At 60.0% G+C, this 207418-nt stretch carries 195 protein-coding genes, 4 tRNA genes and 1 rRNA gene; 124 read left to right on the forward strand and 76 right to left on the reverse strand.

Going from position 1 to position 207418, the window contains the following annotated elements; translation table 11 throughout:
- Positions 1-183: 183 nt before the first annotated feature.
- The 48 genes from rrf (at position 184) to bfr (ending at position 33647) form a co-directional block, all read left to right on the forward strand.
- Positions 184-299: ribosomal RNA gene (gene rrf / locus BMZ10_RS25025) — 5S ribosomal RNA — on the forward strand.
- 209 nt (positions 300-508) lie between these two features.
- Positions 509-1465 (forward strand): bifunctional biotin--[acetyl-CoA-carboxylase] ligase/biotin operon repressor BirA, encoded by a 957-nt coding sequence (gene birA / locus BMZ10_RS25030; RefSeq protein WP_093468844.1) that lies wholly within the window; start codon positions 509-511, stop codon positions 1463-1465.
- Between the two features lie 34 nt (positions 1466-1499).
- Positions 1500-1937: a hypothetical protein gene (locus tag BMZ10_RS25035; protein ID WP_093468847.1), complete on the forward strand. Its 438-nt coding sequence runs from the start codon at positions 1500-1502 to the stop codon at positions 1935-1937.
- Positions 1938-2078: 141 nt separating this feature from the next.
- Positions 2079-2163, forward strand: a tRNA-Tyr gene (locus BMZ10_RS25040).
- Positions 2164-2190: 27 nt separating this feature from the next.
- Positions 2191-2264, forward strand: a tRNA-Gly gene (locus tag BMZ10_RS25045).
- Between the two features lie 27 nt (positions 2265-2291).
- Positions 2292-2367, forward strand: a tRNA-Thr gene (locus tag BMZ10_RS25050).
- A gap of 188 nt (positions 2368-2555) precedes the next feature.
- Positions 2556-2631: transfer RNA gene (locus tag BMZ10_RS25055), tRNA-Trp, on the forward strand.
- Between the two features lie 45 nt (positions 2632-2676).
- Complete coding sequence (gene secE, locus BMZ10_RS25060) at positions 2677-3045, forward strand: preprotein translocase subunit SecE (protein ID WP_093468850.1); 369 nt, start codon at positions 2677-2679, stop codon at positions 3043-3045.
- Between the two features lie 9 nt (positions 3046-3054).
- Positions 3055-3588, forward strand: coding sequence for a transcription termination/antitermination protein NusG (gene nusG / locus BMZ10_RS25065; RefSeq protein ID WP_002555501.1), 534 nt, complete (start codon positions 3055-3057; stop codon positions 3586-3588).
- 119 nt (positions 3589-3707) lie between these two features.
- Positions 3708-4139: a 50S ribosomal protein L11 gene (gene rplK, locus BMZ10_RS25070; protein ID WP_020290713.1), complete on the forward strand. Its 432-nt coding sequence runs from the start codon at positions 3708-3710 to the stop codon at positions 4137-4139.
- Positions 4139-4834, forward strand: a complete 696-nt coding sequence (rplA, locus tag BMZ10_RS25075; protein ID WP_093468853.1) for a 50S ribosomal protein L1 — start codon at positions 4139-4141, stop codon at positions 4832-4834. Before rplK ends, rplA begins: the two co-directional genes overlap by 1 nt.
- 197 nt (positions 4835-5031) lie before the next feature.
- Complete coding sequence (rplJ, locus tag BMZ10_RS25080; RefSeq protein WP_062384462.1) at positions 5032-5532, forward strand: 50S ribosomal protein L10; 501 nt, start codon at positions 5032-5034, stop codon at positions 5530-5532.
- A 78-nt stretch (positions 5533-5610) separates the two neighbouring features.
- On the forward strand, positions 5611-5976 hold the full coding sequence (gene rplL, locus BMZ10_RS25085; protein ID WP_093468856.1) for a 50S ribosomal protein L7/L12: 366 nt from the start codon (positions 5611-5613) through the stop codon (positions 5974-5976).
- 220 nt (positions 5977-6196) lie between these two features.
- Complete coding sequence (rpoB, locus tag BMZ10_RS25090; RefSeq protein ID WP_093468859.1) at positions 6197-10270, forward strand: DNA-directed RNA polymerase subunit beta; 4074 nt, start codon at positions 6197-6199, stop codon at positions 10268-10270.
- Positions 10271-10333: 63 nt separating this feature from the next.
- The gene (rpoC, locus tag BMZ10_RS25095) at positions 10334-14533 is read left to right on the forward strand and encodes a DNA-directed RNA polymerase subunit beta' (RefSeq protein WP_093468862.1); all 4200 of its coding nucleotides are present in this window, start codon (positions 10334-10336) and stop codon (positions 14531-14533) included.
- A gap of 203 nt (positions 14534-14736) precedes the next feature.
- A complete protein-coding gene (gene rpsL, locus BMZ10_RS25100) occupies positions 14737-15108 on the forward strand; it encodes a 30S ribosomal protein S12 (protein WP_003186084.1) in 372 nt (123 codons plus the stop codon).
- A gap of 114 nt (positions 15109-15222) precedes the next feature.
- On the forward strand, positions 15223-15693 hold the full coding sequence (gene rpsG / locus BMZ10_RS25105) for a 30S ribosomal protein S7 (RefSeq protein WP_002555493.1): 471 nt from the start codon (positions 15223-15225) through the stop codon (positions 15691-15693).
- Between the two features lie 30 nt (positions 15694-15723).
- Entirely contained in the window at positions 15724-17853 is a 2130-nt protein-coding gene (fusA, locus tag BMZ10_RS25110) for an elongation factor G (protein ID WP_093468865.1), read from the forward strand.
- A 31-nt stretch (positions 17854-17884) separates the two neighbouring features.
- Entirely contained in the window at positions 17885-19078 is a 1194-nt protein-coding gene (gene tuf / locus BMZ10_RS25115) for an elongation factor Tu (RefSeq protein WP_093468868.1), read from the forward strand.
- A 138-nt stretch (positions 19079-19216) separates the two neighbouring features.
- The gene (rpsJ, locus tag BMZ10_RS25120) at positions 19217-19528 is read left to right on the forward strand and encodes a 30S ribosomal protein S10 (protein ID WP_003186070.1); all 312 of its coding nucleotides are present in this window, start codon (positions 19217-19219) and stop codon (positions 19526-19528) included.
- Positions 19529-19609: 81 nt separating this feature from the next.
- Positions 19610-20245 carry a 50S ribosomal protein L3 gene (gene rplC / locus BMZ10_RS25125; protein WP_093468871.1) on the forward strand — a complete coding sequence of 212 codons (636 nt, stop codon included), beginning with the start codon at positions 19610-19612 and terminating at the stop codon, positions 20243-20245.
- Between the two features lie 12 nt (positions 20246-20257).
- Positions 20258-20860 (forward strand): 50S ribosomal protein L4, encoded by a 603-nt coding sequence (gene rplD, locus BMZ10_RS25130; RefSeq protein ID WP_093468874.1) that lies wholly within the window; start codon positions 20258-20260, stop codon positions 20858-20860.
- Positions 20857-21156, forward strand: a complete 300-nt coding sequence (gene rplW / locus BMZ10_RS25135) for a 50S ribosomal protein L23 (protein ID WP_008374165.1) — start codon at positions 20857-20859, stop codon at positions 21154-21156. Before rplD ends, rplW begins: the two co-directional genes overlap by 4 nt.
- 14 nt (positions 21157-21170) lie before the next feature.
- A complete protein-coding gene (gene rplB / locus BMZ10_RS25140; protein WP_062384485.1) occupies positions 21171-21995 on the forward strand; it encodes a 50S ribosomal protein L2 in 825 nt (274 codons plus the stop codon).
- A 16-nt stretch (positions 21996-22011) separates the two neighbouring features.
- Positions 22012-22287 carry a 30S ribosomal protein S19 gene (rpsS, locus tag BMZ10_RS25145; RefSeq protein WP_002555486.1) on the forward strand — a complete coding sequence of 92 codons (276 nt, stop codon included), beginning with the start codon at positions 22012-22014 and terminating at the stop codon, positions 22285-22287.
- Between the two features lie 13 nt (positions 22288-22300).
- A complete protein-coding gene (gene rplV, locus BMZ10_RS25150) occupies positions 22301-22633 on the forward strand; it encodes a 50S ribosomal protein L22 (protein ID WP_003304070.1) in 333 nt (110 codons plus the stop codon).
- A gap of 13 nt (positions 22634-22646) precedes the next feature.
- Complete coding sequence (gene rpsC / locus BMZ10_RS25155; protein ID WP_003176422.1) at positions 22647-23333, forward strand: 30S ribosomal protein S3; 687 nt, start codon at positions 22647-22649, stop codon at positions 23331-23333.
- A gap of 12 nt (positions 23334-23345) precedes the next feature.
- Positions 23346-23759, forward strand: a complete 414-nt coding sequence (gene rplP, locus BMZ10_RS25160) for a 50S ribosomal protein L16 (protein WP_003228729.1) — start codon at positions 23346-23348, stop codon at positions 23757-23759.
- The gene (gene rpmC / locus BMZ10_RS25165) at positions 23759-23950 is read left to right on the forward strand and encodes a 50S ribosomal protein L29 (RefSeq protein ID WP_002555481.1); all 192 of its coding nucleotides are present in this window, start codon (positions 23759-23761) and stop codon (positions 23948-23950) included. The genes rplP and rpmC overlap by 1 nt, the downstream gene beginning before the upstream one ends.
- Before the next feature lie 2 nt (positions 23951-23952).
- Positions 23953-24219 (forward strand): 30S ribosomal protein S17, encoded by a 267-nt coding sequence (gene rpsQ / locus BMZ10_RS25170; protein ID WP_003194644.1) that lies wholly within the window; start codon positions 23953-23955, stop codon positions 24217-24219.
- A gap of 23 nt (positions 24220-24242) precedes the next feature.
- The gene (rplN, locus tag BMZ10_RS25175; RefSeq protein ID WP_002555479.1) at positions 24243-24611 is read left to right on the forward strand and encodes a 50S ribosomal protein L14; all 369 of its coding nucleotides are present in this window, start codon (positions 24243-24245) and stop codon (positions 24609-24611) included.
- An 11-nt stretch (positions 24612-24622) separates the two neighbouring features.
- Positions 24623-24937, forward strand: a complete 315-nt coding sequence (gene rplX / locus BMZ10_RS25180; RefSeq protein WP_002555478.1) for a 50S ribosomal protein L24 — start codon at positions 24623-24625, stop codon at positions 24935-24937.
- A 20-nt stretch (positions 24938-24957) separates the two neighbouring features.
- Positions 24958-25497, forward strand: a complete 540-nt coding sequence (gene rplE / locus BMZ10_RS25185) for a 50S ribosomal protein L5 (protein ID WP_093468877.1) — start codon at positions 24958-24960, stop codon at positions 25495-25497.
- 13 nt (positions 25498-25510) lie between these two features.
- The gene (gene rpsN / locus BMZ10_RS25190; protein ID WP_003186042.1) at positions 25511-25816 is read left to right on the forward strand and encodes a 30S ribosomal protein S14; all 306 of its coding nucleotides are present in this window, start codon (positions 25511-25513) and stop codon (positions 25814-25816) included.
- A 213-nt stretch (positions 25817-26029) separates the two neighbouring features.
- Entirely contained in the window at positions 26030-26422 is a 393-nt protein-coding gene (rpsH, locus tag BMZ10_RS25195) for a 30S ribosomal protein S8 (RefSeq protein ID WP_020290698.1), read from the forward strand.
- Positions 26423-26434: 12 nt separating this feature from the next.
- Positions 26435-26968 (forward strand): 50S ribosomal protein L6, encoded by a 534-nt coding sequence (gene rplF / locus BMZ10_RS25200; RefSeq protein ID WP_093468880.1) that lies wholly within the window; start codon positions 26435-26437, stop codon positions 26966-26968.
- Between the two features lie 10 nt (positions 26969-26978).
- Entirely contained in the window at positions 26979-27329 is a 351-nt protein-coding gene (rplR, locus tag BMZ10_RS25205) for a 50S ribosomal protein L18 (RefSeq protein WP_037017727.1), read from the forward strand.
- Positions 27330-27332: 3 nt separating this feature from the next.
- Positions 27333-27833, forward strand: coding sequence for a 30S ribosomal protein S5 (gene rpsE / locus BMZ10_RS25210; RefSeq protein WP_093468883.1), 501 nt, complete (start codon positions 27333-27335; stop codon positions 27831-27833).
- A gap of 2 nt (positions 27834-27835) precedes the next feature.
- Positions 27836-28012, forward strand: a complete 177-nt coding sequence (gene rpmD / locus BMZ10_RS25215) for a 50S ribosomal protein L30 (RefSeq protein ID WP_093468886.1) — start codon at positions 27836-27838, stop codon at positions 28010-28012.
- 3 nt (positions 28013-28015) lie between these two features.
- Positions 28016-28447 carry a 50S ribosomal protein L15 gene (rplO, locus tag BMZ10_RS25220; RefSeq protein ID WP_037017733.1) on the forward strand — a complete coding sequence of 144 codons (432 nt, stop codon included), beginning with the start codon at positions 28016-28018 and terminating at the stop codon, positions 28445-28447.
- Positions 28448-29779, forward strand: coding sequence for a preprotein translocase subunit SecY (secY, locus tag BMZ10_RS25225; protein WP_062384496.1), 1332 nt, complete (start codon positions 28448-28450; stop codon positions 29777-29779).
- Between the two features lie 28 nt (positions 29780-29807).
- On the forward strand, positions 29808-29924 hold the full coding sequence (gene rpmJ, locus BMZ10_RS25230; RefSeq protein WP_002555468.1) for a 50S ribosomal protein L36: 117 nt from the start codon (positions 29808-29810) through the stop codon (positions 29922-29924).
- A gap of 131 nt (positions 29925-30055) precedes the next feature.
- Entirely contained in the window at positions 30056-30412 is a 357-nt protein-coding gene (rpsM, locus tag BMZ10_RS25235; RefSeq protein WP_004883692.1) for a 30S ribosomal protein S13, read from the forward strand.
- A 30-nt stretch (positions 30413-30442) separates the two neighbouring features.
- Positions 30443-30832, forward strand: a complete 390-nt coding sequence (gene rpsK, locus BMZ10_RS25240) for a 30S ribosomal protein S11 (RefSeq protein WP_002555466.1) — start codon at positions 30443-30445, stop codon at positions 30830-30832.
- Between the two features lie 18 nt (positions 30833-30850).
- Entirely contained in the window at positions 30851-31471 is a 621-nt protein-coding gene (gene rpsD / locus BMZ10_RS25245; RefSeq protein ID WP_037017742.1) for a 30S ribosomal protein S4, read from the forward strand.
- A 22-nt stretch (positions 31472-31493) separates the two neighbouring features.
- The gene (gene rpoA / locus BMZ10_RS25250; RefSeq protein WP_007970428.1) at positions 31494-32495 is read left to right on the forward strand and encodes a DNA-directed RNA polymerase subunit alpha; all 1002 of its coding nucleotides are present in this window, start codon (positions 31494-31496) and stop codon (positions 32493-32495) included.
- Positions 32496-32537: 42 nt separating this feature from the next.
- Positions 32538-32924 carry a 50S ribosomal protein L17 gene (gene rplQ / locus BMZ10_RS25255; protein ID WP_002555463.1) on the forward strand — a complete coding sequence of 129 codons (387 nt, stop codon included), beginning with the start codon at positions 32538-32540 and terminating at the stop codon, positions 32922-32924.
- Positions 32925-33182: 258 nt separating this feature from the next.
- Entirely contained in the window at positions 33183-33647 is a 465-nt protein-coding gene (bfr, locus tag BMZ10_RS25260; protein WP_093468889.1) for a bacterioferritin, read from the forward strand.
- A gap of 75 nt (positions 33648-33722) precedes the next feature.
- Here the strand turns inward: bfr and uvrA are convergent, their stop codons facing one another.
- Positions 33723-36557 (reverse strand): excinuclease ABC subunit UvrA, encoded by a 2835-nt coding sequence (uvrA, locus tag BMZ10_RS25265; protein WP_093468892.1) that lies wholly within the window; start codon positions 36555-36557, stop codon positions 33723-33725.
- A 189-nt stretch (positions 36558-36746) separates the two neighbouring features.
- On the opposite strand from uvrA, the gene BMZ10_RS25270 reads away from it, so the two are divergent.
- Both BMZ10_RS25270 and BMZ10_RS25275 read left to right on the forward strand, forming a co-directional pair.
- Positions 36747-38141 (forward strand): MFS transporter, encoded by a 1395-nt coding sequence (locus BMZ10_RS25270; protein WP_093468895.1) that lies wholly within the window; start codon positions 36747-36749, stop codon positions 38139-38141.
- Positions 38142-38150: 9 nt separating this feature from the next.
- Positions 38151-38675, forward strand: a complete 525-nt coding sequence (locus tag BMZ10_RS25275) for a single-stranded DNA-binding protein (protein WP_062384510.1) — start codon at positions 38151-38153, stop codon at positions 38673-38675.
- A 92-nt stretch (positions 38676-38767) separates the two neighbouring features.
- Here BMZ10_RS25275 and BMZ10_RS25280 read toward each other — a convergent pair whose 3' ends face one another.
- Entirely contained in the window at positions 38768-39247 is a 480-nt protein-coding gene (locus tag BMZ10_RS25280) for a nuclear transport factor 2 family protein (protein WP_093468898.1), read from the reverse strand.
- Between the two features lie 61 nt (positions 39248-39308).
- Positions 39309-39878, reverse strand: a complete 570-nt coding sequence (locus BMZ10_RS25285; protein ID WP_093468901.1) for a TetR/AcrR family transcriptional regulator — start codon at positions 39876-39878, stop codon at positions 39309-39311.
- 162 nt (positions 39879-40040) lie between these two features.
- Here BMZ10_RS25285 and BMZ10_RS25290 point away from each other — a divergent pair, with 162 nt between their 5' ends.
- Complete coding sequence (locus BMZ10_RS25290) at positions 40041-42221, forward strand: mechanosensitive ion channel family protein (protein ID WP_093468903.1); 2181 nt, start codon at positions 40041-40043, stop codon at positions 42219-42221.
- Between the two features lie 26 nt (positions 42222-42247).
- Here BMZ10_RS25290 and BMZ10_RS25295 read toward each other — a convergent pair whose 3' ends face one another.
- A complete protein-coding gene (locus tag BMZ10_RS25295; RefSeq protein WP_093468906.1) occupies positions 42248-46561 on the reverse strand; it encodes a DNA glycosylase AlkZ-like family protein in 4314 nt (1437 codons plus the stop codon).
- Between the two features lie 514 nt (positions 46562-47075).
- Here BMZ10_RS25295 and BMZ10_RS25300 point away from each other — a divergent pair.
- Together BMZ10_RS25300 and BMZ10_RS25305 are read left to right on the forward strand one after the other, a co-directional pair.
- Positions 47076-47960 carry a sugar nucleotide-binding protein gene (locus tag BMZ10_RS25300; RefSeq protein ID WP_093468909.1) on the forward strand — a complete coding sequence of 295 codons (885 nt, stop codon included), beginning with the start codon at positions 47076-47078 and terminating at the stop codon, positions 47958-47960.
- Positions 47953-48882 carry an NAD-dependent epimerase/dehydratase family protein gene (locus BMZ10_RS25305; protein ID WP_093468912.1) on the forward strand — a complete coding sequence of 310 codons (930 nt, stop codon included), beginning with the start codon at positions 47953-47955 and terminating at the stop codon, positions 48880-48882. The genes BMZ10_RS25300 and BMZ10_RS25305 overlap by 8 nt, the downstream gene beginning before the upstream one ends.
- Before the next feature lie 57 nt (positions 48883-48939).
- On the opposite strand, the gene BMZ10_RS25310 is transcribed toward BMZ10_RS25305, so the two are convergent.
- The 5 genes from BMZ10_RS25310 to BMZ10_RS25330 form a co-directional block, all read right to left on the reverse strand.
- Positions 48940-49626, reverse strand: coding sequence for an OmpW/AlkL family protein (locus BMZ10_RS25310; protein WP_093468915.1), 687 nt, complete (start codon positions 49624-49626; stop codon positions 48940-48942).
- 338 nt (positions 49627-49964) lie between these two features.
- The gene (locus tag BMZ10_RS25315; RefSeq protein WP_177182221.1) at positions 49965-50486 is read right to left on the reverse strand and encodes a DUF3299 domain-containing protein; all 522 of its coding nucleotides are present in this window, start codon (positions 50484-50486) and stop codon (positions 49965-49967) included.
- 10 nt (positions 50487-50496) lie between these two features.
- A complete protein-coding gene (locus BMZ10_RS25320; protein WP_093468918.1) occupies positions 50497-51762 on the reverse strand; it encodes an ABC transporter permease in 1266 nt (421 codons plus the stop codon).
- Position 51763: 1 nt separating this feature from the next.
- Positions 51764-52474, reverse strand: a complete 711-nt coding sequence (locus tag BMZ10_RS25325; protein WP_093468921.1) for an ABC transporter ATP-binding protein — start codon at positions 52472-52474, stop codon at positions 51764-51766.
- 63 nt (positions 52475-52537) lie between these two features.
- Complete coding sequence (locus BMZ10_RS25330) at positions 52538-53107, reverse strand: DUF2796 domain-containing protein (RefSeq protein ID WP_093468925.1); 570 nt, start codon at positions 53105-53107, stop codon at positions 52538-52540.
- A 234-nt stretch (positions 53108-53341) separates the two neighbouring features.
- On the opposite strand from BMZ10_RS25330, the gene BMZ10_RS25335 reads away from it, so the two are divergent.
- On the forward strand, positions 53342-53695 hold the full coding sequence (locus tag BMZ10_RS25335) for a hypothetical protein (RefSeq protein ID WP_093468928.1): 354 nt from the start codon (positions 53342-53344) through the stop codon (positions 53693-53695).
- 65 nt (positions 53696-53760) lie between these two features.
- On the opposite strand, the gene trxA is transcribed toward BMZ10_RS25335, so the two are convergent.
- From trxA to BMZ10_RS25350, 3 genes are all read right to left on the reverse strand, one after another.
- Positions 53761-54633 (reverse strand): thioredoxin, encoded by an 873-nt coding sequence (gene trxA / locus BMZ10_RS25340; RefSeq protein ID WP_093468931.1) that lies wholly within the window; start codon positions 54631-54633, stop codon positions 53761-53763.
- A gap of 122 nt (positions 54634-54755) precedes the next feature.
- Positions 54756-55409, reverse strand: a complete 654-nt coding sequence (locus tag BMZ10_RS25345) for a class I SAM-dependent methyltransferase (protein ID WP_093468934.1) — start codon at positions 55407-55409, stop codon at positions 54756-54758.
- Entirely contained in the window at positions 55406-55858 is a 453-nt protein-coding gene (locus tag BMZ10_RS25350) for a YbaY family lipoprotein (RefSeq protein WP_093468938.1), read from the reverse strand. The genes BMZ10_RS25345 and BMZ10_RS25350 overlap by 4 nt, the downstream gene beginning before the upstream one ends.
- Positions 55859-56020: 162 nt before the next feature.
- On the opposite strand from BMZ10_RS25350, the gene nrdR reads away from it, so the two are divergent.
- The 12 genes from nrdR to BMZ10_RS25410 all read left to right on the forward strand — a co-directional run bounded on the left by nrdR (position 56021) and on the right by BMZ10_RS25410 (position 64830).
- Positions 56021-56485: a transcriptional regulator NrdR gene (gene nrdR / locus BMZ10_RS25355; protein WP_165869747.1), complete on the forward strand. Its 465-nt coding sequence runs from the start codon at positions 56021-56023 to the stop codon at positions 56483-56485.
- A 2-nt stretch (positions 56486-56487) separates the two neighbouring features.
- Positions 56488-57627, forward strand: a complete 1140-nt coding sequence (ribD, locus tag BMZ10_RS25360) for a bifunctional diaminohydroxyphosphoribosylaminopyrimidine deaminase/5-amino-6-(5-phosphoribosylamino)uracil reductase RibD (protein ID WP_177182222.1) — start codon at positions 56488-56490, stop codon at positions 57625-57627.
- A 46-nt stretch (positions 57628-57673) separates the two neighbouring features.
- Entirely contained in the window at positions 57674-58345 is a 672-nt protein-coding gene (locus BMZ10_RS25365; protein ID WP_093468944.1) for a riboflavin synthase, read from the forward strand.
- A 17-nt stretch (positions 58346-58362) separates the two neighbouring features.
- Positions 58363-59454: a bifunctional 3,4-dihydroxy-2-butanone-4-phosphate synthase/GTP cyclohydrolase II gene (gene ribBA / locus BMZ10_RS25370; RefSeq protein ID WP_093468947.1), complete on the forward strand. Its 1092-nt coding sequence runs from the start codon at positions 58363-58365 to the stop codon at positions 59452-59454.
- 147 nt (positions 59455-59601) lie between these two features.
- Positions 59602-60078 carry a 6,7-dimethyl-8-ribityllumazine synthase gene (ribE, locus tag BMZ10_RS25375; protein WP_074756916.1) on the forward strand — a complete coding sequence of 159 codons (477 nt, stop codon included), beginning with the start codon at positions 59602-59604 and terminating at the stop codon, positions 60076-60078.
- Positions 60075-60575 (forward strand): transcription antitermination factor NusB, encoded by a 501-nt coding sequence (gene nusB, locus BMZ10_RS25380; protein ID WP_093468949.1) that lies wholly within the window; start codon positions 60075-60077, stop codon positions 60573-60575. The genes ribE and nusB overlap by 4 nt, the downstream gene beginning before the upstream one ends.
- Positions 60576-60610: 35 nt before the next feature.
- Positions 60611-61576, forward strand: coding sequence for a thiamine-phosphate kinase (thiL, locus tag BMZ10_RS25385; protein ID WP_093468952.1), 966 nt, complete (start codon positions 60611-60613; stop codon positions 61574-61576).
- The gene (locus BMZ10_RS25390; RefSeq protein ID WP_093468955.1) at positions 61573-62082 is read left to right on the forward strand and encodes a phosphatidylglycerophosphatase A family protein; all 510 of its coding nucleotides are present in this window, start codon (positions 61573-61575) and stop codon (positions 62080-62082) included. The genes thiL and BMZ10_RS25390 overlap by 4 nt, the downstream gene beginning before the upstream one ends.
- Before the next feature lie 11 nt (positions 62083-62093).
- A complete protein-coding gene (locus BMZ10_RS25395; RefSeq protein WP_093468957.1) occupies positions 62094-62885 on the forward strand; it encodes a substrate-binding periplasmic protein in 792 nt (263 codons plus the stop codon).
- Between the two features lie 111 nt (positions 62886-62996).
- Positions 62997-63614: a GTP cyclohydrolase II gene (gene ribA, locus BMZ10_RS25400; RefSeq protein WP_093468960.1), complete on the forward strand. Its 618-nt coding sequence runs from the start codon at positions 62997-62999 to the stop codon at positions 63612-63614.
- Entirely contained in the window at positions 63611-64033 is a 423-nt protein-coding gene (locus tag BMZ10_RS25405) for an MFS transporter (RefSeq protein WP_093468963.1), read from the forward strand. The genes ribA and BMZ10_RS25405 overlap by 4 nt, the downstream gene beginning before the upstream one ends.
- Positions 64033-64830 carry a cobalamin-binding protein gene (locus BMZ10_RS25410; RefSeq protein WP_093468965.1) on the forward strand — a complete coding sequence of 266 codons (798 nt, stop codon included), beginning with the start codon at positions 64033-64035 and terminating at the stop codon, positions 64828-64830. The genes BMZ10_RS25405 and BMZ10_RS25410 overlap by 1 nt, the downstream gene beginning before the upstream one ends.
- Before the next feature lie 492 nt (positions 64831-65322).
- Here BMZ10_RS25410 and BMZ10_RS25415 read toward each other — a convergent pair whose 3' ends face one another.
- The 8 genes from BMZ10_RS25415 to BMZ10_RS25450 all read right to left on the reverse strand — a co-directional run bounded on the left by BMZ10_RS25415 (position 65323) and on the right by BMZ10_RS25450 (position 74583).
- Positions 65323-67206 (reverse strand): TonB-dependent receptor domain-containing protein, encoded by a 1884-nt coding sequence (locus tag BMZ10_RS25415; protein ID WP_093468968.1) that lies wholly within the window; start codon positions 67204-67206, stop codon positions 65323-65325.
- Positions 67207-67378: 172 nt separating this feature from the next.
- Positions 67379-69277, reverse strand: a complete 1899-nt coding sequence (gene dxs / locus BMZ10_RS25420) for a 1-deoxy-D-xylulose-5-phosphate synthase (RefSeq protein ID WP_093468971.1) — start codon at positions 69275-69277, stop codon at positions 67379-67381.
- Positions 69278-69499: 222 nt separating this feature from the next.
- Positions 69500-70387, reverse strand: a complete 888-nt coding sequence (gene ispA, locus BMZ10_RS25425; protein ID WP_093468974.1) for a (2E,6E)-farnesyl diphosphate synthase — start codon at positions 70385-70387, stop codon at positions 69500-69502.
- A complete protein-coding gene (locus BMZ10_RS25430; RefSeq protein WP_062384761.1) occupies positions 70384-70626 on the reverse strand; it encodes an exodeoxyribonuclease VII small subunit in 243 nt (80 codons plus the stop codon). Before BMZ10_RS25430 ends, ispA begins: the two co-directional genes overlap by 4 nt.
- Positions 70627-70866: 240 nt before the next feature.
- Positions 70867-71520, reverse strand: coding sequence for an oxygen-insensitive NAD(P)H nitroreductase (gene nfsB, locus BMZ10_RS25435; RefSeq protein WP_093468977.1), 654 nt, complete (start codon positions 71518-71520; stop codon positions 70867-70869).
- A gap of 22 nt (positions 71521-71542) precedes the next feature.
- The gene (locus BMZ10_RS25440) at positions 71543-72319 is read right to left on the reverse strand and encodes a glycine betaine ABC transporter substrate-binding protein (protein WP_093468980.1); all 777 of its coding nucleotides are present in this window, start codon (positions 72317-72319) and stop codon (positions 71543-71545) included.
- Positions 72320-72334: 15 nt separating this feature from the next.
- A complete protein-coding gene (locus BMZ10_RS25445; RefSeq protein WP_256214591.1) occupies positions 72335-73432 on the reverse strand; it encodes an L-dopachrome tautomerase-related protein in 1098 nt (365 codons plus the stop codon).
- Between the two features lie 143 nt (positions 73433-73575).
- A complete protein-coding gene (locus BMZ10_RS25450) occupies positions 73576-74583 on the reverse strand; it encodes a zinc-binding alcohol dehydrogenase family protein (RefSeq protein ID WP_093468985.1) in 1008 nt (335 codons plus the stop codon).
- A 107-nt stretch (positions 74584-74690) separates the two neighbouring features.
- Between BMZ10_RS25450 and BMZ10_RS25455 the strand changes: the two genes are divergently transcribed.
- On the forward strand, positions 74691-75596 hold the full coding sequence (locus BMZ10_RS25455; RefSeq protein WP_093468988.1) for a LysR family transcriptional regulator: 906 nt from the start codon (positions 74691-74693) through the stop codon (positions 75594-75596).
- Between the two features lie 33 nt (positions 75597-75629).
- Here BMZ10_RS25455 and BMZ10_RS25460 read toward each other — a convergent pair whose 3' ends face one another.
- Both BMZ10_RS25460 and BMZ10_RS25465 read right to left on the reverse strand, forming a co-directional pair.
- A complete protein-coding gene (locus BMZ10_RS25460) occupies positions 75630-77414 on the reverse strand; it encodes an IlvD/Edd family dehydratase (RefSeq protein ID WP_093468991.1) in 1785 nt (594 codons plus the stop codon).
- 131 nt (positions 77415-77545) lie between these two features.
- Positions 77546-78742 carry a fumarylacetoacetate hydrolase family protein gene (locus BMZ10_RS25465; RefSeq protein WP_093468994.1) on the reverse strand — a complete coding sequence of 399 codons (1197 nt, stop codon included), beginning with the start codon at positions 78740-78742 and terminating at the stop codon, positions 77546-77548.
- Between the two features lie 122 nt (positions 78743-78864).
- Between BMZ10_RS25465 and BMZ10_RS25470 the strand changes: the two genes are divergently transcribed.
- The 6 genes from BMZ10_RS25470 to BMZ10_RS25495 all read left to right on the forward strand — a co-directional run bounded on the left by BMZ10_RS25470 (position 78865) and on the right by BMZ10_RS25495 (position 86410).
- The gene (locus BMZ10_RS25470) at positions 78865-79830 is read left to right on the forward strand and encodes a LysR family transcriptional regulator (protein ID WP_093468997.1); all 966 of its coding nucleotides are present in this window, start codon (positions 78865-78867) and stop codon (positions 79828-79830) included.
- 130 nt (positions 79831-79960) lie between these two features.
- Positions 79961-80713, forward strand: a complete 753-nt coding sequence (locus BMZ10_RS25475; RefSeq protein WP_093469000.1) for a maleate cis-trans isomerase family protein — start codon at positions 79961-79963, stop codon at positions 80711-80713.
- 58 nt (positions 80714-80771) lie between these two features.
- The gene (locus tag BMZ10_RS25480) at positions 80772-81653 is read left to right on the forward strand and encodes a LysR family transcriptional regulator (protein WP_093469003.1); all 882 of its coding nucleotides are present in this window, start codon (positions 80772-80774) and stop codon (positions 81651-81653) included.
- Positions 81654-81964: 311 nt separating this feature from the next.
- Complete coding sequence (locus BMZ10_RS25485; protein ID WP_093469006.1) at positions 81965-83686, forward strand: type I secretion system permease/ATPase; 1722 nt, start codon at positions 81965-81967, stop codon at positions 83684-83686.
- Entirely contained in the window at positions 83679-85049 is a 1371-nt protein-coding gene (locus BMZ10_RS25490) for an HlyD family type I secretion periplasmic adaptor subunit (protein ID WP_093469009.1), read from the forward strand. The genes BMZ10_RS25485 and BMZ10_RS25490 overlap by 8 nt, the downstream gene beginning before the upstream one ends.
- Positions 85046-86410, forward strand: a complete 1365-nt coding sequence (locus BMZ10_RS25495; RefSeq protein ID WP_093469012.1) for a TolC family outer membrane protein — start codon at positions 85046-85048, stop codon at positions 86408-86410. Before BMZ10_RS25490 ends, BMZ10_RS25495 begins: the two co-directional genes overlap by 4 nt.
- Before the next feature lie 148 nt (positions 86411-86558).
- Here BMZ10_RS25495 and BMZ10_RS25500 read toward each other — a convergent pair whose 3' ends face one another.
- From BMZ10_RS25500 to BMZ10_RS25535, 8 genes are all read right to left on the reverse strand, one after another.
- On the reverse strand, positions 86559-92174 hold the full coding sequence (locus BMZ10_RS25500) for a putative Ig domain-containing protein (RefSeq protein WP_093469014.1): 5616 nt from the start codon (positions 92172-92174) through the stop codon (positions 86559-86561).
- A 142-nt stretch (positions 92175-92316) separates the two neighbouring features.
- Positions 92317-92766 (reverse strand): hypothetical protein, encoded by a 450-nt coding sequence (locus tag BMZ10_RS27570; RefSeq protein WP_143070336.1) that lies wholly within the window; start codon positions 92764-92766, stop codon positions 92317-92319.
- Positions 92767-92785: 19 nt separating this feature from the next.
- A complete protein-coding gene (locus BMZ10_RS25510) occupies positions 92786-93511 on the reverse strand; it encodes a LexA family transcriptional regulator (RefSeq protein WP_093469020.1) in 726 nt (241 codons plus the stop codon).
- A gap of 522 nt (positions 93512-94033) precedes the next feature.
- Positions 94034-94561: an inorganic diphosphatase gene (ppa, locus tag BMZ10_RS25515; RefSeq protein ID WP_062384817.1), complete on the reverse strand. Its 528-nt coding sequence runs from the start codon at positions 94559-94561 to the stop codon at positions 94034-94036.
- A gap of 101 nt (positions 94562-94662) precedes the next feature.
- On the reverse strand, positions 94663-95487 hold the full coding sequence (locus BMZ10_RS25520) for a M90 family metallopeptidase (RefSeq protein ID WP_093469023.1): 825 nt from the start codon (positions 95485-95487) through the stop codon (positions 94663-94665).
- 3 nt (positions 95488-95490) lie between these two features.
- Positions 95491-96138, reverse strand: a complete 648-nt coding sequence (locus BMZ10_RS25525) for a DedA family protein (RefSeq protein WP_093469026.1) — start codon at positions 96136-96138, stop codon at positions 95491-95493.
- A gap of 249 nt (positions 96139-96387) precedes the next feature.
- Entirely contained in the window at positions 96388-96840 is a 453-nt protein-coding gene (locus tag BMZ10_RS25530) for a GNAT family N-acetyltransferase (RefSeq protein ID WP_093469029.1), read from the reverse strand.
- A 203-nt stretch (positions 96841-97043) separates the two neighbouring features.
- A complete protein-coding gene (locus BMZ10_RS25535) occupies positions 97044-98564 on the reverse strand; it encodes an acetaldehyde dehydrogenase ExaC (protein WP_093469032.1) in 1521 nt (506 codons plus the stop codon).
- Positions 98565-98865: 301 nt separating this feature from the next.
- On the opposite strand from BMZ10_RS25535, the gene BMZ10_RS25540 reads away from it, so the two are divergent.
- From BMZ10_RS25540 to BMZ10_RS25555, 4 genes are all read left to right on the forward strand, one after another.
- Positions 98866-100797 carry a sigma-54-dependent Fis family transcriptional regulator gene (locus BMZ10_RS25540; protein ID WP_093469035.1) on the forward strand — a complete coding sequence of 644 codons (1932 nt, stop codon included), beginning with the start codon at positions 98866-98868 and terminating at the stop codon, positions 100795-100797.
- A gap of 678 nt (positions 100798-101475) precedes the next feature.
- On the forward strand, positions 101476-102825 hold the full coding sequence (mpl, locus tag BMZ10_RS25545) for a UDP-N-acetylmuramate:L-alanyl-gamma-D-glutamyl-meso-diaminopimelate ligase (protein ID WP_093469038.1): 1350 nt from the start codon (positions 101476-101478) through the stop codon (positions 102823-102825).
- Positions 102822-103451 (forward strand): flavin prenyltransferase UbiX, encoded by a 630-nt coding sequence (gene ubiX / locus BMZ10_RS25550; RefSeq protein ID WP_093469041.1) that lies wholly within the window; start codon positions 102822-102824, stop codon positions 103449-103451. Before mpl ends, ubiX begins: the two co-directional genes overlap by 4 nt.
- The gene (locus BMZ10_RS25555; protein WP_093469044.1) at positions 103444-103734 is read left to right on the forward strand and encodes a YceK/YidQ family lipoprotein; all 291 of its coding nucleotides are present in this window, start codon (positions 103444-103446) and stop codon (positions 103732-103734) included. The genes ubiX and BMZ10_RS25555 overlap by 8 nt, the downstream gene beginning before the upstream one ends.
- Before the next feature lie 105 nt (positions 103735-103839).
- On the opposite strand, the gene BMZ10_RS25560 is transcribed toward BMZ10_RS25555, so the two are convergent.
- The 3 genes from BMZ10_RS25560 to BMZ10_RS25570 form a co-directional block, all read right to left on the reverse strand.
- Complete coding sequence (locus tag BMZ10_RS25560; protein WP_093469047.1) at positions 103840-104481, reverse strand: Rossmann-fold NAD(P)-binding domain-containing protein; 642 nt, start codon at positions 104479-104481, stop codon at positions 103840-103842.
- A gap of 237 nt (positions 104482-104718) precedes the next feature.
- Entirely contained in the window at positions 104719-106413 is a 1695-nt protein-coding gene (locus tag BMZ10_RS25565; RefSeq protein WP_093469050.1) for a C13 family peptidase, read from the reverse strand.
- A gap of 139 nt (positions 106414-106552) precedes the next feature.
- Positions 106553-107008, reverse strand: a complete 456-nt coding sequence (locus BMZ10_RS25570) for a MaoC family dehydratase (RefSeq protein ID WP_093469053.1) — start codon at positions 107006-107008, stop codon at positions 106553-106555.
- A gap of 260 nt (positions 107009-107268) precedes the next feature.
- Here BMZ10_RS25570 and BMZ10_RS25575 point away from each other — a divergent pair, with 260 nt between their 5' ends.
- Genes BMZ10_RS25575 through BMZ10_RS25585 form a run of 3 tightly spaced genes read left to right on the forward strand, consistent with a single transcriptional unit; the run spans position 107269 to position 108945 of the window.
- Complete coding sequence (locus tag BMZ10_RS25575; protein ID WP_093469056.1) at positions 107269-107631, forward strand: CidA/LrgA family protein; 363 nt, start codon at positions 107269-107271, stop codon at positions 107629-107631.
- On the forward strand, positions 107628-108344 hold the full coding sequence (locus BMZ10_RS25580; RefSeq protein ID WP_093469059.1) for an LrgB family protein: 717 nt from the start codon (positions 107628-107630) through the stop codon (positions 108342-108344). Before BMZ10_RS25575 ends, BMZ10_RS25580 begins: the two co-directional genes overlap by 4 nt.
- 10 nt (positions 108345-108354) lie before the next feature.
- Positions 108355-108945 (forward strand): LON peptidase substrate-binding domain-containing protein, encoded by a 591-nt coding sequence (locus tag BMZ10_RS25585; RefSeq protein WP_093469062.1) that lies wholly within the window; start codon positions 108355-108357, stop codon positions 108943-108945.
- Between the two features lie 30 nt (positions 108946-108975).
- Here the strand turns inward: BMZ10_RS25585 and BMZ10_RS25590 are convergent, their stop codons facing one another.
- Both BMZ10_RS25590 and BMZ10_RS25595 read right to left on the reverse strand, forming a co-directional pair.
- Positions 108976-110292 (reverse strand): bifunctional DedA family/phosphatase PAP2 family protein, encoded by a 1317-nt coding sequence (locus BMZ10_RS25590; protein ID WP_093469065.1) that lies wholly within the window; start codon positions 110290-110292, stop codon positions 108976-108978.
- A 3-nt stretch (positions 110293-110295) separates the two neighbouring features.
- Complete coding sequence (locus tag BMZ10_RS25595; RefSeq protein ID WP_371266262.1) at positions 110296-110988, reverse strand: DNA-3-methyladenine glycosylase; 693 nt, start codon at positions 110986-110988, stop codon at positions 110296-110298.
- 225 nt (positions 110989-111213) lie between these two features.
- Here BMZ10_RS25595 and BMZ10_RS25600 point away from each other — a divergent pair, with 225 nt between their 5' ends.
- The 12 genes from BMZ10_RS25600 to lipA all read left to right on the forward strand — a co-directional run bounded on the left by BMZ10_RS25600 (position 111214) and on the right by lipA (position 122648).
- Positions 111214-112488, forward strand: coding sequence for a glutamate-5-semialdehyde dehydrogenase (locus BMZ10_RS25600; RefSeq protein ID WP_093469069.1), 1275 nt, complete (start codon positions 111214-111216; stop codon positions 112486-112488).
- Positions 112489-112582: 94 nt separating this feature from the next.
- Positions 112583-113215, forward strand: coding sequence for a nicotinate-nucleotide adenylyltransferase (gene nadD, locus BMZ10_RS25605; RefSeq protein WP_218147278.1), 633 nt, complete (start codon positions 112583-112585; stop codon positions 113213-113215).
- A 16-nt stretch (positions 113216-113231) separates the two neighbouring features.
- Entirely contained in the window at positions 113232-113624 is a 393-nt protein-coding gene (gene rsfS / locus BMZ10_RS25610; RefSeq protein ID WP_093469071.1) for a ribosome silencing factor, read from the forward strand.
- A gap of 9 nt (positions 113625-113633) precedes the next feature.
- Positions 113634-114101 (forward strand): 23S rRNA (pseudouridine(1915)-N(3))-methyltransferase RlmH, encoded by a 468-nt coding sequence (gene rlmH, locus BMZ10_RS25615; protein ID WP_093469074.1) that lies wholly within the window; start codon positions 113634-113636, stop codon positions 114099-114101.
- 31 nt (positions 114102-114132) lie between these two features.
- On the forward strand, positions 114133-116034 hold the full coding sequence (mrdA, locus tag BMZ10_RS25620; protein ID WP_093469077.1) for a penicillin-binding protein 2: 1902 nt from the start codon (positions 114133-114135) through the stop codon (positions 116032-116034).
- A gap of 31 nt (positions 116035-116065) precedes the next feature.
- Complete coding sequence (gene rodA / locus BMZ10_RS25625) at positions 116066-117169, forward strand: rod shape-determining protein RodA (protein ID WP_177182227.1); 1104 nt, start codon at positions 116066-116068, stop codon at positions 117167-117169.
- Between the two features lie 17 nt (positions 117170-117186).
- Positions 117187-118197, forward strand: a complete 1011-nt coding sequence (gene mltB, locus BMZ10_RS25630; protein ID WP_093469083.1) for a lytic murein transglycosylase B — start codon at positions 117187-117189, stop codon at positions 118195-118197.
- Positions 118197-119234: a septal ring lytic transglycosylase RlpA family protein gene (locus BMZ10_RS25635; RefSeq protein WP_093469086.1), complete on the forward strand. Its 1038-nt coding sequence runs from the start codon at positions 118197-118199 to the stop codon at positions 119232-119234. The genes mltB and BMZ10_RS25635 overlap by 1 nt, the downstream gene beginning before the upstream one ends.
- Positions 119235-119415: 181 nt before the next feature.
- A complete protein-coding gene (locus BMZ10_RS25640) occupies positions 119416-120576 on the forward strand; it encodes a D-alanyl-D-alanine carboxypeptidase family protein (RefSeq protein WP_093469089.1) in 1161 nt (386 codons plus the stop codon).
- A gap of 107 nt (positions 120577-120683) precedes the next feature.
- Positions 120684-120959, forward strand: coding sequence for a DUF493 domain-containing protein (locus BMZ10_RS25645; RefSeq protein ID WP_093469300.1), 276 nt, complete (start codon positions 120684-120686; stop codon positions 120957-120959).
- On the forward strand, positions 120959-121606 hold the full coding sequence (gene lipB, locus BMZ10_RS25650) for a lipoyl(octanoyl) transferase LipB (RefSeq protein WP_093469092.1): 648 nt from the start codon (positions 120959-120961) through the stop codon (positions 121604-121606). Before BMZ10_RS25645 ends, lipB begins: the two co-directional genes overlap by 1 nt.
- A gap of 1 nt (position 121607) precedes the next feature.
- The gene (lipA, locus tag BMZ10_RS25655; protein ID WP_093469095.1) at positions 121608-122648 is read left to right on the forward strand and encodes a lipoyl synthase; all 1041 of its coding nucleotides are present in this window, start codon (positions 121608-121610) and stop codon (positions 122646-122648) included.
- 169 nt (positions 122649-122817) lie between these two features.
- Here lipA and BMZ10_RS25660 read toward each other — a convergent pair whose 3' ends face one another.
- The 5 genes from BMZ10_RS25660 to leuS all read right to left on the reverse strand — a co-directional run bounded on the left by BMZ10_RS25660 (position 122818) and on the right by leuS (position 128980).
- Positions 122818-124155, reverse strand: coding sequence for a lytic murein transglycosylase (locus BMZ10_RS25660; protein ID WP_093469098.1), 1338 nt, complete (start codon positions 124153-124155; stop codon positions 122818-122820).
- An 87-nt stretch (positions 124156-124242) separates the two neighbouring features.
- Complete coding sequence (gene arfA / locus BMZ10_RS25665; protein ID WP_093469101.1) at positions 124243-124401, reverse strand: alternative ribosome rescue factor ArfA; 159 nt, start codon at positions 124399-124401, stop codon at positions 124243-124245.
- 197 nt (positions 124402-124598) lie between these two features.
- Positions 124599-125636 (reverse strand): DNA polymerase III subunit delta, encoded by a 1038-nt coding sequence (holA, locus tag BMZ10_RS25670; protein WP_093469104.1) that lies wholly within the window; start codon positions 125634-125636, stop codon positions 124599-124601.
- A 42-nt stretch (positions 125637-125678) separates the two neighbouring features.
- The gene (gene lptE, locus BMZ10_RS25675) at positions 125679-126284 is read right to left on the reverse strand and encodes an LPS-assembly lipoprotein LptE (RefSeq protein ID WP_093469106.1); all 606 of its coding nucleotides are present in this window, start codon (positions 126282-126284) and stop codon (positions 125679-125681) included.
- 89 nt (positions 126285-126373) lie between these two features.
- Positions 126374-128980, reverse strand: coding sequence for a leucine--tRNA ligase (gene leuS, locus BMZ10_RS25680; RefSeq protein ID WP_093469109.1), 2607 nt, complete (start codon positions 128978-128980; stop codon positions 126374-126376).
- 299 nt (positions 128981-129279) lie between these two features.
- Between leuS and BMZ10_RS25685 the strand changes: the two genes are divergently transcribed.
- The gene (locus BMZ10_RS25685) at positions 129280-129663 is read left to right on the forward strand and encodes a hypothetical protein (RefSeq protein ID WP_093469112.1); all 384 of its coding nucleotides are present in this window, start codon (positions 129280-129282) and stop codon (positions 129661-129663) included.
- A gap of 85 nt (positions 129664-129748) precedes the next feature.
- Positions 129749-130510 (forward strand): YdcF family protein, encoded by a 762-nt coding sequence (locus tag BMZ10_RS25690; RefSeq protein WP_093469115.1) that lies wholly within the window; start codon positions 129749-129751, stop codon positions 130508-130510.
- Positions 130511-130700: 190 nt separating this feature from the next.
- Here BMZ10_RS25690 and lnt read toward each other — a convergent pair whose 3' ends face one another.
- The 5 genes from lnt to miaB form a co-directional block, all read right to left on the reverse strand.
- The gene (gene lnt / locus BMZ10_RS25695) at positions 130701-132221 is read right to left on the reverse strand and encodes an apolipoprotein N-acyltransferase (RefSeq protein ID WP_093469118.1); all 1521 of its coding nucleotides are present in this window, start codon (positions 132219-132221) and stop codon (positions 130701-130703) included.
- A gap of 26 nt (positions 132222-132247) precedes the next feature.
- On the reverse strand, positions 132248-133090 hold the full coding sequence (locus BMZ10_RS25700) for an HlyC/CorC family transporter (protein ID WP_093469121.1): 843 nt from the start codon (positions 133088-133090) through the stop codon (positions 132248-132250).
- A 5-nt stretch (positions 133091-133095) separates the two neighbouring features.
- The gene (ybeY, locus tag BMZ10_RS25705; protein ID WP_093469124.1) at positions 133096-133596 is read right to left on the reverse strand and encodes an rRNA maturation RNase YbeY; all 501 of its coding nucleotides are present in this window, start codon (positions 133594-133596) and stop codon (positions 133096-133098) included.
- A complete protein-coding gene (locus tag BMZ10_RS25710) occupies positions 133589-134596 on the reverse strand; it encodes a PhoH family protein (RefSeq protein WP_093469127.1) in 1008 nt (335 codons plus the stop codon). Before BMZ10_RS25710 ends, ybeY begins: the two co-directional genes overlap by 8 nt.
- A gap of 226 nt (positions 134597-134822) precedes the next feature.
- Positions 134823-136151, reverse strand: a complete 1329-nt coding sequence (gene miaB, locus BMZ10_RS25715) for a tRNA (N6-isopentenyl adenosine(37)-C2)-methylthiotransferase MiaB (protein ID WP_093469130.1) — start codon at positions 136149-136151, stop codon at positions 134823-134825.
- Positions 136152-136280: 129 nt separating this feature from the next.
- Here miaB and BMZ10_RS25720 point away from each other — a divergent pair, with 129 nt between their 5' ends.
- Positions 136281-136607: a DUF1820 family protein gene (locus BMZ10_RS25720; protein ID WP_062384926.1), complete on the forward strand. Its 327-nt coding sequence runs from the start codon at positions 136281-136283 to the stop codon at positions 136605-136607.
- Between the two features lie 101 nt (positions 136608-136708).
- Here the strand turns inward: BMZ10_RS25720 and BMZ10_RS25725 are convergent, their stop codons facing one another.
- The 4 genes from BMZ10_RS25725 to BMZ10_RS25740 all read right to left on the reverse strand — a co-directional run bounded on the left by BMZ10_RS25725 (position 136709) and on the right by BMZ10_RS25740 (position 140463).
- Positions 136709-137272 carry a tetratricopeptide repeat protein gene (locus tag BMZ10_RS25725; RefSeq protein WP_093469133.1) on the reverse strand — a complete coding sequence of 188 codons (564 nt, stop codon included), beginning with the start codon at positions 137270-137272 and terminating at the stop codon, positions 136709-136711.
- Positions 137273-137672: 400 nt separating this feature from the next.
- On the reverse strand, positions 137673-138956 hold the full coding sequence (gene hemL / locus BMZ10_RS25730) for a glutamate-1-semialdehyde 2,1-aminomutase (protein WP_093469136.1): 1284 nt from the start codon (positions 138954-138956) through the stop codon (positions 137673-137675).
- Positions 138957-139010: 54 nt separating this feature from the next.
- Complete coding sequence (thiE, locus tag BMZ10_RS25735) at positions 139011-139637, reverse strand: thiamine phosphate synthase (protein ID WP_093469139.1); 627 nt, start codon at positions 139635-139637, stop codon at positions 139011-139013.
- 28 nt (positions 139638-139665) lie between these two features.
- On the reverse strand, positions 139666-140463 hold the full coding sequence (locus tag BMZ10_RS25740; protein ID WP_093469142.1) for a hydroxymethylpyrimidine/phosphomethylpyrimidine kinase: 798 nt from the start codon (positions 140461-140463) through the stop codon (positions 139666-139668).
- 359 nt (positions 140464-140822) lie between these two features.
- Here BMZ10_RS25740 and BMZ10_RS25745 point away from each other — a divergent pair, with 359 nt between their 5' ends.
- From BMZ10_RS25745 to BMZ10_RS25760, 4 genes are all read left to right on the forward strand, one after another.
- Positions 140823-142781 (forward strand): sensor histidine kinase, encoded by a 1959-nt coding sequence (locus tag BMZ10_RS25745; RefSeq protein WP_093469146.1) that lies wholly within the window; start codon positions 140823-140825, stop codon positions 142779-142781.
- A gap of 147 nt (positions 142782-142928) precedes the next feature.
- Positions 142929-144575, forward strand: coding sequence for an acyl-CoA dehydrogenase family protein (locus BMZ10_RS25750; protein ID WP_093469149.1), 1647 nt, complete (start codon positions 142929-142931; stop codon positions 144573-144575).
- Between the two features lie 198 nt (positions 144576-144773).
- Complete coding sequence (gene amn, locus BMZ10_RS25755; protein ID WP_177182229.1) at positions 144774-146270, forward strand: AMP nucleosidase; 1497 nt, start codon at positions 144774-144776, stop codon at positions 146268-146270.
- 67 nt (positions 146271-146337) lie between these two features.
- Complete coding sequence (locus tag BMZ10_RS25760; RefSeq protein ID WP_093469152.1) at positions 146338-146970, forward strand: pseudouridine synthase; 633 nt, start codon at positions 146338-146340, stop codon at positions 146968-146970.
- A gap of 129 nt (positions 146971-147099) precedes the next feature.
- Here the strand turns inward: BMZ10_RS25760 and BMZ10_RS25765 are convergent, their stop codons facing one another.
- Entirely contained in the window at positions 147100-147306 is a 207-nt protein-coding gene (locus BMZ10_RS25765; RefSeq protein ID WP_093469154.1) for a DUF2788 domain-containing protein, read from the reverse strand.
- 23 nt (positions 147307-147329) lie between these two features.
- Positions 147330-147812: an Lrp/AsnC family transcriptional regulator gene (locus BMZ10_RS25770; RefSeq protein ID WP_093469156.1), complete on the reverse strand. Its 483-nt coding sequence runs from the start codon at positions 147810-147812 to the stop codon at positions 147330-147332.
- 502 nt (positions 147813-148314) lie between these two features.
- On the opposite strand from BMZ10_RS25770, the gene BMZ10_RS27805 reads away from it, so the two are divergent.
- Complete coding sequence (locus BMZ10_RS27805; protein ID WP_256214588.1) at positions 148315-149439, forward strand: DUF6515 family protein; 1125 nt, start codon at positions 148315-148317, stop codon at positions 149437-149439.
- 30 nt (positions 149440-149469) lie between these two features.
- Here BMZ10_RS27805 and BMZ10_RS25785 read toward each other — a convergent pair whose 3' ends face one another.
- Positions 149470-150375, reverse strand: coding sequence for a cation diffusion facilitator family transporter (locus BMZ10_RS25785; protein ID WP_093469162.1), 906 nt, complete (start codon positions 150373-150375; stop codon positions 149470-149472).
- Positions 150376-150404: 29 nt separating this feature from the next.
- A complete protein-coding gene (locus BMZ10_RS25790; RefSeq protein WP_093469165.1) occupies positions 150405-150830 on the reverse strand; it encodes a polyribonucleotide nucleotidyltransferase in 426 nt (141 codons plus the stop codon).
- A gap of 143 nt (positions 150831-150973) precedes the next feature.
- Between BMZ10_RS25790 and hrpB the strand changes: the two genes are divergently transcribed.
- Positions 150974-153505 (forward strand): ATP-dependent helicase HrpB, encoded by a 2532-nt coding sequence (gene hrpB, locus BMZ10_RS25795; RefSeq protein WP_093469169.1) that lies wholly within the window; start codon positions 150974-150976, stop codon positions 153503-153505.
- 39 nt (positions 153506-153544) lie between these two features.
- On the opposite strand, the gene BMZ10_RS25800 is transcribed toward hrpB, so the two are convergent.
- Positions 153545-154636 (reverse strand): endonuclease/exonuclease/phosphatase family protein, encoded by a 1092-nt coding sequence (locus BMZ10_RS25800; protein ID WP_093469172.1) that lies wholly within the window; start codon positions 154634-154636, stop codon positions 153545-153547.
- A gap of 9 nt (positions 154637-154645) precedes the next feature.
- Entirely contained in the window at positions 154646-155299 is a 654-nt protein-coding gene (locus tag BMZ10_RS25805; RefSeq protein ID WP_093469175.1) for a YciC family protein, read from the reverse strand.
- A gap of 192 nt (positions 155300-155491) precedes the next feature.
- Here BMZ10_RS25805 and BMZ10_RS25810 point away from each other — a divergent pair, with 192 nt between their 5' ends.
- The 8 genes from BMZ10_RS25810 (at position 155492) to BMZ10_RS25845 (ending at position 165061) form a co-directional block, all read left to right on the forward strand.
- Positions 155492-156289 carry a DUF2076 domain-containing protein gene (locus tag BMZ10_RS25810; RefSeq protein ID WP_093469178.1) on the forward strand — a complete coding sequence of 266 codons (798 nt, stop codon included), beginning with the start codon at positions 155492-155494 and terminating at the stop codon, positions 156287-156289.
- A 264-nt stretch (positions 156290-156553) separates the two neighbouring features.
- Positions 156554-157033: an NYN domain-containing protein gene (locus tag BMZ10_RS25815; protein WP_093469181.1), complete on the forward strand. Its 480-nt coding sequence runs from the start codon at positions 156554-156556 to the stop codon at positions 157031-157033.
- Positions 157034-157119: 86 nt separating this feature from the next.
- A complete protein-coding gene (locus BMZ10_RS25820) occupies positions 157120-157758 on the forward strand; it encodes a 3'-5' exonuclease (protein ID WP_093469184.1) in 639 nt (212 codons plus the stop codon).
- Between the two features lie 257 nt (positions 157759-158015).
- Positions 158016-158915, forward strand: a complete 900-nt coding sequence (gene yedA, locus BMZ10_RS25825) for a drug/metabolite exporter YedA (protein WP_093469187.1) — start codon at positions 158016-158018, stop codon at positions 158913-158915.
- Positions 158916-158976: 61 nt separating this feature from the next.
- Entirely contained in the window at positions 158977-160314 is a 1338-nt protein-coding gene (locus tag BMZ10_RS25830) for an RNA helicase RhlE1 (RefSeq protein WP_093469190.1), read from the forward strand.
- 94 nt (positions 160315-160408) lie between these two features.
- The gene (lapG, locus tag BMZ10_RS25835; protein WP_371266275.1) at positions 160409-161113 is read left to right on the forward strand and encodes a cysteine protease LapG; all 705 of its coding nucleotides are present in this window, start codon (positions 160409-160411) and stop codon (positions 161111-161113) included.
- Positions 161113-163059, forward strand: a complete 1947-nt coding sequence (gene lapD, locus BMZ10_RS25840; RefSeq protein ID WP_093469196.1) for a cyclic di-GMP receptor LapD — start codon at positions 161113-161115, stop codon at positions 163057-163059. Before lapG ends, lapD begins: the two co-directional genes overlap by 1 nt.
- A 322-nt stretch (positions 163060-163381) precedes the next feature.
- Positions 163382-165061: a methyl-accepting chemotaxis protein gene (locus BMZ10_RS25845; RefSeq protein WP_093469199.1), complete on the forward strand. Its 1680-nt coding sequence runs from the start codon at positions 163382-163384 to the stop codon at positions 165059-165061.
- Between the two features lie 671 nt (positions 165062-165732).
- Here BMZ10_RS25845 and BMZ10_RS25850 read toward each other — a convergent pair.
- The 16 genes from BMZ10_RS25850 to dksA all read right to left on the reverse strand — a co-directional run bounded on the left by BMZ10_RS25850 (position 165733) and on the right by dksA (position 187632).
- Entirely contained in the window at positions 165733-166002 is a 270-nt protein-coding gene (locus BMZ10_RS25850) for a DUF2845 domain-containing protein (RefSeq protein ID WP_093469202.1), read from the reverse strand.
- Between the two features lie 48 nt (positions 166003-166050).
- Positions 166051-169005 (reverse strand): DUF748 domain-containing protein, encoded by a 2955-nt coding sequence (locus BMZ10_RS25855; protein WP_177182224.1) that lies wholly within the window; start codon positions 169003-169005, stop codon positions 166051-166053.
- A 111-nt stretch (positions 169006-169116) separates the two neighbouring features.
- Entirely contained in the window at positions 169117-170133 is a 1017-nt protein-coding gene (locus BMZ10_RS25860; RefSeq protein WP_093469207.1) for a class I SAM-dependent rRNA methyltransferase, read from the reverse strand.
- A 224-nt stretch (positions 170134-170357) separates the two neighbouring features.
- Positions 170358-171536, reverse strand: coding sequence for an acetyl-CoA C-acetyltransferase (locus BMZ10_RS25865; protein WP_093469210.1), 1179 nt, complete (start codon positions 171534-171536; stop codon positions 170358-170360).
- Positions 171537-171766: 230 nt separating this feature from the next.
- Entirely contained in the window at positions 171767-172636 is an 870-nt protein-coding gene (locus BMZ10_RS25870) for an oxygenase MpaB family protein (RefSeq protein WP_093469213.1), read from the reverse strand.
- A gap of 50 nt (positions 172637-172686) precedes the next feature.
- Complete coding sequence (gene acs, locus BMZ10_RS25875) at positions 172687-174624, reverse strand: acetate--CoA ligase (protein WP_093469216.1); 1938 nt, start codon at positions 174622-174624, stop codon at positions 172687-172689.
- Positions 174625-174770: 146 nt separating this feature from the next.
- On the reverse strand, positions 174771-176435 hold the full coding sequence (gene pgi, locus BMZ10_RS25880; RefSeq protein WP_093469219.1) for a glucose-6-phosphate isomerase: 1665 nt from the start codon (positions 176433-176435) through the stop codon (positions 174771-174773).
- A 299-nt stretch (positions 176436-176734) separates the two neighbouring features.
- Positions 176735-177586 carry a pantoate--beta-alanine ligase gene (gene panC / locus BMZ10_RS25885; RefSeq protein ID WP_093469222.1) on the reverse strand — a complete coding sequence of 284 codons (852 nt, stop codon included), beginning with the start codon at positions 177584-177586 and terminating at the stop codon, positions 176735-176737.
- Positions 177583-178383 (reverse strand): 3-methyl-2-oxobutanoate hydroxymethyltransferase, encoded by an 801-nt coding sequence (gene panB / locus BMZ10_RS25890; RefSeq protein WP_093469225.1) that lies wholly within the window; start codon positions 178381-178383, stop codon positions 177583-177585. Before panB ends, panC begins: the two co-directional genes overlap by 4 nt.
- 370 nt (positions 178384-178753) lie before the next feature.
- Entirely contained in the window at positions 178754-179236 is a 483-nt protein-coding gene (gene folK, locus BMZ10_RS25895) for a 2-amino-4-hydroxy-6-hydroxymethyldihydropteridine diphosphokinase (RefSeq protein WP_093469228.1), read from the reverse strand.
- 4 nt (positions 179237-179240) lie between these two features.
- Positions 179241-180638 (reverse strand): polynucleotide adenylyltransferase PcnB, encoded by a 1398-nt coding sequence (locus tag BMZ10_RS25900; protein WP_093469231.1) that lies wholly within the window; start codon positions 180636-180638, stop codon positions 179241-179243.
- A gap of 777 nt (positions 180639-181415) precedes the next feature.
- Positions 181416-182855 (reverse strand): sigma-54-dependent transcriptional regulator, encoded by a 1440-nt coding sequence (locus BMZ10_RS25905; protein WP_093469234.1) that lies wholly within the window; start codon positions 182853-182855, stop codon positions 181416-181418.
- Between the two features lie 22 nt (positions 182856-182877).
- Positions 182878-185832, reverse strand: a complete 2955-nt coding sequence (locus tag BMZ10_RS25910; RefSeq protein ID WP_177182225.1) for a sensor histidine kinase — start codon at positions 185830-185832, stop codon at positions 182878-182880.
- Positions 185816-185992 (reverse strand): hypothetical protein, encoded by a 177-nt coding sequence (locus tag BMZ10_RS25915; RefSeq protein ID WP_002552060.1) that lies wholly within the window; start codon positions 185990-185992, stop codon positions 185816-185818. Before BMZ10_RS25915 ends, BMZ10_RS25910 begins: the two co-directional genes overlap by 17 nt.
- Before the next feature lie 127 nt (positions 185993-186119).
- The gene (gene gluQRS, locus BMZ10_RS25920; protein ID WP_093469243.1) at positions 186120-187007 is read right to left on the reverse strand and encodes a tRNA glutamyl-Q(34) synthetase GluQRS; all 888 of its coding nucleotides are present in this window, start codon (positions 187005-187007) and stop codon (positions 186120-186122) included.
- Positions 187008-187185: 178 nt separating this feature from the next.
- Positions 187186-187632 (reverse strand): RNA polymerase-binding protein DksA, encoded by a 447-nt coding sequence (gene dksA, locus BMZ10_RS25925; RefSeq protein WP_093469246.1) that lies wholly within the window; start codon positions 187630-187632, stop codon positions 187186-187188.
- 353 nt (positions 187633-187985) lie between these two features.
- On the opposite strand from dksA, the gene BMZ10_RS25930 reads away from it, so the two are divergent.
- The gene (locus BMZ10_RS25930; RefSeq protein WP_093469249.1) at positions 187986-189158 is read left to right on the forward strand and encodes a pyridoxal phosphate-dependent aminotransferase; all 1173 of its coding nucleotides are present in this window, start codon (positions 187986-187988) and stop codon (positions 189156-189158) included.
- Positions 189158-189901 (forward strand): DNA/RNA nuclease SfsA, encoded by a 744-nt coding sequence (gene sfsA / locus BMZ10_RS25935; protein ID WP_093469252.1) that lies wholly within the window; start codon positions 189158-189160, stop codon positions 189899-189901. Before BMZ10_RS25930 ends, sfsA begins: the two co-directional genes overlap by 1 nt.
- Here the strand turns inward: sfsA and BMZ10_RS25940 are convergent.
- Complete coding sequence (locus BMZ10_RS25940; RefSeq protein ID WP_093469306.1) at positions 189870-190208, reverse strand: Rieske (2Fe-2S) protein; 339 nt, start codon at positions 190206-190208, stop codon at positions 189870-189872. The two genes, sfsA and BMZ10_RS25940, sit on opposite strands and share 32 nt — an antisense overlap.
- A gap of 173 nt (positions 190209-190381) precedes the next feature.
- Here BMZ10_RS25940 and BMZ10_RS25945 point away from each other — a divergent pair, with 173 nt between their 5' ends.
- The 4 genes from BMZ10_RS25945 to deoC all read left to right on the forward strand — a co-directional run bounded on the left by BMZ10_RS25945 (position 190382) and on the right by deoC (position 194013).
- Positions 190382-191281 carry a heme/hemin ABC transporter substrate-binding protein gene (locus BMZ10_RS25945; protein WP_093469255.1) on the forward strand — a complete coding sequence of 300 codons (900 nt, stop codon included), beginning with the start codon at positions 190382-190384 and terminating at the stop codon, positions 191279-191281.
- Complete coding sequence (locus tag BMZ10_RS25950; RefSeq protein WP_093469258.1) at positions 191278-192315, forward strand: FecCD family ABC transporter permease; 1038 nt, start codon at positions 191278-191280, stop codon at positions 192313-192315. The genes BMZ10_RS25945 and BMZ10_RS25950 overlap by 4 nt, the downstream gene beginning before the upstream one ends.
- Positions 192315-193082: a heme ABC transporter ATP-binding protein gene (locus tag BMZ10_RS25955; protein ID WP_093469261.1), complete on the forward strand. Its 768-nt coding sequence runs from the start codon at positions 192315-192317 to the stop codon at positions 193080-193082. Before BMZ10_RS25950 ends, BMZ10_RS25955 begins: the two co-directional genes overlap by 1 nt.
- A gap of 169 nt (positions 193083-193251) precedes the next feature.
- On the forward strand, positions 193252-194013 hold the full coding sequence (deoC, locus tag BMZ10_RS25960) for a deoxyribose-phosphate aldolase (protein WP_093469264.1): 762 nt from the start codon (positions 193252-193254) through the stop codon (positions 194011-194013).
- A 185-nt stretch (positions 194014-194198) separates the two neighbouring features.
- Here the strand turns inward: deoC and BMZ10_RS25965 are convergent, their stop codons facing one another.
- From BMZ10_RS25965 to BMZ10_RS25975, 3 genes are all read right to left on the reverse strand, one after another.
- Positions 194199-194495: a TfoX/Sxy family protein gene (locus BMZ10_RS25965; RefSeq protein ID WP_093469309.1), complete on the reverse strand. Its 297-nt coding sequence runs from the start codon at positions 194493-194495 to the stop codon at positions 194199-194201.
- A gap of 235 nt (positions 194496-194730) precedes the next feature.
- Positions 194731-195075, reverse strand: coding sequence for a pentapeptide repeat-containing protein (locus BMZ10_RS25970; RefSeq protein WP_093469267.1), 345 nt, complete (start codon positions 195073-195075; stop codon positions 194731-194733).
- A 99-nt stretch (positions 195076-195174) separates the two neighbouring features.
- Positions 195175-196710: a bifunctional aminoglycoside phosphotransferase/ATP-binding protein gene (locus BMZ10_RS25975; RefSeq protein ID WP_093469270.1), complete on the reverse strand. Its 1536-nt coding sequence runs from the start codon at positions 196708-196710 to the stop codon at positions 195175-195177.
- Positions 196711-196842: 132 nt separating this feature from the next.
- Between BMZ10_RS25975 and mrcB the strand changes: the two genes are divergently transcribed.
- From mrcB to BMZ10_RS25990, 3 genes are read left to right on the forward strand one after another with little or no spacing between them, the layout of a single operon-like run.
- Complete coding sequence (gene mrcB, locus BMZ10_RS25980) at positions 196843-199164, forward strand: penicillin-binding protein 1B (RefSeq protein WP_093469273.1); 2322 nt, start codon at positions 196843-196845, stop codon at positions 199162-199164.
- 16 nt (positions 199165-199180) lie between these two features.
- Positions 199181-199942: a tetratricopeptide repeat protein gene (locus tag BMZ10_RS25985; RefSeq protein ID WP_093469276.1), complete on the forward strand. Its 762-nt coding sequence runs from the start codon at positions 199181-199183 to the stop codon at positions 199940-199942.
- On the forward strand, positions 199935-200264 hold the full coding sequence (locus tag BMZ10_RS25990; RefSeq protein ID WP_093469279.1) for a YqcC family protein: 330 nt from the start codon (positions 199935-199937) through the stop codon (positions 200262-200264). Before BMZ10_RS25985 ends, BMZ10_RS25990 begins: the two co-directional genes overlap by 8 nt.
- A 2-nt stretch (positions 200265-200266) precedes the next feature.
- On the opposite strand, the gene BMZ10_RS25995 is transcribed toward BMZ10_RS25990, so the two are convergent.
- Positions 200267-200692 carry a DUF4124 domain-containing protein gene (locus tag BMZ10_RS25995; RefSeq protein ID WP_093469281.1) on the reverse strand — a complete coding sequence of 142 codons (426 nt, stop codon included), beginning with the start codon at positions 200690-200692 and terminating at the stop codon, positions 200267-200269.
- A gap of 412 nt (positions 200693-201104) precedes the next feature.
- Here BMZ10_RS25995 and BMZ10_RS26000 point away from each other — a divergent pair, with 412 nt between their 5' ends.
- The 6 genes from BMZ10_RS26000 to msrQ all read left to right on the forward strand — a co-directional run bounded on the left by BMZ10_RS26000 (position 201105) and on the right by msrQ (position 207085).
- Positions 201105-202829 (forward strand): acetolactate synthase 3 large subunit, encoded by a 1725-nt coding sequence (locus BMZ10_RS26000; protein WP_093469312.1) that lies wholly within the window; start codon positions 201105-201107, stop codon positions 202827-202829.
- A gap of 2 nt (positions 202830-202831) precedes the next feature.
- Positions 202832-203323 (forward strand): acetolactate synthase small subunit, encoded by a 492-nt coding sequence (ilvN, locus tag BMZ10_RS26005; RefSeq protein WP_093469284.1) that lies wholly within the window; start codon positions 202832-202834, stop codon positions 203321-203323.
- Between the two features lie 48 nt (positions 203324-203371).
- The gene (gene ilvC / locus BMZ10_RS26010) at positions 203372-204388 is read left to right on the forward strand and encodes a ketol-acid reductoisomerase (protein WP_093469287.1); all 1017 of its coding nucleotides are present in this window, start codon (positions 203372-203374) and stop codon (positions 204386-204388) included.
- Between the two features lie 153 nt (positions 204389-204541).
- On the forward strand, positions 204542-205390 hold the full coding sequence (gene pssA, locus BMZ10_RS26015; RefSeq protein WP_074759257.1) for a CDP-diacylglycerol--serine O-phosphatidyltransferase: 849 nt from the start codon (positions 204542-204544) through the stop codon (positions 205388-205390).
- Between the two features lie 61 nt (positions 205391-205451).
- Entirely contained in the window at positions 205452-206465 is a 1014-nt protein-coding gene (gene msrP, locus BMZ10_RS26020; RefSeq protein ID WP_093469290.1) for a protein-methionine-sulfoxide reductase catalytic subunit MsrP, read from the forward strand.
- Complete coding sequence (gene msrQ / locus BMZ10_RS26025; RefSeq protein WP_093469293.1) at positions 206465-207085, forward strand: protein-methionine-sulfoxide reductase heme-binding subunit MsrQ; 621 nt, start codon at positions 206465-206467, stop codon at positions 207083-207085. Before msrP ends, msrQ begins: the two co-directional genes overlap by 1 nt.
- Positions 207086-207418 lie beyond the last annotated feature (333 nt).

Below are 207418 nucleotides of genomic sequence, written 5' to 3' on the forward strand. Positions count from 1 at the left end.
CAATACTAATTGCCCGTGAGGCTTGACCATATAACACCCAAGCAATCTGCGACTCGGACGAGCACAGATTGCGGTGACTGTGAAGACGACACGCACCGAAAGTTTGCAGCATACAGGCCAGACCTGATCACATACCCGATTGGCTGAAGCGCGGCCCCAGGCCACGGTTCGGTACCCGAATTTCTTGACGACCATAGAGCATTGGAACCACCTGATCCCATCCCGAACTCAGAAGTGAAACGATGCATCGCCGATGGTAGTGTGGGGTTTCCCCATGTGAGAGTAGGTCATCGTCAAGATTAAATTCCAGAACCCCATTTGCGAAAGCAGATGGGGTTTTGTTTTTGCGCGTGAAATTAAATCCCAGGATCGGCTGGGTTCCTGAAACCACCCGAGTGGGAATGTAAGCCCGTACGCTGGCAATTGGCGCGCGCTAGCGAGGGCGATTTTCTAGGCGTTGGGAGCGGCTATCGCTATTATGCGTGCCTTATTGTCAGGTGAGACTTCGATGCGAACGTTGCTCAAGCTTCTTGGAGATGGTGCTTTTCATTCCGGCGAAGACCTAGGCCGTGTACTTGGCGTCAGCCGCAGTGCTGTGTGGAAAAAGCTCCAGCAGGTGGAAGCGGAGCTCGGGATTGAGGTTCATAAAGTTCGCGGGCGGGGGTATCGCCTGGCCGGGCCGTTACATCTGCTGGATGCAGGTGAAATCGCCGATAACGATCACGGCGCACCATGGCCTGTGCGTGTTTATGATGTTGTTGACTCTACAAATGCCGAGGCGATGCGGCTGATTGGAGCCGGCACGCAGCTGCCCTTGTTGGTTCTCGCCGAGCAGCAAACGGCCGGCAGGGGGCGGCGTGGGCGGAAGTGGGTCAGTCCTTTCGCCGAGAATCTTTATTACAGCCTTGCTGTGCGTGTTGAAGGTGGTATGCGCCAGCTTGAGGGCATGAGCTTGCTTGTGGGTCTGGCGTTGGTAGAAACCCTCCGAGAGCTAGGTGTCGCGAAAGCCGGCTTGAAGTGGCCGAACGATATTCTCGTGGGTGATCGTAAGCTTGCCGGCATTCTACTTGAGCTCACAGGAGACCCTGCGGATGTATGTCACGTGATCATAGGCGTCGGTGTGAACGTCAACATGCGCAGCGCCAATGAGGTTGATCAAGCCTGGACGTCTATGGCGGTCGAGTTGGGCGGGATGTTAGACCGTAACCAGGTTGCGTCTAGGCTGAGTCACAACCTTGGGCTCTATATCGCTCGACATCGCGAAGAAGGCTTCAACGCATTTAGGGACGAATGGGAGCGCAATCACCTCTGGCAGGGGAAAGAGGTGTCATTAATCGCGGGAGATCGTGTGATCGAGGGCACTGTCCTTGGCATTGAGGGTGATGGCTCACTGCGTTTATGTGTGGGTGGCGTAGAGCGCAGCTTTAATGGCGGTGAGTTGAGCCTGAGGCTGCTTGCTAAGTGAGAAGGCGCCAAAAAGGCCGCTGGTTGGGGGTGCTATGCGTTGGGTGTTTTTGCTGTTGTTAATGTTGAATGCCTTCTACTACGTTTGGCATCACCAGGACGCTCCTTTGAGGCCGAAGGAGGTGGCGCCTCTGGCGTCGTTCAAGGGCTTAAGACAGGATATCCGGTTGCTCAGTGAATCAGGCTCTTCCAGCCAGACAGAGCTTTCCAGGGCAGCATTTAGTCAGTGTCTCTATTTGGGTGGAGATATTTCGCAAGCCGACGCCAGAACTCTCGAACAGCGGCTGACCAGTCTCGACATTCAGACACGGTTTGGACAGCGCCGAGATGAGGGTGGCGCCATTTACTGGTTGCGCATAGAGCCAGAAAGTCGTCGGCTGGTTGATGAGCCTTTGCTGGGTACGTTAGCGCAGGACTTCCCGAAATTAAAAAGTAAAATAATGTCTTGCGAGGGCATTGCAACCACCGATTAGTTTGCATAGAATGGCGCCCGCTTCGCAGTGCAGAGAAATCTGAAACTGCTGTGAAGCAAGCGTCAACGTATGTAACCTCAAGTTTTTATTGAGAAAAAGGTTGACAGAAGGGTGGCATGATATAGAATGCTGCCTCGCTTAGGAGGGGTTCCCGAGCGGCCAAAGGGATCAGACTGTAAATCTGACGTCTACGACTTCGAAGGTTCGAATCCTTCCCCCTCCACCATATTTTCGAGCCTAAGCAGCATGCTCGGCGGGTATAGTTTAGTGGTAGAACCTCAGCCTTCCAAGCTGATGATGCGGGTTCGATTCCCGCTACCCGCTCCAAGTTTTGCTGGTTGTGCGATGTGTTTTGCTCTTGTAGCTCAGTTGGTAGAGCACACCCTTGGTAAGGGTGAGGTCAGCGGTTCAAATCCGCTCAAGAGCTCCATTACTAAGGCAGATATGAAAGTATCTGCCTTTGTTTTAGGTGTTGCGATTCGCCAGGTTTTTGCTGCCTGGGTGAGGGTTTTTCGTAGCTACCTGGCAGTGTGTTGGCGAGGTTGTGTCCGGTCTCGCTGATTAGCTGTTGAAATCTCCCTGTCGGGTCCGCATAATGGTCGGCCTGATTATGCTTTTAGGTCAGTAGCTCAATTGGCAGAGCGACGGTCTCCAAAACCGTAGGTTGGGGGTTCGATTCCCTCCTGACCTGCCAGATTCGCTTAACGTGTCTGGCTTTCTTTTCACAGGATTTTAGTAGATGAATCCAAAGGCTGAAGCCTCAGACTCCCGTTTTGATCTTCTGAAGTGGCTCGTAGTGGTCCTTCTGGTCGTTGTGGGCGTGGTCGGAAATCAATACTATTCGGCGCAGCCAATCCTGTATCGCGTGCTGGCCTTGCTCGTGATTGCCGCTGTTGCAGCTTACGTAGCTCTCCAGACTGGCAAGGGTAAGGCTTTCTTCGTGTTGGCCAAGGAAGCTCGCGTCGAGATTCGTAAAGTCGTATGGCCTACTCGTCAAGAAACCACGCAGACTACTCTCATCGTGGTAGCTGTCGTTCTGGTTATGGCGCTGCTGTTGTGGGGATTAGATTCCCTGCTCGGCTGGCTTGTTTCCTTGATTGTTGGCTAAGGGTGTCCCGTGGCTAAGCGTTGGTACGTAGTGCATGCCTACTCGGGTTACGAGAAGCATGTTATGCGCTCTCTGATCGAGCGTGTAAAGCTGGCAGGCATGGAAGATGGTTTTGGCGAAATTCTGGTCCCTACCGAAGAAGTGGTAGAGATGCGCAACGGCCAGAAGCGCAAAAGCGAGCGTAAATTCTTCCCTGGTTATGTGCTGGTTCAGATGGACATGAACGAGGGGACTTGGCACTTGGTCAAGGACACGCCTCGCGTCATGGGCTTTATCGGTGGCACTGCAGACAAGCCTGCTCCTATCACTGATAAGGAAGCTGAGGCCATTCTGCGTCGTGTTGCTGATGGCAGCGACAAGCCGAAGCCGAAGACTCTGTTCGAGCCAGGTGAAGTGGTTCGCGTTACCGATGGTCCGTTTGCCGATTTCAACGGGACCGTCGAAGAAGTTAACTACGAAAAGAGCCGGATCCAAGTGGCTGTGCTTATTTTCGGACGCTCTACTCCGGTAGAGCTCGAGTTCAGTCAGGTCGAAAAGGCATAACTGAGCTAGGAATCCCATACCCCGCAGCCTTGGGCTGTGGGGTTTTGTCGTCACTGGGATAAACGCGCAAGTAACCGGGGAGCCTTTCGAGGCGTTTGAACCCGTAATTGGAGTGCCTCATGGCCAAGAAGATTACCGCTTACATCAAGCTTCAAGTGAAAGCTGCTCAGGCTAACCCAAGCCCGCCCGTCGGTCCTGCTCTGGGTCAGCACGGCGTTAACATCATGGAATTCTGCAAGGCTTTCAACGCCCGTACTCAGGGTCTTGAGCCAGGTCTGCCGACTCCTGTGATCATCACTGTTTACAGCGACCGCAGCTTCACTTTTGAAACCAAAAGTACGCCTGCGTCGGTTCTGCTGAAAAAAGCCGCTGGCCTGACCAGCGGCTCGGCTCGCCCGAACACCGTTAAAGTTGGCACCGTTACCCGTGCACAGCTGGAAGATATCGCCAAGGCTAAAAATGCCGATCTGACTGCTGCTGACATGGAAGCGGCCGTGCGTACTATCGCCGGCTCCGCTCGTAGCATGGGCCTTAACGTGGAGGGTGTGTAATGGCTAAGCTGACCAAACGCCAAAAGGCGATCGCTGCAAAGATCGAGCCTGGCAAATCTTACAGCTTCAACGATGCAGCTGCGCTGCTGACCGAGTTGTCGACCGTTAAGTTCAGCGAGTCTGTCGACGTCGCTGTTAACCTCGGTGTAGACCCGCGTAAATCTGACCAGGTCGTTCGTAGCGCTACCGTGCTGCCACACGGTACTGGCAAGACTGTCCGCGTCGCTGTCTTCACCCAGGGTCCAGCCGCTGAAGCTGCTCTGGCCGCTGGCGCTGATCGCGTTGGTATGGACGACCTGGCTGCCGAAATGAAAGGCGGCGACCTGAACTATGACGTCGTTATTGCTTCCCCGGATGCAATGCGTGTCGTAGGTCAGCTGGGTCAGATCCTCGGTCCTCGCGGCCTGATGCCTAACCCGAAAGTTGGTACCGTTACGCCAGACGTAGCTTCTGCTGTCAAGAACGCTAAAGCTGGTCAGGTTCGTTACCGCACTGACAAAAACGGCATCATCCACACTTCCGTTGGCAAGGTTGGCTTTGAAGCCGACAAGCTGAAGGAAAACGTTGAAGCACTGATCGCTGATCTGAAGCGTATCAAACCAGCTTCCTCGAAAGGTATTTACGTCAAGCGCGTTACTCTGAGCACCACTATGGGCCCAGGCCTGGTCATCGACCAAGGTTCTCTGAACGCGTAAGACTCGCACGATGCAGTCTGCTGCATCGTTGCAAAAATTGGGGTCCCTGCCTGGCGGGGGCTATCCAAGACCGTAGGCGACGAAAGTCTTAAACCACAAGCCTACGCAGATGGTGCTCCCGGTTCCTTACCGAATCAGACACCAAAACGACATCCGGCTCCGGCCAGATGAAACGGTAACAAGCAGGAGTTAAACCCGTGGCAATTAAACTCGAAGACAAGAAGGCCATCGTCGCTGAAGTCAACGAGGCTGCCAAAGTCGCTCTGTCTGCTGTTGTGGCTGATGCCCGCGGCGTGACAGTAGGCGCGATGACCGGACTCCGTAAAGAGGCTCGTGAAGCTGGCGTTTATGTACGTGTCGTACGTAACACCCTGCTCAAGCGCGCTGTTGCTGACACTGAATACAGTGTTCTCAACGATGCGTTCACCGGCCCTACCTTGATCGCTTTCTCTAACGAACATCCTGGTGCTGCTGCCCGTTTGTTCAAAGAGTTCGCGAAAGGTCAGGACAAGTTCGAGATCAAGGCAGCTGCGTTCGAGGGCAAGTTCCTCGCAGCTAATCAGATCGACGTACTGGCAACCTTGCCGACCCGTGACGAAGCAATCTCCCAGCTGATGAGCGTGATCCAAGGCGCTACCAGCAAATTGGCTCGTACTCTGGCGGCAGTTCGCGAACAGAAAGAAGCTGCTGCAGCCTAAGGCCGCACACCTCTTCCCGCGTATTTTTGTTTATTTCGAAGGCCGCATAGGCCCTCACACAATTCAGGAATTAGAGTCATGTCTATCTCTCAAGACGATATCCTCAACGCCGTAGCTGAAATGTCCGTTCTGCAGGTTGTTGAGCTGATCAAAGCTTTCGAAGAAAAATTCGGTGTTAGCGCTGCTGCTGCATCGGCTGGTCCAGCTGCTGCTGCCGCCGTTGTTGAAGAGCAAACCGAGTTCAACGTCATGCTGACCGAAGCTGGCGACAAGAAAGTGAACGTGATTAAAGCAGTTCGTGAACTGACCGGTCTGGGCCTGAAAGAAGCCAAGGCAGTCGTTGACGGCGCTCCAGCAATGGTCCTGGAAGCAGTAGCAAAAGACGCTGCTGACAAAGCCAAAGCTGCTCTGGAAGAAGCAGGCGCTAAAGTCGAGCTGAAGTAAGCATCGACCTTGCGTCTCCAGCCCAAGCGTTGAGCGAAAGGCTGATGGCTGGTGGCTTCTGCCACCGGCCTTTTTCCGTTATTGGCGACCGATCAGGTCGGCGCCATTAACGTGCTTCAACCACCTCGACCGGTGGCGCAAACCATGGGGTTTGCAAGATTTTCTGGCCGCTCCCGTCGGGGGAGGCCAAACAAGCAGGTGACCAAGCTGGGGAACGCTGATGGCTTACTCATATACTGAGAAAAAACGTATCCGCAAGGACTTTAGCAAGTTGCCGGACGTCATGGATGTGCCTTACCTCCTGGCCATCCAGCTGGATTCGTATCGTGAATTCTTGCAAGCGGGAGCGACTAAAGATCAGTTCCGCGACGTGGGCCTGCATGCGGCCTTCAAATCCGTTTTCCCGATCATCAGCTACTCCGGCAATGCTGCTCTGGAGTATGTCGGTTATCGTCTGGGCGAACCGGCGTTTGATGTCAAGGAATGCGTGCTGCGCGGTGTGACGTACGCCGTACCTTTGCGGGTAAAAGTGCGCCTGATCATTTTCGACAAAGAGTCGTCGAACAAAGCGATCAAGGACATCAAAGAGCAAGAAGTCTACATGGGTGAAATCCCCCTGATGACTGAAAACGGTACCTTCGTAATCAACGGTACCGAGCGTGTTATCGTTTCCCAGCTGCACCGTTCCCCAGGCGTGTTCTTCGATCACGACCGTGGCAAGACGCACAGTTCTGGCAAGCTGCTGTATTCCGCTCGCATCATTCCTTACCGTGGTTCGTGGCTGGACTTCGAGTTCGATCCAAAGGACTGTGTATTCGTCCGTATCGACCGTCGCCGCAAGCTCCCTGCATCGGTTCTGCTCCGTGCGCTGGGCTACACCACTGAAGAAGTGCTGGACGCTTTCTACACCACCAACGTTTTCCACGTTCAGGGCGAATCCCTGAGCCTGGAGCTGGTGCCTCAGCGTCTGCGTGGCGAAATTGCCGTTCTGGACATCCAGGACGACAAGGGCAAAGTGATCGTCGAGCAAGGTCGTCGTATCACGGCTCGCCACATCAACCAGCTTGAAAAAGCCGGCATCAAGGCGCTGGAAGTTCCGCTGGATTACGTCATTGGCCGTACCACCGCCAAGGCGATCGTGCACCCGGCGACTGGCGAAATCATTGCCGAATGCAACACTGAGCTGAACACCGAGATCCTGGCAAAGATTGCCAAGGCTCAGGTCGTTCGCATCGAAACGTTGTACACCAACGACATCGACTGCGGCCCGTTCATCTCCGACACCTTGAAGATCGATTCGACCGGCAACCAGCTGGAAGCTCTGGTCGAAATCTATCGCATGATGCGTCCTGGCGAGCCGCCTACCAAGGATGCAGCAGAGACCCTGTTCAATAACCTGTTCTTCAGCCCAGAGCGTTACGATCTCTCTGCTGTAGGCCGGATGAAGTTCAACCGTCGTATCGGTCGTACCGAAATCGAAGGTTCGGGCGTGCTGTGCAAGGAAGATATCGTCGCGGTCCTCAAGACCCTGGTCGATATCCGTAACGGCAAAGGCATCGTCGACGACATCGACCACCTGGGTAACCGTCGCGTTCGCTGCGTCGGCGAAATGGCCGAGAACCAGTTCCGTGTAGGTCTGGTGCGTGTTGAGCGCGCGGTCAAAGAGCGTCTGTCGATGGCAGAAAGCGAGGGCCTGATGCCTCAGGACCTGATCAACGCCAAGCCGGTTGCCGCTGCCGTCAAAGAGTTCTTCGGTTCCAGTCAGCTGTCGCAGTTCATGGACCAGAACAACCCGCTGTCCGAGATCACGCACAAACGTCGTGTTTCTGCACTCGGCCCAGGCGGTCTGACGCGTGAGCGCGCAGGCTTTGAAGTGCGTGACGTACACCCGACGCACTACGGTCGTGTTTGCCCGATCGAAACGCCGGAAGGTCCGAACATCGGTCTGATCAACTCGCTCGCTGCCTACGCTCGCACCAACCAGTACGGCTTCCTGGAAAGCCCGTACCGCGTTGTGAAAGAAGGCCTGGTCACCGACGAGATCGTGTTCCTGTCCGCTATTGAAGAAGCCGATCACGTGATCGCGCAGGCTTCGGCCGCCATGAACGACAAAGGTCAGCTGATCGATGAGCTGGTTGCCGTTCGTCACCTGAACGAATTCACCGTCAAGGCGCCGGAAGACGTCACCCTGATGGACGTTTCGCCGAAGCAGGTTGTTTCGGTGGCTGCGTCGTTGATTCCGTTCCTCGAGCACGACGACGCCAACCGTGCGTTGATGGGTTCCAACATGCAGCGTCAGGCTGTTCCGACTCTGCGTGCCGACAAGCCGCTGGTGGGTACCGGCATGGAGCGCAACGTCGCCCGTGACTCCGGTGTCTGCGTTGTTGCCCGTCGTGGCGGCGTGATCGACTCCGTCGATGCCAGCCGTATCGTCGTTCGTGTTGCTGATGACGAAGTTGAACCGGGCGAAGCCGGCGTCGACATCTACAACCTGACCAAGTACACCCGCTCGAACCAGAACACCTGCATCAACCAGCGTCCGCTGGTGAGCAAAGGCGATCGCGTTCAGCGCAGCGACATCATGGCCGACGGTCCGTCCACCGATATGGGTGAACTGGCTCTGGGTCAGAACATGCGCATCGCGTTCATGGCATGGAACGGCTTCAACTTCGAAGACTCCATCTGCCTTTCTGAGCGTGTTGTTCAGGAAGACCGCTTCACCACGATCCACATTCAGGAACTGACCTGCGTGGCCCGTGATACCAAGCTTGGCCCAGAGGAAATCACCGCTGACATCCCGAACGTGGGTGAAGCAGCGCTGAACAAGCTGGACGAAGCCGGTATCGTTTACGTGGGTGCTGAAGTCGGCGCCGGCGACATCCTGGTAGGTAAGGTCACTCCGAAGGGCGAGACCCAGCTGACTCCGGAAGAGAAACTGCTGCGCGCAATCTTCGGTGAAAAAGCCAGCGACGTTAAAGACACCTCCCTGCGCGTACCTACCGGTACCAAAGGAACGGTCATTGACGTTCAGGTATTCACTCGTGATGGCGTTGAGCGTGATGCACGTGCTCTGTCGATCGAGAAAAGCCAGCTGGACGAGATCCGCAAGGATCTGAACGAAGAGTTCCGTATCGTCGAAGGTGCAACGTTCGAGCGTCTGCGTTCTGCTTTGGTGGGTCGTACTGTTGAAGGTGGTGCTGGCCTGAAGAAAGGTCAGGAAATCACCGACGAAGTACTCGACGGCCTCGAGCATGGCCAGTGGTTCAAACTGCGCATGGTCGAAGACGCGCTGAACGAGCAACTCGAGAAAGCTCAGGCTTACATTGTTGATCGTCGCCGTCTGCTGGACGACAAGTTCGAAGACAAGAAGCGCAAACTGCAGCAAGGCGATGACCTGGCTCCAGGCGTCTTGAAAATCGTCAAGGTCTACCTCGCCATTCGTCGCCGCATCCAGCCGGGCGACAAAATGGCCGGTCGCCACGGTAACAAGGGTGTGGTCTCCGTGATCATGCCGGTTGAAGACATGCCACATGATGCCAACGGCACGCCTGTGGATATCGTCCTCAACCCGTTGGGTGTACCTTCGCGTATGAACGTTGGTCAGATTCTCGAAACCCACTTGGGCCTCGCGGCCAAGGGGCTGGGCGAGAAGATCAACCGCATGCTCGAAGAGCAGCGTAAAGTTGTTGAACTGCGCAAGTTCCTGAACGAGATCTACAACGAGATCGGCGGTCGTCAGGAAAGCCTGGATGACCTGTCTGATCAGGAAATCCTCGATCTGGCTAAGAACCTGCGTGGCGGCGTTCCAATGGCGACCCCGGTATTCGACGGTGCCAAGGAAGTCGAAATCAAGGCGATGCTGCGCCTGGCGGACATGCCGGACAGTGGCCAGATGCAGCTGTTTGACGGCCGCACCGGTAACAAATTCGAGCGTCCGGTAACTGTTGGCTACATGTACATGCTGAAGCTGAACCACTTGGTGGACGACAAGATGCACGCGCGTTCCACTGGTTCTTACAGCCTGGTTACCCAGCAGCCGCTGGGTGGTAAGGCGCAGTTCGGTGGTCAGCGTTTCGGGGAGATGGAAGTCTGGGCGCTGGAAGCATATGGCGCGGCGTACACTCTGCAAGAAATGCTCACAGTGAAGTCGGACGATGTGAACGGCCGGACCAAGATGTACAAAAACATCGTGGACGGCGATCACCGTATGGAGCCGGGCATGCCCGAGTCTTTCAACGTGTTGATCAAAGAAATCCGTTCGCTCGGTATCGATATCGATCTGGAAACCGAATAACACGTGACGCGAATCGAGGGTGGGTCGGTATGACCGCCCTCTGCTCCGCCAGGAGGAAAGGCCTTGAAAGACCTACTGAATTTGCTGAAAAACCAGGGTCAAGTCGAAGAGTTCGACGCCATCCGTATCGGATTGGCATCGCCTGAGATGATCCGTTCGTGGTCGTTCGGTGAAGTAAAAAAACCGGAAACCATCAACTACCGTACGTTCAAACCCGAGCGTGATGGCCTGTTCTGCGCCAAGATCTTTGGCCCGGTCAAGGATTACGAGTGCCTGTGCGGTAAGTACAAGCGCTTGAAGCATCGTGGCGTGATCTGCGAGAAGTGCGGCGTTGAAGTCGCGCTCGCGAAGGTCCGTCGTGAGCGTATGGCTCACATCGAACTGGCCTCGCCGGTTGCTCACATCTGGTTCCTGAAATCGCTGCCGTCCCGTATCGGCCTGCTGATGGACATGACCCTGCGTGATATCGAGCGCGTTCTCTACTTCGAGAGCTATGTCGTTATCGATCCAGGCATGACCACGCTTGAGAAAGGTCAGCTGCTGAACGATGAGCAGTATTTTGAAGCGCTTGAAGAGTTCGGTGATGACTTCGACGCCCGCATGGGTGCCGAGGCCGTCCGCGAGCTGCTGCACGCTATCGATCTGGAACACGAGATTGGCCGTCTGCGTGAAGAAATTCCGCAAACCAACTCCGAAACCAAGATCAAGAAGCTGTCCAAGCGTCTGAAGTTGATGGAAGCCTTCCAGGGTTCCGGCAACCTGCCTGAGTGGATGGTGTTGACCGTTCTGCCGGTTCTGCCGCCAGATCTGCGTCCACTGGTACCACTGGACGGCGGCCGCTTTGCGACTTCTGACCTCAACGATCTGTATCGTCGAGTGATCAACCGTAACAACCGTTTGAAGCGCCTGCTGGATCTGTCTGCTCCAGACATCATCGTGCGCAATGAAAAACGCATGCTGCAGGAAGCTGTGGATGCGCTGCTCGATAACGGTCGCCGCGGCCGTGCGATTACCGGTTCCAACAAGCGTCCTCTGAAATCCCTGGCTGACATGATCAAGGGTAAACAAGGTCGTTTCCGTCAGAACTTGCTCGGTAAGCGCGTTGACTACTCGGGTCGTTCGGTTATTACCGTAGGTCCGACCCTGCGCCTGCATCAGTGCGGTCTGCCTAAGAAAATGGCTCTCGAGCTGTTCAAGCCGTTCATTTTCGGCAAGCTGGAAATGCGCGGTCTGGCGACCACCATCAAAGCTGCCAAGAAGATGGTCGAGCGCGAGCTGCCTGAGGTCTGGGACGTTCTCGCCGAAGTGATTCGTGAACACCCAGTGCTGCTCAACCGTGCTCCGACCCTTCACCGTCTGGGTATCCAGGCGTTTGAACCGGTTCTCATCGAAGGTAAGGCAATCCAGCTGCATCCGTTGGTCTGTGCGGCATACAACGCCGACTTCGACGGTGACCAGATGGCTGTTCACGTGCCTCTGACGCTGGAAGCCCAGCTCGAAGCGCGCGCACTGATGATGTCGACCAACAACATTCTGTCGCCAGCCAACGGTGAGCCAATCATCGTTCCTTCGCAGGACGTTGTATTGGGTCTGTACTACATGACTCGTGAAGCGATCAACGCCAAAGGCGAAGGTCGTGTGTTCGCGGATCTGCAGGAAGTTGACCGTGTGTTCCGTGCCGGCGAAGCTGCTCTGCACGCCAAGGTCAAGGTGCGGATCAACGAAACCGTCAATGATCGTGATGGCGGCAGCGTGAGCGGTACCCGTATCGTCGACACCACTGTCGGCCGTGCGCTGCTGTATCAAGTTGTGCCAAAAGGTCTTTCGTACGACGTCGTCAACCAGCCGATGAAGAAAAAGGCGATCTCCAAGCTGATCAACCAGTGCTACCGCGTGGTTGGTCTGAAAGAGACCGTGATCTTCGCTGACCAGTTGATGTACACCGGTTTTGCCTACTCGACGATTTCGGGTGTTTCCATCGGCGTTAACGACTTCGTTATCCCTGATGAAAAAGCGCGCATCATCGACGCTGCTACCGATGAAGTGAAAGAGATCGAAAGTCAGTACGCCTCCGGCCTGGTAACCCAGGGCGAGAAGTACAACAAGGTGATCGACCTCTGGTCCAAGGCCAACGATGAAGTTTCCAAGGCGATGATGTCCAACCTCTCGAAAGAGAAAGTTGTCGACCGTCACGGCGAGACCGTTGACCAGGAATCCTTCAACTCGATGTACATGATGGCTGACTCGGGTGCGCGGGGTTCTGCTGCCCAGATCCGTCAGTTGGCCGGTATGCGTGGTCTGATGGCCAAGCCCGACGGCTCCATCATCGAAACGCCGATTACTGCGAACTTCCGTGAAGGTCTGAGCGTACTTCAGTACTTCATCTCGACTCACGGTGCTCGTAAAGGTTTGGCGGATACTGCGTTGAAAACCGCGAACTCCGGTTACCTCACCCGTCGTCTGGTAGACGTGGCGCAAGATCTGGTCGTTACCGAGGTCGATTGCGGTACCGAGCAAGGCCTGGTCATGACGCCGCACATTGAAGGCGGTGACGTTGTCGAGCCTCTGGGTGAGCGCGTACTGGGTCGTGTCATTGCTCGCGACGTGTTCAAGCCTGGCACCGAGGACGTCATCGTTCCGGCCGGCACGCTGGTCGACGAGAAGTGGGTCGAATTCATCGAGCTGAACAGCATCGACGAAGTGATCGTACGCTCGCCAATCAGCTGCGAAACCCGTTACGGCATTTGCGCCAAGTGCTACGGCCGTGATCTGGCTCGCGGACACCAGGTGAACATCGGTGAAGCTGTCGGCGTTATCGCTGCACAGTCGATCGGTGAGCCGGGTACCCAGCTGACCATGCGTACGTTCCACATCGGTGGTGCGGCAAGCCGTACTTCTGCTGCCGACAGCGTTCAGGTGAAGAACGGCGGTATCGTCCGTCTGCACAACCTGAAACACGTTGAGCGTCTCGACGGCAATCTGGTCGCAGTCTCGCGTTCCGGCGAGCTGGCGATCGCTGACGAGTTCGGCCGTGAGCGTGAGCGTTACAAGCTGCCTTACGGTGCAGTGATTTCGGTGAAGGAAGGCGACAAGGTCGACGCTGGCTCTATCGTAGCTAAGTGGGACCCGCACACTCACCCGATCGTTACCGAAATGAAAGGTACCGTGACCTATGTGGGCATGGAAGAAGGTATTACGATCAAGCGCCAGACCGACGAACTCACCGGTCTGACCAATATCGAAGTACTGGATGCCAAAGATCGTCCGGCGGCAGGCAAGGATATTCGTCCTGCGGTCAAGATGGTCGGCGCCGATGGCAAGGATCTGCTGCTGCCAGGTACTGACGTACCGGCTCAGTACTTCCTGCCGGCAAACGCCCTGGTAGGTGTAGCGGACGGTGCTCAAGTGGGCGTGGGTGATGTCATTGCCCGTATCCCGCAAGAAACGTCCAAGACCCGCGACATCACGGGTGGTCTGCCGCGCGTTGCCGACCTGTTCGAAGCGCGTCGTCCTAAGGAAGCGTCCATCCTGGCGGAAGTCAGCGGTACGATTGCATTCGGTAAGGAAACAAAAGGCAAGCGTCGTCTGGTCATTACTCCAAATGACGGCAGCGATCCGTACGAAGAGCTGATCCCGAAATGGCGTCACCTGAACGTCTTCGAAGGTGAGCAAGTGAACCGCGGCGAAGTTATCTCCGACGGTCCGAGCGATCCACACGACATTCTGCGTCTGCTGGGTGTCAGTGCGCTGGCGAAATACATCGTCAACGAGATTCAAGACGTTTACCGCCTGCAGGGCGTAAAGATCAACGACAAGCACATCGAAACGATCCTTCGTCAGATGCTGCGTAAAGTCGAGATCACTGAGTCTGGCGATTCGAGCTTCATCAAGGGTGACCAGATGGAGTTGACGCATGTACTGGTCGAAAACGAGCGCTTGGCGCAGGACGAGAAATTCATCGCGAAGTTTACGCGCGTGCTGCTGGGTATCACCAAGGCATCGCTGTCGACCGAATCGTTCATCTCGGCGGCCTCCTTCCAGGAGACCACCCGTGTTCTGACGGAAGCAGCAGTGACCGGCAAGCGCGACTACCTGCGCGGTCTGAAGGAAAACGTGGTCGTGGGTCGTCTGATTCCGGCCGGTACAGGTCTGGCGTATCACCGCGAGCGCAAGCGTCGCCGTGATGCTGACAAACCGCTGCGTGTGAGCGCCAGCGAAGTCGAAGCCGCCCTGACCGAAGCGTTGAACTCAAGCAGTAATTAAGAGCGGGGCCCTGATTTCAATGCCCACCTTTGCTGACAGGTTTTTTACTGTGAGAGGGCGGGTGGGGAGGTCGGGGCTTTGCCTTGACTGGGGGCAGGATCCTCTTTAGACTCTTGTACCCCTAAATCTGGCGGGACGTATGTCCGGCCATTTTGCTTTTCTTGTAAGACAATAGCGTCGCAAGACAACAGTGGAGCTAGTAGATGGCAACTATCAACCAGCTGGTACGTCAGCCGCGTAAGCGTATCGTCGAGAAATCCGACGTGCCTGCGCTGCAGAACTGCCCGCAACGTCGTGGTGTGTGCACTCGCGTGTACACGACTACGCCGAAAAAACCTAACTCGGCACTGCGTAAAGTATGCCGTGTGCGTCTGACCAACGGTTTCGAGGTTTCCTCGTACATCGGTGGTGAAGGCCACAACCTGCAAGAGCACAGCGTCGTCCTGATCCGTGGCGGTCGTGTAAAAGACTTGCCAGGTGTTCGTTACCACACCGTTCGCGGCTCCTTGGATACTTCCGGCGTTAAAGGCCGTAACCAGGGTCGTTCGAAATACGGTACCAAGCGTCCTAAATAAGGTCGCTTGACGTAAACAGCAGTTTCTATTTTTCTGAGTCGATAAGAGTAAGGTCGGGCGAATCCTCTGGATTCTGTTTCCGAGCTAACCTGAAGACCGTTTGAGGGCTTATCCATGCCAAGAAGACGCGTAGCAGCCAAGCGCGAAGTGCTTGACGATCCAAAATACGGAAGCCAGATCCTGGCCAAGTTCATGAACCACGTGATGGAAAGCGGCAAGAAAGCCGTTGCCGAACGTATCGTTTATGGCGCGCTGGAAAAGGTTAAAGAACGCAAGAACAGCGATCCCCTGGAAATCTTCGAGAAAGCTCTCGACGCCATCGCTCCGCTGGTCGAAGTAAAGTCGCGCCGTGTTGGCGGTGCTACTTACCAGGTTCCGGTCGAAGTTCGTCCGTCCCGTCGTAATGCTCTGGCAATGCGTTGGCTGGTAGACTTCGCGCGCAAGCGCGGTGAGAAGTCTATGGCTCTGCGTTTGGCTGGCGAACTGCTGGACGCCGCTGAAGGCAAAGGTGCTGCGGTCAAGAAGCGTGAAGACGTGCACCGTATGGCTGAGGCCAACAAGGCTTTCTCGCACTACCGCTTCTAATCTCAGCGTCACTATTTTTGCGAGGGCTTTATGGCTCGTACTACTCCGATTAACCGCTACCGTAACATCGGTATCGTTGCTCACGTGGATGCTGGTAAAACCACCACCACCGAGCGCGTCCTTTTTTACACTGGCGTAAACCACAAAATGGGCGAGGTGCATGATGGCGCCGCGACCATGGACTGGATGGTTCAGGAGCAGGAGCGTGGTATTACCATTACTTCTGCTGCGACCACTGCTTTCTGGCAGGGCTCTGTCAAACAGCATAAAGACCGTTATCGCTTCAACATCATCGATACCCCGGGCCACGTTGACTTCACCATCGAAGTAGAGCGCTCGCTGCGCGTACTCGACGGCGCCGTCGTTGTGTTCTGTGGTACCTCGGGCGTTGAGCCTCAGTCGGAAACCGTATGGCGCCAAGCCAACAAATACGGTGTTCCACGTCTTGTTTACGTCAACAAGATGGACCGTGCTGGTGCGAACTTCCTGCGCGTCGTAGGTCAGATCAAACAGCGTCTGGGTCACACTCCAGTGCCTATTCAGCTGGCTATCGGTTCGGAAGATAACTTCCAGGGCCAGATCGACCTGATGACCATGGAAGCGGTTTACTGGGACGACGCTGACAAGGGCATGACCCCTCGTCGCGAAGCAATCCCGGCCGAGCTGCAAGAGCTGGCTGCCGAGTGGCGCAGCAACATGGTCGAGGCTGCTGCCGAAGCCAACGAAGAGCTGATGAACAAGTACCTGGAAGGCGAAGAGCTGTCGATCGAAGAGATCAAAGCTGCTCTGCGTCAGCGTACTATCGCCGGTGAAATCGTTCTGGCTGTCTGCGGTTCTTCGTTCAAGAACAAGGGTGTTCCCCTGGTTCTCGACGCCGTTGTCGATTACCTGCCAGCTCCGGTCGAAATTCCTGCGATCAAGGGTATCAACCCTGATGACAAGGAACTCGACAAGGACGATCCGGCTGTTCGTCATGACGAGCGTCATGCCGACGACAACGAGCCGTTCTCGGCTCTGGCGTTCAAGATCGCGACCGACCCGTTCGTGGGTTCGATCACGTTCGTTCGCGTTTACTCGGGTGCTCTGAACTCCGGTGACTCGGTTCTGAACTCGGTGAAAGGCAAGAAAGAACGTGTGGGCCGTATGGTTCAGATGCATGCCAACACCCGTGAAGAAATCAAGGAAGTACTGGCGGGTGACATCGCTGCCCTGATCGGCATGAAAGATGTAACCACCGGTGAAACCCTGTGTGCCCTGGATAAGCCAATTATCCTCGAGCGTATGGACTTCCCTGAGCCGGTTATCTCGGTTGCTGTTGAGCCGAAGACCAAAGATGACCAGGAAAAAATGGGTATCGCTCTGAGCAAGCTGGCTCAGGAAGACCCGTCTTTCCGCGTCAAGACTGATGAAGAGACTGGTCAGACGATCATCTCTGGCATGGGCGAATTGCACCTGGACATCCTGGTTGACCGGATGCGCCGTGAGTTCAACGTCGAAGCCAACATCGGTAAACCGCAGGTTTCTTACCGTGAGAAGATCACCAAGAACTGCGAGATCGAAGGCAAGTTCGTTCGTCAGTCCGGCGGTCGTGGTCAGTTCGGCCATTGCTGGATCCGTTTTGCTCCTGCTGATGAAGGTCAGGAAGGTCTGCAATTCGTGAACGAAGTGGTCGGTGGTGTTGTTCCTAAGGAATACATCCCTGCCATTCAGAAAGGCATTGAAGAGCAGATGAAGAACGGTGTTGTTGCCGGCTATCCGCTCATCGGCCTGAAGGCTACCGTCTTTGACGGTTCTTACCACGACGTCGACTCCAACGAGATGGCGTTCAAGGTGGCTGCCTCCATGGCGACCAAGCAACTGGCCCAGAAGGGCGGTGGTGTGGTGCTTGAGCCGATCATGAAGGTAGAAGTTGTAACACCTGAGGACTACATGGGTGACGTGATGGGTGACCTGAACCGTCGTCGCGGCATGATCCAGGGTATGGAAGATACGGTTTCCGGCAAGGTTATCCGCGCCGAGGTTCCGTTGGGCGAGATGTTCGGTTATGCAACCGACGTTCGTTCCATGTCTCAGGGTCGCGCAAGCTACTCTATGGAATTCTCCAAATACTCCGAAGCTCCGTCGAACATCGTCGAAGCTCTCGTTAAAAAACAAGGCTGATTCAGCCCCTTTAGGCTAGGAGTTCACTGTCGTGGCTAAAGAAAAATTTGAACGTAACAAACCGCACGTCAACGTTGGCACCATCGGTCACGTTGACCACGGTAAAACCACTCTGACCGCTGCTCTGACTCGCGTCTGCTCCGAAGTTTTCGGTTCGGCTAAAGTCGACTTCGACAAAATCGACAGCGCGCCAGAAGAAAAGGCTCGTGGTATCACCATCAACACCGCTCACGTTGAGTACGATTCGTCCGTACGTCACTACGCGCACGTTGACTGCCCAGGCCACGCCGACTACGTGAAAAACATGATCACCGGTGCTGCCCAGATGGACGGCGCGATCCTGGTTTGCTCGGCCGCTGATGGTCCGATGCCACAGACCCGTGAGCACATCCTGCTGTCCCGTCAGGTTGGCGTTCCGTACATCGTTGTCTTCCTGAACAAGGCTGACATGGTTGACGACGCTGAGCTGCTGGAACTGGTCGAGATGGAAGTTCGTGATCTGCTGAGCACTTACGAGTTCCCAGGCGACGACACTCCGATCATCATCGGTTCTGCGCTGATGGCTCTGAACGGCCAAGACGACAACGAAATGGGTACCTCGGCCGTTAAGAAGCTGGTTGAGACTCTGGACAGCTACATCCCAGAACCAGTTCGTGCCATCGACAAGCCGTTCCTGATGCCAATCGAAGACGTGTTCTCGATCTCGGGTCGCGGTACTGTAGTTACCGGTCGTGTTGAGCGTGGCATCATCAAGATCCAGGAAGAAGTTGAGATCGTGGGTCTGCGTGACACCACCAAGACTACTTGCACTGGCGTTGAGATGTTCCGCAAGCTGCTGGACGAAGGTCGTGCGGGCGAGAACTGCGGCGTTCTGCTGCGTGGTACCAAGCGTGACGACGTTGAGCGTGGTCAGGTTCTGGTTAAGCCAGGTACCGTTAAGCCTCACACTCAGTTCGAAGCTGAAATCTACGTGCTGAGCAAGGAAGAAGGCGGTCGCCACACTCCGTTCTTCAAAGGCTACCGTCCACAGTTCTACTTCCGTACTACCGACGTAACTGGTAGCTGCGAACTGCCGGAAGGCACCGAAATGGTTATGCCAGGTGACAACGTTAAAGTTTCCGTCACTCTGATCAAGCCAATCGCAATGGAAGACGGTCTGCGTTTCGCTATCCGTGAAGGCGGTCGTACCGTCGGCGCTGGCGTCGTAGCCAAAATCATCGCTTAAGCGTTGATTTGAGAAAAAGCCCCCGCTTGCGGGGGCTTTTTTATTGGGTTGACACTCTGTTAGCTCGTCTATAGAATTGCGCCTCCTTTTAACGGGCGTATTGCGCTCGGTGGGAAGTAGCCTGGAGTCTGAAATCCAATGCAAAATCAGCAAATCCGTATCAGGTTGAAGGCTTTCGACCATCGCCTGATCGACCAATCCACCCAGGAAATCGTGGAAACCGCGAAACGTACTGGTGCTCAAGTGCGTGGTCCGATTCCACTGCCTACCCGTAAAGAGCGGTTCACCGTTCTGGTTTCTCCGCACGTCAACAAAGACGCGCGCGACCAGTACGAGATCCGCACTCATAAGCGCGTTCTGGACATCGTCCAGCCAACGGATAAAACCGTTGATGCACTTATGAAGCTTGATCTTGCGGCAGGCGTGGAAGTGCAGATCAGCCTCGGCTAAGACTTGGGTCTTGGTCGTGTAACGCTCTGAAATGGGCGGCCATAGCGGGTGAAAGCCCCGTACACTCATGAGGTTTACAACATGACTATTGGTGTAGTCGGTCGAAAAGCGGGCATGACCCGTATTTTCACCGAAGAAGGTGTCTCCATTCCGGTCACGGTCATTGAGATCGAGCCGAATCGCGTCACCCAGTTCAAAACCGAAGAAAGCGATGGCTATCGTGCAGTGCAAGTCACTGTCGGTGAGCGTCGTGCTTCGCGCGTGACTGCAGCTCAAGCAGGTCACTTCGCTAAAGCGAATGTTGCCGCTGGTCGTACTGTTCTGGAATTCCGTCTTGAAGAAGGCGAGTACCAGGCCGGCGATCTGATCAATGCAGAAATCTTCGCAGCTGGCCAACTGGTAGATGTTACCGGTCAGTCGAAAGGTAAAGGCTTCGCCGGTACCATCAAGCGTTGGAATTTCCGCGGTCAGGACAACACCCACGGTAACTCCGTATCCCACCGCGTCCCAGGCTCTATCGGCCAGTGCCAGACTCCTGGTCGTGTATTCAAGGGCAAGAAAATGTCCGGTCATATGGGCGCTGAGCGCGTGACCGTGCAGTCCCTGGAAGTAGTGCGCGTGGACGCTGAACGCAATCTGTTGTTGGTCAAGGGTGCTGTTCCTGGCGCTACTGGCGGCAACGTGGTTGTACGTCCAGCAGCCAAGGCTCGCGGTTAAGGGGAAGCTGACATGCAATTAAATGTAAATGACGCTCAAGCGATCGAAGTTTCCGAACTGACATTTGGCGGCGAGTTCAACGAGACGCTGGTTCACCAAGCAGTCGTGGCCTACATGGCTGGCGGCCGTCAAGGTAGCAAGCAGCAAAAGACCCGTTCCGACGTTTCCGGTGGCGGTAAGCGCCCTTGGCGTCAGAAGGGCACTGGCCGTGCTCGTGCCGGTACTATCCGTAGCCCAATCTGGCGTGGCGGCGGTACCACTTTCGCAGCACGTCCTCAGGACCACTCTCAGAAGCTCAACAAGAAGATGTACCGCGCAGCACTGCGCTCCATCCTCGCTGAGCTGGTTCGTACTGATCGTCTGGTCGTGGTTCAGGATTTCGCCGTTGAATCGCCGAAAACCAAAGACCTGCTGGGCAAACTGAACAACATGAGCCTGACCGACGTTCTGATCGTGTCGGACGCTGTTGATCAGAACCTGTACCTGGCTGCTCGTAACCTGCCGCACGTTGATGTGCGTGACGTACAAGGTTCCGATCCAGTTAGTCTGATCGCATACGACAAAGTGTTGATCACTGTGTCGGCCGTGAAGAAATTCGAGGAGCTGCTGGGATGAACCAGGAACGCGTATTTAAAGTTCTGCTTGGCCCGCACGTTTCCGAGAAGGCTACGGTTCTGGCAGACAAAAAAGGTCAGTTCGTTTTCAAGGTTGCTACTGATGCAACCAAGCTGGAAATCAAGAAGGCCGTCGAAAGCCTGTTCAGCGTGAAAGTAGAGCGCGTGACTACCCTGAATGTTCTGGGTAAAACCAAGCGCACTGCTCGCGGTCTGGGCAAGCGTAATGACTGGAAGAAGGCAGTTATCTCCCTTCAGCCAGGCCAAGATCTCGATTTCAGCAGCAGTGCTGAGTAAGGAAGGGGTGCATCATGGCAATCGTTAAATGCAAACCGACTTCCCCTGGCCGCCGTTTTGTGGTCAAGGTGGTCAACCAGGAGCTGCACAAAGGCGCTCCTCACGCACCGCTGCTCGAGAAAAAATCGAAGTCTGGTGGTCGTAACAACAATGGCCGTATCACTACTCGTCACGTTGGTGGTGGTCATAAGCAGCATTATCGTCTGGTCGATTTCCGTCGCAACGACAAAGATGGCATTGCTGCCACTGTCGAGCGTATCGAATACGATCCAAACCGTACTGCTCACATCGCACTGCTGCTGTACGCAGACGGCGAACGTCGTTACATCATCGCGCCGAAGGGCGTGAGTGCTGGCGACCAGCTGATCGCAGGCGCACTGGCTCCAATCAAGCCAGGTAATGCTCTGCAGCTGCGCAACATCCCAGTGGGTTCTACCGTTCACGGTATCGAGCTGAAGCCTGGTAAAGGTGCTCAGATCGCTCGCTCCGCTGGTGCTTCGGCTCAGCTGATCGCTCGTGAAGGTGTCTACGTGACCCTGCGTCTTCGCTCCGGTGAAATGCGTAAAGTCCTGTCCGAATGCCGTGCAACTCTGGGTGAGGTTTCCAACTCCGAGCACAGCCTGCGTTCGCTGGGTAAAGCTGGTGCCAAGCGCTGGCGTGGCGTTCGCCCAACCGTTCGTGGTGTTGCCATGAACCCGGTTGACCACCCACATGGTGGTGGTGAAGGTCGTACCTCTGGTGGTCGTCATCCGGTATCGCCGTGGGGCTTCCCGACTAAGGGCGCGAAGACTCGTGGTAATAAGCGTACCGACAAAATGATCGTCCGTCGTCGCAAGTAAATAGAGGGATACGACAGTGCCACGTTCTCTGAAAAAAGGTCCTTTTATTGATCTTCACCTACTGAAGAAGATCGAAGTGGCGGCGGAAAAGAACGATCGCAAACCAGTTAAAACCTGGTCGCGTCGTTCGATGATCCTGCCACAAATGGTCGGTCTGACCATTGCTGTGCATAACGGTCGTCAGCATGTTCCTGTTCTCGTGAACGAAGACATGGTCGGCCACAAACTGGGCGAGTTTGCCGGTACCCGCACTTATCGTGGGCACGTGGCAGACAAGAAAGCCAAGCGTTAAGGGGTAAGGAACGATGGAAGTAGCCGCTAAGTTGTCGGGCGCTCGAATCTCCGCCCAGAAAGCCCGCTTGGTCGCCGACCAGATCCGCGGGAAGAAGGTGGGCGATGCGCTCAACCTGTTGGCTTTCAGCAGTAAGAAAGCCGCCGAGATCATGAAAAAAGTGCTGGAGTCGGCCGTAGCCAACGCCGAGCATAACGAAGGCGCAGACGTTGATGACCTGAAGGTCTCCACCGTTTTCGTCAACGAAGGGCGTTCGCTGAAGCGCATCATGCCACGTGCCAAAGGCCGTGCTGATCGCATCGTCAAGCGGTCTTGCCATATCACTGTCAAGGTTGCTGACAAGTAACGGAGTCGAAGAGATGGGTCAGAAAGTACATCCCATTGGCATTCGCCTGGGAATCGTCAAGGAGCACACCTCCGTCTGGTACGCAGACGGTCGGACTTATGCGGACTACTTGTTCGCTGATCTGAAGGTGCGTGAGTATCTCCAAGACAAACTAAAAAGCGCGTCCGTAAGCCGTATCGATATCCATCGTCCGGCTCAGACTGCACGTATCACCATCCACACCGCTCGTCCCGGCATCGTGATCGGCAAGAAAGGTGAAGATGTTGAGAAACTGCGTCAGGACCTGACCAAGCAAATGGGTGTGCCTGTGCACATCAATATCGAAGAGATCCGCAAGCCGGAGCTCGACGGTATGCTGGTTGCGCAGAGCGTAGCTCAGCAGCTGGAGCGTCGCGTAATGTTCCGTCGCGCTATGAAGCGCGCAGTACAGAACGCCATGCGCATTGGTGCCAAAGGCATCAAAATCCAAGTGAGCGGTCGTCTCGGCGGTGCTGAAATCGCACGTACTGAATGGTATCGCGAAGGTCGTGTGCCACTGCACACCCTGCGTGCCGACATCGACTATGCCAACTACGAAGCTCACACCACCTACGGTGTGATCGGTGTAAAGGTTTGGATCTTCAAAGGCGAAGTAATTGGTGGTCGCCAGGAAGAGCTGAAACCGCAAGCACCAGCGCCTCGTAAAAAAGCTGCTAAGTAAGGGGTACGCCAAATGTTGCAACCAAAGCGTACGAAGTTCCGCAAGCAGATGACCGGCCACAACCGTGGTCTGGCACTGCGCGGTAGCAAAGTCAGCTTCGGCGAGTTCGCGCTGAAGTCTGTAGCTCGTGGTCGTCTCACCGCTCGTCAGATCGAGTCAGCGCGTCGTGCTCTGACCCGTCACGTAAAACGTGGTGGCAAGATCTGGATCCGTGTATTCCCGGACAAGCCTATCTCCAAAAAGCCCCTCGAAGTTCGTATGGGTAAAGGTAAGGGTAACGTCGAATACTGGGTTGCCCAGATTCAGCCAGGCAAAGTCCTGTATGAAATCGAGGGTGTTTCCGAAGAGTTGGCGCGTGAGGCTTTCGCCCTGGCTGCTGCAAAGCTGCCGCTCGCCACCTCCTTTGTTAAGCGGACGGTGATGTGATGAAAGCGAATGAACTTCGTGAAAAATCAGCACAGCAACTGAACGAGCAACTGCTCGGCTTGCTGCGCGACCAGTTCAATCTGCGCATGCAGAAGGCAACTGGCCAGTTGGGGCAGTCTCACCTGCTCTCGCAAGTTAAGCGTGACATCGCTCGCGTGAAGACTGTGCTCAACCAGCAGGCAGGTAAGTAATCATGGCTGAAGCCGAAAAAACCGTCCGTACGCTGACTGGCCGTGTTGTCAGCGACAAGATGGACAAGACCATCACCGTTCTGATTGAGCGTCGCGTCAAGCACCCGATCTACGGTAAATACGTTAAGCGTTCGACTAAGCTGCACGCGCACGACGAAACCAATCAATGCCACATCGGCGACAAAGTCACTATTCGTGAAACTCGTCCGATGGCCAAGACCAAATCTTGGGCGCTGGTTGATGTTCTCGAACGCGCTGTGGAAGTCTAAGGGCTAGGGGTCGGAGAAATTATATGATTCAGACTCAATCCATGCTCGATGTGGCCGATAACAGCGGCGCTCGCCGCGTTATGTGCATCAAGGTGCTTGGTGGCTCTCATCGTCGTTACGCTGGTATCGGTGACATCATCAAAGTGACCGTCAAGGAAGCAATTCCGCGCGGTAAGGTGAAGAAAGGTCAAGTGATGACTGCTGTTGTAGTCCGCACTCGCCACGGTGTTCGTCGTGCAGACGGCTCCATCATCCGCTTTGACGGCAACGCTGCTGTTCTGTTGAACAACAAGCAAGAGCCGATCGGCACCCGTATCTTTGGGCCAGTGACCCGTGAACTTCGTACTGAGAAGTTCATGAAGATCGTCTCGCTCGCCCCAGAAGTGCTGTAAGGAGATCCGACATGCAAAAGATTCGTCGTGACGACGAGATCATCGTGATCGCCGGCAAAGACAAAGGTAAGCGCGGTAAGGTGCTCAAGGTTCTCGCTGACGACCGTCTGGTCGTTGGTGGGATCAACCTGGTGAAGCGTCATACCAAGCCTAACCCGATGTCGGGCGTACAGGGCGGTATCGTCGAGAAAGAAGCGCCACTGCACGCTTCCAACGTCGCCATTTTCAACGGCGCAACCAACAAGGCTGACCGCGTTGGTTTCAAAGTTGAAGACGGCAAAAAAATTCGTGTCTTCAAGTCGACCCAAAAAGCGGTTGATGCTTGAACACTGCTAGGTAGAAGACCATGGCACGACTGAAAGAGATTTACTGGAAGGAAATCGCACCCAAGCTTAAGGAAGAACTTAAGCTTGAGAACGTGATGGAAGTTCCACGCGTTACCAAGATCACCCTGAACATGGGTCTGGGCGAAGCGATCGGCGACAAGAAAGTCATCGAGCACGCTGTTGCTGACCTGGAAAAGATCACCGGCCAGAAAGTCGTTGTGACTTACGCTCGGAAATCCATCGCTGGCTTCAAAGTCCGTGAAGGTTGGCCGATCGGCGTCAAAGTGACTCTGCGCCGTGAGCGTATGTACGAGTTCCTGGATCGTCTGCTGTCGATCTCCCTGCCTCGGGTTCGCGACTTCCGCGGCCTGAATGCCAAGTCCTTCGATGGTCGTGGCAACTACAGCATGGGCGTGAAAGAGCAGATCATTTTCCCGGAAATCGACTACGACAAGATCGATGCCCTGCGCGGTCTGGACATTACCCTGACCACCACTGCTCGTACGGACGAAGAAGGTCGCGCACTGCTGCGTGCTTTCAAGTTCCCGTTCCGCAACTGATTGGAGTAGGACCATGGCCAAGAAGAGCATGAAAAACCGTGAGCTGAAGCGTCAGCTCACCGTTGCCAAGTACGCTACCAAGCGTGCTGCGCTGAAAGCGATCATCGTGGATCTGAACGCAAGTCCAGAAGCACGTTGGGAAGCGACCGTCGCACTTCAGAAGCAACCACGTGACGCAAGCGCCTCGCGCATGCGTAACCGTTGCCGTCTGACCGGTCGTCCGCACGGCGTTTACCGCAAGTTCGGCCTCGGCCGTAACATGCTGCGTCAAGCAGCAATGCGTGGCGACGTACCAGGTCTGGTTAAAGCCAGCTGGTAAGCCGTACTTCTCGCAACGCGCCGCTCGGATTCGTCGAAACCGACCGGCGTGATGCCTGAATTCGAATCAAGCCCCTTTTGGGGCTTGATTCGTTTCTGGGGTACGTCTAGAATTGCCGGCTCGCCAGAGCCCGTGTCTTCACGTGCCCGGAATTTTTAGGCGATAGGTTGTAGCCGCAAGGCTCATTTTTTTTGTATCAGGAGCGTCTAGCCCATGAGTATGCAGGACCCGTTAGCGGACATGCTAACTCGTATCCGTAATGCCCAGATGGCTGAAAAGCCCGTCGTAAGCATGCCATCTTCCACGTTGAAGGTAGCTGTAGCCAAAGTTCTCAAGGACGAAGGTTACATTGCGGGTTATCAGATCAGCAGCGAAACCAAACCGTTGCTGTCCATCGAGCTGAAATACTTCGAAGGCCGTCCAGTCATCGAAGAAGTCAAGCGCGTTAGCCGTCCAGGCCTGCGTCAGTACAAGTCCGTTGATGATCTGCCAAAAGTTCGTGGCGGTCTCGGCGTGTCTATCGTCTCCACCAACAAAGGTGTGATGACGGATCGTGCTGCGCGCGCTGCCGGTGTCGGCGGCGAAGTGCTTTGCACTGTGTTCTAAGGGGGGATAAGCATGTCACGCGTAGCTAAGAACCCCGTTAAGTTGCCAGCAGGCGTCGAAGTCAAGCTCGTCGGCCAGCAGCTTTCGGTGAAGGGTGCCAAGGGCACTCTCGACCTGAACGTTCACTCGTCCGTTGAAATTGTTGAAGAGTCCGGTGAGCTGCGTTTTGCTGCTCGCAACGGCGATCAGCAGACTCGCGCAATGGCCGGTACCACTCGTGCGTTGGTAAACAACATGGTCCAGGGCGTAAGCCAAGGCTTCGAGCGCAAGCTCCAGCTGGTCGGTGTCGGTTACAAAGCGCAAGCAAAAGGCAAGGTGCTGAACCTGGCTCTTGGCTTCTCGCACCCAGTGGATTACGAACTGCCGGAAGGCATCACCGCTGAGACTCCCAACCAAACCGATATCCTGATCCGTGGTATCGACAAGCAGTTGGTTGGTCAAGTGGCCGCTGAGATCCGCGACTTCCGCCGTCCAGAGCCGTACAAAGGCAAAGGCGTGCGTTACGCGGACGAAGTCGTCCGTCGTAAAGAAGCCAAGAAGAAGTAGGGCATAGCAAATGACCGTCAAAAAAGTTACCCGACTGCGTCGCGCTCGCAAAGCACGCCTGAAAATGCACGAACTCGAAGTCGTGCGTCTCTGCGTGTACCGCTCTTCGCAGCACATTTATGCCCAGGTCATTTCGGCCGACGGCAGCAAAGTCCTGGCAAACGCCTCGACTTTGGACAAAGAACTGCGTGATGGGGCCACTGGCAACATCGACGCGGCCACTAAAGTTGGCCAGCTGATCGCTGAGCGTGCGAAAGCCGCCGGTGTATCGCAAGTGGCTTTTGATCGTTCCGGCTTCAAGTACCACGGTCGCGTCAAGGCGCTGGCTGATGCTGCTCGTGAAGGCGGGCTGGAGTTCTAAGTTATGGCAAATAACGACCAAAAACGCGACGAAGGCTACATCGAGAAGCTGGTTCAGGTTAATCGCGTAGCAAAAACCGTAAAAGGCGGCCGTATCTTCACTTTCACCGCGTTGACCGTGGTAGGTGATGGTAAGGGCCGTGTTGGCTTCGGCCGTGGCAAGTCGCGTGAAGTGCCTGCTGCGATCCAGAAGGCAATGGAAGCTGCTCGCCGCAACATGATCCAGGTTGATCTGAACGGCACCACTCTGCAGTACGCCATGAAGTCCGCTCACGGTGCTTCCAAGGTTTACATGCAGCCTGCTTCTGAAGGTACTGGCATCATCGCCGGCGGCGCAATGCGTGCTGTCCTGGAAGTTGCCGGCGTTCAGAACGTTCTGGCCAAGTGCTACGGTTCGACCAACCCTGTCAACGTTGTTCACGCAACGTTCAAGGGTCTGAAGGCCATGCAGTCTCCTGAGTCCATTGCTGCCAAGCGCGGCTTGAACGTTGAGGAGATCATCTGATCATGGCTACCGTTAAAGTCACTTTGATCAAAAGCATGACCGGCCGCATCCCTAACCACAAACTGTGCGTTAAGGGTCTGGGTCTGCGTCGCATCGGTCACACTGTAGAAGTCGCTGACACCCCGGAAAACCGTGGGATGATCAACAAGGCTTACTACATGCTGCGAGTCGAGGGTTAATCGATGAAACTCAATGATCTGAGTCCTGCGCCGGGTTCCCGTCGCGAGAAGCATCGTCCGGGCCGTGGTATCGGTAGTGGTTTGGGCAAGACCGGTGGCCGCGGCCACAAAGGTCAGACCTCCCGCTCCGGTGGCACCATCGCTCCGGGCTTCGAAGGCGGTCAACAGCCGTTGCATCGTCGTCTGCCAAAGTTCGGCTTCGTCTCTTTGAAGGCTATGGATCGTGCAGAAGTTCGCACCTCCGAGCTGGCTAAAGTTGAAGGCGTTGTAACTGTGCAGTCCCTGAAGGATGCCAACGTGATCAACCAAAACGTACAGCGTGTGAAAATCATGCTGTCCGGTGAGGTTACTCGCGCGGTCACCCTCAAAGGTATCGCAGCCACCAAAGGTGCGCGTGCGGCTATCGAAGCAGCTGGCGGCAAGTTCGAGGAATAAATGGCTAAGCAAGGTGCTCTCTCAGCGCTCAGCAAAAGCGGCGGGTTGTCCGAGCTCTGGGCTCGACTGCGATTTCTGTTCCTGGCGATTATCGTCTACCGGATCGGTGCGCATATCCCAGTTCCAGGTATCAACCCTGACCGGCTGGCGGACCTGTTTCGACAGAATGAGGGGACCATTCTTAGCTTGTTCAACATGTTTTCCGGTGGTGCGCTGGAGCGCATGAGCATCTTTGCACTGGGGATCATGCCGTACATTTCGGCATCGATCATCATGCAGCTCATGACCGCTGTCAGCCCACAGCTGGAGCAGTTGAAGAAGGAAGGTGAGGCTGGTCGTCGCAAGATCAGCCAATACACCCGCTATGGCACCGTCGTCCTGGCCCTGGTTCAAGCTATTGGCATGTCCATTGGCTTGGCCGGTCAGGGCGTTGCTTTCTCTGCTGATATCGGCTTCCACTTCGTTGCAGTCACCACCTTCGTGGCCGGTGCGCTGTTCATGATGTGGCTGGGCGAGCAGATTACAGAGCGCGGTGTTGGTAACGGTATCTCGATGTTGATTTTTTCGGGTATCGTCGCCGGTCTTCCGAGAGCGATCGGGCAGTCTTTCGAGTCTGCGCGTCAGGGTGATATCAACATTTTCGCTTTGGTCGCCATCGGTTTGCTGGCAGTAGCGATTATCGGTTTCGTGGTGTTCATTGAGCGTGGTCAGCGTCGTATCGCTGTTCACTACGCCAAGCGTCAGCAGGGCCGCAAGGTCTTCGCTGCGCAGACCAGCCACTTGCCGTTGAAAGTGAACATGGCCGGTGTCATTCCGGCTATTTTCGCAAGCAGCATTCTGCTGTTTCCGGCTTCGTTGGGTGCCTGGTTCGGTCAGTCTGAAGGTATGGGCTGGTTGCAGGACATCTCGCAGTCGATCGCTCCTGGTCAGCCGTTGAATATTCTGCTGTTTAGTGCAGGGATTATTTTCTTCTGCTTCTTCTATACGGCGTTGATGTTCAATCCGAAAGACGTAGCGGAAAACCTGAAGAAGTCCGGTGCCTTTATTCCGGGTATCCGTCCTGGTGAGCAGTCTGCGCGTTATATTGATGGCGTGCTGACTCGTCTGACCATGTTCGGTGCTCTCTATATGATGGCCGTGTGTCTGCTGCCCCAGTTCCTGGTGGTTGCCGCAAACGTGCCGTTCTACCTTGGCGGGACCTCGTTGCTGATCGTGGTCGTGGTTGTTATGGACTTCATGTCCCAAGTGCAATCTCACCTCGTTTCGCACCAGTATGAATCCCTGATGAAGAAAGCCAACCTGAAGGGCTACGGCAGCGGCATGCTGCGCTGAAGCACCCATAAGGTTCGAGGAGTTGGTGATGAAAGTTCGTGCATCGGTGAAAAAGCTGTGCCGTAACTGCAAGATTATTCGCCGCGAAGGTGTTGTTCGAGTAATTTGCAGCGCGGAACCACGTCACAAGCAGCGCCAAGGCTGAGTGTGATCTGTGCTAAAAGCCCAGCAGCTAGTGCGCTGCTGGGTTGATTATTTGTTATTACAGCGATATTATCTCGCGCCCTATTTCTTGGCTTCCGGGGCGTAGGTAGCTGTCAATTGGAGTCCCACTGAATGGCCCGTATTGCAGGCGTTAACATTCCAGATAACAAGCATACTGTTATCTCGCTGACCTACATCTATGGTGTTGGTCGCACGACTGCACAGAAAATCTGTGCTACCACCGGGGTTAACCCGGCGGCGAAGATCAAAGATCTGAGCGACGAGCAGATTGAACAGCTGCGTGGCGAAGTCGCGAAGTTCACCACTGAAGGTGACCTGCGTCGCGAAATCAACATGAAAATCAAGCGCTTGATGGACCTCGGTTGCTATCGCGGTCTGCGTCATCGTCGCGGTCTTCCAGTACGCGGTCAGCGTACCAAGACCAACGCGCGTACCCGTAAAGGTCCGCGTAAGCCGATCCGCAAGTAATCGCCCCAGCGAATCGACAGGAATTAAATCATGGCAAAACCTGCTGCTCGTCCTCGTAAAAAAGTTAAAAAGACAGTGGTTGATGGCATCGCCCACATCCATGCTTCTTTTAACAACACCATCGTGACCATTACCGACCGTCAAGGTAACGCTCTTTCCTGGGCTACCTCCGGTGGTTCGGGTTTCCGCGGTTCCCGCAAGTCCACCCCGTTCGCTGCTCAAGTAGCTGCTGAGCGTGCTGGTCAAGCTGCGCTGGAATACGGCCTGAAAAACCTCGACGTCAATGTCAAAGGTCCAGGTCCAGGTCGTGAATCCGCTGTCCGTGCTTTGAACGGCTGTGGCTACAAGATCGCCAGCATCACCGACGTGACGCCAATCCCGCACAACGGGTGCCGTCCGCCGAAGAAGCGCCGCGTGTAATCCAGGAGATTGTAAAGAATGGCTCGTTACATTGGTCCAAAATGCAAACTCGCTCGTCGCGAAGGCACCGATCTCTTCCTGAAGAGCGGCGTGCGCGCTATCGAATCGAAGTGCAACATCGAAGCAGCCCCAGGCATCCACGGTCAACGCCGCGGCCGCCAATCCGACTACGGCACCCAGCTGCGTGAAAAGCAGAAAGTCCGTCGTATCTATGGCGTTCTCGAGCGTCAGTTCAGCGGTTACTACAAAGAAGCTGCCGGCAAGAAAGGCGCAACTGGCGAGAACCTGCTGCAGCTGCTCGAATGCCGTCTGGACAACGTCGTATACCGTATGGGTTTCGGTTCTACTCGTGCCGAATCTCGTCAGCTGGTATCGCACAAGTCGGTTAGCGTAAACGGCAAAACCGTTAACGTTCCGTCCTACCAGGTTCGTGCTGGTGACGTGGTCGCTATTCGCGAAAAAGCGAAAAACCAACTGCGTATCGTCCAGGCTCTCGATCTGTGTGCCCAACGTGGCCGCGTAGAATGGGTAGAAGTAGACACTGAGAAGAAATCTGGCGTTTTCAAAAGCGTTCCAGCTCGCAGTGATCTGTCCGCCGACATCAACGAAAGCCTGATTGTCGAGCTCTACTCCAAGTAAGGGCTAGAAAATAGGTGCATCCATGCAGATTTCGGTAAATGAGTTCCTGACACCCCGCCACATTGATGTGCAGGTTGTCAGTCCAACCCGCGCCAAGATCACTCTCGAGCCTCTCGAGCGTGGTTTCGGCCATACCCTGGGCAACGCGCTGCGCCGCATCCTGTTGTCCTCCATGCCCGGCTGTGCAGTAGTCGAGGCCGAGATTGACGGTGTACTCCATGAGTACAGCGCCATCGAAGGTGTACAGGAAGACGTCATTGAAATCCTGTTGAACCTTAAAGGTCTGGCTATCAAGCTGCACGGTCGAGACGAAGTTACGCTGACCTTGTCGAAGAAGGGTTCGGGGGTGGTTACCGCTGCCGATATTCAGCTGGATCATGATGTCGAGATCGTTAACCCCGATCACGTAATCGCTAACCTGGCGTCTAACGGCGCCCTGAACATGAAGCTCGTTGTAGCTCGTGGTCGCGGTTATGAACCAGCAGACTCGCGTCAGAGCGACGAAGACGAAAGCCGCAGCATTGGTCGCTTGCAGCTCGACTCCTCGTTCAGCCCGGTTCGTCGCATCGCATACGTGGTGGAAAACGCCCGTGTCGAACAGCGTACCAACCTGGACAAACTGGTTATCGATCTGGAAACCAACGGTACTCTGGATCCTGAAGAGGCTATCCGTCGTGCAGCAACCATCCTGCAACAGCAGTTGGCTGCGTTCGTCGACCTCAAAGGTGACAGTGAGCCGGTAGTTGTCGAACAGGAAGACGAGATCGATCCGATCCTGCTTCGTCCGGTTGACGATTTGGAACTGACTGTACGTTCGGCCAACTGCCTTAAGGCGGAGAACATTTACTACATCGGCGACCTGATTCAGCGCACCGAAGTAGAACTGTTGAAGACTCCGAACCTGGGCAAGAAATCCTTGACCGAGATCAAGGACGTTCTGGCTTCTCGTGGTCTCTCCCTCGGCATGCGCCTCGACAACTGGCCGCCTGCAAGTCTTAAGAAGGACGACAAGGCGACTGCCTGATCGTCGTAATCACCGAACGTAGTGTTTGGTAAGGAATGAACCATGCGTCATCGTAAAAGTGGACGTCACCTGAGCCGTACCAGCTCGCACCGCAAGGCCATGTTTCAAAACATGGCGGTGTCGCTGTTCGAGCACGAGCTGATCAAAACTACCCTGCCGAAAGCCAAAGAACTGCGCCGCGTTGCCGAGCCGCTGATCACTCTGGCCAAGGAAGACAGCGTTGCTAACCGTCGTCTGGCTTTCGACCGTACTCGTTCGAAAGAAATCGTCGGCAAGCTGTTCAACGATCTGGGCAAGCGCTATGCAACCCGTCAGGGCGGCTACCTGCGTATCCTGAAGTGCGGCTTCCGCGCTGGCGACAACGCGCCTATGGCGTACGTTGAGCTCGTCGATCGTCCTGTCGGTGGTTCTGTAGAAGCCGCTGAATAAGACGTCAGTCTGTACAAAGAACCGGGCCCAGTGCCCGGTTTTTTGTTTTTCATATCAATGCAAAACGCCAACGCCCACTGTGGTTTGCGGAATTATTGCGCTGATTCTAAGTGATAAACGGAACCCTCCTCATTTACGCGTATTTTCGACACCAAATGTCAGAATTTCGGTACTTTTCTTCACTTTTTTGCCTGCGTTGAAGTGACCTTCCGGTTATGTTGGTTCAAACTATCGCCTTTAGAGAGGAGATTCACGGCGATGCAAGGCCACCCGGATGTAATTGACTACCTCAACACGCTGCTGACCGGTGAGTTGGCTGCGCGCGACCAATATTTCATCCACTCACGGATGTATGAGGACTGGGGTTTCAGCAAGCTCTACGAACGTATCAACCACGAGATGGAAGAAGAGGCACAGCACGCTGACGCGTTGATGCGTCGGATTCTGATGCTCGAGGGTACGCCTCGTATGCGCCCGGATGACCTGGACGTCGGTACAACCGTCCCGGAAATGCTCGCCAGCGATCTTCGCCTTGAGTACAAGGTTCGCGCAGCGTTGTGTAAAGGCATTGCGCTGTGTGAGCAGCATAAGGATTACGTCAGTCGCGACATCCTGCGCGTGCAACTGGCCGACACCGAAGAAGATCACACTTACTGGCTTGAAAAGCAGCTCGGCTTGATCAAGTCCATCGGCCTGGAAAACTATCTGCAATCGCAGTTCTGATTTTCCGCAGCTTAAAAAAAGCCCCTGCCACGCGCATCGTGACAGGGGCTTTTTTGTCGGCGGGGGTTTACACCATCAGGCGCGATCCCGCTCCAGCAGCGGCTTGAGGTAGTGACCCGTGTAGGACTGCTTCATCTGCGCAACCTGCTCCGGTGTGCCCGTCGCGATGATCTGTCCGCCTTTGGAACCGCCCTCGGGCCCGAGGTCGACCAGCCAGTCAGCGGTCTTGATCACGTCAAGGTTATGCTCGATCACCACCACGGTGTTGCCGTGGTCTCGCAGACGATGCAACACGTCCAGCAACTGCTGGATGTCGGCGAAATGCAAACCTGTCGTGGGTTCGTCGAGAATATACAGAGTTTTGCCAGTGTCGCGCTTTGACAGCTCGCGAGAGAGCTTGACCCGCTGCGCTTCGCCGCCGGACAGCGTCGTCGCTGACTGCCCCAGCTTGATGTAGGACAGCCCGACATCCATCAGTGTTTGCAGTTTGCGCGCGAGGGCCGGGACGGCGTCGAAGAAGGCGCGGGCCTCTTCGATGGTCATCTCCAGCACTTCATGGACGCTCTTGCCCTTGTACTTGATCTCAAGGGTTTCACGGTTGTAGCGCTTGCTCTTGCACACATCGCACGGCACGTAAATGTCCGGCAGGAAGTGCATCTCGACCTTGATCAGACCGTCGCCCTGACAGGCTTCGCAGCGTCCGCCTTTTACGTTGAACGAGAAACGGCCCGGCCCATAACCTCGGGAACGTGATTCGGGCACGCCGGCGAACAGTTCGCGAATGGGCGTGAACAGTCCGGTATACGTTGCCGGGTTCGAGCGCGGCGTGCGACCGATGGGGCTCTGGTCGATGTCGACGACTTTGTCCAGATGCTGCAGCCCGTCGATGCTGTCGTGGGTAGCGGCCTCCAGCGTCGTGGCGCCATTCAGCTCGGTGGCGCTGAGCGGAAACAGCGTGTTGTTGATCAACGTCGATTTGCCCGACCCCGAAACACCCGTCACGCACGTCAGCAAGCCAATCGGAATCTCCAGATCGACGTTGCGCAGGTTATTGCCCCGCGCGCCTTTGAGCTTCAACGAAAGCTTCTTGTTGCGCGGCGTGCGCTTGGCCGGCACCTCGATCTTCACGCGTCCGGAGAGGTACTTGCCGGTCAGCGAGTCAGGATGGTCCATGACTTCCTGCGGCGTACCTTCTGCAACGATGCTGCCGCCATGGACGCCAGCCCCCGGACCGATATCGACCACGTAGTCGGCCAGGCGGATGGCATCTTCGTCATGCTCGACCACGATGACCGTATTGCCGATGTCCCGCAGATGGCGAAGTGTGTCGAGCAGCCGATCGTTGTCGCGCTGGTGCAGGCCGATCGACGGCTCGTCGAGGATGTACATCACCCCGACCAGGCCGGCACCAATCTGACTGGCGAGACGGATACGCTGCGCCTCGCCGCCGGACAGGGTGTCCGCGCTGCGGTCCAGTGTCAGGTAATCCAGTCCGACATTGACCAGGAACTGGAGTCGCTCGCGAATTTCCTTGAGGATCTTGTCGGCGATCTCGCCACGACGGCCAGTGAGCTTCAGATCACCGAAATAGTCAGTTGCGTCGCCAATCGGCAGGCTGGTCACGGCGGGGAGGGTTTTCTCGCCGACCCAGACATGACGAGCCTCGCGACGCAGACGCGTACCCCGACAGTCCGGGCACGGCTGCGTGCTTAGAAACTTGGCAAGCTCCTCGCGCACGGTGGTCGACTCGGTTTCGCGGTAGCGGCGCTCGAGGTTGGGGACGATGCCTTCGAACGGGTGTGCCCGCTTTACGATGTCCCCGCGGTCATTGAGATAGCGGAAGTCGACGGTTTGCGTGCCGCTGCCGCTGAGCAGGATTTTCTGCTGATCAGCCGGCAGTTCGCGGAACGGCACCTCCAGGCTAAAGCCGTAGTGCTTCGCCAATGACCCGAGCATCTGGAAGTAGTAGACGTTACGCCGGTCCCAGCCACGTATGGCGCCCTCGGCGAGGGTCAGTTCGCCATTGACCAGGCGCTTGGTGTCGAAGAACTGTTTTACACCCAGGCCGTCGCAGGTCGGGCACGCGCCGGCCGGGTTGTTGAAGGAGAACAGCTTGGGCTCGAGTTCGCTGATCGCATGGCCGCAGATTGGGCAGGCGAAACGCGCGGAGAAGATCATCTCTTCGCCGGGTTCGTCGTCCATCGGTGCGACCAGCGCGATGCCATCGGCCAGCTTCAGGGCGGTTTCGAAGGACTCCGCCAGACGCTGCTGGAGGTCGGAGCGCACCTTGAAACGGTCGACGACCACATCAATGGAATGCTTCTTCTGTTTATCCAGTTTTGGCAATTCATCGAGTTCGCACAGTTTTCCGTTGACCCGGGCACGCACGAAGCCTTGCGCGCGCAGCTCTTCGAACACCGCAAGATGCTCGCCTTTACGCTCGCGGACCACGGGTGCTAGGAGCATCAGCTTGCTGCCTTCCGGCTCGGCCAGCACCAGATCAACCATCTGGCTGACCGTCTGCGCTTCCAGCGGAATATCGTGATCCGGGCAACGCGGCGTGCCCACGCGTGCGTATAGCAGGCGCAGGTAGTCGTAGATTTCAGTGATGGTCCCCACGGTGGAGCGCGGGTTGTGGGACGTCGACTTCTGTTCGATGGAGATGGCCGGCGAGAGGCCCTCAATCGTATCGACATCCGGTTTTTCCATCATCGAAAGGAATTGCCGGGCATAGGCCGACAGCGATTCGACATAGCGACGCTGGCCTTCGGCATACAGCGTGTCGAACGCCAGCGACGACTTGCCCGAGCCGGATAGCCCGGTGATGACGATCAGCTTGTCGCGTGGCAGGGTGAGGTCGATGTTTTTCAGGTTGTGGGTTCGGGCCCCACGAATCAGGATCTTGTCCAAAGTGGCCTCGCACGGCGGGCGTCGAAAACGTAGCAGTATACGGTCAAATACTGGATGGATGCACACTATCTAATGGGAACGCTCCAGCGTCCTTTCAACGGTTGCGGCGACGATGCGCGGCAAAGCGTCGTATGTGCTGTACATCGATGGGACTGGTAGAATCGCCGCCGGTTCATACGAGGTTCTTCCATGCACGATTCTCATAGCGAGCGCATGAGCGGCAGCGAAACCCGCGCGGCGGGCGGTCTGGCGCTGGTGTTCGCGTTCCGTATGCTTGGCATGTTCATGGTTTTGCCGGTCCTGGCTACGTACGGCATGGACCTGGCGGGCGCGAGTCCGGCGCTCATCGGGCTGGCGATTGGTGCATACGGCCTGACCCAGGCTGTCCTGCAGATCCCGTTCGGCATCATTTCCGACCGCATAGGCCGGCGCCCGGTCATTTATCTGGGACTGGTCGTATTCGCGCTGGGCAGCGTGCTGGCTGCGCAGTCGACATCCATCTGGGGCGTCATTGCCGGTCGCGTCCTGCAGGGCGCCGGCGCAATTTCGGCCGCAGTCATGGCGTTGCTGTCGGACCTGACTCGCGAGCAGCATCGCACCAAGGCGATGGCGATGATCGGCATGACGATCGGTGTCTCGTTCGCCATCGCGATGGTGGTGGGCCCCATACTGACCAGCGCGTTCGGATTGTCCGGCCTGTTCCTGGCCACCGGTGCCATGGCGCTGGTCGGCATTGCGATCATCGCGTTCGTGGTGCCCAAGTCCACCGTGACCCTTCAGCATCGTGAGTCGGGCCTGGCGCGTCAGGCGCTCGGCGCGACGCTTCGTCACCCGGATCTGCTGCGTCTTGATTTGGGTATCTTCGCGTTACACGCGATGCTCATGTCCAGTTTCGTCGCATTGCCGCTGGCGCTCGTCGAGAAAGCCGGTCTGCCCAAAGAGCAGCACTGGTGGGTCTATCTGACCGCGCTGCTGATTTCCTTCTTCGCCATGATCCCGTTCATCATTTACGGTGAGAAGAAGCGGCAGATGAAGCGTATTCTCCTCGGCGCCGTGATCGTCCTGATGCTCACTGAGCTATTCTTCTGGGAGTTCGGCGACACGCTCAGGGCACTGGTGATTGGCACTGTCGTGTTTTTCACCGCGTTCAATCTGCTGGAGGCGTCGCTGCCTTCGCTGATCAGCAAGGTGTCTCCGGCGGGTGGTAAAGGCACGGCGATGGGGATTTATTCCACCAGTCAATTCCTCGGTTCTGCGGCTGGCGGGATCCTCGGCGGTTGGTTGTTTCAGCACGGTGGACTGGATGTGGTGTTCCTGGGTGGCGCCGGTCTGGCCGCCCTCTGGTTGGCATTTGCTGTTACCATGCGCGAACCTCCGTATGTAACCAGCCTTCGCTTGCCGCTGTCGCCCGAGGCTCAACGCGACACAGGCCTGGCGGAGCGCGTGTTGGCGATACGCGGAGTAACAGATGCAGTAGTGGTGGCGGATGAAGCCGCCATCTATATCAAATTTGACAAAGAACTGTTGGATCGGGCGTCTTTCGACGAAGTGGTCAATCCAGCGTCGGAAACGTGTGAAGCCTAGGAGAACGTTATGGCCCGTGGGGTTAACAAAGTCATATTGGTCGGCACATGCGGCCAGGATCCCGAAGTTCGCTACATGCCTAACGGTAATGCCGTGACCAACCTGAGTCTGGCGACCAGCGAGCAGTGGACCGACAAGCAGACCGGCCAGAAAGTCGAGAAGACCGAATGGCACCGCGTCTCCATGTTCGGCAAAGTCGCAGAGATCGCCGGTGAATACCTGCGCAAGGGCTCGCAGGTCTACATCGAGGGCAAGCTGCAGACCCGCGAGTGGGAAAAAGACGGCATCAAGCGTTACACCACTGAAATCATCGTCGACATGCAAGGCACCATGCAGTTGCTGGGCGGCCGTCCACAAGGCGAAGGCGCTCCACAAGGCCAAGGCGGTGGCGGTTATCAGAATTCCGCACCTCGTCCACAGCAATCGCGTCCGCAGGCTGCTCCTCAGCCACAACGCGAATCGCGTCCAGCTCCACAACAGGCGCCACAACCGGCTCCTGATTTCGACAGCTTCGATGACGATATCCCATTCTGATCCGCTCCAGTAAACGCAGCTGATCATCGAACGAAAAAAGCCCCCGGACAGCTCAGCTGCCGGGGGCTTTTCATTGGGAATTCTCCTGGAAACTACAGCCCCAGATCCGACAAGCCAGGGTGGTCGTCAGGACGGCGTCCCAGTGGCCAGTGGAATTTGCGCTCGGACTCCTTGATCGGCAGGTCGTTGATGCACGCGAAACGGTTGGCCATCAGCCCGTCTTCGTTGAATTCCCAGTTTTCGTTACCGTAAGACCGGAACCAATTACCTGAGTCATCGTGCCATTCGTACGCGTAACGGACCGCGATGCGGTTGTCGGTGAATGCCCAGAGCTCTTTGATCAAGCGGTAGTCGAGTTCTTTCGCCCACTTGCGCGTCAGAAAGCCTTTGGCTTCTTCCCGGTTGGTGGCGAACTCGGCGCGATTGCGCCATTTGGTGTCGAGCGTGTAGGCCAACGACACCTTTTCAGGATCGCGGCTGTTCCAGCCGTCTTCGGCCAGACGGACCTTTTCGATGGCGGATTCGCGAGTGAAGGGGGGAAGTGGCGGGCGAGTCTGGGCATTGGACGACATGGTTAAGCCTCCAGGAAAGAGTAAGTACAGCGATAATGGAGCGTTCTTGACACGCAGGCCGTTAAAGCAAGGCCTGTTGGAGCAACAGCTGCGCAACATCTCGTGCACTGTCGGCGGCGCTGTAATCACCCATGACGCGGGCGGTGGTGATGGCGCCTTCCATCAGGATCAGCAACTGTTTAGCCAGCGCTGATGGCTGCTCGATATCCAGCTGCTCACAAAGCTGCAGCGTGTAGTCGAACAACTTCTGTTTGTGCAATTTGGCGATCAGGCGAATCGGGTCGTCGGGATCGCCAATCTCTCCCGCCGTGTTGATGAACGCGCAGCCGCAAAATCCTTCGGACTCAAACCAGCCCTTGAGCACGGCGAACATATTGACAATGCGCGCCTCAGGCGTCTGCGCCTTGTCGGTTTCGGTCTTGAACCAGTGCATCCAGCGCACGTCACGCGCGTTGAGCGCGGCGGCGGCGACTTCGTCCTTGGTGGCGAAGTAGCGATAAATACTTTTTCGGGCCACGCCGGAGGTCTTCACCAAAAGGTCCATGCCCGTGGCCTGGATGCCGTTTTGGTAGATCAGTTGCTCGGCGGTCGCGAGAATTTTTTCGCGTGTGTCTGTCGTTGATGTGTTCATGCTTTAAAAGGTAGAACGATCGTTCTCCTCGGTCAAGGCACTTTCGAAAATAAAAATATCCGCCGCGTTGAATCACTGGGCGCGGATAAGGGTTGCCGCTGGCGGCGAACTTGCCGGACGAAATTCGATCAGTTTCTGTGGGCTTTGATTTCGCCGTCCCTCATGACTGAAGGAGTGACCTGCGTTTTGTCGAATTTCAAATCTGTTCTGCTGTTCTGCCTGGTGTTCTGTCTAGGCAGCATCAATGTGCAGGCTGCCGAGGCACCTGCGCCTGCTACCGCGCAGTCCAGCGCTCCCGCTGATTCCGCCCCTGCAGATGAACCCGCAAAACCCGAAATTCTGGTGAAGGGCGGATTGCTTGGAGCGATCAGTTCCAGTATCGACAGCGTTCAGAACAAGCTCGATCTGGATGCTCACTTGCTCGATTCCTGGCGGTTGCGTGCCGATCGGGCTGCCGATGAGCTGGACGCGCTGGTCAATAAACCACTGAATCGCTCGCCCTGGAGCATTGTCGGAGACTTCCTCATCCTGTCGGTGGTGTGGATCGGCGCGTTTGCTTTGCTTAACCGCATCGGCGCTTTTTTCGTTTCCCGCCTGTCTCGGCACCGCGCGCTGGCGACTCGCGTGCGCGTGCAAGGCGTGATGAGTTACGTCGTGCCGTTTATGATTCCAGCGCTGATCTGCCTGCCGCTGACGCTGTATGTCAGCCACTTCATGCAAGCCTCGATCGGTCGGGCGCTGGCGCTTTGTCTGGCGTATTCAACCAGCAGCGGCATTTTCTCAACGTCCGTGCTGATGTCGGTGGTGGTGCTGTTCAACTCCGGTCACAAGCGCGCCGCGGTGCGCATCATTCGAAATTACGCGCCTCATCCACTGTTCATCATCGGTTTCCTCGCGGCATTGAGCGATGCGCTCACCAGTCCACAGATTTCCCGGCAACTGGGCGGCAACGTGACCACCAGCGTCGCGGCCTTTACCGGGCTGATGGCATCGATCATGTTCTGCATCGTGGTGATCAGAATGCGTCGTCCCGTGGCGCATCTGATTCGCAACCGGCCGCTGAGTGCGCGACTGGCACGTCCTGCGCTGCAACAGACGCTCAAGATTTTTTCCAGCCTGTGGCACTTGCCGATCCTGTTGATGATTCTGGTATCGGCGGTGAATCTGATCGGTGCCGGCGAAGACAGTCAGGAGGCGTTGCGCTGCGCGTTGCTCACGACCGTCCTGCTGATCGGCACGGTGTTTCTAAGCACGCTGTTTCAGCACATGTTCAAGCCGGCCGAGGCGCGGACCGGGCGCGTTTACAAAGAACGGTTGCTCAGCCTGTTGCACGCAGTGCTGCGCATCGGCCTGGCGATCGGCTTCATTGAATTGCTTGGCCGTATCTGGGGTTTTTCGCTGTTCGAGTTTGCTCAGCGCAACGCATTGGGCAAGGTGATCAGTGATTCGCTGAGCAGTATCGGACTGATCTTCCTGGTGACGTGGCTGCTGTGGGTCGTGATGGACACGGCGATTCAGGAAGCGCTGAAGCCGCCCGCCAACCATCGCTCGTCGCGTCAGCCAAGCACACGCGTGAAGACGATCCTGCCGCTGCTGCGTAACGCGATCAAGATCATCCTGGTGGTGATCTGCACGATCACTACCATGGCGAATCTGGGGATCAACGTCGCGCCGCTGCTGGCAGGTGCCGGAGTGGTCGGTCTGGCGATCGGCTTCGGTTCGCAGCAACTGGTGCAGGACGTGATCACGGGCCTGTTCATCATCATCGAAGACACCATCTCCATTGGCGATTGGGTGGTGCTGGATTCGGGTCATGCCGGCACTGTCGAGAGCCTGACCATCCGCACCTTGCGCCTGCGCGACGGCAAAGGGTTCGTGCACTCCGTGCCGTTCGGGCAGATCAAGGCCGTAACGAACCAGTCGCGGCAATTCGCTTACGCGTTTTTCTCGTTCCAGTTCACTTACGATTCGGACGTGGATTCAGCGACATCGTTGATTCGCGAAGCCGGGCAGGCGATCAGCGATGACTTCCTGCTGGCCAGTAAGCTGCAAGGACCGCTGGAAGTGTTCGGTCTGGATCGCATGGACATGAACGGGATCGTGATCACCGCGCAGTTCCGCACATCATCCGGCGGGCAATATGCGGTCAGCCGAGCGTTCAACGACAAGCTCAAGCGCCTTGTGGATAAGTCTACGGATGTTCGCTTCGCGCAAACTTATCCACAACTGGTGATGAGTCCGCACAATGGGCAATTTCCGGCGATGGATGAGGGCGACGAGCAACAGCCGGTGCCGGGCAAGACGTCAGTGGTCAACAAAGACGGTTCGGAAAGCCCGGTTTGAAATCAGTGTAAGCAAGCGGGCAGCGTTTACCTGAACAAGCGATCCCGAACCGCCAGCATGTTGTGCTCGTCCAGTTCGCCCCAGTATTGCGGCTTGCCCGCGATGATCGCGGCGATCGGTATTCCATCCCGGTACACGAGGCGATTGCCGACCACTGCTGGCACCTTTGCGCCAGGCAATAGCGTGCCGGCCAGATTCAGCGGATCGACGCCACTGACACCGATCAGGCTGCCGTCCAGCGGACGTTTGCGGACTTCTCGCAGCAAGGGAATTGCCTCTGGCAGCGCGAATTGTTCGCCTGCAAGCCCCGCAACAAAGCGCCCGCCGCGAATGTCGCCCCGCGCCTCCAAGCGATGAAACGTTCTGAGCAATTCGCGCCACGTCGGCAGCCAGTCGGCTTCCCGCTCAAGCAGGCGCCAGAACACCACGCCATACCGACGCAGCAGGGTCATCGCAATGTGCTCCAGCGTGTCGGCATCGAGCGTCTGCCTGGCTGTGGTATCACGGGGCGGCGCCCGGCGCAGCAGTGCCCAACGACCGGCATCGTCCATGCCGCCGATGAATGCTCCGCGATTGCGTCTGCTGGTGTGGGCCGCGCGTTTGCTGGCGGGAGTGATCAGCGCCCGCAGCCCGGCAAAGCTGTCAGCGTTCACCAGCCCGGCGCCGACCAGTTCCTGCAGTGCAGTTTCCAGTTCAGTGCGCAGCAGGTGGGCCTCGCCGGTGAGCTCGTCGAAAAACATGGCTCCGTGGGCCGACAACACTTCGTGGACTTTCTGGGCACGCAACGACAACTCGCTCGGCGCCGGTTGCTCGGTCAGCCCGCTCCAGAGGCGGACTTGCGTGCGGGGCAACAGCACGATGGGCGTGCTGCGCAATGCAGCCGTGCTGGCTTTGTTGCGGCTGCTCAAGCGCATCCACACCACTTTGCCGGAGCGACACAGGGCGTCCAGCCAGCTTTGGGAATAGTCCTTCAGCCGGGCCGGAAGAATATCGCTGTCCCAGGCGCCCGCGGCTGACGAAAACCCTTCCAGTTGATCGACGACCTCCGGCAATGCAGCTTTGCCCTGGCTCTGTGTCGTGGCAGACAGGTGCTGCCAGTCGAACAGAAACCGGGTGAAATCCTGAAGCGAGACCGGCTCGATTTCCCGGCGCAGACGTTTGACGGTGTAGCGATGAATGCGTGACAGCAGGTGGCGCTCGCACCACTGCTCCTCGCTGGCGCCGGGATCGAAACGCCCGCGCAGAACGTAACCTTCGGCTTCCAGGTGAGCGAGCGCCCGAGTCACCTCGCCCGGTGAGAGCGCCAGCGGGGCGGCGATGGCAGGAAGGGTGAGCGGCCCGAAGCCGCTGAGACGTGCGCGCACAAGCTCGATGCGCGCCTGATCTTCATCCCACGTTTCATCGAAACCCGGCAGCGCCGCCAAGGGCGGATGCATTTCGGCGGCCGGATAAACCGTCTGCAGACAGGTCAGGCGCTCAAGCGCGATCCACAGCGCTTGATCGGGATTGACCTGCAATCGCGTCGCCCGTCCTGAGCGGGCCAGGCTCTCCAGCCAGGTCATCCACTCGCCATGCTCGCGCGCCTCGACGCCGCTGACGCAGCCCAGGGTCATCAGCGCCTCATGCATCTCATCGGCGTTGTGCGGCTGCGGCCAGGCTTCTTCAGCCACCGCCATGATTGCATCGACGTCCAACGCACCCAGGTCATCGGCCGACTCCGGATCGCTCCAGCGACGATTGAGCACGGCCTGAGTGCGGCGCTCTTCCAACGGCGCATCGTCGAGAAACGTGTACGGCTTGGCGTTGAGAATCTCAGCCGCCAGCGGAGATGGCGCTGGCAGATCCCGACTGATCAGTCGCACCTTGCCGCTTTCCATTCGCCTCAGCAGCGCCAGCCAGCCGTCCGCATCCATCGCTTCATGCAGGCAATCGTCCAGCGTTTGTTCCACCAATGGATGTTCAGGCACCTCACGTTCGCCGACCAGATTTTCAAGGCAGGCAATCTGGTCCGGGAAAACGGTAGCGATCAGGTCTTCGCTTTTCATGCGTTGCAGTTGCGGCGCGACCTTGCGCCCGCCGGTGTAACGCGGCAACGCAAGCGCTACGCCGGCGTTCCATCGCCAGCGTACGCCGAACAGGGGCGCATCAAGCACAGCCTGAATCAGCAGGTGCTCGGCGCTGTTGGAATGCAGATATCGCCAGACCTCGTCCAGCGCAAAGCTGTGGCTGGTGGACAACGACAGCACGATGGCGTCTTCGCTGGCGGCGGCCTGCAGTTCGAAGTTGAACGTGCGACAGAAACGCTTGCGCAACGCCAGACCCCAGGCGCGGTTGACCCGGCTCCCGAAAGGCGTGTGGATGACCAGTTGCGTGCCACCGGACTCGTCGAAGAAGCGCTCCATCACCAAGGTGTCTTGCGAGGGCAGGGCGCCGAGGGTCGAGTGCGCACGAGCCAGATAATCGACGATCTGTTCGGCGCTGGCGCTATCAAGCCCCAGCGTCTGCATCAGCCAGTCGATACACGGGCGGATCTGGCCGGGATGGGCGCTGAGCTGTTGATCGATCTCGGCCTGCAGGCGCGCCACGGCAAACGACAGCTCGTCGCTGCGCCCCGGCGCTTCTCCCAGCCAGAATGGAATGTTCGGGGGCGCGCCCTGAGCGTCTTCAACCCGTACGCGGCCCGATTCGACACGCAGAATCCGGTAGGACGTATTGCCGAGCTGGAAGATGTCACCGGCGATGCTCTCCACCGCGAAATCTTCGTTCACCGTGCCGATGTTCAGCGCCTGAGGTTCGAGGATCACGCTGTAGTCGGCGTTGTCCGGGATCGTTCCGCCGCTGGTGACGGCCGTGAGCTTGCTGCCTCGCCGGCCCCGCAAGGTGCGGGTGACGGCGTCCCGATGCAGGTAGGCCGCGCGCACGCCCTGACGCCCGCTGTAGCCTTCGGCGAGCATGCTCAGCAGCGATTGATAATGGCCTTCGTCGAGTTCGGCGTAAGGTGAAGCCTGACGGAACAGCGCAAGCAGCGCGTCTTCGTGCCATTCCTGGCAACTGACCTCGGCGATGATCTGCTGCGCCAGCACGTCCAGCGGCGCCTTGGGAATCAGCAAGGTGTCCAGCTCACCGCGGCGAACACAGTCCAGCAGCGCCGCGCATTCGATCAGGTCGTCGCGCGACACGGCAAACAGTCGTCCCTTGGGCGTACCGCCCACATGGTGACCGGAACGTCCGACACGCTGGAGGAATGCTGCGATAGAACGCGGCGAACTGATCTGACACACCAGATCGACATCGCCGATATCGATCCCGAGCTCCAGGGACGCGGTCGCGATCAGCACTTGCAGATCGCCGCGCTTGAGCCGTTGCTCGGCATCCAGACGTTGCTCTTTGGCCAGACTGCCGTGATGCGCAGCCACGGCCTCTTTGCCCAGCCGATCGCTCAGATGCCGCGCCATGCGCTCGGCCAGACGTCGCGTGTTGACGAAGATGAGCGTCGTGCGGTGCTCTCGCGCAAGCGCTGCCAGGCGGTCGTAGACCAGCTGCCAGACATCGTTGGACATCACCGCTGAAAGCGGCACCGGCGGTACTTCGATCGCCAGATCCCGGGGACGCGCGTGGCCGATATCGATGATGGCGCAAGGGCGGTTGAGCGGGTCGCTGCCCACCAGAAAGCGCGACACCCGCTCGATCGGTTTTTGCGTCGCCGACAGCCCGATGCGCAGCAGCGGCTTTTCGCACAACGCTTGCAGCCGCTCAAGGCTCAATGCCAGATGACTGCCGCGCTTGCTGGCGGCAATGGCGTGGATCTCATCGACGATGACGGTCTGGGTGCCGGCCAGCATGCGCCGACCCGAATCGGAACCGAGCAGCACATACAGCGATTCTGGCGTCGTCACCAGGATATGCGGCGCAGTCTTGCGCATCGCGTTGCGCTCTTTCTGTTGGGTATCGCCGGTGCGCACCGCCGTGCTGATGCGCAGCCCCGGCAGGCCTTGGCGGCTCAGTTGCTCGGTAATGCCGCTCAGCGGGTTTTGCAGATTGATCTGGATGTCATTGGATAACGCCTTCAAAGGCGAGATGTACACGACGAAGGTCTGGTCGGGCAGCGCGCCGCCAGCCGCCAGGCCCTGATGCACCAGGTCATCAATGACCGCGAGGAACGCCGTCAGGGTTTTGCCTGAGCCCGTGGGCGCGGCGATCAACGTGGATCGGCGCTCCTTGATCAGCGGCCATGCCTGCGCCTGGGCCGCAGTAACAGCCGGGAACGTCTGTCTGAACCATGCGGCAACAGCAGGGTGAAACGCGTCGAGCACCGGATCGTGAGTCTTGAGAAGGTTCATGGACAAATTTATGCGGGCGCCGAGCAGCAGAAGCAAGGACCGGTGATCGGCGAGGCTGCGGGCCCGCTGATCGCAGCGTTCTCGGTGAGGCACGCTTGCCAAGGCTTCAGGTCAGCCACCATACCTCTGCCGGCAGCAATGGCCTCTTGGGGGCTGAAGCCGGTCGTACAGACTCTGCAAGGTTTGCGTAGGACCGGCGTTAGCCGGGAAGGCGTCTGGTGTCACGCAGTTGGTCGAAGAGGGCGTTGAACACAGTTGGCTCTCCCAGCGAAAATCGTGCAGTGACATCGCGCCCGCAAACACCGCAAACTCGGTGGGAGCGAGCTTGCTCGCGAAGAGCCCCGTGCATCCGCCACACGTGCACCGTCTGAAATCCAGGCTCGTCAGCACGCTCACGCCCAAAGGCAGACCGTGCCGTCACAGCATCGCCGGGCCACCTGTTGGGAGTTATTCCACCGACGTGTTATGTTTGCGGGCGTTTTTCACTGAATTTTTCTGAGAGCCTCCTGACTCTATGCGAATGCGCCTTATGCTGTTGGGCGGCGGGAATGCCCTTGGGCAGGCGTTGATTCGTCTGGGTGCCGAGGAAGACATTGGCTTCCTCGCTCCGCGTCCACCGCAAGACGGTTGGGATGCGGCCAGCCTGACGCAACTGCTCGATGACACCCGCCCGGATGCCTTGATCAACCTTGCTTATTATTTCGACTGGTTTCAGGCGCAGAGCGTAAGCGCCGAACGGTTGGAAAGTCAGGAGCGCTCGGTCGAGCGTCTCGCCGAACTGTGCCAGCATCACAACATCATCCTTGTTCAACCTTCCAGCTATCGGGTATTCGACGGTTCGCGGGCTACGGCTTACAGCGAAAAGGACGAACCGGTGCCGCTCGGCTCTCGGGGCCAGGCACTGTGGCGCATCGAGCAAAGCGTCAGGGCGGCCTGCCCGCAGCACGTGCTGGTGCGCTTTGGCTGGTTGCTCGATAACAGCGCCGACGGCGTGCTTGGACGTTTCCTGACGCGTGCCGAAAAGGCCGAGGAGCTTTTGATGGCCGACGATCGGCGCGGCAATCCGACCCCGGTCGACGATGCTGCGCGAGTCATCATCTCAGTGCTCAAGCAGCTCGATTGCGCCGCGCCGCTGTGGGGCACCTACCATTACGCAGGTCATGAAGCCACTACGCCGCTGGCGCTGGGCCAGGCCATTCTGACCGAAGCGCGACTGCTGCGTCCGCTGGCCGTGGAAGCGCCGACCGCTCAGGCGCATGCCGCGAGCCCGGATGCCGCAGAAGAGCCGCAGAACGCCGTGCTGGCCTGTAAGAAAATCCTTCACACTTTTGGTATCAAGCCTCGCGCATGGCGTGCCGGTTTGCCCAGCTTATTGGACCGCTACTACCGACATGTCTGATGCTCCTGTCCTCATTACCGGCGGCGCCGGTTTCATCGGCTCACACCTGACCGACGCATTGCTCGCCAAAGGTTACGCCGTGCGCATCCTCGACGATCTGTCGACGGGCAAGCGCAGCAACCTGCCGCTGGACAATCCCCGGCTCGAGCTGATCGAAGGCGATGTCGCCGATGCGGCACTGGTCGCACGTGCCGCGCTGGGCTGCCGGGCCGTTGCGCATCTGGCGGCGGTCGCGTCGGTGCAGGCGTCCGTGGACGATCCGGTGAAAACCCACCAGAGCAACTTCATCGGCACGCTAAACGTGTGCGAAGCCATGCGTCAGGCCGGAATCAAGCGTGTGGTATTTGCGTCCAGCGCGGCGGTCTATGGCAATAACGGTGAAGGCCAGCCCATTGTCGAAGACACGCCCAAGGCACCGTTGACGCCCTACGCTTCGGACAAACTGGCAAGCGAGTATTACCTGGATTTTTACCGTCGACAGCACGGTCTGGAGCCGGTCGTGTTTCGCTTCTTCAATATCTTCGGCCCGCGCCAGGATCCGTCGTCGCCGTATTCAGGCGTGATCAGCATCTTTGCCGAGCGTGCAGAGAAAGGCCTGCCGATCTCGGTGTTCGGCGATGGCGAGCAAACCCGCGATTTCTTTTACGTCGAGGATCTGGTCGATCTCGTGGTGCAGGGTTTCGAGAAGCCGGTCGTGGAGGAGGGCGCGGTTAACGTCGGTCTGAACGCCACCACCTCGCTGAATGAGTTGCTCGCGGCGTTCGAACACGTGGTCGGCAGTCTGCCTGCGGTCACCTATCTGCCGCCGCGATCGGGTGACATCAAGCATTCCCGGGCCAACAATCAGCGGCTGCTCGAGCGCTTCACAGTGCCGGCACCGACCCCGCTGAAAGTGGGCCTGGCACGGTTGTTGGGGCGCTGAGCCGCTCAACGCAAAAAGGCACCTTCAAGGTGCCTTTTTTTGTGCCCTGCGTAACCGTCAGAACTTGTAGCCAAAGCCAAGCATGTAAACCCACGGATCGACGTCCACGTTGACCTTCGTGCGTCCGACGCCCAACGCTGACGGGCCGTCCAGCGTGGCTTGGGTGTCGATGTCCACGTACCACACGGCGGCGTTGACCATCACCTTGTCAGTGAGCATGTAGTCCATGCCCACTTGTCCGGCCCAGCCCCACGAGTTCTTGATGTGCAGGTTATTCATGCCTTGTGCTTTGCGGTCACTGGCCAGATTTTCGTCGTAGAACCAGGTGTAGTTCACACCCAGGCCTGCGTACGGCTGGAACTTTGAGTGAGCTTCCATCGGGTAGTACTGCAACGACAGCGTCGGCGGCAGCTGTTTCACGTCCGCCAGCTTGCCGTCCAGCCCTGCGCCCAGGCCCTTGACCGCAACGGTGTGCTGGAAGGGCGTTGAGGCCAGCAGCTCGAGGCCGACGTGATCGGTCAGCATGTAGGCGAAGGTCAGGCCCAGTTGGGTGTCGCTGTCCAGTGTCGCCTTGGTGCCCGGCGCCTTGACGCCATCGAATTTCAGGTTGCCGCTGTCCTCGTTAGGCGCGGTGGTGGCCGCGCCCGCACGAACGATGATGTCACCGGCCTGATGGGCATGGGCGGCGAGTGGGGCACCAAGTGCGAGCGCGAAAAGCGACGCGCCGAGCAAGGACTTGTTCATGAGGGCTCCGTAAAGGCATTAAAAAAGGAATGCCTTATGTTACGAAGCGTCTACTGCACGGGTTTTGACACAGCTCAATGGACGAGCAGTTAAACGAAAAGAATCTGTGGGCGTGAGCCAACTGTCTTCGACGCCCCCTTCGATCTGCGGCGTAAAACCCGACGCCTTCCCGGCTAAAGCCGGTCCTACGGAAGGCCTGCCGCATCTGTAGGACCGGCTTCAGCCAGGAAGAGGCCGGTGCAGGCTGTGGAGATGCATTGGTTGGAAGCCAGCCTTCGTCCGAGTGCGGCCCAGAGCAAGCGCGCTCCTACAAGGGATTTGTGTTGCTCGTTGGGTGTTTATTCATCCGGCAGTTCGTACACCAGGATTTTGTCCGCTTCCATCTGGTACCCGGCATCGGCCAGTTCGCTGGTGGAGGATTTGACCTGCATCGGCCCTTCGATCCAGTACGGCTGATAAAGCTCGTCGACCTTCACCCCCAGCTCGCTGGTGACGTGGACGATCTGATTCGGCGGCGGGGGCGGAACGTGGATACAGGCACCGAAATACGGCACCAGCAGAAACTCCGTGACGCGGCCTTCCTCGCTGACCTCAAGCGGCACGATGTAGCCCGGCAAACGCACCATCTGGCCGTCCAGAGACTTGACCACCGGCGCATCGGGTGCCAATTGGTGAGCGGCAGGCGCCGACTCCACCGACAAGGTATCCGCCATGCTGGACAGGTTATGAATGGGGGCGGTGATCAGCTTCACCGGTGGCGCGTCGGGCGGAATCATTTCCTGCCAGGTCAGCACCCGCAGGTCTTGCGCCCAGATCGGCGTCGCGACCAGTAACCAAATCAGCATCCACAGCGCGCGCATCACGACGTCCTCATAAACGAATCGACAGGCCATCGGCCAACGACTGGCGATAGGCACGCCATGCCGGCACGGTCCCCATCAGCAGCGCCGCGCCGAGGATACTGCCCAGCAGCGTCCACTCATAACTGCTCGGCAGCGACAACGGCAGATACAAACCGTAGTTGGCCTGCACATATCCCTGAGCCGCAGCGATGCCGATGTACAGCAGCGCAAGACCGCTGACTGAGCCGGCGAGCGCCAGCGCGAACGCCTCCAGCACCAACAGGCTGGCGATATGCCAGGGCCGCGCACCCACCGAGCGCAGAATCGCCATTTCGCGGCGACGCTCGTTGAGGCTGGTGAGAATCGCGGTGAGCATGCCGATCAGTCCAGTCAGTACCACGAACAGCGAGATTACGAACAAGGCTTTCTCGGCCGTGCCCATCAGGCTCCACAGCTCCTGCAGGGCAACGCCGGGAAGAATGGCCAGCATCGGCTCGCCCCGGAATTCGTTGATCTCGCGTTGCAGTGCGAACGTGGAAATCTTGCTGTTCAGACCCAGCATGAACGCTGTGATCGCGGTGGGCGTCAGGTCCATGTTGCGTGCCTGATCGGCGCTGATCCGGCCAGCGCCCTGAGCCGGCACGCCGTTGTGCCAATCGATGTGAATGGCCTCCATGCCGCCCAGGCTGATGTGCAGCGTGCGGTCCACGGGTGTACCGGTGCGCTTGAGGATGCCGACCACGGTAAACGGCTTGTCATCGTGCTTGACCAGGCTCACGGTCGCCACGCCGTGAGCCAGCACCAGTTTGTCGCCGAGCTTGTAATGCAGCGCCTCGGCCACCTCGGCACCCAGTACCACTTCGAAAGGATCCGTGTCGAACGGCCGTCCATCGGCCATCTCCAGATGTTGCTGACGACCGTACTGGTAATGCTCGAAATACGATGCATTGGTGCCCATCACTCGGTAGCCGCGATGGCTGTCGCCGAGGGAAATGGGGATCGCCCACTTGACCTGTCGGCTGGCGGCGAAGTGCTCGAAACTGTCCCAGCGAATGTTGTTGGTCGCGTTACCGATGCGGAACACCGAGTAGAGCAGCAGATTGACCGAGCCCGAACGCGCGCCGACGATCAGATCCGTGCCGCTGATGGTGCTGGCGAAGCTGGCGCGTGCTTCGGTGCGCACACGCTCGACAGCCAGCAACAGACAGACCGACAACGCGATGGCGAAGGCGGTGAGAAAGGCAGTGAAACGGCGATTGGCGAGGCTGGCCAGCGCCAGGCGAAGAAGATACATCTCAGACCTCGGGAGCGACGGCAGCGCGATTGAGTTCGGCCAGCGACAGATTGCGATCGAAAAGCGCCGCCAGACTCTGGTCATGGCTGACGAACAACAGGCTGGCACCGGCCTCCCGGCATTCCGCGAACAGCAGTTGAATGAACGCCTCGCGGGCGTCGGCATCGAGCGCGGAGGTGGGCTCGTCGGCGATGACCAGTTCCGGTTGGCCGATCAGCGCGCGCGCCGCGGCCACCCGTTGCTGTTGGCCGATGGACAGCGCGTCGGCGCGCCGCCCCAGCAGTTGCGGGTCCTTCAGACCCAGGTGGGCGAGCAGCGTCGCTGCGGCCTGCGCAACGCTGCCGTGGCGTTGGGTCGCCCGGGCGGCGCGCACGGCCGAGAAGTGGCAGGGCAGCTCGACGTTTTCTCGCACCGACAGAAAAGGCAGCAGGTTGAACTGCTGAAAAATGTAGCCGGTGTGATCCACCCGAAAACGGTCACGAGCACCCGCTGACAGTTGCGTCAGGTCTTGCCCCAACAGGCGGATAGTGCCGCGACCGGGCTTTTGCACGCCGCCGAGCAGACCCAGCAGCGTGGTTTTTCCGCTGCCGCTGGGGCCTTTGAGGAACAGGGTTTCGCCGCGCTCAAGGCGAAATTCCGGGATGTCCAGCAACAGCGGATGCCCCGGCCAATTGAAGCCCAGGTCCGAGAGTTCGATGAGTGCTTGTGTCATGGCCTGAGTCACATCATGAGGTGAATGACCGGGAAGTCCCGGTCGCGTGTGCATCGAGGCTGGTCAGAACTTGACCACAGGATTGCTTGGGCGCACTTCGGCACCCATCTGACGCTTCGGCGTCACCAGTTGGACCTGAACGGTCTGGGTCGCCGGGAAGCTCTTGAACAGCTGGGTCAGATCAAGTTTGTTCAGCACGTTTGGCACGCTGCAAGTGAGCTGATAGTGACCGTGGATTTCGGCGTGATCGTGGTCGTCACCATCGCCGTGGTCATGCTCGTCGTCTTTGTCGCCAAACAGCGGGCTGTTGAGCTGCTGCTTGACCACGGTGCATCCCGCCGCTTCAGGAATGCTGAACAGGCCGTGCGGCTTGAGCAGGGTTTCACGCGCCAGTGCGAGCTTCATTTTGTCTGCATCGGTGGTGGCCACGTGCTCGAAGCCGACGATGTTCATCGCTGGCGTATCCAGTTCAAGCTCCAGGGTGCGGCCGTCCAGCGCCAGATCCAGTCGCGCCACGCCATGGACGTGAGCGCCGAGGCTGCCGTGTTCATGGTCGTGGTCATGTTCGTCGGCCGCGTGGGTCATGGCCAGAGGAAGCAGCGCGAGGGGCAAAGCGAGAAGCAGACGACGCATGTGAGAGGGCTCCGCAAGAAGGTCTGAAATTTGTTATGTGATCTTATAACAATAATGCGCGCCCGTTCTTAAATTTTTCGCCGGGAACCCATGAGCGTGGCCTGTCCCCGGATTGCATCGGGTCAGCCAGCCTGGCGCTGCCCGACATATCTGATATGTCCGTGTCAGGGGATTGCGTGCGGCGCGGATAATCCTGTGGGACCATGCCGGCCAGTCAACCAGAGGACACACATCATGCTGCGAATCCGTGGAACCGTTGGCGACCTGCCTGTGGACCTGACCGTGGAAATGGACGAAAGCGACTGGGCTCGACTGGGCGCTCAACTCGGCGTGCCAGTGCAGGAGAGCCAACCGGTCAGCGAGTCGGCAGCCAGACCGGTCGCCAGCCGTAACGATGCAGTCTGGGACATTGCGCAGGACCTGCTGCGCAAAGCCGGGCAAATGAGCGGGCCGGATCTGCTGGGGCAACTGGAGGGGCTGGCGGGCAGCACGGCGGCGGGCAAGCGCTTGATGGTGCGCATGCGCCACAGCGCCAACGTCAAAGTCGAGAGCCATGGCGATGCGCCGGTGTATCACTGGATCGAGTGATGCTCAGATGATTGCCTGACACAGAGCGGTCAGGCGGATCGTCAACCCCGTGGACCTGAGTGAGGTCAGTAAAGCGCAGCAAACAACTTGCGACGGTAGGTCGTGACCAGTGGGTGATCATTGCCGAGCAGGTCAAACACTTGCAGCAACGTCTTGTGCGGCTGGCCTTCGTTGAAGTTGCGGTTGCGGATGAACAGCTTGAGCAAGCCTTCCAGTGCTGCGTCGTACTGCTGACGCGACAACTGATGGATCGCCAACTGATGCGCAGCCTCATCGTCCTGTGGATTCTGCGCCAGACGCGTCTTCAGGTCTGCGACATCCGGCAGCGCTGCGGCCTCACCCAGAAAGGTCAATTGCGCCTTTGCACCGGCCAACGCGGCTTTGTGTTCGTCGCCCTTCACGGCATCCAGCACGGCACGCGCCTCGGTCAGCTCGCCACGTTCAGCCAGGCAGCGGGCATACAGAATCAGCGCGGCAGCGTTGGTGTTGTCCTCGGCCAGGATGGTCTGCAGAACAGCTTCAGCCTCTGCGAAATGGCTCGCGGCAAACATCTCCTGCGCGGTCTGCAGTGGGTCGGCTGCAGCGGGCGGCGGCATCTGCACGTGCGGCTCGAGCAACGCGCGAATCTGGGATTCAGGCTGCGCGCCGGCAAACCCGTCCACCGGCTGGCCGTCCTTGAACAGCACGACCGTCGGCAGGCTGCGAATCCCGAAGCGGGCGACGATGTCTTGCTCGGCGTCGCAATCGACTTTGGCCAGCAGCAGTTCGCCCTGGTAGCTCTCGGCAATCTGCTTGAGCAGCGGCATCAGCACTTTGCACGGCGCACACCACTCAGCCCAGAAATCCACGAGCACCGGTTTATGGAAGGAGTTTTCGATGACCAACTGATCGAACGTGGCGGTGGTCGCATCGAAGATGTACGGCGTTTCCTGGCTCATCACAAATCTCGAAATAGGCGCTAATGACGGCAACTATAAAGGGCTGCGGGGATTGTCGGAAGCGGGGTCACTGGCGCGACAGAAATCTCGCCCCGGCAGAGCGTTCATCATTGAGTCGCCGGTCAGCGCGCCGCGTGATACAGACTCACTCTGCGAAACTCCCAAGGCTCAGCCAGATCGGGCAGTGTCAGCGCCTCGAGAATGCCCAGCCGTCGGTACAGCGGATGCTGAAAATCCCGCACCCGCGAATCCGCGACCAGCGCTTGGCTGCCGCGGGTCAGGAACTGGTCCAGCAGAGGCAGATTCGCTCGGTCGTACAAAACATCAGCCACCAGAATCAGATCGAAACGATCGGTCTCCGCGAAAAAATCCGTCGAATACCCCAGCTGCACATCATTGAGTTCGGCGTTGGCCTGGCAAGCGGCGAGGGCGACCGGATCAAGATCGCAGGCCACCACCTCCATCGCGCCAGCCTTCGCTGCCGCGATGCCGGCCACGCCTGAACCTGCGCCGAAATCCAGCACGCGCTTGCCCTCGACCCATTGAGGGTGTTCGGCGAGGAACCGGGCCATTGCCAGCCCGCTTGCCCAACAGAAACTCCAGTAAGGCGGCTCTTCGAGAATCCGTCGGGTTTCTTCGGGGCTGAACGCGCGATCCATGTTGTCGGCGTCGATCAGCCACAGTTTCAGATCGGTGTCGGGCAGCGTTTCGGCCACCAGACGTGCGTCACCCAACAGATCGCTCAGAGCAGCTTGTAGGTGAGACGGCGCAGTCATGGCGCCGGAGCGAACTGCAACTGGCCCAGCGCCTGCGTCGTCGGCTGAGTGATCAGCACCGAGGGCAGATGCAGGATCAATTGCCCGGACTGGCTGGCCCGTCCACGCAGCTCGACGCGGGCGCCATGGGGAAACGCTTCGGGATTGAAGCGCAACTGAAACGGCAGGGATTGATTGTTGCCCGTGAGCTTGGTGCTGCTCAGCAGTTTTTGCGGGCGATTGCGATCATCGATCACCAACAGCGCGAGCTCCACCTCGGCGCCTGCCGGAACACCGAGCAACTGGCCGCTCAATTCCCGCTGATAAGGCAGCAAGGGCCCCGGACTGTCCGGCAGTTTGATGGCGTTGGTTGCAGGTTTGGCCGGGGCGGCGGGCTTGGGCGGCTCAGCGGTGCTACAGGCAGCCAGCAGGCCGACCAGGCTGATTACAGCAAGCGTACGTAGCGTCATGAACAGCTCCAGCAAAACAAAATACGGGTGGGCATCAGCAGTATCGCCGAGGGCGGCGACTTTGGCTGCAGCGAATGGGCGTCTGTATACCTCAAAGGCCCGGACTTGTCTTGCCAGCGGGATGCGCTACCATGGCCCTCCCTTTTTTTGTTGCCTGCCACCATGCACTGTCCCTTTTGCGGTGCCAACGACACCAAAGTCATTGACTCGCGCCTCGTTGCCGAAGGCGATCAGGTTCGCCGACGTCGCGAATGCGTCGCCTGCGGCGAGCGTTTCACCACGTTTGAAACCGCCGAGCTGGTCCTGCCGCGTCTGATCAAGCAAGACGGCAGCCGACAGCCATTCGATGAAGAAAAGCTGCGCGCCGGTATGCAGCGCGCGCTGGAAAAGCGCCCTGTAAGCGTCGAGCGTCTCGAAGCGGCGCTGGCCCACATCAAAAGCAAGTTGCGTGCGACCGGCGAGCGCGAGGTCAAGTCGCTGATCGTCGGTGAACTGGTGATGGGCGAACTGCAGAAACTCGACGAAGTGGCGTATATCCGCTTTGCTTCGGTGTATCGACGGTTCCAGGACCTCAACGAATTCCGCGAAGAAATCGACCGACTGGCCCGCGAGCCGGTTAAAGAGTGAGCATGTCCCCCACAGAGCAGAGCGTGCTCGACGCCGCCTATATGGCGCGAGCGCTGGAGCTGGCGCGCAAGGGCGTCTACTCGACGCACCCCAATCCGCGCGTTGGCTGCGTGATCGTGCGTGACGGCGAGATTGTCGGCGAAGGCTGGCACGTGCGTGCGGGCGAGCCCCATGCCGAGGTCCACGCGCTGCGCCATGCGGGGGAAAAAGCCAGGGGCGCCACTGCTTACGTCACCCTTGAACCGTGCAGCCACCATGGCCGCACCCCGCCGTGCGCGGACGCGCTGGTCAATGCCGGTGTTGCGCGTGTCGTCGCCGCGATGCAGGACCCCAACCCGGATGTCGCCGGTCGAGGGCTTCTGCGTTTGATGAGCGCGGGCATCGCCGTGCAGAGCGGCGTGCTGGAGGGTGAAGCGCGGGCGATCAACAAAGGCTTTCTCAAACGCATGGAACACGGCTTGCCGTACGTGCGGGTCAAGCTGGCGATGAGTCTGGACGGCCGCACGGCCATGGCCAGCGGTCAGAGCCAGTGGATCACAGGACCTCAAGCGCGTTCGGCGGTGCAGCGTCTTCGGGCGCAATCGAGCGTGGTGCTGACGGGTGCCGACACGGTGCTGGCCGACCACGCGCGCCTGACCGTTCGGCCCGACGAGCTGGACCTCAGTGCGGAATTGACGGCGCTGGCGGTCACTCGTCCGCCGCTGCGCGTGTTGATTGACGGGCGTCTGCGGGTTCCGCTCGATGCGCCCTTTTTCAAGGCCGGCAGCGCGTTGGTCGTCACCTGCGCGGCCGCTTCGGCGCGCGAGCGGTATCACGAGGAAGGCCACGAAATGCTCGCACTGGCGAGCAGTGGAGGGCATGTCGATCTGCGCAAGTTGCTGGTCGAGCTGGCGTCCCGTGGCGTCAACGACGTGCTGGTAGAAGCGGGCCCCAGACTCGCGGGCGCGTTCACCCGTCTGGGTCTGGTCGACGAGTTCCAGATTTTCGTCGCCGGCAAGTTCATGGGCTCATCGGCCCGCCCGTTACTGGACCTGCCGCTGGCGCAGATGAGCGAGGCGATGGAGCTGAAAATCATCGAAATGCGCGCGGTCGGTAATGACTGGCGAGTCATTGCGATACCTGCTCACGGCCCGAGCGTATAATTCCGGCTTTCGCTTTCTGCGCTGGCCCTGTTCTCCCGGAGGACCCATGTTTACCGGCATTATCGAATCCATCGGCAGCATCCGCGCCATTACTCCTAAAGACGGCGATGTCCGCGTTTATGTCGAGACCGGCAAACTCGACCTTTCCGACGTCAAGCTCGGCGACAGCATCGCGGTCAACGGCGTTTGCCTGACCGCCGTCGAGCTGCCAGGCGATGGTTTCTGGGCTGACGTCAGCCGCGAAACCCTCGATGTGACCGCGTTCGTCGATCTCAAGACCGGCAGCCGCGTCAACCTGGAAAAAGCCCTGACCCCGACCACTCGCCTGGGCGGGCATCTGGTCAGCGGTCATGTCGACGGCGTCGGCGAAGTGCTGTCCCGTGAAGAAAATGCCCGCGCGATTCAATTTCGCATGCGCGCGCCCCGCGAGCTGGCCAAGTACATCTCGCACAAGGGCTCGATCACCGTCGACGGCACCAGCCTGACCGTGAACGCCGTTAACGGCGCCGAGTTCGAGTTGACCATCGTCCCTCACACGCTGGCGGAAACCATCATGGGCGACTACCGCCCGGGCCGTAAGATCAATCTGGAAGTCGACCTGCTGGCGCGTTACCTGGAGCGTTTGCTGCTCGGTGACAAGGCCGCCGACCCGACGCCTGCCCAGGGTGGCACCATCACCGAAAGCTTTCTGGCCGCCAACGGCTACCTCAAATCCTGAATCGAAGGGGGTGCCGAGTGGCGCTCAATAGCATCGAAGAACTGGTTGAAGACATTCGCCAAGGCAAGATGGTTATCCTCATGGATGACGAAGATCGCGAAAACGAAGGCGATCTGATCATGGCTTCCGAATGCGTCAAGGCCGAGCACATCAACTTCATGGCCCGTTACGCACGTGGCCTGATCTGCATGCCGATGACTCGCGAGCGCTGCGAAACGCTGAAGCTGCCGCTCATGGCGCCGCGCAATGGCTCGGGCTTCGGCACCAAGTTCACCGTTTCCATCGAGGCCGCCGAGGGCGTCACCACCGGTATCTCCGCCGCTGACCGTGCGCGCACCGTGCAGGCCGCAGCCGCCAAGGATGCCAAGGCTGAAGACATCGTCAGCCCCGGCCACATCTTCCCGCTAATGGCACAGGCTGGCGGCACGTTGTCCCGCGCCGGTCACACCGAAGCGGCCTGTGATCTGGCGCGCATGGCCGGATTCGAGCCGACCGGCGTCATCTGTGAAGTGATGAACGACGACGGCACCATGTCCCGTCGTGCGGAACTCGAAGCTTTCGCTGCCGAACACAACATCAAGATCGGCACCATTGCCGACCTGATCCATTACCGGATGATCCATGAACGTACCGTTCAGCGGATTGCCGAACAGCCGCTGGACAGTGAACTGGGCCAGTTCAACCTGGTGACCTACCGCGATTCGGTCGAAGGCGACGTTCACCTGGCGCTGACGCTGGGCAGGATTTGCGCTGAAGAAGCGACGCTTGTGCGGGTTCATAACATGGACCCCGTGCGCGACCTTTTGATGGTCAAGCAGCCCGGCCGCTGGAGCCTGCGCGCCGCGATGACTGCGGTGGCCGAGGCGGGAAGCGGTGTCGTTCTGCTGCTGGGGCATCCCCTTGACGGCGATGCCGTTCTGGCCCATGTACGGGAAACCGCCGGTGGCTCGCCGATCAAGACGCCGACCACGTACAGCACGGTCGGTGCCGGTTCGCAGATCCTTCGCGACCTTGGCGTGCGCAAAATGCGCCTGATGAGTTCGCCAATGAAGTTCAACGCGATATCCGGTTTCGATCTGGAAGTTGTAGAATACGTGCCCTCCGAATAAAGACCGGCAGGTCAGCAGCCGTGAAGCCCGCCGGGTTTTCGCGGCTTTTGTCCCTGCGGTCGCCGATTCGTGGCCTAAAATCCCTGCACGCGCGCGTCGAATGCGCGCTTGCTTGCTCTTTAATACGAGAACACGAGACTCAGCCGAATGACCCTGAAGACCATCGAAGGTACCTTCATCGCCCCCCAAGGTCGCTATGCCCTGGTGGTTGGCCGCTTCAACAGCTTCGTCGTGGAAAGCCTGGTGAGCGGTGCCGTTGATGCCCTGGTTCGCCATGGCGTGAGCGAAAGCGACATCACCATCATCCGCGCGCCTGGCGCTTTCGAAATCCCGCTGGTGGTGCAGAAAGTTGCGCAACGCAGCGAATTCTCCGCGATCATCGCCCTGGGCGCTGTCATCCGCGGCGGCACTCCGCACTTCGAATACGTGGCTGGCGAATGCACCAAAGGCCTGGCCCAGGTTTCCATGGAGTTCGGCGTTCCGGTCGCATTCGGCGTACTGACGGTCGATTCCATCGAACAAGCCATCGAACGTTCCGGCACCAAAGCCGGTAACAAAGGCGCTGAAGCTGCCCTGTCCGCCATCGAGATGGTCAGCCTGTTGGCGCAGTTGGAGGCCAAGTGATTAACGACGAAAGCGATCAGTTCAACCCGCGCGACCCTCGCCCGGCCGATGCTGGCAAGCCCTCCAAGAGCGAAAAGCGCCGTGCCGCGCGCAAGCTTGCCATGCAGGCACTGTATCAATGGCACATGGCCAAGCAGTCGCTGAACGAGATCGAAGCCCAGTTTCGGGTCGACAACGATTTCAGTGACGTCGATGCCGCTTACTTCCGCGAAATCCTGCACGGGGTTCCTGCGAAGAAGGTCGAGATCGACGTCGCGCTGACCCCTTGCCTGGACATCACCATCGACGAGCTGGACCCGGTTGAACTGGCGGTACTGCGCCTGTCCACCTGGGAAATGCTCGAGCGCATCGACGTGCCGTATCGCGTGGTCATCAACGAAGGCATCGAGCTGGCGAAAGTCTATGGCTCGACCGATGGTCACAAGTTCGTCAACGGCGTACTCGACAAGCTGGCTCCGCGTCTGCGCGAAGTCGAAGTGAAGGCTCACAAGCGCTGAGGCGTCTGGATTTCCAGACCGGAGCGTATGACGCCATGGGCGAATTCGAGCTGATCCGCAATTACTTCGCCGCTGCGCCCTGCGCGCAGCCCGGCGAAGGCGTTGCCTTGGGCATCGGTGATGATTGCGCCCTGTTGGCGGTGCCTGCCGGCGAACAACTCGCAGTCTCGACCGACACACTGGTCGCCGGGATGCACTTCCCCGACGTCTGCGATCCTTTCTTGCTGGGCCAGCGTGCCCTCGGCGTTTCTGCCAGCGACCTGGCAGCCATGGGCGCCAAACCCCTCGCATTCACCCTTGCCCTGACCCTGCCGGAAGTTTCTGCCGCCTGGCTGGAAGCGTTCGCGCGCGGCTTGAATCTGATGGCGCAGGGCTGCTCGCTGCGTCTGATCGGCGGCGATACCACGCGCGGACCGCTGAGCATCACCGTCACGGTGTTCGGCGCGGTGCCTGCGGGCATGGCGCTGACACGTGCCGGTGCGCGAGCTGGCGATCTGCTCTGCGTGGGTGGCGCGCTGGGCGATGGCGCCGGTGCGCTGCCACTGGTGTTGAACCAGCGCAGCAGCGAGGCGTCTACCACTCAGGCCCTGCTGGCGCGGTACTGGTCGCCCCAGCCGCAGCTGGCGCTGGGTCAGGCACTGCGCGGCAACGCCACGTCGGCGCTGGACATTTCTGACGGCTTACTGGCCGATTGCGGCCATATTGCCGTGGCATCGGGCGTTCGCTTGTTGATTGAGCGGGACAGAATTCCAATGTCCGACGCGCTGCTGAGATTTTTCGGACGAGACGAAGGGCTGAATGCCGCTCTAAGCGGCGGCGATGACTACGTGCTCGCGTTTACCCTGCCACCATCGCGGCTTGTTAATCTGACGTCGGCGGGCTGGCCCATATCGGTGATCGGCCAAGTGGTTGCAGGCCAGGGCGTGGCATTGCTCGACGACCTGGGCCAGGACGTCACCCCGTTGACTCGGGGCTACCAACATTTTCGGGAGACACGGTGACAGATCATCCTAATCAGGTCCCGGCGGAGAACGTTCCTCCGTCGGTCTGGACCAATCCCTGGCATTTTCTGGCCTTCGGTTTCGGTTCAGGCACCTTGCCCAAAGCGCCCGGAACCTGGGGCTCGATGGTCGCGGTGCCTTTTATTCCTCTGTGGCAGATGCTGCCGGACTGGGGTTACTGGCTGATGCTGGGGATCACCATGCTGTTCGGCTTCTGGCTGTGCGGCAAGGTGGCCGATGATCTGCGCGTGCATGACCACGAAGGCATCGTCTGGGATGAGATGGTCGGGATGTGGATCACGCTCTGGCTCGTGCCGGAAGGCTGGGTCTGGCTGCTGGTCGGGTTTTTGGTGTTCCGCTTCTTCGACATCCTCAAGCCCTGGCCGATTCACTGGATCGACAAGCACGTGCACGGAGGCGTCGGCATCATGCTCGACGACGTTCTGGCCGGGGTTTTTGCCTGGATGGCGATGCAGGGTCTAGTCTGGCTGTGGGGAGTGATATAGGAACCACACTCATGGGCGGTATCGGGAAGGTCTTGCTGCTGGGTCTGTCGCTGTTGGCGACGGGGCTTTGCGTGGCCGCGGAGCCAGGCGGCAGCGACCTTCGGACCGAGAAGCCCGACGACATCGTGCTGGTCAGCGAGCAATGGAATGCCTACACCGAAGCCGACGGGACCGGCCTGGGCTGGGACCTGATGCGAGAGGTGTTCGAGCCCGCTGGCGTCAAGGTGCAGTCCCGTATCGAGCCCTACACCCGGGCGGTCGGGCTGGTGCAGCGAGGTGAGGCCGATGCCTGGGTCGGCGCCTACGAGAACGAGGTCGAAGGCACGCTGTATCCGAAATGGCATTACGACATCGATGAAGTCTACGCATTGGGGCTGGCTTCCCACCCTGCGCCGACCCTGCAGAACCTGGGCAGCTACCGCCTGGCTTGGGTCCGCGGATACGAGTTCCAGCACTACCTGCCCAACGTGGTGCATTTCAATGAAGTGGCGCGCCGGGACCACATCCTTTCAATGCTCGAACACGGCCGCGCCGATCTGTACATTGATGCCAAGCCGGAAGTCGACTTCATCCTCGGCCAGACCAAAGCCCCTCAGAGTTACCGCACGACGTACCTGACCGCGATCCCGCTGTATCTGAGTTTTGCCGATAACGCTCGCGGCCGTGCCTTGCGGGAAGTGTTCGATGAGCGCATGGCGCGTCTGGTGCGGTCCGGCCGGCTGAAGCCGATATTCGCTCGCTGGAAGCAGCCTTATCCGTTCGATGCAAGCGATGTTCACAGCGCTGGCAGCGCCGGACAATGATCAAACTTCCTGATCTGAATAGCCGACAATTCAGCCTAAGCGTCTGCTGGAACGTGCTGTTACAATGCGGCCTTGCGAATTTCCAGCCCTCATACTGATCAGGAGCACACGGTGCCCGTCGTATTTGTCGCGGCTTCCAAGCTGCCTACCCCTTTTGCCACTTTCACAATGAACGGTTTCCTCGAAGAGGAAAACGGTCGCGAGCATGTCGTACTTACCCTCGGTGATGTGTCAGATGGCGCCCCTGTGCTGGGGCGCGTGCATTCCGAATGCCTGACCGGCGATGCCTTGTTCAGTCAGCGCTGCGACTGCGGCTCCCAGCTGGAAGCGGCCTTGCGCGCAATCGCCTCGCAAGGTCGTGGTGTGTTGCTTTACCTGCGTCAGGAAGGGCGTGGCATCGGCTTGATGAACAAGATCCGTGCCTATGAATTGCAGGACGGCGGTGCAGATACGGTTGAAGCGAACGAGCGTCTGGGCTTCGCCGCTGACCAGCGCGATTACGCCATTTGCCTGCCGATGCTCGAGCATCTGGGCATCAGATCGCTTCGACTGATGACCAATAACCCGCGCAAGGTCAAAGCGCTGACTGACATGGGTATCAACGTGGCCGAACGCGTGCCGCTGCACACCGGCCAGAACCCGCACAACAAACTTTATCTGGCGACCAAGGCCGGCAAACTCGGCCACATGATGGGCAATGAGCATCAAAGCGAGGTCGATCCTGCGTGACACGCGGTAATGTGCGCCGTCGCCTGGCGTTGGCCTGGTGGCGGCAGATGGCCCTGACCCTGGGCCCGTTACTGGTGCTCTGTATGTTCTTCGGCGGCGGCGAGGCGACCGGTCCTACGGTTTTCGCCATGCCATTGTTCATCGCGGGCGTCGCGTCGATGTTCGTCAGCCTCAAGCCATTCGGTGTGTACAAGCGCTCTCTGATCGCAATGCAGAAGGCGCTCGACACCCCTGCAGAGCCTGCGGCCTGGCTGAAACTGGCCGCCGACCGGCGCGTGGCCTTCCTCGCTGCAGGCCTGCCCGCGTGGATTGCGGCGCTGGCGGTCTTCGCTTATCTGGAGCCCGTGGCGCTCGCGTTGCTGGCGCTCTCCAGCGTTGTTCTGCTGTACCTCTATCGCATTCCTCGTCAGCTGGCCTGATGCGCCTGTTCATCGCCTGCTTGCTGGCGCTGATGGTAAGCCGTGCGCTGGCCGTCGAGCGCGTGATCAGCCTCGCGCCATCGCTCACTGAAATCATGATCGAACTCAATTCGGCCGATCTGCTGGTTGGCGTGCTTGACGGCGGCGAACGTCCCGCGCAGGTACAGGCGTTGCCCTCGGTGGGTCGTTACGGCCAACTGGAAATGGAGCGGCTGCTCAGCCTCCAGCCTGATCTGTTGTTGCTCTGGCCCGGCAGTGTTGGCGTCGCGCAGCGTGATCAATTGCAACGGCTGAACATTCCGACCTTCGTCACAGAGCCGCATACGCTGGAGCAATTGGCGGATCAGATCGAACAGATCGGCGAGCGCCTGGGCCGGGGCGAACGTGGGCGTCAGCTGGCCGGTGAATTTCGCCAGCGGCTGTCCGGGCTTCGTGAGCGTTATCAGCGCGACGCCCCGATGCACGTGTTTTATCAGGTATGGGACCGGCCGCTGTATACGGTCGGGGGCGGGCAGATCATCAGTGATGCGCTGAGCGTGTGCGGTGCGCGAAATGTCTTCGACGACCTGACCCTGCCAGCGCCGCAGGTGAGTCTGGAGTCGGTATTGCAGCGTGATCCCGATGTGATCGTGGCGAGTGATGCCGCGCTGTTGAAGGCCTGGACAGCATGGCCTCAATTGAAAGCAGTCAGGGCGCAGCGTTTGCTGTCCGTGCCCGACAAAGGCCTGGAGCGCGCCAGCGGGCAGATGATCGAGGCCGTTGCGAAATTGTGTGAAGCGATATCGTCAGATCGCTGAACGTGCCGACGTTGATGCTTTTTTGGGAGTGAGCCAACCGCCTCCAATGCCCTTTCGGCGTAACACCCGACGCTTTCCCGGCTAAAGCCGGTCCTACGAAAACCTTGCGGCGTCTGCCTGACTTGCTAAAAACGTCCTACGAAAACCTTGCAGCGTCTGCCTGACTTGCTAAAACCGTCCTACGAAAACCTTGCGGTGCCTGCCTGACCGGCTGAAACCGTCCTACGAAAACCTTGCGGCGTCTGCCCGACCGGCTAAAACCGTCCTACGAAAACCTTGCGGCGTCTGCCCGACCGGCTAAAGCCGGTCCTACGAAAGCATAGGACGTCTGTAGGACCGGCTTCAGCCGGGAAGAGGCCGGTGCATGCTGTGGAGAGGGAGTGGCTGGAATCAGTCTTCATCCGATGGCGGCCCCGAGCAAGCTTACTTCCACAGGTGACTTGCCGTTTTTCTAAAGACCAGACGGCGCCAGTGGCGGCATGCTGTGGCGAGTCATAACTCAGGCGTCCAGGTGACGCCGAACATCCACGTCCGGCCTTCTTCGCGATAGCCATAATTGCCGCCATCGAAGCTGTACAGCGTGCGGCTGTAGCGTTTGTCGAAGGCGTTATCCAACTTGAATTCCAGCTTTACCTCGTCGCTGGCTTTCCAGCTGCTGCGCACACCGAACAGAGTGTAACCGCCGATAGCCTGAGTGTTGGCTTCGTCGTTGAAGCTGCTGCTCACCGCCTGCCAACTGGCGCCTACGCCGAGCCGATCGAATTGACGATCCAGGTCCAGATTCAGCGTTCTGCGTGCACGCCGGTTGAGCGTGCGGCCGGTGTCTCGGTCGCGCGGGTCGATGATCGAGGCGCCCAGCTTCCCGGTCCAGCCGAACAGCTGTTGCTCCAGCGCGGCTTCAAATCCATTGATTCGCGCCGAAGCGATGTTCTGCGGTCGGAAGTCACTGTCCAGCGCGATGGCGTCCTGCAGGTCGGTGCGATACAGCGACGCCTCCAGCTTGCTCGTATCACTCAAGCGGCTTCGCCACTGCAGCTCGTAACTTTTCGAATGCTCGGGCTTGAGATTAGGGTTACTGAAGTCCGGGTAATAAAGATCGTTGAAGGTCGGCGCACGGAAGCCTTCGCTGTAGGAAACCAACAGGTCATTGGCGTCGTTGAGCGCTAAGGTCAATGTTCCGCTCCAGGTGTTCTGGCTGCCGAACTGCTGATTCTGATCGTGACGCAGGCCCAGCTCCGTGGAGAATCCGTCGCCCTTGTAGCGATGCTGGACGAACGCAGCACGATTCCATCGGCTGTCTTCGTCGAACGCGGTGCTGCTGTTGACCCGGTCTTCGTAGGCGTCCGCGCCGAGCATGAGGCTGTTGCGCGCATCAAGAGTCAGATCGTTCTGCCAGTTGATCGAGTCGCGGTAGGTGTTGAAGACATAGCGATCGTCGCTGAGCTTGTCGAAGGTCTTCTCGCGGTTTTCGCTGTGCCCGACCTCGAGGCGGGTTTTCCAGCGTTCATTGACGCGCGCATCAATGTAAGTCCCCAGACTGCTCAGCTCGAAATCGCTGTACTGCTGCTGGCCAACGGTGTTGAAGGTGACCGGGTCGAACAGCCCGAACGGATTGTCGAACTCGGTCTTGCCCCGGTTATCCAGCGCGTTGAGGCCCACTTCCACGTCATCGCTCAGCCAGTGGCTGAGGTTCAGGCTGTACGCTGTGTTGCGGTAGGCATCGTGATCGGCATCGCTGGCGAACGATGGCCCCGTGCGGTTTATGCCTGCCGTCTCGTCGAGGCTGGTGCTGAGGTTGAAATGCGTCCGGTCGTCCCCGCCTGACAGTCCCAGGCTGTGCTGCCAGCTGTCGCGATTGCCGAAACCACTGTGCACACGCGCTTGCAGGCCTTGCTCGGCGCCGCGTCGGGTGAAGATCTGGATCACGCCGCCGATGGCGTCGGCCCCGTAGACGACTGAACGCGAGCCACGCAGCACTTCCACCCGCTCGATCTGATCGACGCTCAGGTATTGCAGCGCGCTGTCGGCCGACGTGGCATTGGCGATGCGTTGGCCATCCACCAACACCAGGCTCTGCGCGGCTTTAGTGCCGCGGATGTAGATGCCGGGCAGACTGCCGCGTCCGCCGCTGGGCGCGATTTGCACGCCCGGCACGCGATTGAGCAGGTCGGTGAGGTCGGTCGGCTGCAGACGCTCGATGTCCTGGCGCGTGAACACCGTGTTCGCGGCGGTGCTGGCGTCGCGCTGTTCCACCTGGCGATTGGCGCTGATCAGCACGTCGGGGAGTTTGAGCGCGTTTTCGCGGTCGGGCAGGTCGGCGAAGGCTTGGGACGCGGGCAGCAGAGACAGGGTGAGGATAAAGCGGGGCAGGGTCATGTTTGTTCTTGTCTGACGCGATCTCTGTAGGAGCGCGCGTGCCCGCGATGCGAAAGTCCATCCGACACGTCTCCGTCGTCGGAAAAATCTATCGCGGGCAAGCGCGCTCCTGCATGAAACGCGGTTTCAGTGATCGTTCCCACGCCGAGCGCGGGAATGAACAGAGGAGCAGTCAGGCGTTCTGGATTTTTTGCAAACGCTCGTTGATCGACGCTTCGATTCCTGCGGCATCCAGTCCGCATTCCGCGAGCATTTGCGCAGGTTTGGCGTGCTCGACGTAAACGTCCGGCAGACCCAGATGCAGCACCGACTTGAGAATGTCTTCCCGTGCGAGGAACTCGCTGACCGCCGCGCCTGCGCCCCCCATGATCGCGTTTTCTTCGATCGTGACCAGCAGATCGTGGCTGGCGGCCACCACGCGCACCATCGCTTCATCCAGCGGTTTGACGAAGCGCATGTCGACCACGGTCGCGTCGATCTTCTCGGCGACGACCAGCGCTTCGGACAACTGCACACCGAACACCAGCATCGCCACTTTACTGCCCTGACGGCGGACGATGCCCTTGCCGATCTCCAGCGGCTCGAGGCTGCTTTCGATCACGGCATTCGGGCCGGTGCCGCGTGGGTAACGCACGGCGGCAGGGCCGTTGAAGCGGTGCCCGGTGGTCAGCATCTTGCGCAGTTCGTTCTCGTCGCTTGGCGTCATCACCAGCATGCCGGGGATGCAGCGCAGGTAAGATAGATCGAAGCTGCCGGCGTGAGTCGGACCGTCTTCGCCTACGAGACCGGCACGGTCGATGGCGAACAGCACATCGAGATTTTGCACCGCGACATCGTGAATCAACTGGTCGTAGCCGCGCTGCAGGAACGTCGAATAGATCGCCACGACCGGTTTGCTGCCTTCGCAGGCCATACCGGCCGCAAGGGTCACGGCGTGCTGCTCGGCGATCGCGACGTCGAAGTAACGCTCGGGGAAGCGCTCGCTGAACGCCACCAGATCAGAGCCTTCCTTCATGGCCGGCGTGATGCCGACCAGGCGCTCGTCAGCCTCGGCCATGTCGCACAACCATTGGCCGAAAACACCGGAATACTTGGGACCGCTGGCTTTTTTCGGCTCGGCCGGCGCATCGAGCGGGTCGAGCTTGGTGATGGCGTGGTAGCCGATCGGATCGACTTCCGCCGGCGCGAAGCCCTTGCCCTTCTTGGTGACCACGTGCAGGAACTGCGGGCCCTTGAGGTCGCGCATGTTGCGCAGCGTGGCGATCAGCGTTGGCAGATCATGGCCATCGATCGGGCCGATGTAATTCCAGCCCAGCTCCTCGAACAGCGTACCCGGCACCAGCATGCCTTTGGCGTACTCCTCGGTGCGGCGGGCAATTTCCCACGCGCCGGGCAGACGCGAGAGCACCTTCTTGCTGCCTTCTCGCATGCTGGCGTACGTGCGGCTGGAGAGAATCTTCGCCAGATAGTTCGACAGTCCGCCCACGTTGCGCGAGATGGACATGTCGTTGTCGTTGAGGATCACCAGCATGTCCGCGTTGACTTCCGGCGCGTGGTTCAACGCCTCGAACGCCATGCCCGCGGTGAGGGCGCCATCGCCGATGACCGCGATCGACTTGCGCTCGCTGCCTTGCAGGCGAGCGGCAATGGCCATGCCCAGCGCAGCACTGATTGAGGTGCTGGAGTGGCCCACACCGAAGGTGTCGTACTCGCTCTCGCTGCGGCGCGGAAACGCTGCCACGCCGCCTTTCTGGCGCAGTGTCGACATCTGCTCGCGACGACCCGTGAGGATCTTGTGCGGGTACGCCTGATGACCGACGTCCCAGACCAGCCGGTCGTCGGGGGTATCGAAGACGTAATGCAGGGCAACGGTCAGTTCGATGACACCAAGGCCGGCGCCGAAATGGCCGCCCGTCTGGCCAACGGTATAGAGCAGCTCCAGGCGCAGTTCATCAGCCAGGGCTTCGAGCTCGGCTTCACCTAACCGGCGCAGGCCGTCCGGCGTCGCTGCCTTGTCGAGCAGTGGCGTGGACGGGCGCTCGCGGGGAATCTCTTTGAACGTCGTGGGCATCAGGCGAATCGTTATAAGTAAAAGAGGCGGCAGTTTACCTGATGCATCGCAAGCTGCCCACGCGGGACAGCAATGCGATGCTCAGCTCGGTCTGTTTGAGCGGCGGACGCTCTTGTAGGAGCGCGCGCGGGCGCGATAAATCCATCGGATGAGAAAAATGTGCGCGGTGCCCGGTCAGGCAAGGGAAAACCCGCCTGATCGCAGCGTGACCGGGACGGGCAATCAGTTGCGGCGTTCGACGATGTACCGGGCCAACGCCCGTAGTGGCTCGGCTGCCGCGTCGAAAGGTCGCAGCGCCACCAGCGCCTGATCGCGCAATTCCAGCGCGTACTGTTTGGCTTGATCCAGACCCAGCAGCGCAGGGTAGGTCGGCTTGTCGCGGGCGATGTCTGCACCCTGACGTTTGCCGAGGGTCGCGGTATCGCTTTCGACATCGAGGATATCGTCCTGCACCTGGAAGGCCAGGCCTATCGCGCGAGCGTAGATCTGCAGCGAGTCGAGCTGTGTTTTGCTGGCACGGCCGCTGGCCAGGGCGCCGAGCCTGACGCTGGCTTCGATCAACGCGCCGGTCTTGTGACGGTGCATGAACTCGAGCGCGGTCTGGTCGAGTTTCATGCCGACCGATCCCAGATCGATCGCCTGCCCGCCCACCATGCCCGCAGGCCCGGCCGCGTGGGCGAGGGTGGCGACCATCTTGAGGCGGGTGTCGGCGTCCTGCGGCGTCAGCCGGCTGTCGCTGAGCACGCTGAACGCCAGGGTCTGCAAGCCATCGCCCGCGAGGATCGCGCAGGCTTCGTCGAACGCCTTGTGGGTGGTCGGCATGCCGCGACGCAGATCATCGTCGTCCATGGCCGGCAAATCGTCGTGGACCAGCGAATATGCGTGGATCAGCTCGACGGCGCAGGCGGCGCCATTCGCCTGTTCGGCGTTGCCGCCCAGCGCTTCGCACGCGGCGTAGACCAGCAGCGGGCGCACGCGCTTGCCGCCATTGGTCACGCTGTAGCGCATGGCGGCATAAAGACGGGTCAGTTCAGGGGCGGGTGCATCGAACAGGTCTTCCAGCGCCGCATTGACGCGAGCCTGGCTGGAGGCCTGATATTCGGCAATCATTCGGGCTGTTCCGCGTCGAAGGGTTCCTCGGCCAGTTCGCCATCGCGCTCCAGCAGAACCTGGACCTTCTGTTCGGCCTGAGCCAGGGCGCTTTGGCATTCACGCGTGAGGCGAATACCTTGTTCAAAAGCGGTCAACGAATCTTCCAGCGACAGCTCGCCGTTCTCCAGACGCTCGACCAGCGTTTGCAGATCCGTGAGGGACTGTTCGAAATCCAGTGCAGCTTTCTTGCGGGCCATGGCGGCTATCCCGGTAGACGTTAAACCGGCGCGACACTAGCAGAGCGGCGGCGATGGGGCAAATGAGAGGTGCCGGGCGGGGAACGGTTCGGGCGTGAATTTTCACCGAGCGCCGCAATGGTCAGCGCGCTTGCCCGCGACTCGTCGTGCCTCCAACGCATCTGCGTCGTCGCACGTTTTTGTCGCGGGCAGGCACGCTCCTGCTGCAAGCCCTGTTTCAGATCCCGGCGTGACGCCGGATCACAGGAAGGTGAATACCGACTCGGCCGGCAGACGCGATTTCGGCAGTTTGGCGTTGAAATCGCCTTCGCTGCGGTAGCCCAGGCTGACGATCACCAGGCTGGTGAAGCCTTTGTCGCGCAGGCCCAGTTCTTCGTCCAGCTTCTTGAAATCGAAGCCTTCCATCGGCGTGGCGTCCACACCCAGAGAAGCCGCGCCCAACAGCAAGGTGCCCAGCGCCAGATAGGTCTGTTTCTCCATCCAGTGCTGCACGTCCTTCTGATCGAATTTGTGCATGTTCACGTAGCCACGGCGGGATTTGTCCTGACCGGCCTTGGCTTCGTCGTTGGCAAAGCGCCCGTCGCGCTCTTCCTGCGCCAGTACCGCTTGCAGGTGAGCTTCGGGCATCTCGGTGCGCGTGCAGAGCACGATCACATGGGAGGCGTTGAGAATCTTGCTCTCGTTGTACACGAAACCGCCTTCGGCACCTTTGGCCACGCGCGCTTTGCCTTGATCGTCAGACGCGACGATGAAATGCCACGGCTGCGAGTTCACCGAAGAAGGGCTGTGACGCAACTGGTCCAGCAGCGTCTCGATGGTCTCCTGCGGGATCTTGCGGGTGGCGTCATACGCCTTGGTGGTGTAGCGGGATTTAGCCAGAGCAGTGAGTTGCATGGTGTTCTCCGAATTCAAAAGGTCAGGCAGATTGACGAAAAAGCCAGGTATCGGCCGCCGCGAGCGGCGCCAAGCCTTCGCGACAGATCAGGTAATCAAGCTCGCTGACCACGGCGTTGCCGAGGGACAGGCGAGTGAGTTCATCGAGCAGTTCGGGCGCCATGCGCTGAGCCACTTCTTCACGCACGATCAACGTGGCGTCGTCCTGGCCGCCGAGCAGTCCTTTGGGTTCTGCCAGTTCGCGGATGGCGTAACGGTGATGCAGAAACTGCGGATGCCACAGCGGCACCACGAACCACTCGCGGCGTTCTACAGACTTTTCGAAGCGAGTGAAACAGTCGGCTTCACTGCCGTTTTCAAAGTGGTAGCCCAACTCGGCCAGGCCATATTGCTCCACCATCGCCCTGGAAAACCGGCTGATACCGGCGCCCGGATTGATGCCCTGAATCAGATGGCTCATCCGCGATGCCACCTCTGGTCGAGCCAGGTCCATCACGCTGGCGACCTGGTCGACCGGCACATACTCGGGCACGCCCCAGATGCAATAAGGCTGATACAGCACGCCCAGCTTGCGAGTGTTCGCGGCGTGGGGCGCGAGGTAGCCGCCATGGCTGGCCGGCAGCCAGGCTGACACCAGCATGTCGACCTCGCGCGCGCCGTAACGCAGAAACATTGTTTCGTGGGGTGAGGTGCTGATGATCACCTCGTACCCGTGCCGCTCCAGAATCCGCTGCACGACTGCGGCGCTGGCGGCGTGAAAGCTCAGATCGATGTTGCCCAGACGAATGACCGGTTTCATGGCCCTGGCCCTCTGTCAGCGAGTGGGAGCCGGCGCGGCGTCAATCTTCACGCGCAGCAGGCTGTAAGGTTTTTCGCGAAGATCCTTGCCGTCATGAAAACCCGCCTGACGCTGCAACTGGTTGGCGGTGAAATACAGGTAGCCATCCGGGCCGACCGACAGCGTGTCCGGCCACAGCACGCGAGGGTCATGAACGATGGTCTGCCAGCTGCCATCGGCCAGGCGTTTACGAATGCCGTTGTGCTCGTAATCGCCGGCGTACACGGCGCCGTTGGCGTCGGCTTCGAGACCGTCCGAGGCGCCTTTCTCGCCGAGATCCTTCACGGCCGCTGCCAGCTGCGCTTCGCCGACGTTCGGGTCGCGCAACAGAGCGGTCGGGACCGAGTAAAGGTGGCGACTGGAAAGCGGGCAGAAATACAGGATCTTGCCGTCAGCGGACAGCGCGATGCCGTCGGACGCCACGCCCAGGGTCTTGGCCTTGCCGTCCGGCCCTTTAGTGATCAACGCGGCCTGGCCCTCTACCACCGGAACGAAGTCGGGGTCGACCGACGTGGATTTCGCCCCGCTCAGACGGCGTGTCGCCTTGCCGCTGGCAATGTCCATCACGATGATTGCGCCGGGGCCTGAAACCGAGGAGTCGGTGACGTAAACGGTGCCCTCTTTGCCTGTGCGGAAATCGAAGCGCATGTCGTTGACGTAGGTACTTGGCAGGATCACGTTGGCCGGGAACACCAGCGTTTTGACGATCTTGTTGCTGGCCAGATCAACCGCGACCAGTTTGGCGCCGCCCGCTTTGGGCGCGGCGAAGTTCGGCGCAGCGGTATCGAGCAGCCAGACTCGGCCCTGGCCGTCCGCGACCACGCTTTGCACGCTGATCAGCCCTTTGGCCGGTGCTTTCGGATCTTCGCGATTGAATGCAGCATCGGGATAGGCCACGACTTTGCCGTCGCGAATTTCGCCCACGGTGAAGGGCACGTCATCGCCCCAGCGTGGGTAGTTGACAAAGATTCGCCCGGTTTCAGTGACGGTCACGCCGGTCGGCATGGCGTCGTGAAAGGTGAAGACCTGTTCCAACTGACCGATGGTTTTTTCCGCTGGCGCGTTGCCCGGCATGGCCGAAACGCTGGCTGCGAACGTGGTCTGGCTGGCGAGTGCGACTGACAAGGCCAGTGCCGACCACGCCAAATGCTTTTTCATGGACATGACAGTGCTCCGTGGCCTGCCGGAGCAGGCCATTTGATGATGAAAAAAGGGGGTTAGAAACCTTCCAGAACGATCTTGCCCTTGGCTTTGCCGCTCTCGATCACGGCATGAGCGCGGCGCAGGTTCGCGGCGTTGATCGCGCCGAAGTGCTCGCCCAGCGTGGTCTTGAGCACGCCTTTGTCGATCAGTGCCGATACGCGGTCCAGCAACTCATGCTGCGCGATCATGTCCGGGGTTTCGTACAGCGAACGCGTGAACATCAGCTCCCAATGCAGCGACAGTGCCTTGCGTTTCATCGGGACGACATCGAGGGTTTTCGGGTCGTCGATCAGCGCCAGTTGGCCTTGCGGGCGCAGCGCTTCGATCAGTTGAGGAAAATAACTGTCAGTGTGCGTCAGGCTCGCGACATGGCTGACCTGGCCAACGCCGATTGCCTTGAGTTGCTCGACCAGCGGCTGGCTGTGATCGATGACGTGGTGGGCGCCGAGGCCTTTGACCCATTCGCGGGTTTCGGGACGGGACGCGGTGCCAATAACGGTCAGCTTCGTCAACTGGCGAGCAAGCTGAACCAGAATCGAGCCGACGCCGCCGCCGGCACCGATGATCAACAGACTGTCACCTTCACCACCGCCTTCGGTAACGCCCAGTCGATCGAACAGCAGCTCCCACGCAGTGATGGATGTCAGCGGCAATGCGGCCGCGTGGGCGTTGTCGATGGACTTGGGTTTGTGGCCGACGATGCGCTCGTCCACCAGATGGAATTCACTGTAGTTGCCAGGACGCGCGATGGAACCGGCGTAGAACACCTCGTCGCCGACCTTGAAAAGCGAGACCTCGCTGCCGGTCTCACGAACCACGCCGACCGCGTCCCAACCGACCACTTTGGGCTCGGTTGCGGCGGAACCTGCGCGCACTTTAGTGTCGACCGGATTCACCGAAATCGCTTTGACCTCGACCAGCAGGTCACGCGGCCCTGGAGTGGGCCTGGGCAGATCCATGTCCATCAGCGCGTTCGGGTCTTCGATGGGCAAGCCGTGTTGGGTAAAGGCGATTGCTTTCATGGCGCTCTCCGTAGAGGGTTTCGATTTGAAGTTGGACCTATCATGTTCTTGTTCCTCCTTCAGAAAAACCGGCAGAATTCGCCAACACTTTCACGGCTGGAGTGAAAATGATCCGCATTGATGACCTGGCGCTGTTCGTCCGTACCGCGGCGTTGGGCAGCTTTTCCAATGCCGCCCGCGAGGTCGACTTGTTGCCTGGGCAAGTTGCTGCGGCGATCAAGCGCCTGGAGCGCGAGCTGGACATCCGGCTGTTCGCTCGCTCCACGCGCAGCCTGCGCCTGACTGCCGAAGGCGAGCAGTACCTGCCGACCGCGCAGAGCGTGCTGGACACCTTGCGGGATGGCCGGGAAAAACTGCGACGCGAAAGCGCGCAATTGCAGGGCACGCTGCAGGTGGCTGCGCCCTCCGATCTGGGGCGAAACCTGCTGCTGCCCTGGCTGACCGCTTTTCGCAGGCAACATCCTGCGCTGAACCTGCGTTTGTACGTTTCCGATCAGGTCGCCGACATGTTCCGCGACCCGGTCGATGTCGCCATTCGTTACGGCGTGATCGAAGACGCTCAATACATCGCCTTGCCGCTGGCACCCTGGAATCGGCGGGTGCTGGTGGCCGCGCCCGATTATCTGGCGCGCAAGGGCAGGCCGCTGGTCTCTGACGATCTGGCGCGTCATGACTGCCTTCTGTTCACGCTCAGCGGTCGCGTGTATGACAAGTGGCGAGTGGGCGGGCGGGTGATTTCAGTGTCAGGCCCGTTGTTGACCGACGATGCCGACCTGGTGCGACGCTGGGCCGTCGCGGGCGAGGGCGTGGCGTACAAGTCCTGGCTGGATGTGTGCGATGACGTGCGGTCGGGCGCGCTGGAGTTGCTGTTGCCGGATTACCCCGGCGAGCCGACCCCGCTGCATCTGGTCTGCCCGCACCGCAAACAGTTTTCGCCTGCGGTCCAGCAACTGCATTCGCTGTTGAAGAACCGCTTTGCGGAGATGGAGAAAGGCTTGCCGAAGTTGGTGTGATCCGCGCGTCAGTGGCGGGCGGATCGACTGCCGTCAATGCGAATGCCGTGGCTCGCCGCTTCGCGCGATCACGCGCAGGTGCAGCGTGGCCGGTTCCAGACAGCCGCCGGTGGACAGCTGCCCGACCAGTTGACGATACAGCTCCTGCCATGGCGTCTGCGAAGCCGGCATCTTGGGCTCGAAAGCGGCACGCCGCTCGGCCATTTCCTCATCGCTCACCAATACGTTGACGCTGCGGTTGTTCAGGTCCACGCGCAGGCGGTCATTGGTTTTCAGCAGCGCCAGACCGCCACCTACCGCGGCCTCCGGCGACATGTTCAGGATCGAGGGGCTGGCCGAGGTGCCGCTCTGCCGACCGTCGCCCAGGCAGGGCAACGAGTCGATGCCGCTTTTGATCAGCTCTGCCGGCGGCGCCATATTCACCACTTCGGCGCTGCCCGGATAACCCACCGTACCCGCGCCACGGATCACCAGAATGCAACGCTCGTCGATGTCCAGCGACGGGTCGTTGATGCGCGCATGGTAGTCCTCCGGTCCTTCGAACACGATGGCCCGCGCCTCGAAACTGTTCTCCGCGCCCGGCTCCGACAGATAGGTCTTGCGGAAGGCTTCGCCGACCACCGACATCTTCATGATGGCGCTGTCGAAAAAATTGCCGCTGAGCACGATGAAGCCTGCGCGGTGCTTGAGCGGGTCCTCGTACGGGCGGATGACATCGGCGTCGTGCGCGACGGCATTGCGCACGATCTCGCCGATGGTCTTGCCCGACACCGAGCCGCACGCTTCATGGAGCTTCCCGGCTTTCTGCAATTCATGCATCACCGCGGGTACGCCGCCCGCCCGGTGAAAACCTTCGCCCAGGTACTTGCCCGCGGGCATGCAGTTGACGAGCAGCGGTACGTCTTCGCCGATGTGCTGCCAGTCGTCCAGGCTCAGCTCGACACCCATGTGGCGTGCGATGGCGATCAGATGCGGCGGGCAGTTACTCGACGCGCCAAGGGCAGAGGCCACTGCGATAGCGTTCTCGAAAGCTTCGCGGGTCATGATCTGCGAGGGGCGTACGTCTTCGCGCACCAGGTCGCAAATGCGCTTGCCCGTCATATAGGCCATCTGTCCGCGCTCGCGGTAGGCGGCAGGAATACTGGCGCAACCGGGCAGCGACATGCCCAGCGCTTCGGCCAGTGCGTTCATCGAGAGCGCCGTGCCCATGGTGTTGCAATGGCCCACCGACGGTGACGCGGCAGTGGTCATTTCCATGAACCCTTCGTAGTTGATCTCGCCGGCGGAGAGCAGGTTGCGCGCATGCCACAGCACGGTGCCCGAACCGATCAATTCGCCTTTATGGCGGCCATCGAGCATCGGTCCGCCAGACAGCACGATCGCCGGAAGGTCGGTGGTGGCCGCGGCCATCAGGCAGGCCGGTGTCGTTTTGTCGCAGCCGGTGGTCAGCACGACACCGTCCAGCGGATAGCCGTGGAGAATCTCCACCAGGCCCAAGTACGCGAGGTTTCGGTCAAGGGCCGCGGTCGGACGGCGCGTCTGCTCAGCCATCGGGTGAACGGGGAACTCCATGGGAATGCCGCCCGCATCGCGAATCCCTGCCTTGACCCGCTGAGCCAGTTCCAGGTGATGGCGATTGCACGGCGCCAGATCGCTGCCCGTCTGGGCGATACCGATTATCGGCCGCCCCGATTGCAGCTCTTCGCGGGTCAGGCCGTAGTTCATGTAGCGCTCGACGTAAAGCGCGGTCATGTCCGCGTGGTTGGGATCGTCGAACCATTGCTGGCTGCGCAGGGGGCGTACAGGCGTGTCGGACATGATTCGGGGTCTCTCTTGGAATTAGGTTTTCGATGCGCCAGCGAGGCGTCATGTTGCATACCGCTGGATCGGTCAGACAGCGGGCCATCCATAGAAGTCGGTCACAGGCCAACCGGCTTCCGCAGCCATCGTCAGACGTCTTTGCCCTGTTGCGTCAGAAGATTGCGCGCGGCGAGATTGCGGAACAGCGCGCCGACGCCGAACGTCCACGGTGTCGCCTGATTGCTGTGCGTCACCTGATTATGCAGGCCACCCAACAGGCGGCTGCTGATGCTGACCTGATCGCCGAGCTTGTGAGTGAAGCCGCCGCCGACGGTGTCGCGGTCTTCGGTCGGGGCGAACAGTGTGCCGAGGAACAGCAGGAAGCCGTCCGGGTATTGATGGTTGGCGTTGAGGGTCTGCCCTGCGATGTCTTGCGGATCGCGGCTGATCTGCGACATGGAACTGGAGCCTTTCATCACGTAGCCGTCTTCGCCACTGACCTGCAGATCGACCACGCAATTGCGCACGTCATCCATGGAAAAGGTCTCGTCGAACAGGCGGATGAAAGGGCCGATGGCGCAGGACGCGTTGTTGTCCTTGGCCTTGCTGAGCAGCAGTGCGCTGCGGCCTTCGAAGTCGCGCAGGTTGACGTCGTTGCCCAGGGTCGCGCCATGAATCTGCCCGCGGCTATTGACCGCCAGCACCACTTCGGGCTCTGGATTGTTCCATTCCGATTTTGGATGAATGCCGATCTGGCTGCCGCTGGCGACGGCTGCGAGCACGGGCGCCTTGGTGAAAATCTCGGCGTCCGGACCGATGCCGACTTCAAGGTACTGTGACCACATGCCCTGTTCGATCAACAACGCCTTGAGCTTGCTGGCCTGCTCCGAGCCCGGCTTGATGCTGCGCAGATTGTCGCCAATTGCGTTGTGCACAATGGACCGAACGCTTTCTGCCTTGGCCGGATCGCCTGCGGCCTGTTCCTCGATCACGCGCTCGATCATGCTGGCTGCGAAGGTCACACCCGCCGCCTTGATCACTTGCAGATCCGCCGGGGCGAGGAGGAAAGGCTTGTCGAGATCAGGCGTGGCGGTCGAATTGGCCAGCAGCTCGTCAACGCTGGCGATCCGTCGACCCTGAGTCGCGCGCACCGCTTCAAGAGGCGATTCACGCTCCAGAAGCTCGCTCAACGTGACGAACGCGGATGACAGATCGAACACGCCGTCGCTGCGCAGCACGATCGGCGAAGGCCCGCCGACATTGCCCGGGACCCAGGCGCGACCAATCAGCGTGCCGTTGAGGCCGTCGGCGGGCAGGGTGTTTTCCGGGGTAAGTTGAATGGGCATGAAAGCAGTCCTCGACGTTCTTATGGTTTTCCTACCGACCCTAATGAGCGGCGCCGATAAACTCCAATGACATCTGCTCAATAATCGATAACACTGGGTTATCACGATTCGAGGCTGTGCTCATGTCCGACATTTCCTTCTCGACGGTCTGCAACTGGCTCAAGTTCAAGCATCTGGTGCTCATCGACACGCTGGCCCGCACGCGCAACATGCACGCCGCGGCGCTGCACATGAATCTCAGCCAGCCTGCGGTCAGCAAGATGCTGCGCGAGATCGAACGTCTGCTGGGTTTCGACCTGTTCGAGCGTCTGCCCCGCAATATGCCGCCGACTGCGTTGGGTGAGCATGTGGTGCGGTACGCACAGATTGCCTTGAATGATGCGAACAAGTTCGTCGATCAGATCAGCAGCTTGCGTGAAGGCGGCCATGGCTTTCTCAAGGTCGGCGCCATCTTCGCGGCCACGGCAGTCGTGCTGCCGGACGCCATCGTGCAGCTGAAGAATCGCTGGCCCTTGTTGTCGATCGAAGTAGTGGAGCAGACCAGCGATCACCTCATGGAAATGCTCGACGACAAAAAGCTCGACCTGGCCGTTGCGCGCTATACCCATGAAAACCAGCAGCAGGTCTACGATTTCCAGCCCTTGGCGCCTGAGCCTTTCTGCATGGTGGTCAACAGCCGTCACCCATTGACCCGCCTGGACGAAACACCGCTGCGGGAGCTGGGCAACTGGCCCTGGATTCTGTACCCGATCGGGACCCCCATTCGCGCCCGCATGGAGCAGGCCTTCTCGGCGGCGGGGATCTCCACACCGAAGAACACCATCGATACCATTTCGATGCAGACCTTCCTGCAAGTGCTGCAGTCCGGTCCCATGATCGCGATGCTGCCGGCTTCGATGGCGCAGCCACATCTGGAAAGCGGATTGCTGACCGTGCTCAACACGCCGCTGAAACTTGCACCGCAGGACTACGGAATCCTCACGCGACGGGGCGAGCCGTTGCTCGGCGCTGCGTCGGAATTTGCCGAAATTCTGCTGACCAACGCGCAACTGGCCCGCCAGTCAGAAGGCTCGTCCGGTCGCTCGTAACGTTGCCCGCTGCGCTGCCATCGTCGTGCGCGATGGCAGGCTCGCCAATGCCTGATGTACGCCTCTTTCCAGCACTCCTACCATCGGTCTCACATGACCCGCCGCCCTTGGCGAAATGAAAGGAGAGTCTGTGAAAAACTTTCGAATCGGCCAGATCGTCCCCAGCTCCAACACCACCATGGAAACTGAAATTCCGGCGATGCTGACCTCGCGGTATGACCTGTTCCCGCAAGAGCGCTTCACGTTCCACTCGTCGCGCATGCGCATGATGCACGTCAGCCCTGAAGAGCTGAAGAAGATGGACATCGACAGCGACCGCTGCGCCCTTGAGCTCAGCGATGCGCGTGTCGATGTCATGGCTTATGCCTGTCTGGTAGCGATCATGTGCCAGGGCGCGGGCTATCACTGCGTATCCCAGAAGCGACTGGGCAAGACCGTTGCCGCGAACAAATCCAGCGCGCCGGTCCTCAGTTCGGCAGGTGCACTGATCGACAGCCTGAACATGCTCAATTACAAGAAGGTGTCGATCATCACGCCGTACATGAAGCCACTGACCCAGCAGGTCATCGACTACATCGAAGCGGCCGGCATCGAGGTGGTTGATTCCATCAGTCTGGAAGTCTCCGACAACCTTGAAGTCGGTCGTCTGGACCCGATGAATCTCGTTGCCCACGCCGACAAGTTGAACATCGGTCAGGCCGATGGCGTGGTGCTGTCGTGCTGCGTGCAGATGCCTTCGCTGCCGGCGATCCAGGTCGTACAGGATCGTCTGGATAAACCGGTGTTGTCGGCGTCGGTCGCCACCGTTTACCAGATGCTGAAAACCCTGGGCCTCAAGGCGCAGGTTCCGAACGCAGGGCATCTGTTGTCCGGCGCGTTCTGAGTCGATGCCTGACGAGGTACTATGGCGGCCACTCAGGCCAGTACGCCCGGTACCTCACATGAAGCTCGACCCCGTTTCGTTGCGCCTTTTCGTCAGCGTCGTCGAAGAAGGCACCATTGCCGCCGCCGCCAAGCGTGAACACATCGCGGCGGCGGCAGTGAGCAAACGGCTAAGCGAGCTGGAAGAGCTGCTCGACTCAAAGCTGCTTACCCGCACCAACAAGGGCATCACGCCGACCGATGCGGGTCTGTCCTTGTTGTTCATGGCCCGCAGCGCACTGAACAACCTCAACGAAATCGTCGTGCAGATGCGCGACTATTCCCACGGCCGGCGCGGTTCCGTGCACGTTCTGGCCAATATATCCGCCATTACTCAATTCATGCCGGGGCTGATCAAGTCGTTCATGACGCTTTACCCGCTGATCCATGTCAGCCTGGAGGAACAGCAAAGCCTGGCGATCACCAAAGCCGTTGCCGAAAACCGTGCGGACATCGGCATCTTCACGCGCCTGCCCCATGGTGCGGACATTGAAGTCTTCCCGTTCCGCAGCGACCGCCTCGTGTTGCTGGTGCCCAATGAGCATCCGCTTGCCGGGCGCGACAGCGTCGACCTCAACGACACCCTCGACTACGAATACGTGGCGCTGCGCAGCGGCACTCACCTGAATTTCCAGCTGATCAAAGCCGCCAACGATCTCGGCCGCTCGCTGAAAATCCGCATGGAAGTCGCCAGCTATGACGCGCTGTGCCTGATGGTGCAGGCGGGCGTCGGCATCGGCATCCTGCCCGAAGGCAGCGCCGCGATTTATCGGCTCAATGGCGCCAGCATCGTCCGCTTGAACGAGCCTTGGGCCAGCCGTGAGCTCTCAGCGTGCGTGAGATCGCGAGCAGCTTTGTCCACAGCGGCGCAGCTTTTTTTAGCGCATGTGTTGGGGGAGTAGAGAGGATCACGCGCAGGCAGTCTTCGAGGAAGTTGCGCAGAGTTCTTGGCGAGGCAGGGCGTTTGAAGATGCCGATGCCAATGGAAGAGACAAGCGCGAGATTTCTGGCCGACCGTCGGCAATGGTTCGCCTGAATAATCCATGCAGTGCAGTCCATCGGAAGATGGCACCGCAATGGCACTTCTTCATGCCAGTGCTGTCATTAATGCGCGGTATCAACGACCGGGTTTCAGGGCTTTAGTCCCGCCCTCGATGTGCCATTCAGCGCACGGATGCGAGCAGACTGACTATCTTCCCGACGGTTCACTCTTATGCGTTTCATACTCGATCCGCGTCATGACATTGATGCTGCTTTGCTGAGCTATCGGCGAGTGTTCTGGTCTCTGGCCCTGTTCAGCGGCGTGATCAACATGCTGGTGCTGGTGCCGTCGCTGTACATGATGCAGGTTTACGATCGTGTGCTGACCAGCCGAAACGAGACCACGCTGTTCATGCTGACGCTGATTGCGCTGGGCTTGTTCATGTTCAGTGGGCTCATCGAATGGATTCGTGGCCAGGTCATGATCCGCATGAGCGCAGGGCTGGACGATGCACTCGGGGAGCGCATCTTCGATGCTGCGTTCGCCCGCAGCTTGCGCGAACACAACGCCAACCCGGCGCAAGTTCTCACTGACCTGGCGACGCTGCGTCAGCTGATCACCGGGCAGGGGTTGATTGCATTGCTCGATGCGCCCTGGCTGCCGATCTTTTTGCTGGTGGCGTTCATTTTTCACTTCTGGTTCGGCGTGCTGACGCTGGTGCTCGCGCTGGTGCTGGCAGGTCTGGCCTTGTGGGGTGAGCTGGCGACACGAACGGGACTGGGTGAAGCCAACCGGCTGGGCGTGCAGTCGGCGGCGTATGTGAACAGCACTCTGCAGAACGCCGAGGTGATTCAGGCCCTGGGGATGCTCGGGCCGCTCCGGCAGCGCTGGAGCTTGCTGCAGCAACGGATCATCGCCGCTCAGGCGCAAGCCAGCGACCGCAGCGCGCGTATCACTTCTGCCACGCGGTTCGTGCGAATTTCCGGGCAATCGTTATCGTTGGGGCTGGGTGCGTTGCTGGTTCTGGAAGGACAGCTTTCCGCGGGCATGATGATCGCGATGTCGCTGCTGCTGGGACGCGCGTTGGCGCCTGTGGAAATCGCCATCGGCTCCTGGAAGCAATTCAACTCCGGGCGCCAGAGCTACCAGCGGTTGAGCCAGTTGCTGACCCAGCACCCACGGCAGCGCCTGCGCATGCCGTTACCGCCACCCACCGGTGCAGTGCGCCTTGAGCAGCTCTACGTCGGCCCGCCTGGGGCAACTCAGCCAATCCTGCGCGGGATCAACCTGAGCCTCGCCAAAGGTGAGGTGCTGGCAGTGGTCGGCCCGAGCGCCAGCGGCAAGTCGACATTGGCCAGGGCGCTGGTGGGCGTCTGGCCGCCGCTCGGCGGTTCCGTGCGGCTCGACGACGCTGAAATCAGTCAATGGTCCCACGATGCACTGGGCCCGCACTTGGGTTACTTGCCTCAAGACATCGAACTGTTCGCCGGCACTGTCGCTGACAACATTGCCCGGTTCGGCGAGCAAGACGCCGACAAGGTGATTGCGGCGAGCCGCCACGCAGGCATCCACGAAATGATCCTGCGTTTTCCGGAAGGCTACGACACCCCGCTCGGCCCCGGTGGACTGGGCCTGTCTGGCGGTCAGAAACAACGGCTGGGCCTGGCACGAGCGCTTTATGGAAACCCGACGTTGATCATTCTGGACGAACCCAATTCCAACCTGGATGAGGCGGGCGAGTTGGCCTTGATCCAGGCCATCAATGCGCTCAAGGCCTCAGGCAGCACCGTGGTGCTGATCACCCACCGCCCAAGCGTGCTGGCGGTTGTCGACCAGATTCTGTTGCTCAGGGACGGCACGCAGCAAGCCTTCGGGCCGCGTGATCGGGTGCTCAAGGCGCTCATGCCCGCGCCAAAGCCGGCCGTGGTCAGAGAGGCCGGAAAGGATGCGTGACGTGAATTCCGCTCCTCTGACACGCGGCGAGCAGGGCACGGCTCTACGCAACGCCGGGCTCACACCCGTTGCCAGCACCGACGCGCAGGGTGCGGCGCGTTATGGCGTCGGGTTTCTGGTGCTCGCGCTCGGTGGCTTTCTGCTGTGGGCCTGTCTTGCGCCGCTTGATCAAGGTGTGGTCGGCAGTGGCACGGTAGTGGTCGCTGGCGAACGCAAGGCTGTGCAGTCATTGGTCGGCGGGGTGGTCGATCAACTACTGGTGAGCGAGGGTGATCGTGTGACCCGAGGGCAATTGCTGGTGCAGCTCAATACAGTCCAGCCGCAGTCGCAGTTGGACGTGACGATGGGTAAATTACTCAATGATCGCAGCGTCGAAGCACGGCTGAATGCCGAACGTCTGGGCGAGGAGAAGATTGAGTGGCCCCCGGAGTTGCTGGAACGCGCCGACGAGCCCCGGGTCAGGGCCGCCATGGCGTTGCAGACTCAGTTGTTTCTGACCCGGCGCGCGGAATTGGCCAGTCGTGTGCAGATCATTGAGCATGAGGTTGAGTCGCTGCAGCAGCAGTTGAGCGGCTATAACGGCGTCAAGCGCAACTACGACGCGCAGATGAGCTTCCAGCAACAAGAACTCGAGGGCCTGCGCGATCTCGCGCGTGAAGGCTATGTCCCGCGTAACAAGTTGTTCGAAGCGGAGCGCAATGCCGCGCAGTTGGCGGGGCAGATCGCGTCCGGAGTGGGCGATATCGGCAAGACCCGGCAGGCCATCAACGAAAGCAAACTCAAGGCCCTGCAAACTCAGCAGGAGTTTCGTCGCGACGCCGAAACGCAGCTCAGTGATGTGTCGGCAGAGGCCGCGGGCTTGGCCGACCAGATTCGCGCACTGCAGTTTCAGGTGGAAAACGGGGCGATTCGTGCGCCCGTCTCCGGGCAGGTCATGGACATGACCATTCACACCGTCGGCGGGGTCACCCAGGCGGGCCAGAGCCTGATGCAGGTGGTGCCACTGGACGCGCCGATGGCGATCACCGCGCGTTTCGAGCCGCTGATGGCCAACAAGCTGCGCCCGGGGCTGCCTGTGCACGTGCATTTCACCGCGTTGCAACGGGTCGACACGCCCACGGTTGTGGGCACGGTCAGCACCGTTTCGGCCGATCAACTCATCGATGAACAGACCCACCGCCCGTACTTTTCGGCCAAGGTCGAGATCCCGGCAGAGACCGTGGTCTCGCTGCAAGACGCAGGCTTGCTGGTACGTCCCGGTATGTTGGCCGACGTCACCGTGGTCACCGGTGAGCGGACCCTCATGAACTACTTGATGAAACCCCTGCGCGAACGCCTGCTCGCCGCTTTCAAGGAGGAATAAGCGTGATTGCACGTCGTTTCTATCGTGCGTGCAGTGTGCGCGCGTTGCTGGGTGTGTGTACCGGTTGGGTGGCGTTCAGCCCAGTGTGGGCCGCTGAGCCCGGCCTCAGTCTGATCGCCGCCTTCGATGCTTCGCGGCTGAACGACCCCACCATCCAGTCAGCCGGGCACGCTTACGACGCCTCGCAACATGAAGAGGCAATCGGCCGTGGCGGTCTGTACCCGCAGGTCTCGTTGTCGTCGCGGTATGGCTACGGCGGGCGCACCGATGGCGGCACCGACAGCAGCTACGTGAACAGCAACGACTATCAGTCCAACAATGTGACGCTGGCGGCGCAACAACCGCTCTATGACAAGGGCCGCTGGGCCGCTTATCAGGAAGGCAAGGCCCGGGGGCAGCTGGGTGTCCATCAATTCGATGTCGCGGGCCAGAGTCTCTACGATCGCGTTGCCAAGGCGTATTTCGAGGTGGCCAGGGCCGAGAATGAAATCAAGCTGATCACCCAACAGAAAGCTGCCATCAGCGGGCTGGTGATCCAAAGCAAGAAGCTCTATCAATCGGGGCAGGGCGCTATTACTGACATCGATGAAGCGCAGGCGCGATTCGACCTGGTGCAAGCCCAGGAAGCGGAGGCTCGTGCCCGCCGCATAGCCGCCCTGAGAGCACTGGCTGGGCGTACTCGCGTTGCCGTCGACGACATTCAACCCATGGGCGAAACGCTCGCTGCCCAAAGCCCTCTTCCTCCGGAAAAAGACCTGCCGTTCTGGACCGCGATTGCCCGTGACGCCAGCCCGGAACTGGCGGCCCGGCTGGCGGCCGTGAAGGTGGCTGAAGCCCAGGTCGACAGCCAGCGCGCCGGCCACTACCCAACGCTGTCGCTGACCACTCAGACGACCCGACGCGAAACGCGCCAGTATCAGGAGCTCGACCCGCGTCAGGACAGCTATTACGTCGGCGTGCAGCTGGACATCCCGCTGTACCGTGGCGGTGCGGTGCGCGCATCGGTCGAAAAAGCCCAAGCGCAACTGGCGGGCGCGCAGTCCGATTACGACGTCCAGCGTCAGCAATTGTCAGAAGATATTGAAACGGATTATCTGGGCGTGGTCGCCGGGTTCACCAAAAGCAAGGCCATGCAGCGCGCAGTCGAGTCCAACCAGCGAGCGCTGACTTCGACGGAAAAAGGCTTTCAAGGTGGGGTGCGCTCCACTGTGGATATCCTCGATGCCCAGCAACGCGTGTTCCAGGCTCGCCGTGACTTGCTGAACACCAAGCTCGACATGCTGCAAAGCTACGTCAGCTTGCACACGCACACCGGACAAATGAACCGCGCCGTGCTTGAGCAGGTGCAGAGCCTGTTCTGATCATCGCCCTGGCGACGCTTCAGTCGGTACACAGCTCGTTCGTCAAGTCTTCCTCGTTCAAACCCTGTTCCAGCAAAACGCGCCGAAACGAAAAAGAAAAGGCCCTCAGTCAGAGGGCCTTTGTGGTGCCGGGAAACGCGTGTATCGATCAGGCGGTGAAGTCGCTGGCGTGCAGTTCCTTGACCCCTGTCAGCTGGATTTCGAACTCCGGCGTTGCATCGGCATTGATACTCCCGTACAGCACGCCATCGGCGAACCGCAATTGCCCGGTCGCGTTGGTCGCATCGAATGCATTGTTGCCGATGAAACTGAAGGCATCGACCTGTGCGGTCAACGGGTTGGCATCCAGGCCAGTGAAGTCGAGTCTGTCGCCCTCGGCGGATTTGAATCCACTGATCACGTCGCGCAGGGTTCCGACGCCCATATCCGACAACGCCCCGAACACGTAGGTATCTGCACCGGTGCCGCCAATCAGGTTGTCAGTACCTTGGCCACCGATCAGGCGGTCATCTCCAGAGCCGCCGACCAAGGTATCGTTGCCTGCGCCACCGTTGAGCACGTTCGCGGCGCTGTTGCCGGTCAGGCTGTCGTCGTACGCACTGCCGGTGAGATTCTCGAAGTTTTTCAGTGTATCGAGACCTGCGCCGACGGTGTTCTGTTGCGCCGAGGTCGACAGGGTTGCGGTGATACCCGCCAGCGCCCGCTCGAACGACACGGTGTCATTGCCGTCGCGCCCATCCAGGACGTTATTGCCGACACCGGCGAACAGCGTGTTGTCCAGGGCGTTGCCCGTGCCGTTGGCGGCGCCACTCGCGTCGATGTAGAGGTTTTCCACATTGCTGCCCAAGGTGTACGCGGCGAGCGAGCTGTGAACGCTGTCGATGCCGCCCAAGACCCGATCGCTGTTGGTTTCGATGACCGCATCGCCGACGTCGTCGACGTAGTAGGTGTCGTTGCCGTTGCCGCCGGTCATGTTGTCAGCGCCGCCCGCACCGTTGAGGACGTTGTCGGCAGCGTTGCCCGACATAAAGTTACGCAGGGCGTTGCCCGTACCGTCGATGGCCGACACGCCGGTGAGTATCAGATTCTCGAGGTTGTCCCCCAGGGTCCAGCTGACCGAAGCCTGCACGGTGTCGACTTGCGAAAGGGCGGTATTGCTCTCGACAACGCTGTCGAACGTATTGTCGACGACGTAGATGTCGTTGCCGTCGCCACCCATCATCATGTCGGCGCCGAGGTCGCCGTCCAGTGTGTCGTCGCCGCTGCTGCCAACCAGGGTGTCGTCCTGGTCGGTGCCGAAAATCTTGCCGCCTTCGTTGTGGGCGCCGTCATAGATCGCTTGCACGCTGTTGTTGTCGGCTGCATCGCCCTGGAAACCGAGATCCCCGGCGATGTAATCGGCCAGGCGCTGACCCACGATCTCTGCCGATTCCTCGTGCAGGTGCCAGACGTCATCCGGGTACACCAACGGATCGACCTCATGGCGCAGTGGCAGGTCAGTGTAATCGACTGCCAGCTTGACGTCGTCGCGTGTGGCGGCAATCGATTCCTGAACCGCCCTGACATAACCAACGCCGGCCACGATGTCAGCGATCTTCTCTTCGGAGTAGCCGCGCACACGCGCCGCGTCCTCGTCGTAGTGGCCGGTCTCCATCATGTACACATTGAAGTTGCCGAACTGATCATGCAGATAGTCGAAAACCGACAGCGTCGCAGCCTTGTAGGCGGCCGCTGCAGCTTCCTTGTCTGTCGAACGGGCGATCTCCTGCGCCGCTTCCTCGCCTTGGCCCCAGATGATGCCCATCGTAACGTTGTCGATGGACTTGAGTTCCGTCAGTTGATCCTGCAGCAGCGCGACAGCGCGCAGCAGGGCAGGGCCAGGCTGGTTCGTGTCGGTGAGCCACCAGCACAACTTCAGCTCTTCCGCGCCGAACGTCGACATGCCGTTGACCGTGCTGCCACCTACCGCGATGTCGATACCGGCACCGTCGGCGTCGGTGAACTGGCTGCGCACGTCGTAAGTGGTGTACTTGCTGAGGTCATTAACCAGCATCGAGGTGCCGGATTGGTCGTCGTCTTCAGTCATCCGAAGCAGCCGCGCATTGGACTGACCCAGCGTTGGAAGATAGAGAATGTCCTGCTGCGCTCGCTCGCCGAACACGAAATCGTCGGCCGTCAGGCTGTCCATGTAGTTGCCGCTCAGGGCAATCTCGAATCGGTTGCCGTCGGCGTCGGCTTCGCTGGACTTGATGTAGGTTTTGTCCCCCGCAGCGTTCAGGCTGAGGTAGAGCGTATGGTTGCTGCCGTCACCCAGGCCGAGAAAGCCCAGCGCCGAGACATCAATCTTGTCCACACCCTGAGTGAAGTCGTAGAGGGTGTCGGTGGCCGTTGCGCCACCTGCGTCGTAGTCGCGGTAGCTGTCGAGCACATTCAAGTAGCGGAACGTGTCGGCACCTTCGCCGCCATACAGAGAATCGCGTCCTGCACCACCGTCGAGGATGTCCGAGCCGGCGCCGCCTTTGATCGTGTCGTTACCGCCCAGGCCCAGGAGCAGGTCAGAGCCGGCTGTTCCATTCAACGTCTCGGCGTTGTCGGTGCCGGTTACGGTATTGGCTGGGGCATCGGCTACTGCCAGGGCAAAGCTGTCGCTGACCGAAGCGCCGGATGGATCAGTGGCCTTGATCAGGACATTGTAATTGCCTGCTGCAGTGTCCGACGGCGTGCCGCTGAAGGTCATGCTGGCCGCATCGAAGTTCAACCAGGCCGGCAGCGGGGTGCCGTCCGCCAGCGTCGCAGAGAAGGTCAGGACATCTCGATTGCCGTCGGCAAAGCTGTTGTCGGTGACGGTGTAACTGAACGGCGAATTCTCGGTGGCGTTCTGGTCCAGCAACGGGATGACCACTACAGGTGCTACGTTGCCCGGCATGCTGTGATCGGCAAATACAAAGTGGCTGGTGGTGAGGCTGTTGACCAGATTGCCCGCCAGCGAGACCTCGAACCGGTTGCCGTTGGCGTCCGCCACGTTGTCTTTGAGGTAGGTGCGGTTGGTGGTGGCGTTATACGTCACCTGCAGCGTGCCATCGAGGCCATTGCCCAGGCCGGTATAGCCCAACGCAGACACGTCGATTTTGTCTGCCGACACATCGAAGTCCAGGATCTGGTCGCTGCTGCTCGTGGTCGCGGTGCGATAGCTGTCCAGTTTGGAAGTGAAACGGAACACGTCCGCCCCCGCGCCGCCGGTGAGTTTGTCAGAACCGGCGCCACCGATCAGCACGTCGTTGCCAGCGCCGCCATCGAGGGTGTCGTTGCCGGCACCGCCGAATAATTGCTCGTTGGCGACCGTGCCGATGAGCCTGTCGCTGTTCGGCGTGCCATTGATGACGCCCGGCGTCCCGGTAACGTCCTGCACGGCGAGCGTGAAACTGTCGCTGACCGTCGCTTTGCTGCCATCGGTAGCGGTGACAAGAACAGCATAGGTGCCTGACGCGGTGTCACTCGGCGTGCCACTGAACGTGCGCGTTGCTGCGTCGAACGTCAGCCATTGCGGCAGCGGGCTGCCGTCCGCCAGCGTGGCGGTGTAGCTCAGGCTGTCGTTGTCCGGGTCGGTAAAACTGGTGGCCGGCACGACATAGCTAAAAGGCGTGTTTTCAGTCGCGTTCTGGTCCAGCAGCGGCGATGCCACCACCGGGGCGTGGTTGACCGTTGGCGTCGTCGCGAAGACGAAATTGGCGCTGGTCAGCTTGTCGAGGTAGTTGCCTTCCAGCGCAACCTCGAAGCGGTTGCCGTTGGCATCGGCGGACAGAGACTTGACGTAAGTTTTCGTCCCGTCAGCATTGAGCACCAGGTAAACAGTGTCGTTCTTGCCGTCGGCCAGACCGGTGAAGCCCAGTGCCGAGAGATCGATCTTGTCCGCGCTGACATCAAAGTCGGTGATGACGTCGCCAAGGTTCGCACCCCCGGCGTTGTAATTCCGGTAACTGTCCATGCGGCTGGAGAACACGAAGGTGTCGGCCCCGGCGCCGCCGGTCAGCGTGTCCATGCCCGCGCCGCCGTCGAGTTTGTCGTCACCTGCGCCGCCGTTCAGGCTGTCGTTGCCAGCCAGGCCGAGCAGCGTTTCCGCCGAGTCGGTACCCGACAAGGTATCGTTGCCCGCCGTGCCAGTGACGACGCGATTGAAAATGAAGTTATCCGCAGTCAGCGTGCCGGTCAGGTTGCCGGCAAGAACCAGCTCGAATCGATTGCCGTTGGCGTCGGCATCGTAGTCCTTGATATAGGTGCGATCGTTGCTGGCGCTGTAACTGATCTGCAAGGTGCCGCCGCGACCGTTGCCCAACCCGGTGAAGCCCAGGCCGGCGAGATCGATCTTGTCTTGTGTGACATCGAAGTCGGTGATTAGGTCATCGAAGCTCTTGGTCGCATTGCGATAGCTGTCGGACTGATTCGCGAAGCGGAAGACGTCGGCACCCGCGCCGCCGGTCAGCGTGTCCGTTCCGGCGCCGCCCACCAGCGTGTCGTCGCCAGCGCCGCCATTGATGACGTCGTTACCCGCACCGCCATAAATGATCTCGTTGCCAGCGGTGCCCAGCAGTGTGTCATTGCCATCCGTACCTTGAATGGTGGTAACCGGCACCGTGTCGCTGGCATAGCTGCCATCGCCATACACCAGCGTGTCGCCTTTGCTGGTGTGGCTGATGGTGTTGCCGATGATTGCGTTGCGATCAGTCCCGTCTTCATTACGCTCGGCAACGCCGTAGGTCGACAGGTCACTGCCGCTGATGGTGTTGCCCTGAATGGTGTTGTCGCTGCCGGTGTAATATTTGCCCGATACGCCCTGCGTATCGTCGTAGGACTGAATGATGATTTCCGGAACCGGCGCCCCCAGCGAGTTGTTGCTCAGCACGTTATCGCTGACGTCGACGTGGTTACTGCCGTAAATACGAACTCCGGCACTGCTGTTGTCGTGGATATTCACACCGGTCAGCGAGACGTCGCTGGACAGCTTGATCAGCACGCCCTCGGCGCCATTTCCATACACCTCGCCACCCGTGATCGTGATGTGGTCCGGCGAAGGAATGTTCTCACTGCCGCGCTGCACCACAATCCCGCCCCCGCCGTTGCCATAGGCAACGTTATTGCTGAGCGTGAAATCGTGCGAGCTGGTCACCACGTTGAAGCCATGACGATCATTGTCGTAGGCAATGTTGTTTTCGAAGGTGCTGTCGCTGAGGAAGTCCGCCACGAAGCCATCCAGGCCGTTGCCGTGGGAGACACTGTTCTTGATCACCATATTGACGGTCTGTTCGTGCGGATCAAAACCGTACCCCGAACAGTCCTTGATCTCGACGCCATCCAGGGTGACATTCGAGTCGTAACCTTCCTGACCCGGGATATATCCGTTGAACCAACCGTCGATCTTGCCGGTGGTGTGGTCCCGGTTGCCGTCCAGCGTCAGATTGCTCAAACCGAAATCATGGGTTTCCTCACCATAGGCCGAGCGGATGATCCCGGTGATCTTCGTGTCAGAACCATCGGCAACCTTGATGTTGGTCTGCCCCATCCCGTCGCCGTTCATGTACACATTGCTCTTGAGCATCAAGCAGCCATCGGAAGGCTCCTCACCACCTGAAACAATGTAAGTACCTGTAGGCACATAAACCTGACCCCCGCCGGCGGCGGCCGCTGCATCAATAGCACTCTGGATGGCGGCGGTGTCATCAGTCACGCCATCGCCCACGGCGCCAAAATCCTTTACATTGAAAATCATGCAGTTATCTCCGAAGACTGGCTGGATACACAGTAGATGCCAATTTCCCATCAGCGACCTTGCTGATATGACCCGGCGGGGAGAAAAAATTGCGACCATATGTCGGAGAGGCGTCAAAAAAACCCGGTTTTTTGATGAGTTTTTAAATGTGGGTGGTGGGATTTTGACGGTTATTTGGCGGTGTAGAAATGACAGCGCAGAAGGAGCCAGTCAGGGGGTTGGCGTCAGAAAGGAGCCCCTTGGAAGAGGGAATGGCAACCCTTACACAGGCGAGTTTTCGTGCGTCGACATCAGCCTGGAGACGCGCGTGACAGGTAAGCAGGCAATAGTGTTCGGACGAGTCAGGATTATTTCGGACAATAAAAAGCCGGCTTGTGGCCGGCTTCTCGGTGACGGGTTTGATTAGTTTTTGGCTAACCGCACCCATCCGCAAAAGTGCGCGCTGCAAGGAGGCGCTTGTCAGGTCGGCGAGGCCAGTAACGAATACCAGACCGGGCCCGTCATCCACCCGCGAATAGCCGGTGGATGTTGAAACGAAGGCGTGCAGGATACTGATGTTCGATGCGTCTGCCCAGCGTTGATATGCAGCCAATTGTCCTTTCCCTTATGAATCAAGGCAGTATCGCAGGGTGGCGGCGGTTGTTGAGGGTCGCCCACCAGAAGATCCAGCCCAGAATCTGGATGTTCTGTTCTTGAATCTGTTCGGCAGTGAAGACTTCATCGGGGTATTCGCCAGCGTTGTGACTGCGCAGCCGCAATGCGCCACCGGGCAGGCGGTACAGGTATTTCACCCGCAGCATGCCGTCGTGTTCGATGGCGTACATTTCGCCGTCGATGACCTGCACCCGGCCTCGGTCGACGGCGATAAGCGAGCCGTCCTGGATCTTGTCGGCCATGCTGTTGCCGACCATCGCGATGCAGATTGCGTTGTGCAGCTCCACGTCCATGGCATCGATGATCCTGCGTGACAGGCGCGCCTTATGATTGGGTATCTCGCGCACGGCGGTTCGCTCCGAGCCCTGCGTGCGGGATTCGGAATAAAACGGTATGTCGAGTTCATCGCGCGCGCCGTGGCGCTCGGGTCGTCCTTTATGAATGCCGTCCATGCCGGGTTTGTCTCGTACCTCTCCGGGGTGTTTGGGGCCTTCGCCGCTGCGCAGCCATCGCGCATTGACGCTCAGCAGTTCAGCCACTTCTTCCATGCGCGCCATCGGAATGCCGCGTTTGAACCAGTTGTTCACGTGTTGCGGCGTTACCTTGCGGTTGGCGGCGAAGTCTGTTGCAGAGAGATGGCACTCTCGCAAAAGGATGCGTAGTCGATCACCTGATGTATTCATGACCCGAAGTTTACGGGCGGCCGCGCTTTGTTTAAATGAACGAAGTGTTCAAATGAGTGGGCGATCAACGTTACGATTGAGTGGCCGGATTACAAGACTCAAGCAGGTATGTAGGCTGTTTCGTTCACTGTTTTGATTACGATCAACAGTGCCCGCAATGCAATGAAGTGGCTGCAAAGTTGTGAGCGTTTTAATGACTCGCTTTATAGAGCCTTGGGTATTGAGACGCAGCGCGATAATGAAGCATCGATTGTTGCCAGAAACGGGTAAGCGCTTTATCCGAATAAACAGATTGTCTGGAGGTGGATCTTTTTAAACATCCGCGAGGGGGAAAATCGGATAATTCAGGCGAATCGGCGGGCGTGGTGCATCAGTACGCTAAGGCAATGGATTGCGAAGTTGTTGAACTCAAGACAGCGATGAATCGCTTTGCAGCGGGAGGGCATCGCGTTAAAGACAAAAAACAGGAGGGCGCAGCCTTCAGAACACCCGTAACGGGCGCCCTGAAGACGGCAAGTCGAATCAGCCCTTGTAGGCTGCGACCGATTTGGTGATCGCTTCGCGAGCGGCATCGGCGCCTGCCCAGCCTTCGATCTTGACCCACTTGCCCTTCTCGAGATCCTTGTAGTTCGCAAAGAAGTGCTCGATCTGCTGGATCAGCAGCGGTGGCAGGTCGGTGTATTCCTTCACGTCCACGTACAACTGCGACAGTTTGTCGTGTGGAACAGCGATGACTTTGGCGTCGCCGCCGCCGTCGTCGGTCATGTTCAGTACGCCGACCGGGCGGGCGCGGATGACCGAACCTGGCGCTACCGGGTAAGGCGTCACGACCAGCACGTCGAGCGGGTCGCCGTCGTCAGCCAGGGTATTTGGGATGAAACCGTAGTTGGCCGGGTAAAACATCGGCGTGGCCATGAAACGGTCAACGAACAGGCAGTCGCTTTCTTTGTCGATTTCGTACTTGATCGGCGCGTGGTTGGCCGGGATCTCGATTGCGACGTAGATGTCATTCGGCAGGTCTTTACCGGCCGGAATCTTGCTGTAGCTCATTGGGCTTTGCCCCCTTGGTTGACCATTCAGAATCTGGCGTCCAACGCCAAAAAGTGGGCCGGATTATAGGCATATTCGGCAGCGGTTGCCATGTACGCCAATCAGCCCCGGGCGTCGTCGTGAGCCTGATAGACCGGGTTTTGCGCTTGAAGTGCCGTAAGCCGTGCAAGCGGGTCCTGACGGTAGAAGGCTCTGAGCTGCTGATACACCTGCGGATACGCTTCGACCAGCAAATCCGGGGCACTGAAGAAATACTCGCTGATCACGGCGAAGAATTCTGCGGGGTTCTCGGCGGCGTAAGGATCGATGAGCGTTTCGGCGTCCGGGTCGGCGTCCAGCTGCCGGTTGAGATCGTCGAATGCGCTTTGCATGGTGCTGGCCCAGTCGCTGATGCGCATGTCGGGGTGCAGTGGCGGATGGCCGTTGGCATCGCCGTTGAGCATGTCCAGTTTGTGCGCCAGTTCGTGAATGACGAGATTGTAGGCCTCCCAGCCACCACTCGACAGCACACCCGGCCACGCCAGAATGACCGGCCCCTGCGACCAGGCCTCGCCGCTGTGCTCGCCGTCCCACTCGTGCTCCACGCCGCTGGCGTCGCGGTGACGCTGCGGGCTGACGAAGTCATCGCCGTACAGAATGATCTCGTGAAACCCCTGATACCAGTTCAGATCGCCCAGCGCCAGCAGCGGCAACTGCGCCTGCGCGGCAAGAAAAAGCCGCGACTCGTCATCCAGATTCACGCCTTCGAGCGCGGTGAGGTGCTTGGCTCGCAGGAACAGTACGCAACTGTCGAGCAGATAGCGGTCCTCTTCGGCGCTCAGGCCGTCGAGGATCGGCAGTCGCTGACGCACACGCTCCCAGACGGCGGGATCGACAGGATTGCGCGCCAGCGTGCGGCGCTTGAGCCAGTTCCCCAGCGACCACATGGATCAGCGGGCTTCTGCGGAGCGGCCCATGCGGTTGCGGACCAGTCCGATGATCATCGGCAGCAGCGAAATCAGGATGATTGCCAGCACCAGCAGCGTCAGGTTTTTCTTGATGAAAGGGATGTTGCCGAAGAAGAAGCCCAAGGCCACCAGACCGCCCACCCAGAGCACCGATCCCAGCACGCTGAAGCTCAAAAAGCGCAGGTAATGCATCTTGCCCACACCTGCCACGAACGGCGCGAAGGTGCGGATGATTGGCAGAAAGCGCGCCAGCGTCACGGTTTTGCCGCCATGGCGCTCGTAAAATTCTTGGGTTTTGGTCAGGTAGTCACGGCGGAATATTTTCGAATCCGGATTGCGGAACAGCCGGTCGCCCAGGGTTCGGCCAATCACATAGTTGGTGCTGTCGCCGAGTATCGCCGCGGCCATCAGCAGGCACGCCAGCAGCACCGGATCCATCGCGCCACCAGCCGCCACCGCGCCTGCGATAAAGAGCAATGAATCGCCCGGCAGGAATGGGGTCACGACCAGACCGGTTTCGCAGAAAATGACCAGAAACAGAATCGCGTAGACCCAAGTGCCGTAGTGGGTCACCAGCATGTCGAGGTAGACGTCGAGGTGGAGAATCAGGTCAAGCGGGTTGAAATCCATGTACGGCACCTGGTTGTGAGACCCGATCCGGGTCGTGCGGACGATGAGTCGAAGGGAGTTGGGCCGCATTATAGAGGGAAGAAACAGGATATTGCTGGCGCCGGATCGGCGATCGAAACATTTGGTAGTGATGGAGCACAGAGCTCGGCGGGCGCGTGCGCATGAGCGCGGCATGCCTGCAACGCCGAATGCCGATTGATCCGACGCCATCGCGGGCAAGCGCGCTCCTGCACGGGATCTGTGCGTTATTCAGTTGATCGGCAGGACGTAGTTCTTGAACTGGGTGTCCTCGCGAAAGCCGATGGATTCGTACACTTTCTGCGCCACGTCGTTGTTGGCGCTGGTGGAGACACGCATGCGCACGGCCTGGGTTTCGCGGGCCATTTTCTTGGCTTTCTGGATCAGGTGGTCGGCCACCAACTGGCGACGGGCGTCTTCTGCGACATAAATGTCGTTGAGGATCCACACGCGCTTCAGAGACAGCGACGAGTAACTGGGATAGAGCTGACAAAAGCCCAGCAGCTTACTGTCGTCTTCGTCATGCAAGGCCAGATAGATCACGGACTCTTCGCGGCGCAGGCGTTTTTCCAGAAAGGCGCGGGATGAGTCAGGAAAAGGCAGTTCGCCGTAAAACTCACGGTATTTGACGAACAACGGTGTCAACAGGTCCAGGTGCTCCAGGGTGGCTTGAACGATCCGCATGGTTGGGCCTCAGCTTCATTGTGTAATGCATGAAAGGGGGAGGGCGCGCCTGGCACGGGGACAGACAATTTCGACTGTGCCTAAGCGGTTTAGAAAGCGCAATCCAAAGTCATGACGCCCTGGCTTTGCAGCCAGCACCTGAGGGGTTGCGCAATAAAAACGGCCTCCGAAGAGGCCGTTGACTGGTCGCCGAAGCGCTTTTGTCAGAAGAAGCCCAGCGGGTTGGTGTCGTAACTCACCAGCAGGTTTTTAGTCTGTTGGTAATGCTCGAGCGCTACTTTGTGAGTCTCGCGGCCGACGCCGGATTTCTTGTAACCCCCGAACGCGGCATGGGCCGGGTACAGGTGATAGCAGTTGGTCCAGACGCGGCCGGCTTTGATGGCACGACCTACGCGATAGGCGCGGTTGATGTCGCGGGTCCACACGCCCGCACCGAGACCGAACTCGGTGTCGTTGGCGATTGCGATGGCTTCCGCTTCATCCTTGAAGGTCGTGACGCTGACCACCGGGCCGAAGATTTCCTCCTGGAACACGCGCATGCGGTTATTGCCTTTGAGCAGCGTTGGCTGAATGTAATAGCCGGTCGCGAGCGAGCCTTCCATTTTTTCGACCTTGCCGCCGGTCAGCAGCTCGGCGCCTTCACCCTGGGCAATGTCGAGGTAGGAGAGGATCTTGTCGAACTGCTGTTGCGACGCCTGAGCGCCCACCATGGTGTCGGTGTCCAGCGGGTCGCCCCGTTTGATTTTCAGGACTTTCTTCATCACCGCCTCCATGAATTGCGGGTAAATCGACTCCTGAACCAGGCAACGCGACGGGCAGGTGCAGACTTCGCCCTGGTTGAAGAATGCCAGCACCACGCCTTCTGCGGCTTTATCGATGAACTCGGGTTCGGCGTTCATCACGTCTTCGAAATAGATGTTCGGCGACTTGCCGCCCAGCTCGACGGTGGACGGGATAATGCTGTCGGCCGCCAGCTTCATGATGTGCGAGCCCACCGGCGTGGACCCGGTAAAGGCGATCTTGGCGATGCGCTTGCTGCTGGCCAGCGCTTCACCGGCTTCGCGGCCGTAACCCTGAACGACGTTCAGCACGCCTTTGGGCAGCAGATCGCCAATCAACTCCATCAACACGCTGATACCCAGCGGCGTTTGCTCCGCAGGTTTGAGCACGATGCAATTCCCGGCTGCCAGCGCCGGCGCAAGCTTCCAGGCGGCCATTAACAGCGGGAAGTTCCACGGGATGATCTGGCCGACCACGCCCAGCGGCTCATGAATGTGGTACGCGACGGTGTTGCCGTCGATCTCGGCGGCGGTGCCTTCCTGAGCACGCAACACGCCAGCGAAATAACGGAAATGGTCGACGGCCAGCGGAATGTCGGCATTGAGGGTTTCGCGGACTGCTTTGCCGTTGTCCCAGGTTTCGGTGATCGCCAGCAACTCAAGGTTCTGCTCGATGCGATCGGCGATTTTCAGCAACGTCAGTGAGCGCTCCTGCACGGAAGTCTTGCCCCAGGCATCCGCCGCGGCGTGGGCGGCGTCCAGCGCTTTATCGATGTCTTCGGCAGTCGAGCGAGGGAAAGTTGCGATCAGCTTGCCGGTGATGGGCGAGGTGTTTTCGAAGTACTGGCCTTTGACCGGAGGCACGAATTCGCCACCGATGTAGTTACCGTACTGGGTCTTGAAGGTAACGAGCGAGCCTTCGGTACCGGGATGGGCATAACGCATGGTGAGTATCTCCTTGCTCTTGTGATTGTGTGGGGATAACGCGCTGCTGCGCTTGATCAAAGCGTAGAGCAAAGCGCGGGCCACCGCCGTCCGGACGCCGGTTTACAAGGGTTTTACCGAAGAAATCAGATCGCTGGCGGGCCGATTTGCGTCGCCCTTGATACAGCGCGTGTGACAATTTGTACCGGATGTGCAACGGTCTGGCGGTGCGTTCCGGAGCAAGCATTGCAATGGCCGGGCACGAGGAGGATGCTGGTCCGCGACTCCCCGGGAGAGCCGCAACCTAGGAAGAACAATAACAATGCACAGCCGCCATTTCGCTCGACATGCGCAACAGGTCCTGACCGTTGCGCAGGGTAACGCCCACCATCGTTACGGCCCTGGCGCCGACCCTTCCATCGCCCGCTCCTGGTTGCGATGCCTTGAGGATTACCACCTCGATCCGGCGCAGGCCATGGCGCCGACGGTGCTCGAACACGCCCGCGTGCTTGAGAGCCGCGAGCGGCTGCAGCAGGTCCTGACCATCGCCGGTGGCGAAATGAACAGCCTGCATCAGCAGCTCTCTGGCGGTAACGCCGTGCTGCTGACCGACGCGCGCGGGATCATCCTCAACTGCGTCACCGAGCCTGGCGAGCGGCGGATCTTCGAGCGCGCCGGTCTGTGGCTGGGTGCTGACTGGAGCGAGGCGCGCGAGGGCACCAACGGTATTGGCACCTGTCTGGTGGAGCGCCAGTGTGTGACGATTCATCGCGACGAGCATTTTCGCGGCCGGCACACCGGGCTGACGTGCTCGGCGAGTCCGGTCTTCGACCCTCATGGCGACCTGCTCGCGGTCCTCGACGTGTCTTCGGCGCGGCACGATGTCACCCGCCAGAGCCAGTTCCACACCATGGCGCTGGTCAACCTGTCGGCAAAAATGATTGAGAGCAGCTACTTTCTGCGCCATTTCGATAATCAATGGCTGCTGCGCTTTCATTTACAGGCGGATTCTGTCGGGCTGTTCAGCGAAGGGTTGCTGGCGTTCGACGGAGAGGGTTGCATCAGCGCGGTGAACCAGAGCGCGTTGAATTTGCTGAGCCTGGGACGCTGCGAGCTGATCGGTCGTCCCGTCGAGGCGTTGTTCGATTGCGCCTTGAGCGACTTGCTGGCACGTGCATCGGCTGACGCGGCAACCTGCTGGCCGCTGAGGACGCGAGACGGTCGAGGCTTCTTCGCCGTGCTGCGTGGGCAATCGCGACCGCAGATGACAGCGCCTGCTACACCGGTTGTCAGCCGACCTGCAGTGCCTTCGCTACCAAGCGGCTTGTGTCTGGGCGACGCCTCGCTGCAAGCCGATTTTCGTCGGGCCTTGAAGGTGTTCGAGCGCGACGTGCCGCTGTTGATCAATGGTGAAACCGGCTCGGGAAAAGAGGCGTTCGCCAAAGCCGTGCATCAGGCCAGTCGGCGTGCCGGCAAGCCGTTCGTGGCCCTGAATTGCGCGGCGATTCCGGAAACCCTGATTGAAAGCGAACTGTTCGGGTATCGCGGCGGCAGTTTCACGGGGGCGCGCAAGGAGGGCATGCGCGGCAAGTTGCAGCAGGCCGATGGTGGGACATTGTTTCTTGATGAAATCGGTGACATGCCGGTGGCATTGCAAACCCGTTTGTTGCGTGTGCTGGAGGATCGGCTGGTGGTGCCGATCGGTGGCGAGCCGCATGCGGTAGATGTACGAATCATCAGCGCGACTCACCGGAATCTGCTGGAGCGGGTAGAGGATGGCAGCTTTCGCGAGGACCTCTTCTATCGACTCAGCGGCCTGGAAATCGGTTTGCCGCCGTTGCGAGCGCGCAGCGACAAGGCCCAGTTGCTGGACTACCTGTTGAAAGAAGAAGCCGGCGGCGATGCCGTCATGATCGAGCCTGAGGCGAGGGATGTGCTGCTGGCCTTCAACTGGCCAGGCAATGTGCGGCAGATGCGCAACGTGTTGAGGACGCTGGCGGCGCTGTGCGAAGACCATCTGATTCGTTTGGCCGATCTGCCAGCGGCGGTCCGTCAGGCCGCTTCGCAGGCCACCGTCGCGCGCATGACGCCCGAGCCAGAGCGCAGTGATTCGCCGCTGGACGACGCCGAACGCACGGCGCTCATTGCCACTCTGGAAAACCAGCGCTGGCACATGACCCATGCCGCCCGGGAGCTAGGGGTGAGCCGCAATACGCTCTATAGAAAGTTGCGCAAACATGGGATCAACCGCTGAAGCCCTGTGTGTATGAAGCTTGGATGAATTGTCCCAATCTGCGGTGAGCCTCCCGACGCCTTCCCGGCTAAAGCCGGTCCTACGACGCGTTCACCCAGCGGATTGCAGCGTGAGGCGGTCAGTCAGCAGGGCCCCGCATTCACCCACGATATTGCAGCGTGTCGCGATCAGTCAGCAGGCCCGGCTTCAGCCACGATATTGCGGCGTGACGCAGTCAGTGGGACGCGTTCACCCGCGATTTCGCAGCGTGTCGCGGTCAGTCAGTAGGACCGGCTTCAGCCGGGAAGAGGCCGGTGTGGTCGCCATCAGTTCTGCGGTGAGCCCCCCGACGCCTTCCCGGCTAAAGCCGGTCCTACGACGCGTTCACCCAACGGATTGCTGCGTGAGGCGGTCAGCCAGTAGGACCGGCATTCACCCGCGATTTTGCAGCGTGTCGCGGTCAGCCAGTAGGACCGGCTTCAGCCGGGAATAGGCCGGTGTGGTCGCCATCAGGTCTGCGGTGAGCCGACCGGCGCCTTCCCGGCCAAAGCCGGTCCTGTGACGCGTTGACCCGAGAGGCGGTCCTTCGAGGTATTCCCCGTGGGGCATCCTCAAGCGCGGCCGCCGTTCTGCGCAATTCCCCCGTGCGCATCCACCGCCTTCTACGCTAACCTGCGCGAACGTTTTAAGAGGTCGGTCATGCACATTCATATTCTGGGTATCTGCGGCACGTTCATGGGATCGCTGGCGGTTCTCGCCAAGGATCTGGGCCACAAAGTCACCGGCTCCGATGCCAACGTCTATCCGCCGATGAGCACGCAGTTGCAGGCGCAAGGCATTGAGTTGATGCAAGGGTATGACCCTTCGCATCTGGAACCGGCGCCTGATCTGGTCGTGGTCGGCAATGCGATGTCCCGAGGCAATCCGGCCGTCGAGTACGTCCTGAACAAAGGGCTCCCTTACGTTTCCGGTCCGCAGTGGCTGGCTGACCACGTGCTGCGCGGTCGCTGGGTGCTGGCGGTTGCGGGCACTCACGGCAAGACCACCACGAGCAGCATGCTGGCGTGGGTGCTGGAGCATGCCGGCATGAGCCCGGGCTTCCTGATCGGCGGCGTGCCGCAAAACTTCGCGGTGTCTGCGCGTCTGGGCGACACGCCGTTTTTTGTGGTCGAAGCCGATGAATACGACAGCGCCTTCTTCGACAAACGCTCGAAGTTCGTCCATTACGGCCCGCGGACCGCGATCCTGAACAACCTCGAGTTCGATCATGCCGACATTTTTCCCGATCTGCCTGCGATCGAGCGCCAGTTCCACCATCTGGTGCGCACCATTCCAAGCGAAGGCCTGGTGATTCATCCCACTACCGAGCCTGCATTGCAGCGGGTCATTCAGATGGGATGCTGGACGCCGGTGCAGACCACCGGGCAGGGCGGTCAGTGGCAGGCCAGACTGCTGAGCGAAGACGGCTCGAAGTTCGAAGTGCTGTTCGAAGGCGTGACGCAGGGCGTCGTCGACTGGGACATGACCGGTCAGCACAACGTAGCGAACGCATTGGCGACCCTCGCGGCGGCGCGTCACGTGGGCGTGGTCGGGCAGCAAGGCGTTGCGGCGCTGAGTGCTTTCAAAAGCGTGAAACGCCGCATGGAAAAGGTCGCCGAAGTGCGCGGCATCACGATTTACGACGACTTCGCCCATCACCCGACCGCGATCGCCACCACGCTGGACGGCCTGCGCAAGAAAGTCGGAGATTCACCGATCATCGCCATCGTCGAGCCGCGCTCCAACTCGATGAAGCTCGGCGCGCATCGTGACGGACTGCCGGAAAGTGTCGCGCAGGCGGATCAGGTGGTCTGGTACTCGCCGGCCAATCTGGGCTGGGATCTGGGCGCAACGGCTGCCGAATGCACGGTTCCGGCGGTGGTATGCGATTCCCTCGAAGGCATCATCGAACGGGTGAAAAGTCAGGCACAGCCCGGCACGCACGTAGTCATCATGAGCAACGGTGGCTTTGGCGGGCTGCATGGCAAGCTGGCCGAGGCGTTGAAATGAGCGGGCCGGAACGCATCACGCTGGCGATGACCGGCGCGTCCGGCGCGCAATACGGTCTGCGCTTGCTGGATTGTCTAGTGCGGGAAGATCGCGAAGTGCATTTTCTCATTTCCAAGGCCGCCCAACTGGTGATGGCCACCGAAACCGATGTCGCGCTGCCGCCCAAGCCGCAGATGATGCAGGCGTTTCTGACCGAATACACCGGCGCTGAAGCAGGGCAGATCCGCGTTTACGGCAAGGAAGACTGGATGTCGCCGGTGGCCTCCGGCTCAGGTTCCCCGAGCGCGATGGTTGTCGTGCCGTGCTCGACGGGCACTTTGTCGGCGATCGCCACCGGCGCGTGTAACAACCTGATCGAGCGCGCCGCTGATGTGACGCTCAAGGAGCGCCGGCAGTTGATTCTGGTGCCGCGCGAGGCGCCGTTCTCCAGCATTCACCTGGAGAACATGCTGAAGCTGTCGAATCTGGGGGCGGTGATACTTCCCGCTTCACCCGGTTTCTACAACCAGCCGCAGACGATCGACGATCTGGTCGATTTCGTCGTGGCGCGCATTCTCAACCTGTTGAACATCCCTCAAGACATGCTGCCCCGTTGGGGCGAACACCATTTTGGCGCCGATGAATAAGAAGCTTTTTGTCCTGACGCTGGGGCTGGTTCTCGCCACGGGCTGCTCGACCGTGCGCACACTGGATGCTAACCAGCCGGGCGCTCCGGTGGTGTATTCCGGCACGCGGCTGGATCTGTATGCGATTGAAGGTGGCTGCTGCGAGAAGGACCGTTTCGGAGCAGAAGCGCCGAAATACCCGATGCTCGATCTGCCCGGCAGCGCGCTGCTCGACACGGTGCTGTTGCCGCTTTCGATCCTGACTGCGCTGGGCGTTGGGTTTCAGGCAACGGGTGGGATGTAGGCGGCCGCGAGTGCCATCGGCAGCAGCAGGGATGCAGCTTGCGCACAATCTTTCATCCGGTACAAAGATTTCGGCGCTGAAGGCCATCCGCGAGCAACGGCGTAGCTATTTGCCCAATCGCCGCAGCTCGTCGGACTCCACGACCCGAATCCCGTCCTGTTCTTCCAGCGCAAGGCGCCAAAGGGCGCGAGCCAGCTGACAGGCCTCGATGCCGCCGTATTTACCCGGAATCAACTTGGCGATGGGCGCAGCCAGTTGTTCGACGAGCCGCTGGTCCTCACGCTCGCCGATCAGCAGCGAGGGCCGGGCGATTGTCAGTTGCGGCCAGTTCTGATCCTTGAGCGCCTCTTCCATTTCGCCTTTGACGCGGCTGTAGAAAATGCTCGATTCGGGGTCTGCATTCACAGCACTGATCACCACCAGATGACGCGCGCCCAGCTCCCGGGCCCGCTTGCCGAACGCCACCACCATGTCCAGATCGATTGCACGGAAGGCATCCTGCGAGCCCGCCTGCTTGATCGTGCTGCCCAGGCAGCAGAAAGCGATATCGATCTGGCCGCCAAGTTCGGGCAACAGCGAAATGAGCTCGCCAACAGGGTTTTCCAGGTGCGGATGTTCGGCCAGCGGACGGCGAGTGGGGGCCAGCACGCGGCTGACGGTGGGTTCGTTGAGCAAGCGATCCAGCAAATGCTCGCCTGTCAATCCAGTCGCTCCGGCAAGCAAAATGTGTTGCGGCGTCAAGTACATGGTCTTTCTCCCTTGATACGTCACAAGCATAGGCGCTCTATCGGAACAGACTGCGCGCCGAGCGGACAGGTTTCACCCGGCGCTCAAATATTCATCTGAGCGCTGGCCCGGACTCGCGGGTGCGAGGCTTGTCTGGTGATCAGCGGGGAGCCGTTTGTAGCCGAGGGTCGCTGCAGCAGGCGCGAGCGTAGTGATCGCCCATTCCGGCAGATCGCGGGGCAGGTCAGGCGCGCGAAGTCAGCGTCCGACGGTGTTCAATGCCCGCTCTGCCTGGCTCTTGCGCAGCTGCTGCCAGCGTGTGACGACCGCCTTGGGCGCCCAGATCTGCGGCTCGGAGGCTTCGAAGTTCTCGTCGGTTTCCCGCTGGGCAACGATGGCTTTGGCTTCGTTGAAGGCCTGAATCAGATCGTCGCTCTCAGCCAGTGCTTTGCCGAAAAGTGCTTCTCCGAAATAGGTGAAATCCGCCTCTTCCGAGCAGCCGAACGACACCCGGTCCGCCCGCGAAGCAGTGATGACCATCGTGTGTTCATCCTTGATCGCAGGGATGAAACCGCCCGAGTAACAGGCAGAAATCACCACCACTTTGTCGCGATTTTTCAGCGGCGCAAGCACGCCCGACATCTCGTTGGCCGGAAGGTCCGAGAGCTCAAGGCGTGGCTCGTCCAGCACCAACTCATGCTCGTGTGTGCCGTGGCTGGTGAGGTAGATGAAAATCAGGTCTTCCGGACCACTGCGTCTGGCCAGCGTCTGGACGGCGCGGTTGATGTTCTCGCGTGTGGCCAGCGGTCGATCCGTCATGTGATCGCGATGGTTCACCAGCGACACCTGACCGTATGCGCCGAAGCGCGTGGCGAGCAATTTGTTGACGAAGTCCGCCTCGCGCAGAAACACGCTCTGCTTGCCATCGCCGCCGACGACCAGGCTGTAGAGCTCGATGGCCGGCGTTGATGCAGGCACCGCGGCGAGCGCTTTCTCGAGTAACGGACCCTGAGCCAGCAGGCCGACCTCCAGCGGGTCTGGCAACAACTTGCCCGACGCGTCGCGCACGCGCTGGCCGTTGGACCAGGTGCCGCTCTGAATCTCGCCTTCGGCGGTCGTCAGCACGCCTGCGCCATGATAATTGTCGTTTTCAAAATGCCCGACGTAGGTGCTGCCGTCCGGCATCTGCAGACGGCCTTCGCCAGCGAACCGCCAGTTCAGGAACTGACCCTGATAACGGGTGCCGTCAGCACCGATCAATTCGCCTTTGCCGGTAAAGGCGCCGTCCTTGAATTGCCCCGACCAGACATCGCCGTCGGCGTTTTCGTAACGCCCGCGGCCATTGAGCTGGTTGTTGTGGAAGCCGCCGACATACTGATCACCGTCAGCGCTGTTGAAATTGCCGGTGCCTTCGAGCTGGCCGTCGACGAACTTGCCGCTGAACTGGTTGCCTGCCGCATCGCTGCGCTGGCCTTCGCCGTTGGGTTTGCCCTGCGCGAACTGGCCTTGGTACTGGCTGCCGTCGTCCAGTTCCAGGTGGCCGAGGCCCTCGTACTGATCGGCCTTGAATTCGCCGCGATAACTCATGCCGTGCTCTTTGAGCGTGCCTTCGCCGTCACGTCGCCCCAGTTTGTAGCCGCCAACATAACTGCCCGCGCTGGTGGTCAGCGCCCCTTGCCCCTGAAACAGTCCGTTCTGAAAACCGCCGCGATACACGTCGCCATTGCTGGCATGCCATTCGCCCTGGCCATCCCATTGGCCGTTCTTGAACCCGCCCGCGTACCAGCTGCCGTTCGGGTAATCGATACGACCCTTGCCTTGCAACATGCCATTGACGATGTCGCCTCGATAACGGCCGCCGTCGGGCAGGCGAGCGTCGGGAGGCAACAGCGATTCGCCGTCACCGCAGGCGGTAAGCAGAAGGGTCAGGGCCAGAGGGGCAAGCGCGCGCATGGTAAATCCCGCAAATAAATATGTCGGCGTGATCAGATCGCGTACTTGTGTCGAGTCGCTCACACAGCCGCAGCGAGTATGCCGCAGCCGGTAAGCGTGGTGAAACAGTCTGTTACGACTGTTTCACGTTTTGAGAAATTTACACGAAGCAGAGTGACAGGGGTTCTGCAACGAAGGCGGGCTTGTCCTGACCCTCGATTTCAAGCGTTGCCGTCGCTTTGAGCAACCATTGCCCGGGCTTCTTTTCAGTGACTTCGGTCAGCGCAACTTTTAGACGAACGCGCGAATCGACCTTCACAGGCTGCACGAAGCGCACGCTGTCCAGGCCGTAATTGACCACCATTTTCAAGCCATCCGGCAACACCAGCAGCGATTCCATCAACTTGGGGATCAGCGACAGCGACAGGAAGCCGTGAGCGATGGTCGAGCCAAAGGGTGTCTGCGCGGCCTTGACCGGATCGACGTGAATGAATTGAAAATCACCGGTTGCCTCGGCGAACAGATTGATTCGTTCCTGATCGATGAGCAGCCACTCGGAACTTCCCAGTTCCTTGCCTTCATAGCTCTTGAGTTCTGCGACGGGTACATAGGGCATCGTTACTCTCCTTGTGAAACGTTGACGTCCTGCGGTTTTGTGTTTTCCGGTTTCTGCGGCTATAGGCTCTTTTATTGCTTGGTTCGGTGGCGGCGTCTGGCGCCTCTTCGGTCGGCGCGCTTGCACATCATCATCGCCTGACGCGATGAAGATCAGCACGCCGCAGGGCTGTGGTCAAGAATCCCAAGGTTTGCGAATGCCGAGCCATAGCTGACGAAACTGCATGCTTATAATGTCGCCGCGAATTTGTGGAGTTCTGTATGTTGCTAAGAGGCCTGACCTGGCTTGTGCTGTTCCAATTGGTGGGAACGGCGCTGAATCATTTATTCCTGTCGATACTGCCGGGGCCGATCATCGGCCTGGTGCTGCTGATGATTTACCTGATGATCAGGGGCGAAGTCAGCGAACCCATCAGCCTGGCCGCCAGCAGTCTGCTGCGTTATCTGCCGCTGTTGCTGGTGCCGCCTGCCGTCGGCGTGATGGTTTATGCCGACCAGATCGCCGATGACTTCTGGGCCATTGTAGGCTCGCTGGTGCTGTCGCTGATGATCTCGCTCACCTTTGCGGGCTGGCTGATGCAGAAACTCATCGATCGCCAGTCCAGCCGCCGGGAGCCGTCATGAGTCTGGACTGGCAAGGCGCATGGCTCTCGGTCATTCATCATCCGCTGTTCGGCATTGCGATCACCTTGGGCGCCTATCAGATCGTGCTCGCCGGTTATGAGAAAACCCGGTGGGTATTCCTGCAACCGGTGCTGGTGTCGATGGTCGTGGTTATTGTCGTGCTGGTGAGTTGCGGGCTGACCTACGTCGAATACCGGAAAAGCACCGACATTCTCAGCATCCTGCTCGGGCCGGCGACGGTTGCGCTGGCAGTGCCGCTTTATCTGAATCTGCGGCGTATTCGTCAGTTGTTCTGGCCGGTCTTGACTACGCTGGTGATTGGCGGCGTGCTGGCAACCGGGTCATGTGTCGCGCTCGGTTGGCTGTTGGGCGCCGACCACATGATTCTGATGACGATGGCGCCCAAGTCAGTGACCTCACCGATTGCCATGCTGGTCGCTGAACAGATAGGTGGCGTTGCAGCGCTGGCAGCGGTTTTTGTGTTGATCACCGGCGTCATCGGCGGCATATTCGGGCCCGGTCTGCTGACCCTGGCGGGCGTGCAGAGTCCGGAAGCTCGCGGCATGGCGCTGGGGCTGACGGCGCACGCAGTGGGTACCTCGGCGGCTTTGCAGGAAGGTGATGAATGCGGCGCCTTCGCGGCGCTGGCGATGAGTCTGATGGGTGTCGCCACGGCGCTGTTTTTGCCGTTGGCGGTGTCTCTGGTTGCTTGAGGGTGGGTTTATGTCGTTGCCGTTGTTTCCGCTGAATGCTGTGCTGTTCCCGGGGTGTGTGCTGGATCTTCAGATCTTCGAGGCACGCTATCTGGACATGATTGGCCGCTGCATGAAACAGGGTGAAGGGTTCGGTGTGGTCTGCATCACTGAAGGCAGCGAGGTGGGTGACGTTCCTGAGGGGTTCTCGCAGATCGGTTGCGAGGCGCTGGTCACTGATTTCCAGCAGCAGGACAACGGCCTGTTGGGTATCCGGGTGGTCGGCGGGCGGCGCTTTCGGGTGATCGACGCAGAGTCGCAACGTGACAACCTGCTGCTGGCCGAGGTGGAATGGCTGGAAGATCCGCAGGAGCAGCCGCTTCAGGAAGAGGACGATGACCTCGTGGCACTTCTGGCGGCCTTGGCCGAGCACCCGATGGTGGCGGCGTTGAATATGGGGCTGACGGCCAGTGGGCAACAGTCGCTGGCCAATCAGTTGGCCTATCTGCTGCCGTTCGCGGAGGAAGATAAGATCGAACTGCTGGAAATAGACGACGCCGAGGAACGCCTCGACGCCATTCAGGATCTGCTCGACGAAATGCAGGGCGACATGCAGGCCTGATACGCCCGACGCCAGCCAAAGGGCGCGCCCTCAATACTGATAGCGAATCAGGCCATGTCCGAACGAGTGCAGGGCAAATCCTCCCAGCAGAGCCACCATCGCAGGCAGGATCAACCACCACACACGAATCGGCAGCGCTGGCAGTGATTGCTTGTTCTGCACGAACGCCAGGCTCGCCGAGCACGTGAAAAACGCCAGCATCATGCCGGCCAGTACGTCGGTCGGCCAGTGGACGCCCAGGTACACCCGGGACATCGCGATCGCCAACGCCGGAATTCCCCCCAGCAACAGCCAGGTCAGGCGCAGTCGCACCGGTTGGCTGCGCCCGGCCAGCACGGCCAGCGTCATGAACAAGGCAAACGAGGCGGATGCATGTCCGCTGGGCATGCTGTAAGTGGTCAATGGCTCGGCCAGCACTTCCGGGCGTGCGCGGGCGAAGGTGTATTTCATGCTCTGGTTGACGACCGCGGCCCCCAGCGTAGTTCCCACTGCAAAGATGGCGTGCCGGTATTGGCGAGTGAGCAGCAACAGAATCGCCAGCAACGCAGCCGCACAGAATTGGGTCCGGAAATCCCCAAGACCTGTGATCATCACGGCGTAGTTTTCCGCCGCTTCGCTTCGGCTCGCCTGAACGAGGGTCATCAGACCCTGATCGAAATCCGCCAGATACGGCCAGCCAAGAAACACGGCTCCCAACAGAATGAAACACGTCGCGGCGATCAGTCTGGTGGCATAGCGCTTCTGGCGCGTGCTGCTCTGAACGGCGACGCCGAGCAGGATTGCCAGTGCGACACCGACCACTGCTGCCTGCGGCCAGAAGTTTTCCGGCAACGGCAGGCGGATCGCTGCGCCGGTGGCCCAGCCCGGAAGAATGTACGCCACCGACCAGCCGGCGGCCGCAATCAGGCTGACTCCGGCAAAACGCACCAACGGCATGTCGAACATGCCGGCGACCATCGGCAGCATGGGCCGCAGCGGGCCGATGAAGCGCCCGACCAGCAGGCTGGCAATGCCATAACGTTGAAAGTAAGCCTCGGCGCCGCCGATCCACTCCGGATGATGGCGCAGGCCGGGCAGACGGCGGATGTTCTGATGGAAACGGCGGCCCAGGAAATAAGACACGAAGTCGCCCAGCAGGCCGCCCAGGAAGCCCAGCAGCAGCGCTTCGCTCAACTCCAGGATGCCGCTGCCGGCCAGTGCTGCCACCGCGAAGAGTGCGACAGTGCCCGGCACGATGATGCCGGCGATGGCCAGGCATTCGACGAAGGCGATCAAAAAAATCGCGGCGCCAAGCCAGGACGGGTTGGCGCTCAGCCAGGAGGTAATGCTGTCGAGCCATGCACCCATGGGTCAGTTTCCTTGCTCGAAAAAAAGGTAATCGCGGCCTTCGACTTGCCCGCGTCTGACCGGATTCCGTGTGCAGAACCGCGCGTAATCGGCGTCGACGAACCGGTACATCAAGTGTTCATCGCGCCCGGTCGGGATGCCCAGGCGCGTGGTTTGAATGATCCGCGAAGGCTGCTGCCCCACGTCTTCGACAAACAGTTGTTCTTCATCGAAACGTTTGGCATCCCACATCGGGACCTTTAGCCCGAGCGCCTTGCACAGCAGTGTCTGCCCGGCGCACAGCCGCTGCGGTGTGCGCAGCTGACCGCTGGCGTCGGGATTATTCAGCTGCATTTGCGCCAGGCTGTTTTCATCGGAGAAGGCATCGACCCAGGGATAAGCGGACTTGATCAGCACTGCGTTGCCCGGCCCCTCGGCACTGAAATTCAGCGAATCTCCGCCACGGGCGTAGTACATATAGATGTGTCCGCCATCCAGAAACAAAGCCTTACGTTTTTCTGTGTAGCCAAGGGAGGCGTGGCTGCCTTTTTCCGAAACGTAATAGGCCTCGGTCTCTATAATGCGCGCCGACAGCCACAGCTCACCGACCTTATGGCGGATGACCTTGCCCAGCAGATCGCGGGCAAGCGTCTGGGCATCGCGGTGGAAGAAGCTGTCGGGCAGGGCGCGCGGGGTCTGTCGTGGCATCGCATGCATGATCTTGGAATGAGCGGTGATGATAACAATGTCGGGCTTAATTGCAGCTGAATGGGCACGGCTGGAACGGCACAAAATGTGAAAGCGGGCAGGCGTGTGAGTTGGATTTCACGGTTTCGTCCAGCAAATCCGGCTTATATCGACCATCCGCCTGTCGCCGCTGTCGTTCAGCCCGCCCGGCAGCTATAATCGGCCGCTTTCCTCTCTGCCAAGACCTCTGAGACCATGACTGAGTCCGTTCTTGACTACATGACCCGCCTGGGTCGCGCCGCCCGTGACGCCTCGCGCGTGATCGGCCGTGCCAGTACTGCGCAGAAAAACCGCGCGCTGGCTGCGACCGCCGCAGCGCTGGATGCCGCCCGGGACGAGCTGACTGCCGCCAACGAACAGGATCTTGCCGCCGGCCGTGCGAACGGTCTGGAGCCGGCACTGCTCGAACGTCTGGCCCTGACCCCGGCGCGTATCGACAGCATGATCGCCGGTCTGCGTCAGGTCGCCGGTCTGCCGGACCCAGTGGGCACCATCCGTGACATGAACTTCCAGCCGTCCGGTATTCAGGTCGGCAAGATGCGCGTACCGCTGGGCGTGGTCGGGATCATTTACGAGTCGCGTCCGAACGTGACCATCGATGCGGCCAGTCTTTGCCTGAAGTCTGGAAACGCCACCATCCTGCGCGGCGGTTCCGAAGCCATCAATTCCAACCGGGCCATCGCTGCCTGCATTCAGCGCGGCCTGGCCGAAGCTGACCTGCCCGCAGCGGTCGTCCAGGTGGTCGAGACCACCGACCGTGCGGCCGTCGGCGCGTTGATCACCATGCCTGAGTACGTCGACGTCATCGTTCCACGGGGTGGCAAAGGCCTGATCGAGCGCGTCAGTCGTGATGCCCGGGTGCCGGTGATCAAGCATCTGGACGGCATCTGCCACGTGTATGTCAGTGCCCACGCCGACCTCGCTGCTGCTCAACGCATCGCTTTCAACGCCAAGACCTACCGCTATGGCATTTGCGGTGCCATGGAAACGCTGCTGGTGGATCAGGCCATTGCGTCTGACTTCCTGCCTCAGATGGCCGCCCAGTTCCGCGAGAAAGGCGTCGAACTGCGTGGCTGCGAGCGCACCCGTCAGTTGATCGATGCCGTTGCCGCCACCGAAGAAGACTGGCACACCGAGTATCTGGCGCCGATCCTGTCGATCCGCGTCGTGACCGGTCTGGATCAGGCGATCGAGCACATCAACCATTACGGCTCGCATCACAGCGACGCCATCGTCTCCGATTCGCAGAGCCAGACGCGCCGTTTTATGGCTGAAGTCGACTCCAGCTCGGTCATGATCAATGCGCCCACCAGCTTCGCCGACGGATTCGAGTACGGTCTGGGCGCTGAAATCGGTATTTCCACCGACAAGATTCATGCACGCGGTCCGGTCGGACTCGAGGGCCTGACGTGCGAGAAATACGTCGTCATTGGTGATGGTCGCCAGTTGCGCGGACAGGGGCCGGCCTGACTTGGCCGATATCGGTCAGCGCCCGGGCAATGGTGCGGGTGCTGTTGCCCAGCCAGCCAGCGACACGGCTCGGGCCAGTGGCAAGCCGAAACGCATCGGCATGCTGGGTGGCACGTTCGATCCGGTGCACATCGGCCATTTGCGCGGCGCGCTTGAAGTCGCCGCGTTGCTTGAACTCGATGAGTTGCGTCTGACGCCCAGCGCCAGACCGCCTCATCGCGACACGCCAAGTGTCTCTGCGCAAGACCGTCTGGCGATGGTCAGTTGCGCGGTGGAAGGCGTGCCGCCCTTGACGGTGGATGATCGCGAGCTGTTGCGCGACAAGCCGTCTTACACCATCGACACGCTGGAATCGATGCGGGCTGAGCTGTCCGCCGATGACCAGCTGTTTTTGTTGCTGGGTTGGGATGCCTTTTGCGGCCTGCCCACCTGGCATCGTTGGGAAGAGTTGCTGGAGCACTGCCATATCGTGGTGCTGCAACGCCCGGACGCCGACAGCGAGTCGCCAGACGCCATGCGTAACCTGCTGGCAGCACGCGCGGTCAGCGATCCGAAGGCCCTGAAAGGGCCTGGCGGACACATTACATTCGTCTGGCAGACGCCGCTTTCGGTGTCTGCCACCCAGATCCGCCAACTGCTGGCCAGCGGTAAATCGGTACGTTTTCTGGTGCCAGACGCGGTACTGGCCTACATCGAGGCGCACGGACTGTACCGTGCGCCCAATTGAACTGAATGAGTTTTTTATGACAAAGCAAAAACAATCCGTATCCGGCGAAGAGCTGGTTGAACTGACCAAGGCTGCTCTGGAAGACGTCAAGGCACAGGACATCCTGGTCATCGACGTCAAGGACAAGCACAGCCTGACCGACTACATGGTGATCGCCACCGGTACGTCCAACCGTCAGATCAACGCGATGCTGGACAAGGTCCGCGAAAACGTCAAAGCCAAGGGCGCACAGCCGCTGGGCGAAGAAGGCAAAGGCGAAAGCGACTGGGTTCTGCTGGACCTGGGCGACGTGATCGTGCACATGATGACCGCCGCCGCTCGCCAGTTCTACGACCTGGAACGTCTGTGGCAAGGCGCCGAGCAGAGCCGTGCAGCCAGCGGTGCCCATCACACCCCGGGTAACGAATAAGGGCTCATTGTGCGTCTGCGTCTGATTGCTGTCGGTTCACGCATGCCCAAGTGGGTGGAAGAGGGTTGGCATGAGTATGCCAAGCGTCTGCCGTCCGAACTGGCGCTGGAACTGGTAGAGATTCCGCTCAACACCCGTGGCAAGAACGCCGACGTGGCACGCCTGATTCGTCAGGAAGGCGAGGCCATGCTGGCGAAAGTGCAGCCGGGCGAGCGGATCGTCACGCTTGAAGTGCAGGGCAAACCATGGAGCACCGAGCAACTGGCGGGCGAGCTCGATCGGTGGCGTCTGGATTCGCGAACCGTGAATCTGATGGTTGGCGGTCCCGAAGGGCTCGCGCCGGAAGTCTGTGCCCGTGCCGAGCAGCGTTGGTCGTTGTCGCCGTTGACGTTGCCGCACCCGCTGGTGCGCATTCTCATCGGTGAACAGATTTATCGTGCCTGGACAGTGTTGTCCGGTCACCCTTATCACAAGTAGCGCTGCTGCCTTCACTGTGAACACGCCCTAAATGTCTCAGCCGATTCGCCTGAAAGACCACGAAAAGGACGCACGCCTGGTGCGCAGCCGGGTCGTGGTCGGCGCAGTTGCGGTGATCGTGCTGATCTGCGTGTTGGTGGCGCGGCTGTACTTCCTGCAGGTCATCCAGTACGACTATCACTCGACCCTCTCGGAGAACAACCGCGTCCACGTGCAGCCGATTCCGCCCAGTCGCGGGCTTATCTTCGATCGTAACGGCGTGGTGATCGCCGACAACCGGCCCAGCTTCAACCTGAGCATGACCCGCGAACGCTCGGGCGGCGACTGGGCCCAGGTACTCGATACGATCATCGAAGTGCTCGAGCTGACGCCTGATGACCGGATCATCTTCGAAAAGCGCATGAAACAAGGGCGTCGCCCGTTTGAACCGGTGCCGATCCTGTTCGAGCTGACCGAGGAGCAGATAGCCCGGATCGCCGTCAACCAGTTCCGCTTGCCCGGCGTCGAAGTGGTGGCGCAACTGATTCGCCATTACCCGCAGGGCGCGCATTTTGCGCACTCCGTGGGCTACATGGGGCGAATCAACGAGAAAGAGCTGAAAAGCCTCGATCCCGTGAATTACAGCGGCACCCATCACATGGGCAAGACCGGCATCGAGCGCTTCTACGAGCCTGAGCTGCATGGTCAGGTCGGCTACGAAGAGGTCGAGACCAACGCCCGCGGGCGTGTGTTGCGCGTGTTGAAGCGCACTGATCCGGTACCGGGCAAAGACATCGTTCTGAGCCTTGATATCCAGTTGCAGGAGGCCGCCGAGGTCGCGCTGGGCGGACGCCGTGGCGCGGTGGTCGCCCTGGACCCGAACACCGGCGAAGTGCTGGCGATGGTCAGTCAGCCGAGTTTCGACCCCAATCTGTTCGTGACCGGTATCAGCTTCAAGGCCTATTCCGAGCTGCGTGACTCGGTCGATCGGCCTCTGTTCAACCGTATTCTGCGCGGTTTGTATCCGCCGGGCTCGACCATCAAGCCTGCGGTGGCGATTGCCGGTCTGGACACCGGTGTCGTGACGGCCAGCACCCGCGTGTTCGACCCCGGCTACTACATGCTGCCGAACTACGATCACAAATACCGTAACTGGAACCGCACCGGCGATGGCTGGGTCGACCTGGACACCGCGATCATGCGTTCCAACGACACCTACTTCTACGACCTGGCGCACAAGGTCGGTATTGATCGGCTGTCTTCCTACCTGAACAAGTTCGGCATCGGGCAGAAAGTGTCGCTGGACATGTTCGAAGAATCTCCCGGCCTGATGCCTTCCCGCGACTGGAAGCGCATTACCCGGCGTCAGGCGTGGTTCCCGGGTGAAACCCTCATCCTCGGCATCGGCCAGGGCTATATGCAGGCCACGCCTTTGCAACTGGCTCAGGCCACTGCGCTGGTGGCGAACAAGGGCAAGTGGAACCGGCCGCATCTGGCCCGGACCATCGAAGGACAAAAGCCGGTGGACGAAAACCCGATGCCGGACATCGTGCTGCGCGACCCGTCCGACTGGGGCAAGGTCAATCACGGCATGCAGCAGGTGATGCACGGCGCGCGCGGCACGGCGCGCAAGGCAGCGATCGGTGCTCAGTACCGGATTGCAGGAAAGAGCGGTACCGCACAGGTCGTGGCCATTCGCCAAGGCGAGAAGTACGACCGCTCCAAAGTGCAGGAGCGCCATCGCGACCACGCCTTGTTCGTCGGCTTCGCGCCGGCCGACAACCCCAAAATCGTGGTGGCTGTGATGATCGAGAACGGCGAGTCCGGTTCCGGTGCCGCCGCACCTGTCGTGCGTCAGGTCATGGACGCCTGGCTGCTGGGCCCGGATGGCCGTCTGAAACCCGAATACGCCAGTAACACCTTGCCTCCGGAGACCGCGGCCCGTGAAGAGTAATTTCGACCGCATCCTCTCCAGCGAAGACGTGATGCGTCGTCGCGCGACCTTTCTGCAGAAAATTCACGTCGATGGCCCACTACTCATCCTCTTGCTGACGCTGGCCGCCGGCAGCCTGTTCGTCCTTTATTCGGCAAGCGGCAAAAGCTGGGATCTGCTGATCAAGCAGGCCACGTCGTTCGGCATCGGCCTGGTTTCCATGTTCGTCATTGCGCAACTGGAACCGCGCTTCATGGCGCGCTGGGTTCCGGTGGCCTACGTGCTGGGCGTTTTGCTGCTGGTGGCGGTCGACGTGATGGGCCACAACGCCATGGGTGCGACGCGCTGGATCAACATTCCCGGAGTGATCCGTTTCCAGCCGTCCGAATTCATGAAGATCATCATGCCGGCGACCATCGCCTGGTACTTGTCCAAACGCACGCTGCCGCCCCATCTCAAGCACGTCGCCGTGAGTCTGGGGCTGATCGGCCTGCCGTTCATCCTGATCGTCCGCCAGCCCGATCTTGGGACTTCGCTGCTGATTCTGGCGTCCGGGACCTTCGTGCTGTTCATGGCCGGCCTGCGCTGGCGCTGGATCATCGGCGTGATCGCGGCCGCCGTGCCGGTAGCGGTGGGCATGTGGTTCTTCTTCATGCACGACTATCAGAAGCAGCGGATCCTGACCTTCCTCGATCCGGAAAGCGATCCGCTGGGCACCGGGTGGAACATCATCCAGTCCAAGGCGGCGATCGGCTCGGGCGGCGTGTTCGGCAAAGGCTGGCTGCTGGGCACCCAGTCGCATCTGGATTTTCTTCCGGAAAGCCACACTGACTTCATCATCGCAGTCCTTGGCGAGGAGTTCGGGCTGGTCGGCATCTGCGCGCTGTTGCTGATTTACCTGCTGCTGATCGGTCGCGGGCTGGTTATCACCGCCCAGGCGCAGACGCTTTACGGCAAGTTGCTGGCAGGCAGTCTGACCATGACGTTTTTTGTTTATGTTTTCGTCAACATCGGTATGGTCAGCGGGCTGCTTCCGGTGGTGGGAGTGCCGCTGCCCTTCATTAGCTACGGCGGAACTTCGCTCGTGACGCTGCTGTCAGCGTTTGGGGTTTTGATGTCGATCCATACCCATCGCAAGTGGATCGCTCAGGTTTGATTAAGGTGAAGAACTCAATGCAAGTAGTGCGTGGCTGGGCTGCTCGATATGTGCCGCTGGTCGGTCTGATGGGCATCCTCGGTTCAGTGCAGGAGTCGCTTGCCGGTGACTATGAAGGCTCTCCTCAAGTCGCTGAGTTCGTGGGTGAGATGACCCGAGATTACGGCTTTGCCGGCGAACAGTTGATTGATGTTTTTCGGGATGTCCAGCGCAAGCAGTCCATTCTCGACGCCATTTCAAGGCCAGCAGAGCGGGTCAAGACGTGGAAGGATTACCGACCGATGTTCCTGACCGACGCACGCATCGCGCGGGGCGTGGATTTCTGGCGGCAGCACGAGGCTGCCCTCGCGCGCGCCGAGCAGGAGTACGGCGTGCCGGCGCAAGTCATCGTCGCGATCATCGGGGTTGAGACATTTTTCGGCCGTAATACCGGCAGTTACCGGGTAATCGATGCGTTATCGACGCTGAGTTTCGATTACCCAGCGCGCGCCGAGTTCTTCCGCAAGGAGCTGCGCGAGTTTCTCCTGCTGTCGCGGGAGGAGCAGGTCGATCCACTGACGCTCAAGGGGTCATACGCAGGGGCGATGGGGCTTCCGCAGTTCATGCCGAGCAGTTTCCGGGCGTACGCGGTCGACTTCGACGGCGACGGCCACATCAACATCTGGAACGATCCGGATGATGCGATTGGCAGCGTCGCCAGTTATTTCAAACGCCATGGCTGGGTGGCGGGTGAGCCTGTCGTCAGTCGTGCCAGTGTGCGTGGCGACCGGGTGGACGAGGGGCTGAGCCCCGGAATCGAGCCAGTGAGGACGGTCGGGGAGTTGCGAGGCCTGGGCTGGGCAAGTCATGATGCGCTGCGCGATGATATGCCGGTCACGGCTTTTCGCCTGGATGGCGACAATGGCCCTGAATACTGGATGGGTTTGAAGAATTTTTACGCAATCACGCGTTACAACCGCAGCGTGATGTACGCAATGGCCGTGCATCAGCTGTCTGAACTGCTTGTTCAAGCTCGGGACGTCAAGTAATGCGGTCATTGCCGATTCAACAACCATTGAAACTGATGGCCTTCGCGGCACTGACATTGCTCGTTGTCAGCTGCTCCACCAGTCGCCCGACGACACAGCAGGGCAATGTGATCCGCGCCCAGCCGGGGCTGGACATCAACAGGGCACATAAAGATGGTGCGCCTTGGTGGGATGTCGATGTTTCGCGCATTCCGGACGCCATTCCGACCCTGCACACTGGCCCGTACAAAGCCAACCCGTACACGGTGCTCGGCAAGACCTACTTCCCGCTCAGCGATTCGAAGGCATATGTCGCCACGGGCACGGCGTCCTGGTACGGAACCAAGTTCCATGGCCAGAACACGGCCAACGGGGAGGTGTACGACTTGTATGGCATGAGCGCGGCGCACAAGACGCTGCCGCTGCCCAGCTATGTTCGCGTCACCAATCTGGACAACAGCCGCAGTGTGATTCTGCGCGTCAACGATCGCGGGCCGTTCTATTCCGATCGCATCATCGACTTGTCCTACGCAGCGGCGAAAAAGCTCGGTTACGCCGAGATCGGCACCGCTCGCGTGAAAGTCGAAGGTATCGATCCAGCCCAGTATTGGGCGCAACGCGGCAAGCCCGCGCCATTGATGCTCGATCAGCCGCAAGTGGCCAGTAGCAACCCGCCACCGCCTCGACAGCAGGCCGCGGCACCTGTAATCACTGCCTCTGCCGGCACCATCGAACAATGGACGCCACCGCCGCAACAGCACGCCGCGCCGGTCTCGCCAGTGCCGATCGATGCAAAAAAAAACGCTTCCGGACAGCCGTCTGGGCTGTTTCTCCAAGTGGGAGCCTTCGCCAACCCGGACGCTGCGGAACTGCTGAGGTCCAAGCTGAGCGGGATGGTACGGGCGCCGGTGTTCGTGAGTTCGATCGCACGCAATCAACAGACGCTTTATCGCGTGCGGATGGGACCGGTCGACACGCCGGGTGAAGCCCAACAACTGCAAAACAGCGTAAGGTCGGCCAATCTGGGTTCACCGAGCGTCGTAACGTCGGATCAGTGATCGGTCCTCGGCAACGAGGTCCAGTCAACGCTGCCTGACCGACGACTTGGCGCCAGAGCGAGCGTTGTCAGCAGCTTTTCACGGGGCGTTCTGTAGAATGTGAGCCCGTTTGCCGGGGTAGCCCGGCACCACCGCTTTGCCCGCGAGGGCATGTTTGCCCATTAGCATTTTCGAGAGACGGATGAACATCACCACCTTTGCAAAACGCCTTTGCCTGCTTATCCCGCTATTCACCGCGCCTGCCGTGTTCGCGGCAGAACAGATGACGCCATCGCCACCGCAACTGGCTGCCAAGGCTTATGTGCTGATGGATGCCAACAGCGGCAACGTTCTGGTTGAAAACAATGGTGACCAGCGCCTGCCACCGGCGAGCCTGACCAAGCTGATGACGGCCTACATCGCCACCCTGGAGATCCGCCGCGGCCAGATCGGTGAAAACGATCCGGTGACCATCAGCGAGAACGCCTGGCGTACCGGCGGTTCGCGGATGTTCATCAAGGTCGGCAGCCAGGTGACCGTCAGCGACCTGCTGCACGGCATCATCATTCAGTCGGGTAACGACGCCAGCGTCGCGGTCTCCGAGCACATCGCCGGCAGCGAAGACGCGTTCGCCGACCTCATGAACAAGACCGCTGGCGACCTGGGCATGGTCAACAGCCACTTCATGAACCCGACCGGCCTGCCGAACCCTGATCACTACTCCACAGCCCACGACATGGCGCTGCTGGCTCGCGCGATCATCCACGAAGACCCTGCTCACTACGCGATCTACTCGCAGAAGGAGTTCTTCTGGAACGGCATCAAACAGCCGAACCGCAACCTGCTGCTGTGGCGCGACAAAACGGTCGACGGCCTGAAAACCGGTCACACCGAAGAAGCCGGTTACTGCATGGTGTCGTCGGCCGTGCGTGATGGCATGCGCCTGATCGCCGTGGTATTCGGCACCAACAGCGAACAGGCTCGTGCTGCCGAGACCCAGAAGTTGCTGACCTACGGCTTCCGCTTCTTTGAAACCCAGACCTTCTATCAGAAAGGCACCGAGCTGGCTCAGGCCCCGGTCTGGAAAGGCGCAGAGCATCAGGTCAAAGCCGGTCTGGCCGAAGACCTGACGATGACCATGCCTAAAGGCGAATTGAAAAAGCTCGCCGCCAGCATGACCATGAACCCCAAGCTGGTTGCGCCGATCGCCAAGGGCGATGTCATTGGCCAGGTGGAAGTCAAGCTGGACGACAAAGTGGTGCATAGCGCTAATCTGATCGCTATGGATGCAGTCGAGGAGGGTGGTATCTTCCGCCGCCTGTGGGATAGCATCCGCATGTTCTTCTACGGTCTGTTCAACTGATCACCGATTGATCGATTATTGAACACTCAATGATCGACGCTCCGTACGCCCCTGCCGTGACTGCGGCAGGGACTGTCCGTTTTCCGGCTTACGAGGCCGTTACTGCCATGACAGATTCCGAAGCAAAAGCGCCAAAAATCGAATTCCCCTGCAACGACTATCCGATCAAGGTGATCGGCGACACCGGTGTGGGTTTCAAGGACACAGTCATCGAGATCGTCACCAAACACGCGAAGATCAACGATGAGAAGGTGGCCGAGCGCCAGAGCAGCAACGGTAAATACACCACCTTGCAGCTGCACATCGTCGCCACCGGTCAGGATCAGCTTTACGATATCAACAGCGAGCTACGCGCCACCGGCATCGTGCACATGGTGCTCTGATGGAGGGGCGTCTGGGCTTTCGCGATCTCGGATTGATCGACTACGAGCCCACCTGGCAGGCCATGCAGCGCTTTACCAATGGCCGCGATCGCAATGCCGCCGACGAAGTGTGGCTGGTTCAGCATCCGCCAGTTTTCACTCAGGGTCAGTCCGGTAAACCCGAGCACTTGCTGTTGCCGGGCGATATTCCGGTGGTACAGGTCGATCGCGGTGGCCAAGTGACTTATCATGGCCCTGGTCAACTGGTGGCCTACCTGATGCTGGATGTGCGTCGCCTGGGATTTGGCGTACGTGAATTGGTGACCCGGATCGAGCACAGCCTGATCGATCTGCTGGCCAGTTATGGCGTCACCGCCGCCGCCAAACCTGAAGCGCCGGGGGTTTATGTTCAGGGTGCGAAGATCGCATCGCTGGGCCTCCGGATTCGCAACGGCTGCTCGTTTCACGGCCTTGCGTTGAACGTCGATATGGATCTGGACCCTTTTAAACGGATAAATCCCTGCGGGTATGCGGGCCTGGCGATGACCCAGCTTCGCGAGCACGCAGGACCGATTGAATTTGCCGAGGTTAGTGCCCGGCTGCGTGCGCAGCTCGTCAAACACCTCGACTACGCTGAGCAGACGACCCTAACGGGCGGAATCGATTGATATGACTACTGCGCATGAGACGGCAGACGCCGTGCAAACCCTGATCCCGGCAGTGAATGTGGTGACGCCTGAGCGTGCTGCACGGCCGAAAGTTGAAGCGGGCGTGAAGCTGCGTGGCGCGGAAAAAGTGGCGCGCATCCCGGTGAAGATCATCCCGACGGTTGAACTGCCGAAGAAGCCGGACTGGATTCGTGTCCGCATTCCGGTTTCCCCTGAAGTCGACCGCATCAAGGCGTTGCTGCGTAAGCACAAGCTGCACAGCGTGTGCGAAGAAGCATCTTGCCCGAACCTGGGTGAGTGCTTCTCTGGCGGTACCGCGACGTTCATGATCATGGGTGACATCTGCACCCGTCGTTGCCCGTTCTGCGACGTCGGCCATGGCCGTCCGAAGCCTCTGGATGTCGACGAGCCGAAAAACCTCGCCGTTGCCATCGCTGACCTTAAGCTAAAGTACGTGGTGATCACCTCGGTGGACCGCGACGACCTGCGCGACGGTGGCGCTCAGCACTTTGCCGATTGCATCCGTGAAATCCGCGAGCTGTCGCCGAACGTGCAGCTGGAAACGCTGGTGCCCGATTATCGCGGCCGCATGGACATCGCGCTGGAAATCACCGCTGCCACGCCGCCAGACGTGTTCAACCACAACCTGGAAACCGTGCCGCGTCTCTACAAGGCCGCGCGTCCGGGGTCGGATTATCAGTGGTCGCTGACGCTGCTCAAGCGCTTCAAGGAAATGGTCCCTCACGTGCCAACCAAATCCGGCCTGATGCTGGGCTTGGGTGAGACTGATGAGGAAGTCATTGAAGTGATGCATCGCATGCGCGAGCACAACATCGACATGCTGACCCTGGGCCAATACCTGCAGCCATCTCGCAACCACCTGCCGGTTCAACGCTTCGTGCACCCGGACACGTTTGCCTGGTTTGCCGAAGAAGGCTACAAGATGGGCTTCAAGAACGTCGCTTCGGGCCCGCTGGTTCGTTCGTCGTATCACGCCGACGAGCAAGCCAAACTGACCAAGTCGTTGCTGACGGCGGGCTGATCGCCAGCGTTATCGACCTTATAAAAGGGGCCGGATAGCAATATCCGGCCCCTTTTTTATAGAGGTCGCGCGCTTGCAGGAGCCCGCTTGCCGGGGAACAAACGATTACGCGGCATGGCAGGCAAACCGCGTTGTATCAATCGCGGGCAAGCGCGCTCCTACAGGGGCTTTACTGCCCACGTAGCTGATTCAGCAGCTCTTGGGTCGGATAGCCATCCGCTGGCCAGCCGAATGACTGCTGTGCGCTGCGAATCGCCTTACGGGTATTCGCGCCAATGATCCCGTCCGGCGCGCCTGCGTCGTACTGACGGGCTGACAGCAGCGTCTGCAGCTCGATACGCTCAGAGCGGCTTAATGGACGGTCGCCACGAGGCCAGTTGCCGGTCACATACCCACCGCCGCTGAAACGCTCGGACAGCAGGCTCACGCCCAGCGCGTAAGACGACGAGTTGTTGTATTTCAGAATTGCCCGGAAATTGTCCATCACCAGAAACGCCGGCCCCTTGTAGCCCGCCGGTAGCAGTAAGGCCGCCTGTTGTTGCTGAAGATAAGCAGGCAGCGTCGAACCGTTCGCGAGCTTCAGACCCATCTGCTGCCATTCGGCAATGGTCTTGCGAGTGGATGCGTCGGCCAGGGCGTAGTCGAAGCCTGGATTGAGTTGAACCTCGAACCCCCACGGCTGGCCCTTTTGCCAGCCGGAGCTTTGCAGGTAGTGCGCCGTCGAGGCGAGCGCATCGGTCGGCGAGTTCCAGATGTCGCGACGGCCGTCGCCATCAAAATCCACTGCGTGCGTGTTATAGGTGGTCGGGATGAATTGCGTCTGTCCCATCGCGCCGGCCCAGGAACCCAGCATGCTTGGCGCGTCGATGTCGCCGTGCTGAATGATCTGCAGAGCGGCGATCAACTGATCCTGTGCGAATTGCGGACGGCGACCCTCATACGCCAGCGTTGCCAGCGAACGGATGACCGACTGTGTGCCCTGGAACTGACCGAAGCTGCTCTCCATGCCCCAGACCGCGACCAAGGCCTGACGATCGACGCCGTAGCGCTGCTCGATGGCTGTCAGCGCGTCTGCATACTGCGCCAGCAGCGCCTGACCCTTGCGCACGCGCACGGCTGACATGGCGCTGTCGAGGTATTCCCACACTGGGCGGGTGAATTCCGGCTGGCTGCGATCAGCCTTCACAACGCTCATGTCAGGCGTGACGCCGGCAAAAGCGTTATCGAACACCTCAGGACGAATGCCCGCGCTCAACGCCTGCGCACGAAACATGCTCTGCCATTCGCTGAAACTCATGGCAGGCTGGATTTCGAAATTGTTGTCGTCCGGCTGCGCCACGGCGTTGGAGGCTGCGGGCACATTTTTGGAGGCTTGTGGCGCGGAAGCGGATTGAAGCGGGGTAGCCACTGCGGCGGTAGGCTGTTCGGCGCAGGCAACCAGTATGAAGAAGCTAGAGGCAGCGATCAGTTGGCGTACAGGCCAACGACGGGGAAAGCTAAAGGGCATTCTGGGGTCCACAGGTATAAACCGTAAGGTGCAGACCTTAACATGCCGGCCCTGTTGGCGGGGACGTCAGTCAGTAACCTGAAGTTTTCAGGCCGCCATAACGGAAGAAGCCTCCCAGTTTTTCGACTGGAAGGCTTCGCGGCGGTAGCTGCCTTTGCCCTTGGTGGGTTGTTCCTGACGGCTGCGGAACAGTGGCTGGGCGATGATGGATTTGGCCTTGTTCGGCCGTCTCTTTGGCTTGCTCATGGCGGATGCTCTCTTGGTGAGGGATGAAACGGGGCAGATCTTGCGTCAGGTCGAGGCCGGGGTCTAATTGATCTGTGCTATCGCCAGGACGCACTCCTTTGCAGGAGCGCGCTTGCCCGCGATTGCGATCGTTCGGATAGCCGGATGTGCCTGGCATACCGATAGGGCAAGCGCGCCTGGAAGGTGGGTCGACAGGCTTATTCCGACGGCAACGCCAGCCGCTGCCCGGCCATCAGCAACGACAACCGGCTCAAGCTGCTCCAGACAGAGCCTTCTGCCTGACCTTTGATCTGCGCATCGATGTGTTGGGCGTCCATCAGCAACTGACCCCAGCGACGGGCTGAGTGCCGCATCAAGGCTTTGCTCATCAACGGTTTGCGCTTGTCCCAGATGGGCGGGCGTGCCTGGCTGAACGCCTTATCCAGTGGCACGCCCTGGCTGTATTGCAGCGCCAGGTTCGCCAGCACGCGCAATTCGCGCGACAACGCCCAGAGAATGACCGGCGGCTCGACGCCCTCGCCGCGCAAGCCTTCGAGCATGCGCAGGGCGTGAGAAGCTTCGCCGTTGAGAATCGCATCAGTCAGGCCGAAGACATCGAAGCGGGCGCTGTCAGCCACGGCCGCCTGAACGGTCTCCACCGTGATCTGGCCCTGTTCGGCCATCAGCTTGAGCTTTTCGATTTCCTGCGCGGCAGCGAGCAAGTTGCCTTCAACCCGCGCGGCGATCAGTTCGATCGCATCCGGGGTTGCAGCGAGTCCTGATTGCGAAAGGCGCTGGCGAATCCACTGCGGCAACTGGCTGGCATCGACCGGCCAGATCTGCACGAACTGGGTTTGCTGGCCTTCAACCAGCGCCTTGCCCCATTTGGTTTTCTGCGCGGCGCCGTCCAGCTTGGGCAGGCTGATCAGCAGCAGCGTGTCTTCCGCCGGGCGGCTGCAGTATTCGAGTAAGGCCGCAGCGCCTTTGTCACCGGGCTTGCCCGACGGCAGGCGCAGTTCCAGCAGGCGCCGCTCAGCGAACAGCGACATGCTCGCGCCCGCCTGCAGCAGCGTGCCCCAATCGAAGCTCGAATCGGCGCTGAACACCTGACGCTCGTCGAACCCTTGCTGACGGGCCGCCGCGCGAATGGCATCGCACGCTTCCTGGCATTGCAGCGGGTCATCGCCGCTGACAATGTAGACAGGCGACAATGCGCCCTGAAGGTGTTTGGAGAGTTGGGCGGGGGCGAGTTTCATGGGTCAGAAAAGATCAGGGCCGGCGAACCGGCCCCGATGCCATCACTTGGTCGGGAATTCGATGGGAGACTGCTGTGGCGTCTCGTCGCGAACCCGCTGGGCAGCCGCTTCGGCGTCGGCTTCGGCGCGAGCGGCAGCGTCGGCCTTGGCTTGCATTTCATCCAGGCCTTCTGGTGTCAGCAATTGAAGACGAGCCAGCATGAGCTGAATCAGATCGCTGCGCATTTCCTGGCGGACCTGATCAGCTTCCTGGTCGGAGCCCACCAGGTTGTTGCCGTCGTGCACGTAGACCTTCTGCACCTGCACGTTGTCGCTGATCAGGACGACGTCCTTGGTGCCACGGATTTCATACTTCAACACGTCGGTCAGCTGGTATTCGGCGGAACGGCCGGCACCGGTGTAGCTGGCACTGCGCGAGCTTTCTTCTTCACGCGCCAGGAACAGCTTGTATTGCGCGCCGGTGTAGACGTGTACGCCACTGCTGGTCAGGGTCTGACGCAACTGAGTGACGAGGTCGCCGTAGGCATCACGCGCGCTGACGTCCAGTTCCTTGATCGACAAGGCGTTGGTGCCGGTACCACGCAGCTGGAAACCGCAGGCGCTCAGCAATACCGCGAGGCCCATTACCAGCAGATTGCGTTTGATCATCTTGTTGCTCCCCTTGAATCCGTTTGAGCCCGAAATCGCGGGCTCTGGAAGTGTGTTCAGCGCCTGTCACCGCCAGGCGCCCGATCCAGTCAGCTGGCGACGATGTTCACCAGCTTGCCAGGCACCACGATTACTTTGCGGATGGTCAGGCCGTCGATGAAGCGCAGGACATTTTCGTTGGTCCGTGCGGCGGCTTCGACGTCCTCGCGGCTGGCGCTGGCGGGCATTTCGATCTGCCCACGCAGCTTGCCGTTGACCTGCACCACCAGTTGCAGCGTGTCCTGCACAAGCGCCGACTCGTCGACGACCGGCCAGCCGGCGTCGATGATCGGATCGGCATGGCCGAGCGCCGTCCACAGTTCGTGGCTGATGTGTGGCGTGATAGGGGCCAGCAGCAGCGCGACGGTCTCCAGACCTTCCTGCAGCAGCGCGCGGTCCTGGGCAGAAGCCTGCGGTGCTTTTTCCAGCACGTTCATCAGGGTCATCACTTGCGCGATGGCGGTGTTGAATTTGTGATGCTGCCCTACGTCCTGACCGGCCTGTTTGATGGCCAGATGGATGGCGCGGCGGATGCCTTTCTGGTCATCGCCCAAGGCGACCTTGTCGAGGGCGCCCGGCAATCCGGCGGTCACATGGGCCTGAGCCAGACGCCACACGCGCTTGAGGAAGCGGTGCGAACCTTCCACGCCCGAGTCGGACCATTCCAGGCTCATGTCTGGCGGCGAAGCAAACATCATGAACAGGCGGCAAGTATCGGCGCCGTATTGATCGATCATCGACTGCGGATCAACACCGTTGTTTTTCGACTTGGCCATCTTCTCGATGCCACCGATTTCGACCGGCTGGCCGTCGGCAATCAGCCTGGCGCCGATGATCTTGGCTTTCGCGTCGCGTTCGAATTCGACGTCGGCCGGGTTGAACCAGGTCTTGCTGCCGTTGGCTTCCAGACGATAGAACGTCTCGGCCACCACCATCCCCTGGGTCAGCAGGTTCTTGAACGGCTCGTTGGACGTAACCAAGCCTTCGTCGCGCATCAGCTTGTGGAAGAAGCGCGCGTACAGCAGGTGAAGAATCGCGTGCTCGATACCGCCGATGTACTGATCGACCGGCAGCCAGTGGTTGGCGGCTTTCGGATCGACCATGCCACCCTCGTAATGAGGCGAGGCGTAACGGGCGAAGTACCAGGACGACTCGACGAAGGTGTCCATCGTGTCGGTTTCACGCTTGGCCGGTGCGCCGCATTTCGGGCAGCTGCATTCGTAGAATTCAGGCATGCGCGCCAGAGGCGAACCCGCGCCGTCGGGCACGACGTCTTCCGGCAGTTTGACCGGCAGCTGGTCTTCCGGAACCGGAACATCGCCGCACGCGTCGCAGTGAATGATCGGGATCGGGCAGCCCCAGTAGCGCTGGCGGCTGATGCCCCAGTCACGCAGACGGAACTGGGTGCGCGATTTGCCGAGCGCCTTCTTGATCAGGGCAGCTTCGATCGCATCGAACGCCCCGGCGAAATCCAGACCGTCGAACTCACCCGAGTTGATCAACTGGCCGTGTTCGCCGTACGCGTCCTGCCAGGGAGCAGGCGTCTGATCGCCAGCGCTGGTGCGCACCACCGGTTTGACCGGCAGGTTGTACTTGGTGGCGAATTCGAAATCGCGCTCGTCGTGAGCCGGGACCGCCATTACCGCACCGTCGCCGTAATGCATCAGCACGTAGTTGGCGACCCAGACCGGCAGTTTTTCGCCAGTCAGCGGGTGCTCGACGAACAGCGAGGTCGGCAGGCCTTTCTTTTCCTGAGTGGCGACGTCGGCTTCGGCGACGCTGCCGCTCTTGCATTCGTGAATGAACGCCTGCAGCTCAGGATCGCTCTGCGCAGCCAGTGTCGCCAGCGGGTGCTCGGCGGCAACGGCAACATAAGTCGCGCCCATCAGTGTGTCCGGACGGGTCGTGAACACTTTCAGCGCACCGGCTTCGCCGATCGACGTCTGATCGTACGGGAACTGCACTTCCATGCCGCGGGATTTGCCGATCCAGTTGCGCTGCATGGTCTTGACCTGTTCTGGCCAGCCCGGCAGCTCATCGAGACTCTCCAGCAGCTCATCCGCGTATGCGGTGATCTTGAAGTAGTACATCGGAATTTCGCGTTTTTCGATCACCGCGCCCGAACGCCAGCCTCGGCCGTCGATGACCTGCTCGTTGGCCAGGACGGTCTGGTCGACCGGGTCCCAGTTAACGGTGCCGTTCTTGCGGTAGATCACGCCTTTCTCGAACAGGCGAGTGAACAGCCACTGTTCCCAGCGATAGTAATCCGGCTTGCAGGTGGTGACTTCGCGCGACCAGTCGATCGCCAGACCCAGGCTCTTGAGCTGGTTCTTCATGTAGGCGATGTTTTCGTAGGTCCATTTGGCCGGGGCGACGTTGTTTTTCATCGCCGCGTTTTCTGCAGGCATCCCGAATGCGTCCCAGCCCATTGGCTGCAGTACGTTTTTGCCCTGCATGCGCTGGTAGCGGGCAATCACGTCGCCGATGGTGTAGTTGCGCACGTGACCCATGTGTAGCTTGCCGCTAGGGTAAGGAAACATCGACAGGCAGTAGTAGGTGTCCTTGCCTGGCTGTTCACTGACTTCAAAAGACTTTTGCTCTTCCCAGAAGGTCTGGGCGGCGGCTTCGATTTCACGGGGCTGATAGAGTTCGTGCATGGCTACTTTTGACTAGAGATTGGTGACCCTTGACCTCTTCTCGGCGTTCCCGGATCGGTTGGGCATCGCGTGCCGGACTGTGCCGAGGGCATTGCGATGCGTTCGTGCCCGGGTGGGCGGAAGTGGAATTACAGGAAGCGCCGTAGCATACATGAGGGCTGACTATCGAGGGAAACCCTGATTGCTGACTTCGGCCGGTCAGCGCCTTGCAGCCGCCGTTGGTCGCGGCATCGCGCCGGTTTTCGCAGTGCCGCTAAGCTCATTTACGAGGGTATGTTTATCTTCAGTGAGGTGAGCGGATGGCAGAGATGCGGCACCAAGTAAAGAAACCAGATCTGTATGACCGTTTGATTGATCGTCTGGGGCTTGCCCTGGACATGGCGAAAACAGCAGTGCGGCTTCGTAACGAGCATCCCGCTGAACTGGAACTGCGTGGATTGAGTCACGCCGAATTCCAGTTGATCGAGGCATATCTGGATGCTTGTCCGGAAAAGACTGAAGTTGTCTTCAACGAGGATTCAGCGAACATCAAGAAGGGGAGTTCCAATACGTCACGGGAGCCTTCAGAGTCGATGCGTGCGCCGCATCCTCAAGCCAATGTCATCTGGCTCAAGGACCAGCGTCGCGCCAAGGTGTCGGCAAAGTTGAGTCGTTACAGTCACAGCAAACATTTCAAGCGTTAACCTTCGCGGGTTTGATCCCGTCTTACTAAGCGTTGCTGCTTAGCGCTAATACTTTTAGGCTTCGGGCATCTTTGGAGATGCCCTGATGCCCTTCCGTTATTTCATCAAGAACCTGCTGCTGCCTCCCGGTCTTTTTCTGCTGCTGATAGCCTTTGCCTGGTGGCTGAGAAGTCGCCGGCCGAGAACGGCGCGCCTGCTTTTCGTCGTGGGGATTGCCGGGCTGTGGGCGATGAGTCTGCCGATTGTGGTGCAGTGGTCGGCGACGGCCATCGAAAGCATTCCTCCCCTGCAACAAGACCAGTGGGCGACGCTGGCCCAGCGCGCTGACGCGATTGTCGTGCTGGGTTCAGGGCGTGAGCGCAAGGATCCGACCTGGGGCCGCGATATTCCAACAGGCGTGGCGCTTGAGCGGATGCGCTATGCGGCGCGCCTGTCCAAGGCGTCCGGGCTGCCGATCCTCACCACGGGGGGCTTGCATTACGGTGAGCCGCCCAGCGAGGCCGCGATCATGGCGGACTCGCTGCGTGATGACTTCGCCGTGCCGGTGCGCTGGCAGGAAGGAGAGAGCCGCACGACATGGGAAAACGCCAGTATGAGCGCGGCGATCCTGCTGCCGCAGGGCATCAAGCGGGTTGTCGTGGTGACTCAGGCCTGGCATATGCCGCGATCGGTGTGGAGTTTCGAGAAGGCCGGATTCACTGTCGTGCCGGCGCCGGTCGGCTTTTTGAGTGTGGACAACGCCAGGCCGTTTGGCGGTTGGACCCCTGAAGCCAGAGCAGTCTGGCAGAGCGGGCTGCTGTTGAACGAAGCGGCGGGGCTGGCAGGGTACCGGTTGTTTTATCAGTGACCCAGGCCGCAGGCGCCCGACGGGCCCGATCTTGGCCTGACTGTTGGATCGACGGCTCTACCTACCACTTACGCGCCGGTCCCGTAGGACTGGCTTTAGCCGGGAAGGCGTGAGTGGTTCTGCCGCGAAACGGATGACGCACATATTGGCCTCTTCCCGGCTGAAGCCGGTCCTACAGTGTCTCAACCCCTCACACCGCTTTCGCAATCCTGCCGGCGAAGAATGCCCAACCGATCAGCAGCACCGACAGGATGATCAGCGGCCAGGAGCGCCAGTGCAGGTATGGCGTGAGCTGGTGCATCGGGGTCACTTCGCCATACATGATCGCACGCTCGAATTGCGGCACAGTGGTGGTGATCTTTCCGAAAGGATCGATCAGCGCGCTGACGCCGTTATTGGTGGCGCGGATCATCCACCGGCCCGCTTCCAGCGCCCGCATTTGTGCCATCTGTAAATGTTGCAGCGGCCCGATCGAAGTGCCGAACCAAGTGTCATTGCTGACCGTCAGCAACAGGTCGCTCTGCGCCGAAAGCCCTGCAGCGAATTCCGGGTAAACCACTTCGTAGCAGATGAACGGCGCGATCTGATAACCCTTGGCCTGCAACAACGGCTGCTCGGCCGGACCTCGGGCGAAGTCCGACATCGGCAGGTTGAAGAACGTAATCAACCCGCGCAGCAGGTCCTGCAGCGGCACGTACTCACCGAATGGCACCAGTTTCTGCTTCAGGTACGTCCCGTCGCCCTCGCCGGTCACCGTGATCGCGTTGTAATAGCGCCACTCGTTATGGCTGCCTCTCTGACGCAACGGGACGCCGGTGATCATCGCCGATTCCCGGTCTGCGGCAAATTTGCCCATCATCGACAAATAGCCTTCGACCGATTCCTTGAGCACCGGCACGGCGGTTTCCGGCCAGACGATCAGATCGGCTTTTTGCGAGGTGAACGTCATGTCGCGGTACAGCGCCAGCTGGGCGTTCAATGCCGCCGGGTCCCACTTCATGCTCTGTTCGACGTTGCCCTGCATCGCAGCGACTTTCAGTGGCGCCCCGGAAGGTTCGGTCCAGGCGTGATTTTTCAATGCCAGACCGACGACCCATGGCGCCAGCAGCAATACGACGCCGCCTGCGAGGAAGGGCTTGCGCCCCCGCAGCCGTGGCAGGTTGCAGAGCAACGCTGCGGTCAGCGCCAGGCTGAACGAGATCAGCCACATACCGCCCAGCGGCGCCAGACCCTTGAGTGGGCCGTCGAGCTGGCTGTAGCCGGAGTAAAGCCACGGAAAACCGGTCAGGAACCAGCCGCGGAACATTTCTTGGGCAAACCACAGTGCTGCGAAGGCCAGAGCGTCGGCCAGCGGCGCTTCACTGCGCCGGATCCAGCGCGCCCACAGCCAGGCGGGCAGGGCGAAAAAAAACGCCACTGACGCACAGAACAGCACCATGAGGAAGACCGCCAGCCAGACCGGAGCCTCGCCGTACGTGTGAATGCTGACGTAGATCCAGCTGGTGCCGCCGCCGAACAGGCCGAAGCCATAGCTCCAGCCGCGCCACAAGGCCTGGCGGGGTTTGAGGTCGCGCAGACCAAGATAAAAGACCACCAGCGCGACGATCGCCAGTGGCCAGATATCGAACGGCGCCAAAGCCAGGGTGATCAGCGCGCCAGCCACCATGGCCAGCAGGTTACCGGGCCAGCCGGGGCGGGTGATCCAGCGCATTTACATTCCTTATGAGGGATACGACGTTACGAGCGGGAGATCGGACTCAGACGTAGCAGGTGGATGCGACGACTGTCGGCATTGAGGATGCGGAAACGATAGGCGCCGATTTCGGTGATTTCGTTACGCTTGGGAAGATGCCCGAACGCATTCATCACCAGACCGCCGACCGTGTCGAACTCGTCGTCGGAGAACTCACTGTCGAAGAACTCGTTGAAGCTCTCGATCGGCGTCAGTGCCTTGACCAGGAAGTCGCCACTGGGCAGCGGCTTGATGTAGCTGTCTTCCTCGACATCGTGCTCGTCCTCGATATCGCCGACGATCTGCTCCAGCACGTCCTCGATCGTCACCAGACCCGCCACACCGCCGTATTCGTCGATCACGATGGCCATGTGGTTGTGGTTGGCGCGGAATTCACGCAGCAGCACATTCAGACGCTTGGATTCGGGAACGAAGGTCGCCGGACGCAGCAGGTTTTTCACATCGTCCGCGCCACCGTTTTCCTTGAGGATCAGCGGCAACAGGTCCTTGGCCAGCAACACGCCGAGGACATCGTCGTGGCTTTCGCCGATCACCGGATAGCGCGAGTGCGCCGAATCGATGACGGCTGGCAGGAATTCACGAGGACTCTGGCTGGCCTTGATGCTGACCATCTGCGAGCGCGGCACCATGATGTCGCGCACTTGCAGGTCGGCGACCTGGATGGCACCTTCGACAATCGCCAGCGCTTCGCTGTCCAACAGCTTGTTCTGGTGGGCTTCGCGCAGCAGCTCAAGCAGCTCCTGGCGGTTTTTCGGCTCATGGGCAAATGCCTGGGTCAGTTTGCCCAACCATGACTTTTGCCCGTTGCTCGATCGGTCTTCGCTCATAGCCCTTACTCGTGGTCCTTGCCAGGTGTTTCTGAATGGGGGTTGCCGACGATTTCATCGTCAGCGTAGGGATCGGGATAGCCAAGCTCTGCAAGCAACTCTCGTTCCAGCGCTTCCATTTCTTCGGCTTCGTCATCGTCGATGTGATCGTAGCCCAACAAATGCAGGCAGCCATGAATCACCAGATGCGCCCAGTGCGCATCGAGGGTCTTACCTTGCTCGGCGGCTTCGCGGGCGACGACCGGAACACAGATCACCAGATCGCCCAGTAATGGAATATCGAGGAGTTCGTCAGGCACATCGGCCGGGAACGACAACACGTTGGTGGCGTAGTCTTTGTGACGCCACGTGTGGTTCAGCTCCCTGCCTTCGGCTTCATCGACCAGGCGGATGGTCATTTCCGAGTCAGCCGTGCGCTGGCGAAGGCCCATTTCGCACCAGAGGCGGAACTGGGCTTCGCTCGGGGCGCTGGCTTGACTGGCGATTTGCAGGTCCAGCTCAAGCATCGCGGCGGTTGTCCCGGGAGGGTTGCTGGTCGTTGTTCCGCTCTTCGAAGCGCTCGTAGGCTTCGACGATGCGCTGTACCAGTGGATGGCGCACAACGTCCTTGGGCTTGAAGTGGGTGAAGCTGATCCCCGGCACATCCTTGAGCACTTCGATGACGTGAGTCAGGCCGGATTTGGTGCCTTTGGGCAGGTCGATCTGAGTGATGTCACCGGTGATCACGGCGGTGGAGCCGAAGCCGATACGGGTCAGGAACATCTTCATCTGCTCAACGGTGGTGTTCTGGCTTTCGTCCAGAATGATGAAGCTGTTGTTGAGCGTGCGGCCGCGCATGTAGGCCAGCGGCGCAACTTCGATGACCTGCTTCTCGATCAGTTTTGCGACGTATTCGAAGCCAAGCATCTCGTAGAGCGCGTCGTAAAGCGGGCGCAGGTACGGGTCGATCTTCTGTGCCAGATCGCCCGGCAGGAAGCCCAGTTTTTCACCCGCTTCGACTGCCGGACGCACCAGCAGGATGCGGCGAATCTGCTCGCGCTCCAGCGCATCGACTGCCGCAGCCACGGCAAGATAAGTCTTGCCGGTACCGGCCGGGCCGATGCCGAAGTTGATGTCGTTGGCGAGGATTTCCTTGACGTAGCGTTGCTGATTCAGGCCGCGGGGGCGAATCATGCCTTTTTTGGTGCGCAGCGCGACGCCGACTTCGGCGGCAGGGTGGTTATCCAGCTCTTCGACGCCGGACTCCTGCAGGAACAGATGAACCATGTCTGGCGACAGCTCGGTACTTTTGGTTTCCCGGTACAGCCGGCGCAACAGGTTTTCTGCCGAAGTGGTCTGTTTGCGTTCGCCGATCATCTCGAACTGGCCTCCGCGATTGCGGATCTCGATGTCCAGGCGCTGTTCGATCAGGCGCAAATGCTCGTCGAATTGCCCGCACAGATTGGCGAAGCGATGGGCCTCGATAGGTTCAAGGCTGAAACGATGTGGTTCGATAGGTGCGTTCAAAGTGGTTTTTTAGCCGCCCGACGGCAATGAAGGTGAAACGAAGGATAACCCCTGTCGGCAGTGTCCGAAAGGGCTCACTTACTAATGGTTGAGTCAGCAAGCGCTACAACCCCTGTAGGAGTGAGCTTGCTCGCGATTACGTTGTATCAGGCACATCGCCGGTGACCGCGTAAACGCAATCGCGAGCAAGCTCACTCCTACAGAGTCATGCGTGCACCGTAGGACGTTATTGCAACAGCGACCCACGCAGCGAGTGGGGTTGTGCGCTGTCGATGTAGACGTCGGCGAACTGCCCGATCAGCTTGGGATTGTCGCACCGGAAGTTGACGATCCGGTTGTTCTCGGTACGACCCTGCAGCTCGCCGGGGTCTTTCTTCGAGTAGTCGGTCACCAGAATCCGCTGCACCGTGCCCGCCATCCGGCGGCTGATTTCGAAGCCCTGACGATCGATCAGGTTCTGCAACTGCTTGAGCCGCTCCTTTTTCACCTCTTCCGGGGTGTCGTCCACCAGATCGGCGGCAGGTGTGCCTGGGCGCTGGCTGTAAACGAACGAATAGGAGAAGTCCATGCCGACTTCTTCCACCAGTTTCATGGTCTGCAGATGGTCTTTCTCGGTTTCTCCGGGAAAGCCCACGATGAAGTCAGAACTGATGCAGATATCCGGCACGGCGGCACGCAGCTTGCGCAGGCGTGATTTGTATTCCAGCACGGTGTGATTGCGCTTCATTGCCGCAAGAATGCGGTCCGAACCCGATTGCACCGGCAGGTGCAGATGCTTGACCAGCTCCGGGACCTCGGCGTGGGCCTGGATCAGGCTGTCCGAGAACTCAAGCGGGTGTGAGGTGGTGTAGCGAATCCGGTCGATGCCGTCGATTGCGGCAACGACGCGGATCAGCTCAGCCAGATCGGCAAGGCGTCCATCGTGGGTCGTGCCGCGATAGCCGTTGACGTTCTGGCCCAGCAGCGTCACTTCGCGCACGCCGTTCTCGGCAAGGTGGAAAACTTCGGTGATCACGTCGTCGAACGGGCGACTGACTTCTTCGCCGCGGGTGTAAGGCACGACGCAGAACGTGCAGTATTTGCTGCAGCCTTCCATGACCGATACGTAGGCGCTTGGGCCGTCGACGCGAGGCTCTGGCAAGTGATCGAATTTTTCGATTTCCGGGAACGAGACGTCGACCTGCGGCAAACGTGTCACGCGAGCGGCGTCGATCATCTCTGGCAGGCGGTGCAGCGTCTGCGGCCCGAAGACAACGTCGACATACGGCGCGCGATCGCGAATCGCCGCACCTTCCTGACTGGCCACGCAGCCACCGACGGCAATCACCATTTCGGGATTCGCCAGCTTCAGTTCACGCCAGCGGCCAAGCTGGGAGTAGACGCGGTCCTGCGCTCGCTCGCGGATCGAGCAGGTGTTGAGCAGGATGACGTCGGCATCTTCAGCGCGCGCGGTGACTTCCAGTGCTTGATGTTCGCCCAGCAGATCAACCATGCGCGAGCTGTCGTACTCGTTCATCTGGCAGCCGTGGGTTTCGATGTAAAGCTTCTTGGACATGCGGGTTCATCAGGTGATTCGAAGAACCGCGCATTATAGTGAGCCGGGCCTCGGGTTCCTAGCGTTCCCTAACGAGCGGCATGCTATAGTTCGCGCCCTTTTCAAAACACCGATCATTGCCTGCCAGTCATGACCAAACGCGAAGCTCCAATCTACAAGGTGATTTTTCTCAACCAGGGACAGGTGTACGAGATGTACGCCAAGCAGATCTACCAGAGCGATCTGTGGGGGTTTCTGGAAGTGGAGGAATTCGTCTTCGGTGAGCGCACGACCGTTGTGGTTGACCCCAGCGAAGAGAAGCTGAAAGCACAGTTCGATGGCGTGGTGCGCAGTTTTGTGCCGATGCATTCGATTGTGCGCATCGATGAAGTCGAGCGTATGGGCACTGCGAAAATCAGTGAAGCGCGTCAGACTGGCAATGTCATGCCGTTTCCGATGCCGATGCCTGATAAGTAGGTTTCTGACCGGTCAGCGTTCGATGGGAGCGACTATCGTTGCCGAGGCGGCGGCTTGTGTCAGCAAAGCGATCATTCGCAGCGCTTGCTCGGAAATGCCGCTCAGGGCTTCGCGCTATCGGGAAACGGAGCAAAAGGGGTACGCCCTTCGGCCGTCTGCAACTCCAGAAGATACTTACGGAAGATCTGCCCCAGAACTTGAGTGGCAACATCGAGATCTTCTTTCTTCATCTGCCCCGACACTTCGTCAGCCTGATCCAGCGCATCTTCCGAACCATTGACCGCCGCCATCTTCAGCACGATATACGCCTGGATGTTGTTGGCCTGAACGCCTTCGCCACGGAAAAACATCAGACCCAGTTGATACTGCGCCTGAGCGTGGCCCTGTAACGAGGCTTGTTCGAAATAGTTGAGTGCCTGAGTGAGGTCGCGAGGCGCACTTTTGCCATCGTAGTAGAACTGTCCCAACTCATATTGTGCCTGCGCATCCCCGCCCTGAGCCGCCTGCTGGCAGGCCGACAACGCTGCTGGCAGGTTGTCTGGCTGGGTATTGAGGGTGCAACGACCCACCGCTGGGATCAACAACGAGTTGCCACCTGCATTAGCCAGCAGGGGATGAAGAAGCAACAGGCAGCCCAATGCAAGGGTGCGGCCGGTGCGATTCATGGAAGTCGACTTACCTCTGAAAAAGGTGCGGGCATGCCCGTCCAGCTAAACGTGCTGGCTGCGCATTATGAAATAAGCGGGGCCAACCTTACAAAGTCTTTACTGATTTTCTGCTGCACGGGCCTTACAGCGCTGAATTCAGGAGGTTTTGCCGCTGCATAATGACGCTTTCGGGCCGTGGCTGCTCCTGAAAACGCTGGCTGATGGACGTTTGCTGCCGCTACGCGCCAGATCGCGGGACAAGCCACGCTCCTACAAAGCCTCCATTGCCCAGTGTACGGATGCAGCGCAGCTAACACTGTGGTGTAGGAGCGTGGCTTGTCCCGCGATCGGCTGCGCAGCAGTCGTAAAACCAGACGGCGCTGATGCCGGGCGGAATCCGTTCCGCCCGGTCTGCCCGTTATTTCAGCTGAGCGAACGCCTTTTCGGCCGCGTCCAGCGTCAGCTGCAACTCGGCTTCGCCGTGGGCGATCGAGGTGAAGCCCGCTTCGAATGCGCTTGGCGCCAGGTACACGCCGCCTTCGAGCATTGCATGGAAGAAGCGCTTGAAGCGTTCGGCATCGCTGCTCATCACGTCGTGGAAAGTGACGATTTCTTTCGCTTCAGTGAAATAGAGGCCGAACATGCCGCCCGCCTGAGTCGTCACGAACGGAATGCCGGCAGCGTCGGCGCGCTGTTGCAGGCCTTCGAGCATGCGAGTGGTGTAGGCGCTGAGTTCGTCATGGAAACCCTCGCGGCTGATCAGGCGCAGGGTCGTCAGGCCCGCGGCCATCGCCAGCGGGTTGCCGGACAGCGTGCCAGCCTGATACACCGGGCCCAGCGGCGCGATGTGCGACATGATTTCGCGCTTGCCGCCGAAACAGCCGACCGGCATGCCGCCGCCGATGATCTTGCCGAACGTGCTCAAATCCGGCTTGACGCCGTAGTAGGCCTGGGCGCCGCCGAGTGCAACGCGAAAACCGGTCATGACTTCGTCGAAAATCAGCACCACGCCGTGCTTGTCGCATTCTTCACGCAGGCCCTGCAGGAAGCCCGGTGCCGGCGGAACGCAATTCATGTTGCCTGCCACGGGTTCGACGATGATGCACGCCACTTCCTGGCCCACTTCGTCGAGCATCGTCCTGACCGCCTCGATGTCGTTGAATGGCAGGGTCAGCGTGTGTTTGGCGAACGCGGCGGGAACACCCGGCGAGCTTGGTACGCCCAGGGTCAGTGCACCCGAGCCGGCCTTGACCAGCAGGCTGTCGGAGTGACCGTGGTAGCAGCCTTCGAATTTGATGATGCTGTCCCGGCCGGTGAAACCACGGGCCAGACGGATCGCGCTCATGGTCGCTTCGGTGCCGGAACTGACCATGCGCACCATTTCCATCGACGGCACGATCGAGCAGACGAGATCGGCCATCTCGGTTTCCATCGCCGTCGGCGCGCCATACGACAAGCCATGTTCCAGCTGCTTGCGCACGGCATCCAGTACTTCGGGATGGCTGTGGCCGAGAATCATCGGACCCCAGGAACCGACGTAATCCACATAACGCTTGTCGTCTTCGTCGGTGACGTAGGCGCCCGCGGCATGTTTGAAGAACAACGGTGTGCCCCCGACGCTCTTGAACGCGCGAACGGGCGAATTGACGCCGCCGGGAATGTGCTTCTGAGCGTTGGCGAACAGGGTTTCGGAACGGGACATGATGAAGTCTCTGTTTGAGTCGGTAGAAGGAAGCGCAAAACGGCCCGAAATGGGTCAGGCCGGTTTGAACAAATCGTTGAACGCACGCGCGCGGCGAGTGACTTCCTGCGCGGTGTCGGCGCCGAACAGTCCGTGCACCACGGCCAGCAGGTCCGCGCCATGGGCCACCAGCGGGGCGGCGTTTTCCAGCGTGATCCCGCCGATGACGGCGATGGGCAGGGATATACGCTTGCGAGCCTGATCAAGCAGGTCGAGGCTGCACGCCGGCGCGCCCGGCTTGGTGTTGGAATTGAAGAACCGGCCAAACGCAACATAGGTGGCGCCATCGGCCTTGGCTTTCTCGGCCAGTTCGACCTGCGCGTGGCAGGTGGCGCCGACGATCGCCTTATGGCCCAACAGGGCGCGCGCGTCCGGCAGCGAGCCATCGGTCTGGCCCAGATGCACGCCGACACCCAGCCGCGCGGCGACCTCGGCGTCGTCGTTGATGATCAGGCGTGTTTTATAGCGCTCGCACAGCTTGAGCAGTTCCGAGGCTTCACGCAGGCGACGGGTTTCATCGCCGGATTTGTCGCGGTATTGCAGCAACGTCACGCCGCCATCGAGGGCGGCTTCGACGTAAGACAGGAACTTGCCCGCCAACAGCTGGCTGTCAGTGACGGCATACAGGCCACGTAGTTTCATCGAGAGTGCCTCTTGTTCGTGGCGTACGTTACGAGCAGAAATCCAGCGGCAGGCGGCGTGGAACGAACTGGCCCTGGCCCAGCTGTTCCGCATCACGCAGCGTGCGCCAAGTGTAGTCCAGCGCGGTTTGCACGGCGCCGATCAGGTCCTGCCCCAGCGCCAGGCGACCGGCCAGTGCGCTGGCCAGGGTACAACCGGACCCGTGATAACTGCCGGGCAGGCGCTGGCACGTGAAGGTGTGGGTCTTGCCGCCCCGAATGTACAGGCGGTTGTGCACTTGCTGCTCGTCGCCGTGGCCGCCGGTGATCAGCAAATGCTCGCAGAACGGCAGCAGTTTGTGAGCGCACTCATCTGCCGTGCCTTCAGGCAGTTCAGCAAGAATGCGGGCTTCCGGCAGGTTGGGCGTGGCGATGGTCGCCAGTGGCAGCAACCGCTCGCGCATGGCATAACCCACTTCGTCCTTGCCCAGTCGTCCGCCACCGCCGGCCCGCAGCACCGGGTCGCACACCAGAGGCAGGTGTGGATGGGCCTGCAGCAGTTCGACGACGGTATCGACCATTTCAAGCGAACCCAGCATGCCGAGCTTCACGGCCGCCACGGTCGAATCGTTGAGCACGGCGTTGGCCTGAGCCAGCACCCATTCACGATCCAGCACCCGGAAATCGCTGACGTTCACGGTGTCCTGAACGGTCAGAGCGGTGACCGCCGGGGCGGCGTGACACCCTTGCGCGAGCAGGGATTCGATATCTGCCTGCAAGCCGGCGCCGCCACTTGGGTCGTGGCCGGAGAGACAGAGGACAACAGGGCGGGAGCTATAAATATTCATGGTGCGCGAGCTTACCACTAAAGTTTTTGCCGGGCCGCCGGTCGCCGTCAGAATTTTCGCCCCTGCGCCGCCGATGGCTCTGTTTCGGTGTTTTCAGGGAGAATGATGCCGGTCGTCCCGAAAGGCTAACGAAAGCTTGGCGTTGGACGATTAAGATGGTGTCATCTAGCTATCAATCGCCATGTCTCGGCGTTTCATCCGTTCCTGTCAAAAGAGTGAATGCAAGTGCGTTGCCCGTTAAGCCTGCTGGCAGAATTCTCGGTTGTCCCGAGTGTCCAGGGTTTGTCCCGGATCGTGAAGTCGTCCCCCGAAGCGTCGGGGATCAGCCTGACCGCCCTGAATGAAGCGGGCGGTGTTGCATGCGCCTTCTACTGACCCTGTTATGCCTTGTGCTGCCGATGCTGGCGGGCGCCGTCGAGTTCGACGAAACCACGCGCATGCTGTCGTTGGGGCGGGCGACGCAGGTGTTCGAGGACCCGACGGGCGCCGCCACGATCGAAGACGTCTCCTCGCCCGAAGGCGCCGCCCGGTTCCGCCCGCTGGACGCCGGCTCGCTCAATGCCGGGTATTCGCGCTCGACGTATTGGCTCAAGGTGCAACTGACTTATCGTCCGTCCAACCCGGTGGCGTCTGCCGACTGGCTGCTGGAACTGGCGTATCCGCCGATGGACCACGCCGACCTGTACCTGGCGAATGACGAAGCCGCACCGAGCCTGACCTGGCAGACCGGAGACATGCTGCCGTTCTCCAGCCGACAGATAAAACAGAACAACTACCTGTTCGATCTCAACCTGAACGCCAATGAAAGCAAGACCGTCTATCTGCGCGTCTCCAGCCATGGCTCGGTCCAGGCACCGCTCAATCTATGGGCCAGCCACGCTTACATCGAGGAGCAGCCGTCCCGGCTCTATGTGCTGGGAATGATCTACGGCGTGCTGGCGGTGATGCTGATTTACAACCTGTTCATTTACCTCAGCGTGCGCGACACCAGTTACCTTTATTACATCCTCTACATCACGTGTTTCGGCCTGTATCAGGTCTCGGTCAATGGCGCCGGGATTGAGTTTCTCTGGCCGGACAACCCTTGGTGGGCCAACACGTCCACGACCTTTCTGATCGCGGCAGCGATCCTCTTCGCCAGCCAGTTCGCCCGCAAATTTCTGCAGACGCCGACGCTGGGCGGCTGGCTCGATGTGCCCTTGCTGCTGATGATGGCCTGTGCCGCGCTGATCATGACCCTGTCGCTGGCGCTTGATTACGGCATCGCTCTGCGCTTGATCACCGGGCTGGTGTTGTTGTTCACGCCGGTCATTCTGTTGATCGGCATCGTTGTCTGGCTCAAGGGGCGGCGGGTGGCGCGGTACTTTGTCTTCGCCTGGTCAGCCTTCCTCACGGGCGGAGTGATCAATGCGACGATGTTGCTGGGCAGTCTGCCGAACAATTTCTGGACGATGTATGCCAGCCAGATCGGCTCGGTGGTCGAGGTGGCGCTGCTGTCGCTGGCGCTGGCGGACCGCATCAACACCATGCGCGATCGTCAGGCGCAGTTGATGGAGCAGTCGAGCCGGGATCTGGAAAAGCTCAATCAACAGTTGGCAGTCAGCAACCGCTTGAAGGATGAGTTTCTCGCCACGCTGACTCACGAACTGCGCACGCCCATGAATGGCGTCATCGGCTCGCTCGAGCTGATGCAGATGGACGGCGCTCAAGGCGAGATCGAGCTTTACCGCCAGACCGCCGCCGACTCGGCGCAAAACATGATGGGCATCGTCAACGGCATCCTCACCTTGACCGAGCTGCAGGCCGGACGGGTCACGGTGCAGAACGAGGCGTTCAGCCTGCGCCATTTACTGTTTCAACTGCGCAGCACGTTCGAGCCGCTGGCGCGCAGCAAAGCGCTGACCCTGACCATCGAGCTGGATGAAGAATTGCCGGACAGCCTTGAAGGCGACGCGCTCAAGCTGCGGCAGTGTCTGGAGTGTCTGCTGGACAATGCCATCAAGTTCACCAAAACCGGTTCGGTCCGGGTGCGTGTGAACGCTCAGTTCGTCGACAGGCAGCGCACCCGGTTAATCATTGACGTGATCGATACCGGGATTGGTTTCAGCCGCCTGGACGATGAAACGCTGTACGCGAATTTCTTTCAGGTCGATGGCTCGACAACGCGCGAATACGGCGGGCTGGGCATCGGTCTCGCCATTTGCCGACAATTGATCGAGCTGCAGGGCGGGCGCCTGAGTCATCAATCCGAGCTGGGTAACGGCAGTCAGTTCCGGATCAGCCTGGAAATTGAGCGGGCGACAGCGCCAGTGGGGTGAAGGCGCCCCGCAGGCTGTCATCGGGAACGGCGAGCAAGGCAAAAGCGCCGTCATTTAGTCGGCTATGGCACTTTTTTCGTCATCAGGTGCGTGATTCACTGACGGTTGCCCGCGCTCGCTGCGCGTTCAACGGACCGGAGTCGCCTCATGAATCTGCATCAGTTCGCCGAGACCCATGAAGTCACCAACCAGCCGCCTTCGCTCGATGGTGTCAACCTCTACCGGGTCGACCTGCCATTGCAGGAGTGGTCGCGGCGCTTCGGGGCCGGCTGGGCGCAGGCGAAGATCGATGCTTACGGCGCGTTGGCCGGGGGACCGCTCATGGCAGCGGGGTTTCTCGCCAATCAGAACAAACCGGTGTTCGCCAGCCATGACCGGTATGGTCATCGCATCGATCTGGTGGAGTTTCACCCGGCGTATCACCAGTTGATGCAGACAGCCGTCGAGCACGGTCTTCCTTCGCTGCCCTGGACCGATCCGCGCGAAGGTGCGCATGTCGCCCGCGCATCGATGACGTATCTGCACACGCAGGCCGAGGCCGGCAGCGGCTGCCCGTTGACCATGACCTTCGCCAGCGTACCGGCCTTGCGCTTGCAGCCGGAACTGGCCGAGGTCTGGCTGCCCAAGATCCTTGCCACCGAATACGACCCTCGCAACGTCGGCATCGCTCATAAGGCGGGCGCGACGATCGGCATGGCCATGACCGAGAAGCAGGGCGGCTCGGATGTACGCTCCAATACCACGCGCGCCTACCCGGTCGGCCAGCCGGGTCCTGGCCAGGCGTATGAACTGGTGGGCCACAAGTGGTTCTGCTCCGCGCCGATGTGCGACGGGTTTCTCACGCTTGCGCAGACGGACAAGGGGCTGACGTGCTTCCTGTTGCCACGTCATCGGCCGGACGATACGCGTAACGAGTTCTACATTCAGCGGCTGAAAAACAAGCTCGGCAATTGGTCCAACGCGTCCAGCGAGGTGGAGTTCCGCGGCGCCCTGGCATGGATGGTCGGCGAAGAAGGGCGGGGCGTGCCGACGATCATCGAGATGGTCGCCATGACCCGTTTCGACTGCATGAACGGTTCCAGTGCACTGATGCGTCAGGCGCTGACCCAGGCGACGCACCACTGCGCGCACCGCAGCGTGAGCGGCCGTCTGCTCAGCGAGCAGCCACTGATGCAGAACGTGCTGGCCGATCTGGCGCTGGAGAGCGAAGCGGCGCTGGCGCTGACCTTGCGCATGGGCCGTTCCCTTGAACGGCTGGATGATCCTCACGAGGCGCGCTTTGCCCGGCTGGTCACGGCTGTGGGCAAATATTGGATCTGCAAGCGCGCGCCCGCGATGATCAACGAAGCCGCTGAGTGCATGGGCGGCGCGGGGTACGTCGAAGACACCATCCTGCCACGGCTTTACCGGGAAGCCCCGGTCAACTCGACGTGGGAAGGTTCGGGCAACGTGCAGTGCCTGGATGTGCTGCGCGCACTGTCCAAGGAGCCGGGCGTGCTCGATGCGCTGTTTGATGAACTGGGCGACGGTCATGGCGACCAACGACTGGCGGCGCACATCGATCGGCTGAAAGCGGCGTTTCAGGACACCAGCGACATTCAGTATCGCGCCCGGCAACTGACGGAGGATATTGCGGTGGGTTTGCAGGCGAAGCTGCTGCTTGAGGCCGGTCATTCGGCGGTCAGTGACGGTTTTATCGCCGGTCGTATCGAACAGCCGGGGCGGGTGTATGGCGCGCTGCCGCGAGGGGTGAATGTCGAGGCACTGGTGGCCAGATCGTCACCGCAGGTTTAGCTGGGTGGACGCGGTCCCCGCGGGGGCAATCGGGGTTGCAACGGTCGCGAATGCAGTGTGTCTGGCACAGCGAGATCGCCAGGCTTTGCTGCCGGTTCCCGGCAGATCGTCGGCAAGCCAGAGTGCTACGGCCTCCGGCCAGAATCAAAAGCATGATTCGCTAAGCTTGTCGTGCCTTCCCTTGCCGTTGCAGGCAAGATGGTGCCTTGCAAGATCAGAAGGATGCGTATCGTGACCGAAGCTTTTATTGTCGTAGAAACCGCCGAGCAAGCCGTGGACCGGCTTGCCGAGCTGCACGCACGTGCAACCACCGCGCTGAGCCAGGCCCTCAAGCGCTACCTGAAAGACCGCGTTGAGCCCGACGCCGCTGAGCGTCTGCTGTTCCGCTACCCGGAATTGCGCCTGACCTATCACTGCCACGGCGAAGTGCCGCTCACCACCCGCGCTTATGCCAAGGTGCAGTTGCCCGGCACTTACAGCGTCACCGTCACGCACCCGGCCGCATTCCGTAAATACCTGATCGAACAGCTCGTTCCGCTTATGAACGACTTCACCGTCACGGTCGAAGTGGGCGTCAGCGAGCAGAATATTCCCTATCCTTACGTGGTCGAGCAGGGCGACGAACTGGCCGGCACCGGCGTGACCGCCGCCACGCTGGCACGGGTGTTTCCGAGCACTGACCTTTCGGCGGCGACCGATGGCATTGCCGACGGTCTGTACGACTGGGCCAATACCGATCCGCTGCCACTGGCGCTGTTCGATGCTGCACGCGTCGATTTCTCGCTGCGCCGTCTGGTGCATTACACCGGCAGCGACTGGCGTCACGTTCAGCCCTGGATTCTGCTGACCAACTACCACCGCTACGTCGACCAGTTCATCGTTCATGGCCTGGAAAAACTGCGTGACGATCCGCGCTTCGTGAAGATGGTTCTGCCGGGCAACGTTATCGTCGACAAGAGCATGGATCATGGCGAAGCTCAGGCCATCGTTTCCAGTGTGGTCTGGCATCGTTACCAGATGCCTGCCTACCATTTGATCGCCGAAGACGGTCACGGCGTGACCCTGGTGAACATCGGCGTCGGCCCGTCCAACGCCAAGAACATCACCGATCACCTGGCGGTGCTGCGCCCCCATTGCTGGCTGATGATCGGCCACTGCGGCGGACTGCGTCAGTCGCAAACCATCGGCGACTACGTACTGGCCCACGCTTACATGCGCCGCGACGGCATTCTGGACCGGGTGCTGCCGCCAAACATCCCGATTCCGGCCCTCGCTGAGGTGCAGCTGGCGTTGCAGGAGTCAGCCGCGCAGGTGACGGGCGAACGTGGCGACGACCTCAAGAAGCGTCTGCGCACCGGCACTGTGCTGACGTACGACGATCGCAACTGGGAATTGCGCTGGGCACAGGAACGACCGCTCATCAACCTGTCCCGCGCCGTGGCGGTGGACATGGAAAGCGGCACGATCGCGGCCCAGGGCTATCGCCTGCGGGTCCCGTACGGAACGCTGCTTTGCGTTTCCGACAAACCGCTGCACAGCGAAATCAAGCTGCCGGGTTCGGCCAACGCCTTCTATGAGCGCGCCGTCACTCAGCACCTGAAGATCGGCATCGCCGCGCTGGACCTGATGCGCACTCAGCTCAACTCGCTGCACTCGCGCAAACTGCGCAGTTTCGACGAGCCGCCATTCCGCTGATGGTCATTCAGGACAAGGGCCACTAAAGTGGCCCTTTGTATTTTCGCTTACGCCGTTTCGAGTCCCCATGCCCCGCAATCAACGTCCCGTTCCCCGCCGCCCCGCGCCTGACCGCTCCGGCGCTCCTCGCCGCGTCGCGAAAGCGCCGCCTGCCGAGCCCCGCCTGATCCTGTTCAACAAACCGTTCGACGTACTGACCCAGTTCAGCGATGGCGAGGGCCGCGCGACGCTCAAGGATTTCATCGATATCCCCGGCATCTATCCAGCAGGTCGCCTTGACCGGGACAGCGAAGGCTTGTTGTTGCTGACCAATGACGGTCAGTTGCAGGCGCGCATCGCTGACCCGAAACACAAACTGGCGAAAACATATTGGGTGCAAGTGGAGGGCGAGCCCAGCGAGGAGCAACTGCACAATCTGCGCAGCGGCGTGGAATTGAACGACGGCCCGACGTTGCCGGCACAGGCGCGTCAACTGCAAGAACCCGAGCTGTGGCCGCGCAATCCGCCGGTGCGATTCCGCAAGAGCGTGCCGACCAGTTGGCTGGAGTTGATCATCAAGGAAGGCCGCAACCGACAGGTGCGCAGGATGACTGCAGCAGTCGGTCTGCCCACCTTGCGGCTTGTGCGTGTGCGCATCGGCGACTGGAGCATCGACGGGCTGGATCAGGGGCAGTGGCGAGAAGTGCCGGCGAAACTCTGACCGACGCAGCGGGGGAGCCAGGCTTGCTCCTGCGCAGACGGCGGCTTCTCTACCGGCCGCGCGTTCCAAAGCTGCCCGGAACATGCTCGCTCCCGCAGTGTAGTTGCGGTCTGACGCTGCGGTCAGGCGCTAGCCGTGCTGCTCGAGATACGCAATCACCACGCTTTTGATCACGAACGCCAGCACGCCCAACCCCAGCACGCCGAACAGGATCATCGTGCCGAAGCGTCCAGCCCTGGATTTCTTCGCCAGGTCCCAGACGATGAAACACATGAAACCGATGAGGACCGTCACCAGGATGGTCATCATCCACTCTTCGAACACCTCGGGTTCCATCGTATATCTCCAGTGAATCGGGCCTACCCGCCGCGCAGGTGTACTAAGGGTAGCTCGGTGCTCGCCAGTACCTGATTGAGCACGAAACTGGAACGCACGCTGGTGACCCCATCGATGCGGGTCAGATGCCCGAGCAGAAATTTCTGATAGTGATCCATGTCCGGCACCACGACCTTCAGCTGGTAATCAGCGTCGATTCCTGTGACCAGGCTGCATTCCAGCACCTGTGGCAGGTTGCGGATGTGCTGTTCGAAATTCTCGAATCGGTCGGGTGTGTGGCGGTCCATGCCGATCAGCACGTAAGCGGTCAGGCTCAGGCCCAGTTTCTTGCGATCCAGCAACGCCACCTGACGCTCGATGTAACCGTCGTCCTCCAACTGTTTCACGCGTCGTGAGCAGGGCGAAGGGGACAACCCGATGCGTTCGGCCAGCTCCTGATTGGAGATGCGCGCATCGCGCTGCAATTCGGCCAAAATACTCAAATCATATCTGTCGAGCTTGCTCACGATAAGCACCTTTATGAGATCGATTGCGCTGAATTATTCATCCGAAGTGAAAAATTGCGCAAGTGGTGTTTTCATCAGCAATATTCGCAATCCGCTGTCGCCCGGTCAGGCCTATTCTTTTAACCAGAATCACTGCCCGGACATAGCGTCCAGCGCGGCCCGCCGAATCAGGCCAGCCGCGGCCTCCAGCCCGACAGGGTTGACCAGGCCACCGGGCTGCGCAATGTCCAGAAGACGATGCGAGGTGAGCCGGCGTCAAAAGCGTCGAGCCAGGACGAAGTCTCCAAGAGAGGGCCAATGAGCCCTCTTTTTTTGTGCCTGCGATAACCGCCGAGGCTCAAATGCCTGCTCTTTGAGCGAGACGTGCCTGCGACGGCCTGGATCGACAGATTTCAGGCAAGCTCACGCCTACAGTTTCAGGCGGCACGCTGATAGAGTGCGGCGAACGGCGCACCCAGAATGCAGTCCTATCCACAGGTATCCGCGCCGCAGTGAGGAAAGCATGAACATGCGCATCTGGCGTTTGACAGGTGTCAGTCTCTTGGCCTTGAGCATCAGTGCTCAGGCGCTGGCGGACGATAACAATCAACAGCAACAGCAACAACGTCAGCAGCAACAGCGCGGGTTCGAGATGCAGCGTCAGCAGCAACAGAACCAGCAGCGTAGCTTCAACGAGGATTCACAGCGTCAGCAACAGCAGCGCCAGCAGCAGCGCCAGCAGGAGCAGTTGCAGCAGCAACGGCAGATCCAGCAGAACCAGCAAGAGCGCTTCGATCAACAGCGCCAGCAGCAGGATCGCGAACGCAATCAACAGCGTCAGGATCAACTGCAGCAACAACGCCAGCAACAGTTGCAGCAACAACAACGCCAGCAGCAACAGCAGTTGCAACAGCGTCAACTTCAGGATCGTCAGAGCAATCTGCCCATCCAGAGCCGACCTGATACAGCGGTGCAGACTCAGGAACCGCGTCAGGGCTTCTACCGCGACCTGCCGCGAGACAGCCCGTGGCGAGGCGGCGACCGTCGTCCCGATAACGGCAACTGGCAGGGCGGCAGACCGCCGGGTGGCCACAACGAGGGTTGGGGATCCGGGCCGCGTTACCGCCCCGGTTACGAGATAGATCGCATCCCGGGCGGCTATTCACGCGTGCCCTATCACGGCAGCGACTACTTCTATTCAGGCGGCTACTGGTATCGCCCGCAGGGCCCTCGCTACATTGTGGTCGCGCCGCCGCGGGGCGTTCGTGTGCGCTACCTGCCCGATTATGCGCAGCAGGTCTGGCTGGGCAGCGCGCTGTTTTTCCTGGCCGCAGGCACGTACTACACCTATGAGCAAAGCACTCAGGAGTACGTCGTGGCCGAGCCGCCGCAGAACGTCGAGCCGGTGTATTCGCCTGAGCAGGCGCCGCAGCAGGGCGGTCCTTATGACGTGATCGCTTACCCGTCCAACGGCCAGACCCAGCAGCAAATCGAGCAGGATCGCTACGATTGCTACCGCTACGCCGTGCAGCAGAGCAACTTCGATCCCGCTACGGCAACCTATCAGCCAGCGCCGGAAGTGCTCGGGCTGTACCGCCAGGCGATGGCGAGTTGTTACGCCGGACGTGGATACAGCGTTCAGCAGTAAGCACGCCTGATGATGTGAAGCGGACCGGCATCAGTTCAAGACTGGACTGTTGCCCCGCTTCACGACTTCCTGCGGGTCGGCATGGACCAGCACTTCGGCTTTGGGGTATTCGTCGCGAATGGCTTTCTCAACGTGCTCGCACAACTCATGGGCGACGGTCAGGGTCAATGCGCCCGGCAGCTCCAGGTGCAATTGCACGAACCAGTGATTCCCGGATATCCGCGTGCGCAGGTCATGCGCGCCCAGCACGCCGGGCACGCTTTCGGCCAGCGCCAGCATGCGCGCGCTGACATCCGCTGGCAGTTCGGCGTCCATCAACACCGAAACCGTTTCCCGGGCAATGGAAACCGCGCTCCACAGGATGTAGAACGCGATCGCCAGACCGAAGTAAGCATCCAGTTGCGCATAGCCGACGTATGCCAGCCCAAGGGCCAGCATGATGCTGAAGTTAAGCAGAAGATCCGAGCGATAGTGCAGCGAGTCGGCCCTGATCGCCGCCGAGCCCGTCTCCTTGACCACCTTGTGTTGCAGCGCCAGCAGGCCGAGGGTCAGCACGATCGACAGCAACATCACCAACATGCCCAGACCCGGGGCACTGAGCGCTTGCGGGTGCTGGATGCGCTGGATCGCCTGAAATCCGATGAGAAATGCACTGACGGCAATGAACAGCGATTGCGCCATGCCAGACAACGCTTCGGCTTTGCCATGACCGTATCGGTGATCGTCGTCGGCAGGGCGAAGCGCGTAATGCACCGCGAGCAGATTCAGAAAAGACGCCGCCCCGTCGAGCAGGGAATCCGTCAGGCCCGCAAGCAGGCTGACCGATCCGCTCAGCCACCACGCCACCGCCTTGCTGATGATCAGGACGCTGGCAACGGCCAGTGAAGCTCGCGTCGCCAGCCGCAATAACCGGGCGTGTTCGGGGCTGCTGCTCATGGTGCTTCCTTGTCAGAACGTTGAATGCATCAGGCGGAGGGCACCAGGCCCAGCGACGCCAGCTGCTCGGTGCTGCCTTTGTGCTGGATCAGACGCGGATCGTCCAGTGGCAGCGTGCGGCCCAGTTCAGTCTGAATGATGGCCTGTAGCTTGGCATTGTCGACTGTGCCGTCGGTGCGAACCGCCGGTTCGAGCTTCTCGGGATCGATCTGCGCCTGCTTGCCGCTTGGCAGGTAGATCGCGCCGGTGGCGAAGTCGACGCCGAAGGCAATCACGCCGGGGATGATGTAGAACAGCAGACCGATGGCATCGAGGACGACGATTGCCGGGTCCATCCGGCCGCTGCCTTGAATCTGTCCACGACGGTCAGGATAAAAGATGCTGCCGCAAGCGGTCAGCTGAGTCAGAAGGCTGGCAACCAGAACGCCGCCGATCAAACGCGAAGGAATGCGCATGGGGATCTCCTCAGAGGAAGTCGCAACTATACAAGGCAAATGCCTAATCAATAAGACTATCCGAGTTGCGCGACGGTTCGTTGTGACGGCAAACAAAGCAGCGGCCGCCTCCGTATAATCGGCAGCCTGTTTCTGGAGCCGCCATGAATTCTCTGCCTATTGATGCCGTCTTGCCTGCCTTGCGCCAGGCCCTCGCCGAACGTGACGAAGCCGTGCTTGAAGCGCCACCCGGCGCGGGCAAGACCACGCGGGTGCCACTCGCTCTGCTGCACGAACCCTGGCTGCAGGGGCAAAGCATCCTGATGCTCGAACCCAGACGCCTCGCCGCACGGGCCGCAGCCGAGCGGCTGGCTTCGGAGCTTGGGGAGCGCGTGGGGCAGACCGTGGGCTACCGCATCCGGCTCGACAGCAAGGTTGGCCCCGACACGCGCATCGAAGTGGTCACCGAAGGCATTCTCACCCGCCGCCTGCAGGATGATCCTTCGCTTGAGGGCGTCGGCCTGCTGATATTCGATGAATTCCATGAAAGAAGCCTGGACGCTGATCTTGCGCTGGCGCTCAGTCTCAATGGCCGTGCGCTGTTTCGCGATGAGCAAGCGCTGAAGATTCTGTTGATGTCAGCCACGCTCGAAGGCGAGCGGCTGTCGAGCCTGCTCGACGACGCCCCGGTGCTCAGCAGCGAAGGGCGCATGTTTCCGGTGATCATGCAGTGGGGGCGACCTTTTGTGCCGGGCGAATTCATTGAGCCACGGGTGGTGCAGACAGTCCTTGATGCGTTGGGCAATGAGTCAGGCAGCCTGCTGGTGTTCTTGCCCGGGCAGGCAGAAATACGGCGGGTCAATCAGCAACTGGCCGACGCGCTGGGTGAGCGCAGCGACGTGATGCTGTGCCCGCTGCATGGCGAGCTGGATCTGAACGCCCAGCGCGCAGCCATCGAGCCCGCACCCAAGGGCATGCGCAAAGTGGTGCTGGCGACCAATATCGCCGAAACCAGCCTGACCATTGACGGCGTGCGTGTGGTGGTCGATGCCGGCCTGGCGCGTGTTCCGCGCTTCGATCCGGGCAGTGGCATGACGCGTCTGGATACCCAGCGCATTTCCCGGGCCAGCGCCACTCAGCGGGCAGGCCGGGCAGGGCGTCTGGAGCCGGGCGTGTGTTATCGCCTGTGGTCCGAAGCGCAGCACGATCAGTTGGCGGCCTATGGCACGGCGGAAATCCTTCAGGCCGACCTCGCTGGGCTGGCGCTGCAACTGGCGCGCTGGGGCGTAGAGCCTGTCCAGTTGGCCTGGCTGGACACTCCACCGGCGGCGGCCTATGCGCAAGCCCGCGATTTGCTGGCGCAACTCGGTGCGCTGGTTCGCACATCGGGCGGAGACTGGAAACTCACCGCCCACGGACAGGCGATGGCGGAGGTGCCCGCCCATCCGCGCCTCGCCCATTTACTGTTGCGCGGTCAGGAGCTGGGGCTCGGCGCGCTGGCGTGCGACGTCGCGGCGCTGCTGGGTGAACGCGATATTTTGCGCGGTGCCGGTGCCGATCTACACAGCAGACTGACCCTGCTCGCCGGAACTGAGCGTGCAGCGCAGGGTACGCAGGGAGGCGTGCAGCGTGCCAGGCAGCTTTCGCGACAATACCGCGGTTACCTCAGACGCCCGCCGGAGCAGGTCGTCGCCGATCCCGATCATCCTCGCTGGCTTGGCGCCTTGCTCGCGCTGGCTTATCCCGACCGTGTTGCCCGTCAGCGACGCGAAGGTGGCGCGGAATACCGTCTGGCCAATGGGCGTGCGGCGCTGTTCGGAGAGCCGGATGCGCTGATGAAAGAGCCGTGGCTGGTGATCGCCGACCTGGGCAGCCGGCAGGGCCAGCGTGAAGAACGGATTTATCTGGCGGCCGAGTTCGATCCTGCGTTGTTCGATTCAGTGCTCGCCGAGCAGATCACTCAGCTCGATCAACTGGACTGGGACGAGCGCGAAGGCGTGTTTCGCGCCGAGCGTCAGCGCAAGGCCGGCGAATTGATCATCAGCCGCGAGCCGCTGACCGGGCTGGATGATTCGGCACGCGGCCAGGCGCTGCTTGCGCTCGTGCGACGCAAGGGGCTGGAAATGCTGCCGTGGACGCCAGAACTGCGGCAATGGCAGGCGCGGGTCGGGCTGCTGCGCCAGCTCGATCTGCAGAAACCGGGCACCAGCGAATGGCCGGACGTCAGCAACGACGCCCTGCTGGAGCGCCTGGAACAGTGGCTGCTGCCGTATCTGGGAAAGGTCACGCGGTTGAGCCATTTCGGCAACCTGGATTTGTCGTCGATCCTGCATAACTTGCTGCCGTGGCCGCTGCCGCAGCGCCTGGACGAACAGGCGCCGCATCACCTCAGCGTGCCATCCGGGTCATCGGTGCGCCTGGATTACAGTGAACACCCGCCCATTCTGGCGGTGCGCCTGCAGGAGCTGTTCGGTCTAGCCGACACGCCACGCATCGCCAATGGCCGGCAGATCGTCAAACTGCACCTGCTCTCGCCCGCCCGACGCCCCGTGCAAGTCACTCAGGATCTCGCCAGTTTCTGGCGCAACACCTATGCCGATGTCAAGAAGGACCTGAAGGGGCGTTATCCCAAACATTACTGGCCGGACGATCCGCTGGTGGCCGAGCCAACGGCACGGGTCAAGCCGAGGAAGTGACCCCGCTCTGCGGCACGGAGGCATAAGCCAGAGAAGCCGTTATTTTCCGGCGGGCAGCAAAAACCGGGCGATCACCGGCAGATGGTCGGAGATCAGCAATGTGTCCGCCTGACGGACCTGAGCATCGACACGTTTGAGTTTCGGGCTGTGGAACACGTAATCCTGCGTACGATCCGGCCCGCTGACGCGTGGGTCGTTGGGGAAGCGGGTGTACCACTTGCGCCGCTCGTCGCCATTGGCTTCCGCGTTGCTGGGGATCATCGGGAAGTTGTCCCACATCGGCTGCAGCTCGCTCTGGGGCAAGTAGCGCTGACGCTGCTCGGGCGGCAAGCGCGGGTATTGCCCTTGCGGCAACAAATTGAAGTCGCCGCCGCTGATCCACAGGCTGCCGCTTTGCTCGAACGCATTCAGCAATCTGGTGATGGACTGCACCTGCCGTTGCGCCGTGTCGTCACCCGGCTGCGGCTCGCTCAACTGCGTATTGACCACCGCCAGATCCCCGCCGCCGCGTATTGGCAGATAGCTCACCAACAGCGCCGGGCGCGGCGCGAACAGGCGGCCGATCAGATCGCCATGTGCCGAGGGCAATTGCACGCGCTCCCCCTTTTCAAGCTGATAGCGACTCAGGGTCGCCAGCTTCATGCCGACACTGCCGAAGATGTGCCGATCCGCGATGAAATCCGACTTCCAATAGAACGCCTCGGTGCTGCAGGGATAAAGGTCAGTGACACGCTCCTGCAGCAGCGCGAGCTGATTGCCGTATCCAGAGTTCTTGGCGCCGTCGTCGACCTCCTGCAGCAGCACGACGTCCGGCTGCTCGTCGCGAATCACGCGCGCGACTTCATCGAGGTTGTAGGCAATGTCTTCGGCAGTAGGGCGCTCATCCGGGCCGCTGCCGTCAGCCATGTCGTACCAGAAGACGTAGCGTTTGCCCGCCAGAGACTGGATGTTCCAGGTCATGACCTTGAGCGCCTGGCCGGGTAACAGTGTGGGCGGCGCGGCGTCCTTGACGTTGCAACTGACGGGAGTCTGCTCATGACGCGCCGGGTGCCAGGTCACGTCATAGATCAGCGCGCCAAGCAGCACCAGCGCGATCGCGAGATACAGGGCATAACGCGTCGGACGGGGCATGGGCGCTCCTCAGGCCGACCGCGCCGGTTCGTCGATCAGCATGAACAGGCGGAACATCACGACGCTGATGAACAACTGCAGAAAACTTGAGGTGCTGTCTACCGCCAGCGACAGCAGCGGGCTTTGTTGTTCGGGCAGCACGTAGTAACTCACCGCTTCCAGCACCGACAGTGGAATGTAGACGCACAACACGCAAAGCAGAATGCGCACCACGTGGCCCCGGGTCATGCTAAAGCTCTCGCGCATGGCTTGAAGCGGACCCATGCCACGCAATACCAGCAGGTACTCGGAGAACACCAGTTTGATCATCACCCACACGCCGGGAAGGATGAACAGCGACATGCCCGCCATGATCAACAAGGTGCTCAGGATGGTCAGTACGGCAAACGTAGGCCACATGCGCAGTGTCGTGGCGAACAGATCACGCGTGGCCGGCACTTCGCCGCGGGTCTTCGCATCCAGAAAAAGAATCAGCGCGCCGGTGTACAGCGGATAGAACAGCAGGCCGATCAGCAACTGCCACGTCGCCGAGTTTTGCCCGACTGCCAGCCATTGTTTGGTGACAGCTTCCAGAATCACCAGCGGCAGGCACAGCGTAAGGATGCTGGCGAAGTTACGCCGGAAAAAGTACAGCGAGTCTTGAAGAATGGTCAGCGGATTCATTGAAAGGTCACAGGCAGAAGCAGGCCGACACTGTAACGTAGAGCTGCAGAACGGGCCAACCAGATGGGCGAAGGCGGCGCTTCTTAACTTTTTCTACATTCTATTGAAACGCACCTGAACAGCCCCATTACTGAATGTGTCTGAGCATACGCCCAGCCAACAGAATTCCTACGGCAATCTAACGAGGTCGCCATGAACAGCGAAGAACAAACCCTGATCGACGGCTTGTTTACCAAACTCAAGCAGGCAGAAACCGATTCGGCCCCACGAGATGCGCAGGCCGACGCGCTGATCAAGGAGCACCTGACTCGCCAGCCCGCCGCGCCTTATTACATGGCGCAGGCGATTCTGGTGCAGGAAGTCGCGATCAAGCAGCTGGAAACCCAGAGCCGCCAGCGCGACGAGCAGATTCAACAGTTGCAGGCCGAGCTTCAACGCGCCAGGGCGCAGACCCAGGCCCCAGCGCAAAGCAGCGGAGGGTTCCTGTCGAGCATTTTTGGCGGTGGCTCGCGCGAGCCTCAGGCACAGCAGCCGGCGTCGTCGTTCTCGCGTCCTTCCAGCCCGCAGCCTTCGGCCGGCGGCTGGCGCGACAGCGGACCTGCCAGCCCGCCTCCGTACAACGCACCGCCACAAGGTGGCTATGCCCAGCCGCAAGCGGCGCCGGCTGCGCCCATTGGCAGCGGTTTTCTTGGCGGCGCGCTGAAAACGGCTGCCGGCGTGGCGGGTGGGGTAATGCTGGCGGAAGGCATCAGCAGCCTGTTCCACCACAACAGCCAGCCGCAGGAAATCGTGGAAATCATCCAGGAGGAACCGGCCCAGCACGCCAGCGATACCAACGTAGGCAACAGCGATGGCGGTTGGGGCGATGACCAGCAGCGTGTCACCAGTAACGACACCTGGGGCAATGACGCCAGTGGTTTCACCGATACCGACTATAGCAATGACGACGGTGGCTTCTTCGGCGGCGATGACGACGATTCCTACGTCTGACCACTGATTCCGCCCTTCAAACCCAAGCAGCGCGCTTGCCCGCGATAGCAGTGGACCAGCACACAAAAAGCTGACTGGCCCACCGCAAACGCTGGGAGCGCGCTTTTTCAATACCCCCGCAGCGCGCTGTTCGCGCTCACGCTTTAGTGCGGCATTGCCTGTCAGGCTGACATGCAGCCCTTCAATCCACTTCTCAAACTGGCATACTGAGCGCCGGTCCGGTGTTCGGGCCCTTGTCGCTTGTCAGCGCATCGAGGAGTTCCGGTGAGAAAGATCGCGGTGTTCGCCGACGTACAAAATCTGTATTACACCGTGCGTCAGGCCCATGGTTGCCATTTCAACTACGCCGCCCTGTGGGCCGACATCAGTCGGCGCGGGCAGATCGTCGAAGCTTATGCATACGCCATCGATCGAGGCGACAGCAAGCAGCAGCAATTCCAGCAAATCCTTCGAAATCTGGGTTTCACCGTCAAGCTCAAACCTTACATTCAGCGCTCGGACGGCTCGGCCAAGGGCGACTGGGACGTGGGCATCACGATCGACATCATGGACGTCGCGCCCCATGTCGATGAGGTCGTGCTGGCCTCGGGCGATGGCGATTTCGATCTGCTGCTCGATCGCATCATCAGCAAGCATGGCGTCGAGGCAGTGGCTTACGGAGTGCCTGGCTTGACGGCCAATTCGCTGATCCGTGCTGCCAGCCGATATGTGCCGATCGAAGGCGCGTTGCTGCTCAAAAGCTGATCGCCGACACGCTTCTATCGTTTGCTGCCGGTTTGCGGGCAAGCGCGGTCCTACAGGCAATTAGGTCATTCAAGAAAGGTTCACACATGCAAGAACGCATTGCCGTCATCGACTTCGAGACCACCGGGATATCGCCCAGCAGCAGTTGCCGGGCCACGGAAATTGCCGTGGTGATCGTAGAGCAGGGCGTGATCGTGGAGCGGTATCAGAGCCTGATGAATGCCGGCGTGCGCATCCCTTCCTTCATCGAGTCGCTGACCGGCATCAGCAACAGCATGTTGCGCACCGCGCCGCCCGCCGAGCGGGTGATGAACGAGGTGGTCGAGTTCGTCGGCTCGACGCCGTTGGTGGCGCATAACGCTTCGTTTGACCAGAAATTCTGGGATTTCGAGCTCTCCCGCATCAAGCGCAACCGCGTGCAAAGCTTCGCCTGCTCAATGTTGCTGGCGCGGCGCCTTCTTCCCCATGCGCCGAACCACAAACTCGGCACACTCACCAGCTGGGCCGGCTTGCCCCACACCGGCAAGGCTCACCGGGCCATGGCCGACGCGGAAATGGCTGCCAACCTGACGCTGCACCTGGGCCACCAACTGCGCGATACCCACGGGCTCGCCGGCGTCTCGCACCAGTTGCTGTGCACGCTGCAAAAAGTCCCTGCGAAGAAGATTGCCGACGCCATCAGCAAGCATCGAGGCCTCGCGGCGGGTCAACAGGACCGGCTGTAACCGAGCGTTGGTCCGTATGAGGGACATCAATTTTGCAGCGCGGCAACCTGCGCCTCCCTGTAGGACCGGCTTTAGCCGGGAATCGGTAGGACCGACGTAGCGCATTGTTTTTAGGACCGGCTTCAGCCGGGAAGAGGCCAGAGCGTGCGCGCGATAAAAGATTGTACGGGTCGAATAAACCTCAGTTGTAGCTGACGCCAGCGGCTTGGACATTTTTAGAATCATTCCAACAATAAACGACTGTATTCGAGCCTTTCATGCCTGCCTCCCGCCGTTTTCCGCTGTTGCTCATCGGTGCCTTCTTCGCGCTTTACGTGATCTGGGGCTCAACCTACCTGGCCATTCGCATCGGCATCGAAACATGGCCGCCCCTGATGATGGCCGGTGTCCGCTTCACCATCGCAGGCTCGATCCTGTTTGCGTTCATGCGATTTCGCGGCGCACCGATGCCGACCTTCAAGCAATGGAAAGCCGCCGGCATGATCGGCTTTCTGTTACTTGCCTGCGGCAACGGCGGCGTGACCCTGGCTGAGCACGCGGGCGTTGCGTCGGGCGTTGCCGCGCTGGCAGTCGCCGTCGTGCCCCTGTTCACCTTGTTGTTCGGTCTGATGTGGGGGCATCGCAATACCGGTCTGGAGTGGGCCGGCATCCTGCTCGGGCTGGTGGGCATCGCGCTGTTGAATCTGGGCTCCAACCTTCAAGCCAGTCCGATGGGCGCGGCACTGGTGATCTTCGCGGCCGCCACCTGGGCGTTCGGTTCGGTCTGGAGCCGTTACCTGCCGTTGCCGGGCGGACCGATGGCCAGCGCCTGTGAAATGCTCGTTGCCGGCGCAGTCCTTCTGGTGGGCAGCTTTGCCAGCGGGGAGCGCGTGACCCAGTCGCCCGGTCTGTCGGGCTGGCTGGTCATGGCCTATCTGGTGGTATTTGGCTCGATCGTTGCCTTCAGCTCGTACATGTATCTGCTGAAAAACGTCCGCCCGGCCGCCGCGACCAGTTATTGCTACGTCAACCCGGCGGTGGCGGTCCTGCTGGGCGTGCTGTTCGCCGACGAACACATCGGGGCGGCGGAAGCGGCGGCCATGGCCGTGATCATCAGCGCCGTGGTGCTGATCGGCCTGCCGCAGTGGCGCAAGCAGAAACCGCTGCAGAAAGGGTAAACTGCGCGCCATTGTCTTTCACCAGACCTGTGCGCTGACCCTTTTTTTCAACGGTAATCAAATGACATTCGCCTCTCTTGGCCTGATCGAACCCCTGCTGCGTGCTCTCGAAACACTCGGCTACCAGACGCCAACCCCCGTTCAGGCCAAGGCAATTCCTCCCGTGCTCGAAGGCCGCGACTTGATGGCCGCTGCCCAGACCGGCACCGGCAAAACCGCGGGTTTCGCACTGCCTCTGTTGCAGCGCCTGACCATGGAAGGGCCGAAAGTCGCTGCCAACTCGGTCCGCGCGCTGGTGCTGGTGCCCACGCGTGAACTCGCCGAACAGGTCCACGAAGCCATTCGCCAATACGCCGAGCATTTGCCTCTGGCCACCTATGCGGTGTACGGCGGCGTCAGCATCAACCCGCAGATGATGAAACTGCGCCGTGGTGTCGACGTGCTGGTGGCCACGCCCGGTCGCTTGCTGGACTTGCATCGTCAGAACGCTGTGAAGTTTTCTCAGGTTCAGACGCTGATCCTCGACGAAGCCGACCGCATGCTCGATCTCGGGTTTTCAGAAGAGCTGCGCGACATCTACGCCGCATTGCCCAAACGCCGCCAGACGCTGCTGTTTTCAGCGACTTTCTCGGACCCGATTCGCCTGCTGGCCGGCCAGATGCTCGACAATCCGCTGAGCATCGAGGTCAGTCCGCGTAACGTCGCGGCGTCTTCGGTGAAGCAGTGGGTCGTGCCGGTGGACAAAAAGCGCAAGAGCGAGCTGTTCATCCATCTGCTCAAGAAACTGCGCTGGAGCCAGGTGCTGGTGTTCGCCAAAACCCGCGTTGGCGTCGATCAACTGGTGGACCGCCTGCAAGGCCTGAACATCAACGCCGACGGCATTCACGGCGACAAACCCCAGGCCACTCGCCAGCGTGCGCTGGACCGTTTCAAGGCAGGTGAAGTGCAGATTCTGGTGGCCACTGATGTCGCGGCACGTGGCCTGGACATCGACGATCTGCCAACCGTCGTCAATCTGGATCTGCCGATCGTGGCCGAGGATTACGTTCACCGCATCGGCAGAACCGGGCGCGCGGGCCAGACCGGCGAGGCGATTTCGCTGGTGTGTGCGGACGAGGTCGAGTTGCTCAGCGCGATCGAGGTGCTGACGCGTCAGACGCTGCAACGCAAGGAAGAGCCGGATTTCGAGCCCGAGCATCGCGTTCCTGCCACAGACGCCACCGGGGCAATCCTGAAAAAACCGAAGAAGCCGAAGAAACCCAAAGCCAGCGCCGGTGGCAGTAAGCGCAATCTCGGTAAATGGGTCGACAGCGGTGAATCCGTGGCCCAGGCGCCTGACGTCAAGCCGGTGCGCAAGGTGCCTGCGTTCAATACCGGGCCGCGCAAGCGCAAGCCATGATGCGCTCGGTCGGTGATCTCAAGACGCCATTGTCTTTTGCCCGCCGACCGCTCACCATCGCCTGAGTTACCCGCCTGCCAGATGGATAAAAAAATTGGCAGTACGTCCAGCTCATAAGCGCTTCCGGAGTCGGCTGCTATTCGCGCTGGCGACGATGTGCATGGCGTATGTGGGTTACCTTGCCGCCGACTGGGATTTTTCCGAAATCAGTCGCCGCGCCGAAACCTTGTATGGGCCGTCGGGGGGCGGACGGCAACGCATCGATGCCTGGCAGGATCTGCTGGCAACCGAGAAGCAGGTCAGTGAAATGGACAAGCTGGCTGTGGTGAATCAGTTCTTCAACAAGCAGCTGCGCTACGAAGAAGACATCGACCTGTGGCATGAGGTCGATTACTGGGCCACGCCTGTCGAATCCTTGATCCTGGGCGCCGGTGACTGTGAAGACTACGCCATCGCTAAATATTTCAGCCTCCGCCGACTGGGTATTCCGAGCGAGAAACTGCTGATTACCTACGTCAAAGCGCTGCGCCTGAATCGCGCCCACATGGTGCTGACCTACTATTCGAGCCCGAACGCAGTGCCGTTGGTGCTCGACAGCCTGATCAACGACATCAAACCTGCCAGCGAGCGCCCGGATCTGTTGCCGGTCTACGCCTTCAACGCGCAAGGCGTGTGGCTGCCTGGCCCGCAGGGCAATAAAAAAACAGGTGACAGCAAACGTCTGTCGCGCTGGCAGGACGTACTAAAAAAAATGGGTGCCGAAGGCTTCCCGACCGAGCCTGGAAATGAGGAGCACTGATGTCACTGTTCAAGCAGCTGTTCATTGCTATCTGTCTGTTTCTGGTGGTCGCCTTCGCCGGTGGCTTCGTCGTCAGCCTGGAAAGCTCCAGGGCGCAGTACGTCAACCAGTTGCGTTCCCACGCGCAGGACGCCGCCACCTCGCTGGCGTTATCGCTCAGCGCCAATATCGACGACCCGGCAATGATCGAACTGATGGTGACGTCGATCTTTGACAGCGGCTATTACGCCAGCATTCGTGTGGTTGATCTGGCCAGCGGCGCTGCAATCGTCGAACGCCGCGCGGCGACCGGCATTCAGGATGTACCGAAATGGTTCGTCGACGCGACAGGGCTCGAGCCCGGCGCCGGCGAAGCCATCGTGAGCCGGGGCTGGCAGCAGACGGCGAGAGTGGAAGTGGTCAGCCATCCCATGTTCGCGCTGGCCAAGCTGTGGCAAAGCGCGCTCGGCAGTCTCGGCTGGCTGGTCGCCTGCGGCGTCGTCAGTGCGTTGGCGGGCGGGCTGCTCTTGCGTCGTCAGCTCAAACCTCTGGACTACATGGTGGCGCAGTCTCAGGCGATCGGCCGTCGTGAGTTTCTCACCTCGCCCGAGTTGCCGCGTACGCCAGAGCTGCGCCGTGTGGTTCAGGCGATGAACCAGATGGTCGAGAAACTCAAGGCGCTGTTCGAGGAGAACACCGAGCGCAGCGAGCAGCTGCGTGTCGAGTCTTATCAGGACAGTCTTACCGGTCTGTCCAACCGGCGCTACTTCGATATGCAACTCACTGCGCGTGTCAGTCAGCTGGAAGACAGCCGCGCAGGTTATTTGCTGCTGCTGCGGGTCAAGGATCTGGCCGGGCTGAACGAGCGTCAGGGCGGCCAGCACGCCGACGCCCTCATCGTCGCGGTCGCCGAGCTGCTGGTGCGTCAGTGCGAGCCCTTTGCACAGACGCGCAACTTCATCAGCCGCATTCGGGGCGGTGAGTTCGCGGTACTTGCGCCCGGCATGGTGCGCGAAGATGCCCTGCAACTCGCCCATAACCTTGCAACATCGCTGCGCAGCCTCGAAACGACCGGTGCCTGCGATGTTGCGCCTGTGGCGTACATGGGACTTGCGCCGTACAGCCCCGGCGACTCGTCGCTGACCCTGCTGGGGCTGGCCGATCAGGCGCTGTCGCAGGCCGAGGCGGGCGGCGATCCTACGTGGAACTGCATTGAACGTGGCGCAATTGGCGATCTGGGCGAAGACCATCATGCCTGGCATCGATTGCTGGACGGGGCCTTGATCCACGGTCGCTTTGAGCTGTTTTTTCAGCCGGTGGTCGATGCCAGAGAGCCCACCCAGGTGCTGCATTACAAAGTGCTTTCCCGCGTGGTCGATGCGCATGGCCAGACGATTCCCGCCGGGCGCTTCCTGCCATGGATCGAGCGCTTTGGCTGGTCGTCCCGGCACGATCTGTTGATGCTCGAGCAGGTGCTTCAGCATCTGCAGACGCACGACCAGCGTCTGGCGTTGAATCTTTCGGCAGCGACGCTGAATGACTCCAGAGCGTTGACCCGCACCGTTGAAGCATTGCGTGCACACCCTGGGCTGGGGCCGCGCCTGACCCTGGAAATCGGCGAAGAGCAACTGCCGGAGCAGGCGCTGTTGGAAACACTGACCCGGCGGTTGCAAGAGGCGGGATTCTCATTGGCGCTGCAGCACTTTGGTGGGCGTTTCAGCATCATCGGTAACTTGGCGCATCTGGGGCTGGCGTATCTGAAGATCGATGGCAGTTACATCCGGGCCATCGATCAGGAGAACCACAAGCGCCTGTTCATCGAGGCTGTGCAGCGGGCCGCGCACAGCATCGATCTGCCATTGATTGCCGAGCGCGTCGAGACCGCAGGAGAGCATCAGGTGCTCGCAGAAATGGACATCAAGGGTGTGCAAGGTCAGCTCTTTGGTGATCCGGCACCTTGGCAGTGATTGGCCGTTTCAAGACGCCAGACGATCATGTTTCTCCCTGAAAGGGCGGTCATCACGCGGGATAAGAGCCACCGCATCCCGCGCTGAAATACATCATCCAAAGCAATAGTGGAAGCCTCTCCATCATGGTTATCGATCTTGAAATCGAATACTAGCCTTGTGACATATTTCGCCTGTAATTTATATAAATAGGATCCTAAAGATCTGGCCTGAACCTGCGATACGGTGAGGTGAAGCTGTCGTCCCGCGACCATTAACTACAAGAGCTACTGGTCATTTTTTATCATCAAAAATGATACTTCCTGCATACAAGGAAATAGTCGTGACGTTGAATCTACGCCGCAAGGTCATTCTCCTTGCCATCATCCCGAGCCTGCTGCTGGCTGCGGTCATCAGCTGCATCACCTGGGTCGTGCTGCAAAAGCTCGCCACTCAGGAAGTGGAGCAAACTCGCGCGCTGCTGCTTGAGGAACGCAAACTGTCGCTGAAGAATTATCAGCAGATCGGCGAGGCGGCGATCAAGCCAATCTACGACGCTTCCGCGCCTGGCGACATGGACGCTCGTGATCGCGCGCTCAAAGTCCTGAAGAGCCTGCAGTACGACAAGGCCAGTTACTTCTTCGGTTACAACTCGTCCTACGTGCGCGTGTTCTGGTCCGACAAGGACCTCGACATCGGCAAGAACTTTTCCGACGCCAAGGATGCCAACGGCGTCTATGTCATCCGTGGCCTGGTCGACAAGGCCAAAGACGGCACTCATTTCTTCCGCTATGACTGGCCGACGCCGGGCAGCGACAAACCGATTCCCAAACTGGGCTACACCTCATACCTGCAGAAGTGGGACCTGGCGTTTGGCACGCAGGCCAACCTTGACGACATCGATAATCAGGTCGCTGCCATCGCGCAGTCCACGCAAAGCCGCATCGGCTCTTCTGCCGCGCTGATCGTCGCGATCATCGCGGTGTTTCTCTTGATCGTCGCACTGGTCGGGCTGGTGCTCGGCAACGGCCTGGTCAAGCCGGTGCTGGTGATCAAACAGAATCTGGACGACATCGCCGCCGGCGACGGCGACCTGACGCGTCGTCTTCCTGAGAGCGGCAATGATGAATTGGGCGCGCTGTCCAGGTCGTTCAACCAGTTCGTGGAGAAGATCCACGGGCTGGTTCGCCAGATTGCCGAGATGACCGGGCAGTTGAACAGCCTGGTGGGCGACATGTCGTCTCAGGCGCAACGGTCGGAGGAGGCGATGGGCCGCCAGCGGCAGGAAACCGACCAGGTCGCCACCGCGATTCACGAGATGTCCTCGGCGGCGCATCAAGTGTCGATCAGCGCGCAGGGCGCCTCCCAGGCCGCGCGCAAAACCAGCGATGTCGGGCTGGATGCCAAGACCGTCGTCAATAAAAGCATCGACAGCATTCACGCGCTCATTGGCGAAATAGGCGCGAGCAGTTCGTCGCTCGATCACCTGCGTCAGGATGTGCAATCCATCGCAACGGTGGTGGATGTGATTCGCTCGGTTGCCGAGCAGACCAACCTGCTGGCGCTCAACGCGGCCATCGAAGCGGCGCGCGCGGGCGATGCCGGGCGTGGTTTTGCTGTCGTCGCCGACGAAGTTCGCGCGCTGGCCAGCCGCACCCAGCAAAGCACTCAGGAGATCCACGACATGATCAGCTCGCTGCAACGTGGCGCGCAGGATGCCGTGGTCGCCATGAGTCGCTCCAGCGACACCGGCAAGACAACCGGTGAACTCGCCAACGAAGCCGGCACGTCGCTAGATGCGATTGGCCAGTTGATCGAAACCATCAACGACATGAACGCGCAAATTGCCAGCGCCTCCGAGGAACAGACCGCTGTCGCGGAGGAGATCAGCCGCAGCATGACCCAGATCGCTCAGGCCGTGGACGAAGTCGCCGACGACGCGCAAGGCGGCGCACAAACCGCACGCAGCCTGACCGCCCTGGGCGACCGTCTGGGTGGACTGGTGAAACAATTCAGAATCTGAAAATAGCGCGATGTGCGGGGTCGGGAGACGCCGCGATTCTTGAAACGCTCGACGCCTTCCGACTGCAGCCGGTCCTACGAAAAGCTTGCAACCTTCGTAGGACCGGCTTTAGCCGGGAAGAGGCCGGTGCGTATCGTGAAGATGTAGCGTCTGGAAATCAGTCTTCGCGAGCAAGCTCGCTCCCACCGGTTCGGGTGCCTGGCGCGAGACCACGCCACGCCGCAATGCCCTTGTGGGAGTGAGCCAACTGTCTTTAACGCACCCTTAGTTCTACGGCGTAACAGTCGACGCCTTCCCGGCTAAAGCCGGTCCTACGAAAAACTTGCAGCCACTGTAGGACCGGCTTAAGCCGGGAAGAGGCCGGTGCATATCGTGAAGATTTAGCGTCTGGAAATCAGCCTTCGCGAGCAAGCTCGCTCCCACCGGTTCGGGTGCCTGGCGCGAGACCACGCCACGCCGCAATGCCCTTGTGGGAGTGAGCCAACTGTCTTTAACGCACCCTTAGTTCTACGGCGTAACAGTCGACGCCTTCCCGGCTAAAGCCGGTCCTACGAAAAACTTGCAGCCGCTGTAGGACCGGCTTTAGCCGGGAAGAGGCCGGTGTGTGAGGTGGAGATGTTTCTGCTGAAAACCAGTCTTCGCGAGCAAGCGCCCAAGGTTTTTGAACGGTGCTATTTGCCCCGCTTGCTGTTGATTTCCACCAGCTTGCCACCTTCAAACCGCAGGTACTGATACATCCCGTTGTTCGGGCCGTAGATCCATTCCTGAACCTGCACCTGATCCACCTGCCGGAAATGGTTGACGGTTTCCTTGTAGCCGATGATGTCCTGACTGACCGGCTGGCCGCATTTCTGCTGGACTTCGAACATACGGTCGCCTTCGCTGATCAACTGGCTGCCGCAGCGCAGCGTGTCGGCGTGAGCCAAACCGGTCGACGCCATCAAACCGAGAACGATCGCTATCCTCGTACGCACATTCTTCAAAAGTAATTACTCGCTATCCAGGTGCAAAGGGCTCACGACGCGGCCGTCTTTTTCCGGCTGGCCGAGGCTTGCGTCAACGAAATAGACCCGATCATCGGCCAATTGTCCCTTGTCCACCAGATAGTCCTTGATGCTGCCGGCGCGCGCCTGCCCAAGCTGACGCAGCAGCAGCGCGCTGGAACTCCACGACTTGAGCACAGCATCACGCATCTTGTTCTGACGTTCTTCCTTGCCCAGATCAACCCATTGCGCCGGTGGCTGCTGCTTGAGGCGCGTGCGGTAAATGCCTTCCAGCATCGGTGCTTTCTCGTCTTCCGGCACTTGCAGGTCGCTTGCCTGCGCCGGCACCTTGTCACCACGGCGCTGGAGGATCTTATAATAGGTGCTCTGGTACTCGCGCTCCAGACGTTGCTGAGCAATCAGCGGACCGTCGCTGGCCTCGGCGCTGGTGCCTTCGATCTCGAGGCGCAGTGCCGGACGCTCCTTGAGTGCGCTGGCCAGTTTGTCCAGCGATGCCTGAGCTTCGCTGCTTAGGTCGTCCGAACCGGGTGCAAACGCCACAGTGCCCAGGTCTTCAGAGCCACCGCCGCTGATCAGGCCACCGATGAACTTGAACGGCGCGGCAGCCGCCTTCACGACCAGATTGCGCAGGGTCTGCCAAACGATCGGCATGACGCTGAACTGTGGATTGTTCAGATCGCCGGTCACCGGCAGCTCGATCGAAATCCTGCCGTCCACGTCCTTGAGCAGGGCAATGGCGAGCTTGAGCGGCAGGTTCACCGCATCCGGACTGTCGACCTTCTCACCGAGCTGCAACTGCTCCACTACGACCTTGTTTTCCGCTTTAAGCTGGCCCTTGGTGATCAGGTAATGCAGGTCCAGGTTCAGGCGGCCCTTGCGAATTCGATAGCCTGCGAACTTGCCGGAGTAGGGCGTAAGCGTCGTCAGTTCGACGCGTTTGAAGCTGGTGGCGATGTCCAGACTCGCCAGCGGGTTGAAGGGATTGAGCGCTCCTTTGATGGTCACCGGCGCGTAGCGATCCACCTTGCCCTTGATGTCCACCGGCGCAGGCTTGTCCTGACGATTGTCCAGGGTGCCGATCTTGCCGTTGAGTTGTTGGACGGCGGTCGCGAAATTCGGTGTGAGGCTGAAGTCGGCGAAGTTTGCCGAGCCATTGTTGATATTGACCTCGCCGATGTGAATGGCCATCGGTTTGTCGGCAGACGCAGTTTTTGCCTTGGGCGCTGCAGGGGCCTTGTCGACAGGCTGCGGAATCAGCAGGTCGTCGATGTTGGTGGTGCGGTCATCGGCAATCACGAAGCGGGCGTAAGGTTGCTCAAGGTTGATTGCGGCGATGTTGAGGCTGTCACCGAGCTGGAAGTCCAAGCCCTCGACATTGACGCGCTGCCACTTCACGAAATCCCTCGATTTCAGCGTGTCGAGGGTATGCAGTTGGTCGACCTGAGCTTTGCCGGTAATGCCGAGCGCCAGTGGTTCGGTGCTCTTGAGGTCGACTGCCAGATCGGTGTTGAGCATGCCGCTGCGCACTTCCAGGCGGATGAACGGCGTCACGTAAGACTGAGCGATCCGCAGGTCGATGTCGCGCGTGGTGACATTGAGCTTCGCGCGAACAGGCGCCAGATTGACCTCGCCCTCGGCGGTGAGCTTGCCCTGTTTGCCCAGCCCGGTATCGAGCTTCAGCTTGAAAGGCGACTGATTGAGGCTGTCGAAGCCCGTCATGTCCAGATTCAACGGCCCGAGGTCCAGCACCACGGGCTCCTTCGGCACTTTGTCGGCCAGATGAATGCGGTAGTCGCGCAATTGGGTGTCGCGCAACAGAACCTGCCACGGCTTGCCCGGTGCTGCGGACTCCTGTCTGGCGGTAGTCTCGGTGCCCGTAGCGGTGGCCGGTTCCTGCTTCGCCGCCTCGTCTTTCTTGGCCTGAGCCCTGGACGGCTGACTGGCGAAAAGCTTCTGCCAGTCGAGCTGCCCGTCAGGCTCCCGCGCGGCCCAGGTTTCCAGGCCCTGACTGCGAATCTTGCCGACGCTGACCAATTGCCTGGCCAGATCGATGGAAGTGTCGCTCACCTCAAGGTTCTTCAGGCGGGCCAGTGGCCGACCATCAGGCGCATCAATGGCGAAAGGCGCGACGCTCAACGACGTGTTGTCCAGCAACAGCTCGGTTTCTTTGGCCAGACTCAATTTGTAATGGGTATTGAAGTTCAGCACGCCGTCTTTCAGCACCAACGGCAGCGCGTCGCGCACGTACGGCCACCAGACTTTCATCTTGCCGTCGGTGACCTTGAGCGTGCCTTCGGAGGTGATCGGCACCAGACTGATTCGCCCGACCCAGTCGATTTGCCCGCCCTCGGGGCCGGCGGCGACCAGCGTCATGTCGGCATTGTCCTCGGGCAGCGTGCTGAGGTTTTTCAGCTCGAAATTCAACGTGTCGTAGAGAAACTCGATCGGCTCGCTGGGGCGCAGATCCTGAAAATGCACATAACCGTCAGCCAGCTTGATTTCGTCGATTCGCAGCGGGAACGGCTTCGAGGGCGGCTCGTCCGGCTTGGCGGGTTCGCTGGGCGGCAACTTGAACAGGCCCGCCAGGTTCAGCGTGCCGTCTTTGGAGAACAGCAGTTCGGTCTTGGGCTTGTCCAGTTCCACAGCCTTGAGGTGCAGGGCCCTGGTCCACAGGCTGTCGATCTGCAGGTCGGCGTACAGGCGCTCGAAACCAATCTGCTCCTTGCCGGGAGCACCGATATTGAGGCCCCACAGCGTCACTTTCAGGCTGTAGGGATTGAGCTCCAGACGTTCGACTCGCGCCGGAACCGTAGCGTAATTGGCCAATTGCTGATTGATCACCCGCAACGCAATGCCCGGCAGGATCAGAAACCCCAGCAAGCTGTAGATTGCGAAGACGGCCAGCAAGGCGCCGATGGCGCGTTTCAATCCGTTGGGCATGTAGGTCGCCGACTCTCTCGATGGGAGGTGCTTGGAGTATGGCACGCCAATCTGGTTCCGAAGTCGATCGCCTCAATGCTCGCGGGAAATTTCTATCCGTTCGGTGGGTAATCAGAGTTGCAGTATCAATGTCTTAAGCGGCGGCTGCTGGTCCTGTGACGGAAAGTCGGCGCCGGGCGAAAGCACCTGACAGTCGCGTACCGGGCGGCCGATCTTGCTCGCGCAACGCAGGACCTGATCGCGCCAGTCTTCCATGCTCACCTTCGCCAGGTTGTTGCAGCAGATCAACACGCCAGCGTCAGCGGTGGTCAGCAACGCCGGTTTGAGCAGGCTCTGGTAGTCACGCAGCAGATCGACCGTACCAAAGGCGCTCTTCGCCCACGCCGGCGGGTCAAGCAATACCAGGTCGAACTGGCGCGGTTCGAGGCGGGCGTACGCAGGCAGTTTCTGGCCTCGACGGGATGCGATGGGCAAGCCCGCCAGTTGGCGAATCGCCGGGAAGTAGTCGGACTGAATGAATTGCATCGTCGGCAGCTGCGGATTGAGCAACCCGTTCTCGCGCCCCACCGCCAGATTGCCTTCGGCGAAGTCCAGATTGCACACCTCGCGCGCCCCGCCAGCGGCTGCGCTCAAGCCAACGCCACAGGTATAGGCGAACAGGTTGAGGACACTCTTTCCTTTGGCGTGGTCCTTGACCCAGCCCCGGGCGTTGCGCAGGTCGAGAAACAGCAGCGGATCCTGTCCGGCGTGCCGGCCGCGGACCCGGTAATTCAAGCCCCATTCATGCCCGACCAGATCGCCCAGCGCGGTTTCGTCCGCCTTGTACACCGCGTCGCTGCGATCAATCCGCGAGTTGCCCTGCGAGCGGTCGTTGTAAACCAGCATCAGCTCCAGGTCCAGACGCGCATTGACCGCCTCGTGCAGCGCCAGCAATGACTCGCGATCCAGGCTGTTATGGAAACTCTGCACCAACAACTGTGGACCATAGCGATCAATTGTCAGGCCGCCGGCGCCTTCCTGGCTGCCGTGGAACAGGCGATAGCAGTCAGTGCCTTGGGTGTGCAGTTCGGCGAGCAGAGATTGACGGTTATCGAGGGCGACGCTGAGCGCCTGATTCAACGAAGACATGCGCGGCGCCTTGGGGCAGGAATAAGGCGCGCCAGTTTAGCAGTTTGGTCCTGCCGGTGTTATTGGCAAGCAACGGCGCAGGCAGCATCAATCGGTTTAGAGAGTCGTAAGAGCGCGGACCCGTTCCGAGGCGGGATTGCAGCCGATGACAGAGCATCGGCTGCAGGGGCTTGCCGCGAACCCACCGGCGCGGGCAATCGTTCGGGCGTCTCCGGCGCGGATAACTACCGAGCCAGTGCCAGGGCGACGCCTTGGCCGCCACCGATGCACAGGGTCGCGAGGCCTTTCTTGGCGTCGCGCTTGATCATTTCGTGCAACAGCGTGACCAGCACGCGGCAGCCCGATGCACCGATCGGGTGGCCGATGGCGATGGCGCCGCCGTTGACGTTGACCTTCTCCATGTCCCAGCCCAACTCTTTGCCCACCGACAAGGATTGTGCGGCGAAGGCTTCGTTGGCTTCGATCAGGTCCAGTTCATCCAGCGACCAGCCTGCCTTGTCCAGGCAACGGCGCGTGGCGCTCACCGGGCCGATGCCCATGATCGCCGGATCCACACCGGCATTGGCGTACGCGGCGATTCGCGCCAATACCGGCAGGCCCAGCGCTTCGGCTTTTTTCGCGCTCATCAGGATCACTGCAGCGGCGCCGTCGTTCAGCGAGGAAGCGTTGCCGGCGGTCACCGTGCCGTCTTTCTTGAAAGCCGGTTTGAGCCTGGCCAGCGATTCGGCAGTGGTGCCTGCGCGCGGCTGTTCATCGGTGGCGAAGGCGATCGGGTCACCCTTGCGCTGAGGGATCAGGATCGGGGTGATTTCGTCGGCAAATCGTCCGGTTTCGATGGCGGCGGCAGCCTTCTGTTGCGACGCCGCCGCGAAAGCGTCCTGCGCCTCACGGCTGATGTCGTACTTTTCCGACAGGTTTTCGGCGGTGATGCCCATGTGGTAATCGTTGAAGGCGTCCCACAGACCGTCGCTGATCATCGTGTCGACCATGGTGGCGTGGCCCATGCGCAGACCGGTGCGCGCGCCCGGCAGGACGTAATTGGCCAGACTCATGCTCTCCTGACCCCCTGCGATGATCACGTCGGCGTCGCCACAGCGAATGGCTTGAGTGGCCAGGTGCAGCGCTTTCAGGCCGGAGCCGCAGACCTTGTTCAGGGTCATCGCAGGAACGGCAAACGGCAGGCCCGCCTTAATCGCGGCCTGGCGCGCAGGGTTTTGTCCCGCGCCCGCGGTAAGGACCTGTCCCATGATGACTTCGTCGACCTGCGCACCGTCCAGCCCGGTCTGTGCCAGTAACTGACGGATGACCGCCGCACCGAGGTCAACGGCAGGGATGGTCGCCAGCGAGCCCTGGAAACTGCCGACCGCGGTCCGGGTGGCGGCAACGATTACGACGTCTTGCATGGTACGAATCCTCATTGTTGTGGCTCTGGCGCCGGTTCGTTCGCGTTGAGCGGGATACCCGGCACGGCGGAATCAAGGGCGCACATGGTGGCATGAATGACGGGGGTAATTTAAGCCCTTTGTCGTTTTGCTTCACGCGGGACAGACTGACGTTCCACGACAATCCCCAGAGCTTCAATGGCTCTTGTCGAGTAAGGGGCTTGCGCAGTTGATGGGGGGCGTTGGACGAATCAAGCCACTCCCACTCGGCGTCTGGCCCGATGAACCGAGGCGTTGCGCACGGCCCAGCGCAGCACAGGCGCGGTACGGTTCACTCCGGCGCGAATCAGTCTGCGCTTGAAGTCGCTCATCTGGATATCGAACATGCCGCTGGCCCAGGCCGGCAGTAACTCGATACCGGCCTGCATCATCAGATTGCCCATTGGCCTGGCCATACGGCTGGGCGCCGGGGCGTTGCGCAGAATGCTCAGCACCTCGCGGGTGCGTTCATCGCACAGCAGCTGCGGACGCATTCGCTGCAGGTAAGCGGCAATTTCCTGCAAGGAGCGCGGCACGTCTCGCGCGCCCAGACGTTCGGCCACGACCGCGGTTTCGGCGTAGTACCGATCCTGATCTTGTAATGAAAGGTCCGGATTGAGATAGCGCAGATGCGCGGCCATGAAGCTGCTGATTTCGGCCACATGCACCCAGGTCAGCAACTGCGGATCATCGGCGGCATACGTGCTGCCGTCTGGGGCGGTGCCGCTGATCTGCGCATGAATGCCGCGCACCTTGTCGATCAGCCAGTTGGCATCCTGGGTCGAACCAAAGGTCGTGCCGGAAATGAACTGTCCGGTGCGCCGCAGCCGTCCCATCATGTCCTCTCGGAAATTGGAGTGATCCCAAACGCCCGCCAATACGCGGGGATGCAGCATTTGCAGCATCAGGGCGCAGATGCCACCGATCAGCATGCTGGGGAAGTCGCCATGCACCTGCCAGCACACCGCCTGTGGCCCGAACAGGCCGGGATCGCCTTTGGGGTTTTCCATGTCCAGCTGACCCAGGGCCAGGCCTGTCATGCTCATGACCTGGGTTTCGATGCGTGTGCGGATAAATTCCATGCAGACCCGGTGATCGTGGAGGGAACGCCGAGCCTGCAGGCGCGCGTTCGCTATGGGTTGAGACGCTTGTCGATCAGACCCTCCACGACACTGGAGTCCGCCAGGGTGGATATATCCCCCAGACTGTCCAGTTCGTTGCAGGCGATCTTGCGCAAGATGCGGCGCATGATCTTCCCGGAGCGGGTTTTCGGCAAGGCCGGGGCCCACTGGATCAGTTCGGGTTTGGCAAAGCTGCCGATTTCCTTGCTGACCAGTTCCCGCAATTCTTTTTGCAGCGCATCGCTCGGCTCGATGCCGGCCATGGTCGTCACGAACGCATAAATGCCCATGCCTTTGACGTCATGGGGATACCCGACCACGGCTGCTTCAGCGACGGCATCGTGCAGGACCAGCGCGCTTTCAACCTCGGCGGTGCCGATGCGATGCCCGGACACGTTGATCACGTCGTCCACGCGGCCGGTGATCCAGTAATGCCCGTCGCTGTCACGGCGCGCCCCGTCGCCGGTGAAGTAATAACCGGGGTACGGCTTGAAGTAGGTTTCAATCATGCGTTTCTGATCGCCATACACGCCGCGAATCTGCCCCGGCCAACTGGCCTTGATGGCCAGCAGGCCGCTGATGGCGCCTTCGATTTCCTTGCCCTTTTCGTCAAGCAGAACAGGTTGTACGCCAAACATCGGCTGAGTGGCGCAGCCCGGTTTGAGCGGCGTGGTGCTGACCAACGGGGTGAGCATGATGCCGCCGGTCTCGGTCTGCCACCATGTGTCGACGATGGGGCAGCGCTCTTTTCCTACCTCATGGAAATACCATTCCCACGCTTCCGGGTTAATCGGCTCACCCACCGTACCGAGTACGCGCAGGCTGTCCCGGCGGGTGGCCTTCAGCGGTTCCGGACCTTCGCGCATCAGGGCGCGCAGGGCAGTCGGCGCGGTGTAAAAGATATTCACGTGATGCTTGTCGATGACCTGCCAGAAACGCGAAGTGTCAGGGTAATTCGGTACGCCCTCGAAGATCAGCGTGGTTGCGCCATTCGCCAGTGGGCCGTAGACGATGTAGCTGTGGCCAGTGACCCAGCCGACGTCGGCGGTGCACCAGTAGATCTCGCCTTCCCGGTAATCGAACACGTATTTGTGGGTCAGCGCCGCGTGCAACAGATAGCCGGCCGTGGTGTGCAGCACGCCCTTGGGTTTGCCGGTACTGCCGGAGGTGTACAGGATGAACAGCGGATCTTCTGCGTCCATGGGTTCTGGCGGGCAGTCGTCGCTGATGCCGTGCAGCGCCTCGTGATACCAGACGTCCCGGCCCTCGACCCAGTCCACCTCACCCTCGGTGCGCTGCACCACCAGCACCGTACTGACGTTCGGACAGCTCTGCAGCGCCTTGTCGACGTTCTGCTTGAGCGGAATGTATTTGCCGCCGCGCACGCCTTCATCGGCGGTGATGACGGTCTGGCAGTCGGCGTCAAGAATGCGGTCGCGAAGTGCATCAGGTGAGAATCCGCCGAACACCACCGAATGCACGGCACCAATGCGGGTGCAGGCGAGCATCGCATAAGCCGCTTCGGGGACCATCGGCATGTAGATACAGACTCGATCGCCTTTCTTGACCCCGCGTTCTTTGAGCACGTTCGCCAGGCGGGCGACATTATGGTGGAGTTTCTTGTAAGTGATTTCGGCAGACTCGGCAGGATTGTCACCCTCCCAGACAATCGCCACCTGATCGCCGCGCGTAGGAAGATGCCGGTCGATGCAGTTGTAGCTGACGTTCAACTGACCGCCCTTGAACCAGGATGCCGCGCCGGTCGTGAGGTCATATTGCTGGACCTGCTCCCATGGGGCAGACCAGTCGAGAAATTTCTTCGCTTGTTCGGCCCAGAAGGCATCAGGCTGTTCGACGGATTGGCGGTACAGGCACTGGTAATCGTCGGCGCTCAACTGAGCGGCTTTACGTGTCGCGTCGGCGTGTGGGAAATCGCTGAGATTGAACATGGCGTCTCCTTTATTCTTGTGGGCTCGTCATGTCATCAGAGTAGTTGGACTCTCCGGGGTTCGGAATCCGGGCTCGTTACCCCCATCAACACAAAACCCGCCGCCTCTTGCGAGGGGGCGGGTTTCGAGGTGCAGCAGCGGATCGATCAGCCGCGGTGACGACCGCGGAAGTAATTGATCAGGCCTTGAGTCGACGCGTCTTCGGCCGGGGTTTCTTCGGTGCCGACAAGGCGACTGTAAACACCTTTGCCCAGCTCCTTGCCCAACTCCACGCCCCACTGATCGAAGGCGTTGGTGCCCCAGATCACGCTCTGGACGAATACCTTGTGTTCGTACATGGCGACCAGCGCACCGAGGCGGCGAGGGCTGATGCGCTCGCACACGATCGTGTTGCTTGGACGGTTGCCCGGAATGACCTTATGCGGCGCGACGCGCTGCACTTCGTCCTCCGGCATGCCCTTGGCGCGCAGTTCGGCTTCAGCCTCTTCGCGGGTCTTGCCCAGCATCAGCGCCTGACTCTGCGAGAGACAGTTGGCGTACAGCCACTGATGGTGATCCGAGACCGGGTTGAAGCTCACGATCGGCACGATGAAGTCGGCCGGAATCAACTGCGTGCCCTGGTGCAGCAACTGGTGGTACGCGTGCTGGCCGTTACAACCCACGCCACCCCAGATCACAGGGCCGGTATCGGTCTTGACCGGAACACCGTCCTGGCGAACGCTCTTGCCGTTGGATTCCATATCCAGCTGCTGCAAGTGCTTGGTGATGTTACGCAGGTAGTGGTCGTAGGGCAGGATCGCGTGGCTTTGAGCACCCCAGAAATTGCCATACCAGACGCCAAGCAGACCCAGCAGAACGGGCATGTTCTTTTCGAAGTCGGCGTTCAGGAAATGCTGGTCCATGGTGTATGCACCGGACAGCAGCTCCTTGAAGTTGGACATGCCGATGGCCAGGGCAATGGGCAGACCGATGGCCGACCACAACGAATAACGGCCGCCGACCCAGTCCCACATCGGGAAGATGTTCTCTTCGCGAATACCGAATGCCACGGCGGCGGCGTTGTTGCTCGACACGGCAATGAAGTGACGGTACAGCTCGGCTTCCGAACCGCCCTGCGCCAGGTACCAGGCGCGAGCGGCGGTGGCGTTTTTCAAGGTTTCCAGCGTGCTGAACGTCTTGGACGAGACGATGAACAACGTGGTCTCGGCGCGCAGCTTTGCGGTCAGTTCGTGCAGCTCGGTGCCGTCGATGTTCGCCAGATAGTGACAGCGGACACCTTTCTGGCCGTAGGACAGCAACGCTTCGGACACCAGTTCAGGGCCGAGGAAGGAGCCACCGATGCCGATGTTGACCACGTCAGTGATCGGCTTCTCGGTGTAACCGCGCCACAGGCCGTCGTGAATGCGGCCGACCAGATCGGTGATCTGGTTCAGCACTTTATGCACTTCGGGCATCACGTTGGTGCCGTTGACCAGCAATTTGTCGCCTACTGGACGACGCAGTGCGGTGTGCAGCGCCGGTCGGTTTTCCGAGGAGTTGACCGGCTCGCCGTCGTACTGCGCCTTGATCGCGTCCTTCAGGCCGACTTCATTGGCCAGATTGACCAGCAGCTGGCGGGTCTCGGCGTTGATCAGGTTTTTCGAGTAGTCGAGGAACAGCCCGGCGCTGCTGAGAGTGAAGTCGTTGAAACGCTGCGGGTCTTCGTTGAATGCGTCGCGCATGCTGAAGTTCTGCATGGCTTTGCGGTGATCGGTGAGCGCCTGCCAGGCGGGCAGGGTAGTGACGTCATGGGGAGTGCGGTAGTACGCCATCGCTGCGGGTTTCCTTGTACTTGAACTGCCTTTTTGGACACTGAAAAGCCAGGTGGACACGAATTCGTTAATACGTCAGAGACTAATCCCCGGCAACGCCGATGTCTGCGCCTCGCTTTACCTTTGCTCGGTACTTTTTCTCACAAGGTAAAGTCGCCTTTCTCGGACGAACTGTACCGGTATGGCATTGCTGGTGGGGCTAAGTTCATTGCCTGGTGCCATATAGAGCATGCGCGGCACCCATTCACAAGCTCACCCCGGGCTGGTGAGCATAGTTGCGAATACCAGTGTACTGCGCGTTATTCCTTGAACAGGTGAAGATTGTCGATCAGCCGGGTCTTGCCCAGAAACGCTGCGGCCAGGATCACCAGATCCTTATCCTCTGGCATCGCTGGGCGCAGGCTCGTTGCCTGACGTATTTCAAGATAATCGAGGCGCATGCCGGCGCTTTCCAGTGCCTTTTTGCCATCGTCCAGCAGCAGCGCGTGATTCTTTTCGCCCTTTTGCAGGCTGTCGCCGATCTGCCTGATGACCTGATACAGCGTGGGTGCCGCGGCGCGCTCGGTTTCAGTCAGGTAGCCATTTCGCGAAGACAGCGCCAGGCCGTCGGTGGCTCGCACGGTCGGCTCGCCGATGATCTGGATCGGCATATTCAGGTCGCGAACCATCGCGCTGATCACTGCCAGTTGCTGGAAGTCTTTCTGGCCGAAAATCGCAAGGTCCGGCTGGACCATGTTGAACAGCTTGCTGACCACCGTTGAAACGCCGTCGAAGTGCCCTGGGCGACTGCCGCCGCACAGGCCTTCCGAGACAACCGGAACCCGAACGATGGTCTGATCGGCCATCCCGTGCGGGTACATCTCTTCAACCGTCGGGGTGAACAGCAGGTGGCAACCGGCTTGCAGCAGTTGTTCCTGATCAGCGGCCAGCGTGCGTGGATAGGTGGCCAGGTCCTCGGTGGGACCGAATTGCAGCGGGTTGACGAAAATGCTTGCCACCACGAAGTCGGCACGCTGAGCGGCTTTCTTGACCAGCGCAATGTGGCCGCTGTGCAGATTGCCCATGGTTGGAACGAGCGCGATCCGCTTGCCTTCGCCGCGGGCGCGAGCGACGGCTGCGCGCAGCTCGCGCACTGTCTTGACTGTGTTCATGCCGAGAATCCGTGTTCTGGGGCGGGGAAGCTCACGTCTTTGACTGCATTGACGTAGGCGCTAATAGCCGATTGAACATCAGCCTGACCGGTCATGAAATTCTTCACGAATTTAGGCACGCGGCCGCTGATCGACAGACCAAGCATGTCATGCAACACCAGCACCTGGCCGTCGGTGGCGCTGCCGGCGCCGATGCCGATGACCGGGATTTTCACGGCGTGGGTGATTTCCTGCGCCAGTTCGCTCGGCACGCATTCCAGCAGAATCATCGCTGCACCCGCCTGCTCCAGCGTGATGGCGTCGGCCCGCATCTGCCGCGCCTGCGCTTCCTGACGGCCCTGAACCTTGTAACCGCCCAGCACGTTCACCGCTTGCGGCGTCAGGCCCATGTGCGCACACACCGGAATGCCGCGCTCGGCCAGCAGACGAATCGAATCGGCCAGCCACGCCGCGCCCTCGATCTTGAGCATGTGCGCGCCGGCCTGCATCAGCATCGCGCTGTTGGCGAAGGTCTGCTCGGCGGTGGCGTAGGACATGAACGGCAGGTCGGCCAGGATCAGCGCACCCTGATTGCCGCGTTTGACGCTGGCGACGTGGTAGGCCATTTCGGCCGTGGTGACCGGCAAGGTGCTGTCGTGCCCCTGAAGAACCATGCCCAGCGAGTCGCCGACCAGCAGCACCTCGACACCCGCCTGACTGGCGACATGAGCGAAGGTTGCGTCGTAGCAGGTCAGCATGGTGATTTTTTCACCCTTTTGCTTCAGGCCCAGCAGGGACGTAACGGTGATATCTGGCATGAAAAAGTCCTCATTCAGGCGCTGTGAACACTACGGCGAGCAACGCGTGATTCATTCCTGGAACTCAGGCACATCGTCGTTGCGCGATGTTTACAAAGACCTGTTCCGCGCCTTGTGGCCGGGAGTCCGGCTTCGGGACGCTTATCTTCGTGAGGAGGGGGCGGGAAGTCAATTCCGGGTGTTACCGGTTGGGTCAGGATGTTACCGAAGCCTGCTGTATGCCCGCGACCGCCACGATCGCAACGCCATAGGCAGAAATGCGATGTGTCCGCGATCATGCAGGCGCGTGGCCCGTCCCGCGATCTGGCGCGAAGCAGTCGCAAGGCCTGCAAAATGTCAGGCAGCCCGCGCTGCTAAGGGCGATGGGCTGTCAGACCGACAGCCGCTCCAGGCCTTCGAACGGGCAGGCGGCGAGCAAGTCATCCAGCGCGCGGCCGTCGGCGAGGGTAATCCCCGGCGCCAGTTCGGCCAGTGGATAGAGCACAAATGCCCGGGCGTGCATGTGATAGTGCGGCACCTTCAGGCGGGGTTCGTCGATAAGGCGGTCACCAAACAGCAGGATGTCCAGGTCGAGCGTGCGCGGTCCCCAGCGCTCCAGGCGTTCGCGGCCCTGATCATTCTCGATCGCCTGTAAACCATCCAGTAGCCTCAGCGGATCCAGCGAGGTGTCGAGCCCAGCCACCGCATTGGTATAGCGCGGCTGACCCGGCAAGAGCGAGTCGCTGACATAAAAAGAGGAAACGCCCGACAGGCTCGTCTCTGGCAATTGCGCCAATGCCTTGATCGCGTCGCGCAACTGCTCGGCGGGATCGGCCAGGTTGCTGCCCAGACCGATATACACGCGTTCCGTCATGGTGTTATTCCGATGCGTCGGCGCCAGCGCGTTTGCGCTTGCCGCCCCCGCTGCGGCGACGCTTGCGCGGCCCCTGTCCGGTCGCTTCGGACTTACTGCCCAGATCGCGAATCATGTCCCGACGTCCGGCATCGTTGGCGTCCTGATACTCAGTCCACCAGTCGCCCAACCCGTCGGTTTCCTCGCCCGCAGTTTCGCGCAGCAGCAAGAAGTCGTAGCCAGCGCGGAAGCGTGGATTGTCCAGCAGCAGATCGGCGCGCTTGCCGGAGCGACGTGGCAGGCGCTCCTGCATGTCCCAGATTTCACGAATCGGCATCGTGAAACGTTTGGGAATCGCAATGCGCTGACACTGCTCAGCGATCAATTCGTGCGCAGCTTCCTGCATGGCGGGGATCGGCGGCATCCCGCGCTCCTGCAGACGCAACACGCGAGCCGGCAGGGCAGGCCACAGCAACGCAGCGAACAGGAAAGCAGGCGTTACCGGTTTGTTCTGCTGAACACGCAAGTCGGTATTGGCCAAGGCTTCGCTGATGAGCGTGTGCGTATAGGTCGGGTTGTACTCCAGCGCCTTGGAACTGGCAGGGAACAGAGGATCGAACAGCTCCAGATCGACCAGCATCTCGAACGTAGATGCGGCGTACCCCGACAGGAACAGCTTCAGCACCTCTTCAAACAGACGCGCCGAGGGAATATCCCGCAACATCGGCGCCAGCGGCCGGATCGGCGTTGCGCTGTGTTTTTCGATTCCGAAATCCAGCTTGGCCGCGAAACGGACTGCACGGAGCATACGCACCGGGTCTTCCTTGTAGCGCTGCTGCGGGTCGCCGATCAGGCGGATCAGGCGATTGCGGATATCGTGCACGCCGTTGGCGTAATCCAGTACGCGCTCGGTCACCGGATCGTAATAAAGGGCGTTGATGGTGAAGTCGCGGCGCTGCGCGTCTTCTTCCAGCGTGCCATACACGTTGTCGCGCAAAATCCGGCCGCTCTCATTGCGCGAGGACTGATTGCTGTCCTCTTCTTCGTCATCCTGCGGATGATTGGCGCGGAAAGTGGCCACTTCGATGATTTCGCGACCGAAATGGATATGAACGAGCTTGAAGCGACGGCCGATGATGCGCGCGTTACGGAACTCGGCACGGACTTGCTCAGGCGTGGCGCTGGTGGCGACGTCGAAATCTTTCGGCGTAATGCCCAGCATCAGGTCGCGTACGCAGCCACCGACCAGGTAGGCCTGATAGCCGGCGGTCTGCAGACGCTCGACAATGCTCACGGCATAACGGCTGAACTGTGCGCGCTGCAACGAATGCTGGCTGCTGCTGAGCACTTCGGGCGTTGTGCGCGTGTGTTGCTGCGGCTTGCGCAGAGGGGAACGGAATGACTGGAACAGCTTCTTCAGCATGGGATGCACTGTTTGAAGGAATATTCGGCCAATTTCGAAGAATGACCGCACGATGGGCGGGGATTCTAGCATTTAGTCGAGGGATGGTGTAGGACGCTGCGAGAAGGCCGTCTGAAGCTGCGTGTACGGGATGAAACGGGAGGGGAAAGGTGAAGCTGGCGTGGCGCCGGATGCGAGGAGGGTGTCTTGTAAGCTACTGGGGGAGCCGAAGCTCCCCCAAAGTGCGTGCTCTTATTCTTATTGTCTGTTGGGCTTTTTGTTTTTGTTGAGCGCCCAATTCACGGCTTTCGCCTGTGAAACCTCCCAATCGGGAGTCAAGAGCAAACGGATTGCTTTGGTCGCTGTGCTGCAGTGATCAATCGGTCCAACCAGTTCAGGCTCTACCTTAGGGTAGTTTTTTGTTGTTCTCGGCCTGGTTGCGGGACAAGTCCCAAATGCAACGCCTCTCCAAAAGAATCAGTTAGCTGCGCCTCCGCCGTGTTGTTCTTGTTATGCGTGAGTCGATTCGTCTTGTTTTTATTGTGTTGTTTTACGGGTGACTGATTTTTGTTGTTCTTGTACGAATAGATATAGCAGGACCTGTGCCAACTTTTGCGAAATCAGCTACAGGCCTTTGTTTTCGAGGGTGTGGCAAATTGACGCTATTTTTTGAGGCCGAAAAAAAGCCGGGGATTCGTTACCGTACGCCCCGGCTTTTGTTACGTCCTGCATGTGAGGTAACAGTTTTTTCACAAGCTCGGTATGCCGCGTGCCAGAGCCTTGCGATGGGTGTAACGGTCAGGTTTCGCTGGCCACTCCGGTCTTGCGGCGCGGGATGCCCAGGCGCTGACGACGTTCCCACAGACACTTACGGCTCACCCCGAGTTTGCGAGCCAGCTCGGTCTCGGTCATGTGGTCCTGATGTTCGAGAACGAAGTGCTGAAAGTAATCCTCCAAGGACAGATCTTCGGTCGGCTCATGCGCCGTTGAACTCGCCGAATTGGCCGCCTGCGGCGCCAGACCGATGAATTCTTCGACGTCCAGGTCGCTCAACTCGATGTCGATGCCCAGCAGGTCCGCGGAAATTTCCGGGCTTTCGCACAGAATTACCGCGCGCTCCACGGCGTTCTCGAGTTCCCGCACGTTCCCCGGCCAGGCGTAGTGACGAATGGCCTGTTCGGCGTCCGGGCCGAATCGCAGATCATTCCGCCCGGCTTTGGCACTCTGCCGTGCAAGGAACGCGTTGGCGATTTCGTTTACGTCGGCCCCGCGCTCTCGCAACGCTGGCAGCTTCAGCGCGATGACATGCAGACGGTAATAAAGGTCTTCACGGAATTGCCCGACTTTGGCCAGGCTTTTCAGATCACGGTGAGTGGCGGCGATCAGGCGGACATCGACCTTCTGCGACTGCACAGAACCGACCCGGCGGATCTCGCCTTCCTGAAGCACGCGCAGCAGTCGAGCCTGAGCTTCGAGAGGCAACTCGCCGATTTCGTCGAGGAACAGCGTTCCGCCATCCGCCGCTTCCACCAGACCCGCACGACCCGCGCTGGCGCCCGTGAACGCCCCTTTCTCATGACCGAACAGTTCGGACTCGATGAGCGTTTCAGGAATAGCCGCACAGTTGACCGAGATCATCGGCGCCTTGGCCCGGCGAGAAAGATTGTGCAGGGCACGCGCGACCAGTTCCTTGCCGGTCCCGGATTCACCTTGAATCAACACGTTCGAATCGGTGGGCGCGACCTTGCGGATCTTGCTGTACAGATCCTGCATCGGCGGGCACGAGCCGATGATGCCGATCTCGCCATTGCTGTTGTCAGGACCCGCTTTGTCGCTGGCTGAAGCCTTGGCGGCAGTGGCCCGCTCGGCCTGGATGCTCTGCACGGTCTGGCGGTCGCGCAGGATTCGCGAGACCGCCTGGAGCATTTCGTCGTGGTCGAACGGTTTGGCGATGTAATCCACCGCGCCCATTTTCATCGAATCCACGGCCGAGCGCAGGCTGGCGTAGCTGGTCATGATTAATACCGGCTTGCCCTGACCCAGCTTGATCAGCTCTGTGCCTGGAGCACCTGGCAAGCGCAGGTCGCTGACGATCAGGTCAAACGACGGGATGCTGAAACGTTCCTGAGCTTCCTGCACGGATCCGGCTTCACTGACCTGGTACTGATTGCGTTCCAGCAAACGGCGCAAGGCAGATCGGATAATGGTTTCGTCTTCGACGATCAAAATGTGAGGCATTGATTCGATTCTCTCGACGGTCTCAGTTCACAGCGGACGTCGCTTCGACATGTCGCGGTAATGTCACCCGAATCCGGGTTCCGCGTTGATGCTCGGGGTCAGCCGGGCTGTCGATGGTGATTTGTCCATAATGCTCTTCAACGATGGAATAGACCAGTGCGAGCCCCAGTCCTGTTCCTTCCCCCGGGTCCTTGGTGGTGAAGAACGGTTCGAACAAGCGATCCATGATTGCTTTGGGAATTCCGGTGCCTTCGTCTTCGACGATCAAATCGACCGTATGTTCGGAGGCTTCGCTTCTGACACGCACCGCGCTGCCGGCAGGTGAGGCGTCGCGGGCGTTGGACAGAAGGTTTATCAGCACCTGCGCCAGCCGCTGCGGATCGCCGTCGACCCAGTGGCTGGGGTTGCACAGGTTATAGAACTGCACTTCGAAATTCCGTCGGTTGAGGGCGAGCAGACCAATGGCGTCCTGTGCGACCTCGGCCAGACAGACGGCCTCGTCTGCATGCTGGTGCCCGCCCGCGTGGGCGAAACTCATCAATGACTGGACGATGCGTGACACCCGCTTGGTTTGCTCGAGGATCTGGCTGCTGATTTCGGTCAGCTCACCGTCTTCCTCACGTTCTTCACGCAGGTTTTGCGCAAGACAGGCGATGCCGGTGATCGGGTTACCGATTTCGTGCGCCACACCTGCAGCGAGCCGGCCAATGCTGGCCAGACGTTCAGAATGCACCAGCTTGTCTTCGAGCATCTGCGTGTCGGTCAGGTCCTCCACCAGAATGACCAGGCCACTGTTACCAGGCGCGAGGGGCTCGTCGATTGCCGCTTTGTGCAGATTGAGCCAGCGCGTCTGTCCATCCAGCGCCAGACGCTGCTTGTGCAAGTGTTCGTCCGGAACGTTGATGAAGCCCAGCAGCAGCTGTTTCCACGGATCGACAATGGTCTCGAGGCGCGATCCGACCACGCGCTGCGCGCCGATACCGGTCAGTTCTTCCATGGCCTTGTTCCACATCAGGATTTCCTGATCCTTGGCCAGGGAACAGACTCCCATCGGCAACTCCTGCAACGTCTGCCGGTGGTAGCGGCGCAAGGCATCGAGTTCGGCGGCAAGGCCGGTGAGGCGCGAGTGATAGTCCTCAAGTCGGCTTTCAATGAAATGGATGTCTTCGGTCACGTAATTTTCGCTGCCCGATTTATACGGCAGGAAAGTTTCAACCATGTCTTGCGCCACGCTTGGCCCCATCAAACCGGAGAGATTGGCCTCGATCCGATCGCGCAAGCGACGCAATGCGTAGGGACGGCGTTCGTCGAACGGCAAATAGAGATCGCGCAGCGCCTGCTCGACTTCCTTCTGCGCAGCCTTCGCGCCCAGCGGTTTGGCGAGCTGCGTGGCAAACTCCTGAGGCGAAACCGCATGCAGCTCCCGACGCTGCGGACGCCGGACGTTATCCACTGCGCAGGCCTCGGCGGCGCTCGCTTCTTCAGGACTGGGATTGCTGAACAGGGAAATCAGCGTGAACACCAGCACGTTCGCCGCCAGTGATGCGATGGCGGCCATGTGCCAACTGGTATCGTCCAGCACGTAGATCATGTTCAGCAGCGGGATATAAAACCCCTGGAAATTGCCGATCAGCGGGAACAGCATGCTGACCATCCAGACCACGATTCCGGCGATCAGACCGGCCATGAACCCACGACGATTGGCGGCCGGCCAGTAGAGCACTGACAGCACGCCCGGCAAGAATTGCAGGGTGGCGACAAAGGCCACGATGCCAAGGTTGGCCAGATCCTGCTTGGCGCCCAGCATCAGATAGAAGCCGTAACCTGCCATGATGATCGCGACAATCAGGCCGCGACGGGTCCATTTGAGCCAGCGGTAAATGTTGCCCTCTGCCGGTGGCTGATAGAGCGGCAGCACCAGGTGATTGAGCGCCATGCCCGACAGTGCCAGGGTGGTGACGATGATCAAGCCGCTCGCGGCGGACAGCCCGCCGACATACGCCAGTAACGCCAGACTTTTGTTGTGCGCGGCGATGCCGATGCCCAGGGTGAAGTACTCCGGGCTGGTGGTGGCGCCCAGCTTGAGTCCGGCCCACAGCACCAGCGGCACGGCCAGACTCATCAACAGCAGGAACAGCGGCAGGCCCCAGCTGGCGCTGACCAGCGAGCGCGGATTGAGGTTCTCGGTAAAGGTCATGTGGTACATGTGCGGCATGACGATGGCCGATGCGAAGAACACCAGCAGCAGCGTCCGCCAGGGGCCTTCTTGCAGCGGCGTGTGAAGGGCAGCCAGAGCGCTCTGGTTCTGCAGCAGCCACTGCTCGAGGCTCTGCGGGCCATCGAATACGCCATAGAGCGCATAAATGCCGATGCCGCCGATGGCGACCAGCTTGATCACCGATTCGAAGGCAATGGCGAACACCAGCCCTTCATGCTTCTCCCGCGTCGCGATATGGCGTGAGCCGAAGAAAATCGTGAACAGGGTGATCAGGACGCAGAACGCCAGCGCCACGTAATTGCGCACCGGCTCGCGGGTCAGGATCGCGATGGAGTCGGCGACGGCCTGGATCTGCAGTGCCAGCAGCGGCAAAACCCCGATCAGCATGAAGACGGTCGTCAACGCTCCGGCCCAGGTGCTGCGAAAGCGGAACGCAAAAAGGTCCGCCAACGACGACAGTTGGTAAGTGCGAGTTATCTTCAGGATCGGGTAAAGCAGCACCGGCGCCAGCAGAAACGCCCCGGAAACCCCCAGATAGCTGGACAGAAACCCGTAGCCGTATTCATAGGCCAGGCCGACCGTACCGTAGAACGCCCAGGCGCTGGCATACACGCCCAGCGACAGCGTATAGGTCAGCGGGTGGCGAATGATCCAGCGCGGGATCAGCCCGCGCTCACTGACCCAGGCAACGCTGAACAGCACCAGCAGGTACGCGGCGCTGATCAGGATCATCTGCGTCAGGCTAAAGCTCATCGGCATCTCGTTGGCTCTGCAGGATGAAGGTCACCACGATGAGGATCAGCCACAACATATAAGGCCGGTACCAGGCGCCTGTCGCGTCGATCCACCAATCCATGATGGCGGGGGAAAAGAGGTAGATGCCTACCACCAGGAGCAGGACCAATCGATAAATGTACATTTGGCCTCCTAGAGTGAGTGACGCCGACACGACAGCCCGAAGGAGCGGCATGGTAACGGATGGCTATCAGGCTGCAAGCGACGTTTCGGCCACCTTTTGTGCTGTGATTTGAAGCAACCGCTCTGGCTCAGTCTATTCGAGCTTCTTCGATCGTGCCGACGCGAGGAATCAGATCGGCGTTCCAGTGTGCAATTCCCCAGTCGAGTACTTCTCTGGGCGTTGCGAACGCCAGCTCGCCCGGCGCGGGTTGACCCAGGGCGCGCAAGGCCCGAAGCAGCAAGGGCGTGGCCTGGTCTGGCGGCAACGGTGGGGATCGATAGGATTTACCCAGTTTGTGCCCGTCTGGTTGGGTGATCAGCGGGACGTGCAGATAGCGAGGCTGCGGCAGGCCGAGCAGTTCTTGCAAGTAAAGCTGGCGCGGGGTCGAGTCGAGCAGGTCTGCGCCTCGGACGATATCGGTGATGCCCTGCCAGCCGTCATCCAGCACGACGGCCAGTTGATAGGCGTACAGGCCGTCGCGCCTGCGGATCACGAAGTCGCCCGCGTCACGGCCCAGATGCTGACGAAATTCGCCTTGTACCCGGTCCTCGAAACGATATTCCAGCTCCGGCACGCGAATGCGGATGGCGGCGTCGTCGGGCGAGTGCCCGGCGTTGCGGCAGAATCCGGGGTAGATCCCGTGGAAAGGCTCCAGCTGTTTACGCGAGCAGGTGCACGCGTACGCCAGCCCGTAGCTGAACCAGCGATCGATCATTTCCTGATAGGCCGCATGCCGGTCGCTTTGTCTGACCACCTCGCCATCCCACTCGAAGCCATAGGTTTCGAGGGTTTTGAGAATGGCCGCCTGAGCGCCGGGTTCTTCACGGGGAGGGTCCAGATCCTCCATGCGCATCAGCCACTGGCCGCCGACCGAGCGTGCATCGAGATAAGACGCGAGCGCCGCGACCAGGGAACCGAAGTGCAGATAGCCGCTGGGGGTTGGCGCAAAGCGCCCTATATAGGTAGGGGAGTTCATGCGCGCTGATGGTACTGGAAATGAGATGTGCGAAAAACCGGACGTTACCTCAATGCCTGTAGGAGCACGGCGGGTATTGGTCCCGATTCATGCACGTCCCGGGTGGGCCGGCCTGTCAGCTGCACTTCCGGAAAAAACAAAGGACGCCGAAGCGTCCTTTATTACAGAAAATCCGAGGTCATTTACCGACCTGTTTTTCCTTGATTTCAGCCAGCGTCTTGCAGTCGATGCACATATCGGCAGTCGGGCGGGCTTCCAGACGGCGCAGGCCGATCTCGATGCCGCAGGACTCACACCAGCCGTACTCTTCGTCTTCGATCAACTGCAGCGTCTTGTCGATCTTTTTAATCAGCTTGCGTTCACGATCGCGTGCGCGCAGTTCCAGCGCGAACTCTTCTTCCTGACTCGCACGGTCAGCAGGGTCAGGAAAGTTGGCCGCTTCGTCCTTCATGTGATCAACCGTGCGGTCGACTTCCTGCATCAAGTCCTGTTTCCACTTATTCAGGATCTTGGTGAAGTGGGCTCGCATGGGCTTGCCCATGTATTCCTCGCCCTTCGTCTCAACGTACGGCGTAAAACCGCTGATCGTTGTTGAATTGCTTTTTTGCTTTTCTTCGGTGGGCATGAACGGACCGCCTCTCACTCTTCTAAGCCATTGCGCAGGGTAATGATCCATCGCCGACACCCGCCGGCCCTGCGGCTGCAAGCGGGCGAACTTACCAGATCGAATCGGGGCGCGCTACTCCCGGTTGTCGAGCTTGGCTCTCCAACGCGCCCGTGAACTATGACCGCAGCCAAAGCGTCGGGTTTTATATTATTTTGCGGTGCCATCAGTCTAGCCCCTCCTGCGATAACGCCCGGTTTTCTGGATTGTCGGTTGCGGGACTTCAAAGCGGCGGTCGATAAATCCTGTAGCGCGCCGGTCGCTTGGGTAGAATCCTCAGCTTGTTTCGCACAATCGTCATTAAAGGAAGGCCAATGCCACAGCCCTACAGTGCGCGCAGTCGCGCCATCGAACCCTTTCATGTCATGGCACTGCTGGCGCGGGCCAATGAACTGCAGGCGGCGGGGCACGATGTCATTCACCTCGAAATCGGCGAGCCCGACTTCACGACGGCCGAACCTATTGTCAAAGCCGGTCAGGCCGCTCTGGCAGCCGGAAAAACCCGTTACACCGCAGCCCGTGGCCTGCCTGAACTGCGCGACGCGATTGCCGGCTACTACGCCAGCCGTTATGGCCTGGACATCGATCCGCGGCGGATCCTGATTACCCCAGGCGGTTCGGGCGCGTTGTTGCTGGCGACCAGTCTGCTGGTCGATCCCGGTAAGCACTGGTTGTTGGCCGATCCGGGATATCCCTGCAACCGGCACTTCCTGCGTCTGGTCGAGGGCGCTGCGCAATTGGTGCCGGTCGGTCCGGACGTCCGCTACCAGCTCACGCCTGAACTGATCGCCAGCCACTGGAACGAGGACAGTGTCGGCGCCCTGGTCGCGTCCCCGGCCAACCCGACGGGCACGTTGCTGCATCGCGATGAACTGGCCGCGCTGTCATCCTCGCTCAAGGTGCGCGATGGGCATCTGGTGGTTGACGAGATCTATCACGGCCTGACCTACGGCACCGACGCGGCCAGTGTCCTGGAAGTGGATAACGACGCATTTGTGCTCAATAGCTTTTCAAAGTATTTCGGCATGACGGGATGGCGTCTTGGTTGGCTGGTCGCTCCGGAAGCGGCGGTCGGTGATCTGGAAAAACTCGCTCAAAACTTGTACATCAGCGCGCCGAGCATGGCGCAGAGCGCTGCCCTGGCCTGTTTCGAGCCGCAAACGCTGGCTATCCTCGAAGAGCGTCGTGCCGAATTCGGTAAGCGTCGGGACTTCCTGCTGCCTGCATTGCGTGAGTTGGGCTTCAATATTGCCGTCGAGCCGGAAGGCGCGTTCTATTTATATGCGGACATCAGCGCCTTCGGCGGTGATGCGTTCGCGTTCTGTCGGCATTTTCTGGAAACCGAGCACGTCGCGTTTACTCCCGGGCTTGATTTTGGCCGATACCAGGCCGGTCATCACGTGCGTTTCGCCTACACGCAAAGCCTGCCGCGCCTGCAGGAAGCCGTCGAGCGGATCGGACGTGGCCTGCGGAGCTGGCAAGGCTGATGCGTTTTTCTCCTCCTCTCGAAGAAGCTCGGCTGATCCAGCGCTACAAGCGGTTCCTGGCCGATATCGAAACCCCAAGCGGCGAAATGCTGACGATTCACTGCCCCAACACCGGCTCCATGTTCAATTGCATGATGCCGGGCGGCCGGGTCTGGTTCAGCCGCTCCAACGATCCCAAACGCAAGCTGCCCGGCACGTGGGAGATCAGCGAAACACCTCAAGGTCGCTTCGCGTGCGTCAACACCGGCCGCGCCAACAGGTTGGTGGAAGAGGCGCTGCTGGCAGGCGTGATCACAGAACTGAACGGGTTCACTGCAATCAAGCGCGAAGTCGCTTACGGGCAGGAAAACAGTCGCGTCGATTTTCGTCTGGTTTATCCCCAGGGTGCGTTGTTTCTTGAAGTAAAGAGCGTGACGCTGGGTTTTGACGACAGCAATGTCGCGGCATTTCCTGACGCCGTCACCCAGCGCGGCGCCAGACATTTGCGTGAACTGGCGACGCTGGCGCGGGAAGGCGTGCGGGCAGTGCTGCTGTATTGCGTGAACCTGACGGGTGTCGAGGGTGTACGGCCGGCGGAAGAGATCGACGCCGCCTACGCGGCAGCCCTGCGCGAAGCGGTGGCGGCCGGCGTGGAAGTTCTGGCGTATGGGGTGCAACTGACGCCCGACGAAGTGCGCATCGACCGGCGACTACAGATCCATCTGCATGATCTCAATCATCCCGTGCCTGTTCTGGCAAATTGATCCACACACCGTCCGCATCTTCGGCGCAGGCGATTGCGCCCAGGGCCTGACCCTCGCAGGGGCCCGCAACGCATTCGCCGCTTTCTATGAGAAACAGGGCGCCGTGAGTGGCGCACTGAATCAGGCTGGCGCTGCTGTCCAGAAACTGGTCCGGCTGCCATTCCAGTGCCACGCCCCGATGAGGACAGCGATTGCGGTAGACGTAAATCTGCCCGGCGCGACGGATTGCCATCAGCGCCAGGCCCTCGACTTCAAAGCCAACGCTCTTGCCCTCTTTGACGCGGTCGCTGTTGCACAGGTATTTCAGCGTAGGCTCCTTCGCGCTTGACGCGTAAATGCAAATAATTATCAAATTGCCCGGCTTCGATCTGCAGCATCGACAGTGTGCCAGCTTGCTGAATCGCGAGTCGACACGACGTACCAGAGGAACCGCTGACAAGCGCACTCCGTTTTACCTTCCTTATAAGGGATCTCCCCGTTATGCGTTTCATGACCCGACTGACCGCGATCCTGACCGGCCTGGTGATTGCAAACCTGGCCTTGGCCGACACTCCATCGCCGCAACGCTGGGTCAGTGCCGGGGGCGCGTTGACCGAGTGGGTCGTGGCATTGGGCGGCGAGTCGCAGCTGGTCGGCGTCGACACCACCAGTCAGCACCCGCAAACGCTGAAAGCGCTGCCCAGCATCGGTTATCAGCGTCAGTTGTCGTCGGAAGGCATCCTCAGTCTGCGTCCGGACATTATTGTCGGGACCGAAGAAATGGGGCCTCCCGCCGTCATCGAACAACTGCGTGCTGCCGGCATCAAGGTGCAAGTGTTATCCGCCAGCGCCGATGTGTCTGCGCTGAAAGGTAATCTGGAAACGCTTGGCACATTGCTCGGCAAACAGGATGAGGCCCGTCGTCTCAGCGAGAGCTTCGCGCGGCAACTGGACAGTCAGCACACGTGGGTCGATCAGGCGCAACAACATCAGTCGGCTCCTGGCGTGATGCTGCTGGTCAGTCATGCGGGCGCCGCGCCCATGGTTGCGGGCGCAGGGACCGTTGGCGACTGGTTGATCAAGCAGGCTGGAGGCCGCAATCTGGCGACCCACAGCGATTATAAGATTTTCTCCGCCGAGGCCATGGCGGGGCTCAGTCCCGAGGTGGTGGTGCTCACCGACCGGGCCCAGAATGGCGCTTCGGCGCGTGACGCCCTGCTCAAGCAGAACCCGGTACTGGCGGCCTCTCGGGCTGCGCGTGACAACAGATTCGTGGAAGTCGACCCAACACTGCTGGTGGGTGGCTTGGGCCCACGTCTGCCTGAGGCGATCAAGCACTTGAGCAAAGCCTTCTATCCTGCAGATACCGCCATCAACGCCAAGGTGTCGCCCGCTCAATGAGGGTCATCCTGCAACCGCGAACACTGTTCATTGTGTTGAGCCTGGCGTGTCTACTGGCCGTCTGGCTATCTCTTGCGCTAGGGCCGGTCAGTCTGCCGCTGATGGATACCTTGCGCGCCGGCCTGCGCCTGCTCGGCTTTCCGATTGCCGGCCACGACTTGCAGCAGGCCGAATTGATCCTTGGCCAGATCCGTCTGCCGCGCACGTTGCTCGGTCTGGCAGTGGGCGCAGTGCTGGCGCTGTCTGGCGTCGCGATGCAAGGCCTGTTTCGCAATCCACTGGCCGACCCCGGTCTGGTTGGCGTTTCCAGCGGCGCAGCACTCGGCGCGGCCGTCGCCATTGTGGCAGGCGCTTCACTGGGTGGGCTGCCGGAAGCCTTCGCACCGTATCTGCTTTCCCTCTGTGCCTTCGCTGGCGGATTGATGGTGACCGGTATCGTTTACCGGCTAGGCAGGCGCGATGGCCAGACCAGCGTCGGCATCATGTTGCTGGCGGGCGTGGCAATGACGGCGCTGGCCGGCTCTATCATCGGGCTTTTCACGTATCTGGCGGACGACGCGACGTTGCGCACGCTGACATTCTGGAATCTGGGCACGCTCAATGGCGCAAGTTACGCGCGTTTATGGCCGCTGTTGTTGGTCTGCGTGCTTGTGATCGTTTGGCTGCCGCGTCGGGCGAAAGCGTTGAACGCGCTGTTGCTGGGTGAGTCCGAAGCGCGTCACCTGGGTATCGAGGTGGAGCGTCTCAAGGGCGAACTGATTCTGTGCATCGCGCTCGGCGTGGGGGCGGCTGTGGCGGCGGCCGGACTGATCGGGTTTATCGGTCTGATCGTGCCGCATCTGGTCCGGCTGATCGCAGGCCCCGATCATCGGGTGGTGTTGCCTGCGTCGGCGCTGGCCGGTGCGAGCCTGCTGCTGTTCGCCGACGTCTTCGCCCGTCTGGTGCTGGCTCCGGCGGAATTGCCGATCGGCATCGTGACGGCGTTCCTCGGCGCGCCGTTCTTTTTATTCCTGCTGGTCAGAGGGCGGACCTGATGATGATCGCCGAAAACCTCTGCGTTCACCGCGACGGCAAGGACGTTCTGATGAATGTCGACCTGACGCTTGCCCCAGGCGAAATTCTGGGTGTGCTCGGTCCGAATGGCGCAGGAAAGAGCACGCTGCTCGGCGCCATGAGCGGTGAATTGAAAACCGCGAAGGGGCGGATCAGCCTGGACAACCGTGCGCTGGCTGAATGGAGCGGTCGTGAGCGCGCGCGGCGCCTGGCGGTTTTGCCGCAGAGCTCGACGTTGAGCTTTGCGTTTAACGTCCATGAGGTGATCGCCATGGGGCGGCTGCCACACGATACGGGCCGGCAACGCGACGCCGAGATCATTCGTGCGTCACTTGAGGCCGTCGACTCGCTTCATCTGCAGGATCGCAATTACCTGACCTTGTCAGGGGGTGAGCGTCAGCGGGTGCATCTGGCGCGAGTGCTGGCACAATTGGCAGGGGGCGAGGGCGCGCAAACGCTGTTGCTGGATGAGCCGACGTCCATGCTTGACCCCTTGCACCAACACACCACCTTGCAGGCCGTGCGTGAATTTGCCGATCGCGGTGGTGCCGTGCTGGTCATCCTGCATGATCTGAACCTGGCCGCGCGCTACTGTGACCACCTGTTGCTGCTCGAAAACGGTAGACCTTATCTGTCAGGTTCGCCGCAGGTCGTGCTGGCGCCTGAGCCGCTCAGGTCGGTCTTCGGGCTGGACGTACTGGTGCAGGTTCATCCCGAGCGAGGCCATCCGCTGGTGATCGCGCGTTGAGCCAGTGGCCAGGTCTGCCGCGCGCTCGTTTCTACACACTGCGCTTGCAGGCAACGTCCTAAAGACATTTCCGATACTCGCGTAGGCTGGCTCTCTCACCGTCCCGACACCAATTCTTCGTACCCTCGCTGGATTATCGTCGGCTCAACGACAGCATTGAGGAGGCGGAATGAACGCAGTAAACGACAACAGCGAAGCGTTGGCACAACAGGCGATTGGCTTGATGGAGCTGACATCGTTGAACGCCGATGACACTCAGGAACGGATCGTTGCGTTATGCCAGCGCGCGCTCACGCCTGTCGGCGATGTGGCCGCCGTGTGCGTTCTGCCCCGATTCGCAGGATTGGCGCGGCGCACCCTCGATAACCTGCGGGCGCGAGACGTCAAAGTGGTCGCGGCGGTCAATTTCACCGGCGGCAGCCCGACGATCGCATCCGTCGAGTCGGAAACCCAGGCGGCGATTCTGGCAGGCGCTGACGAAATCGATCTGGTCTATCCCTTCCATGCGCTGTTGGGTGGTAATAAGCACATCGGCGGCGAAATGATTGCGGCGTGCAAGGCGAAATGCACGCGACGCGGCAGCCTGACCGTCACGCTGGAGACCGGTGTGCTGCGGGATCCGCAAATGATTTACGGCGTGTGCCGGGTCGCTATTCAGGAAGGCGCCGGTTTTCTGAAGACCAGCACGGGTAAGCAGATCGTCAGCGCCACTCCGCAAGCCAGCCGCATCCTGCTTGAAGCCATCGCCGAGACGGGCGCGCATGTCGGGCTAAAGGCTTCGGGCAACGTACGTACCTTGGCAGAGGCGCAGGTTTACATGGAACAGGCCAGCGCCCGATTCGGCGATTTCTGGCTGGAGCAGGGGAGGTTGCGGTTGGGTGCGACGAGCCTGCTGGATGATCTGTTGCTGCATCTGGGCGTGGGTTCGTAACGCCTCTCGGCTTTCTTCAGGCAAAAAAAGACCCGGCAAAAAGCCGGGTCAAAAACCGTGATTAGCCTGATGAGGAGATAATCTGAACGTCCGAACCAAGGAGCCATTCAGGTTACCAACCAGCCTCGCGACTGGATGTGATAATCATAGTGATTCTCATTTGTAAGTCAACAGGTAATTTCCAACTATTTTCCTGCCTGCATGACCTGAGAGGCAGTCTGCCGACTGCCCAGTCTTTCTAGCTGTTGATTGAGCGAGTTTTTTCGGTCGATGGATAAGTCGCACCAGTGCAGGTCGAGCAGCGCGCCTTCGAGCGCGTAGAGCAGTACTTTCGAAGCGCGAAAGCCTTTGGTTCTGACGGCGCGATAAGCGTGAATGGCGCCAACACGACGAAGGTCGGCCGCGTTATGTATGCCTGCAGCATGCAGCCATTGAGCCGAGGTCTTCCCCAGATTTTTCATGCGTTGCAGTTCATCATCCATGATCATGACATGCGTCCTTGTGACTGTAGCTCCTTGTTAAACAGCTCCAGGACTTGACGCAAACTTCAGGACAAGCCGTAAGAATGAGTGTAGTTGCGATGGCGGGTGCGGAAGGTGATGACCTGCAAAAGTCGGCTCAAGGCGCCGAACGGTCATTCACTGGCAGGCAGCACGGCACGGGCCCGGCATGAGGGCGCATGCAGGGCGTCGGTGTTTTTGCTGTGGGGATCAGGACTTAGCGGGTGCGGTAACGCAGGCGAGTGCCGAAGTTGACTGACATGAGGATCTCGTCCGCGCTCAACTCAGGAGGGAAGTACGCCCCGGAAATCTGAGCGTGAGCAATGCTGGCGCCTTCGAGGAGCGTGGTGCGGAAGTCAACGCCGCGCAGGTCCGCAGAGCGAAAGTACGCATCGCTGAAGTCGATATCGGCAGCGTTGAGTTCGCGAAGGTCAAGACCGCGAAAGTCGCCACCGGACAAATCGATGGGACCTGTTGTGGGGCGCTGTAGATTGAAAGCGGTGATGTCGTCTTTGCGCAGTAACGCGAACAGCGGTGAGTCGAGCTGCTTGGGCTGGTTCATCTGGCGTCCCCTTGTTGGAATTCTGACGCCATTATAATGCCACCAGTCTCGAGCCGTGAAGCGATATCTCCACGACTCGACCACCGGCGGAGTCTTGCCTTACAGCCCCGGCAGGCGCTGGCGAATGTCAGTGACCAGCCTGTCCAGATCGCCACTGATGTTGGTTTCAACATGCCGGCTACGCAGGATTTCATCCGCGGTCAGAGCCTCGCGACTGGCAAGCTGAGCTTCGATGACCTCCATTGTCGCGTCGGAAGGGTCCTGATTGTGTGCCTGACGTTGGGCCAGCCAACCTTGAATGACGGCTTTAGGCGCCGCGCAGTCGAGAATCAGGAAAGGCGCGCCGGTTGATTCGGCAATGTGCGCCGTCGCAAGGCGTTGCTCCAGTTTCAGGTAGGTCGCGTCGATCACGACCGGCAGCCCCGCGTGCAGGACGACCGCTGCCAGTTCGTTCAGGCGCGCGTAAGTTGCGTCGCTGGCAGCGGCGGAATACAGGTCCTTGCCGTCTTTGAACAAGCGCTTGCGCTCGACATCGGAACGCAGGCGAACGGCGCCCAGCGCTTCGACCAGGCGCATGGCGACATGGCTTTTGCCAACGGCGGACACCCCATGAGTGATCGCCAGGAAATTCGACGGAATCGCGCTGTAGCTTTCCGCCAGATTGGCGTAGTTGCGATATTGGCGCAGCGTGGTGGCGCGCTGCACGTGATCGGCATCGGCTGAGAGGCTGAACAGGGAGACCTTGGCGCGGACCAGCGCCCGATACGCTTTGTAGAAGTTGAGCAGTTCCAGGCCTGCGTAGTCGCCGGTGAGCTCCAGATACTGGCTGACGAAGCGACGCGAAAGGCTTTTCAGGCCACGGTCTTCCAGGTCCATCGCGAGAAACCCGACATCGGCGTACACGTCGGTCATGCGGAACGGCTCGTTGAATTCGATGCAGTCGAAGATCACGACCTTGCCGTCGATCAATGTGGCGTTGCCCAGATGGATGTCGCCGTGACACTCGCGGGTGAAACCTTCGAGTTTGCGTTGCGCCATCAGAGGCTTGAGGCGCTCGAAGCTGGTTTTCGCCCAGGCTTCCAAGGCCTGCAACTGGATCAGGTCTGCCTTTTCGCTCAGAAACGGCAGAATCTGCTCGAAGTTCTGTACGACAGGCGCCATCACGCTGTCCGGCGAACCATACGGCTTATCGGCCGCAACCACCGGCGCTTTCAAATGAAACTCGGCGACCTGTCTGGCCATGTCGTCGATGTGCGCCGTGGTCAGTTCGCCATTGGTCTGCAGCGTGCTGAGCAAACCCTCCTGAGGGAACTGGCGCATTTTCAGAACGTATTCGATGGCCTCGCCTTCACCGCCCAGCTGCGGCGCTTCGGCGCTGCCGGTCACCGGCAACACTTCCAGATACAAATCATCGGTCAGGCGCTGGTTGAGCATCAATTCCTGTTCGCAGAAATGCTTGCGGTTGGCCAGCGTGGTGAAATCAAGGAAGCCGAAATTGACCGGCTTTTTCATCTTGTAAACATAAGGGCCCGTGAGCAGCACCCAGGAAATATGCGTTTCAATGAGCTGGAACTGCTCCACCGGATGTGGAAACAGAGCGGGGTTTTGCAGGGCTGCTATCAATGTCTGGCTCACGGACGATCCTTGAAAGATTACAAATCGGTGGAGAGGTGTCTGAAGGCGGCCATTATGGCCGCTTGGCGCATCGCTGCAAACCGCTGTGAGCGGCTCTGCCGATGACTTGGAAAGTGCGTATAATCCGCCGCCATGACCCGATCCCGTACTTCAAAAAAATCCCCGAAACCCGCCAACAGCCGCGTTCGCAGCCTGTTGGGCTGGGCCCTGAAACTCAGTCTTGTCGGCCTGGTGATCCTGGCCTGCTTCGCCGTTTACCTGGACTCCATTGTCCAGGAGAAATTCTCCGGCAAGCGCTGGACGATCCCGGCCAAGGTCTACGCTCGTCCGCTGGAATTGTTCGTCGGCCAGAAGCTGTCGCGCGACGACTTCCTGATCGAGCTCGATGCGCTGGGCTATCGCCGTGAAAGCGTCGCCAACGGGCCAGGTGCTGCGTCGGTGAACGGCAACAGCGTCGATCTCAATACCCGCGGCTTTCAGTTTTATGAGGGCGCCGATCCTGCACAGCAGATTCACGTGCGCTTCTCCGGGGACTACGTCGCCGACCTGACCGCGGCCAACGGCTCCAAGCTTGCCGTTGCGCGCCTTGAACCGCTGATGATCGGCGGGCTGTATCCGAAGAACCTTGAAGACCGGATCCTCATCAAGCTCGATCAGGCGCCGCCTTATCTGCTCGACACACTGGTCACCGTCGAAGACCGCGATTTCTACCACCACTTTGGCGTATCGCCGAAGTCCATCGCCCGTGCCTTCTGGGTCAACGCATCGGCAGGCCAGATGCGCCAGGGCGGGTCGACGCTGACTCAGCAGTTGGTGAAAAACTTTTACCTGACCAACGAGCGCAGCATCACGCGCAAACTGACCGAAGCGATGATGGCTGTGCTGCTGGAGATCCATTACAGCAAGCAGGAGATTCTCGAGGCTTACCTGAACGAAGTGTTCGTCGGTCAGGATGGTCAGCGTGCGGTGCACGGCTTTGGCCTTGCGAGTCAGTATTTCTTCAGTCAGCCGCTGTCCGAGCTGAAGCTGCATCAGGTGGCGTTGCTGGTCGGTCTGGTCAAAGGGCCTTCTTATTACAACCCGCGTCGCAACCCGGACCGTGCGTTGGAGCGGCGAAATCTGGTGCTGGACCTGCTGGAGCAGCAAGGCGTCGCCACGCCTGAAGCGGTGGCGGCGGCGAAGAAAATGCCGCTGGGCGTCACCAAGACAGGTTCTTTGGCCGACAGCTCGTTCCCGGACTTCCTCGACCTGGTCAAACGCCAGTTGCGTCAGGACTACCGGGACGAAGACTTGACCGAGGAAGGGCTGCGGATCTTCACCAGCTTCGATCCGATCCTGCAAATGAAGTCCGAAGCTGCAGTGCGTGAGAGCTTCGCGAAGATTGCCGGGCGCAAGGGCGCGGACGAAATGGAAACGGCGATGGTCGTGACCAACCCCGAGACTGGCGAGGTTCAGGCGCTGATCGGCAGCCGTCAGGCGGGCTTTGCCGGCTTCAATCGGGCGCTGGATGCGGTCAGACCGATTGGCTCGTTGGTCAAGCCGGCTATCTACCTGACTGCGCTGGAGCGGCCTCAACAGTACACCCTCACCAGTTGGGTGCCGGACGAGCCGTTTCAGGTGAAAGGTGCGGATGGCCAGATCTGGAAACCGCAGAACTTCGATCACAAGGCCCACGGGAATATCTTCCTGTACCAGGGGCTGGCGCATTCTTACAACTTGTCGAGCGCCAAGCTGGGGCTTGATCTGGGCGTGCCGAATGTTTTCAAGACGCTGACCAAGCTGGGCGTGACCCGTGACTGGCCGGCGTTTCCGTCGATGCTGCTGGGCGCTGGCGCCTTGAGCCCGATAGAAGTCGCGACGATGTACCAGACGATCGCCAGCGGAGGTTTCAATACGCCATTGCGCGGAATCCGCAGCGTGCTCACGGCGGAGGGCGAGCCGCTCAAACGTTATCCGTTCCAGATCCAGCAACGTTTCGATCCGGGTTCGATCTATCTCCTGCAGAACGCCATGCAGCGGGTCATGCGTGAAGGCACCGGCAAGTCGGTGTACAACGTCTTGCCGAGCACGCTGAATCTGGCGGGCAAGTCCGGCACCACGAACGACTCCCGAGACAGCTGGTTTGCAGGTTTCAGTCAGGATCTGCTGGCGATTGTCTGGATGGGGCGCGACGATAACGGCAAGACGCCGTTCACCGGTGCGACTGGCGCGTTGCAGATCTGGACCAGCTTCATGAAAAAAGCCGATCCGCTGCCGCTGGATATGGCGATGCCTGACAACGTCGTGCAGGCGTGGGTCAATGCGAGCACCGGACAGGGCACTGATCCAAGCTGCCCGAACGCGGTGCAGATGCCGTATATTCGCGGCAGTGAGCCGCAACCCGGCCCGACCTGCGGTGGACCGACAGCGCCTGCCGATTCGGTGATGGACTGGGTCAAAGGCTGGTTGAACTAAGCAAAGAGGGTGTCAAGTGAACAAGTGGTGGATTCCGGCTTTAACGGCCTTGGCTTTGCTTAACGGTTGTGCAAGTCAGACGCGCAGCGCCATTCCGGTGGTGGACTCCGGGTCGCGCGTGTCCAACAGCGAGCGCGTTTCATCGAACCGCAACAACACGTATCGCGCGCCGGTCCAGAACCAGGCCCAACCTCAGGCCATTCCCGAGGATTCAGGCGTCGTGGTGATGGTGCCAGGCGGCGCCAATGCCAGTGCGGCGCCGATCTCGACGTTCGTGCCGCCAAGCAATAACGCCCCCATCAGCACCGCCCCGATCGATACTTCACCGGTCAATCAGGCGCCGGCGGGCAGCACCTATACGCCGCCAGCGGCCACCAGCAACACCTACAACATGCCATCTTCATCGGCACCAACCGGCATTCCGTCTGCGTCCAGCGGTGGCCTGTCGGCTGACGAGCAGCTTGATGGCCCGGTGCTGGCCTTGCTGACCACCGCTCAACAGCAACAAAGCAGCGGCGATCTCAACGGCGCGGCCTCCAGCCTCGAGCGCGCTCAGCGGGTCGCGCCGCGTGAGCCTCAGGTCCTCTATCGTCTGGCACAGGTTCGCCTGGCTCAAGGCGACGCCCCGCAGGCCGAGCAACTGGCCCGTCGCGGCCTGACCTATGCCAATGGCCGCGCCAGTCTTCAGGCAAGCCTTTGGGGACTGATCGCGCAATCCCGCGAGAAGCAGGGCGATGCGGCCGGTGCAGCCCTGGCGCGGCAGAAAGCTAATGGATAAACGCTTCCCGGAGATCGCTGACCAACTACTGTTGATCGAACGCGAGCTGCGTGTGCTGGGCTGGTGGAGGGAGGTGCCGCCCAGCGACGAAGAGCTCGCCAGCCGCGAGCCGTTCTGCGTCGATACGCTGGATTTCGATCAGTGGCTGCAGTGGATTTTCCTGCCGCGCATGAAGACCATTCTTGAGCAGGACCTGGCGCTGCCCAATGCCTCCGGCATCCTGGAAATGGCGCAGATGGTGTACGCCACCCGCGCTCGCGAAACCCGTGAGCTACAAGCCCTGCTGGCTCACTTCGATCGCCTGATCACCGAATCGACCTGACCTCAGTTACAGTTGTCGTCGAGGTACTGCTTGACCTCGACGATTCGGGCCTGACGTTCCTCTTCGGTGAAACGCCGGAATTCTCCATTTACCTCTTCGCGCACTCGCGGATTGTTCTGTAGCTGCGCAAGGTTGGTGCGCTGCCTTTCGCACGCCTCCTTGCGCTTGGCATCCTGGGCCGCGACCTGCCTTCTGATTTTCGCGTCCGTGGCTTCCTGTTCTTCGGCGCCGCTGGACGGCGAGGGTGAAGGCGGAGGCGGTGCGACGGGTTTTTGCGTCTCGATCTCTTGCGCAGGCTGTCCTGCCGGCGGCTGCGCGTCGAAATGAGTCACGCCCTGGGCGTCGACCCATTTGTAGATCTGGGCCGCCTGACCGACCGCCGGGCTGACCGCACATGCCAGCGTGGCGGCAAAAATCATCCAGCGCATTACTGCTTCCTTAACGTCTGTGGCTGTCTGGCGGAAAACTATCACAAGCCTGCCACGACGACCTCATTCGGTGCTTTTTCATGCCCGGTGGGTGAAGAAAGCGCATGGATGACTTGACTTGCAGGGAGCGAATCAGAACAATCCAAAGTTCGCTGTAGAGGGACTGCCAGAAGCAGACCGTCTCGGTAGATCATGAGGCGCACACCCGCGCCGACCTGTAACACCCGCAACGCGTTACCTCGCGCTGGGTGGGAAGACCCCGAAACACTTAAGGGGCGATCCCAATACTTGCTCAGTCAGTGCTGACGTAGTCGGCGACCACCGTCGCTCATGCTCTGCTTTGCAGTAAACCTATTAAGACCCGTCTCCTCGTTTGTGTGGACGGTATTCTGGCGTTTTAGAGGTGAACAACGTGGAGCTTTTATCTGGCGCTGAAATGGTCGTCCGCTTTTTGCGTGACGAAGGCGTTGAGCATATCTATGGGTACCCGGGTGGTGCCCTCCTGCATATTTACGACGCGCTGTTCAAAGAACCGGCTGTGAGCCACATCCTCGTTCGTCACGAACAGGCTGCCACTCACATGGCCGACGGTTATGCTCGTGCCACCGGCAAAGCGGGCGTGGTCCTGGTGACCTCTGGTCCCGGCGCCACCAACGCGATCACCGGTATCGCCACGGCCTACATGGACTCGATCCCGATGGTCGTGCTGTCGGGGCAGGTTCCAAGCACCATGGTGGGAACCGACGCATTCCAGGAAACCGACATGATCGGTATCTCCCGGCCGATCGTGAAGCACAGCTTCATGATCAAACACCCGTCGGAAATCCCGGAAGTTCTTAAAAAGGCCTTCTACCTGGCGCAGTCCGGCCGTCCTGGTCCAGTCGTTGTCGACATTCCGAAAGACATGACCAACCCGGCGGAGAAGTTCGAATACGTATTCCCTAAGAAAGCCAAGCTGCGTTCTTACAGCCCGGCAGTTCGTGGTCACTCCGGCCAGATCCGCAAAGCCGTGGAAATGCTGGTCGCGGCCAAACGCCCGATCATCTACGCCGGCGGCGGCGTGATCATGGGCAACGGCTCGGCGCAACTGACCGAACTGGCGCAGCTTCTTAATGCTCCGGTGACCAATACGTTGATGGGACTGGGCGCTTACCCGGGCACCGATCGCCAGTTCGTCGGCATGCTCGGCATGCACGGCAGCTACACCGCCAACCTTGCGATGCACCACGCTGACGTGATTCTGGCTGTTGGCGCACGCTTCGACGACCGCGTCATCAACGGACCATCGAAGTTTTGCCCGAACGCCAAAGTCATTCACATCGATATCGACCCTGCGTCGATCTCCAAGACCATCAAGGCTGACGTGCCTATCGTCGGTCCGGTCGAGAGCGTTCTGACCGAGATGGTCACCACCCTCAAGGAAATCGGCGAGACGCCAAGCAAGGATTCGGTGGCAACCTGGTGGAAGCAGATCGACGAGTGGCGTGCCGGTGGGGATCTGTTCCCGTACAACCGTGGCGACGGCAGCCTGATCAAGCCTCAGACGGTCATCGAAACATTGTGCGAAGTCACCAAGGGCGATGCTTACGTTTCGTCCGACGTGGGTCAGCACCAGATGTTTGCGGCTCAGTACTACCGCTTCAACAAGCCTAACCGCTGGATCAACTCTGGCGGCCTGGGCACGATGGGCTTCGGTCTGCCGGCGGCCATGGGCGTTGCGCTGAGCTTTCCGGATGCAGACGTCGCCTGCGTGACAGGCGAGGGCAGCATCCAGATGAACATCCAGGAACTGTCGACCTGCCTGCAATACAACCTGCCGGTGAAGATCATCCTGCTCAACAACGGCGTGCTTGGCATGGTTCGTCAATGGCAGGACATGAGCTACAGCGGCCGCCACTCGCATTCCTACATGGAGTCGCTGCCCGACTTCGTGAAGCTGGTCGAGGCCTATGGCCATGTCGGCATGAAGATCACCGATCTGAAAGACCTGAAGCCGAAAATGGAAGAAGCGTTCGCCATGAAGGATCGCCTGGTGTTCCTCGACATCCAGGTCGACGTCGCCGAGCACGTTTATCCGATGCAAATCAGAGACGGCTCGATGCGTGACATGTGGCTGAGCAAGACGGAGCGGACATAACCATGCGGCACATCATCTCGCTACTGCTGGAAAACGAACCGGGTGCCTTGTCTCGCGTCGTCGGGCTGTTTTCGCAGCGTAACTACAACATCGAAAGCCTGACCGTGGCGCCCACTGAAGACCCGACCCTGTCGCGTCTGACGCTGACGACCGTCGGGCACGATGAGGTGATCGAGCAGATCACCAAGAACCTCAACAAGCTGGTTGAAGTGGTCAAGTTGGTGGATCTGTCGGAAAGCGCCCATATCGAGCGTGAGCTGATGCTGATCAAGGTGAAGGCCACCGGTGCTCAACGTGCCGAGATCAAGCGCACCACCGATATTTTCCGTGGGCAGATCGTCGATGTTTCCAGCAGCGTCTATACGGTGCAGCTGACAGGGACGAGCGACAAACTGGACAGCTTCATCCAGGCCATCGGCACCACTGCCATCCTGGAAACCGTACGCAGCGGCGTCACGGGCATTGCTCGCGGCGACAAAGTGCTGAGCATCTAACCTACATTTAGCGAATGGCCTGAACGGCCGAGATAACAGGGGAATTTCATGAAAGTTTATTACGACAAAGACTGCGACCTTTCGATCATCCAGGGCAAAAAAGTTGCCATCATCGGTTACGGTTCTCAGGGCCACGCTCAAGCGTGCAACCTGAAAGATTCCGGCGTTGATGTCACTGTTGGTCTGCGCAAAGGTTCCGCCACTGTCGCCAAGGCTGAAGCCCATGGCCTGAAAGTGACTGACGTCGCTACCGCCGTTGCCGCTGCTGACCTGGTCATGATCCTGACCCCGGACGAGTTCCAGTCCCAGCTGTACAAGAACGAAATCGAGCCGAACATCAAGAAAGGCGCCACCCTGGCCTTCTCCCACGGTTTCGCGATTCACTACAACCAGGTCGTGCCACGCGCTGATCTGGACGTGATCATGATCGCGCCAAAAGCGCCAGGTCACACCGTACGTACCGAATTCGTCAAAGGCGGCGGCATCCCTGACCTGATCGCTGTTTACCAAGACGCCTCGGGCAACGCCAAAAACGTCGCGCTGTCCTACGCTTCGGGCGTGGGCGGTGGCCGTACCGGCATCATCGAAACCACGTTCAAAGATGAAACCGAAACTGACCTGTTCGGCGAACAAGCCGTTCTATGCGGCGGTACCGTCGAGCTGGTGAAAGCCGGTTTCGAGACGCTGGTCGAAGCGGGTTACGCGCCAGAAATGGCGTACTTCGAGTGCCTGCACGAACTGAAACTGATCGTTGACCTCATGTACGAAGGCGGTATCGCCAACATGAACTACTCGATCTCCAACAACGCCGAATACGGCGAATACGTGACCGGTCCTGAAGTCATCAACGCCGAATCCCGTCAGGCCATGCGCAACGCTCTGAAGCGCATCCAGGACGGTGAGTACGCGAAGATGTTCATCGCCGAAGGCGCCAGCAACTATGCGTCGATGACCGCCAAGCGTCGTAACAACAAGGCTCATGGCATCGAGATCATCGGTGAGCAACTGCGCTCGATGATGCCTTGGATCGCCAAGAACAAAATCGTCGACCAGACCAAGAACTAAGCGTCACGCCATCTGGTTCCGGTTTACGAAAAGCGCGGCCTTCGGGTCGCGCTTTTTCGTTATGGGGGCTCATCTGGTATAAAGCTGCATCGTTTGCCGGCGCAGTGGCGCCGCGAGCACTTGTCGAAATTTCCCAGCTGCAAGGTGTTGTCCATGAGCGAACGTCCCGAAGAGCCGAACAAGGCCTCTGACGCCGAAAGCCTGCTACCGATCGATGAACATATTGAAGAAGGGCACGATGCCGAAGGGCGCAAGGTCCGCCATCGCGGTATTTATCTGCTGCCCAACCTGTTCACCACCGCGAACCTGTTTGCCGGTTTCTACGCCATCATCAGTGCCATGAGCGCTCAGAGCGCCATGAGCGCGGGCGATCAGGTCGGCGCGAGTAAATATTTCGCGTTCGCCGCGATCGCCATCTTCGTAGCGATGGTGCTCGATGGCCTGGATGGTCGCGTGGCGCGGATGACCAATACGCAGAGCGCATTCGGCGCTGAATACGACTCGCTCTCCGACATGGTGGCCTTCGGCGTGGCGCCGGCGCTGCTGGCGTTCGGCTGGGCACTTGGCGACATGGGCAAGGTTGGCTGGATGGTCGCCTTCATTTATGTAGCGGGCGCTGCGTTGCGTCTGGCGCGCTTCAATACCCAAGTGGGCAAGGCCGACAAGCGCTACTTCATCGGACTCGCCAGCCCGGCTGCTGCCGGCGTCGTGGCCGGTACGGTCTGGGCGTTCAGCGATTACGGGATTCAAGGCTCCAAGCTGTCCTTCCTGGTCGCCTTACTGGTTGCCGCAGCGGGCATGCTGATGGTCAGCAACATCAAGTACAACAGCTTCAAGGAACTGGACCTCAAAGGCCGGGTGCCTTTCGTCGCCATCCTGGCCGTCGTGCTGGTGTTCGCCGTGGTGTTCAGTGATCCGCCGCGCATTTTGTTGCTGATCTTCCTGGGCTACGCAGCCTCGGGTCCGATCCAGTATCTGCTGCGCCTGCGTCGGCATAAGTAAACAATTTCCCGCATACTCCGCAGTCATAGGTACATCAGTTCTCTATCGCTGCGGAGTCAGTATGCTGATCAAGTCGCCATCAGCGTCCGATTGCAAAGAGTCGGACGTTACACCTGAATCCCTTTACCTCTCTCGCCGTGCCGTGCTCGGTGCAACCTTTGCCGGATTCGCCGCCACTGCGCTGCCGCGCTGGTCCTTGGCGGACGAGGTCTCGCAATATGCCGGCGTCGATCCCGGCGCAGCTCCTGCCTGGCTCAAAGCCAGACTCACCTCGACTCAGTGGCAGGCCGTCACGGTTAAAGACGAAGCCATCACGCCCTACAAGGACGCCACGCATTACAACAACTTCTATGAGTTCGGCACCGACAAGGGCGATCCTGCGCTCAATGCCGGATCGCTGAAGACCCAGCCGTGGAGCATTGTCATCGACGGAGAGGTCGGTAAGCCCGGCCGGTATGCGCTCGAAGACTTCATCAAGCCTTACCAGCTGGAGGAGCGAATCTATCGGCTTCGTTGTGTCGAGGCCTGGTCGATGGTCATCCCGTGGATCGGGTTTCCGATATCCGAGCTTCTCAAGCAGGTCGAGCCTACTTCCAGCGCGAAGTACATCCGTTTCGAAACACTGCAGGATCCACAGAGCATGCCCGGGCAGCGTTCCGGCTTCGCCTTGATTGACTGGCCTTACGTAGAAGGGCTGCGCCTTGATGAGGCAATGAATCCGTTGGCAATCCTCGCGGTCGGCATGTACGGACGCGAGCTCCCGAACCAGAACGGGGCTCCGTTGCGGCTGGTCGTTCCATGGAAGTACGGCTTCAAAAGCGTGAAATCAATCGTGCGCATCAGTCTTGTGAGCGAGCAGCCAAAGACGACCTGGCAGAGCATCGCCGCCAACGAATACGGTTTCTACGCCAACGTGAATCCAACGGTCGATCATCCGCGATGGACTCAGGCCCACGAGCGGCGTCTGCCGGGCAGCCTGTTCAGCCCCAACATCCGGCAGACCGAAATGTTCAACGGGTATGGGGAGCAGGTCGCCTCTCTCTATACGGGGATGGATTTGCGGAAGAATTATTGATGCGCTTCTGGTTCTGGCGTCTGTCTGTTTTCGTCGCGGCATGTGTTGCACCGGCGCTGTGGTTCCATCAGGCATGGATTCTCGATCTCGGGCCTGATCCGGGCAAGGCGCTGGTCGACCGGTTTGGACTGGGTACGCTCATCGCGTTGCTGGTGACGTTGGCCATGACCCCGCTGCAGCGCATCACCGGCTGGGCGGGCTGGATAGCAGTGCGTCGTCAGCTTGGGCTGTGGTGTTTCGCGTATGTCGTGCTGCACTTGCTGGCTTATAGCTTCTTCATTCTAGGTTTCGATTGGGCTCAACTTGGCGTGGAGTTGGTCAAGCGGCCCTACATCATCGTCGGAACGCTGGCTTTCCTCTGTCTTCTGGCACTGGCCGTTACTTCCAACCGCTATAGCCAGCGCCGACTTGGCACGCGGTGGAAGAAGTTGCACAGGCTTATCTATGCGGTGCTGGGGCTTGGTCTGCTGCATATGTTCTGGATCGTCCGGGCGGATCTCAAAGAGTGGTCCATTTATGCGAGCATCGGCGCGCTTCTTCTTCTCATGCGGCTTCCTGTGATTGCGGGTCGTTTATCGCGGCGGAGATCCCATAAATTGGATACAGCGAGAAAAGTTTGAATTAGTGCTTGACGCCTCTCTCAATGTCTCTATAATTCGCCCCACTTCCGGCGCAGACGAAACGGAAAACTCCTTGAGATTCAACGAGTTAGACGAAGTAAGCAGCGCGGAGGGGCTTCGATTCAGGTCACTTAATCGGCAGCGGTGAAAAAGGTGGTTGACAGCAGATTGTAACGCTGTAGAATTCGCCTCCCGCTGACGTGAGACGCCAAGTCGAACGAAGCGCAAGTGGTTGAAGTTGCAAAGGAAACTTTGAAAACTTCTGAAAATAACCGCTTGACAGATGATGAGGACGCTGTAGAATGCGCGCCTCGGTTGAGACGAAAGGCTCTT

This window comes from Pseudomonas sp. NFR16, from assembly GCF_900108875.1.
In the GTDB taxonomy this organism is placed as follows: Bacteria; Pseudomonadota; Gammaproteobacteria; order Pseudomonadales; family Pseudomonadaceae; genus Aquipseudomonas.

Bases quoted from the DNA above. Each gene is read 5' to 3' on its own strand.
- birA (WP_093468844.1), top strand. From the start codon at position 509: ATGCGAACGTTGCTCAAGCTTCTTGGAGATGGTGCTTTTCATTCCGGC.
- BMZ10_RS25035 (WP_093468847.1), top strand. From the start codon at position 1,500: ATGCGTTGGGTGTTTTTGCTGTTGTTAATGTTGAATGCCTTCTACTAC.
- secE (WP_093468850.1), top strand. From the start codon at position 2,677: ATGAATCCAAAGGCTGAAGCCTCAGACTCCCGTTTTGATCTTCTGAAG.
- rplK (WP_020290713.1), top strand. From the start codon at position 3,708: ATGGCCAAGAAGATTACCGCTTACATCAAGCTTCAAGTGAAAGCTGCT.
- rplA (WP_093468853.1), top strand. From the start codon at position 4,139: ATGGCTAAGCTGACCAAACGCCAAAAGGCGATCGCTGCAAAGATCGAG.
- rplL (WP_093468856.1), top strand. From the start codon at position 5,611: ATGTCTATCTCTCAAGACGATATCCTCAACGCCGTAGCTGAAATGTCC.
- rpoB (WP_093468859.1), top strand. From the start codon at position 6,197: ATGGCTTACTCATATACTGAGAAAAAACGTATCCGCAAGGACTTTAGC.
- rpsL (WP_003186084.1), top strand. From the start codon at position 14,737: ATGGCAACTATCAACCAGCTGGTACGTCAGCCGCGTAAGCGTATCGTC.
- rpsG (WP_002555493.1), top strand. From the start codon at position 15,223: ATGCCAAGAAGACGCGTAGCAGCCAAGCGCGAAGTGCTTGACGATCCA.
- fusA (WP_093468865.1), top strand. From the start codon at position 15,724: ATGGCTCGTACTACTCCGATTAACCGCTACCGTAACATCGGTATCGTT.
- rpsJ (WP_003186070.1), top strand. From the start codon at position 19,217: ATGCAAAATCAGCAAATCCGTATCAGGTTGAAGGCTTTCGACCATCGC.
- rplC (WP_093468871.1), top strand. From the start codon at position 19,610: ATGACTATTGGTGTAGTCGGTCGAAAAGCGGGCATGACCCGTATTTTC.
- rplD (WP_093468874.1), top strand. From the start codon at position 20,258: ATGCAATTAAATGTAAATGACGCTCAAGCGATCGAAGTTTCCGAACTG.
- rplW (WP_008374165.1), top strand. From the start codon at position 20,857: ATGAACCAGGAACGCGTATTTAAAGTTCTGCTTGGCCCGCACGTTTCC.
- rplB (WP_062384485.1), top strand. From the start codon at position 21,171: ATGGCAATCGTTAAATGCAAACCGACTTCCCCTGGCCGCCGTTTTGTG.
- rplV (WP_003304070.1), top strand. From the start codon at position 22,301: ATGGAAGTAGCCGCTAAGTTGTCGGGCGCTCGAATCTCCGCCCAGAAA.
- rpsC (WP_003176422.1), top strand. From the start codon at position 22,647: ATGGGTCAGAAAGTACATCCCATTGGCATTCGCCTGGGAATCGTCAAG.
- rplP (WP_003228729.1), top strand. From the start codon at position 23,346: ATGTTGCAACCAAAGCGTACGAAGTTCCGCAAGCAGATGACCGGCCAC.
- rpmC (WP_002555481.1), top strand. From the start codon at position 23,759: ATGAAAGCGAATGAACTTCGTGAAAAATCAGCACAGCAACTGAACGAG.
- rpsQ (WP_003194644.1), top strand. From the start codon at position 23,953: ATGGCTGAAGCCGAAAAAACCGTCCGTACGCTGACTGGCCGTGTTGTC.
- rplN (WP_002555479.1), top strand. From the start codon at position 24,243: ATGATTCAGACTCAATCCATGCTCGATGTGGCCGATAACAGCGGCGCT.
- rplX (WP_002555478.1), top strand. From the start codon at position 24,623: ATGCAAAAGATTCGTCGTGACGACGAGATCATCGTGATCGCCGGCAAA.
- rplE (WP_093468877.1), top strand. From the start codon at position 24,958: ATGGCACGACTGAAAGAGATTTACTGGAAGGAAATCGCACCCAAGCTT.
- rpsN (WP_003186042.1), top strand. From the start codon at position 25,511: ATGGCCAAGAAGAGCATGAAAAACCGTGAGCTGAAGCGTCAGCTCACC.
- rpsH (WP_020290698.1), top strand. From the start codon at position 26,030: ATGAGTATGCAGGACCCGTTAGCGGACATGCTAACTCGTATCCGTAAT.
- rplF (WP_093468880.1), top strand. From the start codon at position 26,435: ATGTCACGCGTAGCTAAGAACCCCGTTAAGTTGCCAGCAGGCGTCGAA.
- rplR (WP_037017727.1), top strand. From the start codon at position 26,979: ATGACCGTCAAAAAAGTTACCCGACTGCGTCGCGCTCGCAAAGCACGC.
- rpsE (WP_093468883.1), top strand. From the start codon at position 27,333: ATGGCAAATAACGACCAAAAACGCGACGAAGGCTACATCGAGAAGCTG.
- rpmD (WP_093468886.1), top strand. From the start codon at position 27,836: ATGGCTACCGTTAAAGTCACTTTGATCAAAAGCATGACCGGCCGCATC.
- rplO (WP_037017733.1), top strand. From the start codon at position 28,016: ATGAAACTCAATGATCTGAGTCCTGCGCCGGGTTCCCGTCGCGAGAAG.
- secY (WP_062384496.1), top strand. From the start codon at position 28,448: ATGGCTAAGCAAGGTGCTCTCTCAGCGCTCAGCAAAAGCGGCGGGTTG.
- rpmJ (WP_002555468.1), top strand. From the start codon at position 29,808: ATGAAAGTTCGTGCATCGGTGAAAAAGCTGTGCCGTAACTGCAAGATT.
- rpsM (WP_004883692.1), top strand. From the start codon at position 30,056: ATGGCCCGTATTGCAGGCGTTAACATTCCAGATAACAAGCATACTGTT.
- rpsK (WP_002555466.1), top strand. From the start codon at position 30,443: ATGGCAAAACCTGCTGCTCGTCCTCGTAAAAAAGTTAAAAAGACAGTG.
- rpsD (WP_037017742.1), top strand. From the start codon at position 30,851: ATGGCTCGTTACATTGGTCCAAAATGCAAACTCGCTCGTCGCGAAGGC.
- rpoA (WP_007970428.1), top strand. From the start codon at position 31,494: ATGCAGATTTCGGTAAATGAGTTCCTGACACCCCGCCACATTGATGTG.
- rplQ (WP_002555463.1), top strand. From the start codon at position 32,538: ATGCGTCATCGTAAAAGTGGACGTCACCTGAGCCGTACCAGCTCGCAC.
- bfr (WP_093468889.1), top strand. From the start codon at position 33,183: ATGCAAGGCCACCCGGATGTAATTGACTACCTCAACACGCTGCTGACC.
- BMZ10_RS25270 (WP_093468895.1), top strand. From the start codon at position 36,747: ATGCACGATTCTCATAGCGAGCGCATGAGCGGCAGCGAAACCCGCGCG.
- BMZ10_RS25275 (WP_062384510.1), top strand. From the start codon at position 38,151: ATGGCCCGTGGGGTTAACAAAGTCATATTGGTCGGCACATGCGGCCAG.
- BMZ10_RS25280 (WP_093468898.1), bottom strand. From the start codon at position 39,247: ATGTCGTCCAATGCCCAGACTCGCCCGCCACTTCCCCCCTTCACTCGC.
- BMZ10_RS25285 (WP_093468901.1), bottom strand. From the start codon at position 39,878: ATGAACACATCAACGACAGACACACGCGAAAAAATTCTCGCGACCGCC.
- BMZ10_RS25290 (WP_093468903.1), top strand. From the start codon at position 40,041: ATGACTGAAGGAGTGACCTGCGTTTTGTCGAATTTCAAATCTGTTCTG.
- BMZ10_RS25295 (WP_093468906.1), bottom strand. From the start codon at position 46,561: ATGAACCTTCTCAAGACTCACGATCCGGTGCTCGACGCGTTTCACCCT.
- BMZ10_RS25300 (WP_093468909.1), top strand. From the start codon at position 47,076: ATGCGAATGCGCCTTATGCTGTTGGGCGGCGGGAATGCCCTTGGGCAG.
- BMZ10_RS25305 (WP_093468912.1), top strand. From the start codon at position 47,953: ATGTCTGATGCTCCTGTCCTCATTACCGGCGGCGCCGGTTTCATCGGC.
- BMZ10_RS25310 (WP_093468915.1), bottom strand. From the start codon at position 49,626: ATGAACAAGTCCTTGCTCGGCGCGTCGCTTTTCGCGCTCGCACTTGGT.
- BMZ10_RS25315 (WP_177182221.1), bottom strand. From the start codon at position 50,486: ATGCGCGCGCTGTGGATGCTGATTTGGTTACTGGTCGCGACGCCGATC.
- BMZ10_RS25320 (WP_093468918.1), bottom strand. From the start codon at position 51,762: ATGTATCTTCTTCGCCTGGCGCTGGCCAGCCTCGCCAATCGCCGTTTC.
- BMZ10_RS25325 (WP_093468921.1), bottom strand. From the start codon at position 52,474: ATGACACAAGCACTCATCGAACTCTCGGACCTGGGCTTCAATTGGCCG.
- BMZ10_RS25330 (WP_093468925.1), bottom strand. From the start codon at position 53,107: ATGCGTCGTCTGCTTCTCGCTTTGCCCCTCGCGCTGCTTCCTCTGGCC.
- BMZ10_RS25335 (WP_093468928.1), top strand. From the start codon at position 53,342: ATGCTGCGAATCCGTGGAACCGTTGGCGACCTGCCTGTGGACCTGACC.
- trxA (WP_093468931.1), bottom strand. From the start codon at position 54,633: ATGAGCCAGGAAACGCCGTACATCTTCGATGCGACCACCGCCACGTTC.
- BMZ10_RS25345 (WP_093468934.1), bottom strand. From the start codon at position 55,409: ATGACTGCGCCGTCTCACCTACAAGCTGCTCTGAGCGATCTGTTGGGT.
- BMZ10_RS25350 (WP_093468938.1), bottom strand. From the start codon at position 55,858: ATGACGCTACGTACGCTTGCTGTAATCAGCCTGGTCGGCCTGCTGGCT.
- nrdR (WP_165869747.1), top strand. From the start codon at position 56,021: ATGCACTGTCCCTTTTGCGGTGCCAACGACACCAAAGTCATTGACTCG.
- ribD (WP_177182222.1), top strand. From the start codon at position 56,488: ATGTCCCCCACAGAGCAGAGCGTGCTCGACGCCGCCTATATGGCGCGA.
- BMZ10_RS25365 (WP_093468944.1), top strand. From the start codon at position 57,674: ATGTTTACCGGCATTATCGAATCCATCGGCAGCATCCGCGCCATTACT.
- ribE (WP_074756916.1), top strand. From the start codon at position 59,602: ATGACCCTGAAGACCATCGAAGGTACCTTCATCGCCCCCCAAGGTCGC.
- thiL (WP_093468952.1), top strand. From the start codon at position 60,611: ATGGGCGAATTCGAGCTGATCCGCAATTACTTCGCCGCTGCGCCCTGC.
- BMZ10_RS25395 (WP_093468957.1), top strand. From the start codon at position 62,094: ATGGGCGGTATCGGGAAGGTCTTGCTGCTGGGTCTGTCGCTGTTGGCG.
- BMZ10_RS25410 (WP_093468965.1), top strand. From the start codon at position 64,033: ATGCGCCTGTTCATCGCCTGCTTGCTGGCGCTGATGGTAAGCCGTGCG.
- BMZ10_RS25415 (WP_093468968.1), bottom strand. From the start codon at position 67,206: ATGACCCTGCCCCGCTTTATCCTCACCCTGTCTCTGCTGCCCGCGTCC.
- dxs (WP_093468971.1), bottom strand. From the start codon at position 69,277: ATGCCCACGACGTTCAAAGAGATTCCCCGCGAGCGCCCGTCCACGCCA.
- ispA (WP_093468974.1), bottom strand. From the start codon at position 70,387: ATGATTGCCGAATATCAGGCCTCCAGCCAGGCTCGCGTCAATGCGGCG.
- BMZ10_RS25430 (WP_062384761.1), bottom strand. From the start codon at position 70,626: ATGGCCCGCAAGAAAGCTGCACTGGATTTCGAACAGTCCCTCACGGAT.
- nfsB (WP_093468977.1), bottom strand. From the start codon at position 71,520: ATGCAACTCACTGCTCTGGCTAAATCCCGCTACACCACCAAGGCGTAT.
- BMZ10_RS25440 (WP_093468980.1), bottom strand. From the start codon at position 72,319: ATGAAACCGGTCATTCGTCTGGGCAACATCGATCTGAGCTTTCACGCC.
- BMZ10_RS25445 (WP_256214591.1), bottom strand. From the start codon at position 73,432: ATGCCGGGCAACGCGCCAGCGGAAAAAACCATCGGTCAGTTGGAACAG.
- BMZ10_RS25450 (WP_093468985.1), bottom strand. From the start codon at position 74,583: ATGAAAGCAATCGCCTTTACCCAACACGGCTTGCCCATCGAAGACCCG.
- BMZ10_RS25455 (WP_093468988.1), top strand. From the start codon at position 74,691: ATGATCCGCATTGATGACCTGGCGCTGTTCGTCCGTACCGCGGCGTTG.
- BMZ10_RS25460 (WP_093468991.1), bottom strand. From the start codon at position 77,414: ATGTCCGACACGCCTGTACGCCCCCTGCGCAGCCAGCAATGGTTCGAC.
- BMZ10_RS25465 (WP_093468994.1), bottom strand. From the start codon at position 78,742: ATGCCCATTCAACTTACCCCGGAAAACACCCTGCCCGCCGACGGCCTC.
- BMZ10_RS25470 (WP_093468997.1), top strand. From the start codon at position 78,865: ATGTCCGACATTTCCTTCTCGACGGTCTGCAACTGGCTCAAGTTCAAG.
- BMZ10_RS25480 (WP_093469003.1), top strand. From the start codon at position 80,772: ATGAAGCTCGACCCCGTTTCGTTGCGCCTTTTCGTCAGCGTCGTCGAA.
- BMZ10_RS25485 (WP_093469006.1), top strand. From the start codon at position 81,965: ATGCGTTTCATACTCGATCCGCGTCATGACATTGATGCTGCTTTGCTG.
- BMZ10_RS25490 (WP_093469009.1), top strand. From the start codon at position 83,679: ATGCGTGACGTGAATTCCGCTCCTCTGACACGCGGCGAGCAGGGCACG.
- BMZ10_RS25500 (WP_093469014.1), bottom strand. From the start codon at position 92,174: ATGATTTTCAATGTAAAGGATTTTGGCGCCGTGGGCGATGGCGTGACT.
- BMZ10_RS25510 (WP_093469020.1), bottom strand. From the start codon at position 93,511: ATGAATACATCAGGTGATCGACTACGCATCCTTTTGCGAGAGTGCCAT.
- ppa (WP_062384817.1), bottom strand. From the start codon at position 94,561: ATGAGCTACAGCAAGATTCCGGCCGGTAAAGACCTGCCGAATGACATC.
- BMZ10_RS25520 (WP_093469023.1), bottom strand. From the start codon at position 95,487: ATGTGGTCGCTGGGGAACTGGCTCAAGCGCCGCACGCTGGCGCGCAAT.
- BMZ10_RS25525 (WP_093469026.1), bottom strand. From the start codon at position 96,138: ATGGATTTCAACCCGCTTGACCTGATTCTCCACCTCGACGTCTACCTC.
- BMZ10_RS25530 (WP_093469029.1), bottom strand. From the start codon at position 96,840: ATGCGGATCGTTCAAGCCACCCTGGAGCACCTGGACCTGTTGACACCG.
- BMZ10_RS25535 (WP_093469032.1), bottom strand. From the start codon at position 98,564: ATGCGTTATGCCCATCCCGGTACCGAAGGCTCGCTCGTTACCTTCAAG.
- BMZ10_RS25540 (WP_093469035.1), top strand. From the start codon at position 98,866: ATGCACAGCCGCCATTTCGCTCGACATGCGCAACAGGTCCTGACCGTT.
- mpl (WP_093469038.1), top strand. From the start codon at position 101,476: ATGCACATTCATATTCTGGGTATCTGCGGCACGTTCATGGGATCGCTG.
- ubiX (WP_093469041.1), top strand. From the start codon at position 102,822: ATGAGCGGGCCGGAACGCATCACGCTGGCGATGACCGGCGCGTCCGGC.
- BMZ10_RS25555 (WP_093469044.1), top strand. From the start codon at position 103,444: ATGAATAAGAAGCTTTTTGTCCTGACGCTGGGGCTGGTTCTCGCCACG.
- BMZ10_RS25560 (WP_093469047.1), bottom strand. From the start codon at position 104,481: ATGTACTTGACGCCGCAACACATTTTGCTTGCCGGAGCGACTGGATTG.
- BMZ10_RS25565 (WP_093469050.1), bottom strand. From the start codon at position 106,413: ATGCGCGCGCTTGCCCCTCTGGCCCTGACCCTTCTGCTTACCGCCTGC.
- BMZ10_RS25570 (WP_093469053.1), bottom strand. From the start codon at position 107,008: ATGCCCTATGTACCCGTCGCAGAACTCAAGAGCTATGAAGGCAAGGAA.
- BMZ10_RS25575 (WP_093469056.1), top strand. From the start codon at position 107,269: ATGTTGCTAAGAGGCCTGACCTGGCTTGTGCTGTTCCAATTGGTGGGA.
- BMZ10_RS25580 (WP_093469059.1), top strand. From the start codon at position 107,628: ATGAGTCTGGACTGGCAAGGCGCATGGCTCTCGGTCATTCATCATCCG.
- BMZ10_RS25585 (WP_093469062.1), top strand. From the start codon at position 108,355: ATGTCGTTGCCGTTGTTTCCGCTGAATGCTGTGCTGTTCCCGGGGTGT.
- BMZ10_RS25590 (WP_093469065.1), bottom strand. From the start codon at position 110,292: ATGGGTGCATGGCTCGACAGCATTACCTCCTGGCTGAGCGCCAACCCG.
- BMZ10_RS25595 (WP_371266262.1), bottom strand. From the start codon at position 110,988: ATGCATGCGATGCCACGACAGACCCCGCGCGCCCTGCCCGACAGCTTC.
- BMZ10_RS25600 (WP_093469069.1), top strand. From the start codon at position 111,214: ATGACTGAGTCCGTTCTTGACTACATGACCCGCCTGGGTCGCGCCGCC.
- rsfS (WP_093469071.1), top strand. From the start codon at position 113,232: ATGACAAAGCAAAAACAATCCGTATCCGGCGAAGAGCTGGTTGAACTG.
- mrdA (WP_093469077.1), top strand. From the start codon at position 114,133: ATGTCTCAGCCGATTCGCCTGAAAGACCACGAAAAGGACGCACGCCTG.
- rodA (WP_177182227.1), top strand. From the start codon at position 116,066: ATGCGTCGTCGCGCGACCTTTCTGCAGAAAATTCACGTCGATGGCCCA.
- mltB (WP_093469083.1), top strand. From the start codon at position 117,187: ATGCAAGTAGTGCGTGGCTGGGCTGCTCGATATGTGCCGCTGGTCGGT.
- BMZ10_RS25635 (WP_093469086.1), top strand. From the start codon at position 118,197: ATGCGGTCATTGCCGATTCAACAACCATTGAAACTGATGGCCTTCGCG.
- BMZ10_RS25640 (WP_093469089.1), top strand. From the start codon at position 119,416: ATGAACATCACCACCTTTGCAAAACGCCTTTGCCTGCTTATCCCGCTA.
- BMZ10_RS25645 (WP_093469300.1), top strand. From the start codon at position 120,684: ATGACAGATTCCGAAGCAAAAGCGCCAAAAATCGAATTCCCCTGCAAC.
- lipB (WP_093469092.1), top strand. From the start codon at position 120,959: ATGGAGGGGCGTCTGGGCTTTCGCGATCTCGGATTGATCGACTACGAG.
- lipA (WP_093469095.1), top strand. From the start codon at position 121,608: ATGACTACTGCGCATGAGACGGCAGACGCCGTGCAAACCCTGATCCCG.
- BMZ10_RS25660 (WP_093469098.1), bottom strand. From the start codon at position 124,155: ATGCCCTTTAGCTTTCCCCGTCGTTGGCCTGTACGCCAACTGATCGCT.
- arfA (WP_093469101.1), bottom strand. From the start codon at position 124,401: ATGAGCAAGCCAAAGAGACGGCCGAACAAGGCCAAATCCATCATCGCC.
- holA (WP_093469104.1), bottom strand. From the start codon at position 125,636: ATGAAACTCGCCCCCGCCCAACTCTCCAAACACCTTCAGGGCGCATTG.
- lptE (WP_093469106.1), bottom strand. From the start codon at position 126,284: ATGATCAAACGCAATCTGCTGGTAATGGGCCTCGCGGTATTGCTGAGC.
- leuS (WP_093469109.1), bottom strand. From the start codon at position 128,980: ATGCACGAACTCTATCAGCCCCGTGAAATCGAAGCCGCCGCCCAGACC.
- BMZ10_RS25685 (WP_093469112.1), top strand. From the start codon at position 129,280: ATGGCAGAGATGCGGCACCAAGTAAAGAAACCAGATCTGTATGACCGT.
- BMZ10_RS25690 (WP_093469115.1), top strand. From the start codon at position 129,749: ATGCCCTTCCGTTATTTCATCAAGAACCTGCTGCTGCCTCCCGGTCTT.
- lnt (WP_093469118.1), bottom strand. From the start codon at position 132,221: ATGCGCTGGATCACCCGCCCCGGCTGGCCCGGTAACCTGCTGGCCATG.
- BMZ10_RS25700 (WP_093469121.1), bottom strand. From the start codon at position 133,090: ATGAGCGAAGACCGATCGAGCAACGGGCAAAAGTCATGGTTGGGCAAA.
- ybeY (WP_093469124.1), bottom strand. From the start codon at position 133,596: ATGCTTGAGCTGGACCTGCAAATCGCCAGTCAAGCCAGCGCCCCGAGC.
- miaB (WP_093469130.1), bottom strand. From the start codon at position 136,151: ATGTCCAAGAAGCTTTACATCGAAACCCACGGCTGCCAGATGAACGAG.
- BMZ10_RS25720 (WP_062384926.1), top strand. From the start codon at position 136,281: ATGACCAAACGCGAAGCTCCAATCTACAAGGTGATTTTTCTCAACCAG.
- BMZ10_RS25725 (WP_093469133.1), bottom strand. From the start codon at position 137,272: ATGAATCGCACCGGCCGCACCCTTGCATTGGGCTGCCTGTTGCTTCTT.
- hemL (WP_093469136.1), bottom strand. From the start codon at position 138,956: ATGTCCCGTTCCGAAACCCTGTTCGCCAACGCTCAGAAGCACATTCCC.
- thiE (WP_093469139.1), bottom strand. From the start codon at position 139,637: ATGAAACTACGTGGCCTGTATGCCGTCACTGACAGCCAGCTGTTGGCG.
- BMZ10_RS25740 (WP_093469142.1), bottom strand. From the start codon at position 140,463: ATGAATATTTATAGCTCCCGCCCTGTTGTCCTCTGTCTCTCCGGCCAC.
- BMZ10_RS25745 (WP_093469146.1), top strand. From the start codon at position 140,823: ATGCGCCTTCTACTGACCCTGTTATGCCTTGTGCTGCCGATGCTGGCG.
- BMZ10_RS25750 (WP_093469149.1), top strand. From the start codon at position 142,929: ATGAATCTGCATCAGTTCGCCGAGACCCATGAAGTCACCAACCAGCCG.
- amn (WP_177182229.1), top strand. From the start codon at position 144,774: ATGGTGCCTTGCAAGATCAGAAGGATGCGTATCGTGACCGAAGCTTTT.
- BMZ10_RS25760 (WP_093469152.1), top strand. From the start codon at position 146,338: ATGCCCCGCAATCAACGTCCCGTTCCCCGCCGCCCCGCGCCTGACCGC.
- BMZ10_RS25765 (WP_093469154.1), bottom strand. From the start codon at position 147,306: ATGGAACCCGAGGTGTTCGAAGAGTGGATGATGACCATCCTGGTGACG.
- BMZ10_RS27805 (WP_256214588.1), top strand. From the start codon at position 148,315: ATGAACATGCGCATCTGGCGTTTGACAGGTGTCAGTCTCTTGGCCTTG.
- BMZ10_RS25785 (WP_093469162.1), bottom strand. From the start codon at position 150,375: ATGAGCAGCAGCCCCGAACACGCCCGGTTATTGCGGCTGGCGACGCGA.
- BMZ10_RS25790 (WP_093469165.1), bottom strand. From the start codon at position 150,830: ATGCGCATTCCTTCGCGTTTGATCGGCGGCGTTCTGGTTGCCAGCCTT.
- hrpB (WP_093469169.1), top strand. From the start codon at position 150,974: ATGAATTCTCTGCCTATTGATGCCGTCTTGCCTGCCTTGCGCCAGGCC.
- BMZ10_RS25800 (WP_093469172.1), bottom strand. From the start codon at position 154,636: ATGCCCCGTCCGACGCGTTATGCCCTGTATCTCGCGATCGCGCTGGTG.
- BMZ10_RS25805 (WP_093469175.1), bottom strand. From the start codon at position 155,299: ATGAATCCGCTGACCATTCTTCAAGACTCGCTGTACTTTTTCCGGCGT.
- BMZ10_RS25810 (WP_093469178.1), top strand. From the start codon at position 155,492: ATGAACAGCGAAGAACAAACCCTGATCGACGGCTTGTTTACCAAACTC.
- BMZ10_RS25820 (WP_093469184.1), top strand. From the start codon at position 157,120: ATGCAAGAACGCATTGCCGTCATCGACTTCGAGACCACCGGGATATCG.
- yedA (WP_093469187.1), top strand. From the start codon at position 158,016: ATGCCTGCCTCCCGCCGTTTTCCGCTGTTGCTCATCGGTGCCTTCTTC.
- BMZ10_RS25830 (WP_093469190.1), top strand. From the start codon at position 158,977: ATGACATTCGCCTCTCTTGGCCTGATCGAACCCCTGCTGCGTGCTCTC.
- lapD (WP_093469196.1), top strand. From the start codon at position 161,113: ATGTCACTGTTCAAGCAGCTGTTCATTGCTATCTGTCTGTTTCTGGTG.
- BMZ10_RS25850 (WP_093469202.1), bottom strand. From the start codon at position 166,002: ATGGCGTCGACCGGTTTGGCTCACGCCGACACGCTGCGCTGCGGCAGC.
- BMZ10_RS25855 (WP_177182224.1), bottom strand. From the start codon at position 169,005: ATGCCCAACGGATTGAAACGCGCCATCGGCGCCTTGCTGGCCGTCTTC.
- BMZ10_RS25860 (WP_093469207.1), bottom strand. From the start codon at position 170,133: ATGTCTTCGTTGAATCAGGCGCTCAGCGTCGCCCTCGATAACCGTCAA.
- BMZ10_RS25865 (WP_093469210.1), bottom strand. From the start codon at position 171,536: ATGCAAGACGTCGTAATCGTTGCCGCCACCCGGACCGCGGTCGGCAGT.
- BMZ10_RS25870 (WP_093469213.1), bottom strand. From the start codon at position 172,636: ATGGAATTTATCCGCACACGCATCGAAACCCAGGTCATGAGCATGACA.
- acs (WP_093469216.1), bottom strand. From the start codon at position 174,624: ATGTTCAATCTCAGCGATTTCCCACACGCCGACGCGACACGTAAAGCC.
- pgi (WP_093469219.1), bottom strand. From the start codon at position 176,435: ATGGCGTACTACCGCACTCCCCATGACGTCACTACCCTGCCCGCCTGG.
- panC (WP_093469222.1), bottom strand. From the start codon at position 177,586: ATGAACACAGTCAAGACAGTGCGCGAGCTGCGCGCAGCCGTCGCTCGC.
- panB (WP_093469225.1), bottom strand. From the start codon at position 178,383: ATGCCAGATATCACCGTTACGTCCCTGCTGGGCCTGAAGCAAAAGGGT.
- folK (WP_093469228.1), bottom strand. From the start codon at position 179,236: ATGACGGAACGCGTGTATATCGGTCTGGGCAGCAACCTGGCCGATCCC.
- BMZ10_RS25900 (WP_093469231.1), bottom strand. From the start codon at position 180,638: ATGCTGAAGAAGCTGTTCCAGTCATTCCGTTCCCCTCTGCGCAAGCCG.
- BMZ10_RS25905 (WP_093469234.1), bottom strand. From the start codon at position 182,855: ATGCCTCACATTTTGATCGTCGAAGACGAAACCATTATCCGATCTGCC.
- BMZ10_RS25910 (WP_177182225.1), bottom strand. From the start codon at position 185,832: ATGCCGATGAGCTTTAGCCTGACGCAGATGATCCTGATCAGCGCCGCG.
- BMZ10_RS25915 (WP_002552060.1), bottom strand. From the start codon at position 185,992: ATGTACATTTATCGATTGGTCCTGCTCCTGGTGGTAGGCATCTACCTC.
- gluQRS (WP_093469243.1), bottom strand. From the start codon at position 187,007: ATGAACTCCCCTACCTATATAGGGCGCTTTGCGCCAACCCCCAGCGGC.
- dksA (WP_093469246.1), bottom strand. From the start codon at position 187,632: ATGCCCACCGAAGAAAAGCAAAAAAGCAATTCAACAACGATCAGCGGT.
- BMZ10_RS25930 (WP_093469249.1), top strand. From the start codon at position 187,986: ATGCCACAGCCCTACAGTGCGCGCAGTCGCGCCATCGAACCCTTTCAT.
- sfsA (WP_093469252.1), top strand. From the start codon at position 189,158: ATGCGTTTTTCTCCTCCTCTCGAAGAAGCTCGGCTGATCCAGCGCTAC.
- BMZ10_RS25945 (WP_093469255.1), top strand. From the start codon at position 190,382: ATGCGTTTCATGACCCGACTGACCGCGATCCTGACCGGCCTGGTGATT.
- BMZ10_RS25950 (WP_093469258.1), top strand. From the start codon at position 191,278: ATGAGGGTCATCCTGCAACCGCGAACACTGTTCATTGTGTTGAGCCTG.
- BMZ10_RS25955 (WP_093469261.1), top strand. From the start codon at position 192,315: ATGATGATCGCCGAAAACCTCTGCGTTCACCGCGACGGCAAGGACGTT.
- deoC (WP_093469264.1), top strand. From the start codon at position 193,252: ATGAACGCAGTAAACGACAACAGCGAAGCGTTGGCACAACAGGCGATT.
- BMZ10_RS25965 (WP_093469309.1), bottom strand. From the start codon at position 194,495: ATGGATGATGAACTGCAACGCATGAAAAATCTGGGGAAGACCTCGGCT.
- BMZ10_RS25970 (WP_093469267.1), bottom strand. From the start codon at position 195,075: ATGAACCAGCCCAAGCAGCTCGACTCACCGCTGTTCGCGTTACTGCGC.
- mrcB (WP_093469273.1), top strand. From the start codon at position 196,843: ATGACCCGATCCCGTACTTCAAAAAAATCCCCGAAACCCGCCAACAGC.
- BMZ10_RS25990 (WP_093469279.1), top strand. From the start codon at position 199,935: ATGGATAAACGCTTCCCGGAGATCGCTGACCAACTACTGTTGATCGAA.
- BMZ10_RS25995 (WP_093469281.1), bottom strand. From the start codon at position 200,692: ATGCGCTGGATGATTTTTGCCGCCACGCTGGCATGTGCGGTCAGCCCG.
- ilvN (WP_093469284.1), top strand. From the start codon at position 202,832: ATGCGGCACATCATCTCGCTACTGCTGGAAAACGAACCGGGTGCCTTG.
- ilvC (WP_093469287.1), top strand. From the start codon at position 203,372: ATGAAAGTTTATTACGACAAAGACTGCGACCTTTCGATCATCCAGGGC.
- pssA (WP_074759257.1), top strand. From the start codon at position 204,542: ATGAGCGAACGTCCCGAAGAGCCGAACAAGGCCTCTGACGCCGAAAGC.
- msrP (WP_093469290.1), top strand. From the start codon at position 205,452: ATGCTGATCAAGTCGCCATCAGCGTCCGATTGCAAAGAGTCGGACGTT.
- msrQ (WP_093469293.1), top strand. From the start codon at position 206,465: ATGCGCTTCTGGTTCTGGCGTCTGTCTGTTTTCGTCGCGGCATGTGTT.